The following is a 230686-nucleotide window of genomic DNA, read 5'->3' on the forward strand; positions in this document are numbered from 1 at the left end:
CCCGCCCACGGCCTCGTCCTCCACGCCACCGACGTCCCCGTGCTCGAGGAGGTCATGCGCTCCAAGCGCACCAAGGGCCTGCTCGGTGAGCGCCTCTCCCCGGAGGACGTCGTCGTCCACCCCTCCGAGCGCGGCAACCTCAAGCAGGTCCTCATCAAGCTCGGCTGGCCCGCGGAGGACCTCGCCGGGTACGTCGACGGCGAGAAGCACCCCATCGTGCTCCAGGACTCCCCCGAGGGCGTCGCCGCGGGTGAGCCCGGCGCCTTCGCGCTGCGCCCCTACCAGGAGCAGGCCGTGGACGCGTTCTGGGCCGGCGGCTCCGGCGTCGTCGTCCTGCCCTGCGGGGCCGGGAAGACCCTCGTCGGCGCGGCCGCCATGGCGAGGAGCTCGACCACGACGCTCATCCTCGTCACCAACGCCGTCTCCGCACGCCAGTGGAAGGAGGAGCTCATCCGCTTCACCTCCCTGACGGAGGACGAGATCGGCGAGTACTCGGGCTCCCGCAAGGAGGTCCGGCCCGTCACCATCGCGACGTACCAGGTGCTCACCATGAAGCGGAAGGGCGTCTACCCGCACCTCGACCTGCTCGACGCCCACGACTGGGGCCTCATCGTCTACGACGAGGTCCACCTCCTGCCCGCCCCGATCTTCCGCATGACGGCGGACCTGCAGGCGCGTCGCCGGCTCGGGCTCACCGCCACCCTGGTGCGCGAGGACGGGCGCGAGGACGAGGTCTTCTCGCTCATCGGTCCCAAGCGCTACGACGCCCCGTGGAAGGACCTGGAGAACCAGGGCTGGATCGCGCCCGCGGTGTGCACGGAGGTGCGGCTGACGCTGGACGCCGGGGAGCGCATGACCTACGCGACCGCGGAGTCCGAGGACCGCTACCGCCTCGCCGCGACCACGCCTCGCAAGGTCGCGGTGGTGGACGCCGTGCTGGCGCGGCACCGGGGCGAGTCCGCGCTCGTCATCGGGCAGTACGTGGACCAGCTCGAGGAGCTCGCCGAGCACCTCGGCGCGCCCGTCATCACCGGTGCGACGACCGTCCGCGAGCGCCAGAAGCTCTACGACGCCTTCCGCGCCGGGGAGGTGGACACGCTCGTCGTCTCCAAGGTCGCGAACTTCTCCATCGACCTGCCGGGGGCGAGCGTCGCCGTGCAGGTGAGCGGGTCCTTCGGGTCCCGGCAGGAGGAGGCTCAGCGCCTCGGGCGGATCGTGCGCCCCAAGGAGGACGGCCGCCAGGCGCACTTCTACACGGTGGTCACGCGGGACACGGTGGACCAGGAGTTCGCGGCGCACCGGCAGCGCTTCCTGGCGGAGCAGGGCTACGCCTACGACGTCGTCGACGCCGAGGACCTCGCCGGGGACGGGGAGGACTCGCCCGCCGGGGCCTGACGTCCCCGCACGCGCACGCCCTCGCTTCCTCTCCGTCCCGCCCCATCGATCCGGCGGTTTTGGCCCGATCCGGCGTGAATTTCCCGCCGGATCGGGCCAAAACCGCCGGATCGCCGCAAGGGTGCGCGGCTCCACAGCCCTAGCCATGACGCCCTCCAGCAAGCCCATCACAGGGTGGCGCGCACCAGCCGGCAGCACAGCCCAGGCTGGCGTCATGGACCCCACCATCCCTCACCCGCCACGACTGCCCGAGCTCCGGCTGAGGGGCGCGCGCGACCGACGAGCGGCCGTCCCCGCGCCTGTCCCCGTCATGCCCGGCGTCTCCTACGTCCCCTCGCCGACGACGCCGCTCTGGCAGCAGCGCCGTGAGGCCAGCCTCGCCCGATGCGCCGGCGTCTGGAGCCGCAGCCGCTCGCGGCTCGCACTCGCCGGCACGTCCGCCGCACTCATCCACGGTCTCTGGGTCACCGAGGCGGAGCCCGACCTCCTTCTCCTCACAAGGACCGAGCCGAGCCGTGCCACGACCTGGCTGCCGGGCGTCACCTTCCGGGGCCCTCGGAGCGGTCATCCCGTCCCTGGCCGAACACGGGTCCGCCTCCGAAGGCGTCGACGTGCCGCCCACGAGTGCGACGTCACCGCCGTCGGGCCGTTGCTCGTCACGAGCCTCATGCAGACCGCAGTCGACTGCGCCTTCGAGCTCCCACCGCGCCGTTCCGTACCCATCGTGGACTCGGCGATGAGGGCGCTCGTCGTTCCCGAGCGCTTCCACGAGGAGGAGTCAGCGGCTAGGTGGGCACGACTGCGGGTCGAGCTCATCAACCGGGTCGAGGCCCAGGGCACTCGGCCGGGTGCCGTACGGGCTCGGGCCGTGACGTCGATCGCCTCGCCGTTCTCCGAGTCCGCCGGGGAGAGCGCGCTGCGATGGCAGGTGTACGCCCTCGGGCTACCGACGCCGTCCGTCCAGCTGCGTGTGAACGGGGAACGCACCTACTTCCTCGACGTCGCCATGCCCGGTCTCAAGGTCAACCTCGAGTACGACGGGCGTGGCAAGTACCTCTCCCCCGAGGCCGCATGGGCCGAGAAGATCCGTCAGGACGACCTGGCACGCCTCGGATGGCGGACCGGAAGGTTCACCGGACGCCACCTGGCGGATCCAGCGCTCATGGCTCAGGACATCCTGAGGCTCGTGCCCGCGCACGTGGCGGCCGCCGCACGCCCCGATCGCGCCCTCCGCTGAGTGCGACGAGCCGTCGATCCGGTGGTTTTGGCCCCAACCTGCGCGTAATTCCCGCCGGTTGGGGCCAAAACCGCCGGATCGCCGCGATGGAGCCGGTGCAAGGGACACCGGCGGAACCTGAAGCGCGCGGGGCGCCGTAGCGGGCGCGTCAGAGGGCGCCGCGTGCTCGGGACGCGCGGCGCGCGCGGGCGTTGCGCGCGAGCTGCCGCGCCAGCGCCCGGCCGAAGGCCTGGATGACCGGGTCGACACGCTCCGCCTCGGCGCGCGCGGCGGCGCCGGCCGCCAGCGCCTCGTCGGGCAGGACGCCCTCGGGGAGCGCCTCGGCGGTCTCCTCGTCCTGGACGAGGCCCATGCGGCGGGCGGCGTTGCGCGCCTGCCAGTACTCGATCCGCTCCGGGTTGGACTCGGGGTGGTGCTGGAGGGCGAGGAGCCGCCCGGCGCGCCAGGCCTGCACGGGCGCGCCCTCGGAGGAGGCCAGGAGGATCGCCTCCTCGGGCAGCCGGACGACGCCGTCGTCGTGGGAGACGATCGCGGGCAGGCGCGTGCCGTCCTGCGTGGAGATGCCCGCGCGGACCGCGGCACGGACCGCCTCGTCGACGAGCTCGCCGAAGACCGGGTCGTCGGCGGCGCCCTCGGTGAGGTGGAGGTCGACGATCCCGCCCTCGGAGCCGTGCGGCGAGGGGACGGCGGTGGCGCCGCCGAGGGCCTCCGCGGCGACCTGCGCGCCGAGGCAGATGGTCACGGCCGGCAGGCGCTCGTCGACGACACGACGCAGGAGGGCGCGCAGGTCCCCGAGCCAGGGGTGCTCGGCGTCGTCGTGGGCGCTCATGGCGCCGCCGAGGACGACGAGCCCGTCGCCGATCTCCTCGAAGGAGGGCACTGCCTCCCCGTTCCAGGGGCGGACGACGTCGAGGGTGACCCCCTCGGCGAAGAGCCACTCACCCAGGCGGCCCAGGGGCGCGAAGGCCTCGGGCTCGATGACGGTGATCACGGGGGCGTTCCCGCCGTGGCGGGTCACGTCGATCGTCTCGGTCATTGCCCCATTTGAGCGGGTGCGGACACGCCGGCGCAAACCTTGAGACAACCCTCACAGGCCACGCGCGGCCTCCACGACGGCGCCCGCGAGCGCCCGGCCGAAGGCCGTCGTGACGGGCTCGATGGCTCCGCGCCGTCCCGGGCGGCGCTCGCGCCCGGCCGCAGCGGCTCGGGGACTGCGTCGGTGGGCGTGCCGTAGGCGAGGGCGGGGTCGTCGAGGAGTCCGAGACGGCGCGCGGCACCGCGGGCGGCCCAGAAGGCGACGCGGTCGGGGTCGGCCTCGGGGTGGTGCTGGAGGGCGAGGAGACTGCCGGCGCGCCCGGCGTGGACGCGCACCTGGGCGGTGGAGGCGAGGAGACGGGCACCGGCGGGGAGCTCGGCGACGGCGTCGTCGTGGGACACGATGACGGGCAGGCGGGCACCGTCCGAGGCGGGGCCGGGTCCGAGCTCGCCGGAGGCGTCGGGAGCGGGCGACGCCGCGGTACTGTCCCCGCCCCGCGCGGAGAGCCCCTTGGCCGATCCACCGTCCAGCGCCCTCCTCGGCAGCGGGGCCCGCGCCTCGAGACCGGCTCGGAGAGCGGGGCCGACCAGCGGGTCCTCGTCGGCCGCGTCGTCCAGGAGCAGCTCGACGACCCCGTCCTCGGATCCCTCGGGCGAGGGCACGGCGGTGCGACCGCCGAGGGCCTCGGCGGCGACCTGCGCACCGAGGCACACCCCGAGGGCTGGCAGCTCCGCGTCGACGGCGTCGCTCAGGAGGGCGCGGACGCCCGACAGCCAGGAGTGCTCATCGTCGGAGTGGGCGGACATGACGCCGCCCATGAGGAGCATCGCGCCGCCGACCTCGCCGAGCGCGGGGACGGGGTCGCCGTCCCAGAGGCGGACCGTGCGGACCTGGGCGCCCGCCTCCTCGAGCCAGGTGCCGAGACGCCCGACCGGCGCGAGGCAGTCCGGCTCGATGATCGTGACGCGGGGGGCGGCGTCGGTCATGACGACATTGAGCCCGACCCGGTCGAGGCCGCGCAAGAGCGTGGCAGCGGCCGCCCACGGCGCGCCCGGGGCGAAACCGGTTGCCGTCCCGCTCGCCGCCCGGAACGATGGGGCGTGATGCGCCAGACACTCCGGCCCCTCGGGGGCGTCCTCGCCCGGCTCACGGCCTGCGGGCTGCTCGTGGGAGCCGTGCTCGTCGTGCCCGCCGCGGGAGCCGCGCCCCTCGCCGATGCCCAGCGCGCGGCCGACGTCACCGCGGACGCCCCGAGCGCCCTCACCCGAGCCACCCTCACCGCGGACGCGCCGTCGACCTCGATCACGAAGCACGTCACCGACGACGCCGGGATCCTCGACGCCTCCTCCGCGCAGTCCGCGGTCGACGCCGTCTCCTCCGACACCGGCGCCGCCCTCTGGGTCGTCACGATGAAGGACGACTCGCAGACGGCCGACGACTGGGCCGAGACCGCCTGGAGCAGCTCGGGCTTCGGAACGAACGACCTCCTCCTCGTCATCAACGCGGCGGACGGCTCGACCCGCTCCTACGCCTTCGACGGCTCCGCCGACGACTCGATCTGGTCCGACGACATGCTCAGCCGGGCCAGGGAGGACGTCTACCGGGCTCTCAGCGACGGGGACTACGACGGTGCCGTGACCGCGATCGCCGACGTGGCGAGCAGCGGATCGTCCGACTCGTCGGGCTCGGACTCGTCGGGCTCCGGCTCAGCCGCCCTGCCGATCGCCCTCGGCGCGGTGGCGATCGGCGGTGCTACCGCGATCTTCGCCGGCACGCGCAGGAGGAGGTCGGCCTCCTCCGACCAGGGAGGGAACGACGTGCTGTTCAACCGCAAGCGCGGGGACGAGGCCCCCCAGGGCTCCGCCCCCGCGCTCGAGGACCTCGAGAGCCAGGCGGGCGCCGCCCTCGTCACCGCCGACGACTCCGTGCGCGCCGCCGACGAGGAGCTCTCCTACGCCCAGGCGCAGTTCGGCCTGTCCGCCACGGACGCCTTCACCCAGACGCTCACCGCGGCCCGTGAGGACCTCGCCGCCTCCTTCGAGCTCAAGAAGCGCCTCGACGACGACGTCCCCGAGACGCCCGAGCAGCAGCGGCAGATGTACGGCGAGATCCTCGAGCGCTGCCAGCGCGCCGTCGCGGCGATCCAGGCGCAGGAGAAGGCCTTCACCGACCGTCGCGGCATCGAGGCGAACCTGCCGACCTCCATCGCGGAGACGAGGCAGCGCGCCGACGAGACCGAGCAGGCGATCCGCGCCGCTCAGACGCTCCTCGTCACCCTGCACGCGACCTACCCGGACTCGGCCCTCAGCTCCGTCTCCGGCGCGCCCAACCAGGCCGGTCGCCTCGTCGCCGCGGGCCGCACGGCCCTGGACCAGGCGCAGGCCTCGGTCGACGCCGGCCAGCAGGCCACCGCGGTGGAGCAGGTGCGCATCGCGCAGGGCTCGATCGCGCAGGCCGGTCAGCTCGCCGCGCAGGTGACGGGTGCCCGCGAGCGCCTCGCCTCGGCGAGCGCGGACCTGGAGGCGGCGATCGCCTCGATCTCCTCCGACCTCGTCGACGCCCAGCGCCTCTGTTCGCAGGTCCCCGCCGCGACGCTGAGCCCGCTCGTCGCCGACGCCGAGGCCGCCGTCGCCGAGGGTCGCGCCGCCTCCGGGCCGAGCGCCACCGGCGACCCGCTCGCGGCGCTGGACCACCTGGCTCGTGCGGAGGCGGCCATCGACGCCGCCCTCGCCCCGGCGCGCGAGCGCGAGGAGAACGACTCGCGCGCCCGCTCGTCGCTGGGCTCGCGCCTGTCGCGCCTCAACAGCCAGATCGACGCCGTCACCTCCTACATCACGACGCACCGCGGCGTCGTCGGCTCCTCGGCGCGGACGGCGCTGTCCGAGGCGACGCGCCACGCGACGGCGGCGACGTCGCTGCAGTCGACGGACCCGCAGGCGGCCCTGGCCGAGGTGGCGGCGGGCGAGCCCCTCGTCGCGCAGGCCCAGGCGCTCGCGGAGGCGGACGTCCGCGGCGGCGGCGGCAACGGCTTCGGAGGCGGCTCCTCCTCCGGCGGCGGCCTCGACCTCGGCTCGCTCATCCTGGGCGGGATCCTCCTGGGCGGCGGTCGCGGCGGCTACGGCGGCTGGGGCGGTCCGCACCACGACGACCCCTTCGGCGGCGGCTTCGGCGGCCCCGGCGGCGGCCCCTTCGGAGGCGGCGGCTTCGGGGGCGGGGGCTTCGGCGGCGGCGGCGGAGGCTTCGGCGGGGGCGGCGGGGGCTTCGGAGGCGGCGGCGGCCGCTTCTGACCCGCCCGGACCCGCCGGCGCTCCGCGGGCGGCGATACCGGGCGGCATCCCCTCGCCACCACGGCGCCCGCGTGCGAGCCTTGACGCGGACGCCCCGTCCAGGCACCGCCTCGCGGACGGACCGCATCAGCACGACAGCAGCACGACACACCTGCAGACCTCCCGGCTCCGCCGGGGACCAACGGAAGGGACCACACCCCATGGCTGAGAAGCAGTCGATCCTGGGCCGCATCGCCCAGCTCACCCGCGCCAACGTCAACGCCCTCCTCGACCGCGCTGAGGACCCGCAGAAGATGCTCGACCAGCTCGTGCGCGACTACACCTCCTCCATCGCCGAGGCCCGCGACGCCGTCGCCCAGACGATCGGCAACCTGCGTCTGGCGGAGAAGGACCACGACGCCGACGTCGCCGAGGCCAGGGACTGGGGCGCCAAGGCCCTCGCCGCCTCCCAGAAGGCCGACCAGCTGCGCGCCTCCGGCGACGCCGCGGGCGCCGACAAGTGGGACTCCCTGGCCAAGATCGCCATCACGAAGCAGATCAACGCGGAGAACGAGGCCAAGTCCGCGGAGCCGATGATCGAGTCGCAGCGCCAGGTCGTCGAGCAGCTCAAGACGGGCCTGACCCAGATGGAGGCCAAGCTCGACGAGCTCAAGTCCCGCCGCGACCAGCTCGTCGCCCGTCAGAAGAGCGCCGAGGCCCAGGTCAAGGTCCAGGGCGCGATCCGCTCCATCAACGTCATGGACCCGACGAGCGAGATCGCCCGCTACGAGGACCAGGTCCGCCGCGTCGAGGCGCAGGCCGCCGGTCAGGCCGAGCTCGCCGGCGACTCCCTGGAGTCCCAGTTCGCCGAGCTCGAGGCCTCCTCGACGCAGTCCGAGGCCGAGCTGCGCCTCGCCGCGCTCAAGTCCGGCACGGCGCCCGCCGCGCAGATCACCGACGGCGACGACGACGTCGACGCCGCCTTCGCGGCGCTCAAGGCTCAGGGCCAGGAGGAGCCCGTCGAGCAGGCCGACGACTCGGACACCTCCTCGTACTGAGCAACCCCACCCGGGCGCCCCGCGCCCCGAGGCACCGACGGCGCCTCCCCACACACGGGGAGGCGCCGTCGCGCGCAGGCTCCCGCGCGCCCGGCCGCTAGCATGAGCGCATGAGCGCACCCACGTACCTCCTCGTCGACGGCGAGAACATCGACGCGACCCTGGGCATGAGCGTCCTCGGCCGTCGCCCCGAGCCCGAGGAGCGTCCCCGCTGGGACCGCGTCCTGTCCTTCTGCGACCGCCTCTCCGACGACCAGGCCGGCGGCCAGGGAGACGACACGACCGCCCTGTTCTTCCTCAACGCGACCAGCGGCCACATGCCGATGGGCTTCGTCCAGGCGCTCCTCGCCATGGACTACCGCCCCGTCCCGCTGGCCGGCTCCGGGAACCCGGAGGAGAAGGTCGTCGACATCGGTATCCAGCGCACCCTGGACGCCATCGCCGAGCGCGCCGAGTCCGGGGAGAGCGCGCAGGTGCTCCTCGGCTCCCACGACGGCGACTACATCCCGCAGGTGGAGCGCCTCCTCGACGCCGGCGCTTCCGTCGGCGTCCTCGGCTTCCGCGAGTTCCTCAACGCGCGCCTGGCTGGCCTGGAGTCCAAGGGCCTGCGCCTGCACGACCTCGAGACCGACGTCGACGCCTTCACCGTGGCGCTGCCGCGCGTCCGGATCATCCCGCTGGCCGACTTCGACCCGCTCAAGTTCATCTGAGCCCACGCCCTCGATCCGGCGGTCCTGGCCCCGACCGGTGCGTTCCTCGCACCGCCTGGGCCGGAACCGCCGGATTGCGTCTCAAGCCCCCATCTACCACTCAGGGAACGTCCAGGCTCGGCGGGCACCATACGCGCCATGGATCGTTCCCAGGACTCCCGCACCGAGGCCCATCTCCTCGTCGTCGACGACGAGCCGAACATCAGGGACCTGCTCGCCTCGTCCCTGCGCTTCGCGGGCTTCGAGGTCTCCACCGCCGCGGACGGCAACGCCGCCCTGCACGCCGCGGAGAACGACGACCCCGACCTCATCGTCCTCGACGTCATGCTCCCCGACATGGACGGATTCACCGTCGCCCGCCGCCTGCGCGAGCGCGACGTCACCACCCCGATCCTCTTCCTCACCGCCCGCGACGACATGGCCGACAAGGTCCAGGGGCTCACGGTCGGCGGCGACGACTACGTCACCAAGCCCTTCGGCCTCGAGGAGGTCGTCGCCCGCATCCGCGCGATCCTGCGCCGCACCCACGCCGTCGAGGGCGAGGACGACGGCGTCGTCCGCGTCGCCGACCTGGTCCTGGACGAGGACGCCCACGAGGTCCACCGCGCCGGCGTCGAGGTCGAGCTCTCCCCGACCGAGTTCAAGCTCCTGCGCTACCTCATGCTCAACGCGGGCCGCGTCGTCTCCAAGGCCCAGATCCTCGACCACGTCTGGGAGTACGACTGGAACGGCGACGCAGCCATCGTCGAGTCCTACATCTCCTACCTGCGCCGCAAGGTCGACCAGATCGAGGGGCGCGACGGCGAGACCGTCGTCCCGCTCATCCAGACGCGGCGCGGCGTCGGCTACATGCTGCGCGAGCCCAAGGGCGAGTGACCGTGAGGCAGGGCCCCGGGGCCCCGACCCGGTCGGCGCGCTCCGGCCGGGCGACCACCGCGCACGCCGACGGCCGCGCGCACCCGTGGAGCCCCCGCCCCAAGCAGCTCCGCCCCGTCAAGAAGGGCCGCTTCCACCCCGTCACCGACGCCCGCCGCTCCTGGCACTCCCTGCCGCTGCGCAGCCGTCTCGCCCTCATCACCACCGGTCTGCTCACCCTGGGGCTGCTCGTCGCCTCGCTCGCCGTCACCTCGCTGCTCGCCTCGCACCTGCAGGGGCAGATCGACGGCCAGCTGCGCACCACCTCCGCGACCATCGCCAACCAGGGCCTCGCCCAGCTGCAGACCGGCCGGACCTCCGGCATGCCCTCGACGTACTTCGTCGAGGTCCAGACCATCGACGGCGACGTGCAGCAGATGATCTCCGACGGCACCGCCGCGGACTACGGCACGCCGGACCTGGGCACGCTCTCCCTCAAGGAGGCGATCGCCGACCGCAACGACCAGACGCTGTTCACGGTCAGCTCCGACCAGCTCGGCCACGAGTGGCGCGTCACCGTCCTGCCGTACACGACGACGTCGTCCTCCGGCTCGACGAAGACCTGGGGCGGCGTCGTCGCCGTCGCCCTGCCGCTGACCGACATGCAGGAGACGGTCGAGCGCACGCGCCTCGTCGTGGCCCTCTCCGACGTCGTCGTCATCCTCCTCGGGGCGGCCGCCGCGACCTACCTCGTGCGCCGCTCGTTCCGGCCGCTGCGCCAGATCGAGGGCGTCGCCGGGCAGATCGCCTCGGGTGACCTCTCCGCCCGCGTCCCCGTCTCCGAGCCGCCGACGACGGAGGTCGGTTCCCTCCAACGCGCGCTCAACACGATGCTCACCCAGAACGAGTGGGCCTTCTCCGTGCAGGTCGTCGCGCAGGAGCGCATGACGCGCTTCGTCTCCGACGCCTCCCACGAGCTGCGCACGCCGCTGGCCGCCATCCGCGGCTACGGCGAGCTGTACCGCATGGGCGGCGTCCCGGCGGAGCGCCAGAGCGAGGTCATGGGCCGCATCGAGGACGAGGCCTCCCGGATGGGGCGCCTCGTCGAGGACCTCCTCCAGCTCGCGCGCATGGACGAGGGCCGCCAGATGGCCTCGGCCCCGGTCGACCTCACCAAGGCCGCCTCGGGCGCCCTGGCGGACATGGCCGTGCTCGCCCCGGAGCGCGACTGCGCCCTCGTCCCCCTGCAGACGGGCTACGCGCCCGCCCCCGCGGACGCCGAGCCGGGCCCGCTCGTCGTCATCGGCGACCGCGACCGCCTCTCCCAGGTCCTCACCAACCTGCTCGGCAACGTCACGCGGCACACGCCCGAGGGCTCGCCCGTCGAGATCGCCGTCGGCGCGCTCGGCCCCGAGGTCGTCACGACCCTCACGCCGCTGAGGACGGCGCCGGCGGGCACGGCGGTTGTCGAGGTGCGCGACCACGGTCCGGGCGTGCCCGAGGCGGACGCGCAGAAGGTCTTCCAGCGCTTCTACCGCTCGGACTCCTCGCGCAACCGGGAGACCGGAGGATCGGGCCTCGGCCTGGCGATCGTCGCCCAGATCATCGAGCGGCACGGCGGCACGGTCCGGATGCTGCAGACGCCGGGCGGCGGTGCGACGGTGCGCATCGAGCTCCCGCTCGCACCTGCACCCGTTCAGGAGGCTCCGCCGGCGGTCTGAGGCCCCTGACTCGCGTCCAGGCCTCCCCGAGCCACGGATCGGCTACGCGATCGGATTGTCAGCATTTCGTGGTGGTTCCGACACAGCAGCCCTTCGACTTGGGCCCTGGAGCGGCCCTACGATTGCGGGCGTCCCGCACCCGATCCCGGAGGCTTTGCATGGGCGTCATCGACGCACCGCAGTGGCTGCTCCCCGCCTACGTCCGCTCCGTCAAGTCCCTCGGCGCCACCGCGCCGGTGGAGGACCTCCGCGCGGCCGGCGAACGCCTCATCGAGATGTGGGGAAGCCCGGACCGGCGCTTCCACAACCTGCGCCACGCCATCGACATGCTCGCCCGCGTGGACGAGCTCGCCGACGAGTCCCACAACCCGGACATCATGCGGCTGGCGGTCTGGTACCACGGCTGCATCTTCTCCTCCTCCTCCGAGGAGATCTACCGCCGAAACGGCGGTGAGGACGAGGTGGCGTCGGCCGCCTACGCCGCCGAGGACCTCCATGGGCTCGGCGTGCCGGACAAGGTCGTCGACCGCGTCTGCGCGCTCATCCTCAACCTCAAGCGTCACAACCTGGCGCCGAACGACATCGACGCCCTCGCCCTCAACGACGCGGACCTGGGCACCCTGGCCGTCGAGCCGCAGCAGTACAAGAAGTACCGCGAGCAGGTGCGCGCCGAGTACGCGCACATCCCCGCGGAGGACTACCTGCGCGCCCGGCTCACCATCATCGGCAAGCTCCTCGGTCGCGAGACGCTCTTCTCCTCGCCGCTCGGCGCCCGCTGGGAGCTCCCGGCCCGTGAGAACCTCGAGGCGGAGAAGCGCCGCGTCGAGGCCGAGCTGGAGAAGCTCCCGCACGACCCGAACGCCCCGACAACGGCGGCCGACGTCGTCGCCAAGCACCTCGACGCCCGGATCGCCGAGGCCTCCGCGGAGGGCGAGAAGCAGGCCGCGCGTCGTGCCGTCGCCGCCTCGGCGACGCTCGGCGGTCTCGAGGCCGCCGACGCCCCGGAGGCCGCCGAGCCGCGCCCGGCGACCCGTCCGGCGCCGGTCATCACACCCACGGCCGCCGCGCGTAAGACCTCCGTCGCCTCTCCGGCCACGCCCGCCACCGGAGTCTCCTCCGTCGGTCCGCAGGCCCGTCCGGAGCCGAAGGACGAGTCCGCCGGCCACACGACGACGATGGAGTCCTGCATCGAGGACCTCGACCGGCTCCTGTCCTCCCCGCGCGCCGTCGACGCCGTCGCCGCGACCGAGGGCGGGCTCGACCGCGCGTCCCTCGCCCAGGCCGAGCGTGACAAGATGTGCGAGCGCCTGCGCGCCAAGGCCGAGGAGGCGAAGGTGCTCCGCGAGGCGCGCACCGGCGAGTTCTCGCCCATCTCGGCCGAGGTCATCGACGACGGCCAGGGCGGGGCCTGAGCCACCGGCCTCGCCGATCAGCAGCCGCGGAGCCGCTCCCGAACGGGGGCGGCTCCGTCGCGTTCAGGGCCGGCAGCGCCGCGCGCGAGCACGGTCGGGCGCGGGGACGCCGTCGGGCGGCGCGTGCGCCGGTGGGCGCGGGGACATCGCCGTGTCCGACGTCCGGAGTCCGGCGAGGCTCCACAGGACGGCCCGCTGCACCCCTCTCCCCCAGACCGGTGACGAGCCCCGGAGGCGGCCGACGCCCGGTCCCTAGCGTGGTGCGTGCCGCGGGCGCCCGCTCGCGCAGCACGCAGGGGTCCTCGCCGACCCCCTCACGGAAAGGCCCACCATGCCCGTCTTCGCCGTCGACACCCAGGCCGTCGCCGACACCGCCGCCCGGACCCGCACCCGCATCACGACGATCCAGACCGAGGTCGACGCCATGAACGGCGACGTCGCCCTCCTCCAGTCCTCGTGGAGCGGCGGCGCCTCGGACTCCATGGGCACGGCCGCCGCGGACTGGCACCTCACCCAGGCCCAGGTCCAGGCGAGCCTCGACCTGCTCAGTCAGGCCCTCGACCAGGCCGCCGTCTCCTACGACGACGCCGAGGCCGCCAACGCAGGCCGCTTCGGCGCCCGCTGAGCCCCGCCCCACCCGTACAGCTCACCGACGCCGAACTCGTGTCTTTCGCTCCGAGACCCACAGCCCTACCGTGGGTCTCGACGTGAAGGGTACGAGTTCGGCGTCAGGGCGCGGCGAACGGATCACACACAGCGCGAGGCGCCCCGGTCGCCTCCCGCTCACGACGACGGCGGGCCGCCCTCCGTGTGGAGGACGGCCCGCCGTCGTGCGATCGGGGCTCCGGGCCGGTCACCGGCGCCCGCGGGGCTCACCGCGGGCCGGTCGGCGGCCCGTCACCGGGCGACCGGTGGGATCAGTACATCCCGCCCATGTCGTCACCGGCCGGGGCGGCCGGGGCCGGGGGCTCCGGCTTGTCGGCGACGACGGCCTCGGTGGTGAGGAACAGGCCCGCGATGGACGCGGCGTTCTGGAGGGCGGAGCGGGTGACCTTGACCGGGTCGGCGATGCCGGCGCCGAGCAGGTTGACGTACTCGCCGGTCGCGGCGTTGAGGCCCTCGCCGACGGGCAGGTTGCGGACGCGGTCCACGACGACGCCGCCCTCGAGGCCGGCGTTGGTCGAGATCTGCTTGAGCGGGGCCTCGACGGCCAGCTTGACGATCTGGGCGCCCGTCGCCTCGTCGCCCTCGAGCTCGAGGGTGTCGAGGACCTCGGCGGCCTGGATGAGGGCGACGCCACCACCGGCGACGATGCCCTCCTCGACGGCGGCCTTGGCGTTGCGGACGGCGTCCTCGATACGGTGCTTGCGCTCCTTGAGCTCCACCTCGGTGGCGGCACCGGACTTGAGGACGGCGACGCCGCCGGCGAGCTTGGCGAGGCGCTCGGAGAGCTTCTCCTTGTCGTACTCGGAGTCGGAGTTCTCGATCTCGCCGCGGATCTGGGCGACGCGGGCGTCGATGGCGTCCTTCTCGCCGGCGCCCTCGACGATGGTGGTCTCGTCCTTGGTGACGACGACCTTGCGGGCCTGGCCCAGGTCCTCGAGGGTGGCGTTCTCGAGCTTGAGACCAACGGTCTCGGAGATGACGGTGCCGCCGGTGAGGATGGCCATGTCCTGCAGCATCGCCTTGCGGCGGTCGCCGAAGCCCGGGGCCTTGACGGCGACGGACTTGAAGGTGCCGCGGATGCGGTTGACGACGAGGGTGGCGAGGGCCTCGGCCTCGACGTCCTCGGCGATGATGGCGAGCGGCTTGCCGGACTGCATGACCTTCTCGAGGAGGGGCAGCAGGTCCTTGACGTTCGAGATCTTGGACTCGACGAGCAGGACGTAGGCGTCCTCGAGGACGGCCTCCTGGCGGTCCGCGTCGGTGACGAAGTAGGGGGAGATGAAGCCCTTGTCGAAGCGCATGCCCTCGGTGACCTCGAGCTCGAGGCCGAAGGTGTTGGACTCCTCGACGGTGATGACGCCGTCGTGGCCGACCTTCTCGAGGGCCTCGGCGATGAACTCGCCGATCTGCGGGTCGCCGGCGGAGATGGACGCGGTGGCGGCGATCTCCTCCTGGGTCTCGACCTCCTTGGCGTCGGCGAGGAGGCGCTCGACGACCTTGGCGACGGCCTTGTCGATGCCGCGGCGGACGGCGATCGGGTTGGCGCCGGCGGCCACGTTGCGCAGGCCCTCGCGGACGAGCGCCTGGGCGAGGACGGTCGCGGTGGTGGTGCCGTCACCGGCGACGTCGTCCGTCTTCTTGGCGACCTCCTTGACGAGCTCGGCGCCGATCTTCTCGTAGGGCTCCTCGAGCTCGATCTCCTTGGCGATGGTGACGCCGTCGTTGGTGATCGTGGGGGCGCCCCACTTCTTGTCGAGGACGACGTTGCGGCCCTTGGGGCCGAGGGTGACCTTGACGGTGTCGGCGAGGGTGTTGAGGCCCCGCTCCATACCGCGGCGGGCCTCCTCGTCGAAGGCGATGATCTTGGACATTGGGTTCCTCCACTGGAGTGGTGGGGCCTGCCAGCGCCCGCGACGGACGGTCCTCGCGCCCCGCGTTCTGGTCACGCGGGCCGCTCGGGCCTCACTGGAAGGCCAGGTTGACTCACTCGGACTGTCACTCGACAGCCCTGAGTGCTAACCGCAATGCTGGCACTCTCACCCCTTGAGTGCAAGGCGCTCAAGGCCGAGGCTCGGGCCTTCCACCGACGGCGAAGCCACCGACGGCGGAGCGCGTGACCGACGGTCCCGGCCCGCGGCGCCGATCCGCCGGGGCTCGTCCCGCGAGGCCGCGCGATGAAGGCCCCGCCGGAGAGGCTCAGCGGCAGGCGGCGAGCACGACGAGGGCGCAGGTCCAGGCCAGGGGCGCAGGGCCCGCGGGCGCGCCGGTCGCGGCGACCTTCTCCGGCAGTGCGCCGACGGCGGTGCGCGAGGCCGAGAGCCACGCGCGCAGCTGCTCCTCCTCCGAGTCCCACCCGAGGGCCTGCGCGGACCAGGCGACGAGCGCCGTCTCCGGCGTCCAGGACACGCCGTCGTCGCGCCAGGAGGAGCCCGGGGCCAGACCACCCGAGCCCCGGGCGAGCCGGGTGAGCAGGGCCGCGCGCGCCCCGAGGGCGCCCGCGAGGGGCTCGGTGAAGGGAGGGAGGACCCAGCACAGGGCGGCGTCGACGTCGTCGTCACCGGCGTGACGCCCCCAGCCGGGCGCGAAGACGCGCTCGACGGCGGCGCGGACCTCGCACACCCGTCGGGACAGGGCGTCGGACGCGACTGCGCCCCCGAGCAGGCCGGCGGCGGCGAGCCGCCCGGCAGCCTCGAGGCCGAGGAGGACGGGCGCCGCCGTGCCGAGCGTGAGGCGGTCCTCCTCGACCTCCCAGTAGTCGGGCGAGGGCGTCGGGAGGCGGTCGGCGCCGTCGGTGAGGGCCAGCAGGTGTGCGGTCGCCGTCGTGAGAGCCGCGCGCAGCTCAGCCCGCGGCGACGGCGCAGCCCCGTGCCCGCCGCCATCCCCCAGGAGCGCCCGTTCGGCGGCCCAGAGGAACCAGCCGGTGCCGTCGGTCTGGGGAGAGCGGGCGTCGGGGACGCCGCCGTCGGCCGTGTAGCGGGCCTGGAAGGAGCCGTCCGGACCGAGGAGCGCGGCGAGGCGGTCGAGGACGGTGAGCGCCTCCTCCCCCAGTCCCGCGGCGGCGAGGGCGGCCGCGGCGAAGGCGGCGTCGCGCGGCCAGGTGTAGCGCCAGATCCCGACGGTTCCGGCGAGGACGGAGCCCGTGGGGTAGTCGACGGCCGGTGCGCCGTCCTGGGCGAGGACGGGCGAGGTGAGGGCGAGGAGGTCGTCGAGGGCCCCGTCGGCGAGGTCCCGCCACGGCCCGTCGGGGAGCGCCGCGCCGGAGCGCCGGGCGCGCGCGGCCTCGACGAGGGACCGCCGCTCGGCGTCGGTCACGGCGACGGGGTCCGTGGCCGCCGTCGGGACGCGGCTGCCCGGCTCGTACACGACTCGGGAGCCCACGGCCAGGGCGCGCAGGACGCCGTCGGGGCCGACGGCGACGCCCTCGCTCAGGAGGAAGGGCGGCAGCCGGTGCCAGAGGGTGGCGAGGCGTGCGCCCGCGAGGGTCGCGGCGGAGACCCCGAGGACGAGGCCGGCGCCGCGCAGGAGGCCGCGCCGGGAGGGGAGCCCGGGCGCCGGGCTCACTCCTGGTAGTCGTCCCGCAGCACGACGACGATCGGGTTCGACTGCGCCTCTGCGGCGGACTCGACGACGTTCGTGACACCGAGGGTCTGGGCGATGGCCTGGGCCGTGGACTCGTCGTCGGGGGACGCGTAGTAGATGGTCGTGGCGGTCGGGTCGGTGAGGGAGTAGACGCCCTGGGAGACGGTGACGGCGGTGAAGCCGGCGTTGGTGAGCTTCTCGCCCGTGCGCGTACCGAGGCCCTGGGTGCTGGTGCCGTTGTGGACGGTGATGCCGGTGGTCATGTCGGCGTCGCCCGCGAGGGTGGCGCTCGCCGTCGCGGTCGGGGTGGCCGAGGCGGTCGACGCGGCGACCGCGGTGGTCGTCGTCTCGGTCGGCGAGCCGGAGCGGGAGCCGAGGAGGGAGACGGCGCCCCAGGCCAGGAGCGGCACGATGATGAGGACCGCGAGGAGGGGGAGCCAGCTCCGCCAGGCGGGGACGGGCTCTCGGTGGACGCCGATCGGGTCCGGGCCGTCGTCGGCCGGGGAGTCGAACTCGTCCTCGGGGTACTCGTAAGGGGTCACGCCGCGAGGATAGCGGGGCGGCGCGGCACGGCCGCCCAGGTCGGGCGCGACACCCCGGCGGGGCCGCGGGCTAGGCTCGGAGCGTGAGCGAGCCGAGGCCTCTGAGCGAGATCGTCGACCCGAGCTGGGCGAGCGCCCTGGCCCCGGTCGAGCCCACCATCCACGAGATCGGCGCCCGCCTGCGCGAGGAGGTCGCCGCCGGCCGCGGATACCTCCCGGCGGGCACGGACGTGCTGCGCGCCTTCACCTACCCGATGGACGAGGTCAAGGTCCTCATCGTCGGCCAGGACCCCTACCCGACGCCGGGTCACCCCATGGGCCTGTCCTTCTCCGTGCAGCCGGGCGTCAAGCCGCCGCGCAGCCTGGAGAACATCTACACCGAGCTCGTCGCGGACCTGGGCGTCGAGCGCCCGACGACCGGGGACCTCACGGCGTGGTCGCGCCAGGGCGTCATGCTCCTCAACAGGGTCCTCACGGTCCGCCCGGGTGCGCCGGCCTCGCACCGCGGCTGGGGCTGGGAGGCGGTGACGCAGCGGGCCATCGAGGCGCTCGTCGCGCGCGACCGCCCGCTCGTCGCGATCCTGTGGGGGCGGCCGGCGCAGTCCCTCACCCCGATGCTGGGCTCGACGCCGATCGTGGCCTCCCCGCACCCCTCGCCGCTGAGCGCCTCGCGGGGCTTCTTCGGCTCGCGGCCATTCAGCCGCGCCAACGATCTGCTCGTGGCGCAGGGCGCCGAGCCGGTCGACTGGCGCCTGCCGTGAGCGCGCCCGCGTCCTGACGCGCGGCGGCCCCGCACCTGCTCGGTGCGGGGCCGTCGTCGTGCTGCTCGGGGGCGTCAGCCCTCGGCACCGGGGACGGGCAGGCCGAGGTGCATGCGGTAGCCGGGGCCGATGTCGCCGGGCTCGGGGAGCTCCTCGGGGCGGTCGGGGCGCACGGAGGGGTCGGCGACCCAGCCGGTGACGGTGTCGACGCCGAGGTCCAGCCACATGGGGTGCATCGGCGTGGAGGGGCCGACCATGACGGTGCGGGCGCCGCCGTCGGCCGCGAGCGCGATGAGGCGCGGCGCGGTCTTGTTGACGAGGGAGGACGAGGAGATGAAGACCCAGTCGGCCTCGGGCAGGAGGAACTCGCAGGCGGTGTCGGGGAAGTCGCCGGCCTGGACGTCGCGCTCGAGGACCTCGAGCTCGCCGGCCTTCCACAGGGACTTGCGGGCGAAGGGGTAGTGGCCGATGACGGCGACCTTCTGCCCCTCGACGACGTCGTTGTAGGGCTCGAAGACCTCGCGCCATGTCAGGCCGGCACCGGTCTCCTCGAAGCCCTGCTCGGCGGCGACCTCGGCCTTGGAGTACCAGGAGTTGAGGGCGGCGAGGCCGACGCCGGCCTCGGCGAGGTTCCAGCTCTTGACGAGGGCGGCGACGTCCCGCAGCGGGCGGCCGGCGTCGGGGACGTCGGCGGACAGCGCGGGCCGCGAGCGCAGGTCCACGGTCCAGGCGGAGCCGACGCCGTCGGCGGAGTTGAGGACGCGGGTCCACCTGGGGCCGCGGTGGGAGGCGGTCACGGTGACGTCCTCGGGAAGGTCCTCGATGAGGGCGTCGTAGACGTCCCAGGCGCTGGTCACGGGTGGTCTCCTCGTTGGTGGTGGTGCTCGGGTCGGCCAGTCACCCTAACGGGGCTCGCGGGCGCGTCCACGGCCGGACCGCAGCGTGGACGGGTTGCGATCCAGCGACGACGGGCGGGGGCCCGCCGGGCGCTGTCGCCCCGGGGCGTCCCGGGGAAGGAGGGGCGCCCGCCGTCGCGACCTCTCGGTGCGAGGGCGGGCGTCCTCTCGTGGAGCCGCGTGCCGGGTTCGAACCGGCGACCTGCTGTTTACAAGACAGCTGCTCTACCAGCTGAGCTAACGCGGCGTGGGCGCGCTGAGCCTACAGGCTCCGCGCCCTGCTCCGGGCCCGAGGGCCGGGAGGGGTCACCGGGCGTCGGTGACGGCCGCGCTCGCCTCGGCGGAGGGGCTGGAGCCGGAGGAGGACGACGAGCCGCTGAGGGTGTCGGTCAGGCCCGTGGCGGTGCCGATCGTGGCGAGGTCGAGGGTCTTGCCGCCGAGGACCACCGTGGGGGTGCCGGTGAAGCCCTTGTCGGAGAAGGCCTCCGTGCCGGCGGTGGTCCACTCGCCGTAGGTGTTGCCGCTGATCGCCTCGGCGAACTTCGAGGTGACCGAGGAGGAGACACCGGCGTCCTGGGCGGTCGCGACGATGTTGTCGACCGTCATGAGGCTCGTGTCCTGCGACTGGTAGATCTTGTAGAAGAGGGCGAAGATCCGGTTGTGGAGGTCGAGGGCCTTGTCGGGCTCGTCGTCCAGGACGACGCCCATCGCGTTCATGACCTTGTCGGTCCAGTCCTGGCCGAGGATCTTGCAGGGGTGCAGGGCCAGGGTGATCTTCTTGTCGTTGAGGAGCGTCGTGATCTCGTCGGAGTGGAGGTCCTCGAAGGCCGCGCAGTAGTGGCACGAGTAGTCGAAGTAGACGTCGAGGACCTTGGCGCCGGAGTTGGTCGCGCCGGCCTCGGGGCCCGCGCCGTAGGTCCAGGAGCCGTCCTTGAGGACGAGCTTGGGGAAGCCGGCCTTGTTGGCCTTGCCCTGGGCGGTGGTGGAGCCGGAGGAGGAGTCGTCGTCGCGGGTCACGGCGTAGGCCACGCCGCCGGCGATGACGACGGCGCCGCCGGCGAGGAGCGAGCGGCGGGTGATCTTGTTGCGGCGGTCCTTGCGCTCCTGCTCCTCGCGCATGGCCTGCGCCTGGGCGCGCGCGGCGGCGCGGCGCTCGGCCTTGGTCGGACGAGGGTTGTTGGAAGCCACGGGTTCTCCTCGGGTCTGTCGGGGCGGACCCGGGCGGGGAGGACCCCGCGCACCCAGGTCCGTTGACGGTTCACGGACATTCTGCCCGTCGTCCGGAGCGAGGGACAGAGGACGCCCTGCGGAGTGGCTCACGCCGCAGCGTCCCGCGGGCCCGCCGTCGGAGGCCGCGCCGGGAGCGCTGCGCCGGCGCCGGACGGGGCGCTCAGCCCCAGGAGTAGAAGGGCTCGAGGGTGGCCGGCGGGAAGCGGCCCGCCATGACGAGCAGGACGATGACGCCGGTGACGCCGAGCAGGACGAGGGACAGGACGAGGCGCACGGCGCGGCTCGGCGCGATGAGCCCGACGAGCTTGGCGCCGCCGCGGCGGGTCGGCGCGCCCCAGGGGATGAACCAGGTGACGCCGAGGTAGATGGCGGTGAGGCCGGCGAGGAAGCCGGCGATCCGGTGGTACTCGGAGAGGTTCGCGGCCACGCGTGCCGGGGTGGAGCCGAAGCCGAGGACCTTCGCGCCGACGTAGAAGACGGCGACCGTGATGAGGAGGCTGACGACGACGGCGAAGGCGGTGGCGACCAGTGACCGCAGGAGGTACCAGGGAGCCGCCGCCCACATGCGGGAGTCGTCGCCGCGGCTGCGGCGGCCCTGCTGGAGGCGGTGCCAGCGGCGGGCGTCGTCCGCGCGGCCGACGGTGCCGGCCAGGACGATGGCGATGGTCGCAACGATGGCGACCCAGGCGGGCAGCCAGGCGCCGAGGGCCGAGAGGGCGAGGGCGAGGGCGACGACGACGCCGGGGTGGCGCCGCGGCTCCAGGGCCCAGTCCGGCAGGCCGGGGCGGCCGGCGCCCGGACCGGCGGGCAGCGGCTGGCAGACCGCGGCGGCCGCGCCCTGCTGCGGGCCGACGGCGCCGGTGGCGCCCTGGTAGCCGGCAGCGGGCTGGATCGCGCCCGTTCCGGGGCTGGTGGGCGCCCAGGCGGCCGAGGGCTGCGGGACGCCGGTCTGCTGGGAGGGCTGCGGGACCTGAGGGGCCTGGGCCCGGTGCGGGGCGAAGGCCGGCGGGACGGCGCCGTCGGGCAGTCCGCTGCCGGAGCCCTGGGAGCCGGTCCACGGGTCGCTCCAGGAGCCCCCGGTGGTGCCGTAGCCGCCCGTCCCGGGAGCGGCGGAGCCCGCCAAGGCGGCCGAGGAGCCGTAGGCGCCGCTCCCCGCGCTCGGCGCGGAGGCGCCGGACCCGTAGGAGCCGTAGGGGTCCGTGTACGAGCCCGTCGCGGTACCGGACTCGTCGACGTCGTCGGGATCGGGGCCGAGGAGCTCGTCGACGACGTCGGTGCCGTCCCCGCCGGCCGCGATGTCGTCGAGGACGGTGAGGAGGTCGGGGACACCGAGCCGGTCGGCGAGGTCGGGGGCGAGGGCGGCGGTGAAGGCGCGGGCGAGGGCCGGGCACTCGGTCTCGAGGCCGGCGGTCTCGGGGGTGCCCGCGTAGACGCGGCGGAAGACGGCCTGCCAGGGGCCGGTGCCGAAGGGCGCGCGGCCGGTGACGGCGAACAGGAGGACGCCGGCGCAGGCGTACCAGTCGACGTCGGCGGTCGGCTCCTCGCCGTCGAGCATCTCCGGCGGGATGAAGCCGGGGGTCCCGGTCACCTGGCCGGTCTGGGTGAGGCGGGTGTCGTCGGCGACCTGGGCGATACCGAAGTCGATGAGGACGGGGCCCTGCGCGCCGAGCATGACGTTGGAGGGCTTGAGGTCGCGGTGGATGACGCCGGCGGCGTGGACGGCGCGCAGCGCGTCGACGAGGCCGTGGGCGAGGTCGGCGAGGTCGCGGGCGTCGGTGACGAGGTCGTAGGCGCCCTCGTGGTCGACCTCGTGCTGGAGGGTGGGGCCGTCGACGAGCTCGGTGATGACGAAGGTGACGCCCGCGCCGTCGGCGCCGTCGCCGGTCTCGATGTCGAGGATCCGGGCCACGCGGGCGTCGCGGACGCGGGCGAGGACGCGGGCCTCGCGGTCCAGGCGGCGCCGCGCGACGGGGTCGGCGGCGATCTGGGGGTGGAGGATCTTCATGGCGACGCGGCGGCCGTCGGCGTCCTCGGCCTCCCAGACGACGCCCATGCCTCCGGCGCCGAGCCGGCGCAGGAGCCGGTAGCCCCCGACGACGGTGCCCGCGCGCAGCCCCGCTAGGGAGGCGGGCACGGCGGGCCTCTGGCCGGGGGTCTGCGTCATGCGGCCACAGTACCGGCGAGCCGTGGCCGGACCGTTGAGGTGACCGGTCTCACCAGCCGCCGGAGCATCCGGTTCTCTCGCAACCGTATCGCGATCGGGCTGCGTGTGAAATCATGGTCCTGCGCACGGCCCTCCCAGGCCGAGCACGTGTCAATGCGGACACGCATAGGCACCTTTCACTACGGATCGTCCGGCACGTACCTGCCGGTGAAGGGATACCAACCATGGCAACCGTGACCTTCGATCACGCCACCCGCATCTACCCGGGCAACGACCGCCCGTCCGTGGACGCGCTCAACCTCGAGATCGCCGACGGCGAGTTCCTCGTCCTCGTCGGCCCCTCCGGCTGCGGTAAGTCGACCTCCCTGCGCATGCTCGCGGGCCTCGAGGACGTCAACTCCGGCCGCATCCTCATCGGCGACAAGGACGTCACCGACGTCCAGCCCAAGGACCGTGACATCGCCATGGTCTTCCAGAACTACGCGCTGTACCCGCACATGAGCGTGCACGACAACATGGGCTTCGCGCTCAAGATCGCCGGCACCCCCAAGGACGAGATCGACCGCCGCGTCAAGGAGGCCGCGAAGATCCTCGGCCTCACCGAGTACCTCGACCGCAAGCCGAAGGCCCTCTCCGGTGGTCAGCGTCAGCGCGTCGCCATGGGCCGCGCCATCGTGCGCAAGCCGAAGGTCTTCCTCATGGACGAGCCGCTGTCCAACCTGGACGCCAAGCTCCGCGTCCAGACCCGCACGCAGATCGCCTCGCTGCAGCGCTCGCTCGGCGTCACCACGGTCTACGTCACCCACGACCAGACCGAGGCCCTCACCATGGGCGACCGCATCGCGGTCCTCAAGGACGGCGTCCTCCAGCAGGTCGGCACCCCGCGCGACATGTACGACAAGCCCGCCAACGACTTCGTCGCCGGCTTCATCGGCTCGCCGGCCATGAACCTGGGCCGCTTCTCGGTCGAGGGCTCCGACGCCACCATCGGCGCCGCCAAGATCGCCCTCTCCCGCGCCACCCTCGACGCCCTCAAGCCCGAGGACAACGGCAAGGTCACCATCGGCTTCCGCCCCGAGTCCCTCGAGGTCGTCTCCGAGAACGACGAGCACTCCATCCCGGTGCGCGTCTCCTTCGTCGAGGAGCTCGGCTCCGACGCGTACATCTACGGCGAGCTCGTCGGCGCGGACGCCTCCGACGAGAAGCTCGGCTCCGGTGAGGACTCGAGCCAGATCATCGTCCGCGTCCCCCCGCGCACCGCGCCGGCTCCGGGCGAGGCCATCCACGTCCGCATCAAGCCCGGCGAGGAGCACATCTTCTCCGCCTCCACCGGCGAGCGCCTCCCCGCCTGATCCCGGGAACGGCCCGCGCCAGGCGGCGCTGAGCGTCCGGAGCCCCCGCCCCTCCTTCCCGAGGGGCGGGGGCTCCTCCGTGTCCGGGGCGGCAGGCGGGGCGGCCGTGAGCCCTCCGACGGCGCGGGGGCGTCGCCGTGTCCCAGCACGATTCCTGCGATAATCACGCCATGCCCCAGTCCATGCAGATCACCGCGGCGACGATCGACCCGGCGCTCCTCGACCTGCCCTGGGAGACGCCGCTCGAGGACTGGCCGATGGACGTCCTCGCGGCCCTGCCCCGTGGTCTCTCCCGGCACATCGTGCGCTTCGTCAACCTCTCCGAGCGCGTCATCGCGGTCAAGGAGATCGGCGAGTCCGTCGCGCACCGCGAGTACGAGCTCCTGCGCGACCTCCAGCGCCTCGGCGCCCCCTGCGTCACCCCGACCGCCGTCGTCACCGGCCGCACGGACCTGAGCGGCGAGGAGCTCAACTGCGCACTCGTGACGGAGCACCTGTCCTACTCGCTGCCCTACCGCGCGCTCTTCAGCCAGTACATGCGGCCCGAGACGGCCACCCGTCTCATCGACGCCCTCGCCGTCCTCCTCGTGCGCCTGCACCTGCTCGGCTTCTACTGGGGCGACGTCTCACTGTCGAACACGCTCTTCCGCCGCGACGCGGGCGCCTTCGCCGCCTACCTCGTCGACGCCGAGACCGGCGAGCTCTATCCCGAGGGCGGACTCACCGAGGGCAAGCGCCTCTACGACATCGACGTCGCCCGCACGAACATCATCGGCGAGCTCATGGACCTCCAGGCCGGCGCGCTCCTCGAGCAGTCCGTCGACACGATCGAGGTCGGCGACCGGATCGTCTCGCGCTACACCGAGCTGTGGGACGTGCTCACGGCCCCGGAGGAGTTCAGCCTCGGTGAGCGGTGGCGCGTGCGCCGCCGCATCGAGCGCCTCAACGAGCTCGGCTTCGACGTCGGCGAGCTCAAGATGGAGACCCTCGCGGACGGCTCCGGCGCGCGGATGGTCATCCAGCCGAAGGTCGTCGACGCCGGCCACTACCACCGCCAGATCATGCGGCTCACGGGCCTCGACGTCGAGGAGCGCCAAGGTCAGCGCATGCTCAACGACCTCGAGGCCTTCCGCGCCACGACGGGCCGCGAGTCCCAGCCCCTCGAGCAGGTGGCCCACGTCTGGCTCGCGCAGGTGTTCGAGCCGACCCTCGAGGCCGTGCCCGTGGAGCTGCGCCGCAAGATCGAGCCCGCGGAGATCTTCCACGAGGTCCTCGAGCACCGCTGGTACATGTCCGAGGCCGCCGGCCACGACGTCACCATGGAGGCCGCGGTCGAGGACTACGTCCGCACGGTCCTGCCCGAGCACTGGGACGAGCAGTCCTACCTGTCGCTCGGCGACACGCAGGAGATGGCGGCGATCTTCGACGGCGAGGAGGGCGAGGACGAGGAGCCCCTCTCCGACGACGAGGAGTTCGCCGCCCGCGACGAGGAGACCGCCGGGCAGTACCAGCTCAACCCGATGGGCTTCACCGCCGGGATGAAGTTCAAGGGCGAGTAACCGGCGCCCTCACGAGCACGACCTCCCTGGACGAGCACGACGCCGTCGGCGCCCGCCTCGTCCAGGGAGGTCGTGCTCGTGGCTGAGTGAGGCTCAGCCCTCCGCGAGCTCTCGGTTGACGAGGGCCGTCTCCTCGTCCGCACGACGCCGCAGCTCTCGGTGCCGGGTCAGCGAGGCCAGGGACGCCTCGGTAATCGCGTCGATGACGAGGACGGCGCCGGTGGCGGCGAGGCCTCCGTGGACCTCGCCCTTGGCGTTGCGTCGGCGGACGGCGGCGCCGATGAGGGCCCCGCCGATGCCGGCCTCGACGACGGCGGCCGCGCGCACGACCCACGGGCGCTCGGTGACGGTCTGAACGTAGCCCTGGACGAAGCCGGAGCCCGGGGTCTCCGGGTCCTGCAGGAGCAGACCGACGGAGCGGCCGACGGCGTTGGACAGGCCGCGGGGCTCGTGGACGACGACGCCGGGGACCTCGGCGGGCGCGAGGCGACCCGTGAGGACGCCGTCGACCCACTCGGGCAGGCCGAGGGCGGTGACGAGGGCAGCGAGGCCCTCGGCCCCGGGCGTCGCGATGGCCGCGGCGGTGGCCTCCGGGTCGGCGCCGGGGACGGCCTCGGCGATGACGGAGGCGTCGGTGGAGTCGGTGAGGAGCTCCTCGACGAGGCTCGTGAGCGCCGGGCCCGGCTCGTCGACGCCGCCCCACACGTACTGCGAGCTCATGCCCCAGGAGAAGACGGCGTCGTCCTCGGTCTCCCCGGTGGGGATGGCGCGGACGGAGAGGTCGCCGTTGCTGGAGGCCAGGACGAGGGCCGGGAGGGACTCCTCGTCCCAGCCGAAGGTTCCGAGCTCGGCGCCTACCCCCGTGTACATGACGATGCGGCGGTCCAGGCCGGGCACGGTGGCCACGGCGAGCGGGCGCTCGAGGAGCGTCGCCTGCAGCGGCACCATGTAGGCGCTCAGCGGCGTGAGGACGACGGTGCGGGCGGCCGCGGAGCCGCCCGTGGGCACCTGCGGGAGCTCGACGTCGTCGGGCAGCGCGTCGAAGGAGGCCGGGCCGATGGTGACGTCGGCGGAGAGGGCGCGGGCGAGCCCCTCAGCGAGCTCGGAGACGCCAAGCCCGGGGACGACGCCGCCGCGCGACGGCGGGGTGACGGCGACGCGGCCCTCGGCGTCGGAGAGCAGCGTGAGGGACATGAGGTGCGCCGTGGACGGGTACCACTCCAGGCGGGCGACGACGGCGTTCTCGCGCAGGCGCGCGACGACGTCCTCGGGGCGCGTCCCGGGCGCGACGAGCACGCCCTCAGTGCGGTTCCAGCGCTGCGCGGGGTCCTGTGCCATGCGGGTGGCCTCCTCAAGTGTCATGACGCCTGCGCGGGGCAGGGCGTCGGATCCATTGTGTCAGCATCGGGCCCGGTCGGGAACGAGGCGGGGCGGCCGGAGCCCATCCGGTCGCGGGTGACGGCCCGAGCACGGGCGATCGTGCAGGTCCGGGAGCGCGCCCGGGCGGGCGCTCCCGGACCGCGACGCGAGGCGCGGGGCCACGGGACCGGCGCCGGGCGCGTCTCAGTCCTGGGACGCGGCGGCCGCCCGGCGCAGCCGGTCCACCTCGTACAGGCTGATGCCCGTGGCGACAGCCGCGTTGAGCGACTCGACGTCGCGCGAGATCGGGATCGAGGCGATGACGTCGCAGGTCTCGCGCACGAGGCGGGACAGGCCCGCACCCTCCGCCCCCGTGACGAGGACGAGGGGCGCGTCCGCCACGGTGAGGTTCTCGACGTCGGTGTCGCCACCGCCGTCGAGGCCGACGACGAAGCAGCCCTCCTTCTTGAGGGCCTCGAGGGTGCGCACGAGGTTGGTCTCGCGCGCCACGGGCACGCGGGCGGCCGCGCCGGCGGAGACCTTCCAGACGGTGGCGTTGACGCCGACGCTGCGGCGCTCGGGGATGATGACGCCGTCGGCGCCGAAGGCCCCGGCGGAGCGCAGGACGGCCCCGAGGTTGTGGGGGTCGGTCACCTGGTCGAGGGCGACGAGCAGCGGGGTGCGGCCGCGCAGGCGGGCGCGCTCGAGGAGGTCGGCGGCCTCGGCGTACTCGTAGGCGGGCACCTCGATGGCGACGCCCTGGTGGACGGCGCCCTCGGTGAGGGCCTCGAGGTCGAGCTTCGTGGTCTCCAGGACCGGGGCGCCCAGGAGCGCGGCGCGGCGCACGACGGCGCCGAGGCGGTCGTCGGACTCGGCGGAGACGGCCATGAAGACGCGCTCGATGGGGACGCCGGAGCGGGCGGCCTCGGCGACGGCGTTGCGGCCGCAGACGATCTCGTGGCCGGCGGGCACCTGGAAGCGGCGGCGGATCTTCTCCAGCTGCTTGGCGCGGGTGGGCTGGGCGGCGCGGGCCTCGGCACGGGCCCTCGCCCGGGCCTTGGGGTGGCCGACGCGGTCCTCGGCCTTCGGCGTCGGGCCGCGGCCCTCGAGGCCCTGGCGGCGGTTGCCGCCGGAGCCCTTCGTGGCGCCCTTCTTGGTGCCGGGGCGGCGCTTCGCGCCGGGGTACTGCTCGTTACCGGGCAAGGGGGTGGTCCTTTCTGAGCCGTCAGGCGAGGTGCCAGCGGGCACCGGTGGCGGAGTCCTCGACGACGACGCCGGCCGCGGTGAGCTGGTCGCGCAGCGCGTCGGCGCGGGCCCAGTCCTTGGCGGCGCGCGCCTGGGCGCGCTCGTCGATGAGGGCGGAGACGAGGTGGTCGAGGGCCTCGAGGGCTGCGTCGTCGGAGGCGCCGGCGCCCGCTCCGATGACGCGGGAGCGCCAGGGCTCGGCGAGCGGGTCGAGCCCGAGGACGTCGAGCTGGGCGCGCAGGTCGAGCGCGAGCTCGGCGGAGGCGGCGGCGTCGGGGGCCGCCAGGGCGGTGTTGAGGCGCTTAAGGGTCGCGTGGACGACGGCCATGGCGCCGGCGAGGTTGAGGTCGTCGTCCATGGCGGAGGAGTACTCCTCCGGCAGGGCGCGGGCGCGGACCTCCTCGGAGGGGGCGTCGACGGGGTTCGGCTCGGAGCCGTCGTCGGCGAGCTCGAGGGCGCGGGTGACGGCGCCGGAGAGGCGGTCCCACAGACCGGCGGCGTCGGCGAGGGTCTCCTCGGAGAACTCGACGGTGGAGCGGTGGTGGACGGTGCCGAGCGCGAGGCGCAGGACGGGGGCGTCGTAGCGCCTGAGGAGCTCGGCGACGACGAGCGAGTTGCCGAGCGACTTGCTCATCTTCTCGCCCTTGATGGTGACCCAGGCGTTGTGGACCCAGTGCTGGGCGAAGCCCCAGCCGGCGCCGTGGGACTGGGCCTGCTCGTTCTCGTGGTGCGGGAAGCGCAGGTCGATGCCGCCGCCGTGGATGTCGAAGGACTCGCCGAGGAAGCGGCGGGACATGGCGGAGCACTCGAGGTGCCATCCGGGGCGTCCGCGTCCCCAGGGGGTGTCCCACGCGGCGTCCTCGGGCTCGGTGGGCTTGGCGGCCTTCCAGAGGGCGAAGTCGCGGGGGTCGCGCTTGTCCGCCTCAACCTCGTCGTCGATCTGGGACTCGTCCTCGGTGGTGGCGAGGTCGTCGACGCGCTGGTTGGTGAGCGAGCCGTAGTCCGGCAGGCTGCGGACGTCGAAGTAGACGTTGCCGGCGTCGCCGACGTAGGCGTGGCCGGCGTCGAGGAGTCGCTGGACGAGGGCGATCATCTCGGGGATCTGGCCCGTGGCGCGCGGCTCGTAGGTGGGAGCGGTGACGCCGAGGGCGCGGTAGGCGGCGTCGAACTCGCGCTCGAAGCGCTGCGCCCAGGCCCACCAGGCCCAGCCGGCCTCGGCGGACTTGGTGAGGATCTTGTCATCGATGTCGGTGACGTTGCGGACGAGGACGACCTTCTGGCCGGAGCGCTCGAGCCAGCGGCGCAGGACGTCGAAGGCGATGCCGGAGCGCATGTGGCCGATGTGCGGGGAGCCCTGGACGGTGGCGCCGCAGAGGTAGATCGCGACCGTTCCGGGGGTGACGGTCGGCGCCAGGGGGACGACGGCGCGCGCGGCGGAGTCGTACAGGCGCAGGGTGGGCTCGGCGGCGGGGGTCTCAGTGCTCACGAGGGCAGCCTATCCGCTGGGGCAAGCCGCCCCTCCCGCCGAGATCGGGACGTCCTGACCTCGAGATCGGGACGTCCTGACCGTGAGCTCGGTCGCACGGCGCGCTGTGCTCGGTCGCGCCGGTCCCGCCGGCCGCCGTTCCTAGGGTGTTCACAGGGTCCATCCGGGTGCTCTCCCAGGGTCGACCGGTTACATGGTTCCTGCCGCCGGACGGAACGGGCAGCGAGGGTTGGGGAACCCGATGACCTGCTGGTTCCGAGAGCCGCTCGGGTCCTAGGGAGCCCGGGCGCCTCGCTCCGACGAAGGAGGCAGGTTCCTCCCGGGTCTTATGGGAGCCCGGGGAACGCGAATCGCCTCGACGACGAAGGCCCTCGGGCCGGGAGAGACAACCCGGCCCGAGGGCCCGTCCTCGTTCATGAGCCCGACGCACCGGGCATGATGGGGGCGTGAGCACGCAGCAGGTCCCGGGAGCCCCGACGCCGTCGGCCTCCTTCTGCCCGCTGCACGACGCCGGCACCTGCCCCTCCTGCCCGCACATGGACCTGCCGCTCGCCGACCAGCTCGTCCGGAAGCAGGCGCGCGTCGACGCCCTCCTCACCGACGGTGCGAACCCCGTGCCCGCGAGCGCCTGGGAGGCGCCGCAGGCCTCGGCCCCGGCCCGCTTCCGCAATAAGGCCAAGATGGCCGTCTCGGGCACGGTCGACGCGCCCGTCCTCGGCCTCGCCGACGCCCACGGCCTCAGCGTCGACCTGCGCACCTGCCCGCTCCACGTCCCCGCCGTCGAGGAGGCGCTGCCCGTCCTCGCCCGCCTCATCTCCCGCCTGCGCCTCAGGCCCTACGACATCGCGGCCGACACGGGAGACCTCAAGCACGTCCTCGTCACGGCCTCCCCCGACGGCGACCTCATGGTCCGCCTCGTGTGCCGCACCGCCGACCGCGTCCCGGACGTCCGCGCCGCGCTCCCCCGCCTGCGCGGCGAGCTGCCGGGCCTCGCCGTCGTCAGCGTCAACGTGCAGCCCGTCCACCAGGCCGTCCTCGAGGGGCCCGAGGAGCACGTCCTCACCGACGCCGTCCTCGGCCTCGCCGACAGGCTGCTCATGCGCCTGTCCCTGCCCGCCACGGAGCACGGGCCGGAACGCGAGCTGCCGCTCCTCCTGCCGACGCGCTCCTTCTTCCAGACGAACACCGCGGTCGCCGAGTCGCTCTACGCGACGGCGGCGGAGTGGGCGCACGACCTCACCGCCCCCGGGGGCGCCGCCGACGCCGGCGGACGCCCGACCGAGGTCTGGGACCTGTTCTGCGGTGTGGGCGGCTTCGGGCTGGCCCTGACGGGCCCGGGCCGGCGGGTTCGCGGCGTCGAGGTCTCCGCACCCGCGATCGACGGCGCGCGCGAGGCGGCACGGCTCATGGGGCTCCCCGAGGAGGCGGCCTCCTTCGAGGCGGGTGACGCGCGCGTGCTCGACCCGGCGTCGGGCGCCGTCCCGGACCTGCTCGTCGTCAACCCGCCGCGGCGCGGGATCGGCGCCGACCTCGCGGCCCGGATCGAGGCGTCGGGGGCGCCGCGCGTCCTCTACTCCTCGTGCAACCCGGTGAGCCTCTCGAAGGACCTGGCCCGGATGCCCGCGCTGCGGGTGCGTCGGGCGCGGCTCTTCGACATGTTCCCCCACACGGACCACGCCGAGGTACTCGTCGAGCTGGTGCGCTGACCGCCCGCGTCTCAGAGCCCAACGGACTCCAGCCAGTCGGAGATGACGCGCTGACCGGCGGGGACGAGCTCCTCGCCGAGGCGGGCCGTGTCCTCGCGGATGGTGCGCGGGTCGATACCGTTCCCGGTGAGCTCGCCGACGTTGGCGATGAGCCACCGCTCGATGAGAGCGGGGTCGGCCTCGATGTGGAACTGGAGACCGAGACCAGCACCGACCGCGAAGGCCTGGACCGGCGTCGTCGGGCTCGAGGCGAGGACCTCGGGCGCGGGCGCGGTGCCGTTCGGCTCCGGCAGGAGGACGCGGTCGCCGTGCCAGTGGAGGACGGGCAGGCCATCGATCGGGGCGAGCAGGCCCTCGCGGCCGGCGAGGCTGAGGGAGACGGGGCCCCAGCCGATCTCGGGGGCGCCGGGCTCCACTCCCCCGCCGATCGCCGTGGCGATGACCTGGGCGCCGAGGCAGACGCCCAGGACCGGGCGGCCGAGCGCGAGGCGGCGTCGAACGGCGGAGATCTCGCCGCCGAGGTAGGGGTAGAGGTCGGTCTGGCCGACGCCGATGGGGCCGCCGAGGACGACGAGGAGGTCGACGTCGTCGCTGATCCCGCCCGCGGAGGCCGGCGCGAGGTCGGCGGTCGGGTCAACGCCGGCGTCCCAGTAGGTGACGTCGAGGCCGTGCTCGGCGAGGACGGGGGCGGCGAGGCCGAGGTCCTCGGAGCCGACGTGGCGGATGGCGAGGGCACGCCGTGCGGGCGCAGGGCGTGCGGCGCCCGCAGTACTGCCAGTGCCATCAGCGGACATGAGGAACCTCCCGTGAACGTCGCCCTCAGGCTACGACCACGGGCTGTTTCAGCGTCTTGACGCCCTCGCGGACCTGGTTGGTGCCACGATCTGCATGAATGCGGATCGACGAGCCACGACGACGGCGCGCGGCCCGCGCGATCTCGACGTCCTGCGCCGCTCGCGCACTGCGGCAGGGCCCGTTCCATGCGGATCGTGACACCGTCGCTCCCACCCTGCTCCCGGAGCCGAGTGGGACGGACAGGATGTCCCGATCTCGAGGTCAGGATGTCCCGATCTCGCGGGAGGGCGGCCTTCCTAGGGCGGGCAGCGGAGCGCGGGGGCCGGACGCGAGGCTCAGGCGAGCTCGGCGAGGGCCTTGCGGACCTCGGCGAGGCGGGCGTCGATCTCCTCGGCCTCGTAGGGGATCTCGAGGTCGCGGATCGCGCCGGCGAGGTCGGCGAGGTCGCGGGCCTCGGTGAAGCCGTCGCGCACGAGCGAGCGGCCCGTGCGCACGGAGATCTCGTTCTCCGCGCCGGCCTCCGAGGCCGTGGCGAGGAGGTCCATGAGCGGGTGGTGCGTGGCCGTGAGGGAGCGGGCGACGACGTCGAGCTCCCCGCCGACGAGCTCGGCGCGGGCGCGGAAGAGGGCGAGGCGCTCGGAGAGCCAGCCGGCGCCCTCGTGCAGGGCGCTCACGAGCTCGCCGAGCGAGCCGACGGCGTCGTTGGCGGCGAGGTCGTCCTCACCGTCGAGGACCTGGAGGGCGAAGAAGCCGGCCGCGAGGTTGTGCAGGCGCAGCAGCGCGATGGCGAAGCGGACGGAGTCGACGTCGCCGCGCAGCTCCTCGACCTGCCCGGCGAGCGGGTGGAGCTGCTCGACGCACTCCAGGACGAGGGCGTCGACCTCCTCGTAGCGGGCGCGGACGTCGTCGAGGAGCTCGCCCTGGCCGGCGATGCGCTCGACGTCGCCGTCGACGCCGCGCAGCGCCTCGCGCAGCTGGCCGAGGCGGCCGGAGAGGGCGTCGATCTCGACGGCGCGCCTGCCGAGGAGCGTGACGAGACGGCTGCACTCGTCGAGGAGGGAGACGAGGCCGGAGGTGGACTCCTGGATGGCCTTCATCTCGGACAGGACGCGGGCCACGGGCCCCTCGGCGTCGGAGCGCTCGGGGATGTCGACGCCGGCGGCGACGAGGGCGGCGACCTCCGCGGGCAGGGCCTGGCGGGTGAAGTCGACGGCGTCCTTGTAGCCGAGGGCGCGCAGCTCCTCCAGGAGGGCGGCCTCGCCGGCGGCGGCGACCTCGCGGCGGGTGGAGCCGGTCTCGGCCGACTGCTCCTCGACCGCGCGGACACGGGCGTAAGCGGCCTCGATGGTGGCGCGCAGCTCCGTGTTCTGGGGCAGGGTGCGCACGGAGAGGTAGCCGTCGCCCGATGGGACGATGGTGGCGAAGACGCGGTAGTAGCCGCCGTCCTTGGCGCGGTTGGTGATGTAGGCGCTGGCGGCCTGGCCGGACTCGATGGCCTCCCAGATGGAGCGGTAGACGCCGGCCGGCATGCTGGGGTGGCGCACGACGTTGTGGGCGCGGCCCACGAGGGAGCCCCGCGGGTAGCCGGACAGGCGCATGAAGGTCGAGTTGGCTCGGCGGATGCGGCCCTGGGCGTCGGTCGTGGAGAAGAAGAGCTCCTCCGCTGCGTAGGTGTGCTCCTCGCCGGGCAGGGCGGTGTCCTTCGGGGCGGTGGCGGGCGTGTCGGTCATGGTGGCCTTCCTGGACGACGGCGGTGGCGACGGGGCGGCGCAGCGGGCGGCGCGGGCGACGACGGCGGTGCCGCGGCCCGCTCCGACGCGCCCGCGGGAGAGCCCCGGCAGAACGTTGGACCTGCCTGGAAGGTTACTCGGTGTCACCGCCGCGCGTGGACCTCCGAGCACCCCGCGCCACCCGGGTCCGACCGTTAGGTGTACTGATCGGGGAGGTTGGTTGAAGGACTGCGATCGGCTCGTGTGAGGTGAGGAGAGCACCGGGTGCTGGCAGGGTGGGGCTTGCGACAGTCTCACCGAGCAGTACGAGAGGTGCTCTCCTCATGTCCCACGCTAACGCAGCCCTGACCCCACGCGCCCGGCAGCGGGTGGCCCGCCTTGTCGTTGAGGAGGGCTACCCCATCAGCGAGGTCGCCGCCCGATTCCAGTGCTCATGGCCCACCGTCAAACGCTGGGTGGACCGCTACCGCGCCGGGGAGGCGATGACCGACCGCTCCAGCCGCCCCCACTCCAGCCCCAACCGCACCCCCACCACCGTGGTACGCCGGGTGGTCAGCCTGCGCAGCCGCCTGCGGGAGGGCCCCGTCCAGCTCGCCGCCCGCACCGGCATCGCACCCTCGAGGGTGCACCGCATCCTCAAGACGGCCAGGCTGAACCGCCTCTCCTACCTCGACCGCGCCACCGGGCAGGTCGTACGCCGCTACGAGCACGAGAGCCCCGGTTCCCTGGTCCACGTCGACGTCAAGAAGGTCGGCAACATCCCCGACGGCGGTGGCTGGAGGTACGTGGGACGCACCCAGGGTGACCACAACCGCCAGACCACCGACGGCGCCAGGCGCAGGCACGGTCAGCCTCGTCTGGGGTGGGCCTACGTCCACTCCGTGCTCGATGACCACTCGCGCGTGGTCTACTCCGAGGTCCACGACGACGAGAAGGCTGCCACCGCCGTGGGTGTCCTGCAGCGGGCGGTGGCGTGGTTCGCCGCCCGCGGGGTGGTCGTTCAGCGGGTGCTGTCCGACAATGGGGCCGCCTACAGGTCACGGGCCTGGACCCAGGCCTGCGAGCGCCTGGGGGTCAAGGCCCGCTACACCAGGCCCTACCGGCCTCAGACCAACGGGAAGATCGAGCGGTACCACAGGACCCTGGCTGATGGGTGGGCCTACTCCCGCCACTACGCCAGTGAGGCCGAGCGCCGCGCCGCACTGCCGGCATGGACCCACTTCTACAATCACCACCGCCCCCACACCGCCACCGGCGCCCTCCCACCGATCACGAGGTTGACCAACCTCCCCGATCAGTACAGTTAGGCTCGGGGGACGACCGCGGTCCGCCGGACCGCGCTGACCAGGCCCAGGAGGGCAGCCATGACCGTCGAGATCGTCACCCAGTCCAGCCCCGAGCTCGTCGAGGCGATGGGTCGTCTCATCCCGCAGCTGTCGCGGACCGCGCCCGCGCTCACCGAGGAGCAGGTGCGCGACCTCGTCGCCCAGCCCGGCGTCTACCTCTTCGTCTTCCGCCCGAACAAGCCCGCGGAGGACGGCATCCATCACCCGATCCTCGGCATGCTCACCCTCGCCACCTTCACGATCCCGACGGGTCTGCGGGCGTGGGTCGAGGACGTCGTCGTCTCCTCCGAGGCCCGTGGCCAGGGCGCCGGTCGCGCCCTCGTCGAGGCCGCGGTGACGCACGCGCAGGAGCTCGGCGCCCGCACCGTCGACCTCACGTCCCGGCCGAGCCGCGAGGCCGCCAACCGCCTCTACCAGCGCGCCGGCTTCGAGCTGCGCGAGACCAACGTGTACCGCTTCTCCGGCAAGTGAGCCGCTGAGCCGGCACGGCCGTCCGACGCCGGCCTCCGGCCCCGTGCCGAGCACGAAGGAGCCCCACCGGATCGTCTCCGGTGAGACTCCCTCGTGCTCGACGTGCTCAGCGGCGCGGCATCGCGGCTCGGGCCGGGGCGTTCAGCGCGAGGCCCACAGGAGCAGGTGCGGCGTGACCGAGGCCAGGTGCGGGACGACGACGAGCCCAGGGTCCGCCGGGAAGTGCTTGATCCCGCCGATCTGGATGACGTACAGGCCGTTGGAGCGGGCGGAGGCGGCGCCCGTCGCGGAGTCCTCGACGGCGACGCACTGCTCCGGCGGGAGCTCGAGGCGTCGCATCGCCTCCGCGTAGGGGGCGGGGGTCGGCTTGCCGGCCAGGCCGTCGTCACCGGTGACGAGGGCGACGAAGACGTCGCGCAGCTCGTGGGCGACCGCCTCGACGATGGGCCGCGGCGACTGGGTGACGATCGCCTGGGCGAGGCCCAGCTCGGCCATGGCGGAGGTGATCTCGCGGGCGCCGGGCAGGATCGGCGGGTGGGCCCGGACGGCGGCCTCGACGTCGGCGGCGATCCCGGCGAAGACCTCGGCGGTGGCCGGGTCCTCCGGGGAGGCGGTGGCGCCGGTGGCGGCGATGAGCTCGCTCGTCCGGCGGATGGAGGCGCCCTTGATGCCGGTGATCTGCTCGGCGGTGACGGTGCCCCCGAGCGCCTCGCAGCGCCGCACGAAGGCCTCGTCCCAGAAGGGCTGGGAGTCCATGAGGGTGCCGTCCATGTCCCACAGGACGGCACGGACGACCTGGCCGGCCGGGGTCGGGCCGGTGGGCAGCTCGGGTGCCGTGCTCACTTGCCCTCGCCCCCGTGACGGCGGGCGGAGCGGGCCTGCTTCTTGGCGGCGCGGCGCTCGTTGCGGCTCCGCTGGTCCTCGGCCCAGGCGACGCGGCCGGCGAGCCACTCGCGGGTCTGGGAGGTGAGCATCTTGTTGGACTCGAGGAGGCCGCCGGCGCGCAGGACCGTGAAGTCGAGGTACTCGGGGTCGCGGGTGCGCTTGTACTGCTCCTCCGCCTCGACGATCTCGGTGGCGGCGGCGGCCACCTGGCGCTCGACGGACTGCCGCACGAGGAGCAGGACGAGGGCGAGGACGAGGCAGACGACGCTCCCCCACCCCTTGGTGAGCGGGTAGAGGACGGCGGCGAGGACGGACAGGACCATCGCGGGTCCCATCATCCCGAAGGTGTAGCCCTCCGGCTTGTCGGTGTAGCCGTGGAACCACTGGTCGATCTTGGCGCGGCCGTCGGGGTCGCCGCCGCGGAACCACTCGCGGACGCGCTCGCCGGCGCCGGGGGCGGACCCGCGGGCGCCGTCGTCGGGGGTGTGCTCGGTACTGCGTGCCATCAGAGGTTCTCCGTGGTCGGGGTGGTGCGGGCCGGCGCCGGGGTGGCGGTGGCGCCGTCGAGGACGGCGTCGATGAGCTCGGCGATGGAGCCGACGGTGCGCTCGCAGGCGTCGACGACGTCGTCGGGCGACCAGGGCAGGGCGACGGCGTGGTCGGAGACCTCGTGCATGGGGATGTCGTTCCAGGAGTCGCCGATGGTCCAGGTCTCGATGGTCTCGCCGGCGCAGGGGCCGTCCTCGGCGGTGAGGCGGGCGACGAGGTCGAGGAGGCCGGAGCCCTTGGTGCAGCCGGTGGGGACGATGTCGAGGAACTCCTGGTTGCGGATGATCTCGACCTGGTCGCCCCAGCGGGCGGTGACGTCGGCGACGATGGCGTCGCGGACGTCGTCGTCGCGCACGCGCATGGGGACGCCGATGAAGCGGTGCCCGGGCATGTCGGTGATCTCGAGGGTCTCGAAGACCTGGAGGATCGGGGAGACCTCGTTGTAGGTGTCGGAGACGACGTAGTCGGTCTCGATGGTGGTGGCGAAGACGGTGAGGCCGTCGTGGCCCTGGAGGGACTCGACGATGTCCCGGGCGAGGCCCTCGGGCAGGTGCCGGTCCGCGAGGACGCGGTAGTCGCCGTCGGTGAGGACGGCGCCGGTGAAGGTGATGGCGTAGTCGAAGTCGACGCCGGCGGGGACGAGGGTGTCACGGGTGGCGAAGACGGACTTGCCGGAGTCGATGGCCAGGAGGTTGCCGGCCTCGCGCCAGCGGCGCATCGCGTCCAGGTCCTGCTCGGAGACCCGGCGGTCGAAGAGGATCGTGCCGTCGAGGTCGGTGGCGAGGATCGCCGTCATGCGGGTCCTTCCGTGAGGGGTGGGGCGGAGCCGGACGGCTCCAGGGTAGGAGGGCCGGCGCGGCGGTGGGGCCGCCGGGATCGCTCCCGACGACCCCACCGGGCACGGCGCTGTCAGGCGTGCTCGGTCACAGGCCGAGCCAGCCGGTCCAGGCGCCGAGGATGCCGATGACGAACATGCCGAGGATGATCCACAGCGGGTTCACCTTCTTGTTGAGCAGCCACATGCACAGGAAGGTGAGTCCGAGGGCCGCGCAGGCGGGCAGCAGGTTGTCCAGGATGTTCTGGACGGTCGTGACGGTCTTGGTGCCGTCGTCGGCGGTCACCTCGGAGACGACGCCGGGGAACTTGATGTTCGTCCACTTCGCGACGAGGGAGCCCATGACGAACAGACCGGTGATCGAGGCGATCTGGGTGATGCGCTTGAGCTGGCCGCCACCGACCTCGGCAACCATGTCGGTGCCGCGCTCGTAGCCCCAGCGCAGGCCGTACCAGCGCATGAGGATGCGGATGATGTTGATGCCGAAGAAGTAGATGATCGGGCCGAGCCAGGAGCCGGTCAGCGCGAGGGACGCGCCGAGGGCGCCGAGGACCGGGCGGGCGGTTCCCCAGAAGATCGGGTCGCCGACGCCGGCGAGCGGGCCCATGAGGCCGACCTTGACGGCCGTGATGGCGTCCTCGCCCATCTCGTCGCCCTTGGACTTCTTCTCCTCCATGGCGGCGGTGACGCCGAAGACGACGGAGGAGACCCACGGGTGGGTGTTGTAGAACTCGAGGTGGCGCTTGAGGGCGGCCGCCTGCTCGGTCTTGTCGTTCGGGTAGAACTTCTTGATCGCGGGCATGAGGGTGAGGCAGAAGCCGATCGCCTGCATGCGCTCGAAGTTGAAGGAGCCCAGGAGGAACGTGGAGCGCCAGTACATGCTCCGCAGGTCCTTCGTGGTGAGCATGCGCTCCGGGGCGGCCTCGGTGGCCTGAGTCTCAACTGCAGTGGACATTGGTGTTCTTCCTTCCAGCGCTCAGTCGAGCTCGTCGTCGAGGTCGTCGTCCAGGTCGGAGCCGCCGCCTGCGGGGGCGCCCGCGTAGGCGACCACCTGCTTGGGCTGGAACTCCGGGTTGAGCTGGACGTAGATGAGGGCGAAGCAGACCGCCAGGATGCCCAGGGCGACCAGCGTGATGCCGGCGTTGAGGGTCGTCGCGAACTCTGCGACGACGAAGCCCATGAAGAAGAAGGGCAGCAGCTTGCGGGCCTTCATCATGTTGATGACCATGGCGTAACCGACGACGACGATGAAGCCACCGGCGATCTGGAGGCCCTGCGTGATCGTGGTCGGGATGGCCTCGAGGGCGTTCCTCACGGAGTCGCCGGAGGCGAGGGCCGCGACGATGGCGGTCGGGACGGCGACGCGGAGGCCCTGGAGGCTCAGGGCGATGAAGTGCATCCAGGCGATGCCCCGGAAGTTCGCCTTCTCGGCGAAGGCGTCCGCCTGGTGCGCGAAGAACACGTTGATCGTGCGGACGAAGATGGTGAGGGCCTGGCCGGCGACGGCGAGCGGGACGGCCACGGCGATGGCCTCCTTGGTGCTCTGGCCGCCCGCGATCACGATGACCGTGGAGACGGTGGAGGCGAGGGCGGCGTCGGGGGCCATGGCCGCGCCGACGTTCATCCAGCCCAGGGCCAGCAGCTCGAGGGAGCCGCCGATCATGATGCCGGTGGTGGGGTCGCCCAGGGCCAGACCGGTGAGGGTGCAGGCCACGAGGGGGCGGTAGAACATGCGCTCGTCCAGGACCGAGTCGCAACCGGCGAGGAACGCTACGAGGGTCACGAGAATGATCTGGACCGCACTGATGTCATGCATGGGAGTGCTTTCTTCTCAGTGTTTGTCGGGAGGAGGAGAGCGCCGGGGCGGATGCCGCGGCACCGACCGTTCAGGACAGGAAACCCTTGGACTTGAGGGCGCCCATGAGCTCGGCGGAGCTCGTGGACGGGACCTGCTGGATGTACTGCTTGATGCCGCGCTCGTTGATGGCCTTGAAGTCCTCCACGTCCTTGTCGGAGACGTAGACGGCCTGGGAGAGGGCCTTGGTGCCCTGCTTGAAGGTCATGCCGCCGACGTTGACGGAGTCGACCTTGATGCCGAGGTCGAGGAGGCGGAGGACGTCCGCGGGGGTCTCGACGACCATGATGGTGGACAGGTTGGCGTACTTGGGGTTGGCGTAGACGCGGGCGGCCTTCTCGATGCCGATCACGTTGACCTTGACCTTGCCGCCGCCGGTCTGGAGCATGAGGGTCTTCCGCAGCTCGTCGTTGGCGGCGCCGTCGGACACGGCGATGATGCGCTCGGCGCCGAGGGCGCCGGCCCAGTTGTTGGCGACCTGGCCGTGGACCAGGCGGGAGTCAATGCGCAGGAGCTTGATGTCCATCAGAGCTCGTCTCCTTCGTCGTCGGAGTCATCGGTGGTGGTGGGGGTGAAGATCTCGGAGAGGACCTTGACGCCGTTGGCGCCGGAGGTCCTGGCGACCTCGACGAGCTCGGCGAGGTCCGCGCCGACCATGCGGCGGCCGAGGACCTCGATGAGCATCGGGAGGTTCACTCCGGTGACGACGTCGGCGTCGTCACGCTCCGCGGCGAAGCGCGCCGCGGCGTTGTAGGGGCTGCCTCCGAGGAGGTCCACGAGGAGGAGGTACTGGTCGCTGGGCGACCCCTCCACGGCGGCGGCGTACTTGGCGAGGAGGTCGTCCGGCCCCTCCGACTGCTCGAAGGTGACGGAGACGAGGTCCTCCTGGGGGCCGGCGATCATGGCCGAGGAGGCGACGAGCCCCTCCGCCAGACGGCCGTGGGCTGCGACGATCACAGCGACCATGTGTGCTCCTTTGCTGGTCGGTCCCGTGGGAGCGGGACCCGGTTGCGTGGTGTCGACGTTAATCGTGTAACTTGTTGCAACGACCTACCTTGGTCCCGCATCGTTAAACGATTGACGTCGCGCGAGTCACACAGTACACGGCACGCGGCCCCACGTCACGCCCCGATTTCGACAGACGGACCGCGTGCGGACGCACGGACCCCCACGAGCACGACGCCGCCCGCCGCTGCGAGCGGCCGAGGCCCCACTCCGGGGCTGCTCCGGACCTACTCCCCGGCGAGGAGCCGGTCGACGAGGACCGCGACGCTGGGCGTCGTCTGCCCTCCGGCGGCGTCGACGACGTCGGCCGGGGCCCCCTCCATGGCGCAGGGGCGGTCGACGACCTCGAACATGGGGACGTCGTTCCACGAGTCGCCCACGGCGGCGGTGAGCCCGAGCTCCGTGCCGCTCTCCTCGAGGAGCGCCTCGAGGACGCGCAGGGAGACGCCCTTGGTGCGGCCAGCGGCGATGACGTCGAAGAAGCCGTGGGAGCGGACCGTGTCGATCCTCCCCTCCCCCATCGCGGCGACCTGAGCGGCGAGGGCGTCGGCGAGGTCGGGGTCGAGGACGCGGATCGGCATGTGGGTGACGTCCTCGGCGAGGAGGTCCTCGAGGCCGATCGGCTGGAAGTGGTCGTCGAGGCCCGCCTCCCCGGCGCCGGGCCGGCCGAGCACCTCCTGGAGCGTGTAGTCGCCCTCGAGGGTGGTGGCGTGGACGTCGCAGTCGTCGCGCCCCAGGAGGAACCGGGAGACGCGGTCGACCATGTCCGTGGGGACCGGGTGGGTGCGCAGGACGGTCCCGGCGCCGTCGAGGAGCGTGGTGCCGGAGGCGCAGACGACGTAGTCGGCCTCGACGGGGACGCCGGCGGCGGCGCTGGCGTCGGTGAGGGCGAGGCGCGCCAGGCTGACGGAGCGCCCGGTGGCGACGACGAGGAGGTTCCCGGCCTCGCGCCAGCGGATGACGGCCTCGGCGTCCTCGCGGGCGACGGTGCGGCGCTGGACGAGGGTGCCGTCGAGGTCGGTGGCGAGCAGGCGGGTCACGCGAGCTCCCCCGGGCGGGAGGGCCAGGTCATGACGCCGTCGTCGTCGCGCCACGAGTCGGCGTGGTCTGGGTCGGCCTCCGCGGCGAGGACCCAGTCGACGACGGCGGCGACGGACGGCGTCGTGACCTCGCAGACGTCGACGACGTCGGCGGGGGCGGAGGCCATGGCGATCGGGTGGTCGGCGACCTCGTGCATGGGGATGTCGTTCCAGGAGTCGCCCACGGTCCAGGTCTCGATGGACTCGCCCTCGTACGGGCCGCCGGGCGCGGTGAGCTCGGCGACGAGCTCGGTGAGGCCGAGCCCCTTGGAGACGCCGGCGGGGACGAGGTCGTAGAAGTCCTGGTTGCGGAAGCCGATGACGGCGCCGCCCCAGCGCTCCTCGACGTCGGTGCGGATCCTCTCGAAGAGGGGCCCGTCGGCGACCCGCACGGGCACGCCAATGACGGAGAGGCCCTCGACGTCGGCGGTGGTGCCGGGCGTGAAGATGGTGAGGAGCTCGGTGGAGGAGCCGATGGTGTCGTAGACCTGGTAGTCGGTGCCGAGCGTCGTCGTGAAGACGGTGACGCCGGGGGCGCCGTCGACGATCTCGACGACGCCGGCGGGGACGCCGTCGGGCATGGCGGTGACGTGGAGGACCTCGTAGTCGCCGTCGGTGATGACGGCGCCCGAGTAGAGGAGGGCGTAGTCGAACTCGAGTCCGGAGGCGTCGAGGGCGGAGTGGAGGGCGTCGACGGAGCGGCCGGTGTTCATGACGAGGAGGTGGCCGGCCTCGCGCCAGCGGCGCATCGCGGCGAGGTCCGCCTCGCGCACGCGGCCGTCGAAGATGATGGTGCCGTCGAGGTCGGTGGACAGGATCTTGCGGTTCACTTCAGCCCTTCGGTCCTTCGGTCGGTCGGCTCTGCGCTGCGGTCGTGGACGCCCGGTGGGCGCCCCCGCGGCGGCGCGCCCGCGTCCTCACTCCTCGGGCACGTTCCTCTCGAGTTCGGCGACCCAGGGGTGGGAGCCGGAGTCTGAGGGCATGCGCCAGTCGCCTCGGGGCGAGAGCGATCCGCCGGCGACGACCTTGGGGCCGTTGGGCAGCGTGGAGCGCTTGAACTGGTTGGAGAAGAAGCGCTTGAGGAAGAGGGTCTCCCACTTGCGGATCTCGGGGAGGGAGTAGGCGACCTTGTCCGCCTCGGGCAGGGCGGCGGGCCAGGCGCCGGCGCTCGCGTCCGACCAGGCCTTCTCGGCGAGGAAGGCGATGCGGCTGGGGCGGGCGCCGCGGCGCAGGACGTGCCAGAGGGTGAAGTCCTGGAGGGCGTAGGGGCCGATCTTCGCCTGGGTGGACTGGATGGGCTCGCCCTCCGAGGCGGGGACGAGCTCGGGGCTGATCTCCGTGGCAAGGATGGACAGGAGCACGTCGCCGGCGGCGTCGGAGAAGATCCTCTCGGAGACGACCCAGCGGATGAGGTGCTGGATGAGGGTCTTGGGGATGCCGGCGTTGACGTTGTAGTGGCTCATCTGGTCGCCGACGCCGAAGGTGCACCAGCCGAGCGCCAGCTCGGACAGGTCCCCGGTGCCCAGCACGATGCCGCCGCGCTGGTTGGCGATGCGGAAGAGGAAGTCGGTGCGCAGACCGGCCTGGACGTTCTCGAAGGTGACGTCGTAGACGTCCTTGCCGCGCTCACCCTTGCCGTAGGGGTGCCCCATGGCGGCGAGCATCTGCTCGGCGGCCGGCTTGATGTCGAGCTCCTCGAAGCTGACCCCGAGGGCCTCGGAGAGGGCGACGGCGTTGGACTTCGTCTCCGCGGAGGTGGCGAAGCCGGGCATGGTGATCGCCTGGACGTGGGTGCGGGGCAGACCGAGGCGGTCCATGGCGCGGGCGGCGACGATGAGGGCGTGGGTGGAGTCGAGGCCCCCGGAGACGCCGATGACGATCTTGGGGTTGCCGATGGCCTGCATGCGCTGGACGAGGCCGGCGACCTGGATGTTGTAGGCCTCGTAGCAGTCCTGGGCGAGGCGGGCGGGGTCGTCGGGGACGAAGGGGAAGCGGTCGACGGAGCGGCGCAGGCCGATGTCGGTGCGCGGGGCGGTGAGGGTGCGGCGCCCGATGCCGAGGGTCCGGAAGCCGGAAGGGTCGGCGAAGGTGCTCGTGCCCTCGGGGACGTCGGCGTGGGCGAAGGTCTCGCGGTTGTCGTCGAAGGAGCCCTGGCGCAGGCGCTCGGCGACGAGACCCTCGACGTCGACGTCGACGACGGTGGCGCGCGGGCCCTGCGGGAAGCGCTCGGTCTCCCCGAGGAGGGCGCCGTTCTCGTAGACGAAGGTCTGGCCGTCCCAGGCGAGGTCCGTGGAGGACTCGCCCTGTCCGGCAGCGGCGTAGAGGTAGGCGGCGAGGTTGCGGGCCGAGGAGGAGCGGGCCAGGAGGAGGCGGTCCTCGGCGCGGCCGACGGTGATGGGCGAGCCGGAGATGTTGACGAGGACGGTGGCGCCCGCGAGCGCGGCGAGGGAGGACGGCGGGACGGGGACCCACATGTCCTCGCAGACCTCGACGTGGAAGGTGAGTCCGGGGACGTCCTCGACCTCGAAGAGGAGGTCGGGGCCGAAGGGGACGGTGACGCCGTCGGCGGGGTCCGCACCGAAGCGCTCGCTGAGGGCGTCGTCGGCGTCGCGGTGGGCGGCGATGAAGGCGGCGTCGTCGTCGAGGACGCCGGGCAGGCGGATCCGGCCGTCGCCGTCCTCGATGGTGTCCCCGGGGGCGAAGTGCCGCTTCTCGTAGAACTCGCGGTAGTTGGGCAGGTACGACTTCGGGGCGACGCCGCGGACGGCCCCTCCCTGGATGACGACGGCGCAGTTGTAGAGGCGGTTGCCGCTGCGCAGGGGCGCGCCGACGACGAGGGCCGGGAGGATCTCGGCGCTGACGGCGCGGATCGTCTCGATGGCGGCGAGGACCTCGGCGAGGAGGAGGTCGTTGAGCAGGAGGTCGTCGATGGAGTACCCGGTGAGGCTGAGCTCGGGGAAGGCGGCGAGGCAGACGCCCTCCTCCCCCAGGGCGCGGGCCTGCTCGATGATCGCGGCGGCGTTGGCGGCGGGGTTGGCGAGGACGACGGGCAGGGTGACGGCGGCGACGCGCGCGAAGCCCTGGTCGTAGGCGGAGCGGAACTCGATCGTCGGGGCGGGTGCGCTGAGGCGGGACTGGGGGCTGTCCGTGGTCATGGCCCGATCCTCCCACGCGGGTCCGACGCGTTGAAGGTGCGCCCGGTTGGTGACGGCGCACCGGCGCGTCGCCCTTCCGGTCGACTCCGGGTCGCTCAGGATGCGGACACCCTGCCCGAACACACGCCGTTGTCTGACGTCAACGCCGTTAATCCATTAACGTAGCGCCGGTCACAAAGCGGTCACGACACCGTCCGTCGTGCACCGCCGGTGACGCTGAACCAGGAACCGCATCGAAGGAGATGTCATGAGAAGGGCTTCCCTCGCCCTGTCCCTCGCTCTCACAGCCGCACTCGCGGCTGCCGGGGCCACAGTTCCCGCCTCCGCCGCCCAGGCGGACGCCTCCGCCAGCGAGCAGTGGCGCCCCGTCTACCACTACGCGCCGGCGAAGAACTGGATCAACGATCCCAACGGCCTCGTCTACGAGAACGGGACCTACCACCTCTTCTACCAGCACAACCCTGAGGGCGTTGACTGGGGCAACATGAGCTGGGGGCACGCCACCAGCACCGACCTCGTCCACTGGACCGAGCAGGCCGTGGCCATCCCCTACACGCAGGACTACGGGGTCTTCTCCGGCTCCGCCGTCTACGACGAGAACAACACCTCGAGCCTCGGCACCACGGAGACCCCGCCGATCGTCGCGGTGTGGACCCGCAATGACAACGCCACGGGGATCCAGGCGCAGTCGATCTCCTACTCGACCGACCACGGGAAGACCTGGACCAACCTCAACGACGGCGCACCCGTCCTCGACATCGGCTCCACGAACTTCCGCGACCCCAAGGTCTTCTGGGACTCGACCACGAACCGGTGGACGATGGCCGTCGCGCTGTCGGCCGAGCACAAGATCTCCTTCTACTCCTCCAATGACCTCATTCACTGGACGCACCAGTCCGACTTCGGCCCGATGGGCGACACCACCGCCGTGTGGGAGTGCCCCGACCTCTTCGAGATTCCCATCGAGGGCGGCGGCTCCACATGGGTGCTCTCACTGTCGATCGCAGGGAAGACGAAGTACTTCACCGGTGACTGGGACGGCAGCACCTACTCGGCGGACCCGGTCCCCGTCTACGACGGCTCCGAAGGCACCCTCCTCGAGGGCTTCGACTCCGGCAGCTGGGAGGGCTGGACCGTGAACGCGAACGGCATCCAGGGCACGGCGATCGGGTCCTCCCCCTCCACAGGGGACCTCGCAGGCCACCAGGGCACGGGCTACGTCGACACCTACGGCACAGGCGACAACGACACCGGCTCTCTCACCTCCCTGCCGTTCACCCTCAGCACGGACTACATCAACGTGCTCACCGCCGGCGGAAAGCACCCCTATGACGCTTCGGCCACCGGTGACAACGGCGGTGGCACGCTCATCACCGGATTCGATCATGGCAGCTGGGAGGGGTGGGCCGTGACGGGGAGCGCGTTCGGCGACGCGCCATCGACCGGCGCCAACCCGGGCCAGCAGGCCCTGCACAACCAGCAGGGGACCGGCCTCCTCAACTCCTTCTACGACTCGGCCACCGGCCAGGGCTCCGACGCGGGCACGGGCACGGCCACTTCCCCGTCCTTCACGATCGACGCCGACCGCCTCAACCTCCTCGTGGGCGGCGGACACCACCCCGAGGGTGACGCGAACGGCAAGGAGGTCATCGAGCTCGTCGTCGACGGCGAGGTCGTCCGCTCCATCACCGGAGCGAACACCGAGGCGCTCAACTGGCAGAGCCTCGACGTCTCCGATCTAAGAGGAGAGACCGCCACGCTCCGCGTCGTCGACGAGGGCACGTCCGGATGGGGCCACATCATGCTCGACGAGGCACGGCTGTCCGACACGGCCGCGTCACCGTTCCCGACCAACACCTCTGTCAACGTCGTCGTCGACGGCCAGGTCGTCGCCTCCGCCACCGGCAACAGCTCGGGCACGCTCGACTGGAAGTCGATCGACGTGACGCAGTGGAAGGGGCAGGAGGCGACGCTCGTCATCGAGGACAACTCCTCAGCGGACTCATGGGGGCACCTCATGGTCGACTCGATCGTCGCCTCGGACACGAAGGGCTTCTCACAGGCGGAGTCCCTGCCCCAGGTCGACTACGGGCGGGACAACTACGCCGCGGTCACATGGAACGGCACCCCCGACGGGAAGCGCTACGCGATCGGCTGGATGTCGAGCTGGGACTACGCCGAGGACCTGCCGACAAGCACGTGGCGCGAGGCGATGACCGTCACTCGCGAGTACACGGCCCACACCGTCGATGGAAAAGTGCGTCTCTACGCTGAGCCGATCTCGGCCCTGGACTCGCTGCGCACCAGCACGACCTTCAGCCGGAAGAACACGAACATCAAGAGCGCGACGCGCTCCATGGGGAAGAAGGCCGCCGGCCGGTCCTACGACATGGAGCTGACCATCGACCCGGGCACCGCCGAGCGCTCCGGCGTCAAGGTCCTCGTCGGCAACGGCCAGGAGACGGTCGTCGGCTACGACGCCACCACCGGCGAGGTCTACCTCGACCGGACCAAGTCGGGCACCAACCCGAACGACTCCTTCCCCTCGGTCGACCACGCAGCGGTGCCCCCCGAGGCCGACGGCCTCATCCGCCTGCGCGTCCTCGTCGACCACTCCAGCGTCGAGGTCTTCGCCAACGACGGCGCCGCCGTCATCACGGACGCCGTCTACCCGGACGCCTCCTCGACGGGCGTGAGCCTCTTCGCTGAGAGCGGGCGGGCGCGCTTCCCCCAGCTGACGATCCACGAGCTCGGGTCCTACAACGACTGAGCTCCACAGCACCAGTCGAGGGGCTCCTCCCGCACCAGCGGGAGGAGCCCCTCGCTGCGCCGGGACCCGCCCGCGGGCCGGGCCCGGCGCCCGCTCCAGCCACCTCCCGGCCATCCTCCGGTGCCAGGATCGCGTCATGACCGCTCCGCACTCCCCCTCCCTGCCGCCCATCGGCTCCGCCGCCTACCCGCCCGCTCCGTGCCCCTCCCCCGTCCCGGAGGGCTCCCGGACCGTCCTCGCCCACCGCGGCGCCTCCGCGCTCGCGCCGGAGAACACGCTCGCCTCCTTCCGACGGGCGGGCGAGGTCGGAGCCGCCTGGGTCGAGCTCGACGTCGACGTCATCGCCGACGGGACCGTCATCGTCATCCACGACTCCTCGCTGGACCGCACGACGGCGTCGTCGGGCTCGTACTACGGCCTCACCGCGGTGGACCTGCCGGACCTGGACGCCGGCTCCTGGTTCACCGCCGAGGACGGCTCGCATCCCTTCGCGGGCGAGCCGGTGCCGCCGCTGCGGGCAGCCCTCGAGGTCGTCGCGGAGGCGGGCATGGGCGTCAACGTGGAGCTCAAGTCCTGCGCGGCGGGCGCGGAGGCGTCGCGCCGGCTCGTCGAAGGCGTCGCCGCGCTCCTCGACGAGCACGCGGAGCGGGCCGGCGCCGGCGAGGTGCTCGTGTCCTCCTTCAACCCCGTCCTCCTGGACCGCATGGGGCGTCGGCGGCCCGGCACCCGCCTCGCCGTGCTCACGGAGCGGGGGCTGCTGCTGGACGACTGGCGCTCCTACGTCGAGATGATCGGGGCCGAGGCGGTCAACCCTGCGGACGAGGGTCTGAGCCGTGACCGGGTCGAGGAGATCCGCTCGCTCGGCTACGGCGTCAACGTGTGGACAGTGAACTCGCGCGAGCGCGCGGAGGAGCTGTTCGGTTGGGGCGTCACGGGGATCTTCACGGACCGCGTGCACGAGCTCGGGGCGCTCGGCGAGCGGGCCTGAGGCCGCCGAGCGGTGTCCCACGGTCACGTTTCGGCGACGAGCGCCGCGCCCGACCGGGCGATGAGACGAAGGCCACGCCCCAGAACCCGCACCGCGTTGAAACTGCAATCAAATCCGGGTACTCACCCCGGGGCCGAACCCCTATGCTTCACGGGTCGGAACGCACTTGGCACGAGGAGATCAGGGACTCCGTTGACATGCCGAGGCGTTCGGGGATGCCGCGATTCAGGGACCGCGCCCCCGAGCCCGACAGAGGCCCCGCACCACTGGTGCGGGGCCTCCTTGGCGCTTGGGGGCCCGCTAGCGTGTCACGCGCGTGCGTTGCTCACGATTCCGCGTGCCCGCTTCAGGCGCTGACGCCCCAGCGCTCCTTGAGCCCGTCGATGTAGAGGCGGATCTCCGCGACCATGTCCGTCGCCAAGGACTCGTCGGCGACGCTGCCGCTCGTCGTCGAGGCGAGCCACTGGATCTGCAGCCCGTCGGACAGCGCGGTGAGCGAGCGGGCGATGAGAGCCGACGGCGCCTCCGGGCGCACCACACCGGCGTCCTTGCCCTTCTCGAAGGCGTCGATGAGCGCCTGGAGCGAGCCGTGCAGGTGCTCGACGAACCACTCGTGAGCCGGGTGCTCGGCGTCGAGCACGGAGACGACAGTCGCCGTGTAGATGGCGACGAGGTCGCGGCGCTGCGCGTTGCGCTCGACGAGACGGACGTAGGCGTCGAGCATCGCCCACGGGTCGTCGCCCGCGAGCTCGGCGATGGCGTTGACGTCCTCGCGGTCACGGCGGGCGAGCACCTGCGCGAAGAGCTCGTCCTTGGAGGAGAAGTGGTGCAGCAGCCCGGCCTTGGAGATGTCCGCGGCGGCGGCGATGTCCGCGAGCGAGGTACCGGCGTAACCGTGGGCGCCGAAGAGGGCGACCGCCTCATTGAGGACGCGCTCGCGCTTGTCCTCGCTCCCCGCCTTCGGGCGCCCCGGTCCGCGGCGGCGCGCGGGCTGGGCGGCGGAGGGGGATGCGGAGGAGTTACTGCTGGTCATAAGGACATCATCGCACTACGCGCGCGCGGGCACGGCGTCCTCGCCCCACGTCAATCGTCCCCACGGTCGAATCGTGACAGAGTACGGAGGTGACCGCGTCACGCCCGCGCGTCCGTGACGAGCGCCCGCGAGCGCGCGCCGACGCACCTCCGCCGTCGTCGAAGGAGACCGACATGACCACGCCAGGCACCACCGCCCGCGTCACCGACACCCCCGTCGCCGTCCCCACCGGGGAGCCGGGCCCGCTCGTCGCCGCCCCGTGCGGCCCGGTCCGCGGCGAGTGGCGGCGCATCGCCTCCGCGGAGGAGGGGAGCCGCTTCCAGCGCTCCGCCGCCTTCTACGGCATCCCCTACGCCGAGGAGCCCACCGGCAGGCTCCGCTTCATGGCCCCGGTGCCGCGCGCCCGCTGGACCGAGGAGCGCGACGCGACCACCCCGGGCGCCACTCCGCAGCGAGGCTCCATCTTCGACGACCCCGCGATCCCCGAGCCCTCCGTCCCCGGCGACGACGTCCTCAACCTCAACGTCTTCACCCCCGCCCCCGGCGACGACGCGGCCCGGCTGCCCGTCTACGTGTGGATCCACGGCGGCGGGTGGACCTCCGGCTCCCACAACTCCCCCTGGTACGACGGGGCCGCCTTCAACCGCGACGGCGTCGTCACCGTCTCCGTCGCCTACCGGCTCGGCTTCGACGGCTACGGCTGGGTCGACGGGTCCGACGCCCCCTACAACCGCGCCGTCCTCGACCAGGTCACGGCCCTGGAGTGGGTGCGCGACAACATCGCCTCCTTCGGCGGGGACCCCGACGACGTCACCATCGGCGGGCAGAGCGCCGGCGGCGGCAACTCCCTCGTCCTCATGACCGTGCCGCGGGCGAGGGGACTGTTCCACAAGGTCATCTCCGAGTCCGGTGCCGTCCCGGACCGCCCCGCCGAGGAGGCACGCGCCAACAGCATCGCGCTCGCCGCCGCGCTCGGCGTCGACCCCACGCTGGAGGGCTTCCGCTCCGCCACGTACGACGAGGTCTTCTACGCCTCCAACCGCATCGCCGACCAGTCCGTGAGCAACGACCCCGACGCCCGGCCGGACGCGACGGTCGACTCGGCCGACGGCAACGCGGGCGTCGCGGGCCCGGACCCCGTCGAGGCCGTCCGCAACGCCGTCGACGGGATGCCCCAGGACCTCGCCTTCATCCCGACCGTCGACGGGGACGTCGTCTCCGCGCCCCTCGCCGAGGCGCTCGCCTCGGGCCAGGGCTCCGACGTCGCGGTCCTCGCCGGCTCCACGACGCACGACTTCACGTTCGCAGGCCTCACCTACGCCGACTCCGCGGCCGGGCGCGAGCCGTGGGAGATCCTCACGCAGGCGGGGATCCCCGCCGAGCTGGCCGACGCCTACCTGGCGCACCACCCCGAGCACGCGGACGCGCCGCACCTCATCGTCGGCGACCTCGTCTCCGACTCCACCTTCCACGTGCCGCTCGTCGAGTGGTTCGAGGCCCGCGGGCGCGTGCCGGGCGGCACGGCCGGGCAGTGGGCCTACGAGTTCGCCTACGCCTGCGGCCCGATGAATCTGGCCTACCACTGCACCGAGGTGCCCTTCGCCTTCGACTGCCTCGCCGAGCCCTACTGCGGGCACACGCTCGGCGACGGCGCCCCGCAGGAGCTCGCCGACGCCGTCCACGGCGCCTGGTCGCGCTTCATCACCACGGGCGAGCCGGGCTGGCCGCAGTGGTCCGCGGACGCCGTCGGGCGCCGCTTCGGGGACAACCTCACGGGTCCGGTCGTCATCGAGCAGGACGTGCCGACCTTCGTCGTGGAGCGGGACCTCCTGCGTCTGCGCGAGGAGCGCGCCACCTCGTGAGCCGGACCGACGCCGGTCCTCCTCGCGGCCGAGGCGGCGGTCCGGGCCGGGCGCTACCCTCGTGGCACCCGGCCCGACTCGACTCTCCCACCAGGAAGGGACCGTCATGACCTCCCAGAAGCTCAACCGCGCGCTCGCGCTGCCCGCCGTCGCCACCCTGTCCCTCAGCGCGCTGGCCGCGTGCAGCCACGACTCCTCCGACGACGCGAGCGCCTCGGCGACGTCGTCGAGCGCCGCCGTCACCGTGACCGCGACCGCCACGGACGCGCAGACGACCGCACCCGCCGTCGAGGCCTCGAGCGCACCGGCAACCGAGTCGCCGATCGCGACCGGGACCGAGACGCAGACCCCGCTCGCGAAGGGGACCGAGGCGGCCGGTGAGGCACCGAGCCCGTCCCTCGAGGCGGCCCAGGCGGTCTGGTCGACGGCGGGTCAGGCGATCATCGACGGCGACGAGTCGGCCTTCCTGTCCGTGTCGAGCCAGTCGGTCCTCGACGAGCTGACCACCGAGCAGAAGGCCGAGACCGGCCCCGGCGACACGCTGAGCTGGAAGCACTGGGACGTCATGGGCGGTCATGACGCGACGGCCAGCCAGGACGTCAAGCACCAGGTGGGCTCCTGCGTCGAGGGCACCGGCAACGGCGTGACACCGCCGGAGGGCACGAGCGTCACCTGCGAGATCGACGCCGTGCCAACGGGCAGCGAGCCCATGCCGATGGGCTACTTCTTCCTCGGCCAGCAGTCGGACGGCAGCTACACGGTGCTCGGGTACCAGCGCAACTACCAGTGACGCGCGAGGGCTACCGATTACCGGGGCCCTTCTCCCCAACGCCGGTCCCGGCCGAGGCCCCCGCCGTCGACCGGCAAACGCACGCTCGACCGTCTGATTTCTGGAGATCAGACGGTCGAGCGGTGCATTGACGGTCGACCACCGACGGGGCCAACCGGCTCAGGCCGCGGTCACACGGCGGGCGAGGGGCTGGCGGCGCTCGGGGCCCAGGCCTCACCGCGGGCGGTGAGCGCCAGGCCGGCGAGCACACCCTCGGGGCTGACGTCGACAAGGACCTCCTGGCCGTCGAGCACCTCGCCGCCCAGGATCATGCGGGCCAGCTTGTCGCCGATCTCGCGCTGCACGAGGCGGCGCAGCGGGCGGGCGCCGTAGGCGGGGTCGTAGCCCTCGTCCGCGAGCCAGCTCCGGGCGTCGTCCGTGACCGTGAGCGTGAGGCGGTGGTCCGCCAGGCGCTCCTGCATCTTGGCGAGCTGGAGGTCGACGATGCGGCCGAGCTCCTCCTTGCTGAGCGGGTCGAAGATGAGCGTGTCGTCGAGCCGGTTGAGGAACTCCGGCTTGAAGTGCTGGTGCACGGCCGTCATGACCGAGTCGTGCTTCTCCTCCTCGGAGAGCAGCGGGTCGATGAGGAACTGGCTGCCCAGGTTGGAGGTGAGCACGAGGATGACGTTGCGGAAGTCGACCGTGCGGCCCTGGCCGTCGGTGAGGCGACCGTCGTCGAGCACCTGCAGGAGGATGTCGAAGACCTCCGGGTGGGCCTTCTCCACCTCGTCGAGCAGCACCACCGAGTAGGGGCGGCGCCGCACGGCCTCGGTGAGCTGGCCGCCCTCGTCGTAGCCGACGTACCCCGGAGGGGCGCCGACCAGGCGGGAGACGGAGTGCTTCTCCGAGTACTCCGACATGTCGATGCGCACCATGGCGCGCTCGTCGTCGAAGAGGAAGTCCGCCAGCGACTTGGCGAGCTCGGTCTTCCCGACGCCGGTGGGGCCGAGGAAGAGGAAGGAACCGGTGGGGCGGTCAGGGTCGGAGACGCCGGCGCGCGAGCGGCGCACGGCGTCGGCGACGGCCGCGACGGCCTTGTGCTGCCCGATGAGGCGCGAGCCGATGACACCCTCCATCTCGAGGAGCTTCTGCTGCTCGCCCTGCATGAGCTTGCCGACCGGGATACCGGTCCAGGAGGCGACGACCTCGGCGATCTCGGCGGGGCCGACCTTCTCGGCGATCATGGGCTCGGGCGCGGAGGCGCCGTCGCGCTGCTGTCCGTCGGGTCCGACGACGGCGCCGGCGGCCTGCTCGGAGGTCTCGGCGTCGCGGATCTGCTTCTCGAGGTCGGGCATCTCGCCGTAGCGGATGCGGCCGGCCTCCTCGAAGCGGCCCTCGCGCTCGGCGAGGTCGGCCTTGGTGCGCAGCTCGTCGAGGGCGGCGCGGAGCTCGCCGACCTTGTTGTGACCGGCCTTCTCCGCCTCCCAGCGGGCGTTGAGGGCGGTGAGCTCCTCGGTGGCGTCCGCCAGCTCGGCGCGCAGCCTCTCGAGGCGGTCGCGCGAGGCCGGGTCGGCGGCGTCCCCTTCCTCGTCGAGGGACTCGGAGAGGTAGGACTCCTCCATCGTCATGCGGTCCACGCGCCGGCGCAGCTCGTCGATCTCGACCGGGGAGGAGTCCAGCTCCATGCGGAGCCGGGACGCCGCCTCGTCGATGAGGTCGATGGCCTTGTCGGGCAGCTGGCGGGCCGTGATGTAGCGGTCGGAGAGCTGGGCGGCGGCCACGAGGGCGCCGTCGGAGATGGTGACCTGGTGGTGGGCCTCGTACTTGGGCGCGATGCCGCGCAGGATGGCGACGGTGTCCGCGACGGAGGGCTCGCCGACGAGGACCTGCTGGAAGCGGCGCTCGAGGGCGGGGTCCTTCTCCACGTTCTCGCGGTACTCGTCCAGGGTGGTCGCGCCGACGAGGCGCAGCTCCCCGCGGGCGAGCATGGGCTTGAGCATGTTGCCGGCGTCCATCGCGCCGTCGGAGCCGCCTCCGGCGCCGACGACGGTGTGGAGCTCGTCGATGAAGGTGATGACCTCGCCGTCGGAGGACTTGATCTCCTCCAGGACGGCCTTGAGGCGCTCCTCGAACTCGCCGCGGTACTTGGCGCCGGCGACCATCCCGGCGAGGTCGAGCGCGATGAGGCGCTTGCCGCGCAGGGACTCGGGGACGTCGCCCGCGACGATGCGCTGGGCGAGGCCCTCGACGACGGCGGTCTTGCCGACGCCGGGCTCGCCGATGAGGACGGGGTTGTTCTTGGTGCGGCGGGACAGGACCTGGACGACGCGGCGGATCTCGGCGTCGCGTCCGATGACGGGGTCGAGCTTGCCGTTGCGGGCGGCCTCGGTGAGGTCGGTGCCGTACTTCTCGAGGGACTTGTAGGTTCCCTCGGGGTTGGGGCTGGTGACGTGGGCGTTGCCGCGCACCTGCGGGAGGGCGTCGCGCAGGGCGGTCGCGGTGGCACCGGCGTCCGCGAGGAGGCGGGCGACCGGGTCGGTCGACGGGTTGCCGGCGGCGAGGGCGATGAGCAGGTGCTCGGTGGAGATGTAGTCGTCGCCGAGGGTCTTGGCCTCCTTGCCAGCGGCCTCGAGGGCGGCGAGGAGGGCGCGCGAGACCTGCGGCTGCCCCACGGAGGCTCCGGACGAGGCCGGGAGCTGGGTGAGGACACGGCGGGTGGCGGCGCCGACCGCGGTGCGAGCGGAGGGCTCGGGGTCGACGGCGGCGAGCAGGCCGAGGGCGACGCCGTCCTCCTGGCCGAGGAGCTCGGAGAGCAGGTGAGCGGTCTCGACCTGGGGGTTCCCAGCGGCCGCGGCGGCCTGCATGGCGCCGGAGATGGCCTCCTGCGACTTGGTGGTGTAGTTGGTGTCCATACGGACCTCCTTGAGGTTGGTAACGTCGTGCGTCTTCTGGCCATCTCAACCTTCACAGACTTGAGTCTATTCCGCTCAACTTCTCCGGCCGGAGGTCGGGGCGGCGGCCACGGCCCCGACGTCGCCAGGCGCCCGTGCGCGCACCGTCGTGACGCCACCCGTCGGCACGAGACCGACGCGGACGGGCTGCGGGTGACGCGGGTGCGCATACCTGGCGCCATTCGGAGGAGACCGACGTCGTCAGACGCCGCGTCACCCGACGAGAGGAGATTCACATGGGACTTGACGACCTGGCGCAGAAGGCCGGTGACGCTCTCAGCTCCGGCAAGGCCGAGGGCATCAGCGACAAGGCGCTCGACGCCGCCGCCGACGCGGCCAAGAAGGCGACCGGCGGCACGTACGACGACAAGATCGACGCCGCCCGTCAGGCCATCGACGGCAGGATCGGCACCGACTGATCCGTCCGGCAACCCGCCCGCTCAGGGCGCCGCGGCCTTCCGACCGCAGGAACGAGGGCCCCGCACCGTTCGGTGCGGGGCCCTCGTGCGGTCCCGGCCGATCTGGGCTCCTCTTCCCAGTCGCCCCCGACGTCGGTCACCGCTGTCCGGCCTCAGGCGCAAGAGCCCAGCCGTCTCCCCCGGGACCATCGGACCCGCAGCCCCCTTACTGCGCGTTGAGCGCAGCGGTCGGGGGTGTGCGAGAGGCTCGTACGGCCGGGTACACGCCGGCCAGGGCGCCGATGACGATGGTGACCCCCAGGCCGCCGGCGACGGCGACCACCGGCAGGGAGAAGGGCCAGCCGTTGGCGGCCGCCATCGCGGCGGTGACCCCGATGCCGATGGCACAGCCCAGGACGCCCCCCAGCGAGGCCAGCAGCAGCGCCTCGGCCATGAACTGCACCAGGATGTGTTCGCGCATGGCGCCCAGGGAGCGTCTCAGCCCGATCTCCCGACGTCGTTCCAGCACCGAGATGATCATCGTGTTGGCCACCCCGATGCCGCCCACGAGCAGGGCGATCGAGCCGACGCCCAGCAGCAGGCTGGTGAAGGCCTGGTCAGCCGCGTTCTTGGCCTCCAGGGCGTCCGAGGGGCGCGAGACCTTGACCTCGTTGGGGGCCTGGGGCGAGATCGACGGCGCGAGCACGCCGCGTACGGTGGAGACGGCGGCGTCCTGGCTGCGCACGTAGATCGTCGTCGGCTTGGCGTCACGGCCCAGCAGGCTGGTTGCCACGTCCTGGCCGATCAGGGCCGCGTTGTCGAGCTCGGGGGCCAGCACCACCGGCTTGAGGATGCCGACCACGGTGAACCAGTTGCCGCCGATCCACACATTGGTCCCCGACGAGACGACGCCCAGGCGCTGGGCGGCCGTGTGCCCCAGGACCGTGGCCGGGTACTGGCCGGTGGCCTCGTTGAGCCAGGTCCCCTTGTCCACCTGCCCGGCGACGACGTCGAGCAGCGACCTGTCGGCGGCCAGTGTGGTGATGCCGCCGGAGGCGTTTTTGTCGATGAGCGGGCTGCGGTAGACCAGCGAGTCCCTGACGAGGCTGGTGCTCGCGGCGCTCTCGACGTCGTCGATGAGCCGGACCTTGCCGACGGTGTCCTGCGGCAGGGAGGACGAGTTGCCGAAGAGGTCCTGGCCGGCGGTGACCGTCAGCAGGTTGGTCCCCAGGGACTCGAGCTGGGCGGAGAGCTGGGCCCGGCTGGAGGCCGAGATGCCCACCACCGCGATCATGGCGGCGATACCGATGGCGACGCCCAGGGCGGACAGGAAGGCGCGCGTGGGGCGGGCCTTGATGCCGGTCCCTCCCAGGCGCAGCACGTCGGACAGGCGCAGCCGCGAGCGCTGGAGCCGCCGGGCCGGGGCCCCGGACCCGCCGGCCCGCTCGGCCGTGGGCCGGTCAGACCGGTGCGTAGACGTCGTCATGGACGATCTCCTTCTGGCTCGAGTCCCCCACGATGCGGCCGTCGCGGATGGCGATCTGCCGGGGCAGCTGGGCGGCCAACTCGTTGTCGTGGGTAATGACGATGACCGTGGTGCCCTGACGGTGGAGCTCGTGGAGGAGCTCGACGATCGAGGCCCCGGAGGTGGAGTCGAGGTTCCCCGTGGGCTCGTCGGCGAGCAGCAGCGGCGGGTCGCCGACGACGGCGCGCGCGATGGCCACGCGCTGGCGCTCACCGCCGCTCATCTGGTGGGGACGGTGGTCGAGCCGGTGGGCCAGGCCGACGCGCTCGAGGGCGGCCCGGGCACGTCGGCGCCGCTCGGAGCGGGGGATCCCGTTGTAGAGCAGGCCGTCGGCGACGTTGTCGACCGCGTTGACGCCGTCGGCCAGGTGGAACTGCTGGAAGACGAAGCCGATGCGGCTGGCGCGCAGGGCCGAGAGCCTGGCGTCGGACAGGGAGCCGACGTCGACACCGTCGATCTCCACGGTGCCCGAGCTGGGCCTGTCCAGGGTGCCGATGAGGTTGAGGAGCGTGGACTTTCCTGAGCCCGAGGGACCGACGACGGCGACGAACTCGCCGTAGTCGACCTCCAGGCTCACGCCCGCGCAGGCGGCCACGGGCGGCTCCCCGTAGGTCCGATGCACGTCGCGCAGGGACAGGATGCTGCTCATGTCTGCGGCACCACCACTCGCTGTCCCTCGGAGAGGTCGTCGCCGGAGACCTCGACGCGCCCGCCGGCGAACAGCCCGACGGTGACCGGCACCTTGCGGGTGGTGCCGTCGGACTCGACGATCTCGACGCCGTACTGGTCGGGGGTCAGCGCCAACAGGGCCCCGACCGGCACCGACAGGACGCCCTCGCGCTTCTCGCTGGGCAGGTCGACGGTGACGGAGACCTCCTGGAAGCTGGCGGTCGCCGAGGCGTCGTCAAGGGTGACGGTGATGGGGATGACCCGTTCCTTCGAGTCGCTGGACCCGGACCCGGAGTCGGAGGACTTCTCCACGGGCGTGCCCACGGAGGTGATCGTTCCGGTGGTGGTGCTCGAGTCGGGCAGCCTGATGGTGACGGCGGTATCGACGACGGCGAGCCTCTGGTCGGAGAGCTTGATGTCGGCGTTGACCACCTGGGTGGTGGAGGTGACGTCGTAGAGCTCGGTGCCGGGGGCGATGCTGTCGCCCACCCGGGCGGTGACCGTCCCCACGCGCAGGTCTCCGGGCGTGAAGACCATCTGTCCCAGCGGGATGGTCCCGGTCTGGGGCAGTCCGACGGCCTTCTGCCACTTCATGATGGCGTTGGTGGTGTACCAGTTGAACTTGTCGTCGGGCTCGTAGTCGAAGTAGCCCATGTCCCGCAGGAGGGTCTCGAGTTGGAGGACGTCCTCGCCCTTGTCCATCCCGGCCTCGAAGGTGCGCCAGGCGGGCAGGGAGCCGTGCATGAGGTAGGCGATGTCCGTGCCCGTCCGGTAGAGGACGTCGCCCTGGGTCAGGACGGTTCCGGAGGAGGGCACCTGGATGAGGACGCCCTCGAAGCCCGCCTTGAGCTTGTGCGGGTCAGAGTAGCGCAGGGTCCCCGTCACGGAGGTCTCGCCCTGGAGGTCGCCCCTGGTGATGGTGTCAGTGGCGCCGGTGAAGGTCGAGGCCGTCGGCTGCGGCTCGGGGGCGAAGGGGCCGGTCTTGGAGGCGAAGGCGCCCGCGCCCGCGGCCAGGACCGCGACTGTCCCCATGGCCAGGAAGGTCCGGCGCCGGGTGCGGCGCACCACGCCCAGGTCTGCCGCCGCGTCGGTTGACGTGCCGGTCGAGCCGCCGTCCTGCGTGGAGGTGGTGGTCTTATCCATGTGTAAACCTGTCTGAGTGTGCCTTGCGCAGCTGCTCGGCCGCGCGAGTGGTCGGTCGTCTCCTGAGCGGGGCGCCGCGCTACTTGCTGCCGAGCTCGGAGAAGCACCTGTTCATGACGTCCTGGGGGATGTCGCCGCTGAGCTGGAGGCCCTTGTCGGCGTCGGGGTCGGGGTCGGGGACGTCGTAGCCCGCCTCGCGCAGGCACTCGGCGGCCCTGACCAGGTCCTGCTGCGTCTCGGGCTTGGAGAGGTCCTCGGTGCCCGGAGCGGGGCCGACGATCTGCTGGCACTCGTTGGCGGCCGCGTAGGCGGCGTCGGTCTCGGGGAACTGCATGTTGCCGTTGGCGTCGGGGTCGGAGACGTCAATGCCCTTGTCGCGCATGCACTGCGCCATCCTGAGCAGGTAGTCGTCTGCGCTGGTGGCGGAGGCGGAGCCCTGGGCGGCCGCATCCGTCTTGTCGGAGCCGGAGCATCCGGCCATGAGCCCGGCGGCGCACGCGACGCAGGTCAGCAGCGTGGCGGCGCGGGTGATGATCCGGGTGTTGAGGCTCTTGCTCATGAGAGAGGGTCCTTTCGGTGGATCGATGCCCGGGGTGCGGTGACGCCCCTTCGTTCGCAAGACAGCCAAGCGGCGGCGCTGTTGCCACGACATTCAAGGATTCGCTTATGTTGTGGCAACGCGGGGGCCGGGGTGCGGGCCGCGACCACGGGACAGGCGCGACATCGCGGGCCGGAAACGGGTAGACAAGGAGCAGCGGCCTCGGCCGGACCGGCCGAGCGGTGTGAGATCAATCAAGACCACAGCGAAGGAGACAGGACTATGCGCGTACTCGTCGTGGAGGATGAGGAGTACCTCGCCGAGGCCATCGCCACCGGGCTGCGGCGCGAGGCGATGGCCGTCGACGTCGTCGGTGACGGGGCTGGCGCCCTGGAGCAGGTGGCGACCAACGACTACGACATCATCGTCCTGGACCGGGACCTGCCCGTCATCCACGGCGACGAGGTCTGCCGGCGGGTGGTGGGCGAGCACCCCGGGACCCGGATCCTCATGCTCACCGCCTCCCGGACGCTGGACGCGCGCGTGGGCGGTTTCGAGCTCGGGGCGGACGACTACCTCACCAAGCCCTTCGAGTTCCCCGAGCTGGTGGCCCGGCTGCGGGCCCTGGGGCGGCGCAGCCAGCCCGCACGCACACCGGTCATCGAGGCCCACGGGGTGCGCCTGGATCCCTTCCGCCGGGAGGTCTACCGGGACGGGCGCTTCATTCGCCTGAGCCCCAAGGAGTTCGCGGTCCTCCAGGTCCTCATGGAGGCCGAGGGCGGGGTCCTGAGCGCCGAGGCGCTTCTGGAGAAGGCCTGGGACGCCAACGCGGACCCCTTCACCAACTCCACCCGGGTGACGATCTCCCACCTGCGCCGCAAGCTCGGTGAGCCGCGGGTGATCCAGACGGTCCCCGGCGCGGGCTACAGGTTCAGCGCATGAGCGGTCGGCAGGCCCCGCCCGACGGCGGGCGGCACGCCCCCGGCGCGCGGTCGGGACGCCGGGGGCGGTTGCACCGCCCCCGGCGCCTGAGCATCCGCACCCGTCTGACTCTGACCTACGCCGGTCTGGTGACGGCCTCCGGGGCGATCCTCATCGCCCTGGTCTACGTCTACACCCGCTATGTCACGCTCCACATCGAGATCAGCGGACCGGTCGGGGACACCGCCGTCGCGCCGGCCTCGCAGACCAGCGAGGTCACCCAGGTGGACACGAACCTGTTCGACCTGCTCGGCAGCATCATGCGTTCGGCCGTCGGCGTGCTGGTGCTGCTCGTTGTGCTCTCCGGCACCGTCGGCTGGGTCCTGGCGGGGCGGATGCTGCGTCCGCTGTCGTCGATGAACACGGCCGCCAAGCAGGCCACCTCGGGAGACCTCAGCCAGCGCCTGGCCCTGTCCGGCCCGCGTGACGAGATCCACGACCTGGCCGACACCTTCGACAACATGCTGGCCTCCCTGGAGCGGTCCTTCTCCGTCCACCGCCGGTTCGCGGCCAACGCCTCCCATGAGCTGCGCACGCCCCTGGCCACCACGCAGACGATGATCGACGTCGCCCTGTCCGACCCGCAGGCCTCCGCCGAGGACCTGCGCACCGTGCTCACCCGGGTGCTGGAGACGAACCGTGCGAACCGGGAGACGATCGACGCCCTCCTGGACCTGGCCGACGCCCAGTCCGGAAACCTGGAGCGCGAGGACGTGGACATTCGTGCGACGGTCCGCGACGCGCTGACCCTCGTCGCCCCGGAGGCCACCGAGCGCGACCTGCACGTGTCCTGCCACCTGCTGGCCGCCCACGTGCCGGGCGACCCGGTGCTGCTGCGCCAGAGCGTCTCCAACCTGCTGCGCAACGCGGTCCGTTACAACGTCGCCGGGGGCGGCATCACGGTGAGCATGGCGCGTGCGCGCGACGGCGTCCGGCTGACGATCAGCAACGACGGCCCCGTCGTGCCGGCGGACAAGGTCGACTCGCTGCGCGAGCCCTTCGTCCGCGGTGAGGGGCGGGGGCGGACCCGGGGCTCCGGGCACGGGCTGGGCCTGGCGATCGTGACGGCCGTGGCCACCGCCCACGACGGGCGGCTCCGCCTGAGGGCCAATCCGGCAGGAGGCCTGACCGCGGTCCTGGAGCTGCCGGCAGGCGAGGACGGGCGGAACACGGGCCCGTCACGCGAGAACGACTGGCGGTCGCCGACCGGGGGCCGGCGACCGCCAGGAGCGTGATGCCCTCGTTGGAACGAGTGTCGTACCGGCGACGCGAGCAGCGCGGCGCTCCGGACGGGGCCGTTCCGGACGGGCCTCGGTCAGGCGCTCGCCGTCCCCGCGGCCCTGCCGACCGGGGGTGACGACCTGGACCTCTCCGTCGGTCGCCGCGGCGAAGATCCGCTGGACGACGGCCTCGCGGGCGCGCAGGCGCGCATTGGCGGCCTCCAGCTCCTCGACCCTGGACCCCGGCTCGAGGATCCGGCGGACTCCCTCAAGGTTGACGCCCTCCTGGCTCAGGACCTGGACGCGACGCAGGCGCTCGACGTCCTGGTGCGAGTAGCGCCTGCCGCGGCCGCGGGTGCGGGCGGGACTCACCAGACCGAGGCGGTCGTACTGGCGCAGGGTCTGCGGGTGCATGCCTGCGAGGTCCGCGGCCACGGAGATGACGTAGACCGCCCGCTCCTCGGCGTCCTGGGCGAGGAAGGACAGGCCCTGACCGGTACGACGGCGGCTCACGTGCCGGCCTCCTCACGCAGCGCGGCACGGGGGTCCGTGTCCCCCATGGCGGTGTCAAGCCCCGGGTTTGATGGAGGCAGTGATGACAGGAAGGATCACTGCGCATGGGACAGAGGAAGTACCCGATCGAGCTTCGTGAGCGAGCGACGAGGATGACGCTGGAGGCTCTGGCGGACCCGGCCAGGTCTAAGGGGGCGATCAAGCCGATCGCCGACGAGCTCGGCATTCACCCGGAGGCTCTGCGCACCTGGGTCCGACAGGCCGAGGTGGACCAGGGCACCCGCCCCGGTACCACCACGAGCGAGGCTGAGAGGATCAAGGAGCCGGCGTTGGAGGTGCGCGAGCTTCGGCGGGCCAACGCGATCCGATGCGCGCCTCGGCTTTTCTCGCGGCGGAGCTCGACCGCCCCGCTGATCTGCCGCTACGTGGAGTCCAAGAAGGACGAGTTCGGGGTCGAGCCGATCTGCGCCACGCTGACAAGCGCCGGCGTCAAGATCGCCCCCTCCACCGTCGACGCGGCAAGGACCCGCCCGCCCTCACCACGCGCCAGGCGCGACGAGGTCCTCAAGGACGAGATCCGCGCCGTGCATGCTGAGAACTACTCGGCGTTCGGGGCCCGCAAGATGCACGTCATGCTGAACCGGCCCCTGGTCGCCGAGAGGCACGGGCAGGGACACGTGACCCGCTGCACGGTCGAGCGCCTCATGCGGAGCCTGGGGCTGCGGGGCACCCGGCGAGCCAAGACGCCTCACACGACGCGCTCCGCGCCGAGGGATCAGTGCCCCGCCGACCTCGAAACGGCCCTCGCCACCGCGACGGCGACGACGGACAAGGAGACGACGCACCTCTCCGAGGCTCAGGCGGCCCTGGCCGAGGCGCAGTTCGACGGAACCCCGACGTGGGACGCCCAGCAGGAGGTCATGAAGGCGAACGACGCCCTCAACGCCGCCCGGGTCGCGCAGGACTACGCGCAGGGCCGTCTCGACGGGGCCAAGGCCCTGGCCGAGACCGCCACGGCGGCGGCCGTCACCGCCCAGACGCGGCTCGACGGGCTCTCTGACGTCCTCCACGCCGCCATCGACCGCCTGAGCGAGCTCCTCGACGCCGCCGACAACGGCGACAACGGGAGCACCGGCAACGGCTCGACCGGCGCGGGCTCAACCTCCACCGGCTCCACCGGCGCCGACGGCTCCAGCACGGGATCCACCGGCGCTGAGAGCACGGGCTCCACGAGCACCGGTTCCACCTCCACGGGCGCCACCGAGATCGTCCCGATCACCGTCGACCCCGTCGAGGAGACCCCCGCCGCTCCGACCCCGGGCACGTCCACCACCACGGTGACCGACCCGGCCGACGGCTCCACCGTCACCGTCACCACGACGACGGACACGACGTCGACGACGGTCACGGTCAAGCACGACAACGGCAAGCAGGGCAAGGCCAAGGGCCACGACAAGGCCGCCAAGGCCGCCAAGGAGAACCCGGGCAAGGCCAAGGGCCGCCACGCCAAGGCCGCCTCGCCGAAGCCCGCCGCGGTCTCCGCCAAGGGTCTCAAGGCCGCGTCCTTCCGCGTCTACTCCTTCTGATGAGCAGCTCACGTGAGCCGTTCCGACAAGGGACGCCGCCCGGCGCGCTCATCGCGAGCACGCCGGGCGGCGTCGTCGTTCTCAGGTGCTCGGCGAGCGCCGAGCCGCTGGGAGGAAGCGGGCGATCAGGCCTGCTTGGTGGCCTCGATCTCGAGGGTGATGGCGATCTTGTCGCCGACGAGGACGCCGCCAGCCTCGAGGGCGGCGTTCCAGGTCAGGCCGAAGTCCTTGCGGGAGATGGTCGTGGTGCCCTCGAAGGCGGCACGGTCGGCGCCGAAGGGGTCGGTCGCGGTGCCGAGGAACTCGGTGTCGATGTCGACGGACTTGGTGACGCCGTGGATGGTGAGGTCACCGGTGAGGGTGAAGGACTCCTTGGTGCCGGCGACGTTCGTGGTGACGAAGGTCCACTCCGGGAACTGCTCGACGTCGAAGAAGTCGGCGGAGCGCAGGTGGTTGTCGCGGTCCTCGTTGCGGGTGTTGACGCTGGCGGCCTTGATGGTGGCGGAGGCGGTGGAGCCGACCGGGGTGGACTCGTCGACGACCTCGATGGTGCCGGCGAAGTCGTCGAGCTGGCCGCGGGTCTTGCCGATGCCGGCGTGGCGGACGGTGAAGCCGAGGGTGGAGTGGGCGGCGTCGATGACGTAGGCGGTCATGTGGTGCTCCTTGTTCAGGGTGGTCCGGTCCGGTTCAGCAGCGCCTCACCGGTTTGTTGACGGCTCAACCATATGCCCTCTTCGATCCCTTGTCCACCTTTCATAGGTGGCGTGCGACACACTCGAGATCACGCACGGCCCCGGCCCGGCGCCGTGATGCAATGACGCCATGACGACCTCCCCGCTCTCCCCCGCGGACCTCAGCGCCCTCCACGCCTCCCCCGAGCTCCCCGACGTCCCCGCCTGGCTCGACGACGTCGAGGGCGAGCAGGCCCTCGCCTGGGTCGCCGAGCGCAACGCCACCACCCGCGCCGAGTACGACGGCGACGCCCACCTCGAGGCCGTCCGCGCCGACCTCGAGGCCGCCTACGACTCCCCGGACAAGATCCCGGCCGTCACCGAGGTCGCGGGGATGCTCTACAACTTCTGGACCGACGCCGAGCACCCGCGCGGCCTGTGGCGCCGCACCACCTGGGACTCCTACCGCACCGGCGCCCCCGGTCCCGACGGCGAGGCCGCCGGGACCACCGAGTGGGAGGTCCTGCTCGACCTCGACGGGCTGGGCGAGGCCGAGGGCACCACCTGGGTGTGGCACGGCGCGGAGGTCCTGCGCGAGGGTCCGCTCGCCGGCCGCCGCGCCCTCGTCGACCTCTCCGACGGCGGCTCGGACACAGACGTCACCCGCGAGATGGACCTCGACACCCACGCCTTCATCGACCCCGCCGACGGCGGCTTCACCCGCGGCCCCTCCAAGGGCTCCGCGCAGTGGGCCGACGACGCCGGCGAGTCGATCCTCCTCACCGAGGACCTCGGCGAGGGCTCGCTCACGGACTCCGGCTACCCGCGCGTCCTCCTGCGCCTGGGCCGCGGCCGGTCGGTGGAGGACGCCGAGGTGCTCCTCGTCGCCCCGACCTCCTCGATCCTCGCCTACGGCTGGCGCGACCGCCACGGCCGCGTCTGGGCCGGGTACCGCCCCGACTTCTACACCGAGGAGATCTGGCTCCTCGCCGACGAGGCCCGCGGGCTCAGCCGTCCCGAGGCCGAGGCGGCCGTCGCGGGCGACCCGGAGGCCGTCCTCACCGCGGAGGGTGCGGCGCACATCGACGTCCAGCCCTCGGCCGAGGCCTTCGGCGTGAACCAGCAGCTCCTCATCACCCTGCGCGAGGACTGGCAGGTCGACGGGCGCACCTACCGCTCCGGCTCGCTCCTGGCCGCCCCGATCGACGACTACCTCGCCGACTCGCGAGACCTGACGACGCTCTTCGAGCCGACCGACACGGTCTTCCTCCAGGGCACGGCCCCGACGCTCCACCACCTCGTCCTCGCCGAGCTCGACGACGTCCTCGACCGCTTCGAGGTCCTCACCCCCGCGGAGGACGGCACGTGGTCGCGCCGCGAGCTCGACCTCGGCGCCCTCAGCGCCATGGGCTCCGGCGGCGCCGTCGAGTCCGGGGCGGGCGGCCCGGCGCCCGCCCCGGCCGACGCCGCGGCCGACCCCTCACTGCTGCGCCCGGGACGCCCGATCGTCTCCGTGCACGTCGGCGCCGTCGACTCGCGCACCAGCGACCGCCTCTGGCTCACCAGTATGTCCTTCACCTCACCGACGACGCTCGCCGTCGCCGAGCTCGACGCGACCGGCGCGCTCACCGCCGTCGAGTCGCTGCGCCGCGCGCCCGAGCGCTTCGACGCCGACGGCGTCGTCGCCTCCCAGCACGTCGCCGTCTCCGACGACGGCACCCGGGTCCCCTACTTCCAGGTGGGGCGCCCCGCCGTCGACGCCGCCGGCCGTCCGGCCCCCGCACCGGTCCTGCTCAACGCCTACGGCGGCTTCGAGATCGCCGAGACCGTCACGTACCTGGCCGGGATCGGGCGAGCGTGGCTGCAGGAGGGCGGCACCTTCGTCCTGGCCAACATCCGCGGCGGCGGCGAGTACGGACCGGCCTGGCACCGCGCCGGCCTCAAGGAGCACCGCCACCGCGTCTACGAGGACCTCGCCGCCGTCGCCCGCTCGCTCACCGAGCGCGGCGTGACGACGCCGGAGCGGCTCGGCGTCATGGGAGGCTCCAACGGCGGGCTGCTCGTCGGCAACATGCTCACCCGGTACCCGGAGCTCTTCGGGGCCGTCGTCTGCGAGGTGCCGCTGCTCGACATGGGCCGCTACACGCACCTGCTGGCGGGCGCCTCCTGGGCGGCGGAGTACGGGGACCCGGACGACCCGGAGCAGTGGGAGTTCATCAAGGGCTTCTCGCCCTTCCACCTGCTGCGCGAGGGCACGACCTACCCGCCGGTCCTCTTCGTCACCTCGACGCGCGACGACCGCGTCCACCCGGCGCACGCTCGCACGATGGCGCACCGGATGCTGTCGATGGGGCAGGACGTCACGTACTTCGAGAACTCCGAGGGCGGGCACGGCCGGGCCTCGACGAACGCGCAGCGCGCCTTCATGGTCGCCCTCGAGCACGAGTTCCTGCGCCGCCACCTGGGCTGAGCGCCGTACGGACGCGCCCGCGTCCGCCCCGCTCGCGCACCACGCACGACGCACCACGCACCACGCACCAAACCGTGACCTCGTCGGCAAACTGAGACGCCGTCGGCGCGACGGTTTGCCGCCGGCGTCATGGTTTGTGAGACGGGGCCGCGGTCAGGAGTCTCAGCGGCGGGCGGCGCGGACGCCTCCGGCGACCGTCGCGCCGAGGCCGATGAGCCCGACGCCGAGCGCGGTCGCCATGAGGATGCCGGCCTGGTCGACGTGGCTGGAGTCCATGGTCGGCCCGACGACCATGCCCTCGGTGCCGCCGGGGCAGGTGACGGTGTACCGGCCCGAGGCACTCGCCGTGAAGGAGGCGTAGGGCAGCCCCGTGTCGTCGGGGTCGTCGAGGGCGACGGCGTTGCCCGAGGGGTCCTCGACCGTGCAGCTGGTCGTCGAGCCGCCGATGGAGGAGGTGTAGACGGCCTGGTGGTCGCCGGCGTCGAGGTAGACCGTGCCCGCGGAGCCGAGGACGGTGCCGGAGGACAGCGGCCCCTGGACGACGAGCTCGACGGCGATCGCGGTGAGGACGAGCGGCACCGCGATGAGGAGCACGAGGCCGACGGTGAGCAGGCCCCAGCGCGAGCCCCAGGAGCGGCGGCGTCGGGAGGCGCCCGTGGGCGGGGCGGCCACCGACCGGGAGCGGTCCTCACCGGGGCGGCCGGGCACGGGCGCGCGGTAGGGGTCGGTGCCCTGCGCGGCGTCGTCGCGCCACGAGCTGCCGTCACCGAGAGCGCCTGCGGAGGCGCGTACGTTCTCACGGCTGGAGCGCCGACCGGCGTCGACGCCGGCGCCTCCCGCCACGGCGCCACGAGCCCCTCGGGCACGACCCGCGCTGGCACCGTCGGCCCCGCGGGCGGCCGCGGTGCCGGACGGCTCGATCCCCTGCTCGCGCAGGTACTCGGCCAGCTCCTCAGGGCTCAGCCGCTTGCCGTAGCGGGGCTCGCCGTCCTCGGTCTCGTAGGTGGGCACTCGGTCGTCTCGTCCTCTCGGTCGACCACGTGGTGTGGGCGTCTCCCGAAGCGTACAGGCCCCGGGGATGGCGGCGGCCGGCGGACGCGAGGGCGTCCGCCGGCCGTACCGGTGCGAGGTCGGGGGCGTCAGACCGCCGGGGCGCTGGGCGCGGACGCGTCCGAGGCCTCGGCGTTCCTGCGCGTGTTCCGCTCGGTGCGCACGACGGCGACGACGAGCTCGAGACCCAGGCGCACCGCGACGAGCTCGAGGACCGCGGGGATGATCCCGAGGATCGCGGCGAGGAGGAAGGCTCCGAAGCTGAAGCCGCCGCCCCAGCTGTCCATGCCCGCGGCGATCCCGACGAAGACGGCGAAGAAGAACCAGCTGAGGCCGACGCCGACCATCGACAGGATGTAGATGACCTTGGCCCAGGTGATGGTGATGTACTTCGAGAAGCTGAGGTCGAAGAGGGCGGTGAAGAAGTTGCCCTCGCCGCTCTTGGCGGGCGCGGCCGGGCCGCCCTGGTAGCCGGGCTGGTACTGGCCCTGCTGGTACTGGCCGGCCTGCGCGTAGGCGGCGTTGGGGTCGTAGGCGGCGTTGGGGTCGTAGGCGGGGGCGCTCGCGGCACTCGGCTGCTGGTACTGGCCGACGGCGTCGTAGGCGGGGGCGCTCGGTGCGCTGGGCTGGTACTGGGCGTAGGTGGCGGTCTGGTCCTGCTGGTAGGAGCCGGGCTGCTGGTAGGACTGCGTGGGGGCGGCGTCGGCGGAGTACTGGGACTGGTAGTCCGGGGCCGGGGCCGGGGGCTGCGGCGGCGCGTACGAGCCGGGCGCGGAGGGCGCCGACGGCGGGACGTAGGGCTGCTCGGGGTTCTGCGGCTGCTGGGACATCGATCCTCCTGGGGGACGGCGGTCAGCCGCAGACTACAGACGAGCGCGCCGCGGCCCAGGGACCGGCGCGTTGCCGCTCACCAGACGGACATGGCGCCGCCGTTCCTCCTCCCCGCGGTCGACCGCCAATGCACCAGTCGACCGCCTGATTCCTGGGAATCAGACGGTCGAGTGGAGCACTGCCGGTCGACGACGGCGGAGGTGGCGCGCACGGAGCTCAAAGCGCGCCCGCGGGAGGGCGGCGGCCGTGCTCAGAAGCGGGCGCGGACGGTGAGGGCCGTGGAGTGCCGGCGGCCCTGCTCGGCCACACGCTCGGAGCGCTCGGAGCGCTCCGCGACCCGCTCGGCCATCTCCTCGCGATCGACGGCCCGGGCGACGCGCGCCGAGACCACCTGGACCTCGCCGTCCGCGGCCGCGGCGAAGATCCGCTCGACGGCCGCCTGGCGCACGCGCAGGCGGCGGTTCTCCGCCTCGAGCTCCTCGAGACGGTTCTCGAGCTCGAGGATCCGGGCAATGCCCTCGAGGTTGACGCCCTCCTGGCTGAGGGCCTGGACGCGACGCAGGCGCTCGACGTCGCGGTGCGAGTAGCGCCTGCCGCGGCCGCGGGTGCGGGCGGGACTCACCAGACCGAGGCGGTCGTACTGCCTCAGCGTCTGGGGGTGCATCCCCGCCAGATCCGCGGCCACGGAGATGACGTAGACGGCGCGCTCGTCGGCGTCCTCGGCGAGGAAGTCAACGCCCTGCCCGGTGCGCCGTCGGGGGCTCACTGGCCGGCCTCCGACATGAGCTCAGCCCGCGGGTCGGTGCCCCCGAGGGACTCGTCGAAGGCCTCGAGGGCGGCCTTGGCGTCCTTGGAGAGCTTGCGCGGGACGGCCACCTGGACGGTGACGAGGAGGTCGCCGGTCCTCTTGCCGGTGGCCACTCCCTTGCCCTTGAGGCGCATGGTGGTGCCGGACTGGGTGCCGCCCTTGATCTTGACCTTCGTGGTGCCGCCGTCGAGGAGCGGGACCTCGACGGTCGCGCCGAGGGCGGCCTCCTTGAGGCTGACGGGCAGGTCCATGCGGAGGTTGGCGCCGTCGATGGAGTAGACGGGGTGCTTGGCGACGCGGATCGTGACGATGAGGTCGCCGTTCTCCCCGCCGTTGGCTCCGGCGCGCCCCTTGCCGCGCAGGCGGATCTTGCCGCCGTCGTTGACGCCCGCGGGGATGCGGACCTTCATGGTGCGGCCGTCGGCGGTGAGCTCGACGGTCGTGCCGGCCACGGCGTCGCGCAGCTCGATGGTGGCGTTGGTGAGGACGTCGGGGCCGCGCACGGGCTCGGGGGCGGAGCCGCCGAAGCCGAAGGGGCTGCGGGAACGGCCGCCGCCGAAGGGGCTGGAGCCACCGAAGGGGCTCTGGCCACCGGCCGCGCCGCCGAACATGCGCAGGATGTCCTCGTAGTCGGCCGCGGAGGTGCCGCCGGCGCCGCCGTTCGTGGAGAAGCGGACGTTGCCGCCTCCCCCGAACATGGAGGAGAGGATGTCCTCGAAGCCGGCTCCGCCCGCGCCGCCGGCGCCGGAGGTGAAGCGGGCGCCGCCGCCCGCCATGGAGCGGATGGCGTCGTACTGCTTGCGCTCGGACTCGTCGGAGAGGACCGCGTAGGCCTCCCCGATGTCCTTGAACTTCTCGGCGGCGACAGCGTCGTCGGGGTTGCGGTCCGGGTGGTACTGCTTGGCGAGCTTGCGGTACGCCTTCTTGATGGTGGCGGAGTCGGCGTCCTTGGCGACGCCGAGGACCGCGTAGAAGTCCTTGGTCATCCAGTCCTGGCTGGCCATGGGTCACCGCCTCCTGTTCGTGGTGGTCGTGGTGCTTGTCTTTTCGGGTGTCTGGTGTGCGACCCGACGGCAGGTCCCGCCTGGGCGGGCCCCACCGTCGGGTCCGGGACGAGCGGTCGGCGTCGCCGACTCGCATCACCGTGAGGATGTCCCGATCTCGAGGTCAGGATGTCCCGATCTCGCGAGGGGGTGGGCGTCAGGCCGGGTTGGAGACCTGGACGCGTGCGGCTCGGACGACCTTCTCGCCGAGCTTGTAACCGGGCTGGAGGACCATGGCGACGGTGGGCTCGGTGACCTCGCTGGACTCCACGGCCATGAGGGCCTCGTGGAGCTGGGGGTCGAAGGCCTCGCCGACCTCGCCGAAGCGCTCGAGGCCGAACTTGTCGGCGAGGAGCGTCTCGAGCTTGGTCGCGGTGGTCTCGAAGGTGCCGGTGAGGTCGCCGTGCTGGCGGGCCAGCTCGATCTCGTCGAGGACCGGGATGAGGGCCTCGACGACGCTGGCCTGACCCGCGGCGCGGTGGCCGGCGGCGCCCTCGCGGGAGCGCCGGACGAAGCCCTGGTACTCCTGCTGGAGGTTGTAGAGGTCGGCGCGGGAGCGGGCGAGGTCGTCCTGAGCCTGCGCGGCCTCGGCCTTGGCCTGCTCGAGCTCGCTCAGGGGCTCGCCGTCGGACTCGGCGTCGGCGGCCTCGCCGGCGGCGGGGGCGGGCTCGCCCTCGCCGAGCTCGGCCTGAGGGTCGCCGCCCAGCTCGGAGCGGACGTCCTCGAAGGCGGACTCGACGGCGTCGGCGAGCGCCGGGTCGACGGGGGCGCCCGAGGCGCTGTCCTCGGTGGACTCGTCGCGGTCGTCGCGGGACTGGTCGTCGCTCACTTGCTCTCCTCCTGCTGGTCCTGGGACGCGGCGTCGTGGTCGCGCAGGTACTGCTTGGCCTGCTCGACCTCGGCCGGGGCCTCGGGCACGTCGCCCTCGGCGTCGCCGAGCTCGGCCTGGGGCTGGCCGCCCTGGTCGGCCCGGACGTCGTCGGAGGCGCCGCGCTCCTGCTGGTCCGTGCCTGCGGTCGGCCGGGCCTGCTCGGCCCGGTCGCCGTCGTGCTCGTCGTGGGCGGCGGTCACTTGGACTCGTCATCGTCGTCGACGATCTCGGCGTCGACGATGTCGTCGTCGGCGGGGGCCTCGGCGCCGGGGGCGGCGCTCGGGGCGTCACCGGCCGCGGCGGCGGCCTGGTCCTGGGCGTAGAGGGCCTCGCCGATCTTCTGCGCGACGGAGTTCAGCTTCTCCTGCGCGGTCTTGATGGGCTCGACGTCCTCGCCCTCGAGGGCCTTCTTGAGGTCGTCGACGGCGCCCTGGACCTCGCTGGAGACGTCCTCGGGGAGCTTGTCCTTGTTGTCCTTGAGCAGCTTGTCGATGGAGTAGGCCTGCTGCTCGGCGGCGTTGCGGGTCTCGGCGTCCTCGCGGCGCTTCTTGTCCTCCTCGGCGTGGGCCTCGGCCTCCTTGACCATGCGGTCGATGTCCTCCTTGGGGAGGGCGGAGCCGCCGGAGATCGTCATCGACTGCTCCTTGCCGGTGCCGCGGTCCTTGGCGGAGACGTGGACGATGCCGTTCGCGTCGATGTCGAAGGAGACCTCGATCTGCGGGATGCCGCGCGGGGCCGGCGCGATGCCGGTCAGCTCGAAGGTGCCCAGCGGCTTGTTGTCGCGGGCGAACTCGCGCTCGCCCTGGTAGACCTGGATGAGCACGGAGGGCTGGTTGTCCTCGGCGGTGGAGAACACCTCGGAGCGCTTGGTCGGGATGGCCGTGTTGCGCTCGATGAGCTTGGTCATGACGCCGCCCTTGGTCTCGATGCCCAGCGACAGGGGCGTGACGTCGATGAGGAGGACGTCCTTGCGGTCGCCCTGGATGACGCCGGCCTGGAGGGACGCGCCGACGGCGACGACCTCGTCAGGGTTGACACCCTTGTTGGGCTCCTTGCCGCCGGTCAGCTCGCGCACAACGTCGGAGACGGCGGGCATGCGGGTGGAGCCGCCGACGAGGACGACGTGGTCGATCTCCGAGAGGGAGACGCCGGCGTCCTTGATGACGTTGTGGAACGGGAGCTTCGTGCGCTCGAGCAGGTCCGCGGTCATCTCCTCGAAGTGGGAGCGCGAGAGGCGCTCGTCGAGGTGGATCGGGCCGGCCTCACTCATGGAGAGGTACTGCAGGTTGATGTTGGTGCTCGTCGCGCTGGAGAGCTCCTTCTTGGCCTGCTCGGCGGCGTCCTTGAGGCGCTGCATGGCGATCTTGTCCTTGGACAGGTCGACGCCGTTCTTGTCCTTGACCTGCTTGACGAGCCAGTCGACGATGCGGGCGTCCCAGTCGTCGCCGCCGAGGCGGTTGTCGCCGTTGGTGGCGCGGACCTGGATGGTGGAGAAGCCGTCCTCGTCCTTGCCGACCTCGAGCAGGGAGACGTCGAAGGTGCCTCCACCGAGGTCGAACACGAGGATGAGCTCGTCCTCCTTGCCCTTGTCGAGGCCGTAGGCGAGGGCCGCGGCCGTGGGCTCGTTGACGATGCGGTCCACGGTGAGGCCCGCGATGGTGCCGGCCTCCTTGGTGGCCTGGCGCTCGGCGTCGTTGAAGTAGGCGGGGACGGTGATGACCGCGTTGGTGACGGGCTCACCGAGGTAGGACTCCGCGTCCGCCTTGAGCTTGGCGAGGATGCGGGCGCTGATCTCCTGGGCGGTGTACTTCTTGTCGTCGATCTCGACGGTCCAGTCGGTGCCCATGTGGCGCTTGACGGAGGAGATGGTCCGGTCGACGTTGGTGACGGCCTGACGCTTGGCGACCTCACCGACGAGGACCTCTCCGGACTTGGAGAAGGCGACGACGGAGGGCGTGGTGCGACCACCCTCGGCGTTCGGGATGATCGTGGGCTCGCCGCCCTCGAGGACGGCGATGGCGGAGTTGGTGGTACCGAGGTCAATACCGACGGCGCGTGCCATGTGGGGTGCTCCTTCATGCTCCGCGGCGGAGCGAGTAGGTGAAGTTGAGTGGTATGCACTCAAGGATTGTGGTTGAGCCGGGGTCTGTCAACTCCGGGGGGACCCAACCTTGAGTCTGATCCACTCAACCTTGAGCATGGGTGCGTTATTCCGTGCAGATTCCAGCAGCGGGGTGATGCGCATCACTATTGTGGAATCCAACTGTGATGTCTCGGGACATTGGTGACGGTTCTGCCTCAGGACGTCGGTGACGGTTGGTGTGTCAGGACCTCGGTGAGGGTTGGGGTGCTGGAGGGTTCTTCTTGTGTCCTCTTCCGCCTCGGTGGTTGGTGGGGTCGGGGGGCGTAGGTCGCGACGTATCGGACGCCGGGGGCGGGCCAGTCGTACTGTGCGAGGACCTCACCGTCGGTGGTGGCGATGGCGATGGCCTCGGGGTCCCAGTCGAGGATGACCTCGCGGCCGGTGTGGGTCTTGGAGACCAGGAACATCACGGAGGCGAGGTTGATGGTCCCGTTGGTCCCCATGCGGACCGTCCGGGTCCCCGACGGCGGGGTCTTGCGCCGCTGGGGCGGCCTGGCGCCCCGCCGGGGCTGGCCCGACGCGCCTGTCTGCACCGTTGCGGGTGCGGGGGTATCGCCGACACTGACAGGCTCAGCCGGTGGGGTGGGCCGCGGAGGGGTGGCGACGGGGGTGGCGTCCCACGCCTGTTGGGGCGTGATGCGCCCGGGCAGGGCCTGGTTGGGGCGCTCGGTGTTGTAGATGAGGTCGAAGTCGTCGACCTGGCCCTGGAGCTGTTCGATGGTGGAGGCCATCGGCTGGGCGTCGAGGTAGCGGAACAGGGTGCGGTGGAAGCGCTCGTTCTTGCCCTGGGTGGTGGGCTTGTAGGGCTTGCCCGTGATCGGCGTAACCCCCAGGGAGCGGACGTGCTCCACCAGACGGCCGGTCACGCTGCGGCGGGTGGGGTTCATTGCGAGCCCGTTGTCGGTGAGCAGGCGCTGGGGCACCCCACGGGCGGCGACGCCCTTGTCGAACACGGCGACGGCCGCCTGGCTGGTCTCCGCGCCGGCGACCAGGGAGGCGACCGCTAGGCGGGAGTGGTCGTCTTGGAGCTGGAAGATGACGGCCTTGCGTCCGCCGGTGAGTACGTACTCGGTGGCGTCCAGCTGCCAGCAGGCGTTGGGGGCGGGGTAGACGAAGCGTCTGAACGCCGAGCGGGGCCGCTTGCGCGGTTCGGCTCGCGCGGCACCCTCGGCGCGGAAGATCCTGGCCAGGGACGCCGGCGAGGGGGCGGCCAGGCCCATGGCCTTCATCTTGTCGTGCACCGAGATCGGGCCGTTGTCCAGGCCTGAGGAGGCCAGTGCCGCCCGCACCGCCAGGGCCTGAGCACGCTGGTCGTCGCTGATGGCGGTGGGGCTCGTGAGCGGGCGGGGGCTCCAGGGCTGCTGCCTCGCCCTCGACGCGGGCCCTGGCGCGGATCGCGTAGAAGGTCTTGCGGGAGATCGACTGCTCAGCGCAGAAGGTCGTCACTGCGCCGCGTGGGGCGTCCTGGGGCCAGCGAACGATCGCCAGACGCACACGAGGATCAACACGAGGGTTCGTTGAGCTCATGGGCCAATCCGACCCGAAGTGCCACCTCCCAAACCCCTAGAACTGTCACCGATGTCCTGAGGCAGAACTGTCACCGAAGTCCTGAGACGTAACAGCGCCGAGCGCTTCATACTAACCACCTAAATTGCGACCACCTCAAGAATCCGCCGATGATCCCGTCGGGCAGGCGCAGGCCCGAGGGGCGACCCTCGGGTGCGGGCGGCTTGGTCGCCAGGACCGCGGTGTCGGCGCTCGGGGTGGGGCTGGCGGGCTGGGTGGTCTCGGTGACGTGTCCGTCTAGGACGTGGAGGCGGCGGTGGGCGCGGGCGGCGACGTCGGGGTCGTCGGTGACGACGATGAGGGTGGTGCCGCGTTCGTTGAGGCGCTCGAGGGTGTCCATGACCTGGGTGCCGGTGGCGCGGTCGAGGTTGCCGGTGGGCTCGTCGGCGACCACGACGGGGGCGCCCGAGGCGATGGGATCGACCGGTACTACCCCTCGTCGAAGGCCTGTAGCCAGTGCGGGCCGTGAAAGCCAGCCTTCCCCTGGGTTACCGAGTCTACGAGTGCAAGACCTGCGGTCTCATCATGGATCGCGACCGGAACGCGGCCCGCAACATTCTCAGTGTCGCCGAGAGTACCTCGGAGACCCTAAACGGCCGGCGTCACACTAGTGACCCGCGCAACCCTCGTTTACAGGGAGTCCTAGATCGTAAGGTCTAGGTCCACATTGCATACGCGGTGACTGTCGCCTCCGTGTATGCCAGGTGGGACGGATTGGTCCTGGTTTTCGTGATCGCGACAGCAGCCGGGCGGCCATTCGTGTAGCAGCCCGTCGAGGGTCAGGGGATAGGGGTCCGGTCGGGTAGGGTGTTTTTCCCATCCCCTTGAAGCATGGAGTGAAGCATGACCGAGCGCAATCGCGCCGTGGTCTTCCACGGCACCGGCACCGTGAAGGTCGATACCCTCGACTTCCCGAAGCTGGAGATGCCCGACGGCCGCAAGGCCCCGCACGGCGTCATCCTCAAGATCGTCGCGACGAACATCTGCGGCAGCGACCTGCACATCTACCGTGGCTCCTTTCCCGTCCCAGACGGCATGGTCATGGGGCACGAGATGACCGGCCAGGTCGTCGAGGTCGGCAGCGACGTCGAGTTCCTCAAGGAGGGCGACATCGTCTCGGTGCCGTTCAACGTGGCGTGCGGCCGGTGCCGCAACTGCCGCGCCGGGCGCACCGAGGTGTGCGAGACGGCCAACCCCGAGAAGGCCTGCGCCGCGTACGGCTTCAACCTCGGCAACTTCCAGGGCGGGCAGGCCGACTACCTGTTCGTGCCGTACGCCGACTTCCAGCTGCTGCGCTTCCCCGACCGCGACCAGGCGATGGACAAGATCCTCGAGCTGGCCGTGCTGTCCGACATCCTGCCGACCGCCTTCCACGGCTTGATCGAGGCCGGCGTCGGCCCCGGCTCGACCGTCTACCTGGCGGGTGCCGGCCCCGTGGGCCGCTGCGGTGCGGCAGCCGCCCGCCTCCTGGGTGCCTCGTGCATCATCGTCGGCGACCACGACACCAAGCGCCTCGAGCTGGTCCGCAAGGCCGGCTGCGAGACGATCGACCTCAACCAGGACGTCCCGCTGACCGACCAGATCGAGCAGATCCTCGGTGAGCCGATGGTCGACGCCGCCGTGGACTACGTCGGCTCCGAGGCCCACGGACTGGGCAAGGACGCGAAGATGATGGACCCGGCCGCCGCCATCAACCAGGTCCTCGACGTCACGCGCGCCGGTGGCGCCACCGGCATCATCGGCGTCTACGGCCCCGATCCGATCGCGAAGTCCAAGAAGGCCCAGGAGGGCACCTTCGACCTCGACTTCGGTCAGGCGTGGATCAAGTCCCCGCACGTCACCGGTGGCCAGGCGCCGATCATGCGCTACAACCGCCAGCTGATGATGGCGATCCTGTGGGACCGCATGCCCTACCTGCGCGAGATGCTGAACCCGACGGTCATCAGCCTCGACGAGGCCCCCCAGGCCTACGCCGACTTCGACAAGGGCTCGGACCTGAAGTACATCATCGACCCGCACGGCATGATCGCGAAGTGACGCGAACGGGCCGGGGCCCGTCGGCAGCACGCCGGCGGCCCGGCCCGGGCACGACACCATGTTCGCGCGTGTCGGTCCCGTCCTGTCGAGGCCCGTGGCGTGGCGGCTCCCGAGCCGCTGCGCCACGGGCCTCGACGCATCCCCGACGCGGCCACCCACCACCTCGGCCCCTGACAGGAATTCCGCGAGTGGGAGTGAGTTTTTCTCACCAGCGACCTCGGGTCATGGTGGCGATGACGAGTGTGGCGGCGACGATGTCGCCGATTCGGTGAGGGCTGAGAGTGACGTGGCGGAGGGCTCGGTAGCTCTTGAGGATGGCGTTGGGGCGTTCGGCGGGCGCGCGTAGCGCGCGCTGGAGCCGGTTGTAGCAGTGGTTCCCGTGGTCGAGGTTGGTGCCCTTGAATGGGGTGTGGATGCCAATGCCGGCACTGGATCGTCCCGGGTGTGGTGGAGGGTCTGAATCCACGGAAGGATGATGACCATGCCAGCACCCAGGACGTATCCCGAGGAGCTCAAGGAGCGAGCGATCCGCCTGTGCCTGGACGCGCTGAAGGACCCCGAGCGGGCCAAGGGCTGCCTCGACGCATCGGTGAGGAGCTCGACATCAACGGCGAGACGCTTCGTGGATGGCTCTGTCAGGCCCAGGTCGACTCGGGAGCGCGAGCCGGGACCACCACGAGCGACGCGGAGCGGATCCGCCAGCTCGAGGCCGAGAACCGAGAGCTTCGCAGAGCCAACGCCATTCTGAAGAGCGCCTCAGCTTTTTTCGCGGCGGAGCCAGGCCGCCCCACTCGCTGACCTACCAGTTCATCGACTCTCACAAGGAGCAGTTCGGGGCCCGTGCCGATCTGCAGGGTCCTGACCAGCTCAGGCCTGCACGTCGCCAAGGTGCGGCTACTACGCCGCCCGCAACCGCTCGCCCTCGCGCAGGGCGGTGTCAGGCGCGGTGGTTGATGAGCGCCTGCGAGCGTTGCGTGAGCAGTCCTTCAACGCCGCCCTGGGGTCGCGTAAGACCTGGCGTCTGATCAACGCCGCCGAGCCGGCCCTCCGGGTGGCTCGCTGCACCGTCGAGCGGCGCATGCGGGCCCTGGGGATGGTCGGTATCGGGCCGGGACGCTCGATGCGCACCGCACGGCCCGCGGCCTGCTCACGCTAGCCCGAGGACCTGGTCCGCCGCGACTTCACCGCCGAGCATCCCAATCGGCGGTGGGTCGTGGACGTACGCCTACATCCGCACCTGGTCCGGGTTCTGCTACACGGCCTTCGTGATGGATCTCTACTCGCGCCGGATCGTGGGGTGGTCGACCCCCAGCCGGACGGGGCACCGACTTTGTCCTCTTGGCTCTCGAGCAGGCCGTGTGGCAGCGCAAGGACTGTGACGGGCGCAGCCTGGCCGGGCTCGCGCACCACTCCGACCACGGCTCAAAGTCACCTGTCCATCAGGTACGCCGATCGTCTCCTGAGTGAGGGTATCGAGGCGTCCACCGGCGCCGTCGGGTCCTCCTACGGCAACGCGGCCGCCGAGGCCCTGAACAAGTCCTACGAGTGCGAGCTCATCTGGACCCGCTCATGGAAGGCCCGAGACGACCTCAAGGCCGCCACCGCCTCTTGGGTCGACTGGTACAACCACACCCGGCCTCACCGCACCAACCCCGACGAACTACCACCAGTCGCCGTCGAGGCCCGCTACTACGATCACACCACCACGTCGGCTACCGTCGCCGCGTGACTACGCACCCTCCACAAAACCCGGGACGATCCAGGTGGATCGCATGCTGCGCGTCATGGCGCGCGCCGCGCCGGACGAGGCCCTCCCCGCCGTCCACGGCTCGAACGCCACGTGGCTCACCGACGACGAGGCGCGCCATCTCATCGAGGCCTTCCACCGGCTCCAGGAGCTCGTTCCCGACTTCGCCGAGCGGCGCTCCGACCCGTCGACGCGCCCGGAGGTCTCCCACCTGTACGAGTTCGTCGGCTGGCTCCTCCCGGTGGAGGACGAGTTGTGGACCAGGCACTGCTGCGGATCCCCGCCTACTCCCGGTGGCTCGCAGGACGCTGCCTGAACTGGTTCGGCGACACGGTCATGGTGCTCGTCCTGAGCATGTGGACCAAGCGGCTGACTGGCTCGAGCTCGCAGGCGGGGCTCACGATGGCGCTTCCCATGGCGCCCACGCTCGTGGCTCCGGCCTCGGGCCTCCTCGTCGATCGCTTCCCGCGGCACACCGCCATCGTCATCGGGAACACGGTCTCCGCGATCGCGCTGCTGCCGTTGGTTCGCGTGCGCACCCCGGGGGACGTGTGGATCATCTGGGGCGTCGCCGTCCTTTACGGCACCTCCGGGGCCATCCTCCCCTCGGCGTCCTCGGCCCTGCAGCGCAGCATCGTCCCCGACGACCTCCTGGCCGACGCGCAGGGCGTCCAGCAGAGCGTCGCGACGGTCCTCCAGCTCATCGCACCGATCGCCGGGGCCGCGCTGTACACCGCGTGGGGCGGAGCGGGCCCCAATATCCTCGCCGCAGCGTCGTTCATCGCCGGGGCCATGGTGTTCACGCGGTTCCGGGAGCCGCCTGCGCAGGCGCGACGCGGCGAGGACACGAACCTCTAGTCGGAGATGTCCGCCGGGACCCGCCACGTCCTGCGCACGAAACCACTGCTCGACGCCGTCGTCGCGCTATGGATCGTGGAAGCTGTCGCAGGGCTGCTCGATGGGGCCATGTACTCGGTCACCGACACCTTCCACCGCCCGGCGACCTGGGCGACCTCCGTCGCGGCGGCGCAGAGCGTCGGGATGATCGTCGGCGCGCTCGGATCGGCGAGCCTGGCCCGGCTGGCGGGCGAGCGCCGTGCCATGACGGTGGGTCTGGCGTCCTCCGCGCTCGGCGCATGCGCCGCCGCCCCCACGATCTGGGTGTTCCTCGTGATCGTCACGGTGCTCAGCACGATGCTCCCGGTGGTGCTCGTCGCATCCGGGACCCTGCAGCAGCGCCTCACTCCAGCCGCCCTCATGGGCCGGGTGTTGACCGCCGTCACCCCCTGTTCACGATCGCATCGGTCGCCTCGATGGCGGCGGGGGCGCTGCTCGTCCAGTACTGGAGCTTCCGTGAGATGTACCCCGTAGTCGGCGCCGGCTGCCTGATCGCTGCCGGCTACCTGCTCGTGACGGGTCCCCGCACGCACTCGTAGACGACGTCGTCGTGATCGCCCCACGCGGACCTCACGGTCTCGACGGGGACGAAGCCCGAGGCCCCGAGGACCCGTCGGCTGGCGACGTTCTCCACGTGGACGCGCGTCGAGACCGCGTCGAGCCCCAGGCCGGTGAACGCCAACGCGACCACTGCGCGCAGGGCCCGCCGGGCAACGTGCTCGCCGCGGCGCTCCGGGTGGACGAAGTACGAGACGTTCCAGGCGCCGTCGTCGAGCTTGAGATCGATGCCGCCGACCAGGGCCTCCCCATCGCGGATCGCCCAGGTGAAGGAGTCCTCCTCCTGCTCGTCGACCAGGCTGCCGCGGCAGTCGCGGCAGCGCTCGACGGTAGGGCGCCCGGGCCAGCCGAACCAGCGGGCGCACACCTCGTCCTGGACGTCGGCCCACGCCGCGGCGTCATCGACCACGGGAGGTGAGAGGACGAGGCCCTCGGCTCGGAGCACGGGCTGTTCCACGCGCGCGAGTCTAGGGGCAGCGCGAGCGCTCCGCGGGTCGCCGCCCATCTCGCCGGCCTCCCGTCGAGCCCCCTACGCAGCAAATCCGGCCCATCCGTGCGACGGTGGTGCCATGACACGCGACACGGTCCTGCTCGACGTCGACGGCACTCTCATCGACTCCACCTACCACTGCGCCATCGCCTGGGCGAAGGCCTTCGAGACGTGCGGCATGCAGCCGCCGTTGTGGCGCATCCACCGAGCCATCGGCATGGGCGGCGACCAACTCGTCGAGCACGTGACCGACGAGCGCGTGGAGGACGAGCACGGGGACGCGCTGCGCGAGGCCTGGGAGGACGCCTACCGCCCGATGCTGGAGGAGGTCCGGGCGTTCGACGGGGTCCGTGAGCTCGTCGACCTGCTTCACGAACGGGGGATGAGGGTGGCCCTGGCCACCAGCTCGAACAGCGAGTTCGCCGACCGTGCGCTCGAGACGATCGGGATGCGGGCCGACGACTTCGACTCCCTGACGACGTCCTCCGACGCCGACGCCTCCAAGCCCGAGCCCGACATCCTCGCCTCCGCCCTCGAGAAGGCCGGGGGTACCGGTGCTCTGCTCGTTGGCGACAGCACGTGGGACATCGAGGCGGCGAGGCGCCTCGGCGCTCCCTGTGTCGCGGTGCGCACCGGCGGCTTCGGCGTCGACGAGCTGACGGAAGCGGGAGCCGTCCTCGTCGTCGACGCGGTCGGAGACCTGCTCGACGCCGACTGGGACGAGCTCCTGCACACCGACCCGCACTGATCCTTGGCGGTACCCCAGACCCCGTGGTCAACGCGACGACGGCGGTGCGCCCCGATCGCTCGGGACGCACCGCCGTCGTGGGACCTGCGTACGCGCGGCTCAGGCCTCGATGTAGACGACCTGCGTGCGGGTGTACTCGTACAGGCCGTGCTTGCCGTCGGCGCCGCCGATGCCGGAGCGGCGGGTGCCGGCGTGGAAGCCCTGCATGGCCTCGAAGTTCTCGCGGTTGACGTAGGTCTAGCCGAAGTCGATCTCCCGCACGCCCTTCATCGTGGCCGCGAGCGAGCTCGTGTAGAGCGAGGACGTGAGGCCGAACTCGGAGTCGTTGGCCTTGGCGATGGCCTCGTCGAAGTCGTCGACGACGACGATCGGCAGGACCGGGTCGAAGACCTCCTCCTGGATGATCTCGGAGTCCTGCGTCATGCAGGTGAGGACGGTGCGCTCGTAGAGGGCGCCCTTGTCGCGGTCGGCGCGCTTGCCGCCCGTGACGACGGTGGCGCCCGCGGCCTTGGCGCGCTCGACCATGTCGTCGATGCGCTCGACGGCGTCCAGGTTGATGAGGGCGCCCATGTCGAGGTTCTTGTCGACCTGCGGGTCGCCGTACCGGGTGGCCGCCATCGCCTTGGACATCTTGTCGATAAACTCGTCGGCGACGCCGCGGGTGACGTAGACGCGCTCGGCGTTGTTGCAGACCTGGCCCGAGTTGATGACGCGCGAGCCGTGGATCGCCTTGACGGCGAGGTCGATGTCGGCGTCGTCGAGGACGATGGCCGGGGCCTTGCCGCCCAGCTCGAGGGACACCTTCGTGACGTTGCGGGTGGCGGCGGACATGATCTTCTCGCCGACCGGGACCGAGCCGGTGAAGGAGACGAGGTCGGCCTTCGGGTGACCGGCGAGGTGACCGCCGACGGAGCCGGAGGCTGACAGCATGTTGAACAAGCCCTTGGGCAGGCCGAGGTCCGCCGCCATCCGCGCGAGCTGCATCGCGTTGATCGGGGTGTCGCTGGCCGGCTTGATGACCGCCGTGTTGCCGGTGACGAGCGCCGGGGCGAGCTTGCGGGCGATGAGGAAGAACGGGAAGTTCCAGGGCAGGATGCCGACGGCGACGCCCAGCGGCTTGCGCAGGAGCAGGATCCGCTCGTTGGGGCGGTCGGACTCGATGACCTCGCCCTCGATGCGCAGGGCCCAGCCGGCGGTGTACTCGAGGTAGTCGGCGGTGAAGTCGACCTCGACGGCGGCGAGCTCGGGCGTCTTGGACTGCTCGGCGATGAGGGTGTCGATGAACATCTGCCGGTTGGCGCGCACGCCGCCGGCCATGCGCCCCACGTAGCCGGCGCGCTCGGAGGCCGGGGTCAGCGCCCACTCCCTGCGGGCCTCCCACGCGGCCCGCATCGCGTCGTCGGCGTCCTGCTAGGTGGCGCCCGGGACGGTGGCGATCTGCTCGCCGGTCGCCGGGTTGTAGACCGGCAGTCCCTCGCTGCTGCCGCGGAACTCGGCCGCGACGTCGTTCTTGTAGTCGAGATCGGCCATGCTGCTCTCCCTTGAGGTCTGTTGACTCCACCGCGCTCCGCGACGACGCGGAGCCCGGCGCACCTCGAGCGACCCCGTCCGATTCCTTTGCGGCTCCAGGCTGAGTCGTTTCAAGCACCGGGACAAGTTCCCTGCACCACACGCGGTCGCGCCAGAGGCGGCCGCGCTCCGTTCAGAGCCTGTCGAGCCGACTACCGTCAGCGCATGGACCTCACCCTGCGCCCGCCGACGCCCGACGACGAGGCCGCCTGCCGCCGCCTGCACGAGCAGCTCACCGCCGAGGGCTTCTCCTTCCTCCTCGCGGACGGCACCTGGGACGAGATCCTCGAGACCGTCCGCAAGGAGCACGAAGGCGTGAGGCTGCGCCCGCGTCACGTGCGCTCGGACTTCCTCCTCGCCGAGGTCGACGGGGAGGTCGTCGGACGGGTCTCCATCCGCTACGGGCTCACCGACTGGCTGCGCCGCTTCGGCGGCAACGTCGGCTACACGGTCGGGCCGGAGTTCCGGCGCCGCGGCTACGCCCACGAGATGCTGCGTCAGTCCGTCGAGCTCCTCGCGGCCGACGGCGCCGACCGCGTGCTGGTCACCTGCGACGACTCCAACGCCGCCTCGGCCGCGACCATCGAGTCCTGCGGCGGGGTGCTCGAGAACGTCGTCGACCACGAGGACGGGCCGCGCCGCCGGTACTGGATCGCCCCGGACGTCTGCGCGGGCATCGAGGGCTGGCGGAGGCGTGGCATCCGCTTCCTCACGGAGCCGGGCGCCGTGGAGGCCTCGCAGGTCGAGGGTCTGTTCCTCGGGTGGCCGACGCCGCCCTCGGCGGAGCAGCTCATCGCCGTCATGGACGGCTCCTACCGGCGCGTCTGGGCGCTGGAGGGGGACCGCGTCGTCGGCTACGTCAACGCGATCAGCGACGGCGTCCTCAACGCCTTCATCCCCTGGCTCGAGGTCCGCCCCGACCACCAGGGAGCGGGACTCGGCACCGAGCTGCTGCGCCGGATGGTCACCCAGCTCGACGGCATGTACGCCATCGACCTGTGCTGCGACCCCGAGCTCGTGCCCTACTACGAGCAGCGCGGATTCTGGCCGCTCGCCGGCGCCGGGATGCGCAACCCGGCCGTCCTGCAGGGCGCGCGACCAGCCGAGGCCTGACGGCTGTCCACGAGGACGCCTCAGGAGGCACGGCGCGCGGGACCCGAGACGCACCCAGGCCCCTGACCTGCGGGAACGCGACGACGACTATCGGGACGACGGCTCTGAGGCGCCCTCGTGGACAGCTCGCCCTAGCCCCGGGCGCTGGAGACGCACTCCCCAGGCGCGCAGGCGCCACACGCCCGGCTCCAGGCACGGGATGACGGCCCGTCCGGCGTCGTCCTCATAGCCCCACAGGAGGCGCAGCGCGCTCACGCGGCCGCCTGCGCGCAGCAGCGCGTCCACGTCGGCGACCGCGGCGCTGCGCTCGGCGACGCGGACGACGTCGATGCCCGTCACCTCCGCGCTGAGACCGTCCGGACCGTTGGGCAGGCGCACCTCGACCGCGGCGCCCGACCGGCTCATGAGCGCGTGGACGCTCCCCCGTCGTCGGTGGACGAGCGCGTCCGCGAGCGCCTCGGTCGCCCCAGCGGCGCCGTGGTGGTGCAGGCCGGGGTCGCCGAGCGTGAGCCGGGCCGGCCTGTAGGTGGCGAGGAAGGCCGGGACGCGGCAGGCGCTCAGCTCGGCGTCGGACATGAGGAGCAGGCCGTCGCCCGGGTCCGCGGTGGCCCGGACAGATGCGGGTCGGAGCTCGGTACGGGCCGCCGTCGGCCAGGAGCTGGTACTCATGGCCGGAAAGGTAGGGAGAGCTCCTGGGCCCCCGCTGCGAACCCACCCAGGCGGCGCTGGTGACGGCGGTCGACGCCCCGGATAGCCTCGGGATCATGCGAGAGCTCAGCTGGGGCGGCGTCCCCAACCTGCGCGACCTGGGCGGTCTGCCCACGACTGATATGTAGGGGTTTCCTGTCAAGTGGCAGGGTGAAGAGGGGGCATCCACTGGCCGGTGGGTGCCCCCTCTTCGGCGTTGGCCGGTGGGGTGGGGGTGGCGTGTCTGGTGTCGACGCGTGGTCAGTCTGATATGCGCGGGTCTGTGTGCCGCATGACGCTGGTTTCGGTGGGAGGAGCTGGCTTGTCTGAGGTCGAGCGTGCCCTTGGGGGTGCTCACAGTCGAATCGCCGGTGTCCTCCTCACGCTGCTTCCCCTCTGGGCCCTGGTGGTGCCGGTCAGCGCGGTCTGTGGGCGTTCTAGTGGTCCATGACGGCCAGGGACCAGCACCAGCCTGCGAGCTCCCGGGCGATGGCGGTGTTGGCGATCGTGTGACGTTTGTGGTGGCTGGCCAGGGTCTGCCAGCGCCTGTTCAGGCGCCTGTTGCCGGTGTCGGCCCGGGTGGCGACGTCCCCGGGGACCTTGGCCCATGCGGCTCGCAGGGCGGGGCCGGGGCGGTAGGGGCTCTTGTGCTGCCAGGCGGCTTCGGTCAGGAGACGTCGGGCGTGGGTGTTGCCGGTCTTGGTGATGCCGCCCTGGGTGCGGGTCTGGCCCGAGGAGTGCTCGCAGGGGACCAGTCCGAGGTAGGAGGCGATGGTCGCGCCGGTGAAGCGGTGCCAGTCGCCGATCTCGACGGCGAGGGCGAAGCCGGTCAGTGTGGAGATGCCTCTCAGGCAGGACAGGCGGGCGGTGACGGGGGTGAACTCACTGTCGGCGGCCAGGGCGGCGATGGCGGTATCGAGGCGGTCGCGTCGTGCCAGGGTGTGGGTGACGGTGTCGTAGGCGTCGTCGAAGGCCGCGGTGGCGCCGGCGCCCAGGGCGGGGACGTCCTCGCGGCGCAGTGCGCGCAGCCAAGCGTCGTGGGCGGGTCCCCAGGTGGTCTTGCCGGGGTAGACCCATCCGCGGCGCAGCAGCATCTTGGACAGGCGGTGGCGGGCGGCCATGAGGTCGGTGCGGGCGTCGTCGCGGGATCGCACCAGGTCGCGGGCGCCCTCCTGGGCCAGGGTAGGGATGCGCACGGGCGTGATCGTGCCGTTCAGGGCGCACTCGGCCAGGAACATCGCGTCGGTGCGGTCGGTCTTGACCCGCTGTCCGGCGGGGCGGGCCAGCTTCGAGGGTGCGGCGACCTGCACCCGGTGGCCCGCGGCGGTCAGCTCGCGGGCCAGTCCGAAGCCGGTGGGGCCTGCCTCGTAGGTGATCAGCAGTGGTCCGTGCTCGGCGGCCAGGCGTGAGGCCAGGTCGATGGTGTGGCTGTACTCGCCGTCCAGGCGGCGTTGGATCACCTCGCCGGTGAGGGTATCGATGGCGGCGGCACTCACGCTGCGGGCGTGAACGTCCAGCCCCAGGCTTGTACGCTCAGTAATCACCAGGGTCTCCTATGCATGTCGGCACCCCGCAGCGGTCCCCTAACGACCGCCTCGGTGGTGATCCACGAAGGTTGCATACGCGAGGCCCTGGCCCACAAGACCACGACGGCCTCGCGCACCCCCATAGCGTCTGACGGCGGGACCACTGCCTTCGACCGCGTGGCCCGCGGGCCGCGCCGCGAGATGCTCGACGCGGCCGGCTGGGAGGCGGCCCGGGCGTGGGGGCTCCGGACCGTCATCGACCTGCGGTGCGCCTACGAGGTCGGCCCCCGCGACGGTGACCCCGGCGCGGTACCGCCCGACGGCGTGACGGTCGTGCCGACGCCCCTGGAGGACCACGAGGACGCCGAGTTCCGCCGCGTCTGCTTCCCGGTCCTGGACTCCCCCGAGTACTGGGAGCACAACCTGCGCATCCTGCCGGGCCTCGTGCGGGGTGCGCTCGAGGCCTTGGCGACCGCCGAGCCGGGGGTCCTCGTCCACTGCTCGGCGGGACGCGACCGCACGGGCCTCGTGTCCGCCCTGCTGCTGTCAGTGGCGGGCGTCCCACCGGAGGCCGTCGCCGAGGACTACGCCCTGTCGGTCCGCGCGATGGCGGGGACGGCGACGCACGCGCCGACCCATGACCGGCAGCAGGCGTGGTCGCCGGCGCAGGTCTCGGCCTGGCTGGAGGAGGTGCGCCCGATCGTCATCCGCTTCGCGGAGCGGGTGCCGGAGTACCTGGACCGGATCGGCCTGGCGGCCGAGCACCGTCGGACAGTCCGCGCCCTGCTGCGATAGCGCACGACCCAGCTAGAAGTACTGATCGTCCGCATCATCCGAGCCGGAGCAGGGCGACGCACGTGTCGAGCATGAAGGCGTGCGCCCCGCTGTCGCCGACGACGCTGACGAAGACGACCATCGACGTGCGCCAACACACAAGTTACCTTGGAGTCATGGACGACCCGCTGATCGCCCCTTCCGCCTTCAAGCACGGTCTGACCGAGGACGAGATCCTTCACGCCTACCGGCACCCGGTCCGCGCCTGGGACATCGGCGACGGGTTCACCATGATCATCGGCCCGAATCGAGCAGCACTCATTCTCGAGGTCGGGTACGTCCAGGGCACGACGACCGTCGTCGTCCACGCGATGCACGCCCGCGAGAAGTTCATGAGGTGATCACCATGCCCCGTACCGTTGAGGAGATCCTCGCTCACGCCGACGAGCTCGCCGTGCGATTCGAGGACTACGACCCCACCGCCGGCGAAGAGCTCGACGTGGCGGCGATGACCGCCCTTCGCACCGCCGTCGCCGAGCAGGCGACCGCCGAGCGCCACGTCATCACCGCCGTCGCCGACGCACGCCGCTCGGGAATGTCCTGGGCTGCCGTCGGGGACCTCGTCGGAACGACCGGCGAAGCCGCCCGGCAGCGCTATCAGCGCCTCATCGCGTGACCACCATGCGCCCCGACACGACCCTCGTCCCCGAGCTGGCCGTTACCGACCTCGCCGCCTCACTCATCTTCTGGCGCGACCTCATCGGCTTCACGGTCTCCTACGACCGCCCCGAGGAGGGCTTCGCCTACCTCGTGCACGGCGACGCGCACCTCATGCTCGACCAGATCGGCCTCGGCCGGACCTGGCGCACGGGCCCGTTCGAGGCGCCCCTGGGCCGCGGCATCAACCTGCAGCTCGCCGTCGACCACCTGGACACGATCCTCCAGCGTCTCGACGGCGCCGACGTCGGCCTGTTCATGGAAGCCGAGGAGCGGTGGTACGCCGTCGGGCCGGAGCAGGAGGCGGGCGTGCGCCAGGCACTCGTCCAGGACCCGGACGGGTACCTGCTCCGGCTGCAGGAGGGCCTCGGCTTCCGCGCACCCGGGAAGGCCGTCGAGGTCGCCGTCGCGGCGATCGTCGATGACGGGAGGATTCTCCTCGTCCACCGCCGGCCGGGGCGGGCGAGCTACCCGGACTGCTGGGACCTGCCCGGCGGGCACCTCGAGCCAGGCGAGTCCCCCGAGGACGCCGTGAGGCGCAAGTGCCGCGAGGAGCTGGGCATCACCCTCGACGGCGTCGACCCTCTCGCCCTGCCGGGCTCGGACCCGGCCCTCGTCAAGCACGCCTTCGCCGCCGTCTCCTGGCGGGGCACCCCGACGAACACGGCGCCCGACGAGCACGACGGACTCGCCTGGTTCACCGCCGACGACCTCGACGCGCTCACCCTCGCCGACCACGCGGACCTCGCGCCGCTGCGGGGGCTCCTCGGCTCGCAGCCTCACGTCGACGACTGACAGGACGACGACGAGGAGGGCTGAGTCGCGCGGGCGGAGCCGTCAACGACCGAACGGGCCGCAGCTACCCAGCCCACCAGGAGGGATGACACGATGTGGACCATGCAGCCTCCCGCTCTCGTGGCCCTGCCCGCGGGCTCCGTCACCCTGCGCGACGCCCGCCGCGGTACCACGCGCGAGGTCGCCCTCGACGCCTTCGAGATCGCCGTCCACCCCCTCCACGACCCGGCCACCGGTCTGCCGACGACGCCGCTGACCTGGTTCGCCTCGGTCCGCCTGTGCAACGAGCTCTCCGTGCAGGCCCGACTCCGCCCCGCCTACACGGTCGGGGAGGACGCGCGCCGCGTCACCTGGGACACCGCCTCCGAGGGCTACCGCCTGCCGACCGAGGCCGAGTGGGAGTACGCCTGCCGCGCCGGCACCACCACGCCCACGTACGACACGCTCGAGCGCGCGGCCTGGACCAGCCTCGACCACGTCGACGGCCCCCAGCCCGTCGGGCGGAAGAGCCTGAACGCGTGGGGCCTGGCGGACACGCTCGGCAACGTCTGGGAGTGGTGCTGGGACTACGCCGACCCGGCGCGCTACGCCGACTACCGCAGCCTGCGCGGCGGCGGGTGGGCCGACGAGCCGTGGAGCGTGCGCGCCTCGGTGCGACGCGGGAGCGCCCCGGACGCCGTCCTCGAGGACGTCGGCGTGCGCGTCGCGCGCGGCGCCGTCGGGGAGCCCGGCGAGGCGCAGGGCTGGTCGCACCACGAGGACCAGCGCCGCGCCGACGTCCGCGGGCCGCTCCCCGTCGGCTGGACGCCGCTGCGCGAGATCCTGGACTGACCGCGGCCCCGGTCACACCCCACCGGAGACCGAACCCGGCACGAGGTCCCGCCGGCGCACCACGACGGCGCCGAGCACCGCCCCAAGGACGGAGAGCGCGACGAGCCAGACGCTCCCCGCACGCCCCGCCTGAGCCAACGGGGCGTTCCGCAGGACGTCGTCGGGCAGGTCCAGGGTCGCGCCGAGCTGGGCGACGCCGAGCGCGCCGAGCACCGGCAGCCACGCCAGCGGCGCGTACCGCGGCCGGATCGCGCAGAGCAGCGCCGCGACCCCGGCGGCAGCCGCCGCAGCGGGCACCTGCCCGAGGAAGAGGCGGACGGCGTCGGCCCAGGCGGTCCCGAGCTCGTGGTGGCCGACGGCGCCCGCGACGGCCGCGGACAGGACAAGGCTGAGACCACTCGCACCGACCGCCGTCGCCCACGCGGAGCCGAGGATCCGTGCCGGCGGGGCGCCCGCCGCGCGCTCGAGCTCGAGGCGCCCACCGCGCTCGTCGGCGGCGTAGCGGCACACGAGGACGACCGCCTCCACGGCGGCGAGCGCGCCGGCGAGAACACCGACGTAGCGCAGGAAGCCGAGACCCGGATCGCCTCCGCCCAGGACCGCCCCGAGGGATCCGCCGTCCACCCCGCCGCGCCGCGCCATGTCGACGACACCGCGCCCCATCGCGACGAGCAGCCCGGAGACGCCGGCCGTCGCGAGCGCCCAAGCGGCAGCCGATGAGAGCGCGAGCCGCACGGTGAGGCCGAGCGGACCGCCCACACGCAGCGGTCGGCGCCGTCGTCGCGGCAGCCCGACGAGCCCGGACCCGAGGTCGCGCCTCCGCGCCGCCAGCGCTCCGGCCGTTCCGAGCAGGACGGTGCCCGCGGCGGCGACGGCCAGGGGCACGAGGTCGTCGCCCGCACCGGCCCCGACCGCCGGCCGCAGAGCGAAGGGCGAGAGCGCACCCCACGGGGTCGCCCACGCGCTCCCGTGGGCGACGCGCACGCCGTAGCCCGCCCAGGCGACGGCGAGGACGAGCGCACCGGCTCCGCGCGCCGCGGGCGCCGTCGGCACGAGCTGCGCCACCAGGACCGCGGTCGCGGCGCACAGGGCGCTCGTCCCCGCGAGCGCCCCGCCGTAGGTGCTCGCGTAGTTCGGGGCGAGCAGCGCCGCGACGGCGCCGACCGCCACCGGCAGGGCGAGGAGCCAGGGCCTCTCGTCACGGGCGGCGATCCTCACGGCCGTGGCGAGTCCGCGTGCGCCGCTCATCGGGCGCTCACCGCGTAGTGGCGCAGGAAGAGGTCGTCGAGCGAGGGCGGTGCGCACGTGACCTCCGTGGCGCCGGCGTCGAGGACGGCGCGCAGGACCCGGGGCACGTCCTCGGCGGGCACGGCAGCCCGGAGCGTGCCGCCGGGATCCTGGTGGACGGACTCCGATGGAAATGAGCGCAGTGCCCGCAGCACGGCACCGTCGTCACCGGGAGCAGGGCGGAGGGTGAGCGTGGAGGTGCGCCGGCGCCGCAGGTCCGCCAGCGCCCCGGTCTCCACGGTGCGGCCGTCCTTGACGATGGTGACGGCGCTGCACAGGCGCTCCACCTCCTCCAGGACGTGGCTGGACAGGAGGACGGTGGCGCCGTCGTCGCGGGCCCGACCGACGGCGGAGACGAGGACCTCCTGCTGGAGCGGGTCGAGGCCGGAGTTGGGCTCGTCCAGGATGAGGAGCTCCACGGGCGCGGCCAGGGCGGCGACGAGGGCGACCTTCTGCCGGTTGCCCTTGGAGTAGGTGCGCACGGGCTTGGAGGGGTCGAGGCTGAAGGCCTCGATGAGCTCGGCCTCGTGAGCCCGGTCGCGAGCCCCGCGCAGGGCGGCGACGGCGTCGAGGGTCTGGGCGCCGGTGAGGGCGGGCCACAGGGCTACGTCGCCGGCGACGTAGCCGACGCGGCGGTTGATGGCGGTCGCCTCCCGAGCCGGGTCGGCGCCGAGGACGCGGACCGTGCCGCCGTCGCGGCGGTACATGCCGAGCAGGACGCGGATGGTCGTGGACTTGCCGGCTCCGTTGGGGCCGAGGAAGCCGTGGACGCTGCCGGCCGCGACGCGCAGGTCGAGACCGTCGAGGGCGCGCAGCCGCCCGAAGCGCTTGGTGAGGCCGGTGACCTCGATGGAGGGAGCCCCGGGCGCGGGGAGGGTCGATGTGCTCATGGCCCGAGGCTCGGCTGTGACGCCGTGTCGCAGGCAACCCCCGGCGGCTCACTCCTCGCGCCAGCGCTCCACGAGCTCGGTGAAGCGGGCGGCGACGGCGGGGGCGATGCGCTCGTAGTGGGGGTCCACCTGCCCGACGAGCCGGTAGAGGGAGGCGACGACGTCCATGTCGACGCCGTGGGCGAGCTCGCGCAGGCGCTCCGGCGGCAGGCGGCGCTCGAGCCGGCCGGTGATCCACCGGGCCTGGACGTCGATCTGCTCGTCGGTGGCGTCAGCGGAGTCTCGGCCGTAGGAGGCGAGGGACTCGGCGTCCTCCTCCACCTCGGCGGCGTCCGGGAAGAGGTGGACGGCCTCGGGCGGCATGAGGTCGCGGTAGCAGGCGAGGTCGACGACGTCGCGCTCGCGCCGGACAGCGGTGCGGGTGCGCTCGTCGGGTGCCCCCGCCTCCATGCGGTCGAAGAAGGCCGCCATGACGGGCGGCATCGGGGAGACGGTGGAGCCCTCGTGGGCGCGGTCGAGGAGGGTGCGCAGCATGTCGCGCCGGCGGGTGGCCTCAGTCAGGTGCTCCTCGGCGGAGGCCAGCGCGGCGGCGAGGTCGGTCTCGACGGCGGCGTCTCGGGACGCCCTGGCTCCCCCACCGGGTGCGCCGTCGACGTCGTCGGCGGCCCGACTGCCGTCGGAGGCGCGGGTGGGGGCCGATTGTGCAGGCTGCGCTGCGGCGCCGTCGGGCTCCAGGATGCGGGCGACGGCCTCGAGCCGGACGCCCGCGCCGACGAGGTAGCGGATGCGGGACAGGCGGGCGACGTGGCTGAGGTCGTAGTCGCGCCAGCCGCCGCGCTCCGCGGGCACGGGCAGGAGCCCGAGGGAGTGGTAGTAGCGGACCGTGCGCACGGTGGTGCCCGTGAGCTCCGCGATCTCGGCGACGCGCATGGCGCCAGTCTGCCGTGCGACGTAGCGTCGCACCCCAGCCGGACACGCAACGGACCAGCACTCGGTGCCGCGCCGCTGCCACCACGATCGAGCCCGGATTCCTGTCTCACCCTCGCTCTACATTCTCCGCATGGGGACCTCGACCGCAGACCGCTTGCAGACGGCTAGCATCAACATCATGACGACCCTCTACATCCGCGACGTGCCGGACGCCGTCGCCGCAACCCTCAAGGAGCGCGCGGCGAGCGAGGGCCAGTCGCTCTCGGCCTACGTGAGCGCCCAGCTCACCGCCCTCGCCGAGCGCCCGACGAACGCCGAGGTCGTGGAACGGCTCAGGTCGCGCCACCGTGAAGGGGGCGTCACGCCCGAACGCATCCTCGAAGCCCTCGACTCCAGCCGTCGATGATCGTCATCGACGCCTCCGCAATGGTCGAGGCGCTCGTCGGAACGACCCCGGACGAGGAGCTACTCGCCCTGCTCGCCACGGAGGTCCATGCGCCCGCGCTCCTCGACGTCGAGGTACTCTCCGCGCTCCGAGGCCTCGAGCGCGGAGACGTCATCACCCCTGAGACCGCCACGCAGGCGGTCGCCGACTACTGGGCGCTCACCGTCGTGCGGCACGAGACCCGGCTGCTCTCCGATCGGGTCTGGAGCCTGCGCCACCAGTTCACGAGCTACGACGCCTGCTATCTCGCGCTCGCCGAGGGGCTGGACGCACCTCTCATCACCTGCGACAGGAAGATGGCAGCACGGGGCCACGCAGCAGCGGTCACTGTCATCGACGGAACCCGCTGAGACCCGGCACCGCACCCTTGCCACCGTCGTCGGCGCCCGCCACCCTCGGCCCATGACGACGCGGGTGGTGGACGGGGTCCACGTCGAGGTCACGACGACGGGCGAGGGCGAGCCGCTCGTCGTCATCCCGGGCGGACCGGCCCGGCACCCGGCCTACCTCGAGGAGCTCGGCGGGCTCACGGACGACGGCTACGGTCTCATCACCCTGTACCCGCACGGCGTCGGCCCCTCCCCCGCGCCCGAGGACGCCTCCGACCACGCCGCGTCCCGCCTCGTCGACGACGTCGGGCTGCGCTCGACGCCGGAGGAGTCCGAGGGCCAGCTGGCCCGGATGGCGCATGAGCCCTGGTACGCCGACACCCGCCGGGCCGCGGACGAGATCGAGGTCGACGGCGTGACGCCCGAGCGCCGCCGCGCGATCCTGCCGCTCTTCTACGGCGTCTGGGACGACGCCGCCCGCGAGCACGCAGCCCGCAACGCCGAGCAGGTGAACGTCGAGGCGCGGCTGCACTACTTCAACGACGCACCCGACCCGGCCGTCCTGCGACTCCAGCTGGCCTCGGTGACCTGCCCGGTGCGGATCCTCGTCGGCGAGCTCGACCCGGGCCCCGGCCCCGGCGTCGCCGGTCGTCTCGCACGGCTCTTCCCGGACGCGACCGTGGCAACGATCCCCGGCGCCGGGCAATTCCCGTGGGTGACGGTCCCGGAGGCCTTCCGCACGGCGCTGCTCGAGGCTCTGCGAAGCTGACCCGGGGCACGATCACCTTCCACGGTGGCGCTGCTTGGCCCGGGCGCGCTTGAGCAGCCGGCGGCGCTCCCTCTCGGCGTCGCGGTCCTCGCGTCGTGCACGGGTCGAGGCCTGGGCACGGGCCTCCTGCTCAGCCTTGACCGCGGCCTGCGCGGCCGTGCTGGGACGGCTCTCCACCGCGGCGCGCGCAGCCTGGCGAGCGGCACGCTTGGGACTGCTAGGACGGTCGACGTCGCCGCGGCCGGCGCGGACCCGGGGCGCACGGTCCGCACGCTCGCTGAGCCAGGCGCCGTGCGCGAGGAGCCAGGCGTAGAGCTCGGGATCGGTGGGCTCGGCGCCGAGGACGGCGCGGGCGGCGCGCACCCAGGGGCCGTCGTGGTGCTCGAGGACCGCCTCCCAGAAGCGGCCGTTGAAGGACACCGTGAGGGTCGCCGAGACGGTGGCGGAGGGACGTGCGGACGGACGGGTCGTGGACATGAGTGTCTCCAGGTACGCCGAAGCGGACCTGGTGACGCCGGATTCTCCACGTCGGGAGCGACGGGCACTGGGGCCGTCCGGACTTCCTACCGGACCGTGCGGTTCGCGCACCAGGAACTGACGAGCACGAGCGTAGCGCGCGCGCTGAGAGCGCACGGCTCCGTCGCACCGTCGGGCATGATGCCGACATGCCTCATGCCCTCGGGATCGACGTCGACGACGACCTGCTGCGGCGCTGGGACGCGTGGTTCGCACCTGCCGAGCAGCCCTTCCACGTCTCATCCCTGAGCGCTGAGCATCGCGCACTCGTGCCCGACGGTCCCGAGCCTCGTCTCAGCCCCGAGCACCGCGACACCTTTCTCGTCTACTCCTCGGGCTGGCGGCTACTCGACGAGCCGACGTTCATGGCGCTGCCAACGGCGGCGCGACGTGCCCTCGTACGCACCCGTACCTCCGAGTTGCGTCCCGTCACCTGGCCGTCGACGCCGGCCGCTGAACGCCGACGGCGCCTCATGCGGTACGTCGAGATCGGCGTCCGGCCCTCCAGGCACGCGGAGGTCGCCGCCGCGTCCTGGTGGCGCTGCGCCGCCGTCCTCCCGGGAGCGCGGCGCCTCGCCGGCACCTTCCCCGGGGGCTCGGGCCCGAACTGTTTCGGCACCGTCATGGCCGCCGCCGGCGTGGCGGGCGCCGAGCACGAGTGGATGCACCAACCGCCGTTCGAGGCATGGCTCGCCGACGCCTCCCGGCCCGTGACGGGAACGGCCCACGACGACGAGGCCGGCGTCGTTCTCGTGTGGCGGGACGCCACGGGGCTGGCGCAGCACGCGGCGGTGACGCTCGGCGACGGGTGGGCGCTGTCCAAGCCGTCCCAGGCCTGGTGCAGTCCGCGGGCGGTGTGGTCGGTACGCGAGGCGATCCTCGCTGCGAGGTACCCGGGACTTCGGCTCGAACGTCATCGTCTCCCGTGAGCCGTCGAGCGCGTCAAGGTGACCTGATCAGCTCGACGGAGACACCCACGACGCGCCGGCCCGCCCCTCATACCTCGCCGGGCGCGGGCGCCTCGAATGGCCAATCGCTGCTCAGGTAGGCCTCGACCGCTCGGTTCCTGAAGCGGTACTCCTTGCCCCGCTCGATGATCCCGCGGACGCCGTCGAGGCGCTGCGAGGTGGGGCCGGCCGCGCTCGCCTTGTCGTAGCCCATCGCGCGGGCGATCGCCGTGAGAGTCCGCCCGCCGGGCTCAACCTGGGCCATCGCATCGACGAACTCGCGCTCACGGGCGGGGAGTCGCTCCAGGATGCGCTGAACGTGAGCCTCGGCCTCCGTGGCCGCGCTGCTCCAGCCGGATAGGACGTGCTCCTCGGTGATGAGGTCGGAGGCGTCCGCGTACCACGCGCGCTCACCGGCCAGCTGGAACAGGAAGGGCTCGCCGTGGGAAAGACGGACGATCGCGCGCTGAGCAGCGGGTTCCATGAGAACTCTCCCCGGCTCGTCGTCGGCCCCCAGGATGTCCCATCCCTCGAGTACGAAGGGCTGGAGAGCGAGGGTGAGGTCGCTGTCGCCGATCGCATCGAGCGTGACGGTCTGGAAGCGTCGGGCGAAAGTCGCACCCGTTCGGGCCCCCGCCATGTCCGCGAACTCGGGTAGCCCCGTGAGGTAGACGGCGATCGGCAGCGCCCGGTCCAGGGCGAGACCGCCCGGAATCTCAACACGCTCCTCGTGCGCCAGCGCGTCGCCCAGAGCGACGAGGAGCTGTGAGCGCTGAGCGTCATCGGTGACGTTCTGAACCTCGTCGACGTGGATGAGCACCATGGTGTCGCCGAGCCGCAGCGCCGCTCGGCCGATCTCGACGAGCAGGCCGCTCAGCGCTGTGTACGCCTCGGGCACCACCGCATCGCGCAAGGAGACGGAGACCCCCGAGGCGGCGACGGTCTCGACGCGCCGCAGCAGCGCGCCGATCCGGTGCTCGCGGGCGGCGGCCAGTCCCGCGCGGTCTGCCAGGCTGAGGAGCTCGGCCGCGAGCCGGACGAGCGGGTCCCCGCCGACGGGGATGCGGATCTGCGGTGTCACCCAGTCCCCGCGCGCGATCGCGTCCTGCGCAATACGTCGCACGAGAGCTGACTTGCCCGTCCCCGCTTGCCGAGAACAGTCCGCCCGCGCTCATGGATGCCAGCGACCCGACGCGGCCTGAGGACGTCGCGCCAGTCGGCGAGCTGCGCGGTTCGGCCGGCCCAGACGACGGGCACTGTGTCCGATCCGGGGCTGAAAGGCGAGCTGAGCGGAGTCCTCATGTCGATAATTTCATCAAGGCATGCGAGCGTCGATAAAGTTATCAAGGTCCCGGCCCGCGCTCGGGCCACCATCGCGTCGACCGCTCAGCGACCCACCACCACGTCAGAACCAGACCACCGAACCCCGCGTTCCCGGTCGGGCATCATTCCGTTATGACGTGGACCGCCGCGCGCGAGAGCGCGCTCCCCGACGACGCCGCCCGCCTGCTCGCGACCGTGCCCGAGTGGTTCGGGCGTCCCGAGTCCAACGCCGAGTACATCGCCTCCGCCAACCGCCTCGAGAACTGGGCGGTCCGGGACGAGCACGGCGTCGTCATCGGGCTGGCCCTGACGGTCTGGCACCTGGGGACCGTCTGCGAGCTCGAGCTCATGGTCGTCGACCGCGCACACCACGGGCAGGGCGTCGGGACCGCGCTCGTCGCCGCCGTCGAGGCGGACGCCCGCGAGCGCGGCGCCCGGCTGCTCGAGGTCAAGACGCTCGGCGCCTCCCACCCCGATGCCGGTTACGCGCGCACGCGGCACTTCTACGAGGCGGTCGGCTTCCTCGGGGTCGAGGAGACGGACCTGTGGGGCGAGGACACCCCCTGCCTCATCATGGTCAAGCCGCTCTGAGGCGAGACGAGGTCCGCCCCCTGTCCACGAGGGCGCCTCAGAACCCGTCGGCGGACCACCAGCGCCGGGCCGCAGCGCTCTGACCTGCGTCGACGCAGGACCGTCGCTCCGAGTACCCGTCCTGAGGCGCCCTGGTGGACAGAACGCCCTGCAGGGACCCGCCTCGGTCCTCGCGGGGGGCCGTAGGTGACCAGAACGTTGCCCTTGCGGGTGGAGCGCGCCTCGAGGAGCTCGAGCCGGGTGTCGGCGGGGCCGTCGAAGAGCCCGCGGCCGGAGCCCGCGACGACGGGGTGGATGATGAGCTGGAGACGGTCCATGAGACCCGCCTCGACGAGCTGGCGCACCACGGACAGGGAGCCCTGGACGGCGATGCCTCCGCCCGCAGTCTCCTTGAGGGCGCGCACGTAGTCGAGGAGGTCGCCCTCGATGAGGGTCGAGTTCTGCCAGGTGAGGTCGTCCTGCGTGAGCGTCCGGGAGACGACGTGCTTGGGCGTGCCGTTGATGAAGCGGGCGAAGCCGGCGTCCGGGCCATCCTCGGCGCCCGGCCAGTAGCCGGCCCACTCCTGGTACGTGACGCGGCCGAGGACGCAGTCGTCGATCCGGGCGATGGCCTCCGTCATGAGCTCGGCGAGGTCCCCGTCGAAGGAGTCGTGCTGGAAGAGGTTGGGAGCCTCGGCGACGCCGTCGACGGAGTAGAAGAGGCTGGCGATGAGAGGGCGGGGCACGCTGGCTCCTTGCTTTCGGGGGGCGCCCGGGCGGACGCCGTCGGCACATCCTGCGCCACGGGACGGGCCGACGACGGCGCCCCGCCGGACCGCGTCCCCTTGATGCGTCCCGACGGGGCTGGCAGGGTGAGGGCATGCCGCTGCGCCAGGACCCCCGTCTCCTCATCGACATGGACGGCACGCTCGTCGACTCGACCGTGCTCGTCGAGGCGACCTGGACGGACTTCGCCTCCCGCTACGGCCTGGACGCCGCCGAGGTCATCCGCTTCGCCCACGGCCGCCCGACCGGAGCCACCGTTGCGCGCTTCCTGTCGGACCCGGTGCTCGTCGAGCGCGAGACGGCGTCGCTGCGCACCCACGAGGAGGGCACCTCCGAGGGCGTCGTCGAGGTGCCCGGGGCCGCGGCCCTCCTCGCCACGGTCCCCGCCGACCGGTGGGCGCTCGTCACCTCCGCGAGCCGCCTGCTCGCGTTCAACCGGATGCGCACCGCGGGCCTCGAGCCGCCCGAGACGGGCGTTTTCTCCGACGACATCACGGCCGGCAAGCCCGACCCGCAGCCCTACCTGCTGGGCGCGAAGCTCCTCGGTGTCCCACCGGCGGACTGCGTCGCGCTCGAGGACTCGCGCGCGGGCATCGCCTCCGCGGTCGCGGCCGGCGCGCGCGTGATCGTCGTCGGCGGCGTCACCGACCACGACGGCGAGCTGCCGCGCGTGCCCGACCTGCGCGGCCTCACCTACGACGCCGTCGTCCGACTGGCGCTGGACTAGTCGACTCCCATCCCGAGGAGCGTGGCGCCGCCGATGCCCTCCCCGTCCTCGGCGGTGGTGGCGGGCATGGTGCGAGCCTGCCACGGACCTCCTCAGCCGCGGCGCACCCAGGTGGTCCACAGAGGGCGGTAGCCGCGCCGGTGCCAGAAGGTGGCGGACAGGGGCGAGAGCGCGGCGTGGTCGAGCACGATCGCCCGAGCGCCGCGCTCGGCGGCCGCGCGGTGGGCGAGCGCGACGAGGCGACGGCCGGTGCCGTGGCGCCGGGCGGTGGCCGTCACGGCCATGAGTCCGAGGTAGTGGGCGGGCTGAAGGCTCGTCGCGCCGGTCGCCCAGGCGGCCTCCTCGGCCCCTTGGAGGGACACGACGCCGATCGGCGCGCCGCCCTCCTCCGCGATCCAGGTCCAGCCGTCACGGGCGCAGGCCTCCTCCGCGAGACGTCGCAGGTAGGAGGCGGTGGTCGGGCGGAGGTAGCCGCTGCCCCAGGCGACGTCGGACTCGTGCATCTCGCGCAGGAGCGCCGCGACGGCGTCGACGTCGTCGGGCGTCGCGGCCCTGGTACCGACGGTGCCGACAGCGTCCTCCTCCGTGGCCGGCACCTCGGGGGCGACTCGGAGCAGCGCCGTCTGGGAGACCGGCCTGAGGCCCCGCTCGAGGAGGACCGGGGCGACGCCGGGCTCTAGGGCCGGGAGCCTCACGACCACCTCGGCGTCGCCGTCGGGCGCGGCGGTGCCGCGGATGAGGTCGAGCTGGTCGAGGAGGCAGCCGAGCACGGGCGCGATGCCATGACCGGAGCGCACCGCGAGCAGGTCCTGGGAGCGCCCGCCCCACAGGGCGGAGAGGTCGGCGTCGTGGACCTCCTGGTGGCTCCAGATCCCGACGGCGCCACGGGCGACGAGGACCGCGCGGGCCCCGTCGACGTCGGGCACGGGCACGGGGCCGAGGTCCGGGTCGAGCGAGGAGAGTCGCCTGTTGTGGGCGGCAGTCAGCGCCGCGACGTCGCGGTGGTAGGCGGAGGGGCTCATCCCCTCACCCTACATGATAGTGATTCTCATCTACTCGAGGCGACCGGCCCACAGACGGCACCGCTCCGGGCTCGTCGGCGGCGCCCTCGTGTTCTTCGTCAGGAAGGTGAGGCAGCCGCCGCGGCTCGTCACTCACGCACGACGACGGCGCCCACGCCCCGGACCATCCGGGACGCGGGCGCCGTCGTCTTCGGCCCGACCGTCAGAGCAGGTAGGGGTCGGCCATGGGGTCCGTGAGCGTCGTCGGGTCGGCGACGTTCGTGTCGCGGCCGGCGGGGCCGAGGTCCTTCGCGGACTCCGGGGAGGCGGGCTCCGTGACGGTGTTGAGCTCGGCGTTGGCGCGGTTGCGGGCGAGCCAGAGGTCGTAGGAGTCGGCGGTGGCGCCGTCGAGGTCGACGGTGGCGATGTCGATGCCGAGCGCCTTCGCGACCCCGCGGCCGTAGTCGGGGTCCGCGTGGTAGCAGTTGAAGATGTGGCGGTGCTTGATCTGGAGCGTCGCGTCACCCATGTTGCGGGCGGTGTTCTCGCACAGGACGAGCTGCTGCTCGGGCGTCATGGCGCGCCACAGCATGCCGGGCTGCGTGTAGTAGTCGTGGTCGTCCTCGCGGGCGTCCCACATGGCCACGTCACCGCCGGCCTGGACGGGCTCGGAGAGCTCGCGGGACTCGGTCCAGTTGCCGTAGGAGTTGGGCTCGTAGTGGAGCTCGGAGCCACGGTTGCCGTCCACGCGCATCTGCCCGTCTCGGTGGAAGGAGTGCGGGTTCTCCACGCCGCGGGGCCGGTTGACGGGGATCTGGTCGTTGTTGACGCCCAGGCGGTAGCGCTGCGCGTCGCCGTAGGCGAAGAGGCGGCCCTGGAGCATCTTGTCGGGCGAGTAGCCGATGCCGGGGACGATGTTCTGGGGCGTGAAGCCGACCTGCTCGACGTCCTGGAAGTAGTTGTCGGCGTTGCGGTTGAGCTCGAGGACGCCGACCTCGCGCAGCGGGTAGTCGGCCTTCGGCCACATCTTGGTGAGGTCGAAGGGGTTCCAGTCGAGGGCGTCGGCCTGCTCGGTGGTCATGGTCTGGACGTACATGGTCCAGCGCGGGTAGGCGCCCTTCTCGATGGACTCGTAGAGGTCGCGCTGGTTGGACTCGCGGTCCTGGCCGACGACGGTGGCCGCCTCCTGGTCGGTGAGGTTCGCGATGCCCTGCTGGCTGCGGAAGTGGAACTTGACCCAGGTGCGCACCCCCTCGGCGTTGATGAAGGAGTAGGCGTGGGAGGAGAAGCCGTGCATGTATCGGAAGGACAGCGGGATGCCGCGGTCGGACATGGTGATGGTGACCTGGAGCAGCGACTCGGGCAGCGAGGTCCAGAAGTCCCAGTTGGTGTTGGGGCTGCGCAGGTTGGTGCGGGGGTCGCGCTTGACGGCATGGTTGAGGTCGATGAACTTCTTGGGGTCGCGGAAGAAGAACACCGGGGTGTTGTTGCCGACGACGTCCCAGTTGCCCTCCTCGGTGTAGAAGCGCATGGCGAAGCCGCGGATGTCGCGCTCGGCGTCGGCGGCACCGCGCTCACCGGCGACGGTGGAGAAGCGCATGAACAGCTCGCAGGAGTTGCCCGCCTTGGACAGGATGGCGGCGCGGCTGAGGTCGGCGACGTCGTGGGTGACGGTGAAGGTGCCCCAGGCGCCGGAGCCCTTGGCGTGCATGCGGCGCTCGGGGATGACCTCGCGGTTGAAGCGGGCGTGCTTCTCGATGAGCCAGGCGTCCTGGAGGGCGACGGGGCCGCGCGGGCCGGCCGTCATGGAGTCCTGGTTGTTGACGACGGGCGATCCGTTCGCCATCGTCATGCGGCCCTCGCCGGCCACGTCGTTGCGGCTGGGAAGGTGCTCGCCGAGCCCGGTGCGGTCCATCGGGTCCATCGACGACTTCATGTCCTCATCGCTCATGCTGCGACCTCTCTCGACAGTGCGCGGACGGTCCTGCGCTGCACTGAAGCGTAGGTCCTCAGCAGCCTCATTGTCATCCGACGATGATGAGTTTCCAATGACCTATTGAGTCCACTTCTTGTCCTGGGCGGCTCGGACCGCGCCGCTCCGCCGGCGCTCACCGCGCCGCAGGGACCCAGGTCCCGGTGCCACCGCCCGGGGCGGAGGCGTGCGGACCCGTCGCCGGCGCCGCGCGGGGGGGCCGTCCAGCGCCCCGCCGTCGAGCGGTCAGGAGCCGAGCTGGTCGCGCCCAGACGACGACGCCGGGCGGCCTCGCGCTCGGCGCGCAGGCGCTCCTTCTCCCCCGGGCCGCGCAGGCCAGCGAGCGCCATGAGGTTGGCGATGACGACGAGCGCGATGAGCGTGACGCCGAAGGCGAGACCGGAGCTCTCCCCGGACAGGCCCACGAGCGGGCTCGCGAGACCGCCGACCGCGAACTGGATGAGGCCGAGCAGGGCCGACCCGGTCCCGGCCCAGCGCCCCGTGCGGTCCAGGGCGAGCGCCGGCAGGTTGCCGATGCTCATGCCCAGGCACGCGACGTGGAGGACGAGGAGGGCGATGACGGAGACCAGCAGCGCCGTCGAGCTCACGGGGTGGCGGAGCAGAGCGATCGCGACGACGCCGAGGACGCCGTCGACGACGAGTTGGCACAGCAGGCCGATCCGCACCCGCCGGGCGGGCGAGACGCGCCCCGCCTGCGATCCCGCGATCGCGACGACGACGGTGATGGTGAGGCCGCAGACCGCGAAGACCACGGTGTAGGCGGTCACGCTCATCCCGAGGACGTTCTTGAGGACGAAGGGCGCTGCGGACAGGTAGGCCATGAGGGTCGCGTAGAGCACCGCGTTGATGAGCACGAGGCGTACGAAGACGCGGTCGGCGCACAGGAAGCGGGTGCCGTCCGCCAGCACGCCGAAGCCGCCGGAGAAGCGCTTGTCCTCGGGGAGCGTCTCCGGCACCCAGGCGAGGACCATGAGGAGCAGGACGCCCGTGAATCCGGCGACGACGCCGAGGATGCCGCGCCAGCCGATGACGTCGACGAGGGCGCCGCCGAGGATCGGGGCCACGACCGGCGCGACGCCCTGGATGGACATGACGAGGCTGAGGGCCTGGGTGGCGGTGATGCCCCGCGAGCGGTCCGAGATGACGGCGCGGCCGAGCACCATGCCCGCGGCCCCGCCGAGCCCCTGCAGGAGGCGGGCGACGAGCAGCACGCCGATCCCGGGGGCCAGGGCGGTGGCGACCCCGGTGACGAAGGCGAGGGCGGTGCCCCACACGAGGAGGGGCCGCCGGCCGAAGCGGTCCGAGAGGACGCCGATGACGAGCTGGCCGACGGCGACGCCGACGAGGAAGGCGGTCATCGTCAGCTGGACCGAGGAGGCGGAGGCCCCCAGGTCCTGGGCCATCTGGGTGAAGGCCGGCAGGTAGGTGTCCGTCGCCAGGGGCGCGACGGCCGCGAGTGCCGCGAGGGAGACGAGGAGGGTGCCGGAGAAGGACTCCCGCAGGGTCGAGGAGCCGGCGGTCGGGGGGGTGGTGCCGCGGTGCGGCGGGGCGCCGAGAGCTCATGCCTCCGACGGTAGGGCGCGGGCGCGGGCGCGGAGCGCCGCACGGCCGTCCGGGGTGAGATCGGCCCCGCGGGGCCGCGACGCCGGTGAGGACCGTCACCGCACCCTCCCGCCCCCGGCCGCGACGGATCCACCAGGGCCGCCCCGGCCGTCCGAGCCGTGCGGCCCCGTCGGCCGGGGCGCCGTCCCCGAGAGGCCGCCGGCGCGCCTCCCCCGGTTCCACAGAGTCCTCACAAGGTCGCCTGACGGCCGCCACACGACGGAGCCCGAGCCTTGAGCCATGACACGCACGCACACCCCGGCCGGCTCCCCGGCCCCCGGCACGGACCCGACCGGGTCCGGCGCCGCCGGCACCGACCAGACCGCCACCGCCCAGGCCGAGGGGCCGCGCCGCCACACGCGCCGCAAGTTCCTCCTCGGGGGCTCCGGCGTCCTCGGCCTCACCGCCGCCGGCGGCTCCGCCTGGGCCCTCAACCGCTTCGTCATCGACCACGTCGAGGTCACCGACACCACCGCCTACGAGGCGGAGAACGCCGCCGTCGCGTCCATCGCCACGGCCAGCGCCGCCACCGACGTCCAGGTCGGCGACGACACCTACACCTCGTCGAACACCTCGATCACGATCGAGCAGGTCTCCACCGGCTCCGGCTCCGACACGGTCACCTACTACACGGCGGACATCAAGGTCACCGACGCCACCACCGTGCGTAGCGCCTTCGCGAACAACGAGTTCGGCGAGAACATCACCGCCAAGCCCTCCGTCATCGCCGAGGACAACGACGCCGTCCTCGCCATCAACGGCGACTACTACGGCTTCCGCACCGACGGCATCCTCATCCGCAACGGCACCGTCTACCGCGACGACGGCGCGCGCGACGGCATCGCCTTCTACACGGACGGCCACGTCGAGGTCTACGACGAGACCTCCACCGACGCCCAGACGCTCCTCGACGCCGGCGTGTGGAACACGGCCTCCTTCGGCCCGGCGCTCGTCAAGGACTCCGCCGTCCTGAACGGCATCGACGACGTCGAGGTCGACACGAACGTCGGCAACCACTCCATCCAGGGCGACCAGCCCCGCACCGCGCTCGGCTACATCGACACGGACCACTACGTCCTCGTCGTCGTCGACGGCCGCAACGACGGCTACTCCAAGGGCGTCACGATGACCGAGCTCGCCAACATCATGCTCGGCCTGGGCTGCCAGTGCGCCTACAACATCGACGGCGGCGGCTCGAGCGCCATGTACTTCAACGGCTCGATCATCAACCAGCCCTCCAACGGCGGGGAGCGCGCGACCTCCGACATCTTCTACATCAAGAACGGAGCCTGAGATGAGCCCCGCGACCCGCCAGTCCACCGGCTCCTCCCCGACGCGCCGCCGCGTCCTGGCCCCGGAGTCGGGGCCCCTCGTGACCGGCTCGACGCCGCGCCGCGCGGTCGGCCGCGCCACCGGGACCTTCAGCCCGGTCGCGGAGGGCACCGCCACGCAGGCCCGGCCGACCCGCCTCGTCGTCCTCGTGCCCGCCTACCAGCCCGACGAGCGCCTCGGCGGCCTCACCGAGGACCTCCTCGGAGCCCTGCCCGGCTCGCAGGTCCTCGTCGTCGACGACGGCTCCGGGACCGCCTACACGCGGGTCTTCGCCGACGCCGCGAACGCCGGCGCGCACGTCATCGGCTACCCGGTCAACGCCGGCAAGGGCGAGGCCCTGCGCACCGGCCTCGCCGCGGCCCGCGAGCGCTGGCCCGAGGCCGACGTCGTCTGCGCCGACGCCGACGGGCAGCACACGCCCCACGACGTCGCCGCCGTCGCCGCCCGCGTGAGGGAGACCGGCCGCATGACGCTCGGGGTCCGCGAGTTCACCGGACCCGTGCCGGCGCGCAGCCGGATCGGCAACGACCTCACGGCCCTGCTCTTCCGCGGCGCCACCGGCTGGCGGCTGCGCGACACCCAGACGGGTCTGCGCGGCTACCCGGCGGGCGGCTACGGCTGGATGTTGCGGGTACCGGGAGACCGCTACGAGTACGAGCTCTCGGCGCTGCTGCGGGCGAGCGAGCTGGGGATGGAGGTCGAGCAGGTCGGCATCGAGACGGTCTACGAGCCCGGCAACGGCTCCTCGCACTTCCGGCCGATCGTCGACTCCGCCCGGATCTACGCGCCGCTCCTGCGCTTCATGGGGGCGAGCCTGGCGAGCTTCGTCATCGACTGGGTGGGCGTCATGCTCATCCACGCCCTCACCGGGAACCTGCTGGCCGCCGTGGTCGGGGCGCGCCTCGTCTCCGGCACGGCGAGCTTCCTCATGAACCGGCGGGTCTTCCGGGCGGCGCCAGGGACGATGGGGCGCACGGCGGTCCGCTACGTCGCGCTGGCGATCGGGATCATGGCGGCGAGCTACGCGCTCCTCGCCCTGCTCACCGGCATCGGGATCCCGCTGGGGATCGCGAAGATCATCGGGGACGCAGCGCTCTACGTCGTGAGCTACTCGGTGCAGCGGCGGGTCGTCTTCCGCGAGAGGCGCTGAGCGGCGGAGCACGGCGCGACCAGGAGCAGCGGGGGCCGGTGGACGACGACGTCCACCGGCCCCCGCTCCGCGTAGCCTCACGTCGTGACCTCCTCCGACGCCCGCGCCACCAGCCCCGACGACTGGAGGACCGGCGTCGCCTGGGTGTGGCGCCTCGTCCTCGCCGTCGCGGCCGGGTGGGCCACATGGCTCCTCCTCGCCGGACGCCCCACCGCGGACCTGCTCGCCCAGCTGCGCTACTTCACCACCGAGTCGACGATCGCGGTCCTCCTCGTCAACGCGGGCGCCGTCGTGCGGCCGCTGCTCGTGCGCTCGGGCCCGTACCGCTTCGAGGGACGGCGCACCTGGTTCCGGGGTCTGGCCACCACGATGACGGTCTTCACCGGGATCATCTTCGCGACGCTCCTCGGCCACACCTACCCGGAGACCGCCGGGAGGATCGCCCACGCCTTCCTGCCCGCCGCCATGCTGGTCGACTGGCTGCTGGTCGGCCGCTCGCACCGGCGCCTCGCCTGGTGGGTGCCGCTCACCTGGGCGGCGGCCCTCATCCCCTACCTCTTCCTCTACGTGTGGGACGCCCGCGCCCTCGGCACCCCGATGTACCCCTTCCTCGACCCGGCGAGCCCCGACTGGTGGGGGACCGTCGCTGCGGTCGTCGTCGCCCTCCTCGTCCTCAGCTACCTGCTGCGGTGGCTGGCGCGGGCGACCGGGCGCCGTCGGGGCTGACCGCCCGCGGGCGCTGACGCCGGGCCGGCGGTAGGACCGGCGCACGTCCAGCCGGCACCGCGCCCAGGAGCGCGTCGGTGGCGGGACCTATCCTCAGAGCATGAGGTCGACGGCGCTGCGCACGAGCACACGAGGGGCGAGCCGCCTCGGCCGCAGCCTCATCACCCTCCAGCCCGCCCCCGGCCGCGCCCGCCGCGCCGTCGGCTGGGTCGCCGCCGTCGCCATCGGCCTCGTCCTCACCTCGATCATCCTCGGACCCTCCGAAGGTGCCCTCGGGCTGCTCGGCGCCATGGCCGCGAACGTCGGGCGCGAGTCGCCGGCGCCGAGACGCATCCGGCGCTGCCTCGTCGTCGGGGCGACGACGCTCCTGTGCCAGGCGATCGGCATGGCGATCGCGCCGTGGCCGTGGCTCATCCCGCCCGTCATGACGGCGATGACGCTCGTCGTCGTATGGGTCTGGCACGCGCTCATGACCGGCCCGCCCGGCCCCATCAACACGGTCTTCGCCGGCGCCTTCGGCACCTACATGGCCGCCCACAGCTACTCGATGGGCACGCTCCTGCCCGTCACCGCGATGGCCTGGGCGCTCGCCACCTGCGCGTCCCTCCTCATCCTCAGCCTCGACGCCCACGGGCCCGAGCGGCAGGCCGTCGAGGACGCCGAGGCCGCCGTCGACGCCTTCTGCGAGACGGACGCCCCCGACCCCGGCGACGCCGAGGCCGTCGAGCGGCTCAGCATCCTGCGGTCGCGCGCCTGGAACGCCGTCGACGGCGCCTGGCACGTCCTGCGCACCGGCCGCACCCCGGGCACCGTCCCGCGCAGCCGCGCGCTCCAGGGGCTCGAGCGGCGACTCCGCCGCGCGCACATGCGGCTCGTCGCGCGTCTCCAGGAGCAGGCCTTCCCGTCCGAGCCCGCCGACGTCGCCGACCACTCCGACCTCATCCCCATGGGGCAGCCCTCTGCCGGCTACCTGCTGCGCACCGCCCTCACGCGCGGCTCGCGGCCGACTCTCGTGGCGACGCGCGCGGCCCTCGCCGTGCTGCTGGCCTCGTCCCTGGCCTACCTGTCCCCCGTCGGGCACCCGTACTGGTCGATCCTCGCCTCCCTCATCGTCCTGCACATGGGGGCCTCGCGCGCCGACCTCACGATCCGCGCCGCGCACCGCGTCGTCGGCACCGCCGTCGGCGTCGCCCTGTACCTCGGGATCGTGTCCCTCGAACCGGGACCGTGGGTACGGCTCGGGATCGTGGTCCTCGCGATCTACGGGCTCGAGGCGTTCGTGACGCGGAACTACGCGATCGCCGTCGTCTTCGTGTCGGTCTTCGCTCTCATGCTCACGCCGACGACGTCGGTGGCGCAGATCGAGGTGCTCGCCCAGGACCGCGTCCTCGAGACCGTCATCGGCGTCGGCTCCGCCGTCCTCATCGTGTGGCTCGTGGGCCGGCGGGCGCCCGTGCTCCTCGTGCGCCAGCAGTACCGGCTCACGCTGCAGGCGCTCATCGAGGTGCTCGGCGACCTCGCCTCGGGACGCGTCGAGAAGCGGGTCGGGGGCCGCGCTCTCACCGGTGGCGAGCGGGCCCCGCGGCACGACGCCGTCCGCGACCACCGTCGGCACCTGCTCTTCGAGCTGGGGCGCGCCGGGGCGATCCTCGCCGCCCAGCTGCCCGACGCCCCCGCCGCGCTCGAGCCGTGGAACCGGCTCCAGCGGGCCGTGTCCTCCCTCGGCTACGACGTCGTCGCGGCGGCGTGGCGGCAGCCGGGCTCCGGGCGGGGCGCGGCTGCCGAGGCCTACGAGCAGCTCGCGATGCTCGTCGACGCCCTGCCGCCGATCTCCTCGCAGAACATCGACCCGGTGGACCTCGCGGCCCGGGTGCGGCTCATCAATCTCGCCTTCGTCGCCGACGCGGAGGCGGCGGGCTGAGGACCGAGTACTGAGGACTCGAAGGGTCCGGCGGGGGCCGCGGCGCGTGACCGAGGCGGATCCGCGCTCGCCCGGCCGGGGTTCGACGGGTGGGTGTCGGCGTGGTCGGCGAGGGGGCGGCGCGTCCCCGTTCGGCCCGGGCGCCGGCCGCCCGTTCGACAGCGCGCGGCCCCGCAGGAGGGCAGCCGCCTGCGGGGCGGAGCAGCGCCGCCCCGGCGAGGCTCACGGGACGAGGACCCTGGGTTCTCACGGATGAACGCGTGAGAATGGGCGTATGACAGACCGCGCCGACTCCGTCCTGCACCCCTCCGTCCCAGCCCCTGTCCCGGACGAGTGCCTCCTCACGGAGTCCGACGCGCAGCTGCTCTTCGGTGGGGCGCGCACGGTCTACGCCTTCACCGACGAGCCGGTCACGGACGAGGAGCTGCGGGCGATCCACGAGCTCGCGAAGTGGGCGCCGACGGCCGTCAACGCGCAGCCGCTGCGCGTGGTCGCCGTGCGCAGCGAGGAGGCGCGGGCCCGGCTGCTGCCCTGCCTGCCGCGCGGGAACCGCGAGCAGCCGGCCGGGGCGCCGCTCACCCTCGTGTGCGCGGCGGACCGCGGCTTCACGGAGACGCTCGAACGCGTCCACCCGCGCGGGGCCCGCCACCGGGCGCTGCTCGCCGAGGGTGGGCCGGGGATGACGGCGGCGTGGGCGCGGACGAGTGCAACGGTGCAGGTCGGCTTCCTCATCCAGGCGATCCGGGCGGTGGGCCTGGCGGCCGGCCCGATGAACGGGGACCGCGGCGAGGAGCTGGCGGCGGAGTTCTTCCCGGGCCAGGACGTCGAGGTGCTCGCGGTCATCAACGTGGGGCACCCGGGTGAGGACGCCTGCCAGGTCCGCAACGAGCGGCTCGCCTTCGACGAGGTCTACCGGGTCCTCTGAAGGATCTGTCCACCAGGGCGTCTCAGAAGGGTCGGGCACGGGCGCCGCGCCGGGGCGCAACGCCCTGACCTGCGGCGACGCGCGGAGCGCGCGCCAGCGGCCCGTCCTGAGGCGCCCTCGTGGACAGAACTCGGCCCCGGTCTGACGCTCTCAGCGCACCATCACGCGGGCCGGTAGGTGAACCGGTCCCAGCCGAGAGCCTCGATCTGCTCGGCCATGCGCTCGCACTCGGCGTCCCAGCCCGGCGCGACGACTGCGAAGCCGCCGTTGGTCCCCTCGGCTCGCGCCTGCTGGAGCGCGTAGACCCGGGCGCCCGCCTCGTGCACGCGCCGCGCCACCTCGACCGCGTCCCGCGCGGTGACGTCCCCGGGGATGACCGTGGTGCGCACCTCGAGGGCCACCCCGGAGGCCAGCGCGACCTCGAGGCTCTCCCGCGCGCGGGCCGCCGCTCCCCCGCGACCGACGACCTCCTCGTAGTGCTCGGGCAGCGCCTTCACGTCGAGCCCCACCCAGTCGACGAGCCCGGCCGCGAGCAGGTCGCGCAGCCGCCCCGGATAGGCGCCGGCCGTGTGCAGTCCGACGGCGAATCCCATCTCCTTGGCCTCCGCAGCAGCGTCCGCGAGCGCGTCCTGGCGCAGCGCCTCCCCGCCGGTGAGGACGATGCCGTCGAGCAGCCCGCGGCGGCGGCGCAGGAGGGAGCGCACCTCGTCCCAGGCGACCGACCCGGGTGTGCGCGTCGGGATGAGGTCCTGGTTGTGGCAGTAGAAGCAGTTCCAGGGGCAGCCCTGGAGGAAGACCGTCGCGGTGAGGTGGTCGGGCCAGTCGACGGTGGACATGGGTACGAGCCCGGCGATCTGCAGGGAGTCGGCGGGGCGGGCGCCCGTGGTGACGGCGGGGCTGGTGGCGGTCATGGGGCTCCTCTGGGAACTGCTGGTAGCGCGCGGCGGGCCGGCCGGCTCGGTGTCTCCGGACGGCGGCCGGCCGGCCGGAGGCGGAGGGCAGGCCGACGGCGGGACTCGCGCCCCGCCGTCGGCCCAGCCGCTCCGCTCAGGCCGTGACGGCGGTGAGCCGGGAGACGGCGTCGCCGTGCCCGCCCGCCGCGGACTCCGTGAACATCTGCCGCTCCATGTACTCGCCCTTCTTGCCGATGTTGAAGGACCTCACGGGCCGGAAGTAGCCCATGACGCGGGTCCAGACCTCGCACTCGACGGGCGCGGCGTCCGGGTGGAGCTCGGCGCACTTCTCGCAGGTCATGTGCTCGCCGGGCAGGTAGCCGTGGACGGGGCAGATGGAGAAGGTCGGCGTGATGGTGATGTACGGGGTCCGGAACGCGGTGAGCGAGCGCCGCACGAGCTGCTTGCAGGCCTCGGACGAGGAGATCCGCTCGTTCATGTACAGGTGGAGGACGGTGCCGCCGGTGTACTTGGTCTGGAGCTCCTCCTGCATCTCCTGAGCCTCGAAGGGGTCGTCGGTGAAGCCGACCGGGATCTGCGAGGAGTTCGTGTAGTACGGGTTGGCGTCCGTGCCGGCCTGGAGGATGCCCGGGAAGCGCTTGCGGTCCTCCTTGGCGAAGCGGTACGTCGTGCCCTCGGCGGGGGTGGCCTCGAGGTTGTAGAGGTGCCCGGTGGCCTCCTGGAAGGCGACCATCTGCTCGCGCACGTGGTCGAGGATCCGCACGCACATGGCGTGGCCGCGCGGGTCGGTGAGGTCGTAGCCGCCGTCGGCGTCGAGGCGCGTGAAGTTGCGGACCATCTCGTTCATGCCGTTGACGCCGAGCGTCGAGAAGTGGTTGTCGAGGGTGCCGAGCCAGCGCTGAGTGAAGGGGAAGAGGCCTGCGTCGATGTGGTGCTGGATGACCTCGCGCTTGAGCTCGAGGGTGTCGCGGCCGAGTCCGAGCAGGCGGTCGAGCGCGGCGATGAGCCCGGCCTCGTCGCCGGCGTGGAGGTAGCCCAGGCGCGCCATGTTGACGGTGACGACGCCGACGGACCCGGTCTGCTCGGCGGAGCCGAAGAGCCCGTTGCCGCGCTTGAGGAGCTCGCGCAGGTCGAGCTGGAGACGGCAGCACATCGAGCGGATCATGCCGGGGTCGAGCTCGGAGTTGATGAAGTTCTGGAAGTAGGGCAGGCCGTACTTCGCGGTCATGGCGAAGAGGCGGTCGGCGTTCTCGGACTCCCAGTCGAAGTCCTTGGTGATGTTGTAGGTGGGGATGGGGAAGGTGAAGACGCGGCCGTCGGCGTCGCCGGTGGTCATGACCTCCATGAAGGCCCGGTTGATCATGGCCATCTCGTCGGCGAGGTCGCCGTAGGTGAAGTCGCAGAGCTCGTCGGCGATGAGGGGGTGCTCGTCGGCGAGATCGGCGGGGCAGGTCCAGTCGAAGGTGAGGTTGGTGAAGGGCGTCTGGGTGCCCCACCGGCTGGGGACGTTGAGGTTGAAGATGAGCTCCTGCATGCACTGGAGGACGTCCTCGTACTCCATGCGGTCGAGGCGGACGAAGGGCGCCATGTAGGTGTCGAAGGAGCTGAAGGCCTGGGCGCCGGCCCACTCGTTCTGGAGGGTGCCGAGGAAGTTGACGATCTGGCCGACGGCGCTGGAGAAGTGGCGCGGCGGGCGGCAGGCGATCTTGCCGGGGATGCCGTTGAAGCCCTGCTGGAGGAGGGACTTGAGGGACCAGCCGGCGCAGTAGCCGGAGAACATGTCGAGGTCGTGGATGTGGAGGTCGCCGGCGCGGTGGGCGTCGCCGGCCTCCTGGGAGTAGATCTGGGAGAGCCAGTAGTTGGCGATGACCTTGCCGGAGGTGTTGAGGATCATCCCGCCGAGCGAGTAGCCCTGGTTGGCGTTGGCGTTGACGCGCCAGTCGGAGCGGTCGAGGTACTCGGTGATGGTGGCGACGGCGTCGACCTGCGGGCGCGAGCCGTGGGCCACGGCGGAGTCGGCGGAGCCTCGGGCGACGAGGGCGGGCTCGGCGGTGGGGACGCCGACGGCGGGGGCGGCATCGGCGCGAGAGGCGGCGGGGCTGGTGGCGGGGGTCTGACGGGTTTCGGACACGGGGTTCTCCATCGATGACGTGGTGGGCATGGTCAGGAGCGGGATGTGCGCGTGCCGACGACGTCGGGGCGGGCCGGGCGGCGGCCGTGGCGGCTGCGTCCGGGCGGGCCCGTGGGCGCCGGCGGTGGCGCCGCCGCGCATCCTCCGGGAGCGACCCGGGGCGGCGGCGCCGAGGTCGACAGTACAACCGAATGAGTCCGGTTGGGCACATCATCCAGTGGGTGAGTGCCATGATGACCACTAGATGTTGTGGTGTGACGATCGGTTGTCACTGGAATAAGCCGCACTTTCCGGCGCGATCGACGACCGGGCCCACCCCCGCACCACGTGATCGGCGTCACGAAACTCGCCCGACGACGTCGGCGCCCAGGCGTGTCGCGCCGGGACCGGACCGAGCCGCCCGGCCGTGCGACACAGCGGCAGACATCCTCGGCAAACGGTGGCGCCGTCGGCGTCGTCCTCTGCCGAGGATGTCTGCCTCTGCAAGCCGGAACCCCGCGGACCGAGCCGGGACGTCCGGGTCCGGAACGCCCGAGCCCGTGTCCTAAGGTGTCGCCCTGGAGCTCGACGAGGAGACGGACGTGGACGATGCCGGCAGCGCGCTGACGCACAAGGACGTGCTGGCGCTGGACGTCGCTCGCCTCTACCACGAGGCCGGCCTCACCCAGGCCGAGGTCGCCGAGCGGGTCCACCTCTCGCGCCCCACCGTCTCCAAGCTCCTGTCCTACGCCCAGCGCCGGGGCTTCGTCCGCATCGAGGTGTGGGACCCGCGCGAGCACGATGAGGCCGTCATCGCGGCCCTCCTCGACCGCTTCGACCTCACCGAGGTCCGTCTCGTCGCCACCCATCCCCACCTGCCCGGCCAGGCACGTGCGGCCCTCGCCGCTCAGGGGGCGGACCTGCTCACCGCGCTCGTCCGCGACGGCGACGTCGTCGCGGTCCAGGGATCGGCCGTGCTCGCCGACGTCGTGCGCTGCCTCGCGCCCGCCCACCTGCGGTCCGTCCGGGTCGTGCAGATGGCCCGGAGCCTCTCGGAGTGCCTCACCGGCCGCGAGGAGACGTCGTCCCCCGCGCTCCTGGCGAGCACGCTCGGTGCGCAGGCGACGCCCCTGCCCTGCCCGCTCATCGCGCCGTCGGTCCCGGAGGCGAACAGGCTGCGCTCGTCCTCCCCGCTCCGGGAGGCCCTTGCGCTCATCCCCGAGGCCCGGGTCGCCGTCTTCACCGCGACCTCGGCCGAGCGCTTCGCGCCGCTCACCGACCGCCTCGGCCTGTCGCAGGAGGACGCCGAGTCCCTCCGGCACCACGCGGCCGGCGAGCTCTGCGCACGGATCATCGACGCCGACGGCTGCGTCTGCCTCCCCGACCTCAACAACCGCACTCTCGGCGTCTCCCTCACCGAGCTGAGGCACATCGAGCAGAAGGTGCTCCTCGCCTGCGGACGGGACTGCGCGCCCGTCGTCCGAGCGGCGCTGTCCAGCGGGTACGTCGATCGCCTCGTCGTCGACGTCGCGACCGCCCGGCAGGTGCTGGCGCTCGACGCGGCCTGAGCCCGGCACATTCGTGCCACCACCGCACCTCTGGTCGACCTGACCGCCCCATCAGGAGGACGATCGCCACCTTTCCTCGGAACGGCGCCGTTTTCCGCAGCTGCCGCGTTCTGCCCGCCTCCCTTCCGACGCCCGACGCCCGCGCCGTAGCCTCCCTGGCACCGCCCCGTACCCACGGGCGGATGAACAAAGGAGTTCACATGACACGAGCGTCCCTCATCGATCACACGCTCCTGGCCCCGACCGCGGGCCGCAAGGCGGTGACGGCCCTCTGCCGGGAGGCCGTCGACCTGGGAATGGCGTCCGTGTGCGTCAACCCCGTGCACGTACCCCTCGCCGCCGAGCTCGTCGCAGGGTCAGGAGTGGCCGTCTGCACGGTCATCGACTTCCCCTTCGGCGCGAGCAGCACCCGCTCCAAGGCGGAGCAGACGCGGATCGCCGTCGACGACGGCGCCACGGAGGTCGACATGGTCGTCCCTCTCGGCGCCGTCAAGGAGCACGACTGGGACCGCGTCGAGCAGGACGTGCGCGGCGTCGTCGAGGCCGCCGGCGCCGACGTCACCGTCAAGGTCATCCTCGAGACCTGCCTCCTCGACGACGAGGAGATCACGCGCGCCTGCGACTGCACCCAGGCGGCCGGCGCCGACTTCGTCAAGACCTCGACCGGGTACTCGACCGGCGGCGCGACCGTCCACGCCGTCGAGGTCATGCACCGCGCGGTCGGAGGCAGCCTCGGGATCAAGGCCTCCGGCGGGATCCACTCGCCCGAGGAGATGAGCGCCATGCTCGCCGCGGGCGCCACCCGCATCGGCGCCTCCGCGGGCCGGGCCCTCCTCGCGCAGGAGGAGCAGGCATGAGCACCACCGTCGTCGAGACCCCGCGCTCGCGCGGTCTCATCCCGAACCGGACCCGTCAGCTCTCCGACGGCTACCTCGACCGGACCCCGATCTTCCAGTACATCCTGCTGTCGATCTGCTTCCCGATGTGGGGCGCGGCGGCCTCGCTCAACGACATCCTCATCACCCAGTTCAAGTCGTTGTTCACCCTGTCCGACTTCGCCTCCGCCTTCGTCCAGTCGGCCTTCTACGGCGGCTACTTCGTGCTGGCGATCCCCGCCTCCCGGATCATCCGCCGCTGGAGCTACAAGACCGGCATCCTCGTGGGCCTGACCTTCTACATCGTGGGTTGCACGATGTTCTTCCCGGCCTCCCGCATGGCCACCTACTCGGTGTTCCTCGCCGCGATCTTCGCGATCGCCGTCGGGCTGTCCTTCCTCGAGACCTCCTGCAACACGTACTCGTCGATGATCGGGCCGAAGCGCCTGTCCACGCTGCGCCTCAACATCTCGCAGACCTTCTACCCGATCGGCTCCATCGCCGGCATCCTCATGGGCAAGTACCTCATCTTCACCGAGGGCGCGTCCCTGCACGAGCAGCTCCAGGGACTCTCCCCGGCGGAGGCCCACGAGCTGAGCCAGCAGATGCTTCTGCGCACGCTCCAGCCCTACCGCTTCCTCGTCATCGTCCTGCTCCTCCTGCTCGTCGTCGTCGCGCTCACGCAGATGCCGGCCTGCAAGCCGCAGCACGAGACCGTCTCGGGCACGGCCAAGGACCAGGCCACCATCGGGGAGACGCTGAGCTACCTGGCGCGCAACGGGCGCTTCCGTCGAGGCATCGTCACCCAGTTCCTCTACGTCGGCATGCAGACGGCGGTGTGGTCCTTCACCATCCGTCTGGCGCTCAACCTCGACCACTCGCTCAACGAGCGCAGCGCCTCGAACTTCATGATCTTCGCCTTCGTGGCCTTCTTCCTCGGCAAGTTCCTGGCGAACATCCTCATGACGCGCCTCGACGAGAACCTCGTGCTCGTCGGCTACTCGGCCGCCGGCGTCATCGCGCTGCTTTACGTGGTCCTCGCGCCGAACATCTCCGCGGTGTACGCCGCGATCCTCGTCTCCGGCCTGTTCGGCCCCTGCTGGGCGACGATCTACGCCCGCACTCTGGACTCGATCGAGGACAAGCGCCACACGGAGACCGGCGGCGCCGTCATCGTCATGGCCATCATCGGCGGCGCCGTCATCCCGGCGCTCCAGGGCCTCATCTCGGACACGGTCGGATCGATGCAGGTCTCCTTCACGATCAACATCGTCTGCTTCACCGCCGTCCTCCTGTACTTCCTGTCCGAGCACCGCCGCTCGCGCAGCACCGCACCGACCACCACCACCGGGGAGAAGGCCTGACCATGATCACGATCCCGCTCGACCAAGCACTGTTCACCTCCGAGCCCGCCGTCGTCGCACGCTCCGGAGCCGTCACCGCGACGGCCCACCGCTACGGCAGCGGCGTCGCAGCCCTCACCCTCGAGACCGCGCGCACCCGCGTCGAGCTCCTGCCGTTCATGGGCCAGATCATCTGGGACGCCGTCGTCGACGGCACCAGCCTGCGGATGGACAACATGTTCCACGAGCCCGTCCCGGCCACGGAGATCACCCAGACCTACGGGTGCTTCGCCTTCCACTCCGGGCTCCTCTCCGCCGGCTGCCCCTCCCCCGAGGACGACCACCCCCTGCACGGCGAGTTCTCCTGCGCCCCGATGCAGGAGGCACGGCTCGAGATCGATGACGACGCCGCCCGCGTCGTCTCCCGGTACGAGTACGTCATGGGCTTCGGGCACCACTACGAGGCCCGTCCGTGGGTCCGCGTGAGCGCGGGCTCCACCACCTTCGACATCGGCATGGAGGTCGAGAACCTCTCCGCCTACGCGCCCATGCCGCTGCAGTACATGTGCCACATGAACTACGCCTTCGTGCCCGGCGGGAGGATGACGCAGAACCTCCCGGAGGGAGCCTTCGAGCTGCGCCGCTCCGTCCCCGCGCACGTCCGCCCCACCCCGGAGTGGACCCGTCTCAACGAGGACATCCTCGCGGGCCGCCTCGACGCGGACTCCCTCGTCGGCGCGGAGGCCTTCGACCCCGAGATCGTGTACTTCGCGGACGACCTTCCCCGCTTCGGGGAGGACCTGGAGTTCACGCTCACCTCCCCGGAGGGGCGCGCCTTCGTCACCCGCTTCTCGTCGCACGACTTCCCCGTGGCGACGCGGTGGATCCTGCACAACCCCGACCAGAAGGTGGCAGCCTTCGTGCTGCCCGGAACCTCGAGGCCCGAGGGGCGGCTCGCCGCGGAGGCCGCCGGCACCCTCATCAGCCTCGAGGCCGGCCGCACCCGCCGCTTCGTCGTCACCACCGGTCTCAAGGAGGACTGACATGGCTAGCCGCTGCGACTGCGTACCCGGTGCCGACGATCCCCGGATCGCGGTGATCGGCTCCAACATGGTCGACCTCATCTCCTACATCCGGCGCATGCCGCACGAGGGCGAGACCCTCGAGGCCCCCGACTTCGCCATGGGCTGCGGGGGCAAGGGCGCCAACCAGGCCGTGGCGGCTTCCCGCCTCGGCTCCAAGGTGCTCATGGTGACGAGGGTGGGGAACGACATCTTCGCCGAGAACACGATCGCGAACTTCAGGCGGAACGGCATCGACACGACCTACGTGCTGCCGACCGACGCGACGAGCGGCGTCGCCCCGATCTTCGTCGACGAGGAGTCGCACAACTCGATCCTCATCATCAAGGGGGCGAACGCTCTGCTCTCGCCCGCCGACCTCGCCGCCGCGGAGGCCGACGTCGCCCGCTGCCGTCTCATCGTGCTCCAGCTGGAGATCCCCCTCGAGACCGTGTACGCGGCGATCGACATGGGCCACCGGCTCGGGATCCCCGTGCTCCTCAACCCGGCCCCGGCGCAGCCCGACCTCCTCCTCGAGCGGGTCCGCGGGTGCGACTTCCTCGTCCCGAACGAGTCCGAGCTCTCCCTGCTGACGGGGATGCCCGTGGACACCGAGCAGGACGTGCGCCGGGCGGCCTCGGTGCTCCACCGGGCGGGCGTGCGCCACGTCGTCGTCACGCTCGGCTCGCGGGGCGTCCTGTGGCTGAGCGACGAGGGCGAGGAGCTCCTGCCGGCCACGAGCGCCCACGCGCTGGACACCACCGGCGCCGGGGACGCGTTCATCGGCTGCTTCAGCCACGTCCTGGTCGAGACCGGCGACATCCGCGAGGCCATCGTCCAGGCCAACGTGTACGCGGGGGACTCCGTGACCAAGCGCGGCACCCAGACCTCCTACGCCACGGCTGAGGAGTTCGCCCGGGTCCGCGCCGAGCTCGAGCGCTGACGCCTGCGGGCTCTCAGCCGTCCCGCACAGAGGCAGACGTCCTCGGCAAACGGTGGCGCCGTCGGCGTCGCCGTGCGCCGAGGACGTCTGCCTCTGTGCCGGTGAGCCGGCTGACGGGCGGGCACCCCAGCGAGCGCGGCCGGGACGTCCGCACCACCGCCCGCCGGCGCGACTCCATACGATGTCCCCATGCCCACGACCGCGCCGCCGCTCACCGGGGAGCTCCACGTCGAGCACTCCTCCCCCGCCCGGGGGCTGAGCGCGGAGCAGTACGTCTACGAGATCGGCTCGTACCACTACAACTGGCACACGGCCCTCGAGGTGCTCGTGGTCGTCACCGGGCGCATCGAGGTCTGCGTCGCTGGCACGGCCACCACCTACGAGCCGGGCGACGTCATCGTCATCAACGCCAACGAGGGCCACGCGACCCTCGCCACCCAGCCGCGATCCACCGTCATGTGCCTGCACGTGTCGGCCGACTACCTGTCCTCCTTCACCGACGACGGCGCCGTCCCCCACTTCGACTGCCGCTCCACCGCCGCGACCCGCCCCCAGCCCGGCTTCGCCCGCCTCCGCACCCTCTTGGCCCGGATGATGATCGACGCCCACCGCACCGGACCGGGCGCCGACGCCGCCTGGGAGTCCCGGCTGCTCGACGTCGTCGCCGTCCTCTTCAACCACTTCCCGCCCACGAAGGCCGAGCCGAATGCCCCCGAGCCCGGCTCGGCGGAGAACAACCGGGCGCTGCGCCGCGCCGTCGACTACGTGGACGGGTCCTTCCGCGAGCGCGTCACCCTCGATCGGCTCGCCAAGCACGTCGGCTTCTCCCCGGGCTACCTCTCCCAAGTGTTCCCCCAGCAGGTGGGACTGACCTTCTCCGAGTACCTCACGCGGGTGCGGCTGCGGCAGGCGGTACGCGACCTCGGCGAGACCGACCACCTCATCGCGCAGGTGGCCGCGGACGCGGGCTTCCCGGACGTCAAGGCCTTCAACACGGCCTTCCGCCGGACCTTCGGGCGCACGCCGAGCGCCTACCGCCAGCTGCTCACGGCGGACACGGCGGCCGCCGACTCGGTCTTCCACAAGCGCTACGTCTCGCGCTCCGATGAGGACGTGAGCCGGGTGCTGCGCGCCTGGTCGGTGTCCACGCAGGAACTCGTCGACGACGACGCCCCCTGCGAGACGGCGGCGCGCCTGGCGCGCTCGTCCCCGGTGGACGAGGCCCTCGAGCTGACGCGCGCCCTGGCGGCGCGGCTCCAGCAGATCGTCGAGGACGACGAGCGCTGAGCGCGAGCCGGGCGCTGGCCGCTTCGGTCCGGTCGGCGGCAGGCGACGCGTCGCTGGCCCCTCGCGCCCGCCTCCGCTGCCGCACCCTCGGGGAGCCGACCGGCCACACCAGCTCGGAACTGTCCAAAACTCGCCACTTCAAACCCGACGCACCCGGCTCGCGCGACCCGCTTCCGCGGAATCCCGCGGTTCTTCCGCGGGACGGTTGAGCCGTCGCCTCTAGAAGTTGCGAGTTCTGGACAGTTCTCGGCGGACCACGCCCCGGACGCCTTCCGGCCCCGCCTCCAGACCGGGTGAATCCTCAGGTCGGACCTCCTGCCGGCCGGCCTCGAAAGCCGGTGCGCCGCCCCGCAGAACGGCGTCGTTCCAACGGGAACGCACCGTGCGCCGTCGGGCGGATCCTCATCCGCCGCCCCTCCCGGCACCGCTGCGACAGGCCCGCCGTCGGGACCACCGTCCCAGGCCGGCGGATGACCGATCGGAAGGACCAACTGCTCCCATCGGAGGAGTCTTCATCGCGTACCGAAACCCCAGGTTCGCGAAGGAGCCACCGTGACCGCCATCGACATCGCCGGCGTCAGCACCGAGGGCAAGAGCCCGATCGCCGAGATCGACGACGAGAAGCTCGCCGAGCTCTCCGACGTCGTCGCCCGCTTCACCTCCGTCGTCTCCCGTCGTCTCCCCGACGACGTCACGGCGCAGCTCAAGACGCTCGCCGAGGAGGAGACCAACCCCATGGCGACGATGATCTACAACACCATGCAGAAGAACCAGTCGCTCGCGGCTGAGCTCAAGCGCCCCTCCTGCCAGGACACGGGCCTCGTGCAGATCTTCGCCACAGTCGGCTCCCACTTCCCCTACATGGACGGCCTCGCCGAGGCCCTCAAGGCCTCCATCGCCGAGGCCACCAAGATGGCGCCGCTGCGCCACAACACCGTCGAGACCTTCGACGAGTACAACACCGGCACGAACGTCGGCTCCCACGCAGACTCCAAGTCCCCGTGGATCTACTGGGACGTCGCCGAGGGCCGCGACGACCTCACCCTCCACGTCTACCTCGCCGGCGGCGGCTGCTCCCTGCCCGGCCAGGGCAAGACCCTCATGCCCGGCGAGGGCTACGAGGGCGCCATGAAGTTCGTCCTCGACGTCATGACCTCCTACGGCCTCAACGCCTGCCCGCCGCTCCTCGTGGGCGTCGGCATCGGCTCTTCCATCGACGCCGCCTCCTACATGTCCAAGCTGGCGCTCATGCGGCCCGTCGGCTCGCACGCCTCCAACCCGAAGGTCGCGCAGCTCGAGGACGACCTCCAGGAGGCCATCGACTCGATCGGTCTCGGCCCCCAGGGCCTGGGCGGCTCCCGCTCCACGATGGGCGTCAACATCGAGAACTCCGCCCGTCACCCCTCCGTCCTGTCGGTCGCCGTCAACACCGGCTGCTGGTCGCACCGCCGCGGCACGATCCACTTCGACAAGGACCTGGGCTACGAGTTCCTCACCCACAAGGGCGTCGAACTCTGAGCCCACTGCGCCGCTTGGGCCCCACGGGCGAGAGCCCCGGGGCCGAGGGCGGCGCCACGTCGACGACGACACCACCACTGCACGGCTTCACTGAGAACGAGGACCAGACCCATGACTGACACCGCCACCGCCACCAGCACCGAGGCGCGCGAGGCCACCGACGCCGAGAAGCGCGAGGCCGAGGCCGCCGCCGAGGCCGCGACCGGCCGCACCATCACCCTGACCACCCCCATCAAGCGCGAGGACATCGAGGACATCAAGGTCGGTGACGTCATCTTCCTCGACGGTCACATCACGACCTGCCGCGACGTCGCCCACCGCCGCCTCATCGAGTACGGGCGCGAGCTGCCCGTCGACATCAACGAGGGCGCCATCCTCCACGCCGGCCCGATCATCCGCGTCGTCGACGAGGAGAAGGACGAGTTCGAGGTCGTCTCCGTCGGCCCGACCACCTCGATGCGCATGGAGAAGTTCGAGGAGGAGTTCATCGAGAAGACCGGTGTCCGCCTCATCGTCGGCAAGGGCGGCATGGGTCCGGGCACCGAGGCCGGCTGCGAGAAGTACGGCGCCCTGCACTGCGTGTTCCCCGCCGGCAACGCTGTCATCGCGGCGACCGAGGTCGAGGAGGTCGAGGGCGCGGAGTGGCGCGACCTGGGCATGCCGGAGACCCTGTGGACCTTCCGCGTCAAGCAGTTCGGCCCGCTCATCGTCTCGATCGACGCCCACGGCAACAACATCTTCGAGCAGCAGAAGGTCACCTACAACCAGCGCAAGGAAGAGGCGCTGGCCAAGCTCAACGAGAAGGTCCGGTACATCAAGTGAACCTCCTCGACGCCGTGCGCCCCGGCCGCAAGGGCGCTGACACCCCCGCGGCCGCGGGCGGCGACGTCGAGACCGGCGCCGTCGAACAGAGCGCGACGGAGCCGAGCGCCATCGAGCCGGCCGCCGTCGACGGCGGGGCGACGGGCGCCCACGAGGCCGTCCCGACCCCGCAGGACCCGCCGCGCATCGGGCTGGGCCACGAGACCAAGCCCTGGGCCCTGGCCGTCAGCCTCATCATCGGGCTGGGCCTGTGGCTCGTCCCGGCGCCGTCGGGCCTCACCGCCCCCGCCTGGCACCTCTTCGCGATCTTCCTCGCGACGATCGTCGGCATCATCCTCAAGGCCGCCCCCATGGGCGCCCTGTCCATCATTGCGATGGCCGTGTGCGCCGCGACCGGCGTCCTCGCCCCCGACGGCGACTCCGGCGACAAGGTCTCCGCGGCCCTGTCCGGCTTCTCCAACGGCACGATCTGGCTCATCGTCTCCGCCTTCTTCGCGGCCCGCGCCGTCATCGCCTCCGGGCTCGGCGAGCGCCTCGCCTACCTCTTCGTCAAGGTCTTCGGTAAGTCGACCATCGGCCTGGCCTACGGCCTCGGCCTCGCCGACCTCGTCACGAGCCCCGCGATCCCGTCGAACACGGCGCGCTCCGGCTACGTGTACCCCGTCATGATAAGCGTGGCGAAGGCCTTCGGCTCCGAGCCGGACTCCAAGGAGAGCCGCAGGAAGCTCGGCACCTACCTGGCGATGACGACCTACAACCTCAACCTGGCCGTCTCCGTCATCTTCTTCACTGGCGCCGCCCCGAACGCCATGAGCGCCAAGCTCGCCGAGGCCGCCGGCGTCACCGGGGTCAACTGGCCCGGCTGGCTCATGGCCTCCGTCGTGCCCGGCATGGTGGGCGTCATCGTCGTGCCGCTCGTCATCTACGCGATGAACAAGCCGACGATCCGCCGCACCCCCGACGCCGCCGCCATGGCCTCGCGCGAGCTCAAGCGGCTCGGCAAGGTCACCGCCCACGAGTGGGTCACCCTCGGCGTCTTCGTCATGATGATCATCCTGTGGGTCATGGGCGACTCCTTCATGAGCGCCACCACCGTGGCCCTGCTGGGGCTCGGTGCGCTGCTGCTCACCGGGGCCCTCACCTGGGACCAGATGAAGGCCGAGAAGTCCGCCTGGGACACCCTCACGTGGTTCGCGGCCCTCGTCATGATGGGCACCTACCTCAACGACCTCGGCTTCATCGGCTGGCTCGGCGACAACGTCGGCGCCCACATGCACGGCATGAGCGAGCTCGTCGCCTTCGCGGTCCTCACCGGGGTCTACGCCCTCACGCACTACCTCTTCGCCTCGGGCACCGCGCACACGGCCTCGATGTTCGGCGTGTTCCTCGGGGTCGGGCTGGCGCTCGGTCTGCCGGGCGTGCCGCTCACCGTGTTCCTCGGCGCCATCCCGACCCTCATGGGCTGCCTCACCCACTACGGCAACGGCCCCGCGCCGCTGTACTTCGGGTCCGGGTACGTCGAGCTCGGCGCCTGGTGGCGGACCGGCTTCGTGGTCGGCCTCGTGCACATGGCGATCTGGCTGGTCATCGGCCCGCTGTGGTGGAGCGTCATCGGGGTGTGGTGAGCGGGGTGTGGCGAGGGGGCGGCACGCCCGGCCCCACACGCAGCCTCAGCACCTTCCTCGCAGAAGCAGACATCCTCGGCAAACTGTGGCGACGTCGCCGCCGCAGTTTGCCGAGGATGTCTGCTTCTGTGCCGGCGAGCCGGTGGGCGTCCGCCGTGGCACCGATCGGGTGCGGCCGCAAACTGTGCTCTCGTCCGGCCGTCCACCGGTCGCGGCCGCAAACCGAGCACTCGTTGGCAAACCGGGCAGCCGTCGGCCGCACACTTTGCCAACGAGCACTCGGTTTGTCCTGAGTCGGGGCGCTCACTCGCAGCCGTAGACCTCCTCGGCAGCGGGAGGCGCCGACGGCGTCGACGGCTGGCAAGAGCGTCTACCGCTGTGCGCGCTGCAAGCGCTGGTGAGGGCTCCATCGGTCATTCCGGACCCCAGACGGGCTCCCTACCTGTCCGCGATACGCCACTGCCGCGCGCGTGCCGCCGCGGCGAACTGCGGGACACCGCACCGTGCCAGGTGCTCCAGGAGGGCATTCAGATCGACAGGAGGCCGCCGACTGTCCTCCGCCTGTCGACGGACCGCCTCGAGGACGAGATCCGGGGCGAGGTCCAGCTGATCGAGGAGGAACTCGTCCGGTCCGATCGCCCGGATCTCGTAGGGCTCGAGGGCGGTCTGAGGGAAGTCCTTGAGGTTCAAGGTGACGATGACGTCGGCGCGCCCGACGATGGCAGCGGCGAGGACATGCGCGTCGTCGGGGTCCGGGAGGCTGAGCGCGGATAGCAGTCCATCCCAGCCGGAGACCGAGGCGTCCTGGAAGGCTCTGTCCATCAGGTCGGTGCGACGCCGGGCAGCCCCAGCCTGGAGATCGGGATGGACCTCCTCGATCGCCGCGACGGTCTCATCGAGAATCCGTGCACTCCACAGGGAGCGGTAGAGGCCCTGCTCGGCGACCCGCAGGAGCGTGTCCGCGAGCGCGACGGGCACGAGGACGCAGGCGTCCAGCAGGGCGGAGAAACGGGCCATGCCCTGTCAGTCCCTCCCGTGACGAGCTCGACGGAGGGCAGCGTTGTAGTCGGCGGGTTCGTCGTACAGGCCCAGCTCGACGGCGTCCGCGGTCATGTCACTGAGGATGGAGGCCCGCTCCGTCGCCGTCTGCCGCTGGTACGCGACGACGTCCTCGAGGCGGACGCGGCGGTGCCGGCTGGCGCCGGGCTGCACGAAGGGGATACGGCCCGACTCGAGGAGCTTGACGACGGTCGGGCGGCTCACGCCGAGGAAGTCCGCGGCCTCCTGGGTGGTGAGCATCTGGTCAACGGGCGCGATCGTGATCGCCTTGCCGCGCTCCATCGCCCGCACGACATCGACGACGACGTCGAACACCTGCGCCGGCAGGTCCACGACCTGGCCGTCGGGCCCGACGAGGGCCGCTGGCCCGTCCGTCCGCGCGAGGAAGCGCGACAGGTCGAGCATGGGCTCGAGGTCCTCGGGAGGGAGAACCGTCGACGGGGTCTCAGCCGCAGTGGTGGTCATGCACCGACGATATCCGCAATTCGAAAAACTCGAAACCCCCATCGTGGCTGTTCCGCTCGCCATCACCGAGGGCCAGCACGCCTCCAGTCGTGTCCCAAGAGATTCGATCGAGGTGCCACGCAGCAGCTGACCCAACCGATCCTCGCGGACCTGAGCACGGAAGGGGACCGGCCATGGTCCTGAGCACCTGGAACACCGCTGACTAGCTCGACACTCCCGAGGCGATCATCGCCTACCTCGACAAGGCGGCAGCCGACGACGACCCAGACCTCCTGCAGGCCGCGCTCGGCGACGTCGCACGCGCCAAGGGTATGAGCGCTATCGCGAGCGAGATCGGGGTCGGCCGGGAGTCCCTCTACAAGTCGCTCGCAATGAGCGGCAACCCGTCGTTCCAGACGGTGAGCCGGGTCGTCCGAGCCCTGGGCGGCCGCATCAGCATCACGCTGCCCGACGACGCCGGAGCGGCAGCCTGACGGCCAGCCGGACGCCCCTTCCGCCGACGTCCTGGACGTCGGCACCTTCATCCACGCAGCCCCGGACAACGCGTTCTTCGGCTGACGACGCCGTGACCGCAGCCCGCACACCGCCACCGCACCGCCCGTACACTCCACGCTCGTGAACGACTCACCACGCCTCTGGGGCCTGCACAACGACGTCCGCGGCCAGGAGCTCATCGACGGCGGCTACGTCGCGATCGGCTGGGGCGCGGTCGGGGACCTGCACGCGATCGGCGACAACCAGCTGCGGATGCGCGTGGCGGTCGCGGACAAGTTCCCCGAGATGAAGCGTGGCGCCGTCCCCGGGACGGCGGGCACCCTTCGCCGTTTCACATTCGAGGCTCAGATCGGCGACCTGCTGGTCTTCCCGAACAAGCAGGACCGGACCCTGGCCTTCGGGAGGATCACGGGCGGCTACGAGTTCGACGCACAGGACGGGCGCCAGCCCCACCACCGCCAGGTCGAGTGGCTCAAGACGGGTGTCACCCGCACGCTTTTCTCGCAGAGCGCCCCCGCCGAGATCGGCTCCGCCATCACGATGTTCGGCGTCCACCGGCACCGGCAGGAGTTCCTCTTTTTCATCACCGCCGGGAGCGAGGAGGAGTTCGCGTCGACGCGGCAGCCCCAGGCGGTCGCCGCTGACGATGAAGTTCGTGCGGACATCCCCGACTCCGAGGCCCTCATGCCCACCGCCGACGACATCGACCAGCACACCCGGGACTTCGTCGCCGACGTCCTCAAGAACGACCTCAGCCATGAGGAGTTCGAGCAGTTCACCGCGGACCTGCTGCGCTGCATGGGCTACGAGAGCCGGGTGACCCGATACGTCGGCGACGGCGGGGTGGACGTCATCGCCCACCGAGACCTCCTCGGCGTCGAGCCTCCAATCATCAAGGTCCAGTGCAAGCACACCGCTGAGACGCAGGGGCGGCCTGCGGTGCAGCAGCTCATCGGCACGCTCGACAAGGACGAGGCGGGGCTCTTCTTCACTCTTGGCTCGTACTCCTCCGAGGCGCTGAGCGTCGAGCGGGAGCGGCAGAATCTCCGGCTCTTCTCGGGCACAGAGGTCACGGACCTCACGCTGCGGTACTACGGCGACCTCCCACCGCGGTGGCGCAGCCGGATGCCGTTGCGGCGAATGCTGGTGGTCGACGCGGAGTGAGCCGCGCCCAGCAACAGCTCACGCCAGGGACGCATCGTTCCAGTTGGCGCTCGTCACGCCATCTGGCCAGTAGCGCACGACTCCCATGGCCCCGCGCTTGCGCGATGGCAGACGCTTTCCGTGCGGCCCGACGAGGAGGTCGAAGAGGTCGTCACCCGGCTGAAGCAGCTCGTAGTCGAAGCTCCGACGCCTGCTAGCCGGGTCGTAGTCCCACGAGTCATGGTCGATACGCATGACGGCTCGACTGATGCCGTGATGCTCGACGACGGCGTAGTTGATGTCGTCCCGCTGCACGTGTCCCGGATCGATGCGCCACCAACCGGCAGCGGACAGGGCAATCTCATCGAGGTGCTTATCCCGCTCGGTCGGCCGAAGCCACTCGTGCTTGTAGCCGTAGCCATGACGGTGGCGACGTGGGCCAGAACGGTTGCTCGAGAGATCCTCCTCCTGCTCGTGCCAGCCGCCCAGCGTGATGGAGATGAAGCCAATGGGCCGGCCGCCCTGCAGGCCGCGTTCGTCTGCTGCACTGTCCAGTGGCTCGACGGCGAACTCATCGAGGATGTCGTCGAGAAGCTGGATGCCGAAGCCCCGGGCCTTCTCTCGGCGAAGGTTGGTCAGCTGCTCGCCCCCGAGACCGAGTGGTACGGGGAGGGAGCCCGGGGAGGTAGGCGAGATGCGCATCGTCATGAGGAGATCGATCAAGGCGGCTTCGACCGCCGTGTACTCACCGAGAGTCATCCCCTGGCGGACGATCCAGATCTCGGGCTCCCCACCACAATGCACCAGGGCCCGATCCTTCGCGGAGAGCTCACGCTCCACGCTGTCCTGCGGCACCTCATCGTCCTCGAGATCACTCGTCACTGCGAGAAGCTCGCGCACGGTGTCCGCGTTCTCGTGCGACTTCGCCCGCTCACCGGTCCCCTTTCCGACGTAGAACGGGACTCCCGTGGCGGGGTCGGCGAGCATGTAGACGTATCGGCCGAAGGACTCGAATGCAGCCCGGATAGTGCCCGGATCGTGTGCGCTCATGACGTCTCCTTGGTTGCATGGCACCAGGCGCTGCGTCGGTGCAGCACGTGGCGATCTCGTAGGAACGCTATGACCGATAGCAGTTGCCGATGTGCTTGTTGCCGATCACGATCGGGACACAATGGGCCCCCTGCTTCCAGGCGGCCTTCGGGCGGAATCAGTGGGCAGCGCGATCAACTCGGCGACTGCAGTTCACTCGCCCGTGCGCCCCGCGAGCAGCTCAGCCCGCGTCGGCGAGGTCTGCAGGAGCTCGCTCGTGCGCTTCTCCTCGACGGGGGTGTGGGCAGCGGCCGTCAGCAGATCGACGATCCTGCCGGCGCTCGCCCGGGCCTCATCATCGGCGACCGCCCCGGCGATGGACACGTGGCGGTCGGCGTCCTTGAGGATGACGTCAAGTCGTCCGCCCCCCTTCTCCTCCCGGTACCGGACGTACCGGACGTCGTCGAGGGAGTCCCAGCTGGTGAGGATGCCGTCGGCGAGTAGGTCACGGCGGTCGGCGAGGATGAGGCTGCGCTGCGTCACCGCGAGGACACCGGCCCCGGCACCAACCCTGCGGGGCTCGAGGTCCGCGAGTGCCAGCAGGGTCTCGTCCTCGGGGAGCACCCAGCGCAGCACCTTGAGAACCTTTTCGGCAGGCTCCTCGTCGGCGCGAGTCACGGCGGGGACGAGCGGCTCGGGCTCGCTGTAAGCGCGCCCCATGAGTGCGGCGACGTACTCAGCCATTCCCGTCACGGCGGTCGCTGCGCTCTGACGGCGCCGAGCCATGATGTCGCGAGGGTCGAGCGCGTGCCCAGTGAGGACGTCTGCGAGCTGGACCTGCGCGTCGAGCTGGGCGAGGAGCGCGGCGATGCGCTCCATGACGTCCTCGTGCTGTCTGATCCCTCGCTCGGCGATGGACCGCAGCGTCTTGTCCTCGGCCTCCGAGCGGTCGGGGCTGCTGGCGAGCGAGGCGGCGTAGAGCATGTGGAAGCGGTGGGAGGCAGTCTCCGCCATGAGGAGCCCCTGGAGGTCGCCGACGATCCGACGGCCGTTCTCGGTGAGGTACTTGCGACGCCCCGCGTAGTCCGCGTCGAGCGCGGTGACGTGCTTGTTCACCTCGCCGATGAAGTACGCGCGCTCCTTGCGCAGGCTCGGCCCCAGGTGCTTGATCCGGTCGACGTTGCCCGCCGTCACAGAGCCGGCGTCGCGCGCGGTCTCGAGGGCATCGTCGATCTCGTCGTACATCGCCTTAATCGCGTGGCAGTGGTCGGCGTGGAGGGCCTCAAGGACGTCGCGGGTGAGGTCGATGTTCTCGTCGACGCGTCGAGAGATGGAGGCGAGCTGGGCGCTGATCGCGAGGAGCGCCATCTGCGGTCCGAGGCTCGTGGCAGCCAGCGCCGCCTCGGCGTCGACCGCCGACGTCCAGCGCACGGAGGCGCCGAACTTGGTGCCGTTCATCAGGGCGCCGAGGTTCCACCCGTCCTTGACCATCGTCGTCATGGTCTTCGTCTGCTGGATCGTCTCGGGGGCGAGCCGTACGAGCCCCTGCACATTGACGAGGCTGCTGGCGGCCGTGGCGCCGACGTTGGCGCTCGACACGGCAAGCGAGAGCGCGTCCGCGAGGCGCTGGTCCTGCTGCTCACCGAGACCGAAGGGCTCGACCTCGAGTCCCTCGGGGACGTGGTCACCGAGCACCACGGCCACTCCCGGGGCGACCTCGATGAGCGAGACCTCCGCCCAGTCGCGCGTGCCAGCCGCGTCCGTGCTCTCCGGCTCAGTCTGCTCGCTCATGGTCTCTCCTCGGTCGGGGCCCGGGTCGGGCCTGGCTCATTCTGCGCGCCGGCACCGCCGCGGCGGGTCACTCTGCGGTCTCAGTTGCGTGCCCGTCGTCCCTTCCACCATCAAACCAGCGTTCACGACGGCTGTTCCACTGGGCAGCCGCCCAATTCCCGTCCCACCCCCGGTGCACACTGGCCCCGTGACCAGCCCAGCCGTCCCGCCCCACGCGCCCGCGCGGGACCTCACCGAGCTCCTCGAGTCCATCGGTGCGCGCGACGGCCGGCTTGTCCACCTCCAACGCACCCCGGCCCGCGCGGGCACGCACGGCGCCTGGCCCGCGTGGGCGGACCCGTACCTCGTCGCCGCGTATCAAAGCCTCGGCGTCCCCCTCCCCTGGACGCACCAGGAGGCTGCGGCCAACGCCGTCCACGCCGGACGCCACACCGTCATCTCCACGGGCACGGGCTCAGGCAAGTCGCTCGCCGCCTGGCTGCCCGCCCTCTCCGACGTCCTCGCCGCTAAGCGCGCCGCCGACGACGCCGGCCGCGCCAACCGCATCTCCTCCTACGGCAAGCGCCCCACCACCCTCTACCTCTCCCCCACCAAGGCCCTCGCCGCGGACCAGGCCGCCGCCCTCGAGCGCCTCACCGCCGAGCTCGAGGCAGTCCAACGCGCAGCCGGAGCCGCCGCCGAGTCCGTGCGCACGGTCCGCACGGGCACCTGCGACGGGGACACGCCCCTGCCGGAGCGCGACTGGGCCCGCGCGCACGCCGACGTCGTCCTCACCAACCCGGACTTCCTGCACTTCTCACTCCTGCCGGGCCACGAGCGGTGGACGCGCTTCCTGCGCTCGCTGCGCTACGTCGTCGTCGATGAGTGCCACGCCTACCGCGGGATCCTCGGCGCTCACGTCGCCCTCGTCCTGCGCCGCCTCCTGCGCCTCGTGCGACGGCTGCGCCCGGACGGCCCGGAGCCGGTGGTGCTGTGCGCGTCGGCGACAGCGGCCGAGCCGGCTCTCACGGCCGCCCGCCTCATCGGGGTCGAACCGGACGACGTCGTCGCCGTCACCGAGGACGGCGCACCCGCCGGGGACCGGACGCTCGCCCTGTGGCAGCCGGCGCTGCGCGACCCGTGGATCGCGTGGGAGAACTCGCCGGAGGCGCTCGCCCTCAAGGCCGCTGCCGACGGCGCCGCCGGAGCCACAGGGGCCGGCGACCTCCCAGGGCGCGAGCCCGAGCGGGGTCGGTCTGAGAGCGCGGGCGAAGCGGCAGCGCAGGCCGGCGCGGCCGGCACCGTCACACCCGGCGCAGCCCCCGCGCCCGCCGCGCCCGCCACCTCCAGCACCCCCGCCGGCCCGGACTCGAACGACCCCACGGAGGACCCCTCGGCCCGCCGCTCCGCGGTCATCGAGGCTGCCGAGCTGCTCGTCGACCTCATGAGCGTCGGCGCACGCGCCCTCGTCTTCGTCCGCTCGCGCCGGTCCGCGGAGATCGTCGCCGAGCGCACCCGCCAGACCCTCGCCATGTCCATGCCCGAGCTCATGGACACCGCCATGGCCTACCGCGGCGGCTACCTCCCCGAAGAGCGCCGCGCCCTCGAGCGGGACCTGCGCCGCGGCCGACTGCGGGCCCTGGCCACGACGAACGCCCTCGAGCTCGGCATTGACGTCACCGGCCTGGACGCCGTCATCATCGCCAGCTGGCCGGGCACGCGCGTCTCACTCGGTCAGCAGGCGGGGCGGGCCGGGCGCGCGGGCAGCCGGGGCGTCGCCGTCCTCATCGCCTCCGACAACCCGCTCGACGCCTACCTCGTCCACCATCCGCTGGACGTCTTCGCCGCCCCGGAGGCCACGGTCTTCGACCCGTCGAACCCCTACGTGCTCGCCCCGCACCTGTGCGCGGCGGCCTCGGAGTCGCCGCTGCGCGAGGAGGACCTCACGCTCTTCGGGCTGCCGGACGACTCCTTCCTCGCGGACCTCGAGGCGCGTGGTGCGCTGCGACGCCGCCCCTCGGGCTGGTTCTGGAACGTCAATCTGCCGGGTCGCCCGCAGGACCTCACGAGCCTGCGCGGGGACGGCCCGCCCGAGCTGCCCGTCGTCGACGGCACGACCGGGACCGTCGTCGGAACGGTCGACGGCGCCGCCGTGGACTCGACGGTGCACGAGGGTGCGGTCTACATCCACCAGGGGCGCAGCTACGTCGTCGACGAGCTCACCGATGAGGCGGCGATCGTCTCGGAGAAGTCGGCGGTCGGCTACCGCACGCGCACGAAGGAGCAGTCGAGCGTCCGCATCATCGCGGAGCGGGAGACGCAGGCCTGGGCGGACGGGATCACGTGGTCCTTCGGCTCGGTGGAGGTGACGAGCCAGGTCGTCTCCTACGCGAAGCTTGCGGTGCCCGGGATGGAGGTCGTCTCCCAGCACCAGCTCGCGATGCCGGAGCACGTCCTGCCCACCGCTGCCGTCTGGTGGACGGTGCCGGCGCAGGTCACGGAGGCCGCGGGGATCACGCCCGCGATGCTGCCGGGCGCGCTGCACGCCGCGGAGCACGCGTCGATCGGGATGCTCCCGCTGCTGGCGACCTGCGACCGCTGGGACATCGGCGGGCTCTCCATCGCGGTGCACCCGCAGACGATGACGCCGACGGTCTTCGTCCACGACGGTCACGCCGGCGGCGCGGGCTTCGCGGAGCGCGGCTACCGGGCGGGCCGGGAGTGGCTGGCGACGACGCTCGCCGTCGTCGAGGGCTGCGCCTGCACGAACGGCTGCCCGAGCTGCGTCCAGTCCCCCAAGTGCGGCAACAACAACGAGCCCCTGGACAAGGAGGGGGCGATCCTCCTGCTCCGGCTGCTGCTCGCGGCGGCGCCGAATGGCGAGCCGGGGACGGCGTCGGACGACGATCCGGGCACGTCACCCGTGGGTGCGCAGACGGAGGACCCCACCGCCTGAGGCGCCGGCGCGCGGTCGCCCCTGCGACCGTCGCCGTGCCGAATCGAGGTCGCAGCCAGTCAGCCTCAGGCTCGCGCCACGGCGGCGTTGATCGCGCGGGCGAGTCCCTCGGGGTCCACGACCGACAGGTAGAGCGCCGTGAACTCCTCGTCCTCGAGGGTGATGACGAGGACGTTCTCGAAGCCTGCGATGTTCCAGAACTGCTTGGTCCCGTCCGTGTGGAAGGTCCCGGCGAGCTTGTTCGGCAGGCCGAGGCCCGGGCCGCGCAGTCCCTTGGGCTCGCGCTTGAGGCCGGCGTCGTAGGTGGCGCCGCGGACGTGCCCGAGCGGGATCCGCAGCTCGTTGCGGAAGGACCAGACCTTATCCATGCCGCGGGGCTCGACGACGAGGTGCGTCGGCTCGCCGGCGGGCTCGAGGGTGACGGTGTTGCGGGAGCTGCTCATCGGGTTCTCCTCGTGGCTCGGGTGCGTGATGCTGTCAGCTGGACGGTGTTCGGTGGTGCTCAGGCGGGCTCGACGACGTCGGCGCGCTCGAGGGCCCGGGCGCCGAGGTCGACGGCGGTGACGCCTGCCCGGCGGAGGTGCTCGACGAGGTCGGCCGCGAGAACGGCGTCGTCGGGGGCGAGCTCCATGAGGGCGACGAGGACGAGGTCGAGGGCCGTCGCCCGGTCCGGGAGTCGGTTCGGCGCAGCGCCGTCGTCGGGCTGCTCGCCGTCCGCGCCGGCGAGCACCTCGAGGGCGGCGGCGAGGCAGCGGCGGAAGAGGCCGTCCTTGGAGCCGAAGACGCCGTAGAGGCTGGCGCGGTTGACGCCGGTGGCGCGCACGAGGTCGTCGACGCTCGTGCCGGCGAAGCCGCGGCGGACGAGGACGGTCGAGGCCGCGGCGACGGCGTCGGGCTCGCTGAACTGTCGGGGTCGTCCCATGAATTGAAGAATACTCGTTCCAGAACATTCGTTCAAGAATTTTGGGGGTGGCGGCCCTTGCTGGCCCGCTCACCCGTCGACGGGCCCTGCCCGTGCCACCCCGACCGCGACCCGACCGACGCCGAGCACCCGGACCTCGACGCCGACCTCGACGGTGACGTCCTCGCCGGACACCTCGCAGGACCGCAGGACCGCTGCGTCTGCCGCCGCCACGCGCTCGGCGACGGCGCACGGGTCTCCCGGCGCCCTCACCGAGGTCAGGGCCGTCGCGCCGCCCAGGGCCGCGAGGTCCGCGGCGGCGCGCGCACGACCAGCGGCGGCCTGAGCGCTCATGAGCCCGGCGACGCCGAGCGCGACGACGAGCAGCGCCGCGATGACGCCGGTCATGAGGACGGTTCCGGAGCCCCGCTCCGAGCGGGGGCCGTCCTTCACGCGGCTGCGCACCACGCCCCTCATCCCTCCCCCGGCTCGGTGTAGGCGCAGACCCTGCTGCGGGCCGTGACGCCGACGGCGCCGAGCGGTCCGGCCACCTGACGGCTCGCGGTCACGCAGGTGAGGTCCCCGCGCTCGACGCTGAGACTCACGACGCCACCGGCCCGTTGCCCATCGGCGAGCGGGTCCTCGCCGATGGCGGCAGCCCTGGCGGCCACGCGGGCGGCGTCGGTGACGCGGAGCTGGGTGACGCCGGCGCTCACCCCGGACAGGACGAGGACGAGCACGAGGACGACGGCCGGCATGGCGACGGCGGTCTCCGCCGTCACCATGCCGGCCTCCTCCCCCAGCCCTTGGAGCCGGCTCGGGCACCCGCCACGCCCCGCTCGCTGAGGGCTCATGACCGTCAGCCGACCGAGAGGGCGGACTCGATGACCTGCTGAAGCATCCCGGTGAGCGAGCCGGAGCGCATGATGGCGAGCAGCAGCCCGGCGAAGGCCGCGGCGGCGAGGGTGCCGATGGCGTACTCGGCGGTCGCCATGCCGGCCTCACCGCCCGGGTCGGCGGTGCCGTCGGGGGCGGCGGGACCGGAGCGGAGGGAGCCGCCGTCGGGCCCGGTGCCGGCGCCGAGGTGCCGGGCGAGCTCACCGCCGGCGCCCGGGTGGGCGAGCAGCCAGGACGTGCGCGCCGCGTCGAGCGTGCGACGGGACGCGGAGAGTGCAGGGGACATGGTTCCTCCTCGTGGAGCAGGACGTCCCTCGCCCGGGCGACGGACTGGCCGGGTGCTGACCCGACGGCCGCCTGACAGGGCTCGTTCCGGGACGTCGCGGGCACCGTGCCCGCGGACCCAGGCTCCGCGACCAGGGGTCCTGTCCGCTCGGAGCCGCCCGCCGCCTGGGGAGAGGGCCCTCAGGACCACGCCTGTGGAGGCCCGCCCTCAGCCGCCGAGGAGCTCGCGGATCTCGGCGGCCGTGAGCTGGGCGCGACTACGGGCGCCACGCGCGGCGGCGACGGCGTGGACGTCGTCGTCGGAGCCCTCGACGACCCGCTCGAAGAGCTCGGCCTTCTTCTCCTTGAGGGCCATCACCTTCTCCTCGATCGTGCCCTCCGAGACGAGCCGGTAGACCATGACGGGCTTGTCCTGCCCGATGCGGTGGGCGCGGTCGACCGCCTGCTCCTCCGCCTGGGGGTTCCACCACGGGTCGAGGAGGAAGACGTAGTCCGCCTCGGTGAGGGTGAGGCCGAAGCCGCCGGCCTTGAGGGAGATGAGGAAGACGTCGGCCTCGCCGACGCGGAAGGAGTCGATGACGCCCTGCCGGTTCGAGGTGGTGCCGTCGAGGTAGGCGGTGCGCATCCCGGCGGCCTCGAGCTCCTCGCGCACGCCGGACAGGTAGCGCGTGAACTGGCTGAAGACGAGGGCCTTGTGCCCCTCGGCGACGACGGGGCCGAGCTGGTCGAGGAGCACCTGGACCTTCGCGGTCGGCTTGCGGCGGCGCGCGGAGGCCTTGCCCGCGCCCGCCTTGTCGGCGGGGCCGCCATCGGTGCGCTCCGCCTCGGCCCGGTGGCCGGCCGCAGCACTGGCGACGTCGGCCGGGGCGTCCGAGGCGCCGTCAGCCTCAACTGGGGCCCTTTCCTCGTCCATGACGAGGGCGGGATCGAGGGCCATGAGCCGCAGAGTGGTGAGCGACTTGAGCGCCGTGAAGCGGGCCTGCGTCGTGTCGTCCTCGAGGAGGCCCATGACCTTCTGGCGCTCCCGGCTGAGCCGCTGCTCGTAGGCGCGGCGGTGCGCGGGGGCGAGCTCGACGGAGAGCACCTGCTCGGTCTTCTCCGGCAGGTCCCCGGCGACCTGGTCCTTGGTGCGCCGCAGCATGAAGGGGTGGACGCGGGCGCGCAGGGCCGCCAGCGCCGCCGAGGAGCCACGGTCGATGGGTCGCTTGTAGACGGCGGTGAAGCGCTCGGGCCCGGGCAGGAGCCCGGGGGCGGAGACGCTCATGAGGGACCACAGGTCCATGAGCGAGTTCTCCATGGGGGTGCCCGTGATGGCGACGGTCGACGGCGTGCGCAGGCGACGGACGGCCCGGTAGGTCGCCGAGGTGTGGTTCTTGACGAATTGGGCCTCGTCGAGCACCACCCAGGAGAAGTCGACGCCGGTCATCTCCTCCTCGTCGAGGCGGGCGATCGTGTAGCTCGTGACGACGACGTCGGCCTCGGCGGCGATCTCCGCGAGCGCCCGGCCGCGCTTGGCGGCGGTGCGGGTGACGGCGGCGACGCGCAGCCCCGGTGTGAAGCGGGCGGCCTGCTCCACCCAGGAGCAGACGACGCTCGTGGGCGCGACGACGAGGACGGGCGCGTGGCCCTCGGGGCCGACCACTGGTCCGCCGGGCGTGGCGGCGCGCTCCTCGACCGTGCGCTGCACCTCGGCGAGGACCTGGACGGTCTTGCCGAGGCCCATGTCGTCGGCGAGGACCCCGCCCAGGCCCGTGGAGCGCAGGAGGTGCAGCCAGCGGTAGCCGTCGAGCTGGTAGGGGCGGAGCTCGGCGAGCAGGCCGGCAGGTGCGGGCACCGCCGTCGGGTCGGTGGGATCGGTCGGGGCCGCGGCCCCGGAGGCCTCGGCCTCAGCAGTGCCGACGACGGCGTCCGCGGCGCCGGTACCGGCGTCGGCGCCCCTTCCAGCGGTGCCGTCGGCACCGTCACCCCTGTCGCCGTCCGCAGCCGCGTCCTCCGGTGGAGCGCTGCGCCTCCCGGCACCGGGCGCCGTCATCTCGAGGAGCCGACCGACGCCCTCGCGCCAGCGCCTCGTCTGCTCCCCGACGACTCCGAGGCGCACGAGCTCCTGGTAGTACCCGGCCTGGAAGGGCGTCACCTGCATGGCGCCCGAGCCCTTGGCCGCGGGGTCCTCGAGGTCGCGCCCCTCCTCCATGAGCCGGGCGAGGGCGATGAGCTCAGGGCGGTCGACGTTGACCCACACGCCGGAGTCGAGCATGACCTCGGAGGTGTTCGTGGCGACGGCCTGCATGAGGCGCTCGAGGGGGATGTCGTCCTCACCGACGCGCACGCGCACCTGCAGGGAGAACCAGTCGGGCCGACCACCGCGGTCCTCGGCGACGTCGGTGACGACGAGGGGCGTCTCCTCGGCCTCTCGGTAGGCGGGGACGTCGCCGAGGAGCTCGACGTCGAAGGCGTCCAGCCGCTCCAGGGCGGGCACGGTGCGGGCGACGAGCTTGGCGGTGGCGATGCCGGTGAGACGGCGCCGGTTCCACAGGACGCCGTGCTCGGCCGCGAGCGGGATGAGGAGGGTGATGACGTCGCGGGCGAGGCGCCGCTCCCCCGCGAGGTCCCGGGGCGTACCCGGCCCCTCGGGCCCCGGGGCCGTGCTGCCGACCCGGTCACCCGACGACATCGCTCCCCCGCCGCCGTCGGCAGCGCCGTCGGCGACTCGGGCCCGGGGGTCGTCCGCGAGCGCGGCGGCGTCGGCGGATCCCCACCCGGGCCCCTCCGGGGCGCGACCGAGCCGGGCGCCGTCGGCCCCGGGCAGGGGCCGGAAGCCGCCGGTCCCCTCCCCGTCGAGGTCGCCGACCTCCTCCTCGCGGCGCACCTCGCCGTCGGCGGTCACGTAGCGCATCCACCAGGAGGTGCTCGCGGTGTGCGCCTGGCCGTCCACGGTGATCCGCAGGACGGCGCGCAGGCTCGTCGGCTCGGGGACGGCGAGGCCGGCGTCGACCTCGAGGACGGGGACGGCCCGGGTGAGGGCCTCGAGGTTCTCCGCCTGGAAGCGCTCGACGTCGGCCTCGGGCACGACGATCGGCCGGGCCGCGCCGGACAGGACGCGGGCGAGGACCTCGTCCGGGGCGGGCTCGACCGGCATGAGGAGCAGGGAGCCGTCGGGGCACCACGTGTAGAAGCCGTGGACCGGGCCGCCGATCCGCCTGAGCTCGGGCGCCTCGCCGCGCGGGCCCACGGGGACGCCGGGCACGGCCTCGAGCTCGAGCATCGGCTCGATGGACAGGTCCCCCGTGCCTCCCTCACCGGTGCGCGCCAGGCGGACCCCGGCGCGCAGGCCGGACTCGATGCGGACGGCCGCGCCGCCCTTCTGGGAGGTGGTGAGGACGAGTCCGGCGGCGACTCCGCGGCGCAGCACCTCCCAGACGCGGTGGGGCGTCTCGTCGAGGGCGACGCGGTCCTCGGCGTAGTAGAAGCCGTTGGGGGCCATGCGGCCGATCTCCTGGACGGCGCGCAGGACGTCGTCGGCGACCTCGCCGCGCAGGGACCCGCCGAGGACCTGGTTCCAGGCGGCGCCCTGGCGGTTCCAGCCGCGCTTGCCCTCGACGAGCGGCAGGAGAGTCAGTCCCGAGTCGCCCGGCCAGCCGGGGCGCGGGACCTCGGCGACCTCGAGGGCCATGGCGCGCGTGTCCGGCTCGGAGACGCGCAGGAGGCCGGCGAGCTCCTTCTCCCAGTCCGCGGGGCCGTCGTCCTGCCCGGCGAGGGCCTCCGCGCGGGCGGCGAGGAGGACGGCGGCGGTGTGCTTGCAGTCGCTGCTGACGGGGCAGGAGCAGGAGCCGGTCCAGGTGGTGCGGTCGCCGTGGCGGCGCGCGTAGAGCATGGACTGGTAGGCGCGGCCGTTGGAGCCGCGGACCTGCGCCATGAGGATGTCGCCGCCGCCGGAGACGGACAGGGCGAGGACGCGCCCCTCGTCGGCGTAGCGGCGCCCGCGCAGGAACGCCTGGCCGCCGACCCGCTCGATGATCTGCTCATCGGTGACGCGGGCGGGCCAGTCCTCCTCGGTGATCTCGCGGGCCATGGGGCCACCCTACGGGCTGGGTACGACGCGGATGCATCCGCTGCACGGCCTCGCACCCGCTGCACCGGTTCCCCGCACGGGAAGAGCGTGCAACCGGTGCGAAGCAAGGCATCCGGTGCCCCACCGCGCAGACGGCGCACGTCATCGGAACGCCTCAGCGCGCGAGCAGCCCGCCCACGCGGCGCGTGAACTCGCCCAGGAAGCGCTCGGCGTCCACCTCGACGGCGACGCGGGCGGACTTCACCGGGTCGGACAGGCCGTCGAGCCGCCCGATGGTGCGGCCGCGGGTCGCGCCGTCGAGGTCGACCTGCATGTTGATGGGCAGGAGGGTGACGAGGCCCGGGTCGATGGCGACGGCGACGGCGAGCGGGTCGTGGAGCGCGCAGCCGGGGATGCCGACCGCCTCGGACTCGAAGTCGGTGTAGTAGTCCGTCATCTCCGCGAAGAGGCGGCCGGCCTCGGTGCCCGTCTCGCGCCACGCGCTCGTCTCCGTCTTGGTGAGGAGCGTCTGGTGGGTGACGTCGAGCCCCACCATGACGACGGGCGCGCCCGAGCGCATGAGGAGGTCGGCGGCCTCGGGGTCCTGGGAGATGTTGGCCTCGCTGAAGGGGCTGACGTTGCCCTCGACGGTGAGCGCTCCGCCCATCATCGTGATCGACCCCATGAGGTCCCTGATGGAGGGGTCCGCCTCCAGGGCGGCGGCGATGTTCGTCGAGGAGCCGGTGGGGACGTAGAGGAGGTCCTCGCCCCAGTGGTGGGCGGCCTCGATGATGACGTCGACGGCGTCGCGGTCCGTGGGGCGCCCGACGGGCTCGGGGAAGGCCGCCTCGCCCAGGCCGTTGCGGCCGTGGATGCGGGCGGCGTGGTCCGTGGGGGCGAAGGAGGTGGTCGTGCGCGAGTGCGAGCGGCCGAGGTGGACGGGGACGTCGCCGGCGCCGAGGGCCTCGAGGACCGCGAGGGTGTTGCGCGCGGCGGTCCCCACGGTGACGTTGCCGTAGGTGGTGGTGACGCCGACGAGCTCCACCTCGGGGCTGGCCACGGCGTAGGCGATGGCGAGGGCGTCGTCGATCCCGGTGTCGAGGTCGAGGATCATCTTGCGGGTCATCGGGGCTCCTTCATGAGTGATCAGCGGCGCCCGCGGCGGGCCGACCGGCGGGACGCCATGCGGCGCAGCCGCCCGCCGGCCTTCTCCCCGGCCCCGGCCCGGACCTCCCGCTCGGCCCGGGCGCGGGCCTCCTGGTCGGCCTTGGCGCGGGCGCGCTCCTCTCGGCGGGCCCGGGCGGCCTGCTCGCGCAGCGCCTTCATCTCCGCGCGCTCCTCGCGCCGGTGCTCGCGGGCCTGGGCGCGCAGGACGGCACGGCGCTGCTGGGACTCCTCGCGGTCGAGGTGCATCTGGCGGCGCATCTGCTCGCGCCACAGCGCGCGCTCCTCGTCGATCTGGGCGAGCCGCTCGGCCAGACGACGCGCCTCCGCCTCGGACAGGCCGTGGTGGTGGAAGGCGGCGTCGTGACCGCGCCGCACCGGCTGGGCGGCCGACGACGCCGAGGCCGGCGACCACGCGTCCCCCGTTCGCGCGCCGCGCCCCCGACCGCGCCGACCGCGCGCCTCGGAGCGATGGGTCGGCGGCGGCGTCGAGCCCTCACGGGCCTGGGCCGGGCTCGCCGGGGAGGGAGCCTCGTCGAGGCCGGCCGGGCGGCGCGGCTCGGAGTGGAGGAGCTCGCCGGGCCCCTCGTCGAGGCGCCCCGAGGCGGCGGCGTGGTCGTCAGCCCCGCGCCCCGCGGCGTCGACGGGCCCCTGGACGACACCGAGCGCCTCGACGGCGGGCGCGTGGTCGGTCTCGTTGGACAGGAGCAGGCCGAGGGTCGGCATGACGAGGACGCTGAGCGCACCCGCCAGGACCAGGGTCGAGGCGAAGGAGTCGGACATGGCGCCCGCGTTCGTCGCGACCTGGGTGACGGCCACGATGATCGGCAGCGCCGTCGTCGAGTAGACGGCGATCTGGAGGCTCTGGCGCATCGAGTAGGACCGAGACCCGTCACGGCGGCGCTCCAGGCGTGCCGCCAGCCACACCGGCAGCCCGCGCGTGAGGACGAGGAGGATGAGGAAGGCGCCCAGGCTGATGAGCGCGGAGGCGCTCATCTCCAGGGTGATGCCCATGCCGGAGGTGACGAAGAAGATCGGGACGAAGAAGCCGTAGGCGAGGCCGTCGAGCTTCTCCTCGAACTCCCGGTTCCCGTCCGGCAGCGCGTAGCGCAGGATGAACCCCGCCGCGAAGGCGCCCAGGACGACGTCGAGGTCGAAGACCTCCGCGACCGTGCACAGCCCCACCAGCAGCAGGACGGTGACGCGGACGGTGGTCTGCGCCGTCGTCGACCCGCCCAGGCGGATCGCGTCGACGAGCTTGCGCCCCCAGCGCTTGACCCGCTCCGTGAACAGCACGATCCACAGGGCGATCCCGAGGAAGGCGAGGAGGATGAGCATCTCCTGCCAGGTGGAGCGCGTCCCCAGCAGCAGCGCCATGAGGATGACGGGGCCGACCTCGCCGACCGCCCCGTGGTTGAGGATCGCCGCGCCCACCGCCGTCGGCAGGAGGCCGCGTTCGCGCAGGATCGGCAGGATCGTGCCGATCGCCGTCGAGGTCATGGCGATCGCGATGGCGATGCCGTTCGCGGAGAACACCCCGCCGGTGACGCCCACGAGGGCGACGGTCGCGAAGGCGAGCACGAGGGAGCCGCCCCAGGCGACGATGGCGTGCCTGCCGCCGGAGCCGCGCAGCTCGTTGACGTCGATCTCGTAGCCGGCCATGAGGAAGAGGAAGGCGACGCCGAGCTCCTTGAGGAACTCGATGTCCTGGCCGACGTGGGCGACGCCCAGACCGCTGGGGCCGATGAGCATGCCGCCGGCGATGAGCAGGACGGTCTCGGGGACGAGGCGCTTGGGGACGACCCAGCTGATGAGCGGCGACACGAGCGCGACCGCCACGATGCACAGGAGGGAGATGAAGGCGTGGGCCACGGTCTCCTCCTTCCGGTCTCGGGGCGCGGTGGCGGGGATCCCACCGCGTTGACGCCGTCGGCGCCGGAGGGGAGCGTACCGGCCGATCCTTGCCCTCCGGTGACGCGGGCGGAGGTCGGACGGGTCGTCCCGGTCACGGTTGGGCGGGCCCCGAGCGGCGTCCACCACGCCGAGTTCGGTCGATCCGCGCCGCGAGTTCGGTCGGCGCACTGAGGTCGGTCCGACCGTCCCCAGGACGACGGAAGTGTCCGGAACTCGCGGGATCGACCGCGCGCCGTACCTCCCGGCCGCACCGTTCCGCGGTTCCCACAGGAGCGCACCCGCCCACGGTTCCCAATGCCGCGAGAACTGGACACGTCCGGCGTGCGGCAGCCCAGGACGGACCGGCGCCGTCGGCCTCCGCCACCCCGGGGCGCGGCCGGGGGACAATGGCGCCCATGCCGATGCTCCAGCCCTACGCCCCCTCGGCCGAGCCGCTCACGCGCCTGGCAGACGGGACCGTCAAGCAGATCAGCCCCTTCACCGGCACCGAGGTGTGGACCGTGCCCGGCCGCGGCAACCGCCCCATCTCCCACCCCGTCGCCGAGGTCCGCGACCTGCGTCCCGGCGACCGCGAGGAGACCTGCGCCTTCTGCTCGGCCCGGTACCTCGACACCCCGCCGGAGAAGTCCCGCGTCGTCGACGCCGGCAACGGGACCTTCGAGCGGATCGACGCCCTGCCCGCCGCAGAGCTCTTCGACACCGTCGCCGAGTTCCGCCGCGTCCCCAACCTCTTCGAGATCCTCTCCTACTCGTACTGGCACGCGAACCACGGCTACGAGATCCCCGACTCCGCCCGCGAGCGCATGGAGGCCTACCTGGCGGACCCGGCCGGCCGCGCGCACGTCGAGGCGATCGCCCGCACCAAGCTCAAGGCCTCGGGCGCGGACCCGGAGTCACTCGGCTCCATGGACGAGGCGACCCGCCGCGAGTACCTCGCGGCCTTCTTCGCCGGCGGGCACGACGTCATCGTCGGCCGCCGCCACTACACGGACGGCGCCACCGACACCTCGGGCCTGGCCGGCTCGGGGACGCTCAGCGTCGAGGAGCACCGCGCCTACACGCGCCTGGCCGTCCACGCCATGCACGACCTCTACCTGCAGAACCGGTGGGTGCGCTACGTGGCGGTCTTCCAGAACTGGCTGCGGCCGGCGGGCGCCTCCTTCGACCACCTCCACAAGCAGCTCGTGGGGATCGACGAGCGGGGCGTCAACGCCGAGCTCGAGCTCGCGCGGGTGCGTCAGAACCCGAACCTCTACAACGAGATGGGTGTCGACTACGCCGCCTACCGCGGGCTGCTGGTCGCCTCGAACGAGCACGCGGTCGCCTTCGCCGGCTTCGGGCACCGCTACCCGACGCTCGAGGTCTACTCGACCTCGCCCTCCGCGGAGCCGTGGCTGCAGTCGCGCGAGGAGGTCGACGCCGTCTCCGACCTCGTCCACGCCCTGCACGCGGCCACGGGCGCCGACGTCCCCAGCAACGAGGAGTGGCACCACAAGCCGATCGACGTCGACCAGCCGATGCCCTGGCACATCACCCTCAAGCGGCGCGTCTCGACGCTGGCGGGCTTCGAGGGCGGCACGAAGGTGTACCTCAACACGATCGACCCGTGGAGCCTGCGCGAGCGTGTGGTGGAGAGGCTGGAGGACCTGCGGGCGGACCGGCACATCGCGCCGATGGCGGTGGGCGACGAGTGCCCGACGACGCCGAACCGTCTCCTCTACAACCCGGTGCTCACGCGCTGAGCGCACAGGTTCTGGCACCTGCTTGACCCCACTTCCTCGTGTGCATACATTGTACGTACACGAAGGAGGTCGCCATGAGCAGCCCGAAGACCAGCCGCATCGCACTGCGAACCACCCCCCGCCAGGACCGCACCATCCAGATGGCAGCAGCGCAGACGGAGCGCACCGTCAGTGACTTCATCCTGACCGCAGCAACGACAGAGGCGGAGAAGGTGCTCGCCGACCGCCGCTGGTTCGCCGTCACGGCGGAGCAGTTCGACGCCGTCCAGGCCATTCTTGACACTCCGCTGGAGAACACCGACCGCTTCGCGCGCATGTGGAACCGTCCGTCTCCGTTCGGAACCGAGATCCCCCTCGAGGAGGACGCGTGACGGGCCACGTGCTCGAGCCCCCTCGGAAGCTTGAGCGCGCGGACAAGCGAACCGAGTTCTGCAGCGGCGCCGACGAGCTCGACACCTGGTTCAAGGAGTACGCCTGGCAGAACCAGAAGGCGAACAACGCCGTCGTCTACGTAGCTGTCCAGGACGGGCAGCCCCTCGGGTACTACGCGATCGCGACGGCCGCCTACAGCCGCGAGGCCGCACCTGAGAGTCTCGCCAAGCACCGCCCGGCGGAGATTCCCGCGATCCTTCTCGCGCGTCTGGCAGTCGACCGCCGAGCCCAAGGACGTGGCATCGGCGCCGCCCTGCTGAAGGACGCCATGCAGCGCTCGCTCAAGTTGAGTGACGCCGTCGGCACCGCCCTCTTCATCATTCACTGCCGCGATGACGAGGCTAAGCGCTTCTACCTCGCGAACGGGGACTTCGTGGAGTCACCGGCTCACCCGATGCACCTGCTCCTGCCCTTCAAGCAGATCCGGGCGCTGCTTCCCCGGGCCTGAGCGGGCACGACGCACGATCAGCCTTCCGCCACGTCCCGGCTCAGCGGTCGCAACTCTTCCAGGCGGGCGAGCCACGACTGCGTGGTGGTGAACTCCATGAGAGTCTTCCTCCCGGCGACGAGGTCCACGGGATCCCAGAACCACCCATCGACCTTCAAACCGCTCACGAGCCGCGCCGCCTCGTCGAGCGTGCACGACTCGCCCACCATGTCGAGCGTCACGAGGTCAACCTGAACGGTGTCCGCGCTACGCGCTGCCGAGTCCCCGTCGATGATCCACCGGACGCTCAGCCACTCCAGCAGCTGCCTGGCCCGCGCGGGCTGCCGCACCATCAAGCAGAACGCCAGGGAGAGTGCAGCCTGCTCGTCACCAGGGGCGCCTCGGAACGCCCGTTCAGCCAGGGCGCACGCGTCCTCGACCTTGCCTGCACGGAGCATCTTGACGAGCCTGTGCGTCAGCTCCTCGGGGCTCAGTCCCTCGATGACGTCCCCAGTGACTCCGCGGGCGACAAGTCGTTGCGTCAGCTCGCCGATCACGTTCTCAAGCGGGACCGACCGCTCCGCGAGGATCTCCTCCTGCAGCCTAAGGACCCCTAGGACCCGCCCAGGGTCGTCGATGTACGCCAGCTCCCACTGGAGAGAGCTCGGAGACCAGTCACTGAGGTACGTCAGGGACAGCCGTTCGAAGAGCCACACGGTCGCGTCCTCGCCCGCGGGCAGGTACAGGTCCTCAGGCTCGACGTCGGTCGTCGTGTAGCCCGTCACCCGGTAGTCGACCAGGTGCGACACCGCAGCCCGAGCGCACCACTCGTCGGCGGCCCGCCGAACTTCCCCTTGGCTGAGCTCAAGCATGAGGTCACCCAGACCGCTGACCTCGCGCTCATTGCGGGCCAGCTGCACGGAGAGCAGCTCGCACCACGGCGTGAACGTCGCGGCCTCGCCGCCAGGCTCACCCAGACGGTTCCACTCTCGAGCCGTCAGTAGCAGGGAGTGCACCGTGAAGAGCTTCCCGAGCCACGTCCGAAGGACCATGTCCGGACCGATTCCTCGCTCTCCCAGTCTGGCGAGCGCCCCGGTGAGAAGGATGGTCCGGCGACGAGAGCGCCGAGCGCGCGGACCGTCGATGCTCTCCCGCACGAGTCGCAGTAGTGCGGCCGTCTCCCAGTCATCGCTGGGTTCCTGGTCGCCGTGAGCCAGGAGGAGCCGGCCGGCGTCGAAGTGGTCCTCCTCCGACCCCCGGACCCGTTCACAGTCGCGTGAGCCGCCACAGATGCTGTGATCTGACTGCTCACACAAGCGGGCCGCTCGGTCCGCAGCGCTCAGGAACTCCTTCAGGGGCATCACGGCCGTCCTGTCCTCTCTCTGCGTAGAGCACGGTCGTGTTCCATTCTGCTCCGAGACCGAGCCATGCGCCCAAGCCATCTCATGGCCCACTCCTGGCTACGCTCGGACGTCCCGATCTCGAGGTCAGGATGTCCCGATCTCGGCGAGGGGGCGGTCAGGCGTCCTGCTCGCCGATCCCCAGCGCGCTGCGCTCCTCGGGGCCGACCCAGCCGGAGCGGGACTCCAGCGCCCGGAACCAGCGGGCCAGGGCCGGCCAGAAGCTGATGGACGGGGCCACCCCGCCCGGGAAGTGAGCCCGGCCGCCGTACTCGTAGGCCTGGACGAAGGTGAACAGGCGGATGTCCGAGCCGGTCGGCTGGGCGCCGCAGAGGAACTGCTCGACGGAGACGACGGCGGACAGCGGCGGCACGTCCTGGATGGTGAGGGCCCCCTCGCGGGAGGGCTCCATGTGCGTGGCGCGAGCGAGGACCGTGTCGAGGACGTCGAAGGCGAGCAGGACGGTGTTCGCGGCGTCGGCGGCCACCTCCTCGTCGTCGGAGTGGGTGGCGCGCCCGTAGGGGCCGTTGACGTGCTCAGTGAGCCAGGCGTCCCAGGCGTCGGTGGAGTTGCGGCGGTCCAGGGGGTAGAGCTCGGGAGCGCCCTCGCGGTGGAGCTCCCACCACGCGGTCGACAGGTCGAAGAGGAGGGAGCCGGAGTCGTCGGAGACGACCTCGCCGGTCTCCATGTCGACGAGGGCCGGGACGGTCGGCGGGGGCGTGTAGCCGTCGGCGCCCTCGTAGACCTCGGCGAGGGAGCGGGCGTGGAGGACGGGGTCGACGCCGGGCTCGCCGGTCTCGTCGGTGAGCTCCCAGAAGCCGTCCGCGCCCTTGCCGTAGGACCAGGACACGGGGATGGCCTCGGTGAGGCCGAGGAGGCGGCGGGCGATGAGGACGCGGCGGCACCAGGGGCAGGAGCCCGAGGCGATGAGGCGGTAGCGGCCGGCGGCGGGCGTGAGGTCCCCGTCGGTGAATCGGTGCGAGTGCGCGAGCGGCATCTGGCCCTCCGAGTCGGTGGTCGTGTCAGGGGTGGTGACGGCGGTGGCCCGCGTCGTCGAGGCGCGAGGCGCTCGCCCCTATGGTGCCTCGCCGTGGCGGCCGCGTCAGGCGCTTCGTCGCCGGGCGAACCAGACCGAGGTCGCGCTCAGCGCCCGGTGCGCTCGGCGGCCCAGGCGCGGTCGGCGGCCAGCGCCTCCCGCTCCTGCTCGACGAGTGCGGCGTCGCCCAGCCCGGCGAGCGCCTCGACGCCCTCGGCAGCGAGGTCGAGCAGGTGGTCGACGGCGTCGGCCTGCCCGCGCCAGACGGCGGGGGAGGCGAAGGCGAGGCGGGCTCGGGCGGCGCGCCGCAGGTGGCGCTCGCGCCCGAGGAGGTCGGCCCGGCCGCCGTCGGAGCCGCCGACGCGGACCTCGGCGGCGCGGCGGAAGAGCGCAGCGGCCCCGAGGGGGTCGTCGACCTCGAGGGCGGCGCAGGCGGCGAGCTCGAGGTACATGCGGGCGTCGGAGTGCTCGCCGAGATCCTCGCAGACCTCGGCGCAGGCGAGCGCGGCGGCGCGGACACCCTGCTGGTCCCGCAGGGCGTTGAGGGCGCCGAGGGCCTGGCGGTGCAGGTCGAGCATCCGCACGCGGCCGGGCGCGCGGCGCGAGCCGGCGCCGGTGGCGATGTCGATGCCCATCTCGACCGCGGCGAGGGCCTCGAGGTCGCGGCCGGCCTGACGCAGGTTCCAGGCGAGGGCGACGAGCGCGCAGGTGGAGGCGACGGGGTCACCGCCCTCGAGCACGGCGTTGACGGCCCTCTCCTGGCGGAGCAGGTCGACGGCGACGACGTCGGTGACGGGCTCGAGGAGGTCGGAGGTCCAGGTGCAGCGGGCGGTGCGGTCGGCGTGGCGCCGCAGGATCGCCATGCCGCGGGCGACCTGGCCGGACAGGGCGAGGTACACGAGGTGCTCGCGGACCCAGCCGGGGTCGGCGTCGGGCGAGCGGTCCGCGAGGTAGGCGCTCAGGTGGTAGCGCCAGGCGAGCTCGGGCCGACCGGACAGGAGGACCGGCAGGAGGACGAGCCCTTGGATGTTCTCGGGCTGGGAGCCGCAGGTCAGGGTGCCGTCGAGGACCGGGACGGCGTACCGGAGGGCCTCCTCCCACTCCCCGCGCTGGTAGGCGTCGTCGACGGCGCGCTGGACCTCGCAGGCGGCGCAGAGATGGGCGTCGCGCGGGGTGGTGCGCCAGCGCTCGTAGGGTGCGCGGGCCTCGTCGGGCAGGCCGAGGTAGAAGGGCGATGACGCGCCGCTGGTCCTCGAGGACGTGCTCGGACAGGTCGAGGTCCGCGGCGAGGGCGTCGACGCCCTGCTCGAGGACGCGGACCTGGGCGGCGGGGACGGTGGGGTTGCGGCGGCGATGCCGACCCACAGGTAGGCCTGGCCGAGCTCGTGGGACTGCTCGGCGGTGAACAGGTCGGGGCGCTGGCGCCGGCGGGCGACGCACCACATGAAGGGCTCGACGGCGTCCCAGGGAGCGCCCTCCCGGCTGGCGTCGACGAGGGCGAGGCGGGCGGTGACCTCGCCGGCCTCGTCATGGGTCTCGACGGCGCGGCGGGTGAGGGCGGTGCGCTCGGGGCCGCCGGGACGGCTGGCATCGATCTCGAGGGCCTCGGCGGTGGCACCGGCGTGGCGTCACAGGATCCGCATGCCGCGGTCGACGCGGCCGGACAGGGCGAGGAAGGCGAGGTGCTCGCGCAGCCAGCCGCGCTCGGCGCCGTCGCGGCGGAGTGTGAGGTAGGAGCTCAGGTGCATGGCCCAGGCGCGCTCGGGGCGGCCGGACAGGAGCATGGGGACGAGGATCATGGCCTCGACGTTGGCGGGCTGGTCCTCGCAGGTCCAGGTGCCGTCGAGGACGGGGACGGCGTAGCGGACGGCGCTCTCCCAATCGTGCTCCTCCACGGCGGCGTCGATGGTGCGGTGGGTCTCGCAGGCGCGGTCGGGGTCCGGCGGGGTGGTGAGCCACTCCTCGTAGAAGGCGGCGGCCTCGTCCTCCTGGCCCAGGTAGAGGGCGACGATCCGGCGCTCGGCGCGGCGGGTCAGGCACCACAGGAAGGGCTCGATGCCGAGCCAGGGGTCGCCCGCGTCGCCGTAGGAGCCGACGAGCTCGAGGCGGGCGGCGACCTCACCGCTCTCGTCCCCGGTCTCGACGGCGAGGCGGACAGCCTCCTCGACGAGGGCGACCCTCTCCGCGCCCGCGGGCTTGCCGGCGACGAGCTCGAGGATGTCCCGGACGGTCGACCCCGGGGCGGGGACGGTCGGCGAGGGCGCGGTCGTGGCCTGGTCCTTTCAGAGGTGCGTGCGGCGGGTGCCGGGTGCAGCGCGTTCGCACGTGTTCGTCGACCCAACATAACGACGCCTATGAGTGAGCGACACCAGAAAGGCCCAAGTGTCACCTGCTATAGGGTTCACGTGTGCGGGCGCTCACAGGTTCGCGCCATCCTCTCACCCGCCCGAGCGCTCCCGGACCTCCGGAACCCCGGGGCGGCGCGACGCTCCCCAACCGTGACAATCGGTGTCATTCCGCCGCTCACCTGCAACCGGGGAGGTGACGCGAGGCGCTCCCGGCCGCCCCGGGCGAGCGGGGCGCGGCACCGGTCCGGTCGGCGCACCGCAACCGTGCGCACCGCTCGCGCAGCGCCCCGAGGTCCCGGACGCCGCCCCCCACGGGCGCGGTCGCGCCCCGCGCGGCACCGTCCCGTCGGGGACGAGGACGGGGCGCCGTCGGGTCCTCCCCGAGGGCGCCCCGCGCCCGTGGCCCGCTGACGGCGGCCGGTCTCAGGCCGCCAGGCGGCTGCGTCGTCTCTCGGCCTGGACGTCCGGGTCCGGGACCGGGACGGCGGAGACGAGGCGGCGCGTGTAGTCCTGCTCCGGGTGGGCGAGGACCTGGTCCGTCGGCCCCTGCTCGACGACGCGGCCCTCCGAGAGGACCACCGTGCGCGCGGCGACCGAGTCGACGACGGCGAGGTCGTGGGAGACGAAGAGGCAGGCGAAGCCGAGCTCGGACTGGAGCTGGCGCAGCAGGTCGAGCACGACCGCCTGGACGGAGACGTCCAGGGCGCTCGTCGGCTCGTCCGCGATGACGAGGCGCGGGTCCAGGGCGAGGGCGCGCGCGATGGCGACCCGCTGGCGCTGGCCGCCGCTCATCTCGTGCGGGTAGCGGTCCGCCATGGCGGCGGGCAGGCGCACGGCCTCCAGGAGCTCGCGCACGCGCACCCGGCGGGCGGAGCCCTCGATGCCGCCGTGGACGACCATCGGCTCGGCGATGGAGGAGCCGACGGTGCGGCGCGGGTTCAGGGAGCCCGCCGGGTTCTGGTAGACGACGCCGGTGGCGCGGCGGGCCGGCTCGAGGGCGCGGCGGCGGGCGCCCCTGACCTCGACGCCGCACACGCGCACGGAGCCGGAGGCGATGGGCACGAGGCCGGTGAGGGTGCCGGCGATGGTCGACTTGCCGGAGCCGGACTCGCCGACGAGGCCGAGGACCTCGCCGGGCGCGATCGACAGGCTGACGCCGCGCACGGCGTGCACGGAGCGGCGGCCGTTGCGGTAGACGACGTCGAGGTCCCTCACCTCGACGACGTTCTCGGGTGCGCCGTCGGCGGGCGCGGCCCCGCGCTCGGCGACCTCGACGCCGCCGCGCAGGGAGTCGAGCCGCGGGACGGCGGCGAGGAGCTCGCGCGTGTAGGGGTGCTGCGGGTGGGCGAAGAGGCTGCGCACGTCGCCGCGCTCGACGATCTCGCCGTGCCGCATGACGGCCACGTCGTCGGCGACGTCCGCGACGACGCCCATGTCGTGGGTGATGAGGAGGACCGCGACGCCGCGCTCGGCGGTCAGCGAGCGCAGGAGGTCCAGGATGCCGGCCTGGACGGTGACGTCCAGGGCCGTGGTGGGCTCGTCGGCGATGAGGACCGGCGGGTCGCAGGCCATGGCCAGGGCGGTGCAGGCGCGCTGGAGCTGGCCGCCGGAGAGCTGGTGCGGGTACGAGCGGGCGATGCGCGCCACCTGCTCCTCGTCGCCCAGGCCGACGCGGCCGAGCAGCTCGAGGACGCGGGTCTCGACGGCGCGGCGGGCGCCGCGGCCCGTGGCGTGGGCGCGGACGGCCTCGCCGATCTGGGAGGCGATGGTCTCGAGCGGGTCGAGGGCCGTCGTCGGCTCCTGGAAGATCGTGCCGACGAGGCGGCCGCGGACGTCGTCGAGGAGGGCGCGCTCGGCGCCGACCAGCTCGACCTCCTCGGCGGCACCGCCCTCCCCGACGCCCTTGCCGGTCCGCACGAGGGCGGAGCCGGTGACGGTCGCGGTGGCGGGGAGGAGGCCCAGGGAGCCGAGGGCCGTGACGGACTTGCCGGACCCGGACTCGCCGACGAGCGCGAGGACGCGCCCCGGCACGAGGTCGAGGTCGATGCCGCGGCTGGCGGGCTCGGGCGAGCCGTCGAAGGCGACGGTGAGGCCGCGCAGGGACAGGGCGCCGGTGCGCTCCCGGGTCTCCTCCCCCGTCATCACTCGGTCACCCCGAGGACGAGGTAGTCCGGGTAGGCCGGGAAGGGGTTGACGAAGAAGCCGCCGACCTTGGAGCCGTGCAGGAAGGAGTTGCGGCGGTTGAGCAGCGGGACGCTGGGGACGTCCTCGGCGATCTGCTTGTCGAGGGCGGCCCACAGCTCCTGAGCCTTGGTCGCGTCGGTCTCGGCGCTGGCGGCCTCGATGGCGGCGTCGACGTCGGCGTTGGAGTAGCGCGAGACGTTGTAGCCGCCGTCGCCGATCTCGGAGGAGGCGTAGAGCGGCTGGATGTTGGCGTTGGCGCTCGGGTAGTCCGGGTTCCAGGAGACGACGGTGAGGTCGTAGGTGGAGCCGTCGCCCTGGGTGGCGCGCTCCTGGTAGGCGTCCGTGGACTGCGGGTCGAGGGTGACCTTGAAGCCGGCCTCGGTGAGGGACTGCTGGACGGCCTCGGAGACAGCCTGGCGGGCCTCGTTGTTCTGGGTGAGGAGGACGAGCTCGGGGACGTCCTTGCCCTCGAGGAGCTCCTTGGCCTTGTCGACGTCGGTCGGGTAGAGGTCGTACTCCTCGCGGCCGGGGATGCCGGGCGTGATGTAGGTGGTGGCGATGCCGGCGCCGAGCTCGCCGCCGAGGGCCTGCTGGGCGGCGGTCTTGTCGACGGCGTAGGCGATGGCCTTGCGGACGTCGACGTCGGTGACGCGCTCGGTGTTGATGGCGAGGTAGAGCAGCGGGCCGGGGTCGGAGGTGACCATGCGGGCGGAGGCGCTCGAGCTGCCGTTGACCTGGGCGAGCTTGGAGGCGGTGAGCAGGCCGGCGGTGAAGGCGTACTGGTCGTCGCCGGAGTCGGCGATGAGGCGCTGGGAGATGGTGTCCTCGTCCTGGCCGAGGGAGAAGACGATGGAGTCGGGCAGGGCGGTGCGGACCTCGTCGGAGTCGGCGGTCCACTTGTCGTTGCGCTCGAGGGTGACGGAGACGCCCTGCTTGGCCTCCTTGAGCTTGTAGGGGCCGGAGGCGACGGGGTTATCGGAGAAGGACTCGGGGTCGTCGTTCTCGGGGACCGGGGCGAAGGCCGGCAGGGAGGCGATCCAGGGCCAGTCGCCGTAGGGCTTCTTGAGGGTGAAGACGATGGTGGTGTCGTCCTTGGCCTCGATGGAGTCGAGGTGCTTGCCGTCGTAGGGGCCCTCGTAGCCGTCGGTGTCCGCGAGGAGGGACTTGTGGTAGCTGAGGCCGCCGGAGAGCGAGGAGGAGAAGGAGCGCTCGAGGCCGTGCTTGATGAGGGCGGCGGTGATGGGGGTGCCGTCGGAGAGCTCGAGGCCGTCCTTGAGGGTGTAGGTCCAGGTGAGGCCGTCGTCGGAGACGGTGCCGGTGTCGGTGGCGAGGTCGGGGACGACCTCGGGGTCCTTGCCCGGGGTGAGCTTCCAGGTGGTGAGGCGGCGGTGCATGAGGGCCAGGGAGGTGACGGCGAGGGACTGGCTCTTGGCCGGGTCCCAGTTGATGTCGCTGTCGGAGGAGAGCACGGTGAGGCTGCCGCCCTTGGTGGCGGAGGCGACGGCGGTGCCCGAGGTCGAGGCGGAGGAGGAGGACTTCTCGTTGGCGCCGCAGGCGGCGAGGACGAGGGCGAGGGCGGATACGCCGGCGCCCGTGAGGGCGGTGCGGCGGGAGACGTCGGGCAGGAGTGCCATGGTGCTTTCCTTCTGTGGAGGTGGTGGCGTCAGGCGGTGAGGCCGATGACGAGGTAGTTCGGCAGTGACGGGTAGGGGGCGACGAAGAAGTTGGTGACCTTCGAGCCGTGCAGGAAGGAGTTGTGCCGGTAGGCCAGGGGGACGACGGGCGCCTGCTCGGCGATCTGCTTGTCGAGGGCGGCCCAGGCGTCCTGCGCGGTGGCGGCGTCGAGGTCGGACTGGGCGGCGTCGATCGCGGCGTCGACCTCGGCGTCGGAAAAGCGGGACATGTTGTGCCCGCCGCTGCCGATCTCGGAGGAGGCGAAGAGCGGTTGGATCATGGCGGCGGCCGACGGGTAGTCGGGGTTCCACATGCCGATGGCGAGGTCGTAGGTGGAGCCGTCGCCCTGCGTGCCGCGGGCGTAGAAGGCGTCCGAGGCGACGGCGTCGATGCGCACGGTCAGCCCGGCCTCGGTGAGGGACTGGGCGACGGCCTCGGCCATGGCCTGCGGGGCGGTCTCGTTCTTGACGAGGAGGACGAGCTCATCGACCTGCTTGCCCTCGAGGAGGCTCTTGGCCTTGGCCGCGTCGTGCGGGTAGAGGTCGTACTCCTCGCGGCCGGGAATCCCCGGGATCGTGTAGGTCGTGGCGGCGAGGGCGCCGGCCTCGCCGCCGACGGCGGAGACGACGGCGGCCTTGTCCACGGCGTAGGAGATCGCCTGGCGGACCTCGAGGTCGGTGACGCGCTCGGTGTTGATGGCGAGGTACTGCAGGGGGCCGCCCTCGGTGGAGGTCGCTAGGCGTGCCTTGGCGCCCGCGTTGGCGGTGACCTGGGCGAGGGCGGCGGCGGAGACGAAGTCCGCACCGAAGGCGGACTTGTCGTCCCCGGAGTCGGCGATGAGTCGCTGGGAGACGGTGGACTCGTCCTGGGCGAGTTGCCAGACGATGGAGTCCGGCAGGGCGAGGCGCACCGGATCGGTCGCCTGGGACCACGAGGTGTTGCGCTCGAGGGTGACGGAGGAGCCCTGCGTGTAGCTCGTGACCTTGTAGGGGCCCGAGGCCACCGGGTGGGAGGCGTAGGTCTGCGGGTCGTCCTTGTCCTCGGGGACGGGGGCGAACGCGGGGGTTGCGGCGATCCAGGGCCAGTCAGCGTCGACGCGCTCGAGGTGGAAGACGATGGTCTTGTCGTCGGGCGTCTCGATGGAGTCGAGGTGCTGGCCGTCGTAGGGGCCCTCGTAGCCCTCGGCGCCGGCGAGGAGCCGCTTGTGGTAGCCCAGGCCACCGGCGAGGGCCGGGGCGAAGGAGCGCTCGAGGCCGTACTTGACGTGGGCCGACGTGATCGGGGTGCCGTCCTCGAAGGCGATGTCGTCCTTGAGGGTGTAGGTCCAGGTGAGGCCGTCGTCGGAGGCGGTGCCGGTGTCCGTGGCGAGATCCGCGACGAGCGCGACTTCCTTGCCGTCCTGGAGGTTCCAGGTGGTGAGGCGGCGGTGGACGAGGCCGAGCTCGCGGATGGCGACGGGCTGGCTCTTGGCCGGGTCCCAGTTGACGTCCGTGGCGGAGGTGAGGACCGTCACGGTTCCGCCGGTGGCGGTGTACAGGGCGGTGGCGCCCGCACTGGCGGAGGTGGAGCTCGAGCCAGAGTTGGCGCCGCAGGCGGCGAGGGTGGCGGCGACGGCGGCCATGCACGTCCCTCCGAGGAAGCTGCGACGGGTCGGGCTGCTGGTGAGAGACATGCTCACTCCTTCCGGGTGCGGCGGTACCGGCGGGTACCGGGGTCGTGCTGTGACTGCGACGGTGACTGACTGGCTGGGGGCGTCGTCCGGTGGGCTCAGACGCGGGGGTCGATGACGGCCGCGAAGGCGTCGACGAGGAGGTTGGCGACGATGACGAAGGCGGCGGCGACGAGCGTGACGCCCATGACGACGGGGACGTCGGTGGTGGAGACGGCGTCCATGAGGAGGGCGCCCAGGCCCTGCATGGAGAAGACGCGCTCGGTGATGACGGCGCCGCCGAGCATCCCGCCCAGGTCGAGGGCGAAGTAGGTGACGACTGGCAGGGAGATGTTGCGCATGACGTGGCGGCCGATGACGCGCTTCTCGGGAAGGCCGACGGCGCGGGCGGTGCGCACGTAGTCCTCGCCCATGTTCTCGAGCATCTCGCCGCGCACCATGCGGGCGTAGACGGCCGCGGAGATGAGGGCGAGCACGCACCACGGCAGGACGAGGTGCCAGGCCCAGTCGACGGGGCTGTCCGTGAGGGCCACGTAGCCGGAGACGGGGACCATGTCGAGGGTGAAGCCGAACAGGAGGATGCCGAGCAGGCCCAGGAGGTAGGAGGGTGCGGAGACGCCGAGGACGGTGGCCGTCATGATGGTGCGGTCGAGCCTGCTGCCGCGCTTGAGGGCGGAGACGACGCCGGCGGCGACGCCGGTGACGAGCCAGAGGACGGCGGCGCCGATCGCGATGGAGGCGGTGACGGGCAGGCGGGCGGTGATGAGCTCGGTGACCGGCGTCGACAGGCGGAAGGAGTAGCCCAGGCAGGGGGCGGAGCAGACGATGGCGCTCGTGCCCGAGCCGTAGGTGCGGCCCGCGACGATGCCGACGAGGTAGTGCCAGAACTGCGTGTACCAGGGGTCGGAGTAGCCCATGAACTCGCTGGCCCGCTGGAGGTTCTCCGCGGTGCAGGGCTTGCCGCAGGCGAGGGCCGCCGGGTTGGACGGCCACAGCGAGAAGATCGCGAAGGTGATGAAGGCGATGAGGACGAGGACGAGGACGGTCTGGCCGAGCCTGGAGATGAGGAAGCGCGCGCGGTTCATCGGTTCTCACCGGTCCTGGGGTCGAGGGCGTCGCGCAGGCCGTCACCGAAGAGGTTGAAGGCGAGGGTGACGAGGAAGAGGGCGAGGCCGGGGAAGAGGAGGTACCAGGGGTCGGTGCTCACCCAGGTGACGGCGTTGCCGATCGAGCGGCCCCAGGAGGGGGTGGGGGCGGTGACGCCGACGCCGAGGAAGGACAGGGCCGCCTCAGCGGTGATCTTGCCGGGGATGGAGATCGTCGTGAACACGATGATGGTGGCGACGAGGTTGGGGAGGACCTGGGTCGTGAGGACGTGCCGGCCGCCGGCGCCCATGGCGCGGGAGGCGCCGACGAAGGTGCGGCCGCGCAGCGCCAGGGTGCGGCTGCGCAGGACGCGGGCGGTGGACGGCCAGCCGAGGATCCCGATGATGAGGATCATGACGAGGACACGCGGGGCGGAGGCCGGGATGATCGCGGAGATCGCGATCATGAAGACGAGGTGGGGAAAGCCCAGGGTGACGTCGGTGAGCCGGGAGACGAGGGCGTCCCACCAGCCGCCGACGTAGCCGGCGGACAGGCCCAGGAGGATGGCGATGACCATCGAGAGGATGGTGGCCCCCATGCCGATGGAGAAGGAGGTGCGGGTGCCCTCGACGACGATGGCGAAGAGGTCGCGGCCGGTCTGGGGCTCGACGCCGAACCAGTGCTCGGCGCTCACCCCGCCCAGGGGGCCGGCGGGGACGCCGGAGGGCTCCAGGGCGTCGAGGTGGTAGCTGTAGGGGTCCACGCCCGCGGCCCGGGTGATGAGCGGGGCGAGGAGGGCCACGAGGGTGGTCAGGATGATGATGACGCCGCCGAGGACGGCCCAGCGGTCGCGGCCCAGGCGTCGCAGGACGTTGCGCCAGCCCGTGGGTCGCTGCGGGCCGTGGGCCCGGTCGGCGGGCGCGGGGCCGTCGGCGGGCTCGGTCGGCAGCCCGGTGACCACCTCGGCGAGGAGGGTCCCCTCGGCGGGAAGGGTGGAGGCGGCGACGGCCGCGGCGCGCTCAGGGGCGTCGGTCGCGTCGTGACGCGGGGAGGGTGTGTCCAGGGAGGACGGGGCCACGGTGGCACCTCACGGGTCGGGCGAGCGCGGCGCGCTCACGAGCGAATGGGTTGGGAGCTGTCATCAACGACAGCAGCAACAACACACTCGCTTGGCCATGCGACCTGGACCTCCTGGATGACGGGCACCGGGCGGTGCTCCTGCGAGGACGCTAGCAGGACGGTCGCGAGCCGAACGAGACCCAGCCGTGATCTGAGACGAGGCTCTCAGGAGGCGACCGGCGGGAGCGAGGCCGGGTCGGGCACGCTCTCGGGCGCGGCGGCGCCGGGGCCCGGCCCTCAGCCCTGACGCCGCAGGTACTCCTCGACCTCGTCGAACCAGCCGCTCAGCGCCGGGTCCGCGTCGCGGACCTCGGCCAGCAGGGCGCGCCCGGCAGACGGCCCAGCCGCCAGGGGGCGACCAGACGGCACGTGCTCGACGCGAGAGGCACGAGCGCCATATGATGTGACAGTGCTCACTCAAGTTCTCGACGGCTGACCGCTTTCCAGACAGCCCCAGTGACACACCTCCACACCCCCAATGAATCGAGGTCGACCGATGACGCTCCGAAAGCCCGCAGTTCTCCTCATCGCTATCGCGGCATTGTCTCTCGAATTCCCTACAGTTGCCCACGGATCTGAGTTAGGGATCTCACCTTCACAAGCAACGCCAGCACAGCCCACTCCCCTCGCGACACAACCTCGCGACGGATCCTCTGATCTCGTCGAGTTCGCATCACGAGAGAACTCACTCGACTCAAGGGCTTTCGCACTGTTCGAGACAATCCCACAGTCCCCGCATCGCTCAGGGGCAGATGTCTCGAGCCACTCATGCTGGCGCACAAGCGACCCAGAACTGCGCAGATCCGCAGCAAAGGTCACCTCAAAGGTCGAGGTCTTCTCCAATGGGCGATGGGTCACGAAGGCAGTCGGGACCAAGACCGTCTATCAAGGCTGCGGGGGAGGAAAGGACGCGGTCGCACGGACCCCCTGCCACACCGGATCGGCCCGCTACAGGTGGAGGACGAGGGCCGAGGTGGATATCGTGGGCTGGGCCGACGATCCCACCTGGAAGACGCGCGAAACCACGTTGCAGTGCCGCCCGTGAGGCCGCTCCGCCGATGAGGAGGAGGTCGCGTCGATGAGAGCGTCGTTCCAAGGACGCCTGTCCGTCAACCAGCACGGCCCCTTCGCCCCCACGGCTCGCGGGGGCGAGGACCTGCGCTCTCTGGTCCTCGGGGTCGCCGCCACCCTCTGGCCCCGCTGCGAGGACACGTGGTTCGCTCACGGCGGCTTCGACGTGGACCTCCTGCCCCAGGGGCGCTCCCACGCCACCGTGAGCGTCGAGGCTAGCTGCCCTCCGGGCCGCGACACCCTCCCGATGGCCTCCCTGGCCCTCACGCTCGAGACGGCTCTGGCGCGGGCCGCCACGTTCCGCGTGGAGCACGCCGAGGTGTCCTTCGTCGTCGACGACGACCAGCCGCTCCCCAGCACCGACGGGTGGACCATGGACGGCTGGGCGACCCGCCTCCTCCGCGGCGCCTCGGGCGCCACGAGCGCCACCCTGACCTGGGCCCCCGCGTCCACGGCCTCGCAGGACCACCGAGCCTCGGAGCGCGTCATGGAGCTGCTCCGGGGGCCGCAGGGCCTCGCCCTCATCTCGGATGACGACGACGTGGCCGTGACGGCCTGCAGCGACGAGCACACCCTCCTCATCACCCCGTGCGACGCGTCGATCCTGGGCGTCGCCGTCACGATCGACGTCGTGCGCCGCGCCGCGCAGCAGGCAGGGGTCAGGGGCGAGGCCCGGTGCTCACTGCGCTACGCACCCGTGCCACCCGGCTCGTCGTGGGGCTCAGCGCCACCTCGCCACCGGCCCTGAGGCCGAGGCGCTCTCCGGCGCGGCGGCGCTGGGGCCCGGCCCTCAGCCCTGGCGCCGCAGGTACTCCTCGACCTCGTCGAACCAGCCGCTCAGCGCCGGGTCCGCGTCGCGGACCTCGGCCAGCAGGGCGCGCCCGGCGGCGACCTCGCGCTCGGCCGCCTCCCGCTCACCGGGCTCGTCGAGCCGGCTGACGTGGAAGCGCGCGAGCGTGGCACGGGCGCGGACGGCGGAGTGCCGGTCCCCCACGGCCGTGAAGCCCGCGAGCGCGCGCTCGGCGGCCTCGACGCCGCTGTGCGGCTCGTCGCAGACCCACTCGACGGAGGCGAGGTCGAGGTCGGTCTCGGCGAGCTCCAGCGCGCCGGAGAAGCCCTCCTGGTCCGGGACGCGGGCGACGACCTCGCGCGCCTCGTCCAGCATGGCGAGGGCCTGGTCGCGGTGGCGGCGCGCCGCACCGGGGGTCGGCCGCGCCGTGAGCGCGAGGGCCGCCCGGCGCAGGAGCCGGGCGCGGGCGAGCAGGAGATGGGCCGGCGCCCCCTCCTCGGCCGGGAAGTACCCGGCCGCGCGCCGCAGGAGGTCGCAGGCCTGGTCCGGGCGCTGCAGGGCCTCGGCGGCCGAGGCGGAGCGCTGCAGCAGCCCGAGGGCGGTGTCCTCGTCGCCCTGCTCCTCGGCCTCCTCCAGGAGCGGTGCCGCGACCTCGAGGAGCCGCTCGTGCTCGCCGAGGTCCTCCAGGACGAGGACGAGGACGCCCTGCAGGCGCGTGACGCGGTCCGGCCTGCTCGCGCGCTGCGCCAGGTCGATCGCCGTCTCCAGGACCTCCGCCGCCTCCAGGGCGCGACCGGATCCACCGAGCACGTTGGCCAGGGGCTCCATGACGGAGACGGCCCAGCAGTCCGCGCCGGCCGCGAGGAGGAGGTTGGCCGCCTCGACGTCCTGGGCGACGGCCTCGTCGAGCTGGCCGGACATGACGGACAGCCAGGCGAGACGGTGTCGACAGGACACGACGCTCGAGGCGCTCCGGGACGTGGCGGCCTCCAGGGCCGCGGCGGTGGTACGGGCCGCGCCGTAGACGTCGCCCTGGACGTGGGCCAGGGCGGAGCGGCTGAGCTCCAGCTGGGTGCGCACGTGCCCGTGGGGGTCGGCGTCGAGCCGCTCGAGGCGCTCGACGAGGACCTGGGCGACGGCGAGCAGCTCCTCCCCCTCGGCCGCGGCCTGCGGGGACAGCGCCGTGCCGGTGCCCGTGAGGCAGGCGCCCGCGACGGCGACGAGGTCCTCCGCCCGCTCGGGTCCGGCGGGGGCGTCGAGGACCTCCTGCGCGAGGGACCGCGCCCGGGCACGCAGCGAGGCAGCACGGTCCGTCGCTGCCCGCGCCTCCTCGGGGTCCTCCGGCCCGGGGGCGGCGGCCTCCATGGCGATGTCCACCTCGAGCAGCCTGGCGTGGTGCGCCGCGCCGGCAAGAGCGGACCGCTCGGCGTCGCCCTGGTCGAGCAGGCGCCTGAGGGCGCGCCAGGCCTCGAAGGCCCGCGGGGCGTCCTGCATGTCGCCGAGCAGGCGGGCGCGGGCCTCGGCGGCCGCGACCTCGCGGCCCTGGGGCGGCTCGGTGGTGAGGACGCCGTGGAGGTGGAGCCAGTCCAGGAGCCTGCTGCGCTCGATGAGGTCGCCCGCGACGCCGAGCGTCGCCGTGAGGCGGTCGAGGGCCTCGGTGAGGTCCGCCGGGGGCACGAAGGCGGGCTCGACGGCCCGGCCCGCCCCGGCGGAGGCCCCGGATGACGGTGCGGCGGAGGAGTTCGCGGAGGGGGCGTCGGACGGGCCGCCCTGGCGGCCGGGGAGCCAGCCGGAGAGGCGGCTCCTCAGCCCTGCCGGGCGGGGGGCGGGCTCCTCGGGGGCGGCGGTCTCCAGCAGCTCGACGCGCTCGCCGCGCGGGGCCCCGCCGGGGGCCTCAGCGGGGGCGCCACCGCCCTCGGCGGCGCCGTCCCCGGCACGACCCACCGGCGGCATGGCGAGGCTCTCCTCGAGGAGCTCGGTGCGCACGCGGTTGCCGTTGCGGGCGTCGAAGCGGGCGGTGAGCGCACGGACCCAGTCCTCGGTCCGCGCAGCGGCCTGGGCCAGGGTCGCTGGCCCCTCGACGCTCCACCCGGGGGCCCACAGGGTGTTCTCGGGCAGCTCGACCTCCAGGGGCTCGTCGCCTCGTCCCTCGCGCACCGCCTCGCGCAGGACGAGGGTCATGCCGGTGAGGAGGTCCACGAGGGCGGCGGCGGAGTCGCTGCGCGCGGTCCAGGGCGCGTGGTGGCGCAGGAGGCGCAGGCCCCGGTCGAGGTGTCCGGACAGGGCGAGGTAGCTCAGGTGCCACCCGACGTTGGCGACGTGCTCCAGGCTGTGCGCGTGCTTGCGGTAGGCGCGCACGTGCGCGCTCCAGGCCTGCTGGTGACGGCCGGAGCGCAGGAGGGGCAGCAGGAGCATGGACTGCATGCTCGCGGGCTGCTCGTCGCAGCCCGCCCCCGCGCGGAGGACCGGCACGCCGACGGCGAGGGCGCGGGCGTCGTCGTGCTCGCTGAGCGCCTGGAGGACCTCGTGCTCGGGGTCGCAGGCGGCGCAGTCCGAGCTCTCGTCGGGGGGCGTGGCGCGCCACGCGGCGAGCTGCGCGGCGGCGAGGTCCGGCCGCCCCAGGGAGCGCTCGACGTTGAACAGGGTGCCGTGGACGGAGTGCATCGAGGCTCCCTGGCTGCGGTAGAAGGCCTCCATCGCGGCCTCGAGCTCGCGCACCTGCTCCAGGGGGACGCCCGGGTTCCGGGCCACCACCTCGAGCGCCGACTTGTAGCACCAGCGCAGGTGGTCGATCTCGGGCTGGTCGAAGAGGTCGGGGCGCTCCTCGAGCCGCGCCAGGCACCAGGCGAAGGGGGCCAGGGCCTTCCAGTCCTCACCGCCCCACAGGTAGGCGTGGAGGAGCAGGACGCGGGCGCGCACGTCGAGCCGCTCGTCACCGGCGGCGACGGCGGCGTCGGAGACCTGCGCGAGGCGGGCGGAGCGCTCCGGCCCCAGGGGGAGGGTGAGGGCCTCCTCAAGAAGCTCGGCGAGGTCGTCGTGGTTCATCCCTGGTCTCCTTCCGCCCCGGGGCGGGGCTCGGGCTCGGTGGGTGCGGGAGGCTCGGAGGCGGTGGGGCTGGTGGCGGCTGCGGGTACGGCGGGCGCGCCCGGCCCGCTCGGCCCCGTGGCGCCGGCGGGCGCGTCCGGCCCGCTCGGTCCGGCGGGGGCGGCGGGCTCAGCCGGTGCGGTGGGGCGGGCGGGTGCGGCGTCGCCCCCGGTGTCCAGGGCCGCGGTGAGCAGGGCGGTGAGGGTGCGGGCGGCCCAGGCGCGCTCCCGGGCCGACAGGACGTGGTGCCCGGACAGGAGGCACTGGACGTAGAGACCGCGCAGGACGTCCTCGACGGCGGCGCGGTGCCGGTCCCCGGCCTCCGGGGAGCGCCCCGGGGCCGCGCCACCTGCCGCCGCCGTGGCAGCCGTCCCGGTCATACCGGCCGCGCCGGTCCTGCCGGTCGCACCAGCCGTCCCGGTGGGTGCCGCGCCGGGGCCGGTGACCTCGATGAGCCGGGCGACGAGGCTGTGGGAGCGGTTGAGGACCAGCCGCGCGCGCGGAACACGGGCGAAGGGGTCACTCACCCCCAGGACGGTCGCCCACGCGTCGGCGCCCGGGGCCCGCGAGGAGGAGGCGAGCGCCACCGAGGACTGCTGGACGCGCTGCCCGGCGAGGTCCGGGTCGGGCAGGTAGAGCGCCGGGAGGGTCAGGGGCGCGAAGCGCCGCAGGACCACCTCGACGTCGGCCTCCGCGAGCGCCCGCTCGGCGCGCTCGAGCAGGCCCAGGGCCTCGGCCTCCTCGGCGGGGTCGAGCGCCTTGAGCGCCTCGACGAGCTCGGTGGGGTCGACGAGCCGGATCCCCGCCGGGTCGGGGGCGCTCTCCCGGGCGGGGGCGTCGGCTCCTGCCGGGGCCGGGCCGCTCCCCTGGTCCTCGGCGTCGTCGAGGACCTCCGGGTGCCTGGTGAGCGCGGTGATGAGCTCCGTCTCGTGGACGTGCCCGGCGTTGACCAGGACGAGGCCCTGGGCGTCGGCGACGTCGGCCAGGGCGCGGTACTGGTCCGTCGTGCGCGTGTAGCGGACGCGCCCGCCCCGCCCCGCCAGGGAGGCGAGCCGGGCGAGGGTGAGGGGGCCCCGCGTCGTCGTCATAGGCAGGTGGCGCGCGACGAGGCGCAGCACCTCGGGGTCGTGGAGGGCGGCGGCGGACAGACCCAGGGCGTGCGCGGACAGGAAGGCGGTGAGCCGGCTGGGGGCGACGCGCCCGAGCCTCTCGAGCCAGTCGCGCACGCGCTGGCCGACGGCGTCCCGGACGGCGGCCAGGAGGTCGTCGTCACGCACGGACTCGCGCGAGGCGGTGAGGTGGAGGTTGCTCGCGTCGGCGACGACGCGCACGAACCCGGCCCAGTCGGGGGCGAGGCCCTCGGCGGAGCGGGACACGAGCATGCGGCCCACGGTGAGGGTGTGGCGGGCGGCGTCGGCGGGGGCGGCCCGGTCCAGGATGACGACCGTGCCGCGCAGCCCGGCCTCGGGGACCGTGAGCTCGAGCATGTCGAAGGGGTCCGCGCCGAGCTCCTGGCGGCAGCGGCGGCGGGCCTCCTCACGGGGCAGCTCCCACAGGCCCTGTCCGCGGCCGTGGCGGGTGGTGAGGCCGTCGGCGGACGTGACGAGGATGTCGACGTCGAGCAGGGAGCCGAACTCCGTCACGAGGGCGCGGACGGTGTCGGGGGCCAGCCAGGGCTCCGAGGGCAGGGCGGTGAGGGTGATGCTCGTGCCGGTGCTCGGCACGGCGGCGGGGTCGAGCCTCTCGACGTCGTAGGTGCCGTCGGCCCCGCCCCGCCAGCGCACGGGGTCGCCGCCGTGGGCGGAGCGGGAGGTGACGAGGATCTGCGGGCTCACCATGAAGCAGGAGAGCAGGCCGATGCCGAACTGGCCCAGGTAGTCGCCGCGGGAGAGGCCGAGCTCGTCGCGCTTGGAGCTCGAGCCGATCGTCGACAGGAGGGTCTCGGTCTCCTCCAGGGTGAGGCCGATGCCGGTGTCGGTGCAGGTGAGCCGGGAGGCGCCGTCGGAGGTGCCCAGGGTGAGGGTGACGGTGGCGGGGCAGCCGGGCTCCAGGGCACGTCGCGCGGTGATGGCGTCCACGGCGTTCTGCAGGAGCTCGCGCACGTAGACGCGGGGGCCGGAGTACAGGGAGCGGGAGAGGACGTCGACCATGCCGCGCAGGTCGACCTGGAAGGTGGACACGCTCAGCCCTGGTCCCGGGCGGCGAGCAGCGGGTCGATCCGCTGCCAGGCGCGCTGGGCGGCCCTCACGTCGTCGACGGCCTGCGGGGCGGGCAGGCCGAGCTCCTCGGCGAGGCGGTTGAGGGTCCGGGCGACGGCCCCCAGGAGGCTCGAGCTGAGCGCCCCCAGCTGGGCGTCGTGGAGGCCGGAGCCCACGGGGACCCAGGACGAGGCCAGGAGGACGAGACGGTCCTGGGCGGTGAGGAGGCGCACGGAGACGAGGGGGTCGCGGTGGGCCGTGCCCCTGAGCGCGTCCTCGAGGGCGGCCGGGTCGAGGAGGCCCGCGGCGGGCGGGAGCTCGTAGGCCGCCTGGGCGCGCAGGAGGGGCGAGGGGCGGGTGAGGAGGGTCAGCCGCAGGGGCAGGTGCCACACGGCGCCGACGACGAGGCCGCGCCGGACCATCCGCAGGCTCGGGTCGTCCCGGCCGATGAGCTCGTCGAGCCTGCCGGCCGTGAGCGGCGGGGTGAGGGCGTCGGGGTCGGTCCATCAGGGCACGTCAGGCCTCCTCGTGGGGCTCGGCGGGGTGCAGGGAGTCCTCGAGGAGGGCGGCGCTGGAGCCGAGCAGCCCGGTCGCCCACTGGAGCCACTCGTCGAGCTGGGCGTCGCTCATCCCCTCCTCCACGGGCGTGGCCGCGTCGAGGACGACGTCGAGGCCGGGGCGGGGCCCCTCGGGCTCGGCCGGGTCGTCGGGGCCGGACGGGAGGATCGTGAGGACGGGGGCCGGCTCGTGGCTGAGGAGGTGGGCGGCGGCGGCGCGGACCGCTCCGGCCCGCTCGTCCGTGGCCTCGACGCTGAGGACGGTCCTGGCGGCGAGGCCGGCACCGTCCGGGGAGACCCAGAGGACGACCTCCCTGCTCCCCCCGTGGTGGGGCAGGGCGAGGACGAGGCGGTCGTCGTCGCGGGTGGTGGGGAGCCCGTGCAGCCGCGCCCAGTGCTCCAGCCGCTCGACTCGTACGGTGGGAAGAGCAGTCACCCCGTCACGATAACGGTGCGGGAGGCGCCGCGCCCCATGGACCGGGCGGGTGGCTCATGGGGAGAGCGCCCCAGGACCTCGGGGGCCGAGGGCCATGGCTCAGCTTCCCAGGGCCCGAGGCCCAGGGGGCGGACCCAGAGGTCGCTTCTCGCCATCCGCGTCCCCGGAGGATCCTGAGGCCCAGGGGCTCAGAGGGCTCAGAGCCCGAGGAAGCGGGCGACCTCCTCGGATCCCGGGGCGGCGCGCAGCTCGGCCATCGGGGCGTTGGCCAGGAGTCGGCCGGCGCTGCGTCCCGCCCCCATGACGCCCACCCGGTCGGCGACGGCCTGGGCCTCGGCGTGGTCGTGGGTGACGTAGAGGGCGGTCGTGCCCTGGCCGGTGAGGATGCGCCGGAGCTCCGCGGACAGCTCCTCGCGCAGGGCGCGGTCCAGGGCGGACAGGGGCTCGTCGAGCAGGAGGAGGCGCGGGCGGGGGGCCAGGGAGCGGGCCAGGGCGACGCGCTGGGCCTGGCCGCCGGACAGCGTGGCGACGTCACGGGGGCCGTAGCCGGGCAGGCCGACGAGCTCGAGGACCTCCTCGACCCGCTCACGGCGCCGCGCTCGCGGCCACCCGGCCAGGCCGTAGGCGACGTTGCCGGCGACGTCACGGAAGCCGAAGAGCTGCCCCTCCTGGAACATGAGGCCGAAGCCCCGCTTGTGGACGGGGACGGTGGTGACGTCCTCGCCGTCCCAGGTGACGCGGCCGCCGGCGAGGTCCTCGAGGCCGGCGACGGCGCGCAGCAGGGAGGACTTGCCGCAGCCGGAGGGGCCCAGGAGGGCCTGGACGGTGCCGGTGGGCACGGTGAGGCTGACGCCGTCGACGGCGGTGACGGTGCTGGTGCGCCGTCGTCCGCGCCCGGTGGCGGGGTAGACGACGGTGAGGTCCACGACGTCGAGCCCGGCACCCGCCGGGGCCTGCGGGCCCTCGGGGCGGCCCGGGGCGTGGGGGCGCTCAGTGGCGGTCATCGTCGTTCCTCTCCCCGCCCCCGTCGTGGGGGTGCGGGCTCTCGGGGGTGGTCGCCGGGCGGGGCCGTGACCCGGTGCCGGGGGCCGCGCCCCCGCCGGCGGAGGGTGCTGCCGCGTCGGCGGGCACGGCGGAGGGGGCCGGGCCGGGGACAGGGGTGGGCGCAGGGGTGGCTGAGACGGTCCCTCGAGCGGCCGAGACGGTCGCGGGGGCGGCGGCGGTCTGGGCCCACTCGCAGGCCAGCATGATGACGGCGGTGCCCAGCGCGAGGACGACGCCGGCGGCCAGCCCCATCCCCTGGTTCTGGGCGCCGGGCGAGCCGATGAGTCGGTAGAGGACGACCGGCAGGGTCGGCTCCTGGGGGCGGGCGAGGAAGCTCGTCGCCCCGAACTCTCCGAGGCTCGTCGCGAGCGCGAAGCCGGCGGCGAGGCCCCCCGCGCGCAGGAGGTGGGGGCCGTCGACGGTGGCGAGGACGCGCCCGGGTCCGGCGCCCAGGGCCGCGGCGGCCTCGCGCTGGCGCGGGTCGATGGCGCGCAGCGCGGGCAGGAGGGTGCGGACGACGAGGGGCACGGCGACGACCGCCTGGGCGAGCGGCAGGATCCACCAGGACCGCGTCAGCGACAGCGGCGGGCGCGAGAGGGTGATGAGGAAGCCGAAGCCGACGGTGACCGCAGAGACCCCCAGCGGCAGCATGAAGAGGGAGTCGAGGAGCGCGACGCCGCGGCGTGCCCAGCGACCGCGAGGCCGCCGGGAGACGATGAGGGAGACCGCTGCACCGATGGCGAGCGCGATCGCCGCCGCCGCGAGCGCCACCTTGAGCGAGTTCCCGGCGGCCTGCCAGACCGTGACGATGAGGGCGTTCGAACCGCCGGTGGTGCCGAGGTCGCGGTAGTTCGCGAGGGTCCACTCCCCCGCTCGCCGCAGGGAGCGCAGCACGAGGACGACGATCGGCCCGACCAGCAGGCCGATGACGACCGTGAGGGTGAGCAGGAGCGCCGGGAGGTCGGCGGCGCGCAGCCGGGTGGCGGGCACGTCGAGGCGCAGGCGCAGGCTCGCCTGGCTGGCGGCGCGGGCGCGCTCCGCGACCCACAGGACGGCGGCGATGACGAGGAGCTGGAGGACGGAGAGGACGGCGGCGCCGCGCAGGTCGAGGTACTGGGCGGTGAGCACGTAGATCTCTGTCTCGATGGTGCCGATCCCGGTGCCGCCGAGGACGAGGACGACGCCGTAGGCGGTGGCGCAGAAGAGGAAGGTGAGGGAGGCGGCCGAGGCGATGGCGGGCATGAGGCTCGGCAGGGTGACGGTGCGGAAGGCCCGCCACGGCGAGGCTCCCAGGGCTCGGGCGGCCTCGACGGCGCGGGGGTCGAGGCGGGACCACATGGTGCCGACGGTGCGCACGACGAGCCCGTAGTTGAAGAAGACGAGGGCGGCGACGACGGTCGTCGTCGTGCCGTCGAGGTGGAGGGCGCCGAGCGGCCCGCCGGTGGTGACGAGGGCGTGGAAGGCGACGCCGACGACGACGCTGGGCAGGACGAAGGGGACGATGACGAGGCCGCGCAGGAGGTCGCGGCCGGCGAAGCGGCGGCGGTAGAGGACGAGGGCTCCGGGCACGCCGAGGAGGACGCAGCCCAGGGTGCCGAGCGTCGCCTGGACGAGGGTCTGGCGGATGATCCGCCAGGTGCGGGCGCGGGTGAGGACCTCGCCGAAGCCAGAGAGGTCGAGGGCGCCGTCGGGGGCGAGGCCGCGGCCGACGAGGGTGAGGACGGGCCAGGCGAAGAGAAGGCCGAGGAAGACGAGCGGGACGACGACGGCGAGCGTCCAGCCGGCCCGCTCGCCCCACCCCGCCCGTGGCCCCCGCCCGCACCCTCCTCGCGAGATCGGGACTTCCTGACCCCGAGATCGGGACATCCTGACCGCGAGATCGGGACGTTCCGACCGCAGGCTCGGTCCGGCGATGGGCGACGGCTGCTCGCCGCCGCCCACCGCCGTCGTCGGCTCCCCGACCGGCCCGCCCCCCGGCGTCGTCACTGGCCGACGGCCTCGGTCCAGGTCTGCAGCCAGGCCTCGCGGTTCTTCGTGATCTCGTCCGCCTCGACGACGATCGGGTCGTCGGAGGTGGCGCCGAACTTCTGCATGGCCTCGGAAAGGGTCGCCTCGGGGTTGACCGGGTACATGTACATGGAGTCCGGGATCGCGGACTGGACCTTCTTGCTCAGCATCCACTCGACGAAGGCCTTGCCGCCGGCCGGGTTCGCGGCGCCGGCGAGCACGCCCGCGTACTCGACCTGACGGGTCGCGGTGGACAGCACCGACGCCGTCGTCGAGGACTTGCCGTCGTCGGAGAGGGTCGAGGCCGGGGAGGAGGAGTAGGAGACGACGATCGGGTAGGCGCCCTTGCCCTCGCCCGCGGAGAAGTCCGTCTCGTAGGCGTCGGTCCAGCCGGAGTCGATCTTCGCGCCGTTGGCGACGAGCTTCTTCCAGTAGTCCGCGAAGCCGTCCTCGCCGAAGTGGCCGATGGTGGCCAGGAGGAAGGCGAGGCCGGTGGAGGAGGTCGAGGGGTTGATGGCGACGAGGAGGTCCTTGTAGTCGTCCTTGATGAGGTCCTCGAAGGAGGTCGGGGCGGCCAGGCCCTTCTTCTCGAACCAGTCGACGTCGTAGTTGAGGCAGACCTCGCCGAAGTCGATGGGGGCCAGGGCCTTCTGCCCGTCGACGAGGTACTGGTCCGCGCCCTCGGGCAGGGCCACGGTCTGGGAGGTGTCGATGACGCCCTCGGACAGGACGCGCGAGGCGAAGGAGTTGTCGACGCCGAAGACGACGTCGCCCTGGGGGGCGTCCTTGGTGAGGACGAGCTTGTTGACGAGCTCGCCGCCGTCCCCCATGGTCACGACGGTGAGCGAGCAGCCCGTGTCCGCCTGGAACTGGGACTCGATCTCCTTGGGGAGGTTGAAGGAGTCGTGGGTGACGAGGGTGACGGTGCCCGACGGGCTGGCGGTGACGCTCGACGACGAGCCGGACGAGCCGCCGGAGCAGGCGGCCAGGGCGAGGCCGGCGACGGCGGTGGCGGAGCCGGCGAGCACGGCGCGTCGGGTGATGGTGGTGGACACGTGTTCCTCCTAGACGTGGTCAGGAGGGCCCGGGCGTCCGCGGGGCGGCGGACGCGCGGGGAGAACTCGACTTCCTTCGCCGGTGCTGGCCGGAGCAGGTTCGAGGGTCTGCGGTCTCCCGCACTCTCAGCGCCCGTCCCGCGGGGTCCGGTGGGGCGCTCCCCTGTCGTGGTGCGGCCCACGATACGCGCCGCGACGGGCGCCGTGGCACGAGCGGCGCCCGCCCGGGCGCGGTGACCTGACGGCGCTCCCGCTCTCAGCGCCGCGGGGCGTGCAAGGGCGTCACCGTCGCACGCTCCGGCGGTTCCTGCGCGGGAACCCAGTGGGGGACGAAGGGCTCCGGGAGCATCGTGAACCAGTTGTCGAAGTGGTCGGGATCGTCCGCAGGCGGGACGAACGCCGTGCCGATGAGGCGCTGGGCATCATCCCCCGGCCCGCAGAGGGCCTCGACCCACGCCCCCATCTCGACGTGACCCACCTCGACGCCTCGCGTGGCGAGGAGGGCCGCGCCGAGCAGGAAGACGTCGTGGATGACGAGGATCTCCGCGGGCGTGCAGGCGAGCGCCTCGTCCTCGCCGACCCCGAGGACGCAGAGGCGTGCGCTCAGGAGGCTGGCGAGGCTGCGCAGCTGGTAGACGAGCTCGTAGTCGTACCGGGTCAGCCAGAGCTGCGGCAGCGTCTGCCCGATGTGCGTCTCGTCGAGCTCGCCCAGGTGGGAGCCCCGGGGCATCGCCGCGAGATAGTCGAGGTCCTCCGTGAGGGAGCCGTCGTAGACGTGCGCGCCGACGGCGAAGCAACGGGCCGCCCGTTCATCGAGCGTGCGGGCGAGCAGTGGGGAGTAGGTCCGCGCCAGGACCTCAGGAATATCATCCCACGGCGGGATCCCCAGGGCCTCTGCGTCGTCGGTGCGGTCCGCGTCGTACTCGTCGTCGGGGCCCGCCCCGGATGGGGCACCGCCGTCGTATCCCGCGGCGGCGAGCACAGTGCGCATCGCGTCAGCGAGACCGTCGGTGGGCTCGTCGTCGACCAGGCTGTAGGAGGACCCGGGGTCCCAGCCGAAGGACCCGGACGGCGGGAGGTCCCACGGGCGCGGAACGCGGGCGTACCACGGCGTGGGCGGCTCCCAGCCGAGGGCGTCCCAGACGGCGGCCTGCTTGTCCGAGCGGACCTGTGTGCGGCCGGCCTCGTAGTTCCGCCACGTCGGGACCGTGACGCCGGCCGCACGCGCCATCTGGGGCACGTCGAGGCCGAGCTCAAGACGTCGGGCACGCATCGCCTGCGCGATGTCGAGGTCGTCCGGCTCGTGGTGGATCGAGGTCATCGTGCTGCCCTCCCGGAGGACTCGAGGACGGATCGCCACCGCGGACGCGGGAGGCTCCCGATCCACACTAGCGGGTCCGGCACGCAGGCGGGGCGCCGTCGGCCACCGCGGGAGCGGCGCCGTCGCGGTATCCGCGCTGGTGGGGCAGGATGTGCGTGTACGGAACGGCGTCGTCGCACCCCGCGACGCGCGCGCCGTCGTCCCCTCGCGGCCCCGCCGCGAACCGAAGGAACGGAGCACACCATGGCAGCAGACCTCGGATGGAAGGCCACCTCGGCCATCACCACCCTCGTCTCCGGCATCGTCGCCGAGAAGGCCGTCAAGATCGGCTGGAAGCTCGTCACGGGCCACGAGGCCCCGGAGCAGGAGGACCAGCTCCTCACCTACCAGCTCGCCGAGGTCATCGCCTTCGCGGTCATCTCCGGCGCCGCCATGACGGTGACCCGCCAGCTCACGCTGCGCGAGGCCGCCAAGTGGTACGGCGGTCACGAGATCGAGAACCCGCTCGAGGAGAAGAAGCTCAAGGTCCAGGGCTGACCCGTCCTCCCGGTCGGGCCCCGCGCCCAGCCGGGCACCGAGCTCGTACTTCCGCCCCTGAGACCCACGGCAAGGCTGTGGGTCTCAGGGGCGGAGGTACGAGGTGGGCGCGTGAGCCCGTCCTCGCGCCGCGTGCCCGGGGCGGGGCGCCGCTCACCGAACCCCCGGCCGTGACCGTCGCAGCACCCGGCTAGGCTTCCTGCATGACGTCCCTGCAGATCCTTCAGCTCGTGTGCGCGATCGTCGTCGTGGCCACCACCTTCGTCGGTGGTGGCCTCTTCGTGCGCGCGTGTTGTCAGATCGTCCGCAGGATGCGCGTGGGGCGCCCCGCGGGCCGCGACCGCACCCGGCCCGTCGGCCGCCGCCTGTGGCTGCTCGTCTCCGAGGTCCTCGGGCACACCGCCTTCAAGGGACGCCCGTGGATCCGAGTGGCGCACTGGCTCGTCATGGTGAGCTTCCCACTGCTCTTCCTCACCCTCGTCACCGGCTACGGGCAGGTCCTTTCCGGCGCCGGCTACCAGCTCCCCTGGCTCGGCCACCAGGCCTGGTGGGCGTGGGTCGTCGAGGGCATCGCCTGGACCTCGACCGCCGGCATCATCGGCCTCATCGCCGTGCGCACCCGCAACCGCCGGGACGGGGCCGCCGAGCCGCCCTTCGACGCGACGAGCGAGGGCGGCACCCGCACCCGCTCCTCCCGCTTCGCCGGCTCCACGAGCTCCCAGGCCCGCTTCGTCGAGGCCGTCATCCTCGGGGTCGTCGTCTGCGTCCTGGCGCTGCGGATGCTGGAGCACGCGGCCCTCGCGAAGGCCGGGGACCCGCAGGCGGTCTGGACGCAGTTCCCGCTCACCGCCTGGACGGGTGTCGCGCTCACGCACCTGCCGGCGGACGCGATCACCGCCGCCGTCTACGTCGTCGCCACCATCAAGATCGTCATCTCGATGACCTGGATGTTCGTCGTCGGCCTGCAGCCCTCGATGGGCGTCGCCTGGCACCGCTTCCTCGCGATCGTCAACGTCTACGCCCGCCGCGACATGGCCGGCACGACGGCGGACCCGGCCGCCATCGCCGAGCGCACCGGGGAGGAGCCCGACGCCGTCGCCGCGCGCCTGAAGGAGAACGTGCCCGCGGCCCGCACCGGCTCCAAGGCCCTCGGCCCGCTCCTGCCACTCGAGTTCGAGGGGGCCGACGGCGCCCTCGTCGCCCTCACCGCCGCGACTATGGACGACCTCGACGCCGCCATGGAGAAGGCCGACGAGGAGGAGCGCGAGGTCGCACTCGGCGTCGGGCGCGTCCAGGACCTCACCTGGAAGGGTCTGCTCGACTTCTCCACCTGCACCGAGTGCGGCCGCTGCCAGGACCTGTGCCCCGCGTGGAACACCGGCAAGCCCCTGTCCCCCAAGCTCTTCGTCGAGGCCGTGCGCGATCACCACGGCGCCGTCGCTCCCTACCTCGCCGCCGCCGGCACCCTCGGGATCGCCCCCGAGGAGGTCACCGACGCCCAGGCCGCCGACCACGGCGACCTCCTCGCCGACACCCGCTCCGGCCTGGCCGCCGGCTCCGCCCACACCGGCGACGTCCTCGGCGCGCTGCTGGCCGCCAAGGCCGCGCCCACCGAGACCGGCGTCGCCACCCGCCCGGCGCCGCTGGCTGGCGACGTCGTCCCCGCGGACGTCCTGTGGTCGTGCACCACCTGCGGCGCCTGCGTCGACCAGTGCCCGGTGGACATCGAGCACGTCGACCACATCGTCGACGTGCGCCGCCAGCAGGTCCTCATGGAGTCCGCGTTCCCCAAGGAGCTCGGTCAGATGTTCCGCAAGATGGAGTCCAAGGGGAACCCGTGGGGGCTGGCGCCCCGCAAGCGCATGGACTGGGCGAAGGACCTCGACTTCGAGGTGCCCGTCATCGGCGTCGACGTCGAGGACGCGTCCGAGGTCGACTACCTGTTCTGGGTCGGCTGCGCCGGCGCCTACGAGGACCGGGCGAAGAGGACGACGCGCGCCGTCGCCGAGCTGCTGCACGTGGCCGGGGTGCCCTTCGCGGTCCTCGGCGACGCCGAGTCCTGCACGGGCGACCCGGCCCGCCGCGCTGGCAACGAGATCCTCTTCCAGATGCTCGCCGGGCAGAACGTCGAGACCCTCAACGAGGCGAAGGTCCAGCGGATCGTCGTCTCCTGCGCCCACTGCTTCAACACGCTGGCCCGCGAGTACCCGCAGGCCGGCGGGCACTACGAGGTCGTCCACTACACGCAGCTGCTGAACCGGCTCGTGCGCGAGGGGCGGCTGCGGCCAGCGGCGGCCGAGCAGCGGCCCGAGCTGCCGCAGGTGACCTACCACGACGCCTGCTACCTGGGCCGCCACAACCAGGTCTACAACGCGCCGCGCGAGCTCATCGAGGCCACCGGCGCGGACGCCGTCGAGATGCCCCGTAACCACGAGCGGGCCTTCTGCTGCGGCGGCGGCGGGGCGCGCGCCTTCATGGAGGAGTCGATCGGGACGCGCATCGCCGTGGAGCGCTCCCGGGAGGCCATCGGGACGGGTGCGCAGGTCATCGCGACGGCCTGCCCCTTCTGCACGACGATGCTCTCCGACGGCGTGGCGAGCGAGGGCGCGGACGTGCGCGTCACCGACGTCGCGACCCTCATGCTCGAGGCCGTGCGCCGCGGGCAGGACGGACCCGGTGACGCGGAAACGGAGGAGCCCGAGCCCGCGCTCGTGTGAGGGGCGGCGCGAGGACCCGCCTCGTGGGCCCCGCACACGGGAAGCCACGAACCGCCCCGGCTGGAGAGATCCGGCCGGGGCCGCCGTCATGCGTGCGGGGGCGGTCGACGGCGTCCTGGGTCGCAGTCCGGGCACGGCACCCCTCCCGTGCCGGCTCGGGACGCCCCGGTCCGGACCTGCGACCTCGCTCAGTCCAGGCCTGCCAGCTCCTTGGCGCGGGCGAGGACGGCGTCGAGCATCTCCACGGTCATGACACCGGTCGAGGTGTTGTACTGGCTCGTGTGGTAGCTGCCGAGCAGCGTCACCGGGGTGCCGTTCGGGCGGGCGAGCGCGGCCTCGGCGCCGTGGCCGAAGCGCCGCGCCGGACGGGGCACGGTCCAGCCGGAGGCGCGCGCGACCTGGAGGGCCGTCGTCCAGGCGATGCCGCCGAGGGCCAGGATGACGCGCAGCTCCGGGAGGAGCTCGAGCTCGCGGGTGATCCAGGGACGGCAGGTGGTCTTCTCGGCCGTGGTCGGGAGGTTCCCGGGCGGGGCGCAGCGCACGGCGCCTCCGATCCTGATGCTGATCGGCTCGGTGCCGTCGCCGGCCGCCTCGGAGGAACCGCGGGTGGCCAGGCCGGCGCGATGGAGCCCGGCCCAGAGCCAGTCGGAGGACTTGTCGCCGGTGAAGACGCGGCCGGTGCGGTTCGAGCCGTTGGCGGCGGGGGCGAGGCCCATGAGGTAGATCGGTGCGTCGACGGGGCCGAGGGAGAAGGCGGGGCGACCCCAGTAGGGCTGGTCGGCGAAGGCGGCGCGGCGGCCGGTGGTGGCGACCTCCTCACGCCATGCGACGAGGCGGGGGCAGGCGCTGCACACGGAGACGCGGGCGTCGAGCTCGGCGAGGTCGCGGGTGCGGGCCAGGCGGGCGACCCCGGCCGGGGTGCGCGCGACCGGCGTGCTCGCGTCAGCCGGGTCGCCGGGCCAGCCCGTGCCGGGCGGGACGGGCGAGTCGAAGAGCCGGCCGGTGATCGGGTGCGGGTCTGCCATACCCGCCATTGTGGTGCTCTCAGCGGGTCAGAGCGGTGCACGGCGGGCGTCTGCGTGCAGGACGGGCCTCTGATCCGCTGAGCGCACTATCTCGCGCCGGCGGCGGGGCCGGAGCTGTCCACGAGGGCGCCTCAGGCGCCAATCAGCCCAACGGGCGACACGCATCCTGCCTGGTCAGAGCCTCGCACCGGTCCGTGCGCGTGCCGCGGCGAGGTTCTGAGGCGCCCTGGTGGACAGCCTCAGGTCTTGCGCAGCTCCACGACGCAGGGCCCGAGGAAGGCCTGGGTGAGCGGCCCGATGAGAAGGGCGTAGAGGACGGTGCCGATGCCGACGGTCCCGCCGAGCGCCCAGCCGATGAGGACGACGGCGGCCTCGACGCCAGTGCGCGCGAAGCGCATGGAGACACCCGTGCGCGCGTTGAGCCCGGTCATGAGGCCGTCGCGCGGGCCTGGGCCGAGCTGCGCCCCGATGTAGAGGCCGCCGCCGAGGCCGTTGAGGATGACACCGGCCACCATGAGCGCTGTGCGCCAGGCGGCGCCGTCGACGGCGGGGACGATGTGGAGGGTCCAGTCGAGCGAGAGACCGATGAGGATCGTGTTGGCGACGGTCCCGAGCCCGGGCCACTGCCGCAGCGGCACCCACAGGAGGAGGACGACCGCCCCGGTGATGATCATGACGGTGCCCATGGACAGGCCGGTGAGCATCGCGACGCCCTGGTGGAAGACGTCCCAGGGGGCGTTGCCGAGCCCGGAGGCGACGATGAGGGCCTCGGCGGCGCCGAAGAGCCACAGACCGACGACGAGCTGGACGAGCCGGCGCGGGAGCCTGCCGGCGCGCAGCTGCTCGATCGGGTTGAGGTCGGCGAGGGCGGGCACGGCGTCATGCTGGCACCGGCGCGTGGCGAACGGGTTGCCCGTCCGCACGGCGACGGGCTGTCAGCGGTACGAGGGGCGGAGGACCATGCCGCGTGGCTCGCGCGCGAGGCCGGCGTCGGCGAGGACGGCGGCGACGCCGCGGTCGAGGGCGGGAACGCCGCCCACGGTCTCGACGACGCGCCTGGCCGGGCGCTCCTCGCGCCCCATGACGGCGCGCTCGTGCCGGACCAGCGCGGTGAGCGCGGCGTCGAGCACGGAGCGGTCGGCCGTGTAGGGGGTGAGCGCACGCAGCCGCTCGCTGGCGTGGAGGACGGGCCTTCCCTCGAGGAGGACGACGACGGCGCCCTGCCGGCGGCCGGGTCATCGCCGCGGGCACCCCCGAGGAGCTGGCCGACGGCTCCGCCGCGCTCGGCCCGGACGAGTCCCTCACCGGCCGCTACCTCGCCGCCCACCTGTCGAGGAACCCAGCGCGCTGACCCGTCCCTCACCGAGATCGGGACATCCTGACCGCGAGATCGGGACATCGCGCATGGGCCCTGACAGCCCCACTGAGTTCGGTCAATCCGCGCGCTGAGTTCGGTCGGCGAGCGCCCGCCCCGCCCCGCCTGGCACGATGGGGGCATGAAGCTCGTCGTCATCGGCGCCACGGGCGCCACCGGTCGCCGCGTCGTCACCCAGGCCCTCGAGCGCGGGGACGAGGTGACCGCCTACGTCCGCAGCCTGTACAAGATGGAGGACCTCGTCGGCACCGAGGGCCTGCGTGTCATCCCGGGCGTCGCCGAGGACGCCGAGCGCATGACCACCACCATGGAGGGGGCCGACGCCGTCGTCGTCGCCCTCGGACCGGCGCAGACACCGGCCACCTTCCTGCGCTGCGACCTCATGCAGCACGCGCTACCCGCGATCCGCACCGCGATGGTGCGCGCCGGCGTGCGGCGCCTCGTCGTCCTGTCAGCCTGGGGCGTCGGCGAGACCGCCCGGGCCGCCTCCCTCCCCCTGCGGATCGGCTTCGCGACCCTCATGCGCGCCGTCTACACGGACCACGAGGCCGCGGAGGCCCCGCTGCGCGCCGCCGACGACGTCGACCTCACCACCGTCCACCCCGTCATGCTCACCGACGACGCGGAGGAGGCTCCGGTCGAGGTCGTCCCCTTCGAGGAGCTGGCGCCGATCACACGCCCGGAGCAGGTCTCGCGCGGCGCCGTCGCCACGGCCCTCCTCGACGCCGCGCACGACCCGCGCACGATCGGTCAGCGCCTCGTCGTCCACCCGGCACGCTGAGCCCGGGTCCGACGGCGCCGCGTCGGCGCGGGTCGCCCCGGACCGGCCCGCGCTGCGACCTCAGGGCGCTCCCGCTGCCGCGGAGGGTGCGGGCCCGAGGAGGGCCACGGCGTCGTCGAGCACCGCCTGCCGCCACCAGGCCCAGTCGTGCCCGCCGCCGTGGACGGTCACCGGGGCGCAGGGGCAGCCGGCCGCCTCGAGCGCGCGGACGACGTCCTGCGCCGACGCCGCCATCGTCCCCTCGTACCGCCCGGCATGGAGCCGGACGCTGACCGGCGCGCGCCGTGCGGCGGCCGCGAGCGCCTCCGCCACGGCAGCGTGCTCGTAGCGCCACAGGGAGGTCGACTGGGCGCTCGCGCACCCCACCGCCTCCGGCGCGCGGGCGACGCAGAACAGGGCGGTGAGGGCGCCGAAGCTCGAGCCGGCCACGACCGTGAGGGTCGGGTCCTCCGCCACCCGCCGGCGCCGCGAGGGCTCGCCGGGGAGGACGAGGCCGTCGCGCCTGAGGCGCGGGACGAGCTCCTCCACGATCCACCGGGCCTGCCCGTCGGGGACCCCGAGGGAGTCGACGCGATCCGTCGACGCGTCGACGAGCGCCACGACGAGGGGCTGCAGCCGACCGTCGCGCACGAGCGCGGCGAGGGCATCGACGGTGCCGAGCCGCTCCGCGTGCGCCTCGCCGTCGGTGAGGAGGAGCAGCGGAAGGTCGCCGTCGGGGCTGGCCGCCCCAGTTGCCGGGCGGGCTGGACTAGCTGCCCCGGCCGCCCGGCCGCCTGGACTAGCCGCCCCGTCCCGTCTGACGCCCCCGCCGTCGCCCCGCTCGCCTCCACCGACGCCGTCGGCACCGGCGTCGAGGACGGCGATACGGGTCCTCGGCCCGGTCCACGCCGCGCCGCCGGACGGCGCGCAGGCCGCGAGCTCGTGCAGCGGGTGCCGTGTGCGGACGCTCTCGGGACCGCTCTCGCCACGGACGAGGTCCAGGACCCCGCCAGGGACCCGCCCGCGCTGGGGGCGGCCGCCGCCCGGCCCCTTGAGCCCGTCGCGCCACCAGGGCGGGTCGCCCTCCCTGGTGTGCTCGAGGAAGCCGTAGGTGGAGCACAGGTCCGCGGGCAGGACGAGCTCGGCGGCGAACCAGCCGTCGCCGAGGGGTTCGAGGTCCAGCCCGTCCACCGGGTCCGGGAACCACCAGCCGTTGACCTGCACGGCGACGGCGCTCGCCCGGGGCGCCCGGTGGGCGAAGCGAACCCGAACGCCTCCCCGCGTCTCGCCGAGCACGAGGGCGCCCTCGACGCGATGGCCGGAAGCAGCAGGCGCACCGCTCGCGCGGGTGACGGCGACCCGGAGCTCGCCGAGGCCGGCCGGGCGGGGAAGCCTGGGCCAGCGCTCGGGAGCGAAGGGGTCCCGGGCCGGGCCCAGCCCCGTGTCCTGCGCGGCGCCGTGCGCGCGCTCCTCCGCCGCGCTCACGCGGGCACCACGACGGGCCGACCGGTGCGCGGGTGGGTCATGACGACGACCTCGTGGTGGTACACGGCGCCGATGAGCTCGGGCGTGAGGACCTCGGCCGGGTCTCCGACGGCGACGAGGCGACCGAGCTCGAGGACGGCGACGAGGTCGCAGTAGCGGGCGGCGAGGGTGAGGTCGTGGAGCACGACGACGACGCAGGCGCCGTCGTCGGCGAGCCGCCGCGCCCGGGACATGACGAGCTCCTGGTGGTGGAGGTCGAGGGCGGCCGTCGGCTCGTCGAGGAGGACGACCTCGGCGTCCTGGGCGAGGACGCGGCCGAAGACGGTGCGGGCGAGCTCGCCGCCGGACAGGGTCGTGACCTCGCGCTCGGCGAGCGCCGCGACGCCCGCGCCCGCCATCGCCTCCTGGACGCGGTCCTCGTCGTCCTCGGCGACGGGCCACGGCGCACGGCCCATCTCGACGGCCTCGCGGACCGTGAAGGAGAAGGCCTGCGCGTGGTGCTGCGTCATGACGGAGCGGTGCCGGGCGAGCGCCTTGGCGGGCCACTCGCCCACGGGTCGGCCGGTGAGGAGGACCCGGCCAGCGGAGGGCTCGCGGTCGCCGGAGATGACGGACAGGAGAGTCGACTTCCCGGCCCCGTTCGGGCCGACGAGCGCGAGGACCTGGCCGCCGGAGGCGCTCAGGGTGACGTCGTCGAGGAGCCTGGCCGCCCCGATGGTGACGCCGACCGCCTCGACGCGCAGCCGCGGCTCCCCGGAGCCGGCCGCACCGGCCGCACCGGTCGCACCGGCCGCGCCGCCGGTGGCGTCGGCGGCCGTGGCGTCGGTGGCGCCGGCGGCCGACCCGTGCACGGCGCCGCCCCGTCCCGCGCCGGTCACAGTCGCACCTGCCTCGAGCGCAGCACCAGGGCGAGGAAGAAGGGGGCGCCCATCATCGCGGTGAACAGCCCGATCGGGACCTCGGCGGGCGGGGCGACGGAGCGGGCGAGCGTGTCCGCGACGACGAGGAGCAGCGCCCCGGTCAGCGCGGACACCGGCAAGAGCCCCCGGTGCGCTGGCCCGACCATCATCCGGGCGGTGTGGGGCACGACGAGCCCGATGAAGCCGATCGTCCCGGCGAAGGCCACGGAGGCGCCGATGAGGACGGAGGTGACGACGACGATGAGCCGGCGCGTGGCGCGCACGTCCACGCCGAGGTGACGGGCCTCGCGGTCCCCCAGCGTCATGAGGTCGAGGCGGCGGGAGACGACCTGGAGCGCGACGGCGCCCGCGACGATGACGGGGGCGCCGACGGCGAGCTTGAGCCAGGTGACGTCCCCGAGCGAGCCCATCTGCCAGAAGACGACGGACTGGAGCTCGTCGTCGTCCGCGGCGAAGGTGAGCAACCCGGTCACGGCCGCGAAGGCGGAGCCGACGGCGATGCCCACGAGGAGGAGCCGGGCGGTGCCCGAGTCGTCGGAGGGCCGCGCCAGCGCGTAGATGAGCGCGGTGGCGAGCAGACCGCCGACGAAGGCCGCGGCGGGCACCGCCCAGGCGACCGCCGCGGTGGCGAGCGGGGGCAGCAGGACGATGGCCGCGACCGCCCCCGCGGAGGCGCCGCCGCTGACGCCGATGACGCCCGGGTCCGCGAGGGGGTTGCGGAAGAGCGACTGGAGCGCCACTCCGGCGACCGCGAGCGCCGCGCCGCTGAGCGCCCCGAAGAGGACGCGCGGCATGCGCAGGCTCATGACGACGGTCGTGTCCAGGGGCTGGCCGGGCTCGCCGAGGCCGAGGACCTCGTGGGCGACGACGCCGAGGACCGTGCGCGGCGACAGGGCGATGGGGCCGGTCCCGATCGAGACGACGACCGCGGCGAGGAGGACGACCGCGAGGACGGGGACGACCACCGCCGGCCTGAGGCGGCGGGCGGCGGATCCGGCCCGGCTCACTTGGCGAGGTCGGTCAGGGCCTGGGCGAGGGCCTTGGCCCCCGCGCCGACCCCGACGCCGCTGACCTTGATCTGCTCGCTGGGCATGACGACGAAGGCGTTGTCCGTGCCCGCGGGGGTCTGGGAGAGCGTCGGGAAGGCCTCGAGGAAGCCCTCGAGGCCGCCCCACTCCTCGAGGTCGCCGTCGCCCATGAGGATGACGTCGGGCTCGGTGGCGAGGAGGCCCTCGTCGGAGTACTTCACGGAGTAGCCGGTGAGGCCCTCCTCGACGCCGACGCTCGTGGCGCCGACGGCCTCGAGCATGTCGGCGGCGGCGGTGCCGGAGCCGATGACGGCGTTGGCGCCGCCCGCGCCGGAGGCGGTGACGGCGAGGACCTTGAGCCCCACGGCACCGTCCCCGGCGGCAGTGGTCGCCTCCTCGAGCTGGGACTCGACGGTGCCGGCGAGCTCCTCACCGGCGTCGGCGGCGCCGACGTACTCGGCGACGGCGCGGATCTTGTCCGCGACGCTCTGCTGGTCGTCGACGACGACGGCGTCGACGCCGGCCTCGCGGAACTTGGCGGCGACGTCGCCGTGGCGCTTGACGTTGTTGCCGATGAAGAGGGTGCCCTTGAGGCTGAGGAGCCCCTCGGCGCCCGTCTTCTGGGAGTACTCGTACTGCTCGGGGGCGTCGAGGGCGGCCTGGGCGACGGAGTTCGTGGGGGCGGCGTAGATCGAGTCGGCCATGCCGAGGGCGGCGAGGATGTCGGCGACGTCCTCGCCGCCGACGATGATCTTGGAGGTGTCCGTGACCTCGACCTCGGTGCCGGTGCCGTCGGTGACGGTGACCGGCAGGGACTGGGTGGCGGTCGTCGAGGGGATGCCGGTGCCCTCGGCCCAGGTCCAGCCCGCGGGGAGGTTCGCCGGAGCGCCGGAGACGGCGGCCGAGGCGTCGGCGGTGCCCGCGGCGGAGGCGGCGTCCGTCGCGGCGCCGCTCGAGCCGGAGGATGAGGCGTCGTCCGAGCCGCAGGCGGCGAGGAGCGTGAGGGCCGCGGCGCCGGAGACGGCGGTGAGGAGCGAGCGGCGGGAGACGGCGGTGGGGTTCAAGAGGGACCTCCAGGGCTGCGACGAGCCGATAGGGGATAAGGCTTGCCTTACCTTAGCAACACCGGTGGGCCGCTCCGCCAATCGGACCCGGCTCGCACGGCCCCCGCGACGACGTCGTACCCGCCCCGTACCGTGAGGGCATGACCAGCTCCCCCAGCCTCTTCGACGCCGCGGCCGAGGACGGCGGATCCATCGTCGACGACCCGACGCGCCCCCTCGCGGACCGGTTGCGTCCGCGCAGCCTCGAGGAGGTCGTCGGGCAGTCGCACCTGCTCGCCGCGGACGCACCGCTCGGGCGCATGGTGGCGCGCGGCCGGCTCTCCTCGATCATCCTGTGGGGCCCGCCCGGCTGCGGGAAGACGACGATCGCCCGCCTCCTCGCCGAGCGCACCGGCCTCGTCTTCGAGCAGGTGAGTGCGACCTTCTCCGGCGTCGCGGACCTGCGCAAGGTCTTCGCGGCCGCCGCCCGCCGCAAGGAGGTCGGGCAGGGCACGCTGCTCTTCGTCGACGAGATCCACCGCTTCAACCGCGCCCAGCAGGACTCCTTCCTGCCCTACGTCGAGGACGGGACGGTCGTGCTCGTCGGCGCGACGACGGAGAACCCCTCCTTCGAGCTCAACGGGGCGCTCCTGTCCCGCTGCCAGGTCCTCGTCCTGGGCCGGCTGGACGACGCCGCCCTCGCCGAGCTCCTCGAGCGGGCGGAGGCGCTCACCAGCCGCACGCTCCCGCTCACCGAGGACGCCCGCGCCGCCCTGCTCGCGATGGCCGACGGCGACGGCCGCTACCTCCTCGGGATGGTCGAGCAGGTCCTCGAGTCCCTCCCCGACGCGTCCGACGACGACGCGCTGCTCGACGCCGAGGACCTCACCGCCGTCGTCGCGTCCCGGGCACCCTTGTACGACAAGACCAGCGAGGAGCACTACAACCTCATCTCCGCGCTCCACAAGTCGATGCGCGGGTCCGACCCGGACGCCGCCCTGTACTGGCTGTCCCGGATGCTGCTCGGCGGCGAGGACCCGCTCTTCATCGCCCGGAGGGTGGTCCGCTTCGCCAGTGAGGACGTCGGGATGGCGGACCCGGCGGCCCTGCAGGTGGCACTGGGCGCCTGGGAGACCTTCGAGCGGCTCGGGCACCCGGAGGGCGAGCTCGCGATCGCGCAGGCGGTCGTCTACCTGGCCACCGCACCGAAGTCGATCAGCGTGTACCGCGGCTTCAACCGGGCCTGGAAGGCGGCGCAGCGCACGGGCTCGCTCATGCCGCCGGCGCACATCCTCAACGCCCCGACGCGCCTCATGAAGGACCTCGGCTACGGCGCCGGCTACCAGTACGACCCGGACACGGAGGACGGCTTCTCCGGCGCGGACTACATGCCGGTCGGCTACCCGTCACCGGAGAAGCGGGAGCGCTTCTACGAGCCGACGGACCTCGGCCACGAGCACCGGGTCCGCGAGCGCCTCGCCTACTGGGAGGACCTGCGGCGGCGCAAGCGCGCCGAGGCCGAGCGCGAGCAGCAGCAGGACCAGCAGAACCGGCAGCACGAGGACCACTGACTCCCCGATATAGCACTTGCTATATTCGACGCATGACCCCCGAGGAGCTGACGACGATCGCGAGCGAGGCGGACGAGGCCGCCCGCACGGCGCGCGCCCGCCTCGTCGAGGCCGTCCGCACCGCTCACGCCTCCGGCCTCACGCAGACGGAGATCGCGCAGGCGACGGGGCGCTCCCAGCCGGAGATCTCGCGGCTCCTGCGATTCCACGGCACCGGTCCGCTCGCCCGGAGGCTCCGCGAGCACCGTCGCCCCGTCCTCGACCTCATCAAGGCGAGCGGCGGCAGCAACGTGCGCGTCTTCGGCTCCGTGGCCACCGGTCGCGAGCGACCGGGCTCCGACATCGACCTGCTCTACACCGCCGGGCCGGGGACCAGCCTCCTCACGCTCAGCCGGTTGGAGATCGAGCTCGCGGAGGAACTCGGAGCCTCGGTGGACCTCGTCCCCGACGATGCCATCCGCCCGAGCATGCGCGACCAGATCCTCTCCGAAGCGGTGTCGCTGTGAGCGCCAGCAGCCGGACGACGGTGCAGCTCCTCTCGGAGGCACTGGAGCACCTTGAGGCGGCAGAGACGTAGGCCTCCAGAGACCTCACGGACCAAGTCGTCATCGACGCGATCACCCTGCGCCTGTCAGCGGGGATCGAGGCTCTCGGGCACCTCAGCGACGCCGAACGCGTCGGTCTCCTGGGCGACACGTGGCCCGCGATGCGCGGCATGCGCAATCGCATCGCTCACGGCTACGCCGGCGTCGCGGAGCGCTACCTGGTTGAGGTCGTCAGATCCGACCTTCCTGGGCTCGTCGCAGCCGTCAGGCACCGCCGGTCCGAGCTCATGGAGTCCTGACCCCGCTGTCTACTCGACCGACGCAGCCCGCTCAGCCCCGGAAGGGCAGGGGCGCCATCCCACGGACCCCGGCGTCGACGGCGTAGACGGAGCCGGCGGCGGGCTCGACGTCGTCGGGCAGGTTCTCCCGCGAGGTCGTGATGAACAGGGTCCCGAAGCCGGACTCGCCGAAGGCGCAGGCGGTCACCTGCCGCACCGGCAGCTCGACGACGGCGTCCAGCGTCCCGTCGGGCGCGTAGCGGCGCACGGCCGAGCCGCCATTGAGCGCGGTCCACACGCCGCCCTCGGCGTCGACGGCGAGCCCGTCGGGGTAGCCGTCCTCGTGGTCGATGGTGACGAAGGGCCGGGGGCTGACGAGCCCGGCCCCGGCGTCGTAGTCGAGCAGCGTGATGGTGCCGGTCGGGGTGTCGGTCCAGTAGGCGCAGGTGCCGTCGGGGTTGAAGCCGAGGCCGTTGCAGATGGTGGCGCCGTCCCAGGCGGTGATGGGCTTCGCGTCCGGGCCGTCCCAGCGGTAGACGACGGCGTCGCCGGGCGTCTGCGCGTAGGCCATGGTGCCGATCCAGAGGCGCCCGTCGGGGTCGCAGCCGCCCTCGTTGGTGCGGATCGCGGAGTCGGTGAGCAGGGTGGTGACCTCGAGGAGGTCGGAGAGGTCCTCGGCGCGGCCGAGAGCGACGCCGTGCTCGGTGGTGACGAGGGCGCCGCCGCCGGCGCGCGGCCGGATGACTGAGGCGACCGAGGAGGGCACGTCCATCCGGGTGGGGCGGACGTCGTCGTCGAGCTCGACGACGACGCCGGCGAGCATGTCGACGAGCCGCAGGCGGCCGGTGGCCTCCCACCAGCAGGGGCCCTCGCCGTGGTACGTGATCGAGTCGGACACGCGCTCAGCCTTCATGGGCCCAGCCTACGGAGCCGCTGACCGAACTCAGCGCGGAGGGTCGTTCAGGATGTCCCGATCTCGAGGTCAGGATGTCCCGATCTCGCGGTCAGGATGTCCCGATCTCGAGGGTCAGTGCTCGACGAGCACGGCGACGGTCCGCCCCGGCACGCGCACGGTTCCGGTCGCCCGGTCGAAGGTCGTCCTGCGGACCACCTCGTCGGCGCCCTCGGCCTGCACCTCGCTCAGCTCGAGGAAGCGGCCCACGAGGTCGTCGCACTGCTGCTCCACCTCGTCCGGCGTCGCGTTGATGACGATGACGAGCCCGTCCAGGGCCGGGTCAAGGTCCGCCTCGCCGGCGCCATCGTCGATGACCATGAGGATGACACCGGGCTGCGCCCGGTCCCCGCCCACGGGGAAGGACACGCGCTCGAGGACGAGCTCGGCCGACCCCAGCGAGAACAGGGGGCTCGAGCGCCGCAGGCGCAGCAGGTCGAGCGCGGCCTCGGTGGCCGTGGCGATGTCGTGGGGGCTCGGCCGCAGCTCCTCGTGGGAGAGGAGCTCGGCCTGGAAGATCCACTGGTCGAAGTTGCGGTTCGCCGGCGGCAGGCCCCTCCCCCAGCCGTTGTCCTGCCCGCTCCAGTCGATGGCGTTGAACCAGTCGCCGGAGTTGTAGGAGTCGGTGTCGAGGGACTTGCTGCGCAGCATCTCGGTGCCGGCCGCCCAGAAGGAGGGCGTCTGGCCGAGGGTGACGCAGGCGAGGCAGACCGTGTTCATGCGGATGCGGTCCGCCATCGTGGTGCCGATCGGCAGCTTGTAGGCGAGGCGGTCGAAGAGGGTCTCGTCGTCGTGGGCGTCGACGTAGGCGATGGACTCGACGGGCTCGGTGCCGTAGGCGGCGGACTGGTCGCCGTAGCGGATCTCCTCGCCGCGGCGGTGCTCGCCGTCGGCGGTGCGCAGAACCATGTCGCGCAGGTTCCCTGCCAGGGAGAGGCGGACGAGGTCGGTGCGCCAGGCGAGGTCGGCGCGCAGGGAGCCCTCGTCGCGCTCGTCGCGGCCGTTGGGGTCGGTGAGCTCGCCGGTGCCGAGCCCCTGGGCGGCGCGGGGGTCGACGTCGAAGAGGGTGCCGCCGTGGACGGCGTCGCGGACGCGGTCGTTGAAGGTGCCGACGCCGGTGCCGCCGAGCTGGCCCTGGACGGCCTGGGTGAACAGGGCGTTGTTCGCGACCTCACCCATGTTCCAGCCCTCGCCGTAGAGGAAGATCGGGTGACCGACGGCGTCCTCGGCGACGGCGTCGAGGGCCTCTCGCAGGCGGTTCATGGTGTCGACGGAGTGGTAGCCCATGAGGTCGAAGCGGAAGCCGTCGACGCGGTAGCGCTGCACCCAGGAGACGCAGGAGTCGATCATGAGCCGCTCGGCCATGGCGTGCTCGGTGGCGACGTGGTTGCAGCAGGTGCTCATCTCGATGGCGCCCGCGGCGTCGCGCCGGTGGTAGTAGCCGGGGACGATGCGGTCGAGGACGGACTGGGGGGCCTGACCGGCGGCGGAGGTGTGGTTGTAGACCTGGTCGAGGACCACCTGGAGGCCCATGCCGTGCAGGGCGCCCACCATGCCGCGGAACTCGGCGGTTCGGGCGCCGCCGTCCTGGTGCCCGGCGGTGGCGTAGGAGCCCTCGGGGGCCTGGTAGTGGAAGGGGTCGTAGCCCCAGTTGAAGGCGTCCTCGTCGGCGACGGCGGCGACGGCGGCCTGGGGGCGGCGCGAGGCCGGGGAGGTGCCCTCGGGGATCTCGGGGAGGCGCTGGCGGGCGCGGTCCTCGGGGACGGTCGCGAAGTCGAAGGTCGGCAGGAGGTGGAGGGTGTCGATGCCGGCGGCGGCGAGGCGGCGCAGGTGGCGCGTGCCGGCGGAGTCGGCGCCGAAGGCGGCGTAGGTGCCGCGCAGCTCCTCGGGGACGGTGGCGTCGGCGGCGGAGAAGTCGCGGACGTGGAGCTCGTAGATGCTGCGGGCGGCGTCGGAGACGACGTCGGGGGCGAGGTTCTCGACCCATGCGGCGGGCTTGAGGGCGTGCTGGTCGAGGTCGACGGCGACGGAGCGGGTCGAGTCGACGGTGAGGGCGAGGGAGTACGGGTCGGTGACGCGGTTGGTGACGACCTCGCCTGTGGTGTGGAGGAGGACCTCGACCTCCCACAGGTACTGGGCGCCGGGGCCGACGACGCCGTCGGGGACCTCCCAGCGGCCGTCGGGCCGCCGCTGTGCGGGGGTGCGGGTGGGCTCGCCGTCGACGGCGGGGACGGAGCCGGTCGGGTCGCCGGTCTCCCAGGACAGGAGGGCGACGTCGCGAGCGGTGGGCGCCCACACGGCGAAGGAGGGGGTGCGCGGGGCGGGGGCTCCGTCGGGGCCGGCGTGCTCGTGGAAGGTGGCGCCCAGCGGTGCCGAGCCGTCGCGGACGGCGGCGCGCTCGCCCCAGAGGCGGTCGATGAGGGGCCAGGTCTGGACGCCGGTGAAAGCGGTGATCCAGCCGCCGGTGGTGGCGTCGGAGCGCTGGACGACGCCGAGGCGGCAGCGCAGGAGGTCCTCGACGTCCTCGCGGGCGAGGCGGGGGCCGCCGTACTCGTCGGCGGTGGTGAGGGCGAGGTAGCCGGCGAGCTGGGGGTGGACGGCGACGAGGGCGGGGTCGAGCTCGTCGATGACGCCGAGGGGGACCTCGTAGCCCCTCTCGCCGCGGTGGATGATGCCGTCCTCGATGCGGGCGTCGCCGTCGGGGCTGACGACGAGGCCGAAGCCGACGTCGGGGGCGCGGTCGGGGCGGCCGCCGTCGGGGCCGACGCACGCGGCGCGATCGACGCCGCGGGGCAGGAGGTCGGAGGGCCAGGCGAGGGTGGTCTCATCGACCCAGTAGGCGCGGGCGCCGCCCATGCCGGGGACGCTCACGAGGGCGGGGGCCTCGTGGTGGGCGGGCGGCTGGGGCGGGGTTCCGGCGGAGTGCCCGGAGGGGGTGCTCGCACTGGTGCGGGAGGGCGTGGTCATGGTCGGCCACCTTCCTGGTCGTTCGGGGTCAACTCTCCCACGGCGTGGGCCGCGTGGAGAGAGGCGATCTGGACGTCGGACCATTGACGGCGGTGGTGCGGAGCGGCGAGGGTGGTCGTGCGGGGCCGTCCGGGCAGGGGCCCCGGACGTCCCCGGCCCGGAGCGCGGAACCCGGAGCGCTCGGAGCGCCCCACGTCGCGAGGACGCGGGGCGCACCTGGTGCTCGTGCCGGCATCGGCCGGCACGGACCATGCGTGAGCCGGTGCGCATCGACGCCGGGCCGGGCGGTTCCGGACCGGCCCGGGCCGGCGGGTCCCAGTCGGGCCTGATCGGGCCGACTCTGCGGGAGTGGGCCGGATCGGCCGGGGCCGTCAGCGCGGTCGGCTCACCGCCCGGACCACCAGAGGCCGGGCACGGTGCCCTGCGACGGGTTCCAGGCGTTCCACGGGCGGGCCTTGCCGGGCTTGGGCTTCTGGTGCCCCTTGCCGGGCTTCGGCGTCTGGTGGCCCTTGGCCTTGCCCTTGCCGTTCCCCTTCGCGGCCTTGCCAGTCGCCTTCGCCGTGGCGGTCGCGGTCGCGCTCGCCTCGGCGGTCGGGGCCGTGGAGGCCGTCCTCGTCGGCTGGGTGGTGGGCTCAGCGCTCGGCTCCGTCGTGGGCTCAGCGGTGGGCTGCGCCGTCGGGGCCGCCGTCGGCTCGTCGCCGGCACCCGAGTGACCGCCCTGCGGGTCGGTGAGGACAGCGACGGTCCGCGCCGGGACGGTCACCGAACCGGTCGCGGCGTCGTAGGCAACGCCCTTGACGGTCGCGTCAGAGCCGTCGGCCTGGATCGAGGAGAGCGCGAAGTCGCGGCCCTTGATCGAGCCGATCGTCTGCGTCGTGGCCTCGTCGGAGGCGTTGAGGACGACGAGGACGCCGTCGAGCGCCTTGTCGACGTCGGTCACCGAGCCGTCCGCGTTCGCGGCGGTGTCGTCGATGAGCATGTCAATGACGCCGGGGGTCGCGTCCGTGCCGGAGCCCGGGAAGGAGACCTTCGACTGGATGAGCGCCGCGGTGCCGAGGGAGAACAGCGGCGTGGACTTGCGCAGGCGCAGCAGGGTCTCAGCCTGGGTGTCGGAGGTGGCGATGTCCGCGGCGGCCGGCTTGAGGGCGCCGTTCTCCAGGAGCGGGCGCATGATCGCCCACTTCGAGGAGTTCGAGGAGGCCATGGGCAGGCCCTTGGCGTAGCCGTTGGTCTGGCCGGACCAGTCGATGGAGTTGAAGTAGTCGCCGGAGTTGTAGGAGTCGCGGTCGAGCGACTTGCTGCGCAGCATCTCGGTGCCGGCCGCCCAGAAGGACGGGGACTGACCGAGGGCCACGGTGGCGAGCGAGACCGTGTTCATGCGGACGCGGTCCGCCATGGAGGTCGACGTCGGGAGCTTGTAGATCCCGAGGTCGTAGAGGGTCTCGTTGTCGTGGGCGTCGACGTAGTTGATCGTCTCCTCGGGGCTGGAGGCGTAGCCGGCCGCCTGCCCGTTGTAGTCGATCTCGGAGCCCTTCTTGACCGTCCCGTCGGACGTGGTGAAGAAGTAGCTCTTGAGGTTGCCGGCCAGGCCCAGCCTCACCAGGTCGGTGTTGTGCTGGAGGTCGGCGAGCTCGTCGGCGTCGGAGCGGTCGGACAGGCCGTTGGGGTCCGTGTACTGGCCGGTGCCGAAGCCCTGGTAGGTCCGGTGGTCGGAGTCGAAGGGGCCTCCGCCGTGGACGGCGTCGCGCAGGCGGTCGTTGAAGGTGCCGATGCCGGTGCCGTCGAGCTGCCCCTGGGTGGCGGTGGTGAACAGGGCGTTGTTCGCGATCTCGCCCATGTTCCAGCCCTCGCCGTAGAGGTAGATGGCCTTGCCGTTGACGCCGTCCTTGGAGACGGTGAGCTCGTCGAGGGCGGCGCGCAGGGCCTTCATGGTGGCCACGGAGTGGTAGCCCATGAGGTCGAAGCGGAAGCCGTCGACGTGGTAGTCGCGGGCCCAGGTGACGACGGAGTCGATCATGAGGCGAGCGGCCATGGCGTTCTCGGTGGCCGTGTTGGAGCAGCACGTCGAGGTCTGGACGGCGCCCTTGGCGTCGAGGCGCTGGTAGTAGCCGGGGACGATCTTGTCGAGGACCGACGTGGAGGCCTGGCCGGCTGCGGCGGTGTGGTTGAAGACCTCGTCGAGGACCACCTGGAGGCCGGTGGCGTGCAGCGCCCCGACCATCTGGCGGAACTGGTAGGTGCGGGCGCCGCCGTCCTGGTGTCCGTCCGTGGCGTAGGAGCCCTCGGGCGTCGTGTAGTGCCAGGGGTCGTAGCCCCAGTTGTAGGGGTCGGTGTCCGCGGTGGAGGCGACGGCGGCCTGCTGCTCCTCGCTCGCGGCGCCGGCGTCGGGCACGGTCGCGGTGACCTGCTTGGAGCGGTCCTCCTCGATGGAGGCGATGTCGAAGGTCGGGAGGAGGTGGACGGTGTCGACGCCGGACTTCGCAAGCTGGGCGAGGTGCTTCATGCCGTCGAAGCCGGACTCGGTGAAGGCGAGGTAGGTGCCGCGCTCGTCGGCCGGGACGGTCTCGTCGGAGGCGGAGAAGTCGCGGACGTGGAGCTCGTAGATGGTGCGCGAGGCGTCGTTGGCGACCTTCGGGGAGGCCGTGCTCGCCCACTGGGCGGGGGCGAGGGCGGCGTCGGAGAGGTCGACGGCGACGGAGCGCGTCGAGTCGACGGTGAGGGCCAGCGAGTAGGGGTCGGTGACCGTGTTGGTGACGATCTTCCCGGTGCTGGGGGCGTAGACGGTGACCTCCCAGAGGTACTGGGAGCCGGCCTTGATGGCGCCGTCGGCGTTGTCGACGACCCAGCGGCCGTCGTCGCCGCGCACGGCGTCGTGGCGGACGCCGTCGCCGGAGACCTCGGGGACGGAGCCGGTGGCGTCGCCGGTGTCCCAGGTCAGGAGAGTGACCTTCTGGGCGGTGGGGGCCCACAGGGCGAGCGAGCGCAGGAGGCCGGTCTCGAAGGTGGCGCCGAGGTCGCCCTTCTGGGCGGCCTCGCCGTAGAGGGCGTCGACGGCGATGGCGGTCTGGACCCCGGTGAAGGCGGAGACGGTGTCCTCCGCTCCCGCCGCGCCGGTGCCCCGCTGGACGACGGCGGTCTGGCCCTCGAGGGCGGTCACGACCTCGTCGTGGCCGAGGGCGGCGTCGCCGTCGGCGTTCTCGAGGCTGAGGGCGACGTAGCCCTTGAGGTTCGGGTGGGCGGCGAGGACGTCGTCGGGCAGGTTGCCGGCGACGCGCAGGGCCGTCTCGGTGCCGCCGGTGACGACGCCGTCGGTGAGGGAGGCGGTGGCGTCGGGGCTGGTGACGAGGGCGTAGGAGACGGGGGCGTCCGCGACGGGGGCGCCGTCGTCGGAGACGAGGTCGGTGCGCGCGACGCCGGAGGGCAGGAGGGAGGTCGGCCACGCGAGGGTGGTGGCGTCGATCCAGTAGGCGTCGAGCTCGCCGACGCCGGCGGCCGGCGGGTCGGTCACGGCGATGGTGAGGACGTGGGTGTCGCGCGTGTAGGTGAAGGTGACGTCCTTGCCGGCGGTCGCGGAGAACCCGTAGTCGTCACCGCCGGCCTTGCCGTCGACGCCGTAGTTGACGTCCCAGGACAGGGACTCGGAGACCTTGACCTGGTAGGAGCCGGTCGGGATCTTGTTCGTGGTGAAGGTCCAGGTGCCGTCGCCCTGAGGCCGCATGGCGGCGGCGAGGCAGGCGGGGGCCCAGTCGGAGCCGCAGCCGAGGGCGGCCTGGAAGGAGCCGGCGAGCGTGATGATCGGCTCGGAGGCGTTGGTCCAGGAGACGTGGCTGGCGGGGTCGTAGAGGAAGGTGACCTTGCCGCCGGTGGTCGTGTAGCTGATGTTGTCGCCGCCGGCGACGCCGTTCGCGCCGTAGTTCTCGTCCCAGGTGCCGCCGACGGCGACCTTGTACTCGTAGGTGCCGGCGGGCAGGTCGAAGGTGCCGGTGAAGAGGCCGGAGGCCTGGTCGTAGGTGAGGGCGGCCTGGGAGCACGAGACGTCCCAGTCGGAGCCGCAGCCCATCTCGGTGGTGTGGCTGCCGGGGACGGTGACCGCGAAGTCCGCGGCGGCGGCCGCGGCCGCGGTGGCGGCGTCCGTGGCCTCGGCGGTGGCGGCCGGGGTCGCGTCGGCGGCGACGGCGGGGGCCGTCGTCGTGGCGAGGCCGGCGCCCGTGAGAGCGAGGGCGACTGCGGCGAGGACGCTCGCGAGGCGGCGTCTGCCGCCTCGCGCCGCTGGGACGGCGTGCAAGACGTGCAAGGACACGGGGGACTCCTTCGTCGGGGCCGGGATTCCGGGCGACGTCGCCCGGTGGGACGCGGGTCGTTCCGCGCCAGGATAGGCTGAGACGAAGGTTACGGTTCCGTCACAAGCGCTGCAAGACCTGCAAACCATACAGATGTCTTGCGGACGTCGAAGGCCCGGAGCCGGAGCCCAAGGGACGGGTGAACCGGCTGTCACTCGGCCGCGCACTCCCCCGAGCGGCGTCGTCGGCGGGTGTGGACCCGACGGAGTCGCCCCGAGTCCGAGTCACCGCGCGCGGGGGGGGGCGCAGGGCTCAGCGGGTCGCGGGGACCGAGAGGTGGGCGAGGAGCTCGGGGAGGGACCGGTCGAGGAGCCCGGTGAGAGCCTCGTCGCCGCGCATGAGGGCGACGCGCATGGAGCGCTCGGCGGCGGCCGAGATGATCTCGGTGGTGTCCTCCGGACTGAGGAGGCACTCGCGCCCGAGCGCGGCCAGGCCCGCCACGAGGATCTCGCACAGGGAGGCCTTGAAGGCGGCGTAGGAGTCGCGCAGGCTCGGGGCGTGCTCCTCGTCGCGGATGACGTAGGCGGCGAACTCCTCCTGGAGCAGGTAGAAGTCGCGGCTCATCGGCAGAGAGGCCAGGAAGCGGTCGGCGAGGTCGGCGACGGCGTCGGTGACCTCGGCGTCGGTGCGGAACTCGGAGCGGCCGGACTCGTCGTTGATGGCGGAGGTGACGAGGTCGTGGACGAACTCCGCCATCCGGTTCCACTGCTCCTCCGCGAGGCGGCGGACGAAGTGGTCCATGTCCGTGAAGTTCGAGTAGAAGGCGCCGCGGGTGAAGCCGGCGCGGCTGCACAGGTCACCGACGCTCATGGCGCCGATCCCCTTCTCGGCGACGACCTCGCGGCCGGCGGCGAGGAGCGCGGCCTGGGTCTGGGCGCGCTTCTCGCTGGGAGTGCCGGCGATGACGCGGCGGACGGCGGCGCGACGACCGGAGATGCGGGCGCCCGCCGCGGCGAGGAGGTCCTCAGGGTCCTTGGGCATGCGGATACCGTAGTCCGTCCTCACACCCGACGTTCAGGAGTGCCGGCGCCCGGACGAGTGCCCGCGGCCGGCCTCGAGCCCTCGTCTCCGCCGCCGCGCCGCCGCCCTGCTGCTCGCCCCGCCTTTTCTCCACCCCTCCGCCGAGCTCGTACCTTTCGCCCCGAGACCCACGGCAAGGCTGGTGGTCTCGGGGCGGAAGGTACGAGGTCAGTAGGGGACGCATCCGGCCCGCCCGCCGTCTGAGGCGCCGGCGCCGCCCGACATCGGCCGGCTGGCGGCCGGTCAGCGGCTCGTCCACGCCTCCCAGAGCTTCGTGTACTCCCCGCCGGCCGCCACGAGCTCCTCGTGCGGGCCGAGCTCGACGATCCGCCCGTCGATGACGACGGCGACCCGGTCGGCCACCGCGGCCGTGTCCAGGCGGTGCGCGATGGCGATGACGGTGCGGTCGGCGAGGACGGCGTCGATGGCCCGCTCCGCCGAGCGCGCGACCGCGGGGTCGAGCAGGCTCGTCGCCTCGTCGAGGATGAGCGTGGCGGGGTCCATGAGGACGATGCGGGCGAGCGCCACCTGCTGCGCCTGCCCCGGATCGAGCACCACTCCGCCGGTGCCGACGAGGGTCGCCAACCCGTCGGAGAGCCCGGCGACCCACGGCCCGGCGCCGACGACGTCGAGCGCCTGCACGATCTCGGCGTCGGTGGCGTCGGCCCGCGCGATACGCAGGTTGTCGGCGAGCGAGCAGGCGAAGACGTGGTGCTCCTGCGTCACGAGGGCGACCTCGCGGTGCAGCGCCTTCTCGGTGAGCGAGGTGAGGTCGACGCCCTCGCCGTCGGGGCCGCCGCGGCCGACGGTGACGCGCCCGCGCGTGGGCGGGTGCACGCCGGCGAGCATCCGGCCCAGGGTCGACTTGCCCGAGCCGGACGGCCCGACGAGCACGAGCCGCTCCCCGGGGACGACGTCGAGGTCGACGTCGTGGAGGACGTCGTGCCCCTCGCGGTAGGCGTAGGAGACGCCGCGGACGCGCGGCGGGTCGGGGACGACGTCGTCGGTGACGGCCTCGCGGTCCGGCTCGACGAGCTCGACGCCGACGATGCGGGCGAGCGCGGCGGAGGCGGACTGGAGGGAGTCGAGCCAGAAGGTGATGTCGCTGACCGGCCCGCGCAGCTGCACGGCGTAGAGGGCGACGGCGGTGACGGCGCCGAGCGTCACGGTGCCGTGCCCGACGAGCCACGCCCCCCAGACGACGGTCGTGATGAGGGGCAGCATGACGGCGACGCCGAGCCCGGTGATGAGGACGCAGCGCAGGAAGAGCGTGTACTGCTCGGTGGCCCAGACCTCGCGCAGGGCGCGGTCCAGGACGCGGTTGCGGCGCTCGCCGAGGTCCTGGGCGTCGACGGTGTCGGCCTGGTCGGCGGTCTCGGCGACGACGCCGTCGACCTCGGCCCACAGGGCGTTCATCGCCTTGTACCCGGGGACCACGTGGCGCAGGTACCAGCGCCCCACGGGCACGGCGATGATCGCGGAGGTCAGCATGCACACGCCGAGGAGCGGTGAGGTGACGAGGGCCGCGACCGTCACGGAGACGATCGTCAGGACGATGACGAGGATCTGCGAGACGCCGCGCTGGACGACGAATCGGATGGACTCCAGGTCGTGGCTCGTGCGGCCGAGGAGGTCACCGGTGCCGGCGGACTCGACGACGCTGAGCGGTAGGTGCATGGCGGCGGAGACGAGGCGCTCGCGCAGCTCGGCGAAGACGCGCTCCCCGAGGATGCGGGCGAGGTACTCCCCCGCGCCCGTGAGGAGGGCGTTGAGGGCCGCCAGGGCGACGACCGCGGCGATGAGGCCGTGGAGCCGGCCCGAGGCGGCCGCCCCTGAGGTGCGCTCCGCCTTCTCCACGAGGTCGACCATCGTGCCGAGCAGCCGCGGGATCGCGACGGAGGCGACGGCGGCCGCGAGCTGGGTGACGGTGACGAGGGTGAAGGCGACCTTGTGGTCGGCCAGGAGGGTGCCGAAACGGCGGCGCACCTGGGCCGAGGAGGCGACGGGGAGACGGACGGCGCTCATCGGTCCCCCTCCTTCCGCTCGACGGCAGTCTCAGCCCCACCGAGATCGGGACTTGTTGACCGCGAGATCGGGACATCCTGATCGTCAGACCGGTCGCCTGTGGAGAACGTCCCGATCTCAGAGTCAGGATGTCCCGATCTCGGCGAGGGGGTGGTGACGGGGTCGGCGCCGCGCTCGACGACGGCTCGGTAGGCGGCCAGGTCGCTCAGCTCGTGGTGGGTGCCGCGGGCGGTCTCGCGGACGGACGCGTCCGGCCCCTCGCCGTCGGCCTCGAGCAGCACCACCTCGTCGCAGCGGGACAGCAGCAGCGGCGAGGGCGTGACGACGACGGTGGTCGCCCCGGTCCGCTCGGCGCGCAGGCGCTGGGCGACGAGGTCCTCCGTGTGGGAGTCGAGGGCGCTCGTCGGCTCGACGAGCACGAGCACCGGGGAGCGCCGCGCCACTGCGCGGGCGAGGGCGAGGCGCTGGCGCTGCCCGCCGGAGAGGTTGCGGGCCTTCTCCGTGAGCTGGCCGGTGAGCCCCCCGAGGGAGTCGAGGACGTCGCCGGCGACGGCCACCTCGAGGGCGCGCGACGCCGTCGCCTCCTGCTCGGTGGTCAGCGCGACGTCGGCCCGGGTGGCGTCGGGCCGCAGGGCGACGGCGTGCATGCGGATGAGCTCGGACAGCCCTCGGGTGGCGGCGAGCGGGACGTCGTCACCGAGGACCTCGGCGGCGAGCGGCCCGGCGAAGGCCTCGGCGTGCGCACCGGAGACGACGACGGTGCGCCGCACCTCGGCGACCGGGACGCGGCGCAGGTCCGTGCCGCCGAGCGTCACCGCGGCGACGTCGTCGGGTCGCCCGAGGCGCTCGGCGAGGGCCGCGGACGCCCCGGGGACGGCGCAGACGAGGGCCGTCATGACGCCGCCGCGCAGCCGCACGCCGGACGCGCCGTCGACGAGGTCCCCGGTCGCGTCGATGACGGCCGCGGGGTCGACGGCGTCGTCGGTGGTGAGCGGCTCGACGGCGGCCACGCGCGAGACCTTCTTCGCCCCGACCCAGGCACGCGTCATGAACTGCATGAGGTCGGCGAGGGAGCCGAGCGGCCAGATGAGGTACGTGGTGTAGCCGTAGAAGGTGACGAAGTCGCCCACGGTGATGCGCCCGGAGAAGGCCGCCTCCGCGGTGGTGCCGACGACGGCCGCGGTGAGGATCATCGGGGCGCCGGCGCGGATCGCGGCGAGGAGCGCCTGCGTGGAGGCGACCCGGATACCGGCGTCGCGCACCTTGGCGGACTGCTCGGCGTAGCGGGCGGAGTAGACGTCCTCGCCGCCGATGCCGCGCAGCACCCGCAGGCCGGCGACGACGTCGGTGGTGACGGTCGTGAGGCGGCCCTGCTCCTCGCGCTGGACGCTCATGCGCTTGTTGAGCGGCTTGAGGAGCGCGCCGACGAGCACGAGGACGACGGGCAGGCCGAGGAGGACGAGGAGCCCGAGCCCCACGTCCATGCGCAGCATGAGGACGCCGATGACGACGGTGGACACGAGGGCCCCGACGACGTTGGCGACGAAGTACATGAGCGCGCCGATGGAGTCGGAGTCCGCGGTGACGGTGGAGACGACGTCGCCGGAGGCGATCTCGCGGGTGACGGCGCGGGGCCGGTCGCCGAGCCGGTGGGCGGCTCCGCGGGCGCTCGGCTGCCAGCCGGTGGCCCAGGCACCCATGGAGAACATCTCGGTGAGGCCGCCGATGAGCCCGGCGCCGATCCCGAGGCCCGCGAGCGCGAGGAGCCCGGGGACGAGGTGGCTGGACAGTCCGTGGTCGAGGCCGTGGTCGACGACGGCGCCGATGACCGGGGAGATGAGGCCGGCCGCCAGGTAGGACAGGGCGGACAGGATCGAGGCGACGAGCAGCGGCAGCCAGGAGCCGCGCAGGAGGGCGCGGACCCAGGCGCCGGGGCGGTCGGCGAAGACGCGGGTGAGGGCCGGGCGCGGGTCCGGGGTGATGGTGAGGAAGGAGGGCCAGCGGTGCGGGTGGCGGGCCAGGCGGGGGCCGGCGTCGGGCGCCGTGCCCGGGCGTGCGGGGCGGCTGCCGGGACGGCGGTCGGCCGCGGTGCGGCGGGCGACGTCGTCGGGTCCGGAGGGCGCGGGAGCCGCAGCGGGCGCAGGGGTGGTGCGCGAGGTCATGGGTGTCTCGTCTCGTCAGCGTGGGGCACCGGCGCGACGCGAGCGGAGCTCGAGCGTGCGCGGTGCGGTGGAATGACCTCCGCCGGCTCTCCCCGGATCAGGGGCGCGGCGGTCGGGTGGCGGCTCCGGCGGGGACCGGAGCGCCGATCACTTATCGAAGACGAGCGTGATGAACATGGCGGCACAATAAGCGAGGCCTCTGACGGCGGGCAAGAGGGCGGCGCGACTCCGCAGGTCGGGCGGCGCGGTGCTCGCCTGGCCCCGGCCGCCGCCTCCCTCTCCGCCCACCCGTCGAGCTCGTACCTTCCGCTCCGAGACCACCAGCCTTGCCGTGGGTCTCGGAGCGGAAGGTACGAGCTCGGCGTCGGAGGAGGGCTGCGTCGGGCAGGACCTGCACCGACCGCCCCATCAGCCGGACGCCCTTGACGCCGACCGCCGGGTCGGGCTTAACCTCGCTCCATGATCGCCTCGACGCCCACGACCCGCACCGCGCTGCTGCGCGCCCTGGTCATGCGTCGAATGTGCATGCGCTGACAGCGCCAGCCGTCGCTGTAGCCCCGAAACGGTCAGAGCAGAGCGCCCGGTAGCCCGCCGCTCACAGGCTCCGCAGGGCCCCCGCCGCTGGCGGCCCCCCGCGTCGACACCACCGTCACCCACGCGCGCACCACCACTCCCTGCGACGCCGCCCGGGCCCCACGAGGCGCCCGGAGCAGGCCCGCACGCGCGCCCAGCTCAAGGACCACACGCCATGCCCTCGATCTCCTTCGACTCCGTCGTCGACCCCTACTATCCCGTCGGGACCCCGCTCATCGGCTCCCGCGGCACCGAGTCCTTCTCCCAGTTCGACCTCGTCCACGACCGCCGCGGCACCGCCTCCCTCAAGTGGGACTTCACCGCGCAGCGCGGCCGCCCCGAGGGCGTGCTCCCCCTGTGGGTCGCGGACATGGACCACCAGACGGCCCCCGGCGTCACCTCCGCCCTCCTGTGGCGGGTGCGCCACGGGATCTTCGGCTACTCCGACCCCGACGGCGCCTACGACGCCGCGCTCGTCGGCTGGTTCGCGCGCCGCTACGGCTGGGAGATCGACCCGGCCTGGAACGTCGTCACCCCTGGCGTCGTCCCGGCCCTCGCCCTCGCGGTGCGCGCCCTCACCGAGCCCGGCGACGCCGTCGTCATCGAGGAGCCCGTCTACTACCCCTTCCGGGAGGTCGTTGAGGCGGGCGAACGCGTCGTCGCTGCCGTCCCGCTCACCCGCGACTCCGACGGCCTCTACCGCCGCGACACGCCCGCCCTCGAGGAGACCCTGACGCGCACCGGCGCCAAGCTCATCCTCCTGTGCAACCCGCACAACCCGGTCGGCCGCGTGTGGAGCCGCGAGGAGCTGACCGAGCTCGCGGAGGTCGCCCGCCGCCACGACGTCATCGTCGTCGCCGACGAGATCCACGCGGACCTCGCCCTCCCCGGCCACCGCACGACGCCCTTCGCCTCCCTGTCGCAGGACGCGCTGGCGCGCACGATCACCTGCACCTCGCCGTCGAAGGCCTTCAACCTCGCCGGGCTGCAGAACGCCAACATCCTCATCGCCGACGACGACCTGCGCACCCGCTTCCGGGCGGAGCTGAACCGCTTCGGCTACTCCCAGCCGAACGCCATGGGCCTGGTCGCCTGCCGCGCCGCCTACGAGTCCGGCGACGCGTGGCTCGACGAGCTGCGCGAACACGTCGCGGCCGCCCGCGCCCACGTCGAGGAGCGCCTCACCGCGATCCCGGGCATCGAGGTCGCCCCCTGCGAGGGCACCTACCTCCTGTGGCTCGACTGCTCGGGCCTGCTCGACGCCGCCGGCCTGGAGTACTCCGAGCTCGACTCCTTCATCCTGGAGGAGGCCGGGCTCTGGCTCGACGACGGCGCGATCTTCGGCGCCGGCGGCGACGGCTTCACGCGCATCAACGTCGCCTGCCCGCGCGCCACGCTCGACGAGGCCCTCGACCGGCTCGCCGCCGGCGTCGAGGCGCTGCTGGCCCGCCAGGCGAACCGCGCCCGGGCCGCCGAGGCCGCCGAGGGCGTCACCGCCGTCGCGGCCGTCGGCTCCGCCGCCTGACGACGGCTCAACCCCGCGAGATCGGGACATCCTGACCTCGAGATCGGGACATCCTGACCTCGAGATCGGGACATCCTCACCGCGAGATCGGTCGATCCGCGCGCTGGGCCCGGCCCGCCGCCCTCCGGTCCCCGGACACCCCATCCCCCGTCCCTCCCCCACGACCACACTGGCACCGCACGACACGCTCAGGAGCACACGATGACCACGCACGAGAACCCCATCCCCGCCTGTCCCGACGCCCCCGAGGCGAGCATCCCCGCCTACGACGACCGCTCCGACATCCGGGCCGTGCCGGTCCACCACCACCCCTCGTGGGCCGAGGACACCCCCGAGTGGGGCATCGAGACGCTCCTGTCGCACGTCGGCACCCTCACCGACCCCACCACCGGCGCCATCACGACGCCGATCCACCTCTCGACCGCCTTCGGTCACCCCGGCCTGCGCCAGTCCACCGGCTACGACTACGCCCGCACCGCGACCCCGACGCGCGACGTCCTCCAGGACGCCCTCGCCCGCCTCGACGGCGGCGCCGCCGGCTTCGCGACCTCCTCCGGCATGGCCGCGGTCCAGCTGGTCGTCGAGGCCCTCGCCCAGCACGGCTCCCGGATCGTGGCGCTGGAGGACCTCTACGGCGGCTCCTTCCGCTACCTGCAGGTCCTCAAGGAGGAGGGCGCCTACGACGTCGACTTCGTCTTCGGCGAGGACGAGCTGCGCACCGCCCTCCAGACCCCGGCCGCCCTCGTCCTCATCGAGACGCCGACGAACCCGATGATGGCGACCTTCGACGTCGACGCCGTCGCCGAGCTCGCGCACGCCGCCGGGGCCCTCCTCGCCGTCGACAACACCTTCTACACGCCGGTCAACCTGCGCCCCCTCGAGCACGGCGCCGACGTCGCCCTGTCCTCGGGCACGAAGTACCTCGGCGGGCACAACGACGTCTCCGCCGGGACGATCGTGGTCGCGGACCCGCGGCTGGGCGAGCGGCTCCAGTACCGGATCAACACGACCGGCGCGACGCTCGACCCCTTCAGCTCCTTCCTCCTCCTGCGCGGCATGAAGACCCTCGCCCTGCGCATGGAGAAGCACGAGGCCAACGCGAAGGAGGTCGCCGCCTTCCTCGAGTCCAGCGAGCACGTCACCCGCGTCCTGTACCCGGGCAGGTCGGGGATGATCTCCTTCGACCTGGCCCAGGACGTCGACATCGCCGTGTTCCTCGAGTCGGTGCGGGTCTTCACCTTCGCCGAGTCGCTGGGAGGCGTGGAGTCCCTCGTGACCTGCCCGAGCGTCCAGACCCACGCGGACGTCCCGCCGGAGACGCGTGAGAAGTACGGCCTCACGGACCGGCTGCTGCGCCTCAGCGTCGGCATCGAGACCGCGGCGGACCTCGTAACGGACCTGCGCCAGGCCCTCGAGGCCGGCGCCGCGGCCGCCGCCTGAGCAGCGCTCACCGCCGCACGCCCCTCCCTGGTCGACCGTCTATGCACCCGTCGACCGTCGGATTCCTGGAAATCAGACGGTCGAGCAGTGCATAGACGGTCGACTGCCGTTGGGGCAGGACGTCGGGAGCGCGGGAGCGCGCCGGCTCACGCTCTCACCAGCTGACCGGGACCGGCGCGCCCTCGCGGTAGCCGGAGGCCGACTGCAGCCCCACGATCACCCGCTCGCGGAAGGCTGGGATGTCCTGGGCGCCGGCGTAGGTGAAGGAGCTGCGCACGCCGGAGATGATGTTGTCGATGAGGTCCTCGACGCCGGGGCGGGCCGGGTCGATGTACATGCGGCCGGCACTGATGCCCTCCTCGAACAGGGCCTTGCGGGCGCGGTCGAAGGCGTCCTCCCCCTCCGTGCGGCTGCGCACGGCGCGCATCGAGGCCATGCCGAAGGACTCCTTGTAGGCGCGGCCGTCGGCGTCGTGCTGCATGTCCCCCGGCGACTCGTGGGTGCCGGCGAACCAGGAGCCGACCATGACGTTGGAGGCGCCGGCGGCCAGGGCGAGGGCGACGTCGCGCGGGTGGCGGACCCCGCCGTCGGCCCAGACGTGGGCACCGAGGCGGGCGGCCTGCGCGGAGCACTCGAGGACGGCGGAGAACTGCGGGCGGCCGACGCCGGTCTGCATGCGGGTGGTGCACATGGCGCCCGGGCCGACGCCAACCTTGACGATGCTCGCGCCGGCCTCGACGAGGTCGGTGACGCCGTCGGCGGAGACGACGTTGCCGGCAGCGATGGGGAAGCCGTCGGGCAGGGCGGCGCGCACGGCGCGGACGGCCTCGATCATGCGGTCCTGGTGGCCGTGGGCGGTGTCGACGACGATGACGTCGACGCCCGCGCTCACGAGCTCGGCGGCCTTGCCGGCCGGGTCGCCGTTCATCCCGATGGCGGCGCCGACGCGCAGGCGGCCGTCGTCGTCCGTGGCGGGCGTGTAGATGGTGGAGCGGACGGCGCCGGAGCGGGTGAGGAGTCCGACCAGGCGACCCTCGGCGTCGACGACGGGGGCGAGCTTGCGGCGGGCGGCGCGCAGGCGGTCGAAGGCCTCGCGCGGGTCGATATCCTCGGGGAGGGTGAGCAGCTCGGTGCTCATGACCTCGCGGACCTGGGTGAAGCGGTCGACGTCGGTGACGTCGGAGAGGTCGACCATGCCGACGGGGCGGTTCGTGTCCGGGTCGACGACGACGGCGGCGCCGTGGGCGCGCTTGGGGATGAGGCCGAGGGCGTAGCCGCAGGTGTGGTGTGGCTTGACGGTGACGGGGGTGTCGTAGACGAGGGAGGCGGCCTTGACCTTGGTGACGGTGTCGATGACGACGTCGACAGGGATGTCCTGCGGGATGATCGTGATGCCGCCGCGGCGGGCGACGGTCTCGGCCATGCGCTTGCCGGCGACGGCGGTCATGTTGGCGACGACGAGCGGGATGGTGGTGCCGGTGGCGTCGTCCGTGGTGAGGTCGACGCCGGTGCGGGAGCCGACGGCGGATCGCGACGGGACCATGAAGACGTCGTCGTAGGTCAGGTCGAAGGTGGGCTGCAGGCCGTTGAGGAACTTCACCGTGGAAGACTACCGGCGCACGCAAGCCCCTGCTCTGGCGGGGATGCCCGACCACCTTCCCCGTGGTCGACCGTCTGTGCACCGCTCGACCGTCTGATTTCCAGGAATCAGACGGTCGACGGGTGCATTGACGGTCGACGACCGGGGCGGGAGGAAACGGGTCCGAACGACGGCGCTGCCCGCCCCCTGGTGGGGACGGGCGGCGCTGTGCTCGTTGCGAGCGCGCGGAACGCGCGGTTGAGGGCGGGCCTCAGACGTTGTCGATCTCCTGCTTCTCGGCGACCGGCTTGGCCGGGGACTGCTCGGGGTCGCGGCCCACGAGGAAGGCGTAGGCGGCGCCTGCGATGGCCGCGCCGAGGAGCGGGGCGACGATGAAGAGCCAGAGCTGGCCGACGGCGCCGTTGCCGGCCTCGAAGGCGACGGCGATGGAGCGGGCCGGGTTGACGGAGGTGTTGGTGACCGGGATGGAGACCAGGTGGATCATCGTGAGGGTGAGGCCGATGGCGAGCGGGGCGAAGCCGGCGTTCGCGCGGGAGTCGGTCGAGCCGATGATGACGATGAGGAAGATGAAGGTCATGACGACCTCGCACAGGAAGGCGGCGCCGAGGCCGTAGCCGGACGGCGAGTGGGCGCCGTAGCCGTTGGCGGCGAAGCCGTTCGCGGCGACGTCGAAGGTGTCGGTGCCCGACGCGATGGCGTAGAGGACGCCGCCGCCGACGAGGCCGGCGACGATCTGGGTGCACCAGTAGGGCAGGACGTCCTTCCACTGGAAGCGGCCGGCGACGGCCACGCCCAGGGTGACGGCGGGGTTGAAGTGTCCGCCGGAGATGCCGCCGACGGCGTAGGCCATCGTGACGACGGACAGGCCGAAGGAGAGGGCGACGCCGAGGTAGCCGATGCCGACCGGGAAGCCGGTGGAGGTGGAGGCGGTCGCGGCGAGGACGGCGGAGCCGCAGCCGGCGAAGACGAGCCAGAAGGTGCCGAGGAACTCGGCGCCGAGGCGCTTGGACAGGGGAGCCATGAGTGGCCTTTCACGTGGAGGAGCGCGCCTACGAGTGAGGGGCGCGGACACGGCGATCGGGATGCCCGGCAGCGCCACGCGGGGCACGGGGGACCACGGCATCCCGATCGCGTACGTCCTCATCGTGCCCCACGGACCTATGAGTGAGGCCGTGCGGAGGAGGAGGTGCCGATAACACTTCGGCGGCTCCTCGCCCCGGGCGACCGGCCCCGAGCCCGGGCCACCCCGCCCGGAGGGGCGGTCGACCGGCAGTGCACCCGTCGACCGTCCGATTTCTGGAAATCAGGCGGTCGAGCAGTGCATTGCCGGTCGACCAGGGAGGGGGCAGGCGGCTCAGGCGCGGGAGTAGCGGGAGTAGGCGGAGGCCTCGGCGACCTGCTCGGGCGTGGGGCGCACGCCCGTGTAGAGGGCGAACTGCTCGGCGGCCTGGAGGGCGATGACCTCGGCGCCCGTGATGACGCGCTTGCCCGCGGCCTCGGCGGCGGCCACGAGCGGGGTGCGCGAGGGGAAGGCGACGACGTCGAAGACCGTGCCTGCCGCGGCGATGAGGTCCTCCCCCACCGGCAGGTCGCGCTCGGCAGGGCCGCCCGCCATGCCGACGGGGGTCGCGTTGAGGAGGAGCTCGCCGGCGCCGTCGGGCAGGGCGTCGGACGAGGCCACCCAGCTCCAGCCGTACTGCTCGGCGAGGGCCGGGCCGGTCGTCTCGTTGCGGGCGATGACGGTGCCGGGGCCGAAGCCGGCGTCGGCCAGCGCCGCGACGCAAGCCTTGGCCATGCCGCCGGCGCCGAGGACGGCGGCGCTCGTGCGCGGGACCTCGTGCGTGTCGAGGAGGGTGCGGATGGCGATGAAGTCGGTGTTGTACGCGGTGAGGCGGCCGTCGTCGTTGACCATGGTGTTGACCGAGTGGATGGCGCTGGCGGAGGGGGTCATCTCGTCGACGAGGGCGATGACGTCCTCCTTCCACGGCATGGAGACGGAGCAGCCGCGGATGCCCAGGCCGCGCACGCCGGCGATGGCGTCACGGATGTCGGTGGCGGAGAAGGCCTTGTAGACGAAGTCGAGGTCGAGCTTCTCGTAGAGGTGGTTGTGGAAGCGGGTCCCGATGTTCGTCGGACGCGCCGACAGGGAGATGCACAGGCGGGTGTCCTTGGTGATGTCGCGCATGGCGTCATTCTCCCGCAGCCCGGTGGTGCCGCGCCCGGAACCAGCGTCACGGCGTCGGACCCGCCGCCGACCCGGCCCCGCAGCCCCAGGTCCGAGCCCGGCCCCACGTCCGTGCCCCGAGGCTGCCGGATAATGGAAAACGCCCCGCGACCGACTGTTCAGCCGATGACGGGGCGTTGGTGCGCCAGAAGGGACTCGAACCCCCAACCTTCTGATCCGTAGTCAGATGCTCTATCCATTGAGCTACTGGCGCATGTCGTTGCCGACAAGCAGGAACCATACTCGGCGCCAGATCCGCCGCCAAATCGAGATCCCGTGAGCCTGAGCACAGGGGCGCCCGTCGTGCTAGCCGCCGCTCCGCCAGGATCGACGACGGCGGGGCCCCCGTTCCGGCCAGCCTTCCGTCCGCCTGCCGGCCTTTGCTCGACGGCGCCGGTGCAGCGCCGTCCTCCCCGCCCGGGCGCACGGGAGCCCGGAGCCTCCGACGGGTCGGCGGGTCAAGTCCCTTGTTGTGGTGTTCTTTCAGGCGGTCAGGGGCAGGGGTTGGGTGTCGTTGGTGAGGGTGTGGGTGAGTCGTTGCATGGAGGTCTGGGACAGGTAGCGGCGTTCGCCGTACTGCCACTCCTCGTGCTGCTCGAGCAGGACGGCGCCGATGAGGCGGGTCACGGAGTCTGGGTTGGGGAAGACCTGGACGACGTCGGCGCGGCGCTTGATCTCGGCGTTGACGCGTTCGATGGGGTTGTTGGACCAGATCTTCTTCCAGTGCTCGGTGGGGAAGGCGGCGAACGCGGTCAGGTCAGCCTCGGCGGCCTCGAGCATGTCGGCGATGTCCGGGAAGGTGCCTCTCAGGGAGTCGGTGACCTGGTGGTAGGTGGCGCGCACGGCCTGGGGGCTGGTCTGGGCGAACACCGTGGAGATGAGGGCGTTGACGGGCTTGGAGCGTGCTGATCCCAGGCGGGAGGTGATGTTGCGGGCGAAGTGCACGCGGCAGCGCTGCCAGGCCGCGCCGGGCAGGATCGCCTTGACGGCGGCCTTCAGGCCGGCGTGGGAGTCGGACACGACCAGGGCGACACCCTCGGGCCGGGAGGGCCCGCACACGGCCAGGCCCCGCTCGCGCAGGGAGCGCAGGAAGCTGGTCCAGAAGTCGGTGGACTCGCTGTCGCCCACGGCCATGCCCAGGATCTCGCGGCGCCCGGCGGCGGAGACCCCTACCGCGACGACGGTGGCCTGGGAGACGACGCGGTGTCCGACGCGCACGTCGAGGTAGGTGGCGTCCAGGTAGAGGTAGGGGAACCAGGTGTGGTCCAGAGGCCGGTTCAGGAAGGCACCGACCGTCTGGTCGATGTCGGCGCAGATCCGTGAGACCTGGGACTTGGAGATGCCGGACTCGCAGCCCAGGGCCTTGACCAGGTCATCGACCTTGCGGGTGGAGACCCCCTCGACCCAGGCGGTGGCGATCACCGCGTACAGGGCCTTGTCGACCCTCCTGCGCGGGGACAGCAGGGACGGGAAGAAGGAACCCCGGCGCAGCTTGGGGATGGCCAGGTCGACCTCCCCGGCAGTGGTCGCCACCGTCTTGGAGCGCGTCCCATTGCGGCGCGTGATGCGATCCGGGGTGCGCTCGTAGCGGGAGGCGCCGATCACCGCTTCGGCTTCGGCGTCGATGAGGTCCTGCAGTCCGGCGGCCAGCAGACGGCGGAACATCTCGTCGCGTGAGGCCTCAGGGTCGGCCAGGAGTTCCCCGATCAAGGCGGACAAGGCAGACTGATGGTGGGTCATCGCGGGTCCCTTCAGATGGTTCTTGGCGGAATCACACCCGCGATGACCCCCAGCCACCTCGACCAGCGGCCCCCGCGGGAATTGCCACCACGCTAAGGGACACACCCGGGTCGGCGGCCCCGGGCTCCCGGGTGCTGGACTGCCGCGTTCAGCGGCGCACCGGACTCACTTCTTGCCCTGCTTCTCCCCGACCACGCGGACCTCGGCCACCGAGGTGGTCGTGGCGCCGTCCTGGCCGTTGGTGAAGACGAGCCTGATGGCCTGGGCCTTCCTCGCCTTCGGCAGGGTGATGGTGGTCGGGTCCCACTCGGTCGCGTTCGTGCCGTTGGTGTCGGTCAGTGGCAGGCCCACGGTGGCGACCTTCTTGAAGGTCTTGCCGTTGGTCGAGGTGTAGACGGTGACCTTGGTGGGGCGCGTGGCGGTCGCGACCTGGTCCGGGGTGACCTGGATGGCGGAGACCCTGTAGGTGCCGCCGAGGGACACCGTGTAGTCGGCCTTGGTGCCCTCGGCCGAGGCGTTGGTGAAGATGTTGTCGTCCGTGAGCGGCTCGGCGCCCGCGGGGCTCGTCACCGTCAGCTGGTCCTGGGCGAGGTAGCCGTCAGTCCGCCAGTCCAGGGTGAGGGGCTCGCTCGTCCACTCGGCCCAGTCGGTGGCCACGGCGTCGACGCCGCCGACGGGCAGGGCCCGCAGGGTGAGGACGTAGCGGCCCGACGGCGCCTGCTGGACCGCGTCATCGACGACGTAGTGGCCGTCCCAGACGTAGTAGCTGGTCTCGGTGCGGGCGTGCCAGTCACCGGAGGAGGCGACGACGCCGAGGGAGGCGCCCAGCGAGCCGTCCGCGTTGACCGGGGTGACGGCGAGCTCGGACTTCTGGACGGGGACGTCGTAGCCGAAGCGGACGACGGGGAGGTCCTCGTAGGCGCCGGCGTTGTCGAGGGCGGAGCCGCCGTAGACGTAGGACGCCGGGTCGATCTCCTTGCCGTTGAGGTCGGCGAGGTAGGGGCCGGTGCCGGACTGGACGCCGAAGACGTCGGCGCCGGCGAGGTTGCCGCCCACGCCCGAGTACGGGATGCGCAGGACGTCGCCGACCTCGGTGAGGTTGGACGGGTTGGCCTGCGGGGTCAGGGTGACCCAGCCGGAGTAGAAGTCGCCGTCCGTGATGCCCTCGGGGTCGGTGATCGTGACGCTGAGCGTCGCCGAGGCGCCGGCCGCGAGGGTGACCGAGGCGCCGTCGGTCGAGACCGTCGCCGGGGAGGCCGTGCCCTCGGTCGGGGCAGCGGAGACGCCGGTGATGGTGACGGCGTCGGTGTGGCCGAGGGTGTACACGAGCTTGTCCGTGCCGTGGTTGGTCAGCGTGACCTCGGTGGTGGTGGGGCCGTTCTTGGACTCGCCGAGGTTGAGGACGCTCGGGGAAACCTCGGTGGTGGCCTCGATGGCCTGGTCGACGCTGATGAGGCCGGCGCCCTGGCGGGCGAGGGGCTCGAGCTTGGAGGCGTCGTCGCCGCCGGCCCACGTCAGCGGCGTGGCGGTGGAGCGCACGCGCCAGGCAACGGCGTCCTTGACGGCGGTGCCGTTGAGGTCCTTGATCTCCGGGTGGGCCTGGAGGATGAGGGCGATGGAGCCGGCGGTGTAGGGCGTCGCCATCGAGGTGCCGGAGATCGTCTTGTACGGGCCGCCCTGGTCGATGGGCCAGGTGGACCAGATGAGGCCGCCGGGGGCGGAGACGTCGGGCTTGAGACTGAGGTCGGAGTTGAGGCCCCAGCTGGAGTAGTCGGAGACCTTGCCGGCCGTGGCGACGGGGAACTCGGCGTGCTGCGTGGTGAAGGTCAGCGTCGAGTCGTCGGTGAGGGCGGCGCGGATGGCGTCGCCGTCGGCCTGGGAGACGGAGGCGACGGGGATGTCGATGATCTGGCCGTCGGTGCCGGAGAGGTCGGCGGAGATGACGCCGTCGGTGTTGTTGTCGAGGATGACGCCGACGGCGCCGGCCGCCTGGGCGCCCAGGACCTTCTGGCGGAAGGTGCAGCCGCCGCGGCGGATGATGACGGTCTTACCCTCGAAGGCGCCGTCGGCGACGGGGTCGCACAGCTCGGCGGCAGCGAGGTCGGCGGCGGGATCGCCGGCCGCGACGAGCGGGAAGGAGGCGTCGTCGTCGCGGACGACGTCGGCGGTGGAGCCGGAGCCCGTCGCGTAGGCGAACTTCGCGCCCTCGTTGGTGCTCACCGTGAGGTAGTAGTTCGTCTCGATGACGTTGTCGACGCTGCCGACAGTGATGACCTTGTTGGAGGAGCCGGGGGCGCCCATGGTCCAGCGGCCCTTGTCGCCGATGTTGCCCTGGGCGACGGTGACGACGATGCCCTTGTCGGCCATGGCGTCCGCGGAGACGGCGGTCGGGTAGTCGGAGAAGACGACGTAGTCGGCGCCGATGGACATGTTGACGACGTCCATGCCCTGGTCGGCGGCCATCTGCATGGCGGCGGCCATGACGTCGGAGGAGGTGGAGCCGGTGCAGCCGAAGACGCGGTAGGCGCCGAGCTCGGCGTCGGGGGCGACGCCGCGGATCTCATCGGTGCCCTCGGCGCCGTCGGCGGCGGCGATGCCGGCGACGTGGGTGCCGTGGCCGCCACAGTCGTCCGGGAAGGCGTCGGGCTTGGCGGTGTAGACCTGGTCCTCGGGGAGGGACTTGTCGCCGTAGGCGTTGCCGACGAAGTCGTAGCCCCACTTGACCTTGGAGGTCGGGAAGCTCGTGGAGCCGTCCCAGGAGGGGTTGGAGGGCTCGGGGCCGGAGGCGCCGGAGCCGCCGAACTCCTTGTGGTCGTAGTCGACGCCGGAGTCGATGATGCCGATCCTGACGCCCTTGCCGGTGAGGCCGAGCTGGGACTGGGCGATGCCGGCGCCGGTCATGTCGAGGGCGTTGACCATCTGCGGGGCGGAGACGCCCTCGGCCTCCTCGGCGGCGGTGACGCCGTCGTCGGAGACGACGTCCTTGGACTCCGGGATGATGACGACGGGCTGGACGGACCGGACCTCGGGGAGGGCGGCGAGGTCCTCGACCTGGTCGTCCGGGACGGACAGGGAGACGCCGTTCCACAGCTCGCCGTATGCGTGCGTGACGGTCGCGTCGATGTCGGCGTCCTCGATGGCGTCCTTGAGGTCGTTCTGCTCCTTCGTGATGGTCGCCGCGGAGGTGCCCTCGGACTGCGACGGCGAGGAGAGCTCGACGAACCAGCGGTTCGGGACGTTCTCGGCCTGGGAGCCGTCGGAGAGCGTGAGGCTCGCGGTGATCTTGTCCGACGGGCTGGTGTCCGACGTGGTGGTCGGCGCGGCTGCGGCGGTGGGCGCGACGAGCGCCGCCAGGGTGATGGCGGCGGCGCCGACGGCGAGCCCACGCCGTGCTGGGATGTGCAGGCGCACGGTGTCCTCCTGTGAGACGGACGCCCGGGTCGCACGTCCGTGCGAGGCACCGGGCAGGGGTGACGGGGCGGGGTGCTCCCGATCACAGGGAACGTTATCGGTCTGTGATGTTACGGGGCTGTGACCTCATGCGGTCCGGCGGATCCGCACGCGCATCGTGCGGGACCTCCGTCCCGGGTCCGGGTGCGGCGGGAGTGCGGGGACTCATGCCGCGGGGCGAGCCGGCTCACGACGTCGGCCCAGCGCCCAGCGGCGCCCAACCCGTCGAACTCGTACCGTTCGTCCCGAGACCCACACCCTTGCCGTGGGTCTCGGGGCGGAAGGTACGAGCTCGGCGTCGGAGCGGCACGGAGGGCGTCCGCGGGCGGCGGCGGGCGGCGCCGGATCCCATGTGGGCCCCGGGCGCCCGTCTCGGCACAGCCCCGGAACGCGAAGAACCCCGGAACCTCAACGGTTCCGGGGTCCACCAGCGGAGACGGGGAGATTCGAACTCCCGAGGGGTTTTATCCCCAACTTTCTTAGCAGGAAAGCGCACTAGGCCACTATGCGACGTCTCCAGACGCCTTGTCGGCCTGCGCAGGTTACCCCAGCGCGTGGCCGCGAGGCAAAAGGTCGACGGCGGGTCGACGGTGGCGCAGTGCCCGGCTCCGACCGGGTCCGGAGGCCCGCGCACGGGCCGGGTCCGGCGCCTCCGAGACCCGGCCGCCGTCGGCTCAGAGGCCGATGCCGAGCACGGGCACGCCGAGCAGGAAGACCGTGAGCCCGATGAGGACGATGCCGATGAGGTTGAGCCAGATGCCCGCCTTGACCATCGACCCCATGGAGACGTAGCCCGAGCCGAAGGCGATGGCGTTCGGCGGCGTCGCCACCGGCAGCATGAAGGCGCAGGTCGCCGCGAGCGCCACGGGCACGACGAGCAGCAGCGGGTCGACGCCGATGCCGACGGCCACGCCGCCCATGATCGGGAGGAAGGCCGCGGCCGTCGCCGTGTTGGACGTGAGCTCGGTGAGGAAGATGACCATGGCCGCCACGGCGACGACGACGAGGACGACGGGCAGCACCGACAGCCCCTTGGCCGCCTCGCCGATCCAGACCGACAGGCCCTGCTTGGAGAACTCCGCGGACAGGGCGAGGCCGCCGCCGAACAGGAGGAGGACGTCCCAGGGCAGGTCCTTGGCGGTGGCCCAGTCGAGGAGGCGCACGCCGCCGCGACCGGGCGCCGGCACGAGGAAGAGCACCAGCGCGACGATCATCGCGATGGACTCGTCGGTGATCCCGGAGTCCGGCAGGAGCGTCGGGATGAGGGACCAGGACAGCGCCGCGGCCACGAAGATGACGGCGACGGCGACCTCTCCCCCGCTCCAGGGCCCGAGCTTGCGCAGCTCCTCGCGGATGACCTCCTTGCCGCCGGGGATCTCCTCCATCTCGGGCTCGAACAGGACGCTCGTGAGGAGCCACCAGCACACGAGGAGGAAGACGACGGCGAGCGGGACACCCATGATCATCCACTGGCCGAAGCCGATGGTGAGGTCGAAGGTCTCCTTGAGGTAGGCGATGAGGAGGGTGTTGGGCGGCGTGCCGATGATGGTGCCCAGCGAGCCGATGGAGGCGGCGTAGGCGATGCCGAGCATGAGGGCGGTGGCGAAGCGCGTCTGGGCCCCGCCCTCCTTCTCCTCGAGCTGGCCGGTCAGGACGAGGATCGAGGTGCCGATGGGCAGCATCATGACGGCGGTCGCCGTGTTCGAGACCCACATGGAGATGAAGCCGGTGGCGAGCATGAAGCCCAGGACGAGCATCTTGGGACGCGTGCCGACGGCGAGGACGGTGAGCAGCGCGATGCGCCGGTGCAGGTTCCAGCGCTGCATCGCCAGCGCCAGCATGAAGCCGCCCATGAACAGGAAGATCGTGCCGGAGGCGTAGGGGGCGGCCGCGTCCTTGAAGGTGTCGGCGCCGAGGACCGGGAAGAGGACGAGGGGGACGAGGGCGGTCGCGGCCAGCGGGATCGCCTCGGTCATCCACCAGGCGCCCATGAGGATGGCGACGGCGGCGGTGAGGCGCAGGCCGGACTCCGTCATGGAGGCGGCGTCCTCGGGGTCGGCGACGGCGGTGACGGTGCTGATCGCGTCGGCGGGCATGGCGAGGTAGGCGGCGACGGCGAGGACGACGCCGATCGCGAGCCCGAGGACGCGGCGGCGCCGCTCACCGGTCGACGGCGGCGTCGCCCGCTGCCCCTCGGAGAGGCTGGAGGGCTGGTGGAGGACGGGTGTGCTCATGGAGGTGACCTCACGTCATCAGGGGCGCGCGCGCCGGGGTGCGCGCGGGGACTCCCACGACCGCCGTGGCGGGGTCTCGACGTCATCGGCGGAGGCGGGATCCAGGTCACGGTAACGCCGGAGGGGACCTTTGTCCCGAGAATGGCCCGGCGGGCATTGAGGTCAGACGTCGGACGGGGCCCCGTCAGCGGCGGAGAGGGAGGGATTCGAACCCCCGGTGCGCCAGGCGCACAGCGGTTTTCAAGACCACCGCATTCGGCCGCTCTGCCACCTCTCCATGCGCGGGAGACCCTACCACCGGGTGCGACGGCGCCGCGTGCGCCGCTCAGCACCGGCGTCAGGGGCGCCGCCCGGGGACCGCGCCGGCCGCCCGAACCCGAATCGGACCCCGTGGGTGGGCCGGGCGCCGGACCTCACCCTGTCCGCGACGTCGTCAGCCGCGACCGAAGAGCCCGCGCCGACGCCCCTCGTCCTGAGGGCGCATCGGCGTGGCGGGATCGTCGAGGCGCCCCTCGGCCAGCGCCTGCGCGATGGCCGGCTGGACGGGGACGCGGGACATGAGCACGGCCTGGAGCGCGTGGTAGACGTCCGGGTGCCCGGCCCACGTGCGGGTCGAGGGCGCGTTGGCCTGGTCGAGCTCGTGCCACCACGTGCCCGGCTCGCCGATGAGGTACTGCTCGGCGTAGTCGAGCCAGGAGCGGTAGCAGTGCTCGTAGTGCTCGACCTCGATCTCGCCGCGGCCGTCGTCGAGCAGGGCGCGGCGGATGGCGGCGGCGGCGCTCACGCCCTCGCAGACCACCCAGTGCATGCGCTCGTGGACGATGGGCTCGCCGTCGAAGCCGGTCGTGTAGACGAAGCCGGGGCCGCCGTCGACGCGCCACCCGTCGGTGCGGGCGCGGTCGAAGAGCTCCTCGGCGGCGTCGAGCATCCAGTCGGGCGTGGGCAGGCCCCGGGCGACGAGGGAGGCGCGGGCCTGCACGGTGAGGCGGGACCACTCCAGGCCGTGCCCGGGGGTGACCCCGTAGGGGCGGAAGGGGTGGGCGGGCTGGTCGCGGTTGTAGTCGAGGAGGGGGTGCCAGGAGGTGTCGTAGTGCTCGGGGATGCGCCAGCCGTTGGCGCGGGCCTGGACGTTGACGGCAAAGTCGATGATCTGGACGGCGCGGGCGAGCCAGCGCTCGTCGCCGGTGACGTCGGCGGTGGCGAGGTAGGCCTCGACGGTGTGCATGGCGGCGTTGATGCCGCGGTAGTCCTCGGGGTCGGTGAGGTCGACCGCGTAGGACTCGATCGGCATGCCGAACTCCTCGTCCCACCAGTAGCGGTCCTGGCACTCGATGGCGTCGCGGAGGAGCTCGGTGGCGCCGGGGCGGTTGGCGGCGGTGGCCGCGGCGGCGGCGAGGAGGACGAAGGCGTGCTGGTAGCACTCCTTGCGGCCCTCGGGGTCGGCGGGGACGCCGTGGCCGTCGGCGTCGAGCTCGTGGCGGATGGCGGAGTACCAGCCGCCGTGCTCGTGGTCGCGCAGGGCGGTGCTCAGGGCCTTGACGCCGTGGTCGGCGTAGCGACGGCAGCCGGGGATCCCCATGAGGACGCCGAGGGAGAAGGCGAAGGTCATGCGCCCGGTGATCCAGAGCTCGACGGGGCGGGACTCGTCGACGACGCCGTCCTCCCCGATCCAGCCGAAACCGGCCGGCACGGTCGCGGCGCGCGCGTAGCGCAGGAGCGCGTGGGTCTCGTCGGAGAGCCAGCGGTTGTGCTCGGGGGCGCCGATCCAGCCCAGTCCCATGGTGTCCTCCTCGACGGCGACGGCGGTGCCCCGTCGCCCGTGGTCGCAGGCTACCGCCAGCGCTGGGCCTCAGTGGGGCCGCGGAGGGCGGGTTCTCGAGGATCCGGCCGGGGCCGGCCGCTGCCGTCCGGTGCCGACCAGGACCGGCCCGGACCTGCTCGCCGCCGGCTCAGTGCTCGTCGACGCTGGGCGTCGCCGTGGACTCGGCGCCGTCGCTGGAGGTGACGCCGGCGTCGTCCTTCGGCCAGGCGGCCTCCGCCTCGGCGAGGGCCTCCTCGGAGGTGAGCTCGCCGCTGACGTACTTGGTGAGGGCGCCCCACAGGGCGTCGGTGCCGACCTGCGAGGGCATGGAGTCGGAGGCGTCCATGCGGATGGCGGACTGGCGCGACTGGAGCTGCTGGGTGGCGCGGCGGGTGACGGCGGAGCGGATCGTGGAGGCGTCGACGCCGCGGTTGGCGGTGGCGACGCCGCCGAGCTGGACGCGGGTCTGGGACCACTCGGTGCTCGAGAGGTAGTCGAGGACGGCCTCGACGGCCTTCTCATCGGCCGTGGCGGTGCTCAGGGCGACGGCGTAGTCGCCGCCGACGAGAAGCGGGGAGCTGGTCTCGTCGTCGCTGGGCAGGGTGAAGGCGGAGACGGCGTCGCCGGTGGAGACGGGGCCCGAGGTCGACGAGGCGGTCGCCGTCGCGGGGGTCGACGCGCTCGCCGTCGTGCTCGCGGTCGCGGCGGAGGAGGCGACGGCCTCGCCGGAGGCCTCGACGTCGACGGCGTCGGCGCCCTCGGCGTCGGTGACGATGGTGCCGGCGGGAAGGAGGGTCTCCAGCGACGAGGAGCCGTGGAGCATGAGGCACGTGCCGGAGACGAGGTCGGCGGCGGCGTCGGTGACGGTGGCCTTGAGCGCGCCCTCGCGGCCTCCGTCGACGTGGCCGTCGGCGAGGACGAGGGAGCCGACGGCGTCGAGGGCCTGCACGCCGATGGTGTCGTCGAGGGCGACCTCGTGGCCGGCCCACTTGTCGTAGGCGCCGGGGCCCTCCGTGGACAGGATCGTGTCCTCGAGCCAGTCGCTCATGCCCCAGCCGGAGGAGGCGCCGTCGGCGAGGCCCAGACACCAGGGGGTGACGGAGCCGTCGGGGTGGTCGGCGGCGACCTGCTCGGTGAGGGCGACGAGGTCGGCCCAGGTGGTGGGGACCCGGTAGCCGGCCTCCTTGAAGGCGGTCGGCGAGTACCAGACCATCGACTTGACGCTGGCCTGCAGCGGGATGGCGTAAGCGGTGCCGTCGACGGTGCCGACCTCGGCCCAGGAGCGGTCCCAGCCGGCCTCGATGTTGGCGTTGACGGAGTTCGGCAGGGCTGTCAGGAGGCCCGCGTCGGCGAGGTCCTCGACGAGGCCGGGCTGCGGGAGGACGGCGACGTCGACGCCCGCCTCCGCGGCGGCAGCGGTCGCCGTCGAGGCGCCGCTCGCGTCCGCCGCGTCGACGAGGGCGCGCATGTCCGACTCGAGGGAGTCGGAGCCCTTCTGGACGACGTCGATGCCGGTGCAGGACTCGAAGCGGGCGAGGGACTGGTCGAAGCGCTCGGCCTCGACGCCGGTGAAGGAGGTGGCGACGGTGACCTTGTGGCCGGACAGGCCGGTGACGCCGTCGAGGTCGGCGCAGCCGGTGATCTGCGCGGTGGCGTCGCCGGAGGGGCTGGAGCCGGAGCAGGCGGCGGGGCCGCCGCCGGCCAGGGCGAGGGCGGCCGCGAGCGCTCCGGCGCGGCGCAGGCGCGAGCGGGTGGGGGACGGGGAGGCGGGGTTCATGCGAGGTCTCGGGTCCTCTCGATGACGGCGTCCAGGACGGCGGCGCAGCCGTCGCGCCACACGTCCGCGGTGACGAGGTCGCCCACGTCCTTGACCTCCTGCGGAGCGGAGCCCATGACGGCCCCGGCGCCGGCCCAGGTGAGCATGGCGAGGTCGTTGGTGCCGTCCCCGACGGCGACGGCGCGGGAGGCGTCCGAGCCGACACGGGCGGCGAGGGACTCGAGGGCGCTGGCCTTGGTGACGCCGCCGGGGGCCACGTCGAGCCAGGCGGTCCAGCCGATGGCGTACTCGACGGCCTCGAGGCCGGCCGCGTCGACGGCGGCGGTGAACTCCTCGACGGGGACGCCGGGGGCGCGCAGGATGATGCGGGTGACGGGCTCGGCGCGCAGCTCGTCGAGGTCGACGACGGTCTGAGTCTCGATGAGCTCGCCCTCGGGGAAGCGCCGCGAGCCGCGGAACCCGTGCTCGAGGTCCTCGGTGGCGACGATGGCCTCCGGCAGTGCCGCGTGGAGGCGGTCGATGGCCGGGGCCGGGTCGAAGGTGAGGGACTCGACGACCTCGTAGCCGCCGGGGGCGTCGGGGTCCATGCGCAGCGTGAGGGCGCCGTTGGCGCAGACCATCCAGCCGTCGGTGAGGCCGACGTGCCGGGCGACGGGCAGGGCCGCCTGGACGCCGCGCCCGGTGGAGATGACGACCTGGGCGCCGTAGGTGCGAAGACGGGCGACGGCGGCCATGACGCGCTCGGAGACGCGGCCGGCCATGTCGAGGATGGTGCCGTCAACGTCGAGGGCGACGAGGAGGCGCGGCTCCGGGACGAGGCGCTCGCGCTCCGGGTCGAGGCGGTCCAGGTCCGCGACGCGCTCGCGCACGAGGGCGTGGTAGGCGTCGTGGTCGAGCCGGGCGGGCCAGCCGCCGTCGACGTACTCCGGGGAGCCGCCGAGCGCGCCGTCGGGCAGGGCCCCGGAACCGGTGCCGGCGGGCCCGGCGACGACGGTCTCGGCGGCCCGGACCGGGCGGCCGGGGCGGCGCTCCCCGGAGCCCGCGGGGGCGCGCCCGCCCCCGTCGTCGGGGGTCGGGCCGCCGAAGACGGGGCTCGTCCCGACCGGGAGGCGGTCGTCGTCGGGGGTGGTCTCGGGTGTCACGGGCGCGCTGCTCGGCTCGTCGGAGTGGCGGGGCTCAGGCGACGGGCTCGATGACCTCGAGGCCGCCCATGTACGGGCGCAGGCCCTCGGGGACGACGACGGAGCCGTCGGCCTGCTGGTTGTTCTCCAGGAGCGCGACGATCCAGCGGGTCGTGGCGAGCGTGCCGTTGAGGGTGGCGACGGGCGAGGTCTTGCCGTCGCGCTTCTCGCGGATGGACAAGCGGCGCGCCTGGTAGGTGGTGCAGTTGGAGGTGGAGGTGACCTCCATGTAGCGCTCCTGGGTGGGCAGCCAGGCCTCGCAGTCGAACTTGCGGGCGGCCGACGAGCCGAGGTCCCCGGCGGCGGTGTCGATGACGCGGTAGGGGAGGTTCACCAGGTGGAGCATCTCCTCCTCCATGGCGAGGAGGCGCTGGTGCTCGGCCTCGGCGTCCTCGGGGCGGACGTAGGCGAACATCTCGGCCTTGTTGAACTGGTGGACGCGGATGACGCCGCGGGTGTCCTTGCCGGCGGCGCCCGCCTCGCGGCGGTAGCAGGTGGACCAGCCCATGTAGCGCTTGGGGCCGTCGGACAGCTCGAGGATCTCGTCGCTGTGGTAGCCGGCGAGGGCGACCTCGGAGGTGCCGGTGAGGTAGAGGTCGTCGGTGGGCAGGTAGTAGATCTCGTCGCCGTGCAGGCCGAGGAAGCCGGTGCCGGACATGATCTGCGGGGAGACGAGGGTCGGCGTGATCATCGGGGTGAAGCCGTGCTCGGCGGCCTTGTCCAGGGCCGCGGTCATGAGGGCGAGCTCGAGGCGCATGCCCCAGCCCTTGAGGTAGTAGAAGCGGGCGCCGGAGACCTTGGCGCCGCGCTTGGTGTCGATGATGTCGAGGCCCTCGCCGAGCGCGAGGTGGTCCGCGGGCTCGAAGCCCTCGGCGGCGAAGTCGCGGATCTCGGGGCCCTCGTGGCGCAGGACGACGAAGTCCTCCTCGCCGCCGGAGGGGGCGCCGACGATGAGGTTCTGGAACTGGTGGGCGAGCTCGTCGAGGCTCGCCTCGGACTCCTTGGCGCGGGACTCCGCGGCCTTGACCTGCTCGGCGAGCTCCTTGGCGTGCGCGAGGACGGCGGGCCGCTCCTCCGGGGAGGCCTTGCCGACGGACTTGGAGACCGTCTTCTGCTCGGCGCGCAGGGACTCGAAGGCGCCGAGGTCGGCGCGGCGGGACTCGTCGGCCTCGATGATGCGGTCGACGAGGGTCTCGTCGGCGCCGCGGGCGCGCTGGCTGGCGCGGTAGGTCTCGGGGTTCTCGCGGAGGTCACGCAGGTCGATCATGCCGGTGAGTCTAGCGACGCGGCGGGGCCGGGGGCTGCGGGGCCCGCGGGCGTGGACGCCGTCGGGCCGTGCGGTCGCGGCCGCGGGCGGGCGGCGGGTGGGAGTCGGGCCGCGGCGGCCCCTGAGAGGCGTACCTTCTCGCACACATCGTGATCAACGGGTAGTGACCGGAAGTTCCTTTTCGAACTGCGACGACCTATAGTCACAACCCATATAGCGCTCATCATGCGCCCCGCGAGCCGCGCGGGGCCGGGACCTCACCAGGGAACCTCCACATGCCTACATCCTCTCTGCCCTCGTTCTCGCAGCTGCGGGCCTTCGTCGCCCTCTGCGACCACCAGCACTTCGGGGAGGCCGCCTCCACCCTGGGCGTGAGCCAGCCCAGCCTCTCGCAGGCCATCACAGCGCTCGAGAAGCGCGTCGGCGGCGAGCTCGTCGAGCGCACCACGCGCCGCGTCCTCGTCACCCCGCTCGGCGAGACCCTCCTGCCCTACGCCCGCGAGGCCGTCCTCGCCGCCGAGGCCTTCTCCGAGGCCGTCAACAACCAGGGCGCCGCCCTCACCGGCACCATGCGCCTCGGCCTCATCCCGACCCTCGCCCCCTACCTCGCACCGATCGTCCTCGACGGCCTGCCGCGCGAGCTCCCCCAGCTCCAGCCCGAGCTGCGCGAGCTCGTCACGAACGACGTCCTCGACCTGCTCAACCAGGGCCGCCTCGACGCCGCCGTCATCGCCATCGACGTCGACCTCCACCGAGCCTCCGCCGTCCCCATGTACGACGAGCCCCTCGTCGTCCTCACCCCCAAGGGCCACCCCTGGGCCGGCCGCGACGACGTCAACCCCGACGAGCTCGACGACGAGAAGCTCCTCCTCCTCGACGAGGGCAACTGCCTGCGCGACCAGACCCTGGCGCTGTGCCAGCGCTACGGCACGACGCCGCCGGTCGCCGTCGCGACGACGCTGTCCACGGTCGTGCGCATGGTCGCCCACGGCGCCGGTGTCACCGTCATCCCCGAGGGCGCCCTGCGCATGCCCAACGACGACGAGCACGGCGTCGCGCGCTTCGCCGACAACGCCGCCGTGCGCCGCATCGGCCTCGTTCACCGCAGCTCCTCCTCGCGCACCGGCGACTTCCAGCGCCTCGCCGAGGTCATCACGGAGCTCGCGCGCGAGGCCGGGCTGCCGATGCTGCCGGCGACCGACTGAGCGCATGACCCGCCCGCTCGCCTGCGTCGTCGTCAACCCGTCGAAGCCGTCGGCGACGCCGCAGGTCCTCGGGCGCGTCGAGCGCGCCCTCGCTGCGGCCGGGTACCGCACGCACCTGCTCGCCACGAGCCTCGCCGAGCCGGGCCCCACGCAGGCGCGCCTCGCGGTCGCCTCGGGCGCGCGGCTCGTCGTCGCGGCCGGCGGGGACGGGACCGTACGCGCCGTCGCCGCCGGACTGGCGGGCACCGGCGTCGAGATGGGCGTCCTGCCCCTCGGCACCGCGAACCTGGCTGCCCGCAACCTCGGCCTGCCCGTGCGCAGCCTCGACGCCCTCATCGAGACCGCCGCGCGCGGGAGCGCCCGGCCCACCGACCTCGCGTGGGTGCGCGCCGGCGCGCCCGACCCCACGTCCCTCGCCGCGGTGCGCACGCCGCCCGGCGGCTGGGCGAGGCCGACCCTCGGCGCCTCCCACGCGTGCATCATCGTCACCGGCATCGGCTTCGACGCCGGCCTCGTCGCCTCGACCCGGCCCCGGCTCAAGGCCCGGATCAAGTGGGGCGCCTATGCCGTCGCCGCGATGGAGAACCTGTGGTCGCCTCGCCTCGGGATGAGCCTCGAGCTCCGCGGGGCGGATGGTGCTCTCACCACGGAGCGGCTGACCGCCCGCACCCTGCTCATCGCGAACGGGGGGCGGCTGCCCGGCGGGATCACCCTCATGCGCTCGGCCACGATGGACGACGGCGTCATGGACCTCGCGGCGATCGACACCGTCGGCGGGCTGGCCGGCTGGACGTCGTTGGCCCGGCAGGTGCTGCCGCCCTTCGCGGCGACCTACTCGAACCCGGAGCGCTCGCTCGGACGGGTGCGGCTGCGCCGGGGCGTCGAGGCGCGGGCGCGGCTGGACGCGCCCGCGATGGTGGAGGTCGACGGCGACCTCCTGCCGCCGACGCGCTCGGTGCACGTGCGCCTGGAGCCCGGCGCGCTCCTCGTGCGCCGGCCGGTCTGAGGGCGCCCCGCCGGTCGCGCCGGCCCCGAGCCCACCCCACCCACCCCACGAGCCTCCCCCCACCCGCCGAGATCGGGACATCCTGACCTCGAGATCGGGACATCGTGACCCCGCGGGCCGGCGCACCGCGGATCCGCTGCCGCGCATCCGAGCCCACGGCTTCCGCCGGTCGTGCGACGTCGTGCCGACTGGTGCACAGTGGCTCCATGGACCAGATCCGCGTCGCCTCCGTGCCCCACAGCCAGGTCTACATCCGCCACTGCGGCCCGGTGCCCGGTGACCCCGTTCCCTTCGTGCGCCTGAGCGACCCGCGCCCGCGACGGGGCGACGGCACGGAGCAGTCCGGCTGGTGGCCGCCCGCGATGCTCGAGGAGGGCTGGATCGACGAGCACGCCGACGACTTCGACCTCATGCACGTCCACTTCGGCTTCGACGCCCTCACGCCCGAGGACCTGCAGCGCGTCGTCGGCGACCTGCGCCGCAACGGCAAGCCGCTGGTCTACACCGTCCACGACCTGAGCAACCCGCACCACACCGACCCGAGCGCCCATGACGCGGCGCTCGACGTCCTCGTGCCGTCGGCGGACGCGCTGGTCACGCTGACGCCGGGCGCCGCGTCCGTGGTCCGCGAGCGCTGGGGACGCGACGCGCTGGTGCTGCCGCACCCTCACGTGGTCGGCCTGGACAAGCTCCGCGTCCGGCAGCAGGAGCCGCGCCGCCGCACCGGCCCGCTCCGGTTCGGCCTGCACCTGAAGAGCCTGCGGCCCAACATGGCGGCCCTGCCGGTGGTGGAGGCGCTCGTGCGCGCGATCGACCGGCTCGACCAGCCGGCGGTGCTCCAGGTGAACACCCACCCGGAGGTGGTGGAGGACGGCGACCGCCGGCAGCCGGAGCTGGCCGGACGGCTGCGCGAGCTGGCCGCGACCGGGTCGCTCGACCTCCAGGTGCATCCCTACTTCGACGAGGACGAGCTGTGGGACTACCTGCAGGGGCTCGACGCCTCGGTGCTGCCCTACCGGTGGGGGACGCACAGTGGCTGGCAGGAGGCCTGCGCCGACCTCGGGACCGCCGTCATCGCACCCGACTGCGGCTTCTACGCCCAGCAGCGCCCGGTGCACTCCTACCACCTCGACCGCGAGGGGCTGGACGAGGAGTCGCTCGCGGCGGCCGTGGCGGAGGTCGCGAGGACCGCCCCCGGCGCGAACCGGATCAGCGTGGACGACCGCATCGCCGAGCGGCGCCGCGTGGCCCAGGCCCACGCCGACCTCTACCGGGGCCTCCTGGACCGCTGATGCCCCGCTGACGGCGCACCGCCCACGGTCCAGTCCGGGGCTCAGCCCGGGGTCCAGCCCGGGGTTCAGCCCGGCAGGGCGGACGGCCGGCGGGAAGCCAGGCCGGTGAGCAGGGTCTCGTAGCGGGACACCATCGCCTCCTGCGAGAACCGCTCGGCGCGGCGTCGCACCGCGGCCCGGTCCATCCGGACCGCTGCGCCGAGGGCCCGCACGAGGTCGTCGGCGTCGGCGGCGAGCTCCCCGCCGGTGTCGCCGAGCAGCTCGGGCAGGGCTCCGTTGGCCAGGGCCGCCACCGGGGTGCCGCAGGCCATCGCCTCGAGCGGGGCGAACCCGAAGGGCTCGGGCCACAGCGGCGTGCACAGGAAGGCGGCCGCGCCCCCGAGCAGCTCCGCGAGCCGCGGATGGTCGAGGTGGCCGAGGTAGCGGGCGGTCGGCTGGCTCTCCAGCCTGGGAGCGATCTCGTCGGCGAAGTAGGAGGGACTGCTGACGGGTCCCGCGATGCGCAGCTCCCGCCCAGCGGCGGCGGCCGCGTCCATCGCCACGTGGAGCCCCTTCTCCGGGGTGATCCGGGCGCTCCAGACGAGGTGCCCACCCGGTGAGTCCTGGAACCGCCAGGCGCCCGGGTCGATGCCGTTGTGCACCACGCCCACGTCGATGCCCGCCAGGAGCGCGCGCCACCCGACGGCGTTGGACTCCGAGACGCTGACCCAGGCGTGGCGCGGGCCCGGGCGCCAGCCCGGGGCACGGACCGCGGCGTCCACGCGCTCGAGCGTCGCGGGCGTGTGCAGGACGGTGAGCATCGCCGCGTCCGGCAGGGCGGTGTAGGGCACCGGGTTCAGGGTGTTGTTGAGCACCGCGTCGCACCCGCGGGCGAGCCGGCAGGCCTGAGCGGTCGCCGCGTCGAGGCGCTCCTCGTCGTCCGCCTCGTTGCCCGGGCCCCACTCGAAGTCTGCATCCACCACCGGCACGACGGTGGTGCCCGCGACCTCGGAGCCGGCCTTCGCGAAGAGGGTGACGCGGTGGCCCCTGGCGGCCAGCGCGGCGCAGACCTGCGCGGTGTGGGCCTCGAGCCCGCCCTCGAAGGGCTCCCGGACGGGATGGTGCAGGTGCCCCAGCACCGCGATCGACAGGGGGTCTCGTACCAGGCTCACCTGCTAGACGTTACTGTGGCGCCGTGAAGTCGGCATCCGCTGTCGTGATCACCCACGAGAGAGACGAGCACCTGCTGCGGCAGCAGGACGCGCTCGCCCGCGAGAGCGGCTGGGACGAGGCGGTGGTGTGCTTCATGGACCAGCCGACCGAGCCCTGGCCGCAACCACCGGCCCGCGTGCGCACCATCCACCTGGACGGGCCGGACCTCAACCTCGCGGCGGCCCGCAACACCGCCGCGCGAGTCGCCCGGTCCGAGGTGCTGGTGTTCCTCGACGTCGACTGCCTGCCCGCTCCCGGCGCCGTCACCGAGCTCGCGGCGCAGTGCCGCCCGGGGCGCGTCGTCATGGCCGACCCGCACTACCTCCCACCGGGCTGGGAGCCGCCGGCCGATCCCGTGCGGGCGGCCCAGCCGCATCCCCGACGCGCGGACCTCCCCCGGGGGCGCAGCGACCAGTGGCACATGTTCTGGTCGCTCGGGTTCGCGATGCGCGCGGACGACTTCTGGACCGTGGGCGGCTTCGACGAGGCGTTCCGGGGGTACGGCGGGGAGGACACCGACTTCGCCTTCCGGTGCCGCGACGCCTCCCTCGAGCTGTGGCTCAGCCGCGCCCGAGTGCTCCACCAGGCGCACGCGGTCCACCGCCCGCCCTTGCAGCACCTGTCCAGCATCGTGGTGAACGCGCACAGGTTCCACGACCGGTGGGGGACCTGGCCGATGGAGGGGTGGCTCACCGAGTTCGCGGACCGGGGGCTCGTCTCCTTGGGGCCGGACCACCTGGACGTGGTCCGGCTGCCCACCGACGAGGAGCTCGCCGCGAGCCTCGTGCCGGACGCCGCCTTCGGCTGAGGGCGCCCCGGCCGACGGCGACGCCCTGGCGGGCGGCAGCGCCCTGGCCGGCGGCGACCGCTCACGCGCCGGGCGCCTCCGAGATGGCGTCGCGCAGGAGCTGCACCACCGCGGCCCGGAACTCCTCCGTGGTGCTGAGCAGCCCGTGCGCCATCGCGCGCCCGTCCCCCGGGTGCGCCAGCAGTGACGCCCAGTCCGCATCGGCCCAGGAGGTCACCACCGGCACGCCGAAGCAGTGGCCCAGGTGCTCCGCGAACCGGAGCTGCTCGTCGTGGGGGCGGGGTTCCGGCGCCAGGACGAGCGGGCGGCCGGACGCGGCGACCGTCGCGATCGTGTTGTGCCCGGCGCCGCACACCACCACCTCGGCACGGGCCAGCCACGGGGTCGGGTCGTCGACCCACCCGTGATGCACGACGTTGGCCGGCAGCGGCGCGCCGACGGAGGGCAGCCGGGGCCCCAGGACGTGCCAGGTGCGCCGCGGCGTGCTGGCCGCGGCCAGGGCGAGCCCCTCGGAGGGGACACCGTCCCCTCCCGCACCGCTGAGCACGACGACGGTCGCGGGCTCGATCGCGGAGGCGTCCAGGGGATGCCCCTCGGCGACCATCCCGAGCCAGCTGGTGCGGTCCTGCCAGGCGAACCCCGGTGCCTCGAGGCGCTGCGGGTAGTAGGCGAAGAGCCGTCGCGCGGTGGCGTACGCCAGTCGGTGCGCAGCGTCGTCCCGGTCGCCGGGCATGCGCCGGTGGAGGACCGGGTAGCCGGCGAGGTGCACGAAGACGGCGGCCTCCACCGAGACGTCAACCATCACCAGGTCCGGGCTCACCTCGTCCAGCACGCGGTGCCACTGCGAGAAGCGGTCGCGGACGGTCCGGGTGGTCGGCGTCCAGTGGAAGGGCGACCCCGCGGACTCGGTGTGCGCCTGGGCCGGGTCCACGTCGGGCGGCAGGACGACGTCCGCGCCCGGACCCCCCGCGATGACGACCTCCGCGACGCCGAGCCGTTGAAGTCGCCGGGCGTGGCGGAGGTGGCCGCTGCCGTGGTGATGGGCGTAGTAGACGATCCGCACCCTGCCAGGCTATACGGCCCGCGCGGCGCGGACTGCCCCGGATCGGGTGAGGGGGTCCAGCGTTCGACCGCCTCGAGACGACGCGTCTGCCCCGTCGTCGTGCCTGACAACCGCGAGTTCGGTCGATCTGCGCCGTGAGTTCGGTCCGTCCTCCACAGGCGCGCCCGCGCCCTGCCGCACCTGTGGACGCCCGACCGAACTCAGCGCGCCGATTGACCGAACTCAGCGAGGGATGGGGGGAGGCCGCCCCTCAGAGCGTGCGGCCGTCGAGGAGGTCGCCCACCCACGAGCGGGCCACGATGAAGTCCTTGTCGCTCGTGCCGGCGGGGACGACCACCTGGGCGCCGTCGAGCCTGGGGTAGGAGCCGAGGAACCGCACGAACGGGCAGGTGCGGTGCAGGCCGATGAAGGCCGCCTGGACCCGCTCGTCGCGGATGTGCCCCTCGACGTCGATGGAGAAGCGGTAGCGGCCCAGGGCGTCGCCGGTCGGCCGCGACTCGATGCGGGTGAGGTTGACGCCGCGGGTCGCGAACTGCTGGAGCATGGCGAGCAGGGCGCCGGCGCGCTCGGCCGGGGCCTGGACGAGGAGCGTCGTCTTGTCCGCCCCGGTGGAGGGGCCGACGCGGCCGGGGCGGGTCACCTTGACGAAGCGGGTGACGGCGCCGGGGTTGTCGGCCACTCCCCCGGCGATGACGGTGAGGCCGTACTGCTCGGCGGCGAGCGGGTTGCAGAGCACGGCCTGGTAGTCGAGGCGGCCCGGGTCCTCGGCGGCGGCGAGCGCCTTGGCGGGCGCGGAGGTGGAGGTGCCGGCGACGTAGGAGGCCTCGGGCAGGTGCTGGTGGACCCAGCCGCGGCACTGCGCCCAGGCGTGGGGGTGGGTGGAGATGGCGGTGACGTCGGTGAGCGTCGTGCCCTCGCGGCCGGCGAGGACGAAGGTGATCGGGACGGCCATCTCCGCGGTGATGACGAGGGGCGCGCCGGCGACGAGGTTGTCGAGGGTCGCGTTGACGCCGCCCTCGACGGAGTTCTCGATGGGGACGACGGCGGCGTCGGCGTTGCGGTCGCGCACGCGGTCGAGCGCGGTGGGGACGTCCTGGCAGGGGTCGAGGACGACGTCGTCGGGGGCGACCTGCCGCAGGGCCATCTCGGTGAAGGTGCCGGCCGGGCCGAGGAAGGACCAGGTGGGCGCGGCCTGCGCGGTCGGCGAGCTCTGCGACGTCATGCGGTGAGCGTACTGGGCGGGTGCGGGCCGCCGCCGGGCGTCTCAGTGCACCGGTCCCTCTCCCCGCTCCCCTACTCCCCGCGGTCGACCGTCAGTGCATTCGTCGACCGGCTGATTTCCGGAAATCCGCCGGTCGAGCGGTGCACCGACGGTCGAGCACGGTGGGGGCGCGGGCCGGGCGCGGGCTGGGCGCGGGTGCGGGTGCGGGGCCGGGGTGCCGGTGCGAGGCTGGGGGGCATGTCCCGCAGCACGTCCCCCGCCTCCGACGGCGCCCGCCGCGCCGACCGCCCGACCTTCCGCAAGCGCGACGCCCACCGCGGCTCCACCGAGCTCGAGGCGCTCGGCCTCATCTGGCTCGCCGAGGCGATGGACGACGGCGGCGCGCACGTCGTCCCCGTGACCACCGGGAGCGGCTGGCTCGAGGAGCCGCGGCTGCGCGAGTCGGGCTGCACGCCCGCGGCGGCCGAGGCCTTCGGCCGGGCGCTGGCGGTCACCCACGCGGCCGGGGCGCGCGAGCACGGCGCGGCTCCGACCGGCTGGTCGCACCCCGCGGGGTGGATGGGCTCGGCCGACCTGCCGCTGCGTCCCGGGGCCGACGGCGCAGCAGGGGCCCCGACCAGCCCGGGCCTGCGCCGCTGGGGCGAGTTCTACGCGGAGGACCGGCTCCTCCCCTACCTGCCGGCCGCCGTCCGCAACGGGTCGATGAGCACGGCGGGGGCCGCCGTCGTCGAGCGGGTGGCCTCCCGGCTGGCCGACGGCGACTTCGACGCCCCGCAGCCCGGTCTCCTCGCGGCGCGGGCGGGTCGGGACGGTCTGCCCCACGACGCCTCCCGGGTCGCGGCGCGCACGCACGGCGACCTGTGGTCGGGCAACGTCCTGTGGGTGCCGCGCTCCGAGGTGGAGGACTGGGCGCCGGGGCGGGCGGGGCTCGGGCCCGCGACAGCCCCGGCATCGGCGGCCGCAGCAACCACGACGCCAGAGGCAGGTTCCCGCACCGGCGCGACGACGGGCGGCGACGCCGCGGACCATGGCGCGACCCGGCCCGGCACCCGCTCAGCGGACGGGCCGGCGGCCGGCACCGACGTCGTCGGCGTCCTCATCGACCCAGCGACCCAGGGCGGGCACGCCGAGACGGACCTCGCCGAGCTCGCCGTCTTCGGGCAGCGGCACCTCGACCGGGTCCTCGCCGGCTACGACGAGGTCTCGCCGCTGGCGGGCGGCTGGCGCGAGCGGATCGGCCTGCACCAGCTCCACATGGTCCTCATCCACGCCGTGTTCTTCGGCGGTTCCTACGGCGCGGAGACCGTCTCCCTCGCCCGCCGCTACGCCTGAGCCGCCTGCCTCTCTCCTTCCCGTCGTCGACCGGCAATGCATCCGTCGACCGCCTGATTTCCAGAAATCCGACGGTCGAGCAGTGCATAGACGGTCGACCACAGGGGCGCGGCGCGCGGGTGCGTCTCGGCCGGGCGGGGGAGGGAACGCGTCGCTGCCCACCAGTAGCCTGGGCGGGTGAGCCAGGACAGCCGCCGCGGCGGGCAGAAGCGCCTCGTGCGCATCGTCGTCTACGTCATCGTGCTGCTCACGGTCATCGGCATGGTGGCCGCGATGGTCGGCACGGCGTGGGCGGAGCCCGCCCGCGCCGCCACATCCACCGGCGTCGTCCCCGCGGGCACGACGGCGCAGCACTCGTCCGCGAGCGCGAGCACGGCCGCGAGCGCCTCACGCGCACCCGTCATCGTCCTCGCCACCGACGGCCTGTCCTGGTCGGACCTCGTCGACGCCGCCGAGTCCGGCGACGCCGACGCCCGTACCCTCCTCGACGCCGCCGCCGCGCAGGCCCCCGTCAACCTCGTCCAGCGGACCGCCGGCGCGACCACCTGCCCCGCCGACGCCTGGCTCACCCTCGGCGCCGGCGCCCGGACCCGGGCCGTGCCGGCCTCCGACGACGCCGGCACCTGCGCCTGGGCCGCCTCCTGGCGCGAGGCCGCAGCCGAGTCGCAGGACTCCGGCTACGGCGCCGAGCCCGGTGCTCTGGCGGACGCGCTCACCGAGGCCGGCGTCGGCTTCGCGGCGGTCGGTCGGGGCGCCGTCCTCGCCCTCACCGGCTCGGCCGGCACGGCGCCCCGTGAGGAGGCGACCCTCGCCGCCCTGTCCGCCTCCGGGTTCCCGGCGCTCACCGTCGTCGACCTCACCGACGACTCCGTCGCCTCCGCCCTCGCCTCCGCGGGCGCGGCCACGGTCGCGACGGCCACGGCGAGCCCGACGGCCTCGACCGCCTCCGGCTCGGGCGCCGACGCGCTCCCCTCAGCGGGGACCTCGGCCCACGCGATCGTCACCGCCCTGAGCGAGGTCCCCTCGGACGCGCGCGTCATCGTCGCCTCGCTCGCGGACCCGGCCACGGAGGGGCTCCAGGCCACGATCCTCCCGGCGGGCACCACCGGCGACGACGCCGACGCCGACTCCACCAGCTCCGCGGCCGTCGCCGACGCCCCGCTCCCGGCGAGCCCCTCCACGCACCGCCGCGGCCTCGTCCAGACCACCGACCTCACCGCGACCCTCGCCCAGGACCTCACGGGCGAGGTCCCGGCCGCCGTCACGGGCGGCGCGCTCACCCTGCCGGAGAGCGGAGGCTCGGGTCTGGCGGGGCTCAGCACCCGCGGCATGGACGGGACCCTGCGCTCCGGCGGCGGCTCGGGCTCGACGTCGAGCGGCGACGTGCCCGCCAGGGTCTCCGGCCTCGTCGACGACGCCCTGCGCGCCCGCGCCTCGAAGGCCTCGACGCTGCCGGTCTCCCTGCTCATCGTCCTGTCCGCGCTGGTGCTCGTCGTCGTCTCCACGCAGGTGCTGCGGGGGCCGCGGGGCCGGGCGCGCCTGCACGGGACGGCCCTGGCGGCGACGGTGGTCGCGGCCCTGCCGGGCGGGGCGTGGCTCGCCTCGGTCGTCCCGTGGTGGCGGGTCGGCGCGGACGGGGACGCGCCGTCAGCCTGGTCCTCGCTCGTCGCCGTCGGGACGACCGCGCTGCTCGCGCTCGTCCTCGCCGGGGTCCTCCACGGGCTCGCCCGCGTCATCATCGCGCTGCGGGACCGCCTGCTCCTCGGGCGCCACCGGGTGGAAGCGGCCGAGGCCGGTGGCCGCCCCACCGGTGCCGCCGGCGCCGGCGCGCCGTCGTCGCCCGGCACCCTGCGCCCCCCGCGGCCGCGCGCCGTCCCGACGGCCCCGGCCCTCACGGCCCTGCTGCTGGGGCTGTGCACGCCCGTCCTCATCCTCGCCGACGCAGCGGCCGGCGCCCCTCTCGCCTTCGACGGCGTGCTCGGCATGGACGCCGTCCTGGCGGGCCGCTTCTACGGCGTCTCGAACACGGCCTTCGCCCTCGCCGCCGCGGCGCTCACCGTGGGCCTCGGCGCGGCCGCGGGCACGTGGGTCGCGGCCCAGCGGACCCGTCGCTCGCGGCGCACGGCCGCCGTCGTCGGCGTGCTCGCGCCCGGCGCGATCGCGCTGCTCGTCGACGGCCTGCCGAGCCTGGGGGCAGACGTCGGGGGCGCCATCACGCTCGTCGCGGTGCTCATCGCGCTCGCCTCGACGCTCGCGGGCGGGCGCGTCGGCTGGAAGCGGTGGCTGAGCATCGCGGTGGTCGCGCTGGCGACGGTGGGCGTCTTCGGCCTCATCGACCACGCGACGGGCTCGCGGACGCACCTGGGCCGTTTCGTCGGGCAGCTCCAGGACGGCACGGCGGGCACGACGATCCTGCGCAAGGCGACGGCGGTCATCGCGCCCTTCCTCTCCAACCCGCTCGCGCTGCTCGCCGGGGCGGTGGCGCTCGCCGTCGTCGCGGGGCTGCTGTGGTGGCTGCGCCGCGAGCTGCGCGCCTGGCGGGCGGGCCGCTCCGGCTACGCCCCGCTGGTCGGGCCGGAGCCCGACGGCGCGGCCCGCGGCACCGGGGGCGCCGGGGCCTCCGGCCAGCCCGCGAGCACCCCCTCCGCCGACGCCCGAGACGACGATGCCGCCGACGCCGGCGCCTCCGCGGCGGGTACCGGCGCACCCCCGTCGGGGACCCCGTGGGCGGGCCCCGTCCCGCGCGGCGCGACCCTCGTGCCCGGGTGGTTCGTGCCGGTGCTCAAGAGCCTCGGCGTGCTTCTCGTCGTCGAGGTCCTCGTCAACGACTCGGGCGCCTCCATGGCGGTCCTCTCCGTCGCCGGCGCGGCCCCGCTGCTGCTCGCCCTCGCCGCGGCGCGCCTGGCCGGGCTGCCCGCCACCGCGACCGCGCGGGCCTGAGGCCGTCCATAGCCTCCCCGCGCTCAGGCCGCCGTGCGGCGGCGGGGCCCCGCTGTGCGCCCTCCGTACCTCGCGAGCCGCCGGGGCCGGACGGGTCGAGCAGGTCGGTCTGACTCATTCGGCGGACTGCGCCGACGCGGCCGACTCGGCGGACGGCGCCGAGCGGACGACCTCGGCCGCGAGCGCGGCGAGCCGC

General features: G+C 72.9%; 188 protein-coding genes, 4 tRNA genes and 3 pseudogenes (2 of these 195 running past the window's edge). 79 read left to right on the forward strand and 116 right to left on the reverse strand.

Annotation, left to right across the window (positions count from 1 at the left end; translation table 11 throughout):
• On the forward strand, positions 1-1395 hold the 3' portion of the coding sequence (locus AXF14_RS03180) for a DNA repair helicase XPB (RefSeq protein ID WP_067940793.1). 321 nt of this gene lie to the left of the window's left edge; 1395 of the gene's 1716 nt are visible here — the last part of the coding sequence; the start codon falls outside the window, past its left edge; its stop codon occupies positions 1393-1395.
• 214 nt (positions 1396-1609) lie between these two features.
• Complete coding sequence (locus AXF14_RS03185) at positions 1610-2632, forward strand: hypothetical protein (protein ID WP_150118406.1); 1023 nt, start codon at positions 1610-1612, stop codon at positions 2630-2632.
• 148 nt (positions 2633-2780) lie between these two features.
• On the opposite strand, the gene AXF14_RS03190 is transcribed toward AXF14_RS03185, so the two are convergent.
• Both AXF14_RS03190 and AXF14_RS03195 read right to left on the reverse strand, forming a co-directional pair.
• Positions 2781-3668 carry a type 1 glutamine amidotransferase gene (locus AXF14_RS03190; protein WP_067940795.1) on the reverse strand — a complete coding sequence of 296 codons (888 nt, stop codon included), beginning with the start codon at positions 3666-3668 and terminating at the stop codon, positions 2781-2783.
• A complete protein-coding gene (locus tag AXF14_RS03195; RefSeq protein ID WP_150118407.1) occupies positions 3665-4654 on the reverse strand; it encodes a type 1 glutamine amidotransferase in 990 nt (329 codons plus the stop codon). Before AXF14_RS03195 ends, AXF14_RS03190 begins: the two co-directional genes overlap by 4 nt.
• 117 nt (positions 4655-4771) lie before the next feature.
• Here AXF14_RS03195 and AXF14_RS03200 point away from each other — a divergent pair, with 117 nt between their 5' ends.
• The 7 genes from AXF14_RS03200 (at position 4772) to AXF14_RS03230 (ending at position 13315) form a co-directional block, all read left to right on the forward strand.
• The gene (locus AXF14_RS03200) at positions 4772-6955 is read left to right on the forward strand and encodes a TPM domain-containing protein (RefSeq protein WP_084355611.1); all 2184 of its coding nucleotides are present in this window, start codon (positions 4772-4774) and stop codon (positions 6953-6955) included.
• A gap of 200 nt (positions 6956-7155) precedes the next feature.
• Positions 7156-7992 (forward strand): PspA/IM30 family protein, encoded by an 837-nt coding sequence (locus AXF14_RS03205; RefSeq protein ID WP_084355315.1) that lies wholly within the window; start codon positions 7156-7158, stop codon positions 7990-7992.
• A gap of 110 nt (positions 7993-8102) precedes the next feature.
• Positions 8103-8702 carry an NYN domain-containing protein gene (locus AXF14_RS03210; protein WP_067940797.1) on the forward strand — a complete coding sequence of 200 codons (600 nt, stop codon included), beginning with the start codon at positions 8103-8105 and terminating at the stop codon, positions 8700-8702.
• Between the two features lie 138 nt (positions 8703-8840).
• Positions 8841-9578: a response regulator transcription factor gene (locus tag AXF14_RS03215; protein ID WP_067940798.1), complete on the forward strand. Its 738-nt coding sequence runs from the start codon at positions 8841-8843 to the stop codon at positions 9576-9578.
• A 170-nt stretch (positions 9579-9748) separates the two neighbouring features.
• Positions 9749-11278 (forward strand): sensor histidine kinase, encoded by a 1530-nt coding sequence (locus AXF14_RS03220; RefSeq protein ID WP_067943961.1) that lies wholly within the window; start codon positions 9749-9751, stop codon positions 11276-11278.
• Between the two features lie 158 nt (positions 11279-11436).
• On the forward strand, positions 11437-12690 hold the full coding sequence (locus AXF14_RS03225) for an HD domain-containing protein (RefSeq protein WP_067940799.1): 1254 nt from the start codon (positions 11437-11439) through the stop codon (positions 12688-12690).
• Positions 12691-13021: 331 nt separating this feature from the next.
• Complete coding sequence (locus AXF14_RS03230) at positions 13022-13315, forward strand: WXG100 family type VII secretion target (RefSeq protein WP_067940800.1); 294 nt, start codon at positions 13022-13024, stop codon at positions 13313-13315.
• Positions 13316-13607: 292 nt separating this feature from the next.
• On the opposite strand, the gene groL is transcribed toward AXF14_RS03230, so the two are convergent.
• The 3 genes from groL to AXF14_RS03245 all read right to left on the reverse strand — a co-directional run bounded on the left by groL (position 13608) and on the right by AXF14_RS03245 (position 17477).
• Positions 13608-15227, reverse strand: a complete 1620-nt coding sequence (gene groL, locus AXF14_RS03235; protein ID WP_067940801.1) for a chaperonin GroEL — start codon at positions 15225-15227, stop codon at positions 13608-13610.
• A gap of 325 nt (positions 15228-15552) precedes the next feature.
• Positions 15553-16917, reverse strand: a complete 1365-nt coding sequence (locus AXF14_RS03240; protein WP_067940802.1) for a hypothetical protein — start codon at positions 16915-16917, stop codon at positions 15553-15555.
• A complete protein-coding gene (locus tag AXF14_RS03245) occupies positions 16914-17477 on the reverse strand; it encodes a LytR C-terminal domain-containing protein (protein ID WP_067940803.1) in 564 nt (187 codons plus the stop codon). Before AXF14_RS03245 ends, AXF14_RS03240 begins: the two co-directional genes overlap by 4 nt.
• An 83-nt stretch (positions 17478-17560) precedes the next feature.
• On the opposite strand from AXF14_RS03245, the gene AXF14_RS03250 reads away from it, so the two are divergent.
• Positions 17561-18238, forward strand: a complete 678-nt coding sequence (locus AXF14_RS03250) for a uracil-DNA glycosylase (RefSeq protein WP_067940805.1) — start codon at positions 17561-17563, stop codon at positions 18236-18238.
• A gap of 74 nt (positions 18239-18312) precedes the next feature.
• On the opposite strand, the gene AXF14_RS03255 is transcribed toward AXF14_RS03250, so the two are convergent.
• From AXF14_RS03255 to AXF14_RS03270, 4 genes are all read right to left on the reverse strand, one after another.
• Complete coding sequence (locus tag AXF14_RS03255) at positions 18313-19095, reverse strand: DUF364 domain-containing protein (RefSeq protein WP_067940807.1); 783 nt, start codon at positions 19093-19095, stop codon at positions 18313-18315.
• Positions 19096-19305: 210 nt separating this feature from the next.
• Positions 19306-19381 (reverse strand) — tRNA-Thr (locus AXF14_RS03260).
• Positions 19382-19440: 59 nt separating this feature from the next.
• Complete coding sequence (locus AXF14_RS03265) at positions 19441-20322, reverse strand: DsbA family protein (RefSeq protein WP_236755914.1); 882 nt, start codon at positions 20320-20322, stop codon at positions 19441-19443.
• A gap of 202 nt (positions 20323-20524) precedes the next feature.
• On the reverse strand, positions 20525-22528 hold the full coding sequence (locus tag AXF14_RS03270) for a serine/threonine-protein kinase (protein ID WP_067940809.1): 2004 nt from the start codon (positions 22526-22528) through the stop codon (positions 20525-20527).
• Positions 22529-22752: 224 nt separating this feature from the next.
• Here AXF14_RS03270 and AXF14_RS03275 point away from each other — a divergent pair, with 224 nt between their 5' ends.
• Positions 22753-23880, forward strand: a complete 1128-nt coding sequence (locus AXF14_RS03275) for an ABC transporter ATP-binding protein (RefSeq protein ID WP_067940811.1) — start codon at positions 22753-22755, stop codon at positions 23878-23880.
• Positions 23881-24050: 170 nt separating this feature from the next.
• Positions 24051-25439 (forward strand): DUF4032 domain-containing protein, encoded by a 1389-nt coding sequence (locus AXF14_RS03280; protein WP_067940814.1) that lies wholly within the window; start codon positions 24051-24053, stop codon positions 25437-25439.
• A 93-nt stretch (positions 25440-25532) separates the two neighbouring features.
• On the opposite strand, the gene AXF14_RS03285 is transcribed toward AXF14_RS03280, so the two are convergent.
• The 3 genes from AXF14_RS03285 to cysS form a co-directional block, all read right to left on the reverse strand.
• Positions 25533-26777, reverse strand: a complete 1245-nt coding sequence (locus AXF14_RS03285; RefSeq protein WP_067940815.1) for a hypothetical protein — start codon at positions 26775-26777, stop codon at positions 25533-25535.
• A gap of 225 nt (positions 26778-27002) precedes the next feature.
• On the reverse strand, positions 27003-28001 hold the full coding sequence (gene rlmB, locus AXF14_RS03290; RefSeq protein ID WP_067940818.1) for a 23S rRNA (guanosine(2251)-2'-O)-methyltransferase RlmB: 999 nt from the start codon (positions 27999-28001) through the stop codon (positions 27003-27005).
• A gap of 22 nt (positions 28002-28023) precedes the next feature.
• Entirely contained in the window at positions 28024-29529 is a 1506-nt protein-coding gene (gene cysS, locus AXF14_RS03295) for a cysteine--tRNA ligase (RefSeq protein WP_067940819.1), read from the reverse strand.
• A gap of 536 nt (positions 29530-30065) precedes the next feature.
• Between cysS and AXF14_RS03300 the strand changes: the two genes are divergently transcribed.
• Entirely contained in the window at positions 30066-31235 is a 1170-nt protein-coding gene (locus tag AXF14_RS03300; protein ID WP_084355614.1) for a methyltransferase domain-containing protein, read from the forward strand.
• A gap of 11 nt (positions 31236-31246) precedes the next feature.
• Here AXF14_RS03300 and AXF14_RS03305 read toward each other — a convergent pair whose 3' ends face one another.
• Together AXF14_RS03305 and AXF14_RS03310 are read right to left on the reverse strand one after the other, a co-directional pair.
• Positions 31247-32029, reverse strand: coding sequence for a glutamine amidotransferase-related protein (locus AXF14_RS03305; protein WP_067940823.1), 783 nt, complete (start codon positions 32027-32029; stop codon positions 31247-31249).
• Between the two features lie 336 nt (positions 32030-32365).
• Positions 32366-33760, reverse strand: coding sequence for a PAS domain-containing protein (locus AXF14_RS03310; RefSeq protein ID WP_067940825.1), 1395 nt, complete (start codon positions 33758-33760; stop codon positions 32366-32368).
• A gap of 323 nt (positions 33761-34083) precedes the next feature.
• On the opposite strand from AXF14_RS03310, the gene AXF14_RS03315 reads away from it, so the two are divergent.
• Complete coding sequence (locus tag AXF14_RS03315) at positions 34084-35067, forward strand: IS481 family transposase (protein WP_067940827.1); 984 nt, start codon at positions 34084-34086, stop codon at positions 35065-35067.
• 57 nt (positions 35068-35124) lie between these two features.
• Positions 35125-35577: a GNAT family N-acetyltransferase gene (locus tag AXF14_RS03320; protein ID WP_067940829.1), complete on the forward strand. Its 453-nt coding sequence runs from the start codon at positions 35125-35127 to the stop codon at positions 35575-35577.
• A gap of 141 nt (positions 35578-35718) precedes the next feature.
• On the opposite strand, the gene AXF14_RS03325 is transcribed toward AXF14_RS03320, so the two are convergent.
• The 10 genes from AXF14_RS03325 to AXF14_RS03370 all read right to left on the reverse strand — a co-directional run bounded on the left by AXF14_RS03325 (position 35719) and on the right by AXF14_RS03370 (position 44940).
• Positions 35719-36402, reverse strand: coding sequence for an HAD family hydrolase (locus AXF14_RS03325; protein WP_084355616.1), 684 nt, complete (start codon positions 36400-36402; stop codon positions 35719-35721).
• Between the two features lie 14 nt (positions 36403-36416).
• Positions 36417-36968, reverse strand: coding sequence for a hypothetical protein (locus AXF14_RS03330; protein ID WP_067940830.1), 552 nt, complete (start codon positions 36966-36968; stop codon positions 36417-36419).
• Entirely contained in the window at positions 36968-37807 is an 840-nt protein-coding gene (locus AXF14_RS03335) for an HAD-IIB family hydrolase (RefSeq protein WP_067940833.1), read from the reverse strand. Before AXF14_RS03335 ends, AXF14_RS03330 begins: the two co-directional genes overlap by 1 nt.
• Before the next feature lie 127 nt (positions 37808-37934).
• Positions 37935-38801, reverse strand: a complete 867-nt coding sequence (locus tag AXF14_RS03340) for a PTS system mannose/fructose/sorbose family transporter subunit IID (protein WP_067940838.1) — start codon at positions 38799-38801, stop codon at positions 37935-37937.
• Positions 38802-38822: 21 nt separating this feature from the next.
• The gene (locus AXF14_RS03345) at positions 38823-39662 is read right to left on the reverse strand and encodes a PTS mannose/fructose/sorbose transporter subunit IIC (protein ID WP_067940839.1); all 840 of its coding nucleotides are present in this window, start codon (positions 39660-39662) and stop codon (positions 38823-38825) included.
• A 70-nt stretch (positions 39663-39732) separates the two neighbouring features.
• Positions 39733-40227: a PTS sugar transporter subunit IIB gene (locus AXF14_RS03350; RefSeq protein WP_067940840.1), complete on the reverse strand. Its 495-nt coding sequence runs from the start codon at positions 40225-40227 to the stop codon at positions 39733-39735.
• Entirely contained in the window at positions 40227-40667 is a 441-nt protein-coding gene (locus tag AXF14_RS03355; protein ID WP_067940842.1) for a PTS sugar transporter subunit IIA, read from the reverse strand. Before AXF14_RS03355 ends, AXF14_RS03350 begins: the two co-directional genes overlap by 1 nt.
• A gap of 266 nt (positions 40668-40933) precedes the next feature.
• Entirely contained in the window at positions 40934-41746 is an 813-nt protein-coding gene (locus AXF14_RS03360; protein ID WP_067940844.1) for an HAD family hydrolase, read from the reverse strand.
• Positions 41743-42615, reverse strand: a complete 873-nt coding sequence (locus AXF14_RS03365; RefSeq protein WP_084355316.1) for an HAD family hydrolase — start codon at positions 42613-42615, stop codon at positions 41743-41745. The genes AXF14_RS03360 and AXF14_RS03365 overlap by 4 nt, the downstream gene beginning before the upstream one ends.
• Before the next feature lie 87 nt (positions 42616-42702).
• The gene (locus tag AXF14_RS03370; RefSeq protein WP_067940846.1) at positions 42703-44940 is read right to left on the reverse strand and encodes an NAD(+) synthase; all 2238 of its coding nucleotides are present in this window, start codon (positions 44938-44940) and stop codon (positions 42703-42705) included.
• Positions 44941-45187: 247 nt separating this feature from the next.
• On the opposite strand from AXF14_RS03370, the gene AXF14_RS03375 reads away from it, so the two are divergent.
• Positions 45188-47710 (forward strand): GH32 C-terminal domain-containing protein, encoded by a 2523-nt coding sequence (locus tag AXF14_RS03375; RefSeq protein WP_067940847.1) that lies wholly within the window; start codon positions 45188-45190, stop codon positions 47708-47710.
• Between the two features lie 136 nt (positions 47711-47846).
• Positions 47847-48698 carry a glycerophosphodiester phosphodiesterase family protein gene (locus AXF14_RS03380; RefSeq protein WP_084355317.1) on the forward strand — a complete coding sequence of 284 codons (852 nt, stop codon included), beginning with the start codon at positions 47847-47849 and terminating at the stop codon, positions 48696-48698.
• Between the two features lie 346 nt (positions 48699-49044).
• Here the strand turns inward: AXF14_RS03380 and AXF14_RS03385 are convergent, their stop codons facing one another.
• A complete protein-coding gene (locus tag AXF14_RS03385; protein WP_067940848.1) occupies positions 49045-49731 on the reverse strand; it encodes a TetR/AcrR family transcriptional regulator in 687 nt (228 codons plus the stop codon).
• A 173-nt stretch (positions 49732-49904) separates the two neighbouring features.
• On the opposite strand from AXF14_RS03385, the gene AXF14_RS03390 reads away from it, so the two are divergent.
• Complete coding sequence (locus AXF14_RS03390) at positions 49905-51593, forward strand: carboxylesterase/lipase family protein (RefSeq protein WP_067940849.1); 1689 nt, start codon at positions 49905-49907, stop codon at positions 51591-51593.
• A 106-nt stretch (positions 51594-51699) separates the two neighbouring features.
• Positions 51700-52383 carry a hypothetical protein gene (locus tag AXF14_RS03395; RefSeq protein WP_067940851.1) on the forward strand — a complete coding sequence of 228 codons (684 nt, stop codon included), beginning with the start codon at positions 51700-51702 and terminating at the stop codon, positions 52381-52383.
• Between the two features lie 170 nt (positions 52384-52553).
• Here AXF14_RS03395 and clpB read toward each other — a convergent pair whose 3' ends face one another.
• Positions 52554-55274, reverse strand: a complete 2721-nt coding sequence (gene clpB, locus AXF14_RS03400) for an ATP-dependent chaperone ClpB (RefSeq protein ID WP_067940852.1) — start codon at positions 55272-55274, stop codon at positions 52554-52556.
• Between the two features lie 275 nt (positions 55275-55549).
• On the opposite strand from clpB, the gene AXF14_RS03405 reads away from it, so the two are divergent.
• Positions 55550-55732: an Rv0909 family putative TA system antitoxin gene (locus AXF14_RS03405; protein ID WP_067940854.1), complete on the forward strand. Its 183-nt coding sequence runs from the start codon at positions 55550-55552 to the stop codon at positions 55730-55732.
• 205 nt (positions 55733-55937) lie between these two features.
• On the opposite strand, the gene AXF14_RS03410 is transcribed toward AXF14_RS03405, so the two are convergent.
• From AXF14_RS03410 to AXF14_RS03425, 4 genes are all read right to left on the reverse strand, one after another.
• The gene (locus AXF14_RS03410; protein WP_084355318.1) at positions 55938-57197 is read right to left on the reverse strand and encodes an ABC transporter permease; all 1260 of its coding nucleotides are present in this window, start codon (positions 57195-57197) and stop codon (positions 55938-55940) included.
• A complete protein-coding gene (locus AXF14_RS03415; protein ID WP_067940856.1) occupies positions 57172-57885 on the reverse strand; it encodes an ABC transporter ATP-binding protein in 714 nt (237 codons plus the stop codon). Before AXF14_RS03415 ends, AXF14_RS03410 begins: the two co-directional genes overlap by 26 nt.
• A complete protein-coding gene (locus AXF14_RS03420) occupies positions 57882-59048 on the reverse strand; it encodes a peptidoglycan-binding protein (protein ID WP_067940858.1) in 1167 nt (388 codons plus the stop codon). The genes AXF14_RS03415 and AXF14_RS03420 overlap by 4 nt, the downstream gene beginning before the upstream one ends.
• Before the next feature lie 79 nt (positions 59049-59127).
• Positions 59128-59607: a hypothetical protein gene (locus AXF14_RS03425; protein WP_067940860.1), complete on the reverse strand. Its 480-nt coding sequence runs from the start codon at positions 59605-59607 to the stop codon at positions 59128-59130.
• Between the two features lie 261 nt (positions 59608-59868).
• Here AXF14_RS03425 and AXF14_RS03430 point away from each other — a divergent pair, with 261 nt between their 5' ends.
• Complete coding sequence (locus AXF14_RS03430) at positions 59869-60528, forward strand: response regulator transcription factor (protein ID WP_067940861.1); 660 nt, start codon at positions 59869-59871, stop codon at positions 60526-60528.
• Positions 60525-61802: a HAMP domain-containing sensor histidine kinase gene (locus tag AXF14_RS03435; protein ID WP_067940863.1), complete on the forward strand. Its 1278-nt coding sequence runs from the start codon at positions 60525-60527 to the stop codon at positions 61800-61802. The genes AXF14_RS03430 and AXF14_RS03435 overlap by 4 nt, the downstream gene beginning before the upstream one ends.
• Here the strand turns inward: AXF14_RS03435 and AXF14_RS03440 are convergent.
• Entirely contained in the window at positions 61746-62300 is a 555-nt protein-coding gene (locus AXF14_RS03440) for a heat shock protein transcriptional repressor HspR (RefSeq protein ID WP_067940866.1), read from the reverse strand. The genes AXF14_RS03435 and AXF14_RS03440 overlap by 57 nt on opposite strands.
• A gap of 104 nt (positions 62301-62404) precedes the next feature.
• On the opposite strand from AXF14_RS03440, the gene AXF14_RS13130 reads away from it, so the two are divergent.
• On the forward strand, positions 62405-63886 hold the full coding sequence (locus AXF14_RS13130) for an IS3 family transposase (RefSeq protein WP_084355320.1): 1482 nt from the start codon (positions 62405-62407) through the stop codon (positions 63884-63886).
• A gap of 125 nt (positions 63887-64011) precedes the next feature.
• Here the strand turns inward: AXF14_RS13130 and AXF14_RS03455 are convergent, their stop codons facing one another.
• The gene (locus AXF14_RS03455; RefSeq protein WP_067940868.1) at positions 64012-64539 is read right to left on the reverse strand and encodes a YceI family protein; all 528 of its coding nucleotides are present in this window, start codon (positions 64537-64539) and stop codon (positions 64012-64014) included.
• A 169-nt stretch (positions 64540-64708) separates the two neighbouring features.
• Here AXF14_RS03455 and AXF14_RS03460 point away from each other — a divergent pair, with 169 nt between their 5' ends.
• Positions 64709-67027 (forward strand): prolyl oligopeptidase family serine peptidase, encoded by a 2319-nt coding sequence (locus AXF14_RS03460; protein WP_067940870.1) that lies wholly within the window; start codon positions 64709-64711, stop codon positions 67025-67027.
• Positions 67028-67189: 162 nt separating this feature from the next.
• On the opposite strand, the gene AXF14_RS13550 is transcribed toward AXF14_RS03460, so the two are convergent.
• The 9 genes and pseudogenes from AXF14_RS13550 to AXF14_RS03505 form a co-directional block, all read right to left on the reverse strand.
• Positions 67190-68038, reverse strand: coding sequence for a hypothetical protein (locus tag AXF14_RS13550; protein ID WP_067940872.1), 849 nt, complete (start codon positions 68036-68038; stop codon positions 67190-67192).
• Positions 68039-68166: 128 nt separating this feature from the next.
• Positions 68167-68907, reverse strand: a complete 741-nt coding sequence (locus AXF14_RS03470; RefSeq protein ID WP_067940874.1) for a DUF4282 domain-containing protein — start codon at positions 68905-68907, stop codon at positions 68167-68169.
• 251 nt (positions 68908-69158) lie between these two features.
• Positions 69159-69674 carry a heat shock protein transcriptional repressor HspR gene (locus AXF14_RS03475; protein ID WP_067940876.1) on the reverse strand — a complete coding sequence of 172 codons (516 nt, stop codon included), beginning with the start codon at positions 69672-69674 and terminating at the stop codon, positions 69159-69161.
• The gene (locus AXF14_RS03480) at positions 69671-70720 is read right to left on the reverse strand and encodes a DnaJ C-terminal domain-containing protein (RefSeq protein ID WP_067940878.1); all 1050 of its coding nucleotides are present in this window, start codon (positions 70718-70720) and stop codon (positions 69671-69673) included. Before AXF14_RS03480 ends, AXF14_RS03475 begins: the two co-directional genes overlap by 4 nt.
• A 196-nt stretch (positions 70721-70916) precedes the next feature.
• Positions 70917-71588, reverse strand: a complete 672-nt coding sequence (locus tag AXF14_RS03485; protein ID WP_084355322.1) for a nucleotide exchange factor GrpE — start codon at positions 71586-71588, stop codon at positions 70917-70919.
• Positions 71585-71830 carry a hypothetical protein gene (locus AXF14_RS03490; RefSeq protein WP_067940880.1) on the reverse strand — a complete coding sequence of 82 codons (246 nt, stop codon included), beginning with the start codon at positions 71828-71830 and terminating at the stop codon, positions 71585-71587. The genes AXF14_RS03485 and AXF14_RS03490 overlap by 4 nt, the downstream gene beginning before the upstream one ends.
• On the reverse strand, positions 71827-73692 hold the full coding sequence (gene dnaK, locus AXF14_RS03495; protein WP_067940882.1) for a molecular chaperone DnaK: 1866 nt from the start codon (positions 73690-73692) through the stop codon (positions 71827-71829). The genes AXF14_RS03490 and dnaK overlap by 4 nt, the downstream gene beginning before the upstream one ends.
• A 350-nt stretch (positions 73693-74042) precedes the next feature.
• Positions 74043-75300 (reverse strand): annotated as a pseudogene (locus tag AXF14_RS03500) (DDE-type integrase/transposase/recombinase); the annotation flags it as partial.
• Between the two features lie 106 nt (positions 75301-75406).
• Positions 75407-75733, reverse strand: a complete 327-nt coding sequence (locus AXF14_RS03505; RefSeq protein ID WP_067940884.1) for a P-loop NTPase family protein — start codon at positions 75731-75733, stop codon at positions 75407-75409.
• A 71-nt stretch (positions 75734-75804) separates the two neighbouring features.
• On the opposite strand from AXF14_RS03505, the gene AXF14_RS14855 reads away from it, so the two are divergent.
• The 7 genes from AXF14_RS14855 to AXF14_RS03530 all read left to right on the forward strand — a co-directional run bounded on the left by AXF14_RS14855 (position 75805) and on the right by AXF14_RS03530 (position 80494).
• Positions 75805-75999 carry a zinc ribbon domain-containing protein gene (locus AXF14_RS14855; RefSeq protein WP_169798244.1) on the forward strand — a complete coding sequence of 65 codons (195 nt, stop codon included), beginning with the start codon at positions 75805-75807 and terminating at the stop codon, positions 75997-75999.
• 183 nt (positions 76000-76182) lie between these two features.
• Positions 76183-77376: an alcohol dehydrogenase catalytic domain-containing protein gene (locus AXF14_RS03510; RefSeq protein WP_067940886.1), complete on the forward strand. Its 1194-nt coding sequence runs from the start codon at positions 76183-76185 to the stop codon at positions 77374-77376.
• 946 nt (positions 77377-78322) lie between these two features.
• A complete protein-coding gene (locus tag AXF14_RS14865) occupies positions 78323-78532 on the forward strand; it encodes an IS3 family transposase (RefSeq protein WP_417861630.1) in 210 nt (69 codons plus the stop codon).
• Positions 78533-78751: 219 nt separating this feature from the next.
• Positions 78752-79105: an integrase core domain-containing protein gene (locus AXF14_RS13880; protein ID WP_169798245.1), complete on the forward strand. Its 354-nt coding sequence runs from the start codon at positions 78752-78754 to the stop codon at positions 79103-79105.
• Between the two features lie 34 nt (positions 79106-79139).
• Positions 79140-79439 (forward strand): iron-containing alcohol dehydrogenase, encoded by a 300-nt coding sequence (locus AXF14_RS03520; protein WP_150118409.1) that lies wholly within the window; start codon positions 79140-79142, stop codon positions 79437-79439.
• A complete protein-coding gene (locus AXF14_RS03525; RefSeq protein ID WP_150118410.1) occupies positions 79379-79981 on the forward strand; it encodes an MFS transporter in 603 nt (200 codons plus the stop codon). Before AXF14_RS03520 ends, AXF14_RS03525 begins: the two co-directional genes overlap by 61 nt.
• A gap of 6 nt (positions 79982-79987) precedes the next feature.
• Positions 79988-80494, forward strand: a complete 507-nt coding sequence (locus AXF14_RS03530) for an MFS transporter (protein ID WP_067940892.1) — start codon at positions 79988-79990, stop codon at positions 80492-80494.
• Between the two features lie 28 nt (positions 80495-80522).
• On the opposite strand, the gene AXF14_RS03535 is transcribed toward AXF14_RS03530, so the two are convergent.
• Entirely contained in the window at positions 80523-81035 is a 513-nt protein-coding gene (locus AXF14_RS03535) for a GNAT family N-acetyltransferase (protein WP_169798246.1), read from the reverse strand.
• Positions 81036-81147: 112 nt separating this feature from the next.
• On the opposite strand from AXF14_RS03535, the gene AXF14_RS03540 reads away from it, so the two are divergent.
• Complete coding sequence (locus tag AXF14_RS03540; RefSeq protein WP_067940896.1) at positions 81148-81816, forward strand: HAD family hydrolase; 669 nt, start codon at positions 81148-81150, stop codon at positions 81814-81816.
• 237 nt (positions 81817-82053) lie between these two features.
• Here the strand turns inward: AXF14_RS03540 and aldA are convergent.
• Positions 82054-83214 (reverse strand): annotated as a pseudogene (gene aldA, locus AXF14_RS03545) (aldehyde dehydrogenase); the annotation flags it as partial.
• A gap of 336 nt (positions 83215-83550) precedes the next feature.
• On the opposite strand from aldA, the gene AXF14_RS14100 reads away from it, so the two are divergent.
• Complete coding sequence (locus AXF14_RS14100; protein ID WP_211260122.1) at positions 83551-84498, forward strand: GNAT family N-acetyltransferase; 948 nt, start codon at positions 83551-83553, stop codon at positions 84496-84498.
• 87 nt (positions 84499-84585) lie between these two features.
• On the opposite strand, the gene AXF14_RS03560 is transcribed toward AXF14_RS14100, so the two are convergent.
• Together AXF14_RS03560 and AXF14_RS03565 are read right to left on the reverse strand one after the other, a co-directional pair.
• Positions 84586-85167: a hypothetical protein gene (locus AXF14_RS03560; RefSeq protein WP_067940898.1), complete on the reverse strand. Its 582-nt coding sequence runs from the start codon at positions 85165-85167 to the stop codon at positions 84586-84588.
• Positions 85168-85622: 455 nt separating this feature from the next.
• Positions 85623-86729 carry an IS110 family RNA-guided transposase gene (locus AXF14_RS03565; RefSeq protein WP_067939027.1) on the reverse strand — a complete coding sequence of 369 codons (1107 nt, stop codon included), beginning with the start codon at positions 86727-86729 and terminating at the stop codon, positions 85623-85625.
• A gap of 54 nt (positions 86730-86783) precedes the next feature.
• Between AXF14_RS03565 and AXF14_RS03570 the strand changes: the two genes are divergently transcribed.
• From AXF14_RS03570 to AXF14_RS03590, 5 genes are all read left to right on the forward strand, one after another.
• A complete protein-coding gene (locus AXF14_RS03570) occupies positions 86784-87506 on the forward strand; it encodes a tyrosine-protein phosphatase (RefSeq protein WP_236755918.1) in 723 nt (240 codons plus the stop codon).
• A gap of 155 nt (positions 87507-87661) precedes the next feature.
• A complete protein-coding gene (locus tag AXF14_RS03575; protein ID WP_067940900.1) occupies positions 87662-87886 on the forward strand; it encodes a hypothetical protein in 225 nt (74 codons plus the stop codon).
• Between the two features lie 5 nt (positions 87887-87891).
• On the forward strand, positions 87892-88161 hold the full coding sequence (locus AXF14_RS03580) for a hypothetical protein (protein ID WP_236755925.1): 270 nt from the start codon (positions 87892-87894) through the stop codon (positions 88159-88161).
• Positions 88162-88166: 5 nt separating this feature from the next.
• The gene (locus AXF14_RS14750; protein ID WP_084355617.1) at positions 88167-88997 is read left to right on the forward strand and encodes an NUDIX domain-containing protein; all 831 of its coding nucleotides are present in this window, start codon (positions 88167-88169) and stop codon (positions 88995-88997) included.
• 102 nt (positions 88998-89099) lie between these two features.
• Positions 89100-89828, forward strand: a complete 729-nt coding sequence (locus tag AXF14_RS03590) for a formylglycine-generating enzyme family protein (RefSeq protein ID WP_067943973.1) — start codon at positions 89100-89102, stop codon at positions 89826-89828.
• A 12-nt stretch (positions 89829-89840) separates the two neighbouring features.
• Here the strand turns inward: AXF14_RS03590 and AXF14_RS03595 are convergent, their stop codons facing one another.
• From AXF14_RS03595 to AXF14_RS03605, 3 genes are read right to left on the reverse strand one after another with little or no spacing between them, the layout of a single operon-like run.
• Complete coding sequence (locus AXF14_RS03595) at positions 89841-91076, reverse strand: hypothetical protein (protein WP_067940904.1); 1236 nt, start codon at positions 91074-91076, stop codon at positions 89841-89843.
• Positions 91073-92005, reverse strand: coding sequence for an ABC transporter ATP-binding protein (locus AXF14_RS03600; RefSeq protein WP_067940906.1), 933 nt, complete (start codon positions 92003-92005; stop codon positions 91073-91075). Before AXF14_RS03600 ends, AXF14_RS03595 begins: the two co-directional genes overlap by 4 nt.
• 48 nt (positions 92006-92053) lie before the next feature.
• Positions 92054-92935: a helix-turn-helix domain-containing protein gene (locus AXF14_RS03605; protein WP_067940908.1), complete on the reverse strand. Its 882-nt coding sequence runs from the start codon at positions 92933-92935 to the stop codon at positions 92054-92056.
• Positions 92936-93113: 178 nt separating this feature from the next.
• Here AXF14_RS03605 and AXF14_RS03610 point away from each other — a divergent pair, with 178 nt between their 5' ends.
• Genes AXF14_RS03610 through AXF14_RS03620 form a run of 3 tightly spaced genes read left to right on the forward strand, consistent with a single transcriptional unit; the run spans position 93114 to position 94478 of the window.
• A complete protein-coding gene (locus AXF14_RS03610) occupies positions 93114-93341 on the forward strand; it encodes a FitA-like ribbon-helix-helix domain-containing protein (protein WP_067940910.1) in 228 nt (75 codons plus the stop codon).
• Positions 93338-93730 (forward strand): type II toxin-antitoxin system VapC family toxin, encoded by a 393-nt coding sequence (locus AXF14_RS03615; protein ID WP_067940912.1) that lies wholly within the window; start codon positions 93338-93340, stop codon positions 93728-93730. Before AXF14_RS03610 ends, AXF14_RS03615 begins: the two co-directional genes overlap by 4 nt.
• Positions 93731-93782: 52 nt before the next feature.
• Entirely contained in the window at positions 93783-94478 is a 696-nt protein-coding gene (locus AXF14_RS03620) for an alpha/beta fold hydrolase (protein ID WP_150118411.1), read from the forward strand.
• A gap of 12 nt (positions 94479-94490) precedes the next feature.
• Here AXF14_RS03620 and AXF14_RS03625 read toward each other — a convergent pair whose 3' ends face one another.
• Positions 94491-94955 (reverse strand): DUF2992 family protein, encoded by a 465-nt coding sequence (locus tag AXF14_RS03625; RefSeq protein ID WP_067940917.1) that lies wholly within the window; start codon positions 94953-94955, stop codon positions 94491-94493.
• A 188-nt stretch (positions 94956-95143) separates the two neighbouring features.
• Here AXF14_RS03625 and AXF14_RS03630 point away from each other — a divergent pair, with 188 nt between their 5' ends.
• Positions 95144-95923, forward strand: coding sequence for a hypothetical protein (locus AXF14_RS03630; protein WP_067940918.1), 780 nt, complete (start codon positions 95144-95146; stop codon positions 95921-95923).
• A gap of 67 nt (positions 95924-95990) precedes the next feature.
• Here AXF14_RS03630 and AXF14_RS03635 read toward each other — a convergent pair whose 3' ends face one another.
• Positions 95991-97064 carry an ATP-binding protein gene (locus AXF14_RS03635; RefSeq protein WP_236755927.1) on the reverse strand — a complete coding sequence of 358 codons (1074 nt, stop codon included), beginning with the start codon at positions 97062-97064 and terminating at the stop codon, positions 95991-95993.
• 332 nt (positions 97065-97396) lie between these two features.
• Between AXF14_RS03635 and AXF14_RS03640 the strand changes: the two genes are divergently transcribed.
• Positions 97397-97855, forward strand: coding sequence for a GNAT family N-acetyltransferase (locus AXF14_RS03640; RefSeq protein ID WP_067940920.1), 459 nt, complete (start codon positions 97397-97399; stop codon positions 97853-97855).
• Here the strand turns inward: AXF14_RS03640 and AXF14_RS03645 are convergent.
• Positions 97768-98580 carry a dihydrofolate reductase family protein gene (locus tag AXF14_RS03645; protein ID WP_084355328.1) on the reverse strand — a complete coding sequence of 271 codons (813 nt, stop codon included), beginning with the start codon at positions 98578-98580 and terminating at the stop codon, positions 97768-97770. The two genes, AXF14_RS03640 and AXF14_RS03645, sit on opposite strands and share 88 nt — an antisense overlap.
• A 134-nt stretch (positions 98581-98714) precedes the next feature.
• On the opposite strand from AXF14_RS03645, the gene AXF14_RS03650 reads away from it, so the two are divergent.
• Positions 98715-99347, forward strand: coding sequence for an HAD-IA family hydrolase (locus AXF14_RS03650; RefSeq protein WP_067940922.1), 633 nt, complete (start codon positions 98715-98717; stop codon positions 99345-99347).
• A 92-nt stretch (positions 99348-99439) separates the two neighbouring features.
• On the opposite strand, the gene AXF14_RS03655 is transcribed toward AXF14_RS03650, so the two are convergent.
• The 3 genes from AXF14_RS03655 to AXF14_RS03665 all read right to left on the reverse strand — a co-directional run bounded on the left by AXF14_RS03655 (position 99440) and on the right by AXF14_RS03665 (position 103843).
• A complete protein-coding gene (locus AXF14_RS03655; protein WP_067940924.1) occupies positions 99440-100369 on the reverse strand; it encodes a GNAT family N-acetyltransferase in 930 nt (309 codons plus the stop codon).
• Between the two features lie 202 nt (positions 100370-100571).
• The gene (locus tag AXF14_RS03660) at positions 100572-102299 is read right to left on the reverse strand and encodes a catalase (protein ID WP_067940926.1); all 1728 of its coding nucleotides are present in this window, start codon (positions 102297-102299) and stop codon (positions 100572-100574) included.
• Positions 102296-103843 (reverse strand): multidrug effflux MFS transporter, encoded by a 1548-nt coding sequence (locus AXF14_RS03665; protein ID WP_084355329.1) that lies wholly within the window; start codon positions 103841-103843, stop codon positions 102296-102298. The genes AXF14_RS03660 and AXF14_RS03665 overlap by 4 nt, the downstream gene beginning before the upstream one ends.
• Positions 103844-104183: 340 nt before the next feature.
• On the opposite strand from AXF14_RS03665, the gene AXF14_RS03670 reads away from it, so the two are divergent.
• The 5 genes from AXF14_RS03670 to AXF14_RS03690 all read left to right on the forward strand — a co-directional run bounded on the left by AXF14_RS03670 (position 104184) and on the right by AXF14_RS03690 (position 109997).
• On the forward strand, positions 104184-105236 hold the full coding sequence (locus AXF14_RS03670) for a phosphodiester glycosidase family protein (protein WP_067940929.1): 1053 nt from the start codon (positions 104184-104186) through the stop codon (positions 105234-105236).
• A 1-nt stretch (position 105237) separates the two neighbouring features.
• On the forward strand, positions 105238-106425 hold the full coding sequence (locus AXF14_RS03675) for a bifunctional glycosyltransferase family 2/GtrA family protein (protein WP_067940931.1): 1188 nt from the start codon (positions 105238-105240) through the stop codon (positions 106423-106425).
• Positions 106426-106509: 84 nt separating this feature from the next.
• Positions 106510-107151 carry a hypothetical protein gene (locus AXF14_RS03680; protein WP_067940932.1) on the forward strand — a complete coding sequence of 214 codons (642 nt, stop codon included), beginning with the start codon at positions 106510-106512 and terminating at the stop codon, positions 107149-107151.
• Between the two features lie 100 nt (positions 107152-107251).
• Positions 107252-109072 carry an FUSC family protein gene (locus tag AXF14_RS03685; RefSeq protein WP_067940934.1) on the forward strand — a complete coding sequence of 607 codons (1821 nt, stop codon included), beginning with the start codon at positions 107252-107254 and terminating at the stop codon, positions 109070-109072.
• A 274-nt stretch (positions 109073-109346) separates the two neighbouring features.
• The gene (locus AXF14_RS03690) at positions 109347-109997 is read left to right on the forward strand and encodes a malonic semialdehyde reductase (RefSeq protein ID WP_067940936.1); all 651 of its coding nucleotides are present in this window, start codon (positions 109347-109349) and stop codon (positions 109995-109997) included.
• A 161-nt stretch (positions 109998-110158) separates the two neighbouring features.
• On the opposite strand, the gene AXF14_RS03695 is transcribed toward AXF14_RS03690, so the two are convergent.
• Positions 110159-110908 carry an anaerobic ribonucleoside-triphosphate reductase activating protein gene (locus tag AXF14_RS03695; RefSeq protein ID WP_067940938.1) on the reverse strand — a complete coding sequence of 250 codons (750 nt, stop codon included), beginning with the start codon at positions 110906-110908 and terminating at the stop codon, positions 110159-110161.
• Positions 110909-111044: 136 nt separating this feature from the next.
• Positions 111045-113054, reverse strand: a complete 2010-nt coding sequence (locus tag AXF14_RS03700; protein WP_236756188.1) for a ribonucleoside triphosphate reductase — start codon at positions 113052-113054, stop codon at positions 111045-111047.
• Positions 113055-113623: 569 nt separating this feature from the next.
• Here AXF14_RS03700 and AXF14_RS03705 point away from each other — a divergent pair.
• From AXF14_RS03705 to AXF14_RS03745, 9 genes are all read left to right on the forward strand, one after another.
• A complete protein-coding gene (locus tag AXF14_RS03705) occupies positions 113624-114589 on the forward strand; it encodes a sugar-binding transcriptional regulator (RefSeq protein WP_067940940.1) in 966 nt (321 codons plus the stop codon).
• A gap of 200 nt (positions 114590-114789) precedes the next feature.
• Positions 114790-115446 (forward strand): deoxyribose-phosphate aldolase, encoded by a 657-nt coding sequence (gene deoC / locus AXF14_RS03710; RefSeq protein ID WP_067940942.1) that lies wholly within the window; start codon positions 114790-114792, stop codon positions 115444-115446.
• On the forward strand, positions 115443-116828 hold the full coding sequence (gene fucP / locus AXF14_RS03715) for an L-fucose:H+ symporter permease (RefSeq protein ID WP_067940944.1): 1386 nt from the start codon (positions 115443-115445) through the stop codon (positions 116826-116828). The genes deoC and fucP overlap by 4 nt, the downstream gene beginning before the upstream one ends.
• Before the next feature lie 2 nt (positions 116829-116830).
• Positions 116831-117850, forward strand: a complete 1020-nt coding sequence (locus AXF14_RS03720; RefSeq protein WP_067940945.1) for an aldose 1-epimerase family protein — start codon at positions 116831-116833, stop codon at positions 117848-117850.
• Between the two features lies 1 nt (position 117851).
• The gene (gene rbsK, locus AXF14_RS03725) at positions 117852-118811 is read left to right on the forward strand and encodes a ribokinase (RefSeq protein ID WP_067940947.1); all 960 of its coding nucleotides are present in this window, start codon (positions 117852-117854) and stop codon (positions 118809-118811) included.
• 189 nt (positions 118812-119000) lie between these two features.
• Positions 119001-120098 (forward strand): AraC family transcriptional regulator, encoded by a 1098-nt coding sequence (locus tag AXF14_RS03730; RefSeq protein WP_067940949.1) that lies wholly within the window; start codon positions 119001-119003, stop codon positions 120096-120098.
• Positions 120099-120650: 552 nt separating this feature from the next.
• Entirely contained in the window at positions 120651-121616 is a 966-nt protein-coding gene (gene ttdA, locus AXF14_RS03735; RefSeq protein WP_211260124.1) for a L(+)-tartrate dehydratase subunit alpha, read from the forward strand.
• A gap of 111 nt (positions 121617-121727) precedes the next feature.
• Positions 121728-122438 (forward strand): L(+)-tartrate dehydratase subunit beta, encoded by a 711-nt coding sequence (gene ttdB, locus AXF14_RS03740; protein WP_084355331.1) that lies wholly within the window; start codon positions 121728-121730, stop codon positions 122436-122438.
• The gene (locus tag AXF14_RS03745; protein ID WP_211260125.1) at positions 122435-124063 is read left to right on the forward strand and encodes a DASS family sodium-coupled anion symporter; all 1629 of its coding nucleotides are present in this window, start codon (positions 122435-122437) and stop codon (positions 124061-124063) included. Before ttdB ends, AXF14_RS03745 begins: the two co-directional genes overlap by 4 nt.
• Before the next feature lie 438 nt (positions 124064-124501).
• On the opposite strand, the gene AXF14_RS03750 is transcribed toward AXF14_RS03745, so the two are convergent.
• On the reverse strand, positions 124502-125080 hold the full coding sequence (locus AXF14_RS03750) for a PIN domain-containing protein (RefSeq protein ID WP_067940951.1): 579 nt from the start codon (positions 125078-125080) through the stop codon (positions 124502-124504).
• A gap of 6 nt (positions 125081-125086) precedes the next feature.
• Positions 125087-125587, reverse strand: coding sequence for a helix-turn-helix domain-containing protein (locus tag AXF14_RS03755; protein ID WP_067940953.1), 501 nt, complete (start codon positions 125585-125587; stop codon positions 125087-125089).
• Positions 125588-125805: 218 nt separating this feature from the next.
• Between AXF14_RS03755 and AXF14_RS03760 the strand changes: the two are divergent.
• Together AXF14_RS03760 and AXF14_RS03765 are read left to right on the forward strand one after the other, a co-directional pair.
• A pseudogene (locus AXF14_RS03760) lies at positions 125806-126060 on the forward strand (addiction module antidote protein); the annotation flags it as partial.
• A 142-nt stretch (positions 126061-126202) separates the two neighbouring features.
• Positions 126203-127246, forward strand: coding sequence for a restriction endonuclease (locus AXF14_RS03765; protein ID WP_211260127.1), 1044 nt, complete (start codon positions 126203-126205; stop codon positions 127244-127246).
• Positions 127247-127264: 18 nt separating this feature from the next.
• Here AXF14_RS03765 and AXF14_RS03770 read toward each other — a convergent pair whose 3' ends face one another.
• Both AXF14_RS03770 and AXF14_RS03775 read right to left on the reverse strand, forming a co-directional pair.
• Positions 127265-128275, reverse strand: coding sequence for a GIY-YIG nuclease family protein (locus AXF14_RS03770; RefSeq protein ID WP_067940955.1), 1011 nt, complete (start codon positions 128273-128275; stop codon positions 127265-127267).
• 192 nt (positions 128276-128467) lie between these two features.
• Positions 128468-130045 (reverse strand): hypothetical protein, encoded by a 1578-nt coding sequence (locus tag AXF14_RS03775; protein WP_067940958.1) that lies wholly within the window; start codon positions 130043-130045, stop codon positions 128468-128470.
• Positions 130046-130232: 187 nt separating this feature from the next.
• Here AXF14_RS03775 and AXF14_RS03780 point away from each other — a divergent pair, with 187 nt between their 5' ends.
• Complete coding sequence (locus AXF14_RS03780; RefSeq protein WP_084355332.1) at positions 130233-132980, forward strand: DEAD/DEAH box helicase; 2748 nt, start codon at positions 130233-130235, stop codon at positions 132978-132980.
• Positions 132981-133045: 65 nt separating this feature from the next.
• Here the strand turns inward: AXF14_RS03780 and AXF14_RS03785 are convergent, their stop codons facing one another.
• The 8 genes from AXF14_RS03785 to AXF14_RS03820 form a co-directional block, all read right to left on the reverse strand.
• Positions 133046-133423: a hypothetical protein gene (locus tag AXF14_RS03785; RefSeq protein ID WP_067940962.1), complete on the reverse strand. Its 378-nt coding sequence runs from the start codon at positions 133421-133423 to the stop codon at positions 133046-133048.
• A 59-nt stretch (positions 133424-133482) separates the two neighbouring features.
• Positions 133483-133902, reverse strand: coding sequence for a TetR/AcrR family transcriptional regulator (locus tag AXF14_RS03790; protein WP_067940964.1), 420 nt, complete (start codon positions 133900-133902; stop codon positions 133483-133485).
• A gap of 69 nt (positions 133903-133971) precedes the next feature.
• Positions 133972-134346, reverse strand: coding sequence for an Rv3654c family TadE-like protein (locus AXF14_RS03795; protein WP_257721776.1), 375 nt, complete (start codon positions 134344-134346; stop codon positions 133972-133974).
• Between the two features lie 8 nt (positions 134347-134354).
• Positions 134355-134666, reverse strand: a complete 312-nt coding sequence (locus tag AXF14_RS03800; RefSeq protein WP_211260128.1) for a TadE family type IV pilus minor pilin — start codon at positions 134664-134666, stop codon at positions 134355-134357.
• 74 nt (positions 134667-134740) lie between these two features.
• On the reverse strand, positions 134741-135064 hold the full coding sequence (locus AXF14_RS03805; protein WP_067940971.1) for a DUF4244 domain-containing protein: 324 nt from the start codon (positions 135062-135064) through the stop codon (positions 134741-134743).
• A gap of 207 nt (positions 135065-135271) precedes the next feature.
• A complete protein-coding gene (locus AXF14_RS03810) occupies positions 135272-139132 on the reverse strand; it encodes a DEAD/DEAH box helicase (RefSeq protein ID WP_067940973.1) in 3861 nt (1286 codons plus the stop codon).
• Positions 139133-139286: 154 nt separating this feature from the next.
• The gene (locus AXF14_RS03815) at positions 139287-140237 is read right to left on the reverse strand and encodes a nucleoside hydrolase (RefSeq protein WP_067940975.1); all 951 of its coding nucleotides are present in this window, start codon (positions 140235-140237) and stop codon (positions 139287-139289) included.
• Between the two features lie 20 nt (positions 140238-140257).
• Positions 140258-142147, reverse strand: a complete 1890-nt coding sequence (locus AXF14_RS03820; RefSeq protein WP_084355333.1) for a cation:proton antiporter — start codon at positions 142145-142147, stop codon at positions 140258-140260.
• 443 nt (positions 142148-142590) lie between these two features.
• Here AXF14_RS03820 and AXF14_RS03825 point away from each other — a divergent pair, with 443 nt between their 5' ends.
• The 3 genes from AXF14_RS03825 to AXF14_RS03835 all read left to right on the forward strand — a co-directional run bounded on the left by AXF14_RS03825 (position 142591) and on the right by AXF14_RS03835 (position 144811).
• Positions 142591-143931 carry a DUF4921 family protein gene (locus AXF14_RS03825; RefSeq protein ID WP_067943985.1) on the forward strand — a complete coding sequence of 447 codons (1341 nt, stop codon included), beginning with the start codon at positions 142591-142593 and terminating at the stop codon, positions 143929-143931.
• A gap of 74 nt (positions 143932-144005) precedes the next feature.
• Entirely contained in the window at positions 144006-144302 is a 297-nt protein-coding gene (locus tag AXF14_RS03830) for a type II toxin-antitoxin system TacA family antitoxin (RefSeq protein WP_067940977.1), read from the forward strand.
• Positions 144299-144811, forward strand: coding sequence for a GNAT family N-acetyltransferase (locus tag AXF14_RS03835; RefSeq protein WP_067940979.1), 513 nt, complete (start codon positions 144299-144301; stop codon positions 144809-144811). The genes AXF14_RS03830 and AXF14_RS03835 overlap by 4 nt, the downstream gene beginning before the upstream one ends.
• Before the next feature lie 17 nt (positions 144812-144828).
• Here the strand turns inward: AXF14_RS03835 and AXF14_RS03840 are convergent, their stop codons facing one another.
• The 10 genes from AXF14_RS03840 to AXF14_RS14650 form a co-directional block, all read right to left on the reverse strand.
• The gene (locus AXF14_RS03840; RefSeq protein ID WP_067940982.1) at positions 144829-146151 is read right to left on the reverse strand and encodes a hypothetical protein; all 1323 of its coding nucleotides are present in this window, start codon (positions 146149-146151) and stop codon (positions 144829-144831) included.
• 157 nt (positions 146152-146308) lie between these two features.
• Positions 146309-147187 (reverse strand): glutathione S-transferase C-terminal domain-containing protein, encoded by an 879-nt coding sequence (locus AXF14_RS03845; RefSeq protein WP_067940984.1) that lies wholly within the window; start codon positions 147185-147187, stop codon positions 146309-146311.
• Positions 147188-147333: 146 nt separating this feature from the next.
• Positions 147334-148671: a hypothetical protein gene (locus AXF14_RS03850; protein WP_067940987.1), complete on the reverse strand. Its 1338-nt coding sequence runs from the start codon at positions 148669-148671 to the stop codon at positions 147334-147336.
• A 183-nt stretch (positions 148672-148854) separates the two neighbouring features.
• Positions 148855-149121, reverse strand: coding sequence for a hypothetical protein (locus AXF14_RS03855; protein ID WP_067940988.1), 267 nt, complete (start codon positions 149119-149121; stop codon positions 148855-148857).
• An 876-nt stretch (positions 149122-149997) separates the two neighbouring features.
• Positions 149998-151716 (reverse strand): dipeptide ABC transporter ATP-binding protein, encoded by a 1719-nt coding sequence (locus tag AXF14_RS03860; RefSeq protein ID WP_067940990.1) that lies wholly within the window; start codon positions 151714-151716, stop codon positions 149998-150000.
• Positions 151716-153392 (reverse strand): ABC transporter substrate-binding protein, encoded by a 1677-nt coding sequence (locus AXF14_RS03865; protein WP_067940992.1) that lies wholly within the window; start codon positions 153390-153392, stop codon positions 151716-151718. The genes AXF14_RS03860 and AXF14_RS03865 overlap by 1 nt, the downstream gene beginning before the upstream one ends.
• A gap of 29 nt (positions 153393-153421) precedes the next feature.
• Positions 153422-155104, reverse strand: a complete 1683-nt coding sequence (locus tag AXF14_RS03870) for an ABC transporter substrate-binding protein (RefSeq protein WP_067940994.1) — start codon at positions 155102-155104, stop codon at positions 153422-153424.
• A gap of 95 nt (positions 155105-155199) precedes the next feature.
• Positions 155200-156186 (reverse strand): ABC transporter permease, encoded by a 987-nt coding sequence (locus AXF14_RS03875; protein WP_067940996.1) that lies wholly within the window; start codon positions 156184-156186, stop codon positions 155200-155202.
• On the reverse strand, positions 156183-157265 hold the full coding sequence (locus tag AXF14_RS03880; protein ID WP_236755929.1) for an ABC transporter permease: 1083 nt from the start codon (positions 157263-157265) through the stop codon (positions 156183-156185). Before AXF14_RS03880 ends, AXF14_RS03875 begins: the two co-directional genes overlap by 4 nt.
• 278 nt (positions 157266-157543) lie before the next feature.
• The gene (locus tag AXF14_RS14650) at positions 157544-157675 is read right to left on the reverse strand and encodes a hypothetical protein (protein WP_257721777.1); all 132 of its coding nucleotides are present in this window, start codon (positions 157673-157675) and stop codon (positions 157544-157546) included.
• 709 nt (positions 157676-158384) lie between these two features.
• On the opposite strand from AXF14_RS14650, the gene AXF14_RS03885 reads away from it, so the two are divergent.
• Positions 158385-159125, forward strand: a complete 741-nt coding sequence (locus AXF14_RS03885) for a hypothetical protein (RefSeq protein WP_067940997.1) — start codon at positions 158385-158387, stop codon at positions 159123-159125.
• A gap of 42 nt (positions 159126-159167) precedes the next feature.
• Here the strand turns inward: AXF14_RS03885 and AXF14_RS14705 are convergent, their stop codons facing one another.
• The 8 genes from AXF14_RS14705 to AXF14_RS03925 all read right to left on the reverse strand — a co-directional run bounded on the left by AXF14_RS14705 (position 159168) and on the right by AXF14_RS03925 (position 170869).
• Positions 159168-162212: a hypothetical protein gene (locus AXF14_RS14705; RefSeq protein ID WP_067940999.1), complete on the reverse strand. Its 3045-nt coding sequence runs from the start codon at positions 162210-162212 to the stop codon at positions 159168-159170.
• Positions 162209-164431 (reverse strand): HSP90 family protein, encoded by a 2223-nt coding sequence (locus tag AXF14_RS03895; RefSeq protein WP_211260129.1) that lies wholly within the window; start codon positions 164429-164431, stop codon positions 162209-162211. The genes AXF14_RS14705 and AXF14_RS03895 overlap by 4 nt, the downstream gene beginning before the upstream one ends.
• 2 nt (positions 164432-164433) lie before the next feature.
• Positions 164434-164871 carry a hypothetical protein gene (locus AXF14_RS03900; RefSeq protein WP_067941001.1) on the reverse strand — a complete coding sequence of 146 codons (438 nt, stop codon included), beginning with the start codon at positions 164869-164871 and terminating at the stop codon, positions 164434-164436.
• Positions 164872-164965: 94 nt separating this feature from the next.
• Positions 164966-165442: a hypothetical protein gene (locus AXF14_RS03905; RefSeq protein ID WP_067941003.1), complete on the reverse strand. Its 477-nt coding sequence runs from the start codon at positions 165440-165442 to the stop codon at positions 164966-164968.
• A 197-nt stretch (positions 165443-165639) separates the two neighbouring features.
• Positions 165640-166446, reverse strand: a complete 807-nt coding sequence (locus AXF14_RS03910; protein WP_067941004.1) for an ABC transporter ATP-binding protein — start codon at positions 166444-166446, stop codon at positions 165640-165642.
• Positions 166433-168352 carry an ABC transporter permease gene (locus AXF14_RS03915; RefSeq protein WP_084355625.1) on the reverse strand — a complete coding sequence of 640 codons (1920 nt, stop codon included), beginning with the start codon at positions 168350-168352 and terminating at the stop codon, positions 166433-166435. Before AXF14_RS03915 ends, AXF14_RS03910 begins: the two co-directional genes overlap by 14 nt.
• 116 nt (positions 168353-168468) lie before the next feature.
• Positions 168469-169548 (reverse strand): thiamine ABC transporter substrate-binding protein, encoded by a 1080-nt coding sequence (locus AXF14_RS03920; RefSeq protein WP_067941006.1) that lies wholly within the window; start codon positions 169546-169548, stop codon positions 168469-168471.
• A gap of 256 nt (positions 169549-169804) precedes the next feature.
• The gene (locus tag AXF14_RS03925; protein ID WP_067941008.1) at positions 169805-170869 is read right to left on the reverse strand and encodes a helix-turn-helix domain-containing protein; all 1065 of its coding nucleotides are present in this window, start codon (positions 170867-170869) and stop codon (positions 169805-169807) included.
• A 243-nt stretch (positions 170870-171112) separates the two neighbouring features.
• On the opposite strand from AXF14_RS03925, the gene AXF14_RS03930 reads away from it, so the two are divergent.
• A complete protein-coding gene (locus AXF14_RS03930) occupies positions 171113-171406 on the forward strand; it encodes a DUF4235 domain-containing protein (protein ID WP_067941010.1) in 294 nt (97 codons plus the stop codon).
• A gap of 203 nt (positions 171407-171609) precedes the next feature.
• Entirely contained in the window at positions 171610-174123 is a 2514-nt protein-coding gene (locus tag AXF14_RS03935) for a (Fe-S)-binding protein (RefSeq protein WP_067941012.1), read from the forward strand.
• A gap of 188 nt (positions 174124-174311) precedes the next feature.
• Here the strand turns inward: AXF14_RS03935 and AXF14_RS03940 are convergent, their stop codons facing one another.
• The 3 genes from AXF14_RS03940 to AXF14_RS13895 form a co-directional block, all read right to left on the reverse strand.
• The gene (locus AXF14_RS03940) at positions 174312-175148 is read right to left on the reverse strand and encodes a uracil-DNA glycosylase (RefSeq protein ID WP_067941015.1); all 837 of its coding nucleotides are present in this window, start codon (positions 175146-175148) and stop codon (positions 174312-174314) included.
• Positions 175149-175387: 239 nt separating this feature from the next.
• Complete coding sequence (yczE, locus tag AXF14_RS13890; RefSeq protein WP_067941017.1) at positions 175388-176023, reverse strand: membrane protein YczE; 636 nt, start codon at positions 176021-176023, stop codon at positions 175388-175390.
• Between the two features lie 60 nt (positions 176024-176083).
• Positions 176084-176278, reverse strand: a complete 195-nt coding sequence (locus AXF14_RS13895) for a hypothetical protein (RefSeq protein WP_067941019.1) — start codon at positions 176276-176278, stop codon at positions 176084-176086.
• A gap of 366 nt (positions 176279-176644) precedes the next feature.
• On the opposite strand from AXF14_RS13895, the gene AXF14_RS03955 reads away from it, so the two are divergent.
• Positions 176645-177304 carry an NAD(P)-dependent oxidoreductase gene (locus tag AXF14_RS03955; RefSeq protein WP_067941021.1) on the forward strand — a complete coding sequence of 220 codons (660 nt, stop codon included), beginning with the start codon at positions 176645-176647 and terminating at the stop codon, positions 177302-177304.
• Between the two features lie 60 nt (positions 177305-177364).
• Here AXF14_RS03955 and AXF14_RS14710 read toward each other — a convergent pair whose 3' ends face one another.
• The 4 genes from AXF14_RS14710 to AXF14_RS03975 are packed head-to-tail and all read right to left on the reverse strand — an operon-like array spanning position 177365 to position 181780.
• Positions 177365-178768, reverse strand: a complete 1404-nt coding sequence (locus tag AXF14_RS14710; protein ID WP_211260130.1) for an alpha/beta hydrolase — start codon at positions 178766-178768, stop codon at positions 177365-177367.
• Entirely contained in the window at positions 178765-179646 is an 882-nt protein-coding gene (locus tag AXF14_RS03965) for a heme ABC transporter ATP-binding protein (RefSeq protein WP_211260131.1), read from the reverse strand. The genes AXF14_RS14710 and AXF14_RS03965 overlap by 4 nt, the downstream gene beginning before the upstream one ends.
• Complete coding sequence (locus AXF14_RS03970) at positions 179643-180695, reverse strand: FecCD family ABC transporter permease (RefSeq protein ID WP_067941023.1); 1053 nt, start codon at positions 180693-180695, stop codon at positions 179643-179645. Before AXF14_RS03970 ends, AXF14_RS03965 begins: the two co-directional genes overlap by 4 nt.
• Positions 180692-181780 (reverse strand): heme/hemin ABC transporter substrate-binding protein, encoded by a 1089-nt coding sequence (locus tag AXF14_RS03975; protein WP_084355334.1) that lies wholly within the window; start codon positions 181778-181780, stop codon positions 180692-180694. The genes AXF14_RS03970 and AXF14_RS03975 overlap by 4 nt, the downstream gene beginning before the upstream one ends.
• Before the next feature lie 140 nt (positions 181781-181920).
• Here AXF14_RS03975 and AXF14_RS03980 point away from each other — a divergent pair, with 140 nt between their 5' ends.
• From AXF14_RS03980 to AXF14_RS13165, 3 genes are all read left to right on the forward strand, one after another.
• Positions 181921-183330: a replication-associated recombination protein A gene (locus tag AXF14_RS03980; protein WP_067941025.1), complete on the forward strand. Its 1410-nt coding sequence runs from the start codon at positions 181921-181923 to the stop codon at positions 183328-183330.
• 32 nt (positions 183331-183362) lie between these two features.
• Positions 183363-183836 carry a nucleotidyltransferase domain-containing protein gene (locus AXF14_RS03985; RefSeq protein WP_067941027.1) on the forward strand — a complete coding sequence of 158 codons (474 nt, stop codon included), beginning with the start codon at positions 183363-183365 and terminating at the stop codon, positions 183834-183836.
• 101 nt (positions 183837-183937) lie between these two features.
• Positions 183938-184174, forward strand: a complete 237-nt coding sequence (locus tag AXF14_RS13165) for a HepT-like ribonuclease domain-containing protein (protein WP_335338922.1) — start codon at positions 183938-183940, stop codon at positions 184172-184174.
• Positions 184175-184205: 31 nt separating this feature from the next.
• Here AXF14_RS13165 and AXF14_RS03990 read toward each other — a convergent pair whose 3' ends face one another.
• The 6 genes from AXF14_RS03990 to AXF14_RS04015 form a co-directional block, all read right to left on the reverse strand.
• Entirely contained in the window at positions 184206-185066 is an 861-nt protein-coding gene (locus tag AXF14_RS03990) for an SMP-30/gluconolactonase/LRE family protein (protein WP_067941029.1), read from the reverse strand.
• A gap of 114 nt (positions 185067-185180) precedes the next feature.
• Positions 185181-188072, reverse strand: a complete 2892-nt coding sequence (pulA, locus tag AXF14_RS03995; RefSeq protein WP_084355336.1) for a pullulanase-type alpha-1,6-glucosidase — start codon at positions 188070-188072, stop codon at positions 185181-185183.
• A 385-nt stretch (positions 188073-188457) separates the two neighbouring features.
• Complete coding sequence (gene pulA, locus AXF14_RS04000) at positions 188458-192372, reverse strand: pullulanase-type alpha-1,6-glucosidase (RefSeq protein ID WP_067941031.1); 3915 nt, start codon at positions 192370-192372, stop codon at positions 188458-188460.
• 292 nt (positions 192373-192664) lie between these two features.
• Entirely contained in the window at positions 192665-193393 is a 729-nt protein-coding gene (locus AXF14_RS04005; RefSeq protein WP_067941033.1) for a TetR/AcrR family transcriptional regulator, read from the reverse strand.
• A gap of 282 nt (positions 193394-193675) precedes the next feature.
• Complete coding sequence (locus AXF14_RS04010; protein ID WP_067941035.1) at positions 193676-195457, reverse strand: ABC transporter ATP-binding protein; 1782 nt, start codon at positions 195455-195457, stop codon at positions 193676-193678.
• The gene (locus AXF14_RS04015) at positions 195454-197619 is read right to left on the reverse strand and encodes an ABC transporter transmembrane domain-containing protein (RefSeq protein ID WP_067941037.1); all 2166 of its coding nucleotides are present in this window, start codon (positions 197617-197619) and stop codon (positions 195454-195456) included. Before AXF14_RS04015 ends, AXF14_RS04010 begins: the two co-directional genes overlap by 4 nt.
• Before the next feature lie 748 nt (positions 197620-198367).
• Between AXF14_RS04015 and AXF14_RS04020 the strand changes: the two genes are divergently transcribed.
• Both AXF14_RS04020 and AXF14_RS04025 read left to right on the forward strand, forming a co-directional pair.
• A complete protein-coding gene (locus AXF14_RS04020; RefSeq protein ID WP_084355338.1) occupies positions 198368-199717 on the forward strand; it encodes a MalY/PatB family protein in 1350 nt (449 codons plus the stop codon).
• A 201-nt stretch (positions 199718-199918) separates the two neighbouring features.
• On the forward strand, positions 199919-201157 hold the full coding sequence (locus AXF14_RS04025; protein WP_084355339.1) for a PLP-dependent transferase: 1239 nt from the start codon (positions 199919-199921) through the stop codon (positions 201155-201157).
• 154 nt (positions 201158-201311) lie between these two features.
• Here AXF14_RS04025 and AXF14_RS04030 read toward each other — a convergent pair whose 3' ends face one another.
• The 13 genes from AXF14_RS04030 to serS form a co-directional block, all read right to left on the reverse strand.
• On the reverse strand, positions 201312-202757 hold the full coding sequence (locus AXF14_RS04030; RefSeq protein WP_067941039.1) for a GuaB1 family IMP dehydrogenase-related protein: 1446 nt from the start codon (positions 202755-202757) through the stop codon (positions 201312-201314).
• A 250-nt stretch (positions 202758-203007) separates the two neighbouring features.
• Positions 203008-203778: an aquaporin Z gene (gene aqpZ / locus AXF14_RS04035; protein WP_067941041.1), complete on the reverse strand. Its 771-nt coding sequence runs from the start codon at positions 203776-203778 to the stop codon at positions 203008-203010.
• Between the two features lie 333 nt (positions 203779-204111).
• Positions 204112-204942: a shikimate 5-dehydrogenase gene (locus AXF14_RS04040; RefSeq protein WP_067941044.1), complete on the reverse strand. Its 831-nt coding sequence runs from the start codon at positions 204940-204942 to the stop codon at positions 204112-204114.
• Positions 204943-205119: 177 nt separating this feature from the next.
• Positions 205120-205195, reverse strand: a tRNA-Arg gene (locus AXF14_RS04045).
• Between the two features lie 269 nt (positions 205196-205464).
• The gene (locus AXF14_RS04050; RefSeq protein ID WP_067938833.1) at positions 205465-206721 is read right to left on the reverse strand and encodes an IS256 family transposase; all 1257 of its coding nucleotides are present in this window, start codon (positions 206719-206721) and stop codon (positions 205465-205467) included.
• Between the two features lie 165 nt (positions 206722-206886).
• A complete protein-coding gene (locus tag AXF14_RS04055) occupies positions 206887-210132 on the reverse strand; it encodes a S8 family serine peptidase (protein ID WP_067941046.1) in 3246 nt (1081 codons plus the stop codon).
• Positions 210133-210602: 470 nt separating this feature from the next.
• Positions 210603-210689, reverse strand: a tRNA-Ser gene (locus AXF14_RS04060).
• Between the two features lie 156 nt (positions 210690-210845).
• Positions 210846-212405 carry an SLC13 family permease gene (locus tag AXF14_RS04065; RefSeq protein WP_067941048.1) on the reverse strand — a complete coding sequence of 520 codons (1560 nt, stop codon included), beginning with the start codon at positions 212403-212405 and terminating at the stop codon, positions 210846-210848.
• Between the two features lie 191 nt (positions 212406-212596).
• A tRNA-Ser gene (locus AXF14_RS04070) sits at positions 212597-212682 on the reverse strand.
• 156 nt (positions 212683-212838) lie between these two features.
• Complete coding sequence (locus tag AXF14_RS04075) at positions 212839-214185, reverse strand: AGE family epimerase/isomerase (RefSeq protein ID WP_067941050.1); 1347 nt, start codon at positions 214183-214185, stop codon at positions 212839-212841.
• Between the two features lie 169 nt (positions 214186-214354).
• Entirely contained in the window at positions 214355-215983 is a 1629-nt protein-coding gene (locus AXF14_RS04080; protein ID WP_084355340.1) for an ABC transporter substrate-binding protein, read from the reverse strand.
• On the reverse strand, positions 215980-217125 hold the full coding sequence (locus tag AXF14_RS04085) for an HAD family hydrolase (RefSeq protein ID WP_067941052.1): 1146 nt from the start codon (positions 217123-217125) through the stop codon (positions 215980-215982). Before AXF14_RS04085 ends, AXF14_RS04080 begins: the two co-directional genes overlap by 4 nt.
• A gap of 34 nt (positions 217126-217159) precedes the next feature.
• A complete protein-coding gene (gene serS / locus AXF14_RS04090; RefSeq protein ID WP_067941054.1) occupies positions 217160-218431 on the reverse strand; it encodes a serine--tRNA ligase in 1272 nt (423 codons plus the stop codon).
• Positions 218432-218706: 275 nt separating this feature from the next.
• Here serS and AXF14_RS04095 point away from each other — a divergent pair, with 275 nt between their 5' ends.
• The 3 genes from AXF14_RS04095 to AXF14_RS04105 all read left to right on the forward strand — a co-directional run bounded on the left by AXF14_RS04095 (position 218707) and on the right by AXF14_RS04105 (position 221934).
• Entirely contained in the window at positions 218707-219636 is a 930-nt protein-coding gene (locus tag AXF14_RS04095; RefSeq protein ID WP_067941056.1) for a LysR substrate-binding domain-containing protein, read from the forward strand.
• A gap of 4 nt (positions 219637-219640) precedes the next feature.
• Positions 219641-220642, forward strand: coding sequence for a diacylglycerol/lipid kinase family protein (locus AXF14_RS04100; RefSeq protein WP_067941058.1), 1002 nt, complete (start codon positions 219641-219643; stop codon positions 220640-220642).
• 206 nt (positions 220643-220848) lie between these two features.
• Complete coding sequence (locus tag AXF14_RS04105) at positions 220849-221934, forward strand: glycosyltransferase family protein (RefSeq protein WP_067941060.1); 1086 nt, start codon at positions 220849-220851, stop codon at positions 221932-221934.
• Positions 221935-221999: 65 nt separating this feature from the next.
• Here AXF14_RS04105 and AXF14_RS04110 read toward each other — a convergent pair whose 3' ends face one another.
• Positions 222000-223085 carry a glycosyltransferase gene (locus AXF14_RS04110; RefSeq protein WP_084355341.1) on the reverse strand — a complete coding sequence of 362 codons (1086 nt, stop codon included), beginning with the start codon at positions 223083-223085 and terminating at the stop codon, positions 222000-222002.
• Between the two features lie 23 nt (positions 223086-223108).
• Between AXF14_RS04110 and AXF14_RS04115 the strand changes: the two genes are divergently transcribed.
• Entirely contained in the window at positions 223109-223933 is an 825-nt protein-coding gene (locus tag AXF14_RS04115) for a glycosyltransferase family 2 protein (RefSeq protein ID WP_150118412.1), read from the forward strand.
• A 61-nt stretch (positions 223934-223994) separates the two neighbouring features.
• Here the strand turns inward: AXF14_RS04115 and AXF14_RS04120 are convergent, their stop codons facing one another.
• Complete coding sequence (locus AXF14_RS04120) at positions 223995-224996, reverse strand: glycosyltransferase (protein WP_067941066.1); 1002 nt, start codon at positions 224994-224996, stop codon at positions 223995-223997.
• Between the two features lie 250 nt (positions 224997-225246).
• A complete protein-coding gene (pheA, locus tag AXF14_RS04125; protein ID WP_067941068.1) occupies positions 225247-226218 on the reverse strand; it encodes a prephenate dehydratase in 972 nt (323 codons plus the stop codon).
• 237 nt (positions 226219-226455) lie between these two features.
• Between pheA and AXF14_RS04130 the strand changes: the two genes are divergently transcribed.
• On the forward strand, positions 226456-227550 hold the full coding sequence (locus AXF14_RS04130) for a fructosamine kinase family protein (RefSeq protein ID WP_067941070.1): 1095 nt from the start codon (positions 226456-226458) through the stop codon (positions 227548-227550).
• A 177-nt stretch (positions 227551-227727) separates the two neighbouring features.
• Positions 227728-230490 (forward strand): hypothetical protein, encoded by a 2763-nt coding sequence (locus AXF14_RS04135; protein WP_150118413.1) that lies wholly within the window; start codon positions 227728-227730, stop codon positions 230488-230490.
• A gap of 114 nt (positions 230491-230604) precedes the next feature.
• On the opposite strand, the gene AXF14_RS04140 is transcribed toward AXF14_RS04135, so the two are convergent.
• Positions 230605-230686, reverse strand: the 3' end of a protein-coding gene (locus AXF14_RS04140) for a helix-turn-helix transcriptional regulator (RefSeq protein WP_067941074.1). Its footprint extends 800 nt past the window's final position; the window shows 82 of its 882 coding nt (coding positions 801-882); its start codon lies off the right edge, out of view — the gene reads right to left on this strand; its stop codon occupies positions 230605-230607.

The sequence above is a fragment of the Actinomyces radicidentis genome (assembly GCF_001553565.1).
Taxonomy (GTDB): Bacteria; Actinomycetota; Actinomycetes; order Actinomycetales; family Actinomycetaceae; genus Actinomyces; species Actinomyces radicidentis.

Coding starts and splice junctions, on each gene's coding strand:
- AXF14_RS03640 (WP_067940920.1), top strand. CDS start 97,397: ATGACGTGGACCGCCGCGCGCGAGAGCGCGCTCCCCGACGACGCCGCC.
- AXF14_RS04025 (WP_084355339.1), top strand. CDS start 199,919: ATGACCACGCACGAGAACCCCATCCCCGCCTGTCCCGACGCCCCCGAG.
- AXF14_RS03670 (WP_067940929.1), top strand. CDS start 104,184: ATGACACGCACGCACACCCCGGCCGGCTCCCCGGCCCCCGGCACGGAC.
- AXF14_RS04100 (WP_067941058.1), top strand. CDS start 219,641: ATGACCCGCCCGCTCGCCTGCGTCGTCGTCAACCCGTCGAAGCCGTCG.
- AXF14_RS03580 (WP_236755925.1), top strand. CDS start 87,892: ATGCCCCGTACCGTTGAGGAGATCCTCGCTCACGCCGACGAGCTCGCC.
- deoC (WP_067940942.1), top strand. CDS start 114,790: ATGACACGAGCGTCCCTCATCGATCACACGCTCCTGGCCCCGACCGCG.
- AXF14_RS03650 (WP_067940922.1), top strand. CDS start 98,715: ATGCCGCTGCGCCAGGACCCCCGTCTCCTCATCGACATGGACGGCACG.
- AXF14_RS03285 (WP_067940815.1), bottom strand. CDS start 26,777: ATGGCACAGGACCCCGCGCAGCGCTGGAACCGCACTGAGGGCGTGCTC.
- AXF14_RS03750 (WP_067940951.1), bottom strand. CDS start 125,080: ATGGCCCGTTTCTCCGCCCTGCTGGACGCCTGCGTCCTCGTGCCCGTC.
- serS (WP_067941054.1), bottom strand. CDS start 218,431: ATGATCGACCTGCGTGACCTCCGCGAGAACCCCGAGACCTACCGCGCC.
- AXF14_RS04050 (WP_067938833.1), bottom strand. CDS start 206,721: ATGACCCACCATCAGTCTGCCTTGTCCGCCTTGATCGGGGAACTCCTG.
- AXF14_RS03455 (WP_067940868.1), bottom strand. CDS start 64,539: ATGACCGCCTACGTCATCGACGCCGCCCACTCCACCCTCGGCTTCACC.
- AXF14_RS03435 (WP_067940863.1), top strand. CDS start 60,525: ATGAGCGGTCGGCAGGCCCCGCCCGACGGCGGGCGGCACGCCCCCGGC.
- AXF14_RS03615 (WP_067940912.1), top strand. CDS start 93,338: ATGATCGTCATCGACGCCTCCGCAATGGTCGAGGCGCTCGTCGGAACG.
- AXF14_RS03625 (WP_067940917.1), bottom strand. CDS start 94,955: ATGTCCACGACCCGTCCGTCCGCACGTCCCTCCGCCACCGTCTCGGCG.
- AXF14_RS03470 (WP_067940874.1), bottom strand. CDS start 68,907: ATGTCCCAGCAGCCGCAGAACCCCGAGCAGCCCTACGTCCCGCCGTCG.
- AXF14_RS03355 (WP_067940842.1), bottom strand. CDS start 40,667: ATGGTCGCTGTGATCGTCGCAGCCCACGGCCGTCTGGCGGAGGGGCTC.
- AXF14_RS03990 (WP_067941029.1), bottom strand. CDS start 185,066: ATGAAGGCTGAGCGCGTGTCCGACTCGATCACGTACCACGGCGAGGGC.
- clpB (WP_067940852.1), bottom strand. CDS start 55,274: ATGGACACCAACTACACCACCAAGTCGCAGGAGGCCATCTCCGGCGCC.
- AXF14_RS03925 (WP_067941008.1), bottom strand. CDS start 170,869: ATGACCTCGATCCACCACGAGCCGGACGACCTCGACATCGCGCAGGCG.
- AXF14_RS04130 (WP_067941070.1), top strand. CDS start 226,456: ATGTCCCGCAGCACGTCCCCCGCCTCCGACGGCGCCCGCCGCGCCGAC.
- AXF14_RS03600 (WP_067940906.1), bottom strand. CDS start 92,005: ATGAGCACATCGACCCTCCCCGCGCCCGGGGCTCCCTCCATCGAGGTC.
- pheA (WP_067941068.1), bottom strand. CDS start 226,218: ATGACGTCGCAGAGCTCGCCGACCGCGCAGGCCGCGCCCACCTGGTCC.
- AXF14_RS03430 (WP_067940861.1), top strand. CDS start 59,869: ATGCGCGTACTCGTCGTGGAGGATGAGGAGTACCTCGCCGAGGCCATC.
- AXF14_RS03875 (WP_067940996.1), bottom strand. CDS start 156,186: ATGAACCGCGCGCGCTTCCTCATCTCCAGGCTCGGCCAGACCGTCCTC.
- AXF14_RS03885 (WP_067940997.1), top strand. CDS start 158,385: ATGAGAGCGTCGTTCCAAGGACGCCTGTCCGTCAACCAGCACGGCCCC.
- AXF14_RS03865 (WP_067940992.1), bottom strand. CDS start 153,392: ATGGCACTCCTGCCCGACGTCTCCCGCCGCACCGCCCTCACGGGCGCC.
- AXF14_RS03275 (WP_067940811.1), top strand. CDS start 22,753: ATGGCAACCGTGACCTTCGATCACGCCACCCGCATCTACCCGGGCAAC.
- AXF14_RS03655 (WP_067940924.1), bottom strand. CDS start 100,369: ATGAGCCCCTCCGCCTACCACCGCGACGTCGCGGCGCTGACTGCCGCC.
- AXF14_RS03190 (WP_067940795.1), bottom strand. CDS start 3,668: ATGACCGAGACGATCGACGTGACCCGCCACGGCGGGAACGCCCCCGTG.
- AXF14_RS03755 (WP_067940953.1), bottom strand. CDS start 125,587: ATGACCACCACTGCGGCTGAGACCCCGTCGACGGTTCTCCCTCCCGAG.
- AXF14_RS03910 (WP_067941004.1), bottom strand. CDS start 166,446: ATGACCGCCACTGAGCGCCCCCACGCCCCGGGCCGCCCCGAGGGCCCG.
- AXF14_RS03370 (WP_067940846.1), bottom strand. CDS start 44,940: ATGACCACGGACAGCCCCCAGTCCCGCCTCAGCGCACCCGCCCCGACG.
- AXF14_RS03785 (WP_067940962.1), bottom strand. CDS start 133,423: ATGAGCAGCTCCCGCAACACCGTCACCCTCGAGCCCGCCGGCGAGCCG.
- ttdB (WP_084355331.1), top strand. CDS start 121,728: ATGACTGACACCGCCACCGCCACCAGCACCGAGGCGCGCGAGGCCACC.
- AXF14_RS03840 (WP_067940982.1), bottom strand. CDS start 146,151: ATGCCCCTGAAGGAGTTCCTGAGCGCTGCGGACCGAGCGGCCCGCTTG.
- AXF14_RS04010 (WP_067941035.1), bottom strand. CDS start 195,457: ATGAGCGCCGTCCGTCTCCCCGTCGCCTCCTCGGCCCAGGTGCGCCGC.
- AXF14_RS03215 (WP_067940798.1), top strand. CDS start 8,841: ATGGATCGTTCCCAGGACTCCCGCACCGAGGCCCATCTCCTCGTCGTC.
- AXF14_RS03955 (WP_067941021.1), top strand. CDS start 176,645: ATGAAGCTCGTCGTCATCGGCGCCACGGGCGCCACCGGTCGCCGCGTC.
- AXF14_RS03320 (WP_067940829.1), top strand. CDS start 35,125: ATGACCGTCGAGATCGTCACCCAGTCCAGCCCCGAGCTCGTCGAGGCG.
- AXF14_RS03695 (WP_067940938.1), bottom strand. CDS start 110,908: ATGACCGCCACCAGCCCCGCCGTCACCACGGGCGCCCGCCCCGCCGAC.
- AXF14_RS03350 (WP_067940840.1), bottom strand. CDS start 40,227: ATGGACATCAAGCTCCTGCGCATTGACTCCCGCCTGGTCCACGGCCAG.
- AXF14_RS03225 (WP_067940799.1), top strand. CDS start 11,437: ATGGGCGTCATCGACGCACCGCAGTGGCTGCTCCCCGCCTACGTCCGC.
- AXF14_RS04080 (WP_084355340.1), bottom strand. CDS start 215,983: ATGAACCCCGCCTCCCCGTCCCCCACCCGCTCGCGCCTGCGCCGCGCC.
- AXF14_RS03730 (WP_067940949.1), top strand. CDS start 119,001: ATGCCCACGACCGCGCCGCCGCTCACCGGGGAGCTCCACGTCGAGCAC.
- AXF14_RS03345 (WP_067940839.1), bottom strand. CDS start 39,662: ATGCATGACATCAGTGCGGTCCAGATCATTCTCGTGACCCTCGTAGCG.
- AXF14_RS03385 (WP_067940848.1), bottom strand. CDS start 49,731: ATGACCAGCAGTAACTCCTCCGCATCCCCCTCCGCCGCCCAGCCCGCG.
- AXF14_RS03830 (WP_067940977.1), top strand. CDS start 144,006: ATGAGCAGCCCGAAGACCAGCCGCATCGCACTGCGAACCACCCCCCGC.
- AXF14_RS03790 (WP_067940964.1), bottom strand. CDS start 133,902: ATGGGACGACCCCGACAGTTCAGCGAGCCCGACGCCGTCGCCGCGGCC.
- AXF14_RS03415 (WP_067940856.1), bottom strand. CDS start 57,885: ATGAGCAGCATCCTGTCCCTGCGCGACGTGCATCGGACCTACGGGGAG.
- AXF14_RS03380 (WP_084355317.1), top strand. CDS start 47,847: ATGACCGCTCCGCACTCCCCCTCCCTGCCGCCCATCGGCTCCGCCGCC.
- AXF14_RS03195 (WP_150118407.1), bottom strand. CDS start 4,654: ATGACCGACGCCGCCCCCCGCGTCACGATCATCGAGCCGGACTGCCTC.
- AXF14_RS03860 (WP_067940990.1), bottom strand. CDS start 151,716: ATGACGGGGGAGGAGACCCGGGAGCGCACCGGCGCCCTGTCCCTGCGC.
- AXF14_RS04105 (WP_067941060.1), top strand. CDS start 220,849: ATGGACCAGATCCGCGTCGCCTCCGTGCCCCACAGCCAGGTCTACATC.
- AXF14_RS03980 (WP_067941025.1), top strand. CDS start 181,921: ATGACCAGCTCCCCCAGCCTCTTCGACGCCGCGGCCGAGGACGGCGGA.
- AXF14_RS03305 (WP_067940823.1), bottom strand. CDS start 32,029: ATGTCCGCTGATGGCACTGGCAGTACTGCGGGCGCCGCACGCCCTGCG.
- AXF14_RS03425 (WP_067940860.1), bottom strand. CDS start 59,607: ATGAGCAAGAGCCTCAACACCCGGATCATCACCCGCGCCGCCACGCTG.
- fucP (WP_067940944.1), top strand. CDS start 115,443: ATGAGCACCACCGTCGTCGAGACCCCGCGCTCGCGCGGTCTCATCCCG.
- AXF14_RS03900 (WP_067941001.1), bottom strand. CDS start 164,871: ATGGTCCGGCGCGGCCTCGTCGTCGGCGCCGTGTGGCACCTGCCCCTG.
- AXF14_RS03480 (WP_067940878.1), bottom strand. CDS start 70,720: ATGGCCAGCCAGGACTGGATGACCAAGGACTTCTACGCGGTCCTCGGC.
- AXF14_RS03620 (WP_150118411.1), top strand. CDS start 93,783: ATGACGACGCGGGTGGTGGACGGGGTCCACGTCGAGGTCACGACGACG.
- AXF14_RS03375 (WP_067940847.1), top strand. CDS start 45,188: ATGAGAAGGGCTTCCCTCGCCCTGTCCCTCGCTCTCACAGCCGCACTC.
- AXF14_RS04015 (WP_067941037.1), bottom strand. CDS start 197,619: ATGACCTCGCGCACCACCCCTGCGCCCGCTGCGGCTCCCGCGCCCTCC.
- pulA (WP_084355336.1), bottom strand. CDS start 188,072: ATGACCACGCCCTCCCGCACCAGTGCGAGCACCCCCTCCGGGCACTCC.
- AXF14_RS03310 (WP_067940825.1), bottom strand. CDS start 33,760: ATGACCGACACGCCCGCCACCGCCCCGAAGGACACCGCCCTGCCCGGC.
- aqpZ (WP_067941041.1), bottom strand. CDS start 203,778: ATGGCTCCCCTGTCCAAGCGCCTCGGCGCCGAGTTCCTCGGCACCTTC.
- rbsK (WP_067940947.1), top strand. CDS start 117,852: ATGGCTAGCCGCTGCGACTGCGTACCCGGTGCCGACGATCCCCGGATC.
- AXF14_RS03200 (WP_084355611.1), top strand. CDS start 4,772: ATGCGCCAGACACTCCGGCCCCTCGGGGGCGTCCTCGCCCGGCTCACG.
- AXF14_RS03270 (WP_067940809.1), bottom strand. CDS start 22,528: ATGACGCAGACCCCCGGCCAGAGGCCCGCCGTGCCCGCCTCCCTAGCG.
- AXF14_RS03335 (WP_067940833.1), bottom strand. CDS start 37,807: ATGACGGCGATCCTCGCCACCGACCTCGACGGCACGATCCTCTTCGAC.
- AXF14_RS03690 (WP_067940936.1), top strand. CDS start 109,347: ATGACAGACCGCGCCGACTCCGTCCTGCACCCCTCCGTCCCAGCCCCT.
- AXF14_RS03405 (WP_067940854.1), top strand. CDS start 55,550: ATGGGACTTGACGACCTGGCGCAGAAGGCCGGTGACGCTCTCAGCTCC.
- AXF14_RS03915 (WP_084355625.1), bottom strand. CDS start 168,352: ATGTCCCGATCTCGGGGTCAGGAAGTCCCGATCTCGCGAGGAGGGTGC.
- AXF14_RS03410 (WP_084355318.1), bottom strand. CDS start 57,197: ATGACGACGTCTACGCACCGGTCTGACCGGCCCACGGCCGAGCGGGCC.
- AXF14_RS03845 (WP_067940984.1), bottom strand. CDS start 147,187: ATGCCGCTCGCGCACTCGCACCGATTCACCGACGGGGACCTCACGCCC.
- AXF14_RS03850 (WP_067940987.1), bottom strand. CDS start 148,671: ATGTGGTGCGTCGCCCGCCGGCGCCAGCGCCCCGACCTGTTCACCGCC.
- AXF14_RS03315 (WP_067940827.1), top strand. CDS start 34,084: ATGTCCCACGCTAACGCAGCCCTGACCCCACGCGCCCGGCAGCGGGTG.
- groL (WP_067940801.1), bottom strand. CDS start 15,227: ATGTCCAAGATCATCGCCTTCGACGAGGAGGCCCGCCGCGGTATGGAG.
- AXF14_RS03770 (WP_067940955.1), bottom strand. CDS start 128,275: ATGAGCGCACACGATCCGGGCACTATCCGGGCTGCATTCGAGTCCTTC.
- AXF14_RS03590 (WP_067943973.1), top strand. CDS start 89,100: ATGCAGCCTCCCGCTCTCGTGGCCCTGCCCGCGGGCTCCGTCACCCTG.
- AXF14_RS04040 (WP_067941044.1), bottom strand. CDS start 204,942: ATGCGCGACATCACCAAGGACACCCGCCTGTGCATCTCCCTGTCGGCG.
- AXF14_RS03530 (WP_067940892.1), top strand. CDS start 79,988: ATGTCCGCCGGGACCCGCCACGTCCTGCGCACGAAACCACTGCTCGAC.
- AXF14_RS03815 (WP_067940975.1), bottom strand. CDS start 140,237: ATGACCCGCAAGATGATCCTCGACCTCGACACCGGGATCGACGACGCC.
- AXF14_RS03805 (WP_067940971.1), bottom strand. CDS start 135,064: ATGTCCCCTGCACTCTCCGCGTCCCGTCGCACGCTCGACGCGGCGCGC.
- AXF14_RS03460 (WP_067940870.1), top strand. CDS start 64,709: ATGACGACCTCCCCGCTCTCCCCCGCGGACCTCAGCGCCCTCCACGCC.
- AXF14_RS03395 (WP_067940851.1), top strand. CDS start 51,700: ATGACCTCCCAGAAGCTCAACCGCGCGCTCGCGCTGCCCGCCGTCGCC.
- AXF14_RS03595 (WP_067940904.1), bottom strand. CDS start 91,076: ATGAGCGGCGCACGCGGACTCGCCACGGCCGTGAGGATCGCCGCCCGT.
- AXF14_RS03985 (WP_067941027.1), top strand. CDS start 183,363: ATGACCCCCGAGGAGCTGACGACGATCGCGAGCGAGGCGGACGAGGCC.
- AXF14_RS03660 (WP_067940926.1), bottom strand. CDS start 102,299: ATGAGCGATGAGGACATGAAGTCGTCGATGGACCCGATGGACCGCACC.
- AXF14_RS03700 (WP_236756188.1), bottom strand. CDS start 113,054: ATGGAGAACCCCGTGTCCGAAACCCGTCAGACCCCCGCCACCAGCCCC.
- AXF14_RS03930 (WP_067941010.1), top strand. CDS start 171,113: ATGGCAGCAGACCTCGGATGGAAGGCCACCTCGGCCATCACCACCCTC.
- AXF14_RS03610 (WP_067940910.1), top strand. CDS start 93,114: ATGACGACCCTCTACATCCGCGACGTGCCGGACGCCGTCGCCGCAACC.
- AXF14_RS03205 (WP_084355315.1), top strand. CDS start 7,156: ATGGCTGAGAAGCAGTCGATCCTGGGCCGCATCGCCCAGCTCACCCGC.
- AXF14_RS03330 (WP_067940830.1), bottom strand. CDS start 36,968: ATGGCACGCAGTACCGAGCACACCCCCGACGACGGCGCCCGCGGGTCC.
- AXF14_RS03420 (WP_067940858.1), bottom strand. CDS start 59,048: ATGGATAAGACCACCACCTCCACGCAGGACGGCGGCTCGACCGGCACG.
- AXF14_RS03825 (WP_067943985.1), top strand. CDS start 142,591: ATGCTCCAGCCCTACGCCCCCTCGGCCGAGCCGCTCACGCGCCTGGCA.
- AXF14_RS14750 (WP_084355617.1), top strand. CDS start 88,167: ATGCGCCCCGACACGACCCTCGTCCCCGAGCTGGCCGTTACCGACCTC.
- AXF14_RS04075 (WP_067941050.1), bottom strand. CDS start 214,185: ATGGGACTGGGCTGGATCGGCGCCCCCGAGCACAACCGCTGGCTCTCC.
- AXF14_RS03685 (WP_067940934.1), top strand. CDS start 107,252: ATGAGGTCGACGGCGCTGCGCACGAGCACACGAGGGGCGAGCCGCCTC.
- AXF14_RS03870 (WP_067940994.1), bottom strand. CDS start 155,104: ATGTCTCTCACCAGCAGCCCGACCCGTCGCAGCTTCCTCGGAGGGACG.
- AXF14_RS04095 (WP_067941056.1), top strand. CDS start 218,707: ATGCCTACATCCTCTCTGCCCTCGTTCTCGCAGCTGCGGGCCTTCGTC.
- AXF14_RS03940 (WP_067941015.1), bottom strand. CDS start 175,148: ATGGCAGACCCGCACCCGATCACCGGCCGGCTCTTCGACTCGCCCGTC.
- AXF14_RS03510 (WP_067940886.1), top strand. CDS start 76,183: ATGACCGAGCGCAATCGCGCCGTGGTCTTCCACGGCACCGGCACCGTG.
- AXF14_RS03185 (WP_150118406.1), top strand. CDS start 1,610: ATGGACCCCACCATCCCTCACCCGCCACGACTGCCCGAGCTCCGGCTG.
- AXF14_RS03800 (WP_211260128.1), bottom strand. CDS start 134,666: ATGGTGACGGCGGAGACCGCCGTCGCCATGCCGGCCGTCGTCCTCGTG.
- AXF14_RS04065 (WP_067941048.1), bottom strand. CDS start 212,405: ATGAGCACACCCGTCCTCCACCAGCCCTCCAGCCTCTCCGAGGGGCAG.
- AXF14_RS03340 (WP_067940838.1), bottom strand. CDS start 38,801: ATGTCCACTGCAGTTGAGACTCAGGCCACCGAGGCCGCCCCGGAGCGC.
- dnaK (WP_067940882.1), bottom strand. CDS start 73,692: ATGGCACGCGCCGTCGGTATTGACCTCGGTACCACCAACTCCGCCATC.
- AXF14_RS03540 (WP_067940896.1), top strand. CDS start 81,148: ATGACACGCGACACGGTCCTGCTCGACGTCGACGGCACTCTCATCGAC.
- AXF14_RS03230 (WP_067940800.1), top strand. CDS start 13,022: ATGCCCGTCTTCGCCGTCGACACCCAGGCCGTCGCCGACACCGCCGCC.
- AXF14_RS04005 (WP_067941033.1), bottom strand. CDS start 193,393: ATGCCCAAGGACCCTGAGGACCTCCTCGCCGCGGCGGGCGCCCGCATC.
- AXF14_RS14705 (WP_067940999.1), bottom strand. CDS start 162,212: ATGAACCACGACGACCTCGCCGAGCTTCTTGAGGAGGCCCTCACCCTC.
- AXF14_RS03810 (WP_067940973.1), bottom strand. CDS start 139,132: ATGGCCCGCGAGATCACCGAGGAGGACTGGCCCGCCCGCGTCACCGAT.
- AXF14_RS03935 (WP_067941012.1), top strand. CDS start 171,610: ATGACGTCCCTGCAGATCCTTCAGCTCGTGTGCGCGATCGTCGTCGTG.
- AXF14_RS13130 (WP_084355320.1), top strand. CDS start 62,405: ATGGGACAGAGGAAGTACCCGATCGAGCTTCGTGAGCGAGCGACGAGG.
- AXF14_RS03575 (WP_067940900.1), top strand. CDS start 87,662: ATGGACGACCCGCTGATCGCCCCTTCCGCCTTCAAGCACGGTCTGACC.
- AXF14_RS03210 (WP_067940797.1), top strand. CDS start 8,103: ATGAGCGCACCCACGTACCTCCTCGTCGACGGCGAGAACATCGACGCG.
- AXF14_RS03560 (WP_067940898.1), bottom strand. CDS start 85,167: ATGAGTACCAGCTCCTGGCCGACGGCGGCCCGTACCGAGCTCCGACCC.
- AXF14_RS03630 (WP_067940918.1), top strand. CDS start 95,144: ATGCCTCATGCCCTCGGGATCGACGTCGACGACGACCTGCTGCGGCGC.
- AXF14_RS14100 (WP_211260122.1), top strand. CDS start 83,551: ATGGACCTCACCCTGCGCCCGCCGACGCCCGACGACGAGGCCGCCTGC.
- AXF14_RS03300 (WP_084355614.1), top strand. CDS start 30,066: ATGGACCTGCCGCTCGCCGACCAGCTCGTCCGGAAGCAGGCGCGCGTC.
- AXF14_RS03720 (WP_067940945.1), top strand. CDS start 116,831: ATGATCACGATCCCGCTCGACCAAGCACTGTTCACCTCCGAGCCCGCC.
- AXF14_RS03775 (WP_067940958.1), bottom strand. CDS start 130,045: ATGAGCGAGCAGACTGAGCCGGAGAGCACGGACGCGGCTGGCACGCGC.
- AXF14_RS03280 (WP_067940814.1), top strand. CDS start 24,051: ATGCCCCAGTCCATGCAGATCACCGCGGCGACGATCGACCCGGCGCTC.
- AXF14_RS04020 (WP_084355338.1), top strand. CDS start 198,368: ATGCCCTCGATCTCCTTCGACTCCGTCGTCGACCCCTACTATCCCGTC.
- AXF14_RS03675 (WP_067940931.1), top strand. CDS start 105,238: ATGAGCCCCGCGACCCGCCAGTCCACCGGCTCCTCCCCGACGCGCCGC.
- AXF14_RS03390 (WP_067940849.1), top strand. CDS start 49,905: ATGACCACGCCAGGCACCACCGCCCGCGTCACCGACACCCCCGTCGCC.
- AXF14_RS03605 (WP_067940908.1), bottom strand. CDS start 92,935: ATGCGCGTCGCCGAGATCGCGGAGCTCACGGGCACCACCGTGCGCACG.